The sequence below is a fragment of the Pseudomonas sp. SK3(2021) genome, assembly GCF_016772375.1.
In the GTDB taxonomy this organism is placed as follows: domain Bacteria; phylum Pseudomonadota; class Gammaproteobacteria; order Pseudomonadales; family Pseudomonadaceae; genus Aquipseudomonas; species Aquipseudomonas chlororaphis_I.
In genome coordinates this window covers 5,175,901-5,401,538 of the sequence record NZ_CP061943.1, presented here as the reverse complement: position 1 = coordinate 5,401,538, position 225,638 = coordinate 5,175,901, and the positions used below count along the sequence as shown (strand labels likewise).

Here is a 225,638-nt window from a genome sequence, read left to right as displayed (position 1 = left end):
CTACGGCATGCAGACCATGGCCGAGCAAATGGGCGGCAAGGTCGAGGGTTCCGAGCTGCGTGAATTCGGTTATGCCCGCGTCGATGTGGTCGGCAAGAGCCGCCTGCTGGACGGCATCGAAGACCACGTCGATGCCGATGGCCTGTTCGGCCTCGACGTGTGGATGAGCCACGGTGACAAGGTCACCAGGATGCCGGAAGACTTCCACATCCTGGCCAGCACCCCGAGCTGCCCGATCGCCGGCATGTTCAACGACGATCTGCGTTACTACGGCGTGCAGTTCCACCCGGAAGTGACCCACACCAAGCAGGGCGGTCGCATCCTGTCGCGCTTCATCCTCGACATCTGCGGCTGCGAAGCCCTGTGGACACCGTCGAAGATTGCTGAAGACGCTATCGCCCAGGTGCGTGCCCAAGTGGGCACCGACAATGTCCTGCTGGGCCTGTCCGGCGGCGTCGATTCCTCGGTGGTCGCGGCCCTGTTGCACAAGGCCATCGGCGACCAGCTGACCTGCGTCTTCGTCGACAACGGCCTGCTGCGCCTGCACGAAGGCGAGCAAGTGATGGCCATGTTCGCCGAGAACATGGGCGTCAAGGTAATCCGCGCCAACGCCGAGGAGCAGTTCCTCAACAACCTGGCCGGCGAAGCCGACCCGGAGAAGAAGCGCAAGATCATCGGCCGTACCTTCATCGATGTGTTCGATGCCGAATCCTGCAAGCTGGAAAACATCAAGTTCCTGGCCCAGGGCACCATCTACCCGGACGTGATCGAGTCGGCTGGCGCCAAGAGCGGCAAGGCCCACGTGATCAAGTCGCACCACAACGTGGGTGGCCTGCCGGAAGAAATGAACCTCAAGCTGGTCGAGCCCCTGCGCGAGCTGTTCAAGGACGAAGTCCGTCGTCTGGGCCTGGAGCTGGGCCTGCCGTACGACATGGTCTACCGTCACCCGTTCCCGGGTCCGGGCCTGGGCGTGCGCATCCTCGGCGAAGTGAAGAAGGAATACGCCGACCTGCTGCGTCGCGCCGACCACATCTTCATCGAAGAGCTGCGCAAGGCCGACTGGTACCACAAGGTCAGCCAGGCGTTCGTGGTGTTCCAGCCGGTGAAATCGGTGGGCGTGGTCGGTGACGGCCGTCGCTACGCCTGGGTCGTGGCCCTGCGTGCCGTGGAAACCATCGACTTCATGACCGCGCGTTGGGCGCACCTGCCCTACGAGCTGCTGGAAACCGTCAGCGGCCGGATCATCAACGAAATCGAAGGCATCTCCCGCGTCACCTACGACGTGTCGAGCAAGCCGCCAGCCACCATCGAGTGGGAATGATCCCGGCCGAGTGATCGGCTGCTGATCGTTCAGGCAATGGCAATGGCGATCGAGACCTTCGGGTGTCGATCGCCATTTGTGTTTCAGGGTCTTTAAAAAGCCCGGTTTCCAGCCCTCCCGCAATACCAGGAAAGACATGGGCCCATCGTCGCCCGCCTGGCCTGTGTACCCTCGACAGACATTCATCGAACTCCCCCGGCGGCCTTTGGCGATGCCGGCGCAGGCGTTGAAAGAATTCATGGTTGTCAGTTGACAACCTTTTCATTGTTGACGAGACTGGAGGCCATGGATGGCTCGCACACCTCATCCCAAGAAAGGCATTGAAATGGCGCTGCGTTACGCCGAATGGCAGGGCTGGCGCGTCGAAGTCGGCGGCGGTCATGCCTGGGGCAGGATCTACTGCCCTTACAACAGCGAGGTGTGTCGTTGCGGCGAGTTCTGCATCACCAGTGTGTGGAGCACGCCGAAAAATCCCCTCCAGCATGCCCGGGCGCTGTGCCGGGTAATCGACAACTGCACGCTGAATCAGCTGCGCGGCGGGAAAGTCCCGCAACCTCGTCGGGAGTCATGACCATGGAATACCTGTTTACCCTCAACTACCTGCTGCCCGCCCACGACTGCGATCCGGACGTGCTGGTGGAGCGCCTCGGCGCGGGGGGCTGCACCGACGCGCTGGTCGGTACCGGGCTGGCGGGGCGCCTGGCGCTGGAGTTCAGCCGCGAGGCCGAAAGCGGTGAAGCGGCGCTGCTCAGTGCCCTGGGCGATATCAAGCGGATCATTCCGGATGCGCGGCTGGTAGAGGCCAGCCCGGATTTCGTCGGCCTGAGCGAGATTGCCGACATCGTCGGGGTTTCCCGGCAGAACATGCGCAAGCTGATGCTCAACCATGCCGGCAGTTTCCCCCTGGCGATCCACGAGGGCAGTGCCTCGCTCTGGCATCTGGCGGAAGTGTTGAGCTGGCTGGAGGCCAGGGGCGGTTACCAGTTGCAGCACCCGGTGATAGAGGTGGCGCGGGCCGCGCAATCCGTGAACGTTGCCAAGGAGGCCCGGCGGGTCGGCATTCCGAGTGCCGAACTGGTGGCGCTGCTGGGCTGAGCAGGCCGGCCCGCCGCGGCGGTCAGCGCCGGGCGACGTCCGAGAAGTAGAACTTGTCCAGGGTGTGGCGTGATTCGGTGTACTCGAACTGTCGGCCGTCCTGCAGGAAGGTCTGGTTGCTGACCACTATCACGTGGCTCTGGCCCTCCAGGTCCAGGTGCTGCTGGTCATCCCGGGTGCGTGGAATCGCTTCGATGGTCCGCTGGGCGTAGCTGATCTGCAATTGCAGGGTCTGCTCGATGTAGGCGTAGATCGAGTGCTCGGCAATCTGTCGGTCCAGCCCCGGGATCAACTCGGCGACGAAGTGGTTGATGTCGAGAATCACCCGTTTGCCATCGATACGCCTCACCCGCTTGATGCGGGTGATCAGGCTGCCTTCCTCGGCCTGCAGGTGTTCGCGCAGCGCGCCTTCGAGGGGAAACTGGGTGAACTCCACCACCTCGGTGCTGACGTCGTTGCCCAGGCGCGGATAGGTTTCCTGGAAGCTGACAATACCGCCCAGCTGGAACTCGATCGGGTGCGGCGACAGCACAAAAGTGCCCTTGCCGTGGATCTTCTGGGCGAAGCCGCGCTCCTGCAACTGCTCGATGGCCTTGCGCACGGTGCCGCGGCTGGCCTGGTAGCTGTCCATCAACTCGGTTTCGGAAGGCAGGCGGGCGCCGCGTTCCAGGCGCTCGGTGGTGATGCTGGCAAGCAGATCGCTGTAGATCTGGTTGTATTTACTCATGGGATGGCTCTGTGCCGTCTGCGCTCAAGGCGGGAACCTTAAGGGCCGTGAGCGGATTTGTCTATTTGAGACGCTGGGGTCGAACGCCTGATTGCGGGTGTCAAACTGGCGATGAAATACCTTACAGCAGTTTAAGAATTTTCTGTCGCGCATGGCGTGCTCTGCTGGAGAACACGGGGCTAGAGCTGTTTTCGTGCAGCAGAAACTCCACGCAACCTGGGTTTCGAAGCGGTATTCGTAAACTCGTCTGTACGAGTTGTTGCTTTAACTCGTACAGACGAGTATTTTTCGCTTCGGCGTGCTGCCAATAACAAAAAACCAAAGCGGAAGAACAAGCATGAGCCACGATTACTCCACGATCGCCAGCGAGTTGCTGTACAGCCTCGGTGGCGCCGACAACCTCGAACAGGCCGCGCATTGCGTCACCCGCCTGCGCCTGGCGCTCAAGGACCCGGGCCTGGTGGACAGCGCGACGCTGAACCAGATCGATCTGGTCAAGGGCTCGTTTTTCACCGGTGGCCTGTTCCAGGTGGTCATCGGCCCCGGCGAAGTCGAAAAGGTCTATGCCGCGTTGCGCCAGCTCACCGGGCTGGCCGCGTCCACCATCGCCGACGTCAAGCAGAAGGGCGCCGACAAGACCCACGCCATGCAGCGCCTGGTGCGGGTGTTTTCCGATGTCTTCATGCCGATCCTGCCGGCGCTGATCATTGCCGGCCTGCTGATGGGGGTGAACAACCTGATCGGCGCCAAGGGCATGTTCATCGAAGGCCGCACCCTGCTCGAGGCCTACCCGACCCTGGATGGCGTGTGGAGCCTGATCAACCTGATGGCCAACACCTCCTTCGTATTCCTGCCGGCCCTGGTGGGCTGGTCGGCGGCCAAGCGCTTTGGCGGCAGCGAGATCCTCGGCATCGTCCTGGGCCTGATGCTGGTGCACCCCGACCTGCTCAATGCCTGGAACTACGGCAAGGCCGTGGCCGGGCTGGAGGGCCAGAGCCTGCCGTACTTCGACATCTTCGGCCTGTTCCAGATCGAGAAGGTCGGCTACCAGGGGCAGATCCTGCCGATCCTGCTGGCGGCCTACGTCATGAGCGTCATCGAAAAATGGCTGCGGGCGCGGGTGCCGAACGCGATCACCCTGCTGGTCGTGCCCATCACCACCATAGTGGTCACCGGCGTGCTGGCACTGGCGGTGATCGGCCCGGTGACCCGGCACCTGGGGATCCTGATCACCGAAGGCGTGGTCACCCTGTTCGAGCTGGCGCCGATGGTCGGCGGGGCTATTTTCGGCCTGCTCTACGCGCCGCTGGTGATCACCGGCATGCACCACATGTTCCTCGCCGTGGACCTGCAACTGATCTCGACCCAGGGCGGCACGTTCATCTGGCCGATGATCGTCATGTCCAACCTGGCCCAGGGCAGCGCGGCGCTGGCGGTGTTCAGCATGAGCCGCAACGCGCGGGATCGCAGCATGGCCTCGACCTCGGCGATCTCCGCTTACTTCGGCATCACCGAGCCGGCCATGTTCGGGGTCAACCTGCGCTACAAGTTCCCGTTCTACGCCGCGCTGATCGGCTCGGCGCTGGGCAGCATTTTCCTCTCGTTGAACAAGGTCCAGGCCTCGGCCATTGGCGTCGGCGGGTTGCCGGGGTTCATCTCGATCATTCCCCAGTACATCCCGATGTTCGTGGTCGGCATGGTCGTTGCCCTGGTGGTGCCGTTCGTACTGACCTGCGGCTTGAGCATGAAGATCATCCGGCCGGGGTATCGCGTCGCCTGACAGATCGCGATAAGGCCCCCAGGGCCAGTACCCAACCCATTGAAGGAGCCCGCCATGCAAGACTGGCAGCGTTCGGTGATCTACCAGATCTACCCGAAGAGTTTCTACAGCCACAGCGGCCAGGCCACCGGCGACCTGCTGGGGGTGGTCGACAAGCTCGACTACCTGCATTGGCTGGGGGTCGATTGCCTGTGGCTCACCCCGTTCCTGCGTTCGCCGCAGCGTGACAACGGCTACGACATCAGCGACTACTACGCCATCGACCCGAGCTACGGGACCATGGCCGATTGCGAGTTGCTGATCGCCGAGGCCGGCAAGCGCGGCATCAAGCTGATGCTGGACATCGTGGTCAACCACACCTCCATCGAACATGAGTGGTTCCAGCAGGCCCGCAGCAGCCTCGACAACCCGTACCGCGACTTCTACATCTGGCGCGACCAGCCGAACAACTGGGAATCCAAGTTCGGCGGTTCCGCCTGGGAATACGAAGCGCAGACCGGCCAGTACTACCTGCACCTGTTCGACCACACCCAGGCCGACCTCAACTGGGACAACCCCCGGGTGCGCGCCGAAGTATTCAAGATGATGCGCTTCTGGCGCGACAAGGGGGTTGGCGGCTTCCGCCTGGACGTGATCAACCTGATCTCCAAGCCGGCCGATTTCCCGGAAGACGCCAGCGATGGCCGGCGCTTCTATACCGACGGCCCGAACGTGCACCCGTACCTGCAGCAGATGCATCGCGAGGTCTTCGAGGGCTTTGACCTGATCAATGTCGGCGAGATGTCCTCCACCAGCCTCGAGCACTGCATTCGTTATTCGCAGCCCGAGTCGAAAGAGCTGTCGATGACCTTCAACTTCCACCACCTGAAGGTCGATTACCCGAACCTGCAGAAGTGGATCCGCGCCGATTTCGACTTCCTCCAGCTCAAGCGCATCCTCTCCGACTGGCAGAGCGGCATGCAGGCCGGTGGCGGCTGGAATGCGCTGTTCTGGTGTAACCACGACCAGCCGCGGGTGGTGTCGCGCTTTGGCGATGACGGCGAGTACCGCGTGGTTTCGGCGAAGATGCTCGCCACCGCGCTGCACTTCCTCCAGGGCACGCCGTTCGTATACCAGGGCGAGGAGCTGGGCATGACCAACCCGGGTTTTACCCACATCGACCAATACCGCGATGTCGAGACCCTGAACATCTATCGCCTCAGGCACGAAGCCGGTGACAGCGAGGCGGACAACATGGCGGCGATCATGCAGAAGTCCCGGGACAACGGGCGCACGCCGATGCAATGGAGTGCCGGGGCCCATGCCGGTTTCAGCAGCGTCGAACCCTGGATCGGTGTGCCGGCGAGTGCCGCGCAAATCAACGTCGAGCAGCAGCTCGAAGACCCGGATTCGGTGTTGCACCACTACCGCCAGCTGATTGCCCTGCGCCGTCGCGAGCCGCTGATCCAGGACGGCGAATATCGCCAGTTGCTGGCCGAGCACCCGCAGGTCTGGGCCTATCTGCGCGAGGGCCAGGGCGAGCGCCTGCTGGTGGTGAACAATTTCTACGGCAGCGCCTGTGAAGTGCAGTTGCCGGAGGAAGTGATGACCGAGCGCATGGAGCAGCGCCTGGTCATCAGTAACTACGCGGACCATGAAACCCGCAGTCGCCAGCTGTTCCTGCGGCCTTACGAGTCCTTTGTCCTGCACCTGATCGACCGCTGACAACCTTCCCCGCATGAGCGCGGCGTGCCCGGCACACCGCGAGCGTTCGCTCGCCGGTAGGGCGGCGCCTGCGGGGCACACACACAAAATAAAAATAATGGGGTGGCTTATGAAAACAACAATAAATCGCGGCCTTGCAGCCTCCTGCGTCTGCCTGGCCTTGCCGTTCCCGGCCCAGGCCCTGGAGTTCGCCGGTTACCTGCGCAGTGGTCTCGGGACCTCGGTCAACAGCAGCTCGCAGTCGTGTTTCCAACTGCCCGGCGCGCAGTCCAAATACCGCCTGGGCAACGAATGCGAACAGTACGCCGAGCTGGAACTGCGCCAGGACCTGTACACCCTGGCCGACGGCTCGGTGCTCAGCGTCGACGCCATGGCGTCGCTCTATAACCAGTACGACCGCAGCCTGACCTTCCAGGGCGACAACGGCTCGGCGCGCATGCCGCAGATGTATGCCCAGTGGTCGAACATGCCCAGCCTCAATGGCGGTTCGCTGTGGGCTGGCCGGCGTTATTACAAGCGCAACGACATCCATATCTCCGACTTCTACTACTGGAACCAGAGCGCCACCGGCGGCGGCATCGAGGACGTGCTGATCGGTGACCTGAAATACAGCTACGCCTTCTCGCGCAAGGACAACCTGTACCAGAAGGACTACATCAACCGGCACGATTTCAACGTCGCCGGTTTCAAGACCAACCCCGGCGGCGAGCTGGAGCTAGGCCTGAGCTACATCGACCAGCCCGACAGCCGCGACGTCCATCGGGGCTGGGCGATCACCGCCCAGCATGTGCAAAAGGACTTCCTGGGCGGCAAGAACAAGCTGGCGTTGCAGTACGGCGAAGGCCCGGGCACCGGGCTGGGCTACACCGGCAATGTGCAACTGGACGACAGCAACAAGAGCTACCGATTGGTGGAGTTCTTCGACTGGCAACTGACCCCGCGCTTTGGCGGGCAGGTCGAAGCGATCTACCAGAAAGACATCCGCCCCGACGGTAACGACCAGAACTGGATCTCCCTGGGTATCCGCCCGGCCTATGCGATCAGCGAGCAGTTCAAGCTGGTCACCGAGCTGGGCCACGATCAGGTCGAGGCTCCCGGCGGCACGCGCAAGCTCAGCAAGTTCACCTTCGCCCCGACCTGGTCGCCCAAGGGCCCGGAATTCTGGGCGCGCCCCGAGGTGCGCCTGTACTACACCTATGCCAGCTGGAACCAGGCCGCCAAGCGCGCGGCGAACGAGCTGGCGGCGGGCTCGGCGCTGTCCGATACCGGCGCCTTCGGCACCGCCAGGCATGGTGCGAACGTCGGATTGCAGGTCGAGTACTGGTGGAAATAAGCGATGCTGTCGGGGCTCGCGCTCCATCGGCACTTACAAGAACAAACAGCAGGTGAAGTCATGGCTACAACCCAACAATTGCAACTGCTCGCGCCGCTGTCCGGGCTGCTGATGCCCCTGGAGCAAGTGCCGGACCCGGTGTTCTCAAGCCGGGTCATTGGTGACGGCCTGTGCATCGACCCGACCTCGCAGACCCTGCGCGCGCCGTTGGCCGGCGTGGTCAGCAACGTGCAGGACAGTGGCCATGCGGTGAGCATCACTGACGACAACGGCGTGCAGGTGCTGATGCACATCGGCCTGGACACGGTGAACCTGGCGGGCCAGGGCTTTAGCCGCCTGGTGCAGGAGGGCCAGCGGGTCGAGGCCGGGCAGCCGCTGATCGAGTTCGATGCCGACTACATCGCGGTGCACGCCCGCAGCCTGCTGACGCTGATGCTGGTGGTCAGTGGCGAGCCGTTCACCTGGCTGAGCGCGGACAGCGCGCTGGTGGACAGCGGCCAGCCGCTGTTGCAGTTGAGCCTGGGCGAGCCTGCGCCAAGCGCGGAGCCCGAGGAGGAGGGCAAGGCGCTGTTCTCCAAACCTGTGACGCTGCCCAACCCCAATGGCCTGCATGCGCGCCCGGCGGCGGTGTTCGCCCAGGCGGCCAAGGGCTTCAAGGCGAGCATCTGCCTGCACAAGCAGCAGGCCAGCGCCAACGCCAAGTCCCTGGTGGCGATCATGGCGTTGCAGACCGTGCAGGGCGATGCCTTGCAAATCAGCGCGGCGGGCGCGGATGCCGAGGCGGCGATCAAGGCCCTGGCCGGATTGCTGGCGAGTGGTTGTGGCGAGGCGGTGACGGCGGCGATCGCCGCCGAACCTGTGGCGCCGGTTGCCGCGCCATCGGGCAAGTTGTTGCGGGGCGTTTGTGCCTCGACGGGGTCGGCCTTCGGGCAGGTGGTGCAGGTGGCCGAGCAGAAGCTCGAGATCGTCGAGTTGGCCAGCGATCAGGCAGCGCAGCGCGAGCTGCTGGAACGGGCGCTGGCGCAGGCCACCGAGGCCCTGCAAGTCCTGCGGGACAAGGCCGCCAGCACAGCCCAGGGCGAGATCTTCAAGGCTCACCAGGAGCTGCTGGAAGACCCGAGCCTGCTGGAGCAGGCCCATGCCCTGATCGCCGACGGCAAAAGCGCGGCATTCGCCTGGAACAGCGCCACCGAGGCCACCGCCGAGCTGTTCAAGGGCCTGGGCAATCCGTTGCTGGCCGAGCGCGCGCTGGACCTGATGGATGTCGGGCAGCGGGTGCTCAAGTTGCTGCTGGGCGTGCAGGACAGCGCCTGGGCCCTGCCGGAGCAGGCGATCCTGATTGCCGAGCAGCTCACCCCCTCCCAGACCGCTGGCCTCGATACCCGCAAGGTGCTGGGGTTTGCCACGGTCGGCGGCGGCGCCACCAGCCATGTGGCGATTCTGGCCCGGGCCCTGGGCTTGCCGGCGCTCTGTGGCCTGCCGGTACAGGTGCTGGCGCTGGCCAGCGGCACGCCGGTGTTGCTGGATGCCGACCAGGGCGAACTGCACCTGGACCCGCAACTGACGGTGATCGAGCAGTTGCAGGCGCGGCGTCTGCAGCAACAGCAGCGCCAGCGCCAGGAGCTGGAGCAGGCTGCCCAGGCCGCGGTGACCCGCGACGGCCATCATGTCGAGGTGACGGCCAACGTCGCTTCGCTGACCGAGGCTGAGCAGGCCATGGACCTGGGCGGGGAGGGCGTCGGCCTGCTGCGCTCGGAGTTTCTTTACCAGGACCGCGGCGTCGCCCCGAGCCATGAGGAGCAGGCCGCGACCTACAGCGCCATCGCCCGGGCCCTGGGGCCGGAGCGCAACCTGGTGGTGCGGACCCTGGATGTCGGTGGCGACAAACCGCTGGCCTATGTGCCGATGGAGCCTGAAGCCAACCCCTTCCTCGGCATGCGCGGGATCCGCCTGTGCCTGGAGCGCCCGCAACTGCTGCGCGAGCAGTTCCGGGCGATCCTCGCCAGCGCCGGGCTGGCCCGCCTGCACATCATGCTGCCGATGGTCACCCAGCTGGCGGAGTTGCGGCAGGCGCGGCAAATGCTGGAGGACGAGGCCCTGGCCCTGGGGCTCAAGGCGTTGCCGAAGCTGGGGATCATGATCGAAGTGCCGTCGGCGGCGCTGCTGGCCGACCTGTTCGCGCCGCAGGTGGACTTCTTCTCCATCGGCACCAACGACCTGACCCAGTACACCCTGGCCATGGATCGCGATCATCCGCGCCTGGCCAGCCAGGCCGACAGTTTTCACCCGGCGGTGTTGCGCCTGATCGCTGCCACGGTCAAGGCTGCCCATGCCCACGGCAAGTGGGTCGGTGTCTGCGGGGCGCTGGCTTCGGAAACCCTGGCGGTGCCGCTGCTGCTGGGGCTGGGGGTGGACGAGCTGTCGGTCAGCGTGCCGCTGATTCCGGCGATCAAGGCCCGCGTGCGCGAGGTCGAGCTGAGCCAATGCCAGGCCCTTGCCGGGCGCATTCTCGGCCTGGAAAGCGCCGATCAGGTACGCGACGCCTTGCACCAGCATCAACAGTCGATGCTGGCCCCTTCACTGGTTCTGGAGAACTGAACATGTTCGAGAAATTGCAGCGGGCGTTCTGGAAGGCCCTGACCCCGGACCTGGTGCCTGACCAGCCGAAGGCGACAACCCAAACCAAGGACGACGCAGCCCTGGACGCAGCCGTCATTGCGGCGCTGGGCGGTGTGAACAACCTCAAGACCCGGCAGCGCGTGGCCCTGACCCGGGTGCGGGTGGAGTTGCATGATCCGACCTTGCTCGATGTTGTGGCCTTACGTAGCGCCGGTGTGCTCGGGACGATGGCGCTGGCGGGAGGCGTGGTGCATCTGCTTGTCGGGTTATCTGCGTAGCCGCTGTCGAGCCTGGGTTTATGCGAGTGCTGCGCACTCGATCGCGAGCAAGCTCGCTCCTACAGGACTGCATATTCCGTTGTAGGAGCGAGCTTGCTCGCGATAGCGGCCGAATGATCAGCGCCTTTTTTCCTCCATACGCCATGGCACCCACCCATCTGCGGCCGCTTGCCGCGCCGGCCTTACTGTTTCTCAACTGCGGGTGTATCGTATTCGCCTTTTGCGGGCCCTGGCCCGCCGCGGATACGTGAGGTAGTTGAGTCCATGTCCTTTACCCGTCGACAGATACTCGGTGGCCTGGCCGGTCTTGCAGTGGTTGGCGTGGGCGCCGGTGGCGCGTCGCGTTACTGGCTGGGCAAGATGGCCGACGCCGAGGCGGGCCACGATTATCAACTGATCGCCGCGCCGCTGGACGTCGAGCTGGTGCCGGGCCACAAGACCGAAGCCTGGGCCTTCGGCCCTTCCGCGCCGGGCACCGAGCTGCGGGTGCGCCAAGGCGAGTGGCTGCGGGTGCGCTTCATCAACCACCTGCCGGTGGCCACCACCATCCACTGGCACGGCATCCGCCTGCCGCTGGAGATGGACGGCGTGCCTTATGTCTCGCAACTGCCGGTCATGCCGGGCGAGTACTTCGACTACAAGTTCCGCGTGCCGGATGCCGGCAGCTACTGGTACCACCCTCACGTCAACAGCAGCGAAGAGCTGGGCCGCGGCCTGGTCGGCCCGCTGATCATCGAAGAACGCGAGCCCACCGGCTTCAAGTACGAACGCACCCTGAGCCTGAAAAGCTGGCATGTGGATGAAGCCGGTGCCTTCGTGCCGTTCAGCATTCCCCGCGAGGCGGCGCGTGGCGGTACGGCGGGGCGCCTGTCGACCATCAACGGTGTGTCCCAGGCGGTGGTGGACATCCCGGCCGGGCAGATCACCCGCGTGCGCCTGCTCAACCTCGACAACACCCTGACCTACCGCATCAACATCCCCGGTGTCGAAGCGCAGATCTACGCTTTGGATGGCAATCCCATCGAGCCGCGGCCGCTGGGCAAGGAATACTGGCTGGGGCCGGGCATGCGCATCTGCCTGGCGATCAAGGCGCCGCCGGCCGGCGAGGAGCTGGCGCTGCGCAACGGCCCGGTGCGCCTGGGCACCTTGCGTTCGGTGGCCAACAGCGATGCGCCGACCGCATGGCCGCCCGCATTGCCGGCCAACCCGATCGCCGAGCCGGACCTGGATAACGCCGAGAAGCTCAACTTCAACTTCGAGTGGGTTGGCTCGGTCTCGGTGAACGTGGACAATGGCAAGCCACCGAGCCTCTGGCAGATCAACGGCAAGGCCTGGGACATCACCGACAAGACCTGCGCCGACCGCCCGATCGCTACGCTCAAGAAGGGCCAGAGCTACATTTTCGAATTGAAGAACATGACTCAGTACCAGCACCCGATCCACTTGCACGGCATGAGCTTCAAGGTCATCGCCTCGAACCGCAAGAAGATCACCCCGTACTTCACCGACACCTACCTGCTGGGCAAGAACGAGCGTGCCCGGGTGGCGCTGGTGGCGGATAACCCGGGGGTGTGGATGTTCCATTGCCATGTGATCGACCACATGGAAACCGGCCTGATGGCCGCCATCGAGGTGGCCTGATGCGGCAGATTCGCCCCGCCCGGATCATCGATCGCAGCCGCGACCAGGACTTCATGCGTGAAGCCCTGGCCCTGGCCGCCCAGGGCGCGGCCCTGGGCGAGGTGCCGGTGGGCGCGGTGCTGGTGCAGGACGGGGAAATCATCGGTCGCGGCTACAACTGCCCGATCAGCGGCAGCGATCCCAGCGCCCACGCGGAAATGGTCGCGATCCGCGCCGCGGCCCAGGCGGTCGACAACTATCGCCTGCCCGGCAGCACCCTCTACGTGACCCTGGAACCGTGCAGCATGTGCGCCGGGCTGATCGTGCATTCGCGTATCGCCCGGGTGGTATACGGCGCCCTGGAGCCCAAGGCGGGCATCGTGCAGAGCCAGGGGCAGTTCTTCAGCCAGGGGTTTCTCAACCATCGGGTACTGGTCGAGGGCGGGGTCCTGGCTGAAGAGTGCGGCGCGGTGTTGAGTGAGTTTTTCAAGGCACGCCGCGCCAGCCGCGACTAAACGCCTTTCTTTTTTGTAGGAGCGAGCTTGCTCGCGATGGCGGCGATGCGGAGTGGCTGAAACACTGCGTCATCGTTCATCGCGAGCAAGCTCGCTCCTAGAGAAGCAGGGTATTTACTTTTTGGCGACGATAACGGCACGCATCGGCGCCGGCAGGCCTTCGATGGTCTTGCTGTGGTCGTTCGGGTCGAGGAAGTCGCTCAGCGACTGGTACTTCATCCACTCGGTGCCGCGCTGTTCCTCGACGCTGGTCACGCTCACATCCACGCAACGCACATCGCTGAAACCGGCACGGCGCAGCCACAGTTCCAGGGCCGGCACCGACGGCAGGAACCACACGTTGCGCATCTGCGCATAGCGGTCTTCCGGCACCAGCACCTGATGCCGGTCGCCTTCCACCACCAGGGTTTCCAGCACCAGTTCGCCGCCCTTGACCAGGCAGTCCTTGAGCGCCAGCAGATGCTCGATCGGCGAGCGGCGGTGGTAGAACACGCCCATGGAAAACACCGTGTCGAAGCCTTCCAGGTTGGGCGGCAGGTCCTCGAACGGGAACGGCAGGTGCCACACCGCGGGCTCCGACAGGTAACGCTGCACCGCCTGGAACTGGCAGAAGAACAGCCAGTTCGGGTCGACGCCGATCACGCTGTGGGCACCGGCGCCGAGCATGCGCCACATGTAGTAGCCGTTGCCGCAGCCGACATCGAGGATGCGCTTGCCTTGCAGGTTCAGGTGCGGTGCGACCCGCGACCACTTCCAGTCCGAGCGCCATTCGGTGTCCACGTGCACGCCGAACAGGTCGAACGGCCCCTTGCGCCAGGGCGACAGACCCATCAGCGCGGTGCGCATCTGGGCGCGGGTGGCGTCGTCGCAATCGGTGTCCAGGGTCAGGCCATTGATCAGGTCGACGGTGCTTGGCTGGATCTTCGGCAGCGCGTCCAGCGCGCTCTGCCAGCGCTCCAGGTCGCCGTGGCCCTTTTCCATCTTGGTGTCGAGTTGCGCTTGCAGGGTGTTGGCCCAGTCGGCCAGCGGCGTACCGGCCAGACGGCGGGCGAGGGGGGACAGATCGATCATGGCAAGGCAATCAACGAGGCAAAGTTAAGACACTGGAACCACGGCACGACTTTCGAGAACCCGGCGGCCAGCAGGCGTTCGCGGTGTTCTTCGAGGCTGTCGGGCTTCATGACGTTTTCGATGGCGCTGCGTTTCTGGGCGATTTCCAGTTCGCTGTAGCCGTTGGCGCGCTTGAAGGCGATGTGCAGGTCGGTGAGCAGCGCATGCTCCTCGGGGTCATTGAAGCGCAGCTTCTCCGAGAGGATCAGCGCGCCGCCGGGCAGCAGCGCCTGGCGAATGCGCCCGAGCAGGGCCAGGCGCTGTTCGGGGGCGATGAATTGCAGGGTGAAGTTCAGCGCCACCACCGAGGCCGGTTGGAACGCCAGGGCGAGGATGTCGCCTTCGATCACTTCGACCGGCAACAGCTCCTGGAACATCGAGTCCTGGCCGTTGAGGTACTCGCGGCAGCGCTCGACCATGGCCGTTGAGTTATCCACCGCGATCACCCGGCAGCCGTCGGTGCGCACATGGCGGCGCAGGGCCTGGGTCACGGCGCCGAGGGACGAGCCCAGGTCGTAGAGCACGCTGTTGGGTTGGGCGAACTGGGCGGCGAGCACGCCGAGGTTCTCGACAATGGTCGGGTAACCCGGCACCGAGCGCTTGATCATGTCCGGGAACACCCGCACCACGTCCTCGTTGAAGGCGAAGTCGGGCACCTGGGCCAGGGGCTGGGCGAAAAGGCGGTCGGATTCTTTGCTCACGGCGGTTCCAGCGGTGGAGATAGAAAGAGGGCCGGCATTGTAGCCGCTGCCGCAGGCTGCGATAAGGCCCGAAGGGCCTTCAGGGCCTCAAGGGCGACACAAGGTGGATGCCCCACCCGTGACCCTGTAGCCGCCGCCGAGCCCGCGAGGCTGCGCACGAGGACGTGGTCCCCGCCAAGCCTGTGCATGGGGTTTATCTGGAGGACCGCGGCGACTGGTTTACGGCCGCTGCGTCGGAGTGCCGCCCAAACCGATCGCAGCCTCGCAGGGCTCGGCAGCGGCTACAGGGCTACAGGCTCAGCGGGGCTCCTGGCGGAAGGCCGACGCCGCGATCCCCCATTGCCCCAGCCAGTAACTGAGGATGATCAGGTAGGGCGCGGCATCGAAGGCCACCACAAAACGGCTGATGCCGATCACGCTGTCGGAGAACACGAAGGCCACGGCGCCGGCGGCGGCCAGTTGCGCCGAGCGCTTGGGCACGTCGCTGCCCAGGCGGGCCAGGGCGCGCCAGAGCATGGCGCTGATGGCCAGGCCGTAGACGATCACCGGCACCAGCAAGGGGCCGAGGCCATGGCTGATCAGGAGGCCCAGCAACGCCGCGCCGGCGACCAGGGCCAGCAGTAGGGGCAAGGGCGCCAGGCGCCGGCAATCGCTGGTATAGGCCTTGAGATAGGCCAGATGCGCAACCAGGAAAGCCCCGAGGCCGAACACGAACAGGTCGGCGGGCCAGGCCAGCAGCACGTCGCCGAGCAGGGAGAACAACAGGCCGAGGCCGATCCAGCGGCGATAGTCGCCGGGGGGCGCATCGTGCAGCCAGCCGAGCAGGGCCAGCACCGGCAGCGGCTTGACCAGCAGGCACAGCAGGGTGGCGTGGATGCTCAGGCCGTAGAGGAAGGTCGCCGCGCCCATCAGCGCAAGGATCAGCCAGCCCATGTCACTTGACCGAAATGGCGCAGTCGAAGGCCTTCACCGGCGCGACTTCCGGGGCCCAGGGTTGCTGGTAGGTCAGCAGCAGGCGCCCGGTACCGGCGGCAAAAGCCTGGAAGCGCCAGGTGGACTGGCCGGCGCTACCCACCAGGCCGCTGTCTTCGGGGTTGCTGTAGACCTCGGGGCTGACTTTGCGCAGCACGCCGCCGGCCGAGTCCTGGATCGCCCAGCGATAACCCGTGGTCGGGTTGCTCGGCAGGGTCAGGATCAGGTTTTGCCCGTTGCTCAGTTGCACTGGGCATTCGCTCTGGTTCTCGAGCGTGACGTTTTGCTTGGGTTGGCTGGCGCAGGCGGCGAGCAGGGCAAGGCTGAGGGGTAGCAACAGACGAATCGGTGACATGGGTCAGAAAGCTCCGGTCATGACAAAGGGCGAGCATAACCGAAGAAGGGGGAATCTGTGGCGGGGCGGGAGAGACGTTGGAGCGAGCTGGCTCGCGATAAGCCGTCAACGATGACGCTGGGCGACGGATACACCGCCGCTGCGCGGCTATCGCGAGCAAGCTCGCTCCTACAGGTCTGCGTTTAGAACAGCACTTTCGCCACATCGGCGAAACGCTTGGCGAAGTGCACGGTGATGCCTTCCTTGAGGTAGTCCGGCAGCTCTTCGAAGTGGCCGCGGTTGGCTTCCGGCAGGATCAGTTCGAAGAGCTTCTGCCGGCGCGCCGCGATGACTTTCTCGCGCACCCCGCCGATGGGCAGGACATGCCCGGTCAGGGTCAGCTCGCCGGTCATGGCCACGCCCTTTTTCGGCGGCTGGTTGCGCGCCAGGGACAGCAGCGCGCTGGCCATGGTCACCCCGGCGCTCGGGCCATCCTTCGGCGTGGCGCCTTCGGGCACGTGCAGGTGGACGAACGCCTCGTCGAAGAACTTTGCATCGCCACCGAACTGCTTGAGGTGCGAGGTGACGTAGCTGTAGGCGATTTCCGCCGACTCCTTCATCACATCCCCCAGTTGCCCGGTGAGCTTGAAGCCACGGTTGAGGGTATGAATCCGCGTGGCTTCGATCGGCAGCGTGGCACCGCCCATGCTGGTCCAGGCCAGGCCGGTGATCACCCCGGTGCCGCTGAGCACCTGTTCGTTGCGGAACACCGGCATGCCCAGGGAGGCTTCCAGGTCCTTGGTGCCGAGCTTGATCACCGCCTCCGGATCTTCCAGCAGCCGCACCACGGCCTTGCGCACCAGTTTGCCCAGCTGTTTTTCCAGCTGGCGCACCCCGGCTTCGCGGGCGTAACCCTCGATCACCGCGCGCAGGGCAGCGTCGCTGATGCTCAGGTGGGCCTTGGACACACCGGCCTTTTCCAGCTGCTTGGGCCACAGGTGGCGCTTGGCGATGGCCAGTTTTTCCTCGGTGATATAGCCCGACAGGCGAATCACTTCCATCCGGTCCAGCAGCGGGCCGGGAATCGAGTCCAGGGTGTTGGCGGTGCACACGAACAGTACTTTCGACAGGTCCAGGCGCAGGTCCAGGTAGTGGTCGAGGAATTCCACGTTCTGTTCCGGGTCGAGGGTTTCCAGCAGCGCCGAGGCCGGGTCGCCCTGGAAGCTCTGGCCCATCTTGTCGATCTCGTCGAGCATGATCACCGGGTTCATCACTTCGACGTCTTTCAACGCCTGCACCAGCTTGCCCGGCAGGGCGCCGATGTAGGTGCGACGGTGGCCCTTGATCTCGGCCTCGTCACGCATGCCGCCGACGCTGAAGCGGTAGAACGGTCGGCCCAGGGATTCGGCGATGGACTTGCCGACGCTGGTCTTGCCCACGCCGGGCGGGCCCACCAGCAGGACGATGGAGCCGCTGATCTCGCCCTTGTAGGCGCCGACCGCGAGGAATTCGAGGATCCGGCTCTTGATGTCGTCGAGCCCGGCGTGATGCTGGTCCAGCACCTTGCGCGCGTGCTTGAGGTCGAGCTTGTCCTCGCCGTACACGCCCCAGGGCACCGCGGTGGCCCATTCCAGGTAGTTGCGGGTGACCGCGTACTCCGGCGAGCCGGTCTCGAGGATCGACAGTTTGTTCATCTCCTCCACGATGCGCTTCTGGGCCTGGGGCGGCAGGACCTTGCCTGCCAGGCGCTGCTCGAACTGCTCGATGTCGGCGCTGCGATCGTCCTTGGTCAGGCCCAGCTCCTGCTGGATGACCTTGAGCTGTTCCTTGAGGAAGAACTCGCGCTGGTGCTCGCCGATCTTGCGATTGACCTCCGCGGAAATCTCTTTCTGCAGGCGCGCGACCTCGACTTCCTTGCGCAGCATCGGCAGGACTTTTTCCATGCGCTTGAGCATCGGCACGCAATCGAGCACTTCCTGCAGCTCGTTGCCGGTGGCCGACGTCAGCGCGGCGGCGAAGTCGGTCAGCGGCGACGGGTCGTTGGGGCTGAAGCGGTTGAGGTAGTTCTTCAGCTCTTCGCTGTACAGCGGGTTGAGCGGCAGCAGCTCCTTGATCGCGTTGATCAGCGCCATGCCGTAGGCCTTGACCTCGTCGGTCGGCTCGCTCGGCTGGTGCGGGTACTCGACCTCCACCAGGTACGGCGGGCGATGGTGCTTGAGCCAGGTGCGGATGCGCACACGGGTCAGGCCCTGGGCCACGAACTGCAGCTTGCCGCTCTCGCGGCTGGCGTGGTGCACCTTGACCAGGGTGCCGTACAGCGGCAGGGCCGAGGTGTCGAAATGCCGTGGGTCTTCCGGTGGGGTGTCCATGAAGAACAGCGCCAGCGAATGGTGTTCGGACTTGCTCACCAATTCCAGGGTCTCGGCCCAGGGTTCTTCGTTGACGATCACCGGCAAGACTTGCGCGGGGAAGAACGGCCGATTGTGGATCGGGATGATGTAGACCTTGTCCGGCAGATTCTGCCCGGGCAGGGCCAGACCCTTGCCGGAGGATGTATGGAGTTCGGCGTTTTCCGGGTCGGCGTATTCACTCATGGTTTCAGGAAGTTCTTGCTGGTCGCTCATGGGGCACCTGCGCAATGGGGTATGCGAAGTTAGATGGGGCAGGTGACGAGCGGTTTCAATGGTGCGTGGGCCGGATCAATTATTTCAGTCCTTGTCGCCGGGACGCGGTGCAGCCTCCAAAACGGCGATGGCGAGGCTGTCATTTCTGCGCAGGAATGCTGGTAATTTGGCGGTGACAAAAAAATGACATTGTAAACCCCCTGATTTTATTGCGTGATCTTCTTCTCTTGGCGGTCTAATCTGGACCGATTAAATGTTGTCAGGGAAATGGCATTTATTTGACGCATCTTTAGCTGCCCAGAGGGACGCGTAATGATCAAGGGACTTTTCAGCGGGGAGCGGCGGGTGTCGCCGTGGGGGTGCAGGGGTGACAACAGTGAGGTCGTGGCGGCGAGAGCGGGCTCATGAAGTGGCGCCAGACGTTCCAGGTAAGGATCACCGGGGTATTGGCGTTGTTGCTGTTGATCGTGATCGGGGTGGTGTATTTCGCCGTCAAGGCCGCGACCAATCATGCGGTGGAAAACCAGGCGCAAGTGCAACTGCAAACGGGCACCCGGGTCTTCGAGCGCTTGCTCGAACTGCGCGGCCGGCGCTTGCGTTATGGCGTGGACTGGCTGGTGGTGGACGCGCAGTTTCGCCAGGCGGTGATCAGCGGCGACTCGCAGCGGATTCTCGAGGCGCTGCGTCAGCATGGCACCGGCACCCGTGGCAGCGAGCTGTTCGTGCTCGGCGCCGAAGGCGCGGTGATCGCCAGCACCCTGGGGGCGATTGCCGAGGGCGAGCATTTCCCCTACGACCGCGCGCTGCGCATGGCCCTGCGGCAGAACAAAAGCATGTTGATCGTCGCGCTCAAGGGCCAGCCTTATCTGCTGGTCCAGGGGCAGGTGCTGACGCCGATGCACATGAACCGGGTGGTCATGGCGTTTCGCATGGACGACCTGTTCGCCAGCGAGCTGCGTTCCATGAGCAACCTGGAGGTGTCTTTCCTCACCCTGCAGGACGGGCGCGCGGGGGAGCTGTTCAGCACCCAGCCGGATATTTTCTGGGCGACCATCATCACCACCCTGCGCAACGCGTCCTGGCATGCGCTGCCACAGTTGAGCGATGCCCACGGCAAGCGTTTCCTCAATCAGGCCCTGCAACTGGCCAACACCGACGATCCCGACGACCCCCAGGTCCTGGCGTTGCTGCAAAGCCCGTTGGATCACGCCTTGCAGGCCTTTGCGCCGCTGGACCGGGAGTTCCTGGCGATTGCCCTGGCGGCGCTGGTGGTGTCGCTGGCCGGGGCCTTGTTCATGGCGCGGCGGGTGTCGCGGCCGTTGAATGTGCTGGCCGATGCGGCCCAGCGCATCGGTGCCGGCAACTACCAGGTGCCGGTGGTGCTCAAGCGCACCGACGAGTTCGGCTTGCTGGCCGAGGCGATCAACGCCATGCAGAGCGGGATTGCCAGCCGCGAGCTGCAACTGGCCCACAACGCCCTGCACGATCCCTTGACCGGCCTGCCCAACCGGGCGCTGGCCATGGAGCGCCTGAGCAATGCCATCGGTGCCGGGCGCAACGTCGTGCTGCTGTACCTGGGGATCGAGGATTATCGGGCGATCAACGAAGGCCTGGGCCCGGAAGGGGTGGAGCAGATGATGCGCGAAGTCAGCCGGCGGCTGTCGGAGACGGTGTCCACCGGGGACACCGCCGCGCGCATCACCGCCAACGAGTTCCTGTTGCTGCTGGAAAACACCGAGATCGATGGCGCGGTGGCCATGGCCGATCGGCTCCACGCGTTATTGAGCCGGCCGCAGACCATTCATGGCGATGAAGTGCAGCGCCAGGTGTGCATCGGCGTGGCGGTCTACCCCACCGACGGGCAATCGGCGGAAGAGCTGATCAGCCGCGCCGCCATCGCTCGCCACGACGCGGCCGCCCAGCCCGGTTACCTGCAGATCTACCAGCAGGACCGCGACCTCGCCCATCAGCGCCAGATCGGGCTGATCCGCGACCTGCGCCGGGCCGCGGCGGAAGGCGAGCTGTTCTTGCTGTACCAGCCCAAGCTCGACCTGCGCCACGGCCATGTGCACCAGGCCGAGGCCCTGCTGCGCTGGCAGCACCCGGAGTTCGGCATGGTCTCGCCGGCGGAGTTCATCCCCCTGGCCGAGCGCACCGGCAGCATGAACAGCCTGACCCTGTGGGTGATCGAGGAGGGCATGCGGCAACTGGCCGAATGGAACATGCGTGGGTTGCATTTGCAGTTGTCGCTGAACATCTCGGCGGACGACCTGCATGGCCACGACCTGGCGGCGCGGGTGAGCGTGTTGCTGCAGCGCTATCGGCTGTCCGCCGAGCAGCTGATTTTCGAGATCACCGAGAGCGCCATCATGCGTCACCCGGAGCAGGCGCTGGAGGTGCTGCAGAGCCTGCGCGACTGCGGCATCAGCCTGTCGGTGGACGACTTCGGCACCGGCTATTCGTCGCTGGCGCAATTGCAGCGGCTGCCGGTGCAGGAGCTGAAGATCGACCAGTCGTTTATCCGCAACCTCGACGAAACCAGCGGCGACGCAGTGATCGTGCGCTCCACCATCGAGATGAGCCACAACCTGGGGCTCAAGGTGGTGGCCGAAGGGGTGGAGCAGGAGCGCAGCCTGCGCCTGCTGGAGCGCTGGCATTGCGACACGGCCCAGGGCTACCTGATCAGCCGGCCGCTCAGCGCCGCCGCCTTCGAGACCTGGCTGTTGAAGTCGCGGATTTCCAGCTGAGCAGCGCTATGTGGCCGTTCCGGGCGCTGCAGCCAGACCTCCGCGGGCCCTGCTTCACGGTGTGAAGCCTGTCGCCATGAGCCCTCGGCGATGGGCCGTGGCTTACTGCTTGGTGCACTCGGCGGGGAGCGCTACGACGCCGCCCATGGAGGCGAAGGCGACCATGCCGCCACTGGGCAATACGCAATTGTATTCGCCGTTGCTGGTGCTGGCGGTGAAGTAGGTCTGGGACGCGTCGCTACGCACATTGGAGACCGTGGTCACGGGCTTGCCGAGGGTGGTCTGGGCGCGGTTCTTGAGGTCGTCGTTGCTGGGTTTGGCAATGGCGCAACCGCCCAGGGCGAGCACCAGGCCGCCGAGCAGGGTGAGGATACGGGCAGAGGGGTGGAGGTTCATGGCGATTCTTCCTTGGTGTTGTGTTTTCTACGGCGCAGCCGGCCCCGACACCGCAGAGCGGCGGTGTTGAGAAGAGCGAGTGAGTGGTGGGCACTATATCGCCGGGGTGGGGGAGGGTCGATTAGCACAGATGGGCTAATGCCCCTTTGCAATGACCAGGTCGAGGACGGCGTCGGCGCAGGGCCGGCTGGCGGTCGCCGGCCCCGGATCGTGGTTCAGCTCGGCAGTTGTTCCTGCAGGCGCCGGCCGAGTACGTCCAGCAGGTCGCAGCCATCGCGCAGGGGGATGACGCAGAGCTGGGCGAAATCCTGGAGCAGCGCCGGGTTGCCGTGCAGGCTGGCGTCGCTGGCGATGTTTTCCAGCAGCTGGATCGCCGCGCGGATGCGGTGGGCGGCGGCTTCATGCAGCACATCCAGGGGCGCCTCGGTGTCGATCAGCAAGGCGGGAATGGTGCAGTCGTTGCTGGTGAGGGCCATGTAGCGGCGGGGATTGTTGGGTAACGCGGGTGTATCGGGAACGACCTTTTTCATTGAGCTGGCTCCAGTACGCCAAGGGTCATCAAAAGGGTTCCTACGCCCTGTCACTGAATTAGCAGTGACAGGCCAAACCATAGAGTCCGGGGCCCGGCGGGACAAGGTGATGGGAGTCGACGCGTGTTGTAGGAATTTTCGCTGTAGCCACTGCCACACCGATCTCGGATCGACATTGGCCCTGTAGCCGCTGCCGAGCCTGCGAGGTTGCGATAAGGCCCGCAGGGCCTTGGTTCCCGATCTCCCGCGAACCTCCAGCGGTCCTCAGAACGCCGCGACCGTGCCGGTCGATCGCAGCCTGCGGCAGCGGCTACAAGAGCCGTGACTGCACGTTCGATCATCGTTTGGCGCAACACCCATCTTGGATCGACATTGGCCCTGTAGCCGCTGCCGAGCCCGCGAGGCTGCGATAAGGCCCGCAGGGCCTTGGTTCCCGATCTCCCGCCGAACTTCAGAGGCCTCCAGAGCGCCGCGACCGTACCGGTCGATCGCAGCCTGCGGCAGCGGCTACAAGAGCCGTGACTGCACGTTCGATCATCGTTTGGCGCAACACCCATCTCGGATCGACATTGGCCTGTAGCCGCTGCCGAGCCCGCGAGGCTGCGATAAGGCCCGCAGGGCCTTGGTTCCCGATCTCCCGCCGAACTTCAGAGGCCTCCAGAGCGCCGCGACCGTACCGGTCGATCGCAGCCTGCGGCAGCGGCTACAAGAACCGTGACTGCACGTTCGATCATCGTTTGGCGCAACACCCATCTTGGATCGACATTGGCCCTGTAGCCGCTGCCGAGCCCGCGAGGTTGCGATAAGGCCCGCAGGGCCTTGGTTCCCGATCTCCCGCCGAACGTCCAGAGGCTTCCAGAACGCCGCGACCGTACCGGTCGATCGCAGCCTGCGGCAGCGGCTACAAGAACCGTGACTGCACGTTCGATCATCGTTTGGCGCAACCCCCATCTCGGATCGACATTGACCTGTAGCCGCTGCCGAGCCCGCGAGGCTGCGATAAGGTCCGCAGGGCCTTGGTTCCCGATCTCCCGCCGAACCTCCAGCGGTCCTCAGAACGCCGCGACCGTGCCGGTCGATCGCAGCCTGCGGCAGCGGCTACAAGAGCCGTGACTGCACGTTCGATCATCGTTTGGCGCAACACCCATCTCGGATCGACATTGGCCTGTAGCCGCTGCCGAGCCCGCGAGGCTGCGATAAGGCCCGCAGGGCCTTGGTTCCCGATCTCCCGCCGAACCTCCAGCGGTCCTCAGAACGCCGCGACCGTGCCGGTCGATCGCAGCCTGCGGCAGCGGCTACAAGAGCCGTGACTGCACGTTCGATCATCGTTTGGCGCAACCCCCATCTCGGATCGACATTGGCCCTGTAGCCGCTGCCGAGCCCGCGAGGCTGCGATAAGGCCCGCAGGGCCTTGGTTCCCGATCTCCCGCGAACCTCCAGCGGTCCTCAGAACGCCGCGACCGTACCGGTCGATCGCAGCTTGCGGCAGCGGCTACAAGAACCGTGACTGCACGTTCGATCATCGTTTGGCGCAACCCCCATCTCGGATCGACATTGGCCTGTAGCCGCTGCCGAGCCCGCGAGGCTGCGATAAGGCCCGCAGGGCCTTGGTTCCCGATTTCCCGCGAACCTCCAGCGGTCCTCAGAGCGCCGCGACCGTGCCGGTCGATCGCAGCCTGCGGCAGCGGCTACATGAATCTCTATTACCTGGCGGGCCTTGCGGTGGTTGGGCGGGCCTATCGCGAGCAAGCTCGCTTGTATGTCCTAAGGTAGGCCTGTCGGGGTGGAGGGACTTAACTCGCTTCTGCAAGCCAGACGGTAGGAGATTTCCCCCACTCTCGCGTTCACCACAAGCGCCGATAAGGAATCCATCGGCTTGAGCACCACCTCAAGACCGACCATATCTACAAGCCTGCGCCAAACGTGAGTCCCCGACAGGTCGTTTTATCTTGTCTGCAGGAGCGTCTCATGACAATACAAACCCCCATCATCGGCATCGATGTCGCCAAGGAAAACCTGAGCCTGTATCGCCTCGATACGCAGCAAAGCGCTACGTTGGCCAACGATCGACGCGCGATCGTGACCTGGTTGAAAACATTGCCCGCAGACTGTGCCGTGGCCATCGAGGCCACCAGCACTTACCACGTCCTGCTGGCGGATCTGGCTTACCAATGTGGGCACAGGATCTATGTCATCGATGGCTACCGCCTGAGCAACTACCGCAAGGGGATCGGTGGCCGCGCCAAAACCGACCAGAGCGATGCCCGCTTGCTGGCGCGTTACCTGGCCCATGAGCAGAACCAGTTGCATCCCTGGAACCCCGCCTGCAAGGCTTATCGGCGCCTGCAACTGCTGCTGCGCCGGCGCGCCACGCTGGTCCGCAGCGCCACCGCCTTGCGCCTGAGTTTTGCTCAAGACCGGCAGATGGCCCGGGAGCTGAAACCGGTACTGGAGCGCATCAAACGCCTGGAACGGCGGCTTAACGAGCAAGTGCACAAGGCGTTGCAGGAGGCGGGCCTGGCTGAGCAGGCCAAGCGTTGCCAGGCGATCGAAGGCATCGGCCCGCTCACCGCTGCGGCCCTCAACCTGGCGTTCCTGCGAGGATCTTTCCGCAACAGCGATGCGTTCATCGCCTTCCTGGGCCTGGATGTGCGGGTCAAGGAATCCGGGCGCTACAGCGGTCGGCGCAAACTGAGCAAGCAAGGCGACTCGGAGATCCGTCGCCTGCTCCACAACGCCGCCATGGCGGCAAGCAGGACCGCCGCCTGGCAACAGCGTTACCAGCAATACCTGCAACGCGGCCTGAAACGAACAGAAGCGCTGGTCATCCTCGCCCGCAAGTTGGCCCGTATCGCTTTCGCCCTGATGAAGACCCAACAACCGTATCGACCGGCGGTTGATACGGTTGGGTAGACATAGAATCTCCTACAGGTAGTGCATCGTCCTTGTAGGAGCGAGCTTGCTCGCGATGACGTCAGGCCGGGCAATACAAAATGAAAAGCCGAAGAAACTCCCCCAAACGCCACCCACAAAAAAGGCGGCTACCCGCAGGTAGCCGCCTTTTCATTCACCGCCGGTAACGCTTATTCCGACAGTTTGTAGGCAATGATGTAGTCGCCCATCTTGGTGCCCAGCGAGCCGTGGCCACCCACGACCACCAGCACGTACTGCTTGCCATCCTTGCCGGTGTAGCTCATCGGCGTGGCCTGGCCGCCCGCTGGCAGGCGGGATTTCCACAGTTCCTTGCCGTTGTTCACGTCATAACCGCGAATGTACTGGTCCAGGGTGCCGCTGAGGAAGCCGACGCCGCCGGCAGTGACCATCGAGCCGCCCATGCTCGGCACGCCGATGGGCAGGCCGATCGGTACCGGCGAGCTGTCGCGGCTGGTGCCGTTCTTGTGCTTCCACACCACTTTGTGGGTGGTTAGGTCGATACCGGCCACGTAGCCCCAGGCCGGGGCCTGGCAAGGTACGCCGAACGGCGACATGAACGGATGCATGATCACCGCGTAAGGCGCGCCAGTGTTGGGTTGCACACCGGAGGTTTCGCTTTCGCGCTTGCTGCCGGCGGCGACTTCGGCGCGCGGCACCAGCTTGGAAACGAAGGCCATGTAGTTCGGGCTGGTGAACAGCAGGTGGCGGACCGGGTCGATCGACACGCTGCCCCAGTTGAACACACCGACGTTACCCGGGTAGACCAGGCTGCCCTGGATCGACGGCGGGGTGTACTGGCCTTCGTAGCGCAGTTCCTTGAACTGGATACGGCACAGCATCTGGTCGAACGGCGTGGCGCCCCACATGCCTTTTTCTTCCAGCGGCGGTGGCAGCAGGTTCAGGTCCGAACGGGCCTGGGTCGGCGCGGTGTGGTCGCCTTCGACCGCACCGGTCGGTGCCGGTACTTCCTGGATCGGCACGATCGGGGTGCCGTCGCGGCGGTCCAGCACGTACAGGCTGCCTTGCTTGGTCGGCTGGATCAGCGCCGGCTTGATGCCGTCCGTGGTCTTCATGTCCACCAGGGTCGGCTGGCTGCCCACGTCCATGTCCCACAGGTCATGGTGGGTGAACTGGTAGTTCCAGCGCAGCTTGCCGGTGTCGATGTCCAGGGCCACGGTGCCGGCGCTGAATTTCTCGGCACCCGCGGTGCGGTTGCCGCCCCATTGGTCAGGCATCTGGTTGCCCAGTGGCAGGTAGACCAGGCCCAGCTTCTCGTCGACGCTGGCCAGGGACCACATGTTCGGCGAGTTGCGGGTGTAGGTCTGGCCTTCCGGCAGCGGAGTGGTTACGTCGGGGTTGCCGGCGTCCCAGTTCCACACCAGGTGACCGTCGTGCACGTCGAAGGCGCGGATCACGCCGGACGGTTCGTTGGTCGACTCGTTGTCGGTCACGTGGCCGCCGATGATCACCAGGTTACGGGTGATGGCGGCCGGCGACGTGGAGTAGTAGCCGCCCGGGGTGAACGGGCCGATACCGGCCTTCAGGTCCACCGCGCCTTTGTTGCCGAAGTCTTCGCAGACCTTGCCGGTGTCGGCGTTGATCGCGATCAGGCGTGCGTCGGCGGTCGGCAGGAACAGGCGACGCGGGCAACTGGCGGCGATGGCCTGGCCTGCGGCCGAGAGGCTGGCCGGGGTGCTGATGGCGTCGCTCTTGTTGAAGTTGGCTTCGTCGTAGTACGACACGCCACGGCAGGTCATGTGCGCCCAGCCACGGAAGTCATCGCCGTTCGGGCCCTGGATTTTCGGGTCGAAACGCCAGATTTCCTTGCCGGTGTCCGGGTCCAGCGCCAGCACCTGGCTGTGGGCGGTGCAGGCATAGAGCATGCCGTTGACCTTCAGTGGGGTGTTCTGGTTGGTGATTTCCACCGGGTCCTTGGCGGTCGGCATGTCGCCGGTGCGGATGCGCCAGGCTTCCTGCAGCTTGCCGATGTTGGCCGGGGTGATCTGGGTCAGCGGCGAGTAGCGGTCGCCGAACTCGGTACGGCCATACGCCTGCCAGTCGCCTTCGGGCATGGCTGGCGCGGCGCTGGTGGTGTCGGCGCTTTCACGGCCCAGTTCGCCCGAGATCTCGCCCGGGTTGGTGAACTGACTGTTGATCGCGGCACCACCGGCCAGGACCACGGCCACGCCCAGTACCGCGGTACCCAGCGGCGCCGGGCCGTTGCGCAGCAGCGGACGACGGAACCATGGCAGCAGCAGAACCACACCCAGGGCAAAGAACAGCGACAGGCGTGGCACCAGTTGCCACCAGTCCAGGCCGACTTCCCACAGTGCCCAGACGGAACTGGCGAACAGCACCACCCCATAGACGAGCAGCGCGGAACTACGCCCCGCCAGCAGCAGCACGCCGCTGACGATCAGGCCGATACCGGCCAACAGGTAGTACAGCGAGCCGCCGAGCATGCTCAGCTTGATCCCCCCGGCCAGCATGGCCAGGCCCATTAGCAGCAGCAAGATACCGAGCAGGCTCGGCAGCAGGCGGCTCGGACTTGAAGCACCATCAGTGCTCATAGTGTGGTTCTCCGTGACGTTTAAGGTAGTCCCGCGCTTGTTCACTGTAGATGACGATCAAGCACGGGCATGGTTCAGCAGTGTTTGGGTAAAAACAGTTTTATTCAGATTGGGCCAGCCCCAGGGGGCCATCAGAACGAGCTCTGGATCTTGATCCCGCCGATCAGCGCGTCGTCGACCTTGTCCACGCCACCCGGGTGGCGGATGTATTGCAGGTTCGGGCGCACGGTCAGCCAGTGGGTGAGGTGCACGCCGTAGTACAGCTCGGCGCTGTATTCGGTGTCCTGGGGCGGCAGGTAGGCCGGGTTGTCGTAGTCCTGGACGAGGTTGGCCTGGTTGGTCGCTTCGGCGTTCTTGCGGTAGGCCGGGTTGACGTGGACCCGGGCCATGGCGAAGCCGATGTCGTCCTTGGCGCGCGCATCGAACAGGCCCTTGTAGACCAGGCCGGCCTGGACATAGTTGTCGATGGCGTTGGTCTTCTTGTCGTGCATCGTCGCGTTGGCGAACAGGCTCAAGCCGCGCGAGTGGTCGCTGGCCAGGCTGGTGATCTGCTGTTGCGCCCCCAGCCACAGGCCGTGCTTGCTCGAACTGCTGCGATAGGCCTCGCCACTCAGGGCGGCCGGCTGGCCGTTACTGTCCTTATAGACGTCGGTGGCCTTGGCGCTGCTGTAGTAGTAACCGGCGCGGTATTCACCCGGCAGGCCATTGAGCTTCGGCGTCCACACCAGCTCCACCGGCAGCAGGGTGCCTTGGGTGCCGCTGCCGCTGAGCTTGAAGCCGTTGCCGCGCTCGAGGTTGGACGGGTTCTGCTCATAGGCGCCGATCTGCGCGTAGAGCTCAGGCGTCAGGTGGTATTTGACCCGCAGCGCCCATTGGCTGACCGGCCAGTTGTACCAGACGCTGCCAGCCCAGTTGCCGACCTGGGAACCGCAGAACGCCAGGTTCTGGAAGTCGCAGGGGAAGCTGTTGAAGTCTTCGCCCTGGCCGAACCGGCCGACCTTGATATCGAGTTTCTGGTCGAGGAATTTCTGCTGGTACCACATCTGCGTCAGGCGCCAGGTCTGGCCGCGACCCCAGACTTCCTGGGCCGAGGTGAAGCCGCCGACCCGCGGATCGTTGATGCGGTCGTTGCTGATGTTGTCGCCGTCGCGCTTGGTGATGGTCAGTTGGAACTCGGCGTCGTTCCAGCCGAGGATCTTGCCCAGGTCCAGGTGGCTGCCGAAGGCGAACTGGTCGCTGAAGCGCGCGGTGCGGTCATGGTCGTAGCCGCCATGCAGGTTGGCGCCCATTTCGCCGACGAAGTCGACCTTGAAGTCATAGCCTTTTTTCGCCAGCTCAGTGCGGTTGCCGTTCCAGTCGCCGAGCATCCAGGGAGATTCGCTGTCGAAGGCCGGTGCGGCCTGGGCGCAGGTGGCCAGGCCGAAGGCGCTGAGCAGGGTCACGGTTTTGTGCAGGGTGGCAGGGCGAGAGACAGCGCTGTCTTTAAGGGTTTGAACGTCTGGCATAGATGAAATCTTGGTCTTGTTCAGGGAAATGGGCAGGCAAGCAAAGGCTCGACGTGGCTCGGTTCGCGGCAGTGCGAGCACGTTAATACAGCTGATTCAAAGGGCAGGATTAAAGGATTCAGCTTGAGCGGCGCGAAGAATAAATCAGGGGGCTAGGCGAGAGAAAGGGCTTTTGTTGACATGGATCATTTCGGATTCGGTAACAGTGCTGTTTCGCCGTCTTGAGCACAGGCCCTGCCGACGCGCCGGGCGCCAGCAAAGCCGTGGCGCGACGGCCCGTTGCAGGCCGTCGCGGGTCAGAGCCTCAGAAGGTGGTGCGCAAGCCGACCTCGATGCTGCGCCCCTGGGCCGGGGCGATATCGCGCAGGATCGAGCTGGCGTAACGCACGGTCTGGTTGGTCAGGTTCTCGCCCTTGACGAAGGCCAGCCACTGGCTGCTGCCGATGTCGAAGTGGTAGCCGGCGCTGGCGCCCAGGGTAGTGTAGCCGTCGGTGCCGCTTTCGTTGTCCGGCACGCGGCGCTGGCTGGCGGCGTGTTCGGCATCGATGCGCGCCTGCCAGCGATCCAGTTCCCACAGCAGGCCGCTGTTCAGGCGCAGCGGCGCGATGCGCGGCAGGGCTTCGCCGTTGTCCAGGTTCTTGGCGCGGGTGTAGTCGCCGGACAGTTCCAGGGCGAACTTGCCGTAGGCGCTTTCGCCGAGCGTCCAACGGTCCTGGGCCTCGATGCCGGCAAACCGCGCGCGGACCCCGGAGTAGGTGTATTCCGGCATGCCGCCGGCGGCTTCCTCGCCTTCATCGTTGAGGGTGCGGCCGCTGCCGAGCAGCCCGATGTAGTGGGAGAAGTGGCTGTAGAACACTCCGACGCTGCCTTTGTGGGTGCCGTTGTCGAAACGCAGGGCCAGGTCGCTGGACACGGCTTTTTCCTTCGACAGGTTGGCGTCGCCGACTTCATAGGTGCCAGTGGCCACGTGGGCGCCATTGGCATACAGCTCGTAGAAGGTCGGGGCGCGTTCGGTGTAGCCCAGGGTGGCGGCCACGGACCAGATCGGCGTCAGGGTATAGACCGCGCCCGACGACAGGCTGCCGGCGGTGAAGCTGCTGGAACTGTCGGCCTGGCTGAAGCGCTCGTTGCCTTTGCTGTCCGGGTCGACGCGGGTGTGCTCCAGGCGCCCGCCGAGGCTGAGTTTCAGGCGCTCGGTGGCCTGTAGTTCTTCGAGGATGAACAGCGCGGCGCTGTCGGTATCGGTCTGCGGCACGAAGGCTTCTTCGCCGAGCGCGGAAAACTCGCTGCGGCTGACCTGGGTGCCGATCACCCCATTGAGCGGGCCGAGGGGCTGGTGGCGGGCTTCGACACGGGCTTCGTAACCCTTGTTCTTGAAGACAGTGCCGGTCTCGCCGCCTTCGATTTCACGGTGCTGGTAATCGGTGTAGCCGGCATCGAGTTTCAGCGAGCTGAAAGGGCCGTCGAGGTTGCGCAGTTCCGAAGCGAAGGCGTAGTGATCCTGCTTCATACGGATGCGCACGTCCTCTTCGGCGGGCGAGCCGTAGTTGGAGTCGTAGTTGCTGTAGGACAGCCCGGCGTAACCGTCGTCCCAGGTGTAGGAGCCGCCGATGGCGCCACCGTCCTGACGGCCGTCGCTGTTGCCCAGGCGACCTTTCTTGCCGTTGCCGTCTTCACTCGGCGGGGCGTGGCGGCTGCGGGCGTAGCCGGGGATTTTCAGGTCGTTGAACTGCCGCGAGTTGGCGTCCAGGTGCAGGGCGAAGGTGCCGTTGCCGGCTTCCAGCTTGCCCGCGCTGCTGCGGGTGGTGTCGGCACCGCCATAACGCAATTCACCGGCACCGTGGATGCCTTCGATGGCCTCGGTGGGGATGCGGTTGTCGAAGGTGTTGACCACGCCGCCGATGGCGCTGCCGCCATACAGCAGGGCGGCCGGGCCACGGACGATCTCGATGCGCTCGACGTTGACCGGGTCCAGCGGCACCGCGTGGTCGTAGGACAGCGACGACGCATCCAGGGCACCGACGCCGTTGCGCAACAGGCGAATGCGATCGCCATCCAGGCCACGAATGATCGGCCGGCTGGCGCCCGGGCCGAAGTAGGACGAGGACACGCCCGGCTGTTTATTCAGGGTTTCACCGAGGCTGCCTTGTTGTTGCAGGGTCAGGTCGTCGCCTTCCAGTACCGTGCTCGGTGCCGCCGTTTGCTGGCTGCCCAGCGGGTTGGCGGTGATGACCTGCGGTTGCAGTTCCAGGGCGTGGGCCTGGGAGGCGAGCAGCAAGGCGGCGGACAGCGGCGTCAGGCGCCAGAATGAAGAGCGGGAAGGGCGGTGGGCAGAGAGGGACATCGGTCATTCCTTGGCAAGCGCGGGGCTGTGCGCTTTGAGTCAAAAGAGAACAGGCGTGACACGGCGAGGTGTCTGGATCAGGGGTTTGTCTTGTATTGATACAATATAACATCTCTCTTGGCGCGAAAAGGAAGGAACTTTTTCAGGAAGAGGGGACATTCGTTCCGATGTAGCCGCTGCCGCAGGCTGCGATCGAGCGGAACGCTCGCGGCGATCTCAGGTGCATGAGCGCCTTCGGCGCTATCGCAGCCTGCGGCAGCGGCTACAGTTGATGAGTGTTCGCCCTTCCACCGGATCGAAGCCTCGGCTAAGGTGCGCGACTTCCTTTTTCTCTTGCTCAAAGGCCCGGCATGACTGCAACGAACAACGACCCGCTGCATGGCGTCACCCTGGAACAGATCCTCAAGGCGCTGGTGGAACATTACGAATGGCAGGGGCTGGCCGAGCGCATCGATATCCGTTGCTTCAAGAGCGACCCGAGCATCAAGTCGAGCCTGACCTTCTTGCGCAAGACGCCCTGGGCGCGGGAGAAAGTCGAGCAGTTGTACGTGAAATTGCAGCGCACCAAACGCCCGCTCTAAGGACCTTCGATGGCTGTCGAGCCGGTTTTTCCTTCAGGCGGCAAACGGCTGTTCACCGCGCTGGCCGCATTGCTCGGCTGGGCGGGGCTGACGATCCAGCTGTACCTGATTCTTCATCTGCGCTGGACGGTGGACGCCAGCCTGCTGGGCGGGCTGATCAACTTTTTCAGTTTCTTCACCGTGCTCACCAACACCCTGGTGGCGGTGGTGCTGACCTGTGCCCTGAACCTGCGCAGCTCACGGGGGCAGCGGTTCTTTCTGCAACCCTGGGTCAGCAGCGGTATCGCGGTGAGCATTTTGGTAGTGGGGCTGGCATACAGCCTGTTGCTGCGTCACCTGTGGCATCCCCAGGGCTGGCAGTTGCTGGCGGACGAGTTGCTGCACGACGTAATGCCGCTGCTGTTTCTCGTCTACTGGTGGTGCTGCGTGCCCAAGGGCCGCCTGGGGTTGCGGCATGTCGCCGGGTGGATGCTCTACCCGCTGCTGTACTTCGCCTATGTCCTGCTGCGCGGGCATGTGCTGGGGCTGTATCCCTATCCTTTTGTCGACGTGGACAAGCTGGGTTATGCACAGGCGTTCGTGAATGCGTTGGGGATCCTGGCGGGGTTCGTGCTGGTGGCGCTGGGGATTGTCGGGCTGGATCGTTGGTTGGGGCGTCGCCGGGCTTGAGTGTGTGGTGACGGGAAGAGCCGAGATTCATGTAGCCGCTGCCGAGCCTGCGAGGCTGCGATCGGCCGCGAAGCGGTCGTAAAACCAGGCGACCTGTTCTTCCCTGCACACCGCGTGCTCAGGCTTTGCGAGGACTTCGTCCTCGATCGCAGCCTCGCAGGCTCGGCAGCGGCTACAGGGCCAATGTTGAGCCGGGAGCCGTGCTGTCGCGATAGGCGGCAACGCCGCCGTTTATTCTTCCTCGCTACTGTCCAGGCGCCAATAACCGGCGGCCTTCACGAACGCGTCGTCGAGTCGGTGCTCGTCCAGCAGCACCCGGCGAATCTGCCGCGAGACTTTGCTTTGCGTGGCCACCCAGGCGTACAGCTTGCCGCTCGGCACCTGCAGCCCGCGCACGGTGCTGAGCAGGTCCTGCTGGCCGCCGTCGCGCTCGACCCAGATCACCTCGACCTGCGCCGCGCTCTGCAGCACCTGCCGCTCGGCGGCGTCCTGGATCTCGATCACCGCCAGCACCCGGCGCCCGGCCGGCAATTCTTCCAGGCGCCGGGCAATGGCCGGCAGTGCGGTTTCATCGCCGATCAGCAGGTAGCTGTCGAAGATGTCCGGCACGATCATCGAGCCGCGGGGCCCGCCGATATGCAGGAACTGGCCGGGCTTGGCCTGCTCGGCCCAGGTCGAGGCGGGGCCGTCGCCGTGCAGGACAAAATCGATATCCAGCTCACCGAGGTCCAGGTCGTAGCGCCGTGGCGTGTAGTCGCGCATGGCCGGCATCACGCCGTTGTCCTTGCCCGGGGCCAGCACCAGGGTTTCCAGGGCCGCCTGCTGTTCGGCATTCTGCGGGAACAGCAGCTTCACATGGTCGTCGCTGCCCAGGCTGATGAAGCCAGCGAGTTCTGGCCCGCCCAGGGTAATGCGGCGCATGCGCGGGGTCAGGTCGACCACCCGCAGCACTTCCAGGCGGCGGCGTTTGATCTCGTGGCTGACCCGATGAATCGTTGGCGAGTTGTCTGCGCTCATTCAGCTGACTCCTGGGGAGAAGAGGGGGCCGGGCCGTCGACGATGGCGCGGGCGGTGTTGTTCAGCAGGTCGCGGACCCGCACGATCTCTTGCGGGTTCCAGCGGCCGTGGTGCATCTGCAGGGCGTGGCGCAGGTTGTGCACCGCCTCGTGGATTTCCGCCGGGCGATCGTGGCCGCGCAGCGAGCGCTTGCTGACGTCGATGCGCATGCGCACGCCGTCCAGGGCAATCGCCTGGTCCTGTAATGACAGGCGACCGGCGTCGGTCACGCTGTAGCGTTTTTTCCCGCCTTCGGCGTCGCCACTGATCAATTCGCTCTCTTCGAGGAAGGTCAGGGTCGGGTAGATCACGCCGGGGCTGGGGCTGTAGGCGCCATCGAACATGCCTTCGATCTGGCGGATCAGGTCATAGCCGTGGCATGGCTGCTCGGCGATCAACGCCAGCAACAGCAGCTTCAGGTCGCCGGGGGCGAAGACCCGTGGGCCGCGGCCGCCGCGTTCGCGCCCGGGGCGTTTTTCAAAGCCGTCGTGGCCGTCGCCGTACTCGCGGTGGGGAGGGTGGTGTTCTCTCATTTTCTCTTTCTCCTGTTTGGTTAAGACATAACTTAAGATATATCTTAAAAACCGCGCAAGCCCTTCTGCGCCAGACAGGCCAGCCGTTGGTCGGAGAGAAGGATTGGAGAAATACCGGTAGCCGCTGCCGAACGAAGTGAGGCTGCGATCGGTCGCGAAGCGGCCGCCAAACCAGGCGACACGGTGTATCAGGCAAATTGGGGATACTGCCTTTGCGTCTGCTGCGTCGGAGTGCCGCCCAAGCCGATCGCCGCCTCGCGGGGCTCGGCAGCGGCTACAGGCGGCTACGGGCGGGGGGACGTTTCAGCGTTGGGCCAGGCTGCCCAGGCATTGGGTATTGCTGCCCGGTTGCAGGTACGGCGTGAGGATCGGCGCCATGCCCTTGAGCACCTGGACCGGCAAGGCCGAGGTGAATTTGAAGCCTTGGGCCGAGGCGCCCGGTACATAGGCGGTCAGGGTGCCGAAGTGGTGTTCGCCGATATAGAACACGAAGGTGGCGGTGCGGTTGATGGATTTCGAACTGAGAACCCGTCCGCCGGAACCGACGGCCTCGATGCGGTTGTCGCCGGTGCCGGTCTTGCCGCCCATGGCCAGCGGCGTGCCGTCGGCCAGCTTGAAGCTGCCGGAGAGGCGCTTGGCGGTGCCTGCATCCACCACTTGCGACAAGGCGCCACGTAGCGCTGTGGCCACCTCGGAAGGCATCACCCGCTTGCCCTCGGCCGGGTCGTTGACCAGCTTGGTTTCATAAGGCGTATCGGCGGCGAAATGCAGGCTGTCGATGCGCAGGGTCGGCAGGCGCACGCCGTCGTTGAGGATGGTGCCGACCAGTTCGGCCAGCGCCGCGGGACGGTCGCCGGAGCTGCCGATGGCGGTCGCCAGCGAGGGCACCAGGTGGTCGAAGGGGTAGCCGACTTTCTGCCAGCGCTGGTGAATATCGAGGAATGCCTCGATCTCCAGCATGGTGCGGATGCGGCTGTCCCGCGCGCTCTTGTGCCGGCTCTTGAACAGCCAGCTGTAGACCTCCTGGCGCTCGAATTCGCTGGCTTTGACGATCTCGCTGAACTTGGCGTCGGGGTGGTTCAGCAGGTAGCCGAGCAGCCACAGGTCCAGCGGGTGCACCTTGGCGATATAGCCCTGGTCGGGCAGGTCGTAGGAGCCGGGGCCGTAGCTGTAATAGAGCTTGTCCAGACGTTCGTCGGTGAGTTTCTCGGTGAGCTTGGCGCCCTTGAGGTGCGAGCGAATGAAGCTGTTGAAGCTTTCCTGGCTGGCTTCCGGCAGCAGGTAGCGGTGCACGGCCGCCAGGCGGATCGGCGTCGGGTGCATGCTGTCGAGGAAGGTGTCCAGGCGCGCCTGGGTGTCCTTGTTGCGGTATTTCTTCCAGAACCGCAGGAGGAAGGAGGTGCCCTCGCGGTCGGCGAACTTGGCCAGGTATTCCTGGCGCCGCGGGTCGCCGTCATCCTTGAGCAGGTTGGCGCTGTTGCTCGGGCCGGCGTAGGTGCTGTAGCGCACCAGGTCGCGCATCAGGCGGATGAAGGGCAGGTTGATGGACTCGCGCAGGGCGTCGCGCAGGGTCGGCATGCGGCCGTTGTCTTCCTTGCGGAAGTTATGAAAGGTGTGCAGCCCGCCGCCGGTGAAAAAGCTCTCGCCGGGGCTGGCCGAGTATTTGCGGTCCAGGGCCGCCTCGAGCATCTTCGGCAGGCTGCGGTCGCTGTTCTGGATCAGGTAGTCCACGGCCCAGCGGCTCAGGCGGTCCTGTTCGGCGATCTCGACTTTCTTCAGTACCGCCGGGGTTTCGGCGCCGTACTGCTCGTACAGTTCGGCAATGATCTGCAGGTAGGTGGTCAGGACCCGCAGCTTGGCGGTGGAGCCCAGCTCCAGCTTGCTGCCTTCGTTGATGTCGAAGGGCTGGTCGGTGCTGTCGGTCTGGACCCGCACCCGTGAACCGTCCGGTGTCAGTTCGAGCAGGGTGAAGCTGTAGCGCACCTGGGTGGTGCTGGTCGGCGTCAGCAGGCGTTCGCCGAGCAGGCCGATCTCGCCGGCGAACACCGGGTCGGCCAGGTGCTTGAGGTACTCGGTGGCCTGGCGTTGCAGGTCGCTTTGCAGGGTGCTGGTGGCCGACAGGTCGAGGCGGTCGAGGTCGTACAGCGGCCGGTTGAGCAGGCCGGCCAGGCGGCTGCGGGCGACGCTGATGCCCTTGTTGGTTTCGATCGGCTGGATCGTCGGTTGCTGCACCCAGTCGCGGAAGGTGGCCTTGCTGGCCAGGGCGGCGTCCGACAGCGGCGTATCGATCACGCCATTCTGGGTCAGCAGGCGGATATGGCTGTCGGTGAGTTCGGCCAGCTCCCGGCGGCCCTTGGACAGGTAATGCGAAGGCCGGCGCTGGGCGATCATCAACGACAGCACCTGGCGCAGGGCCAGGCCGCGTTGCGCCAGGCTCTGCGGATCGCTGGCGGTGCTCGCCAGTTGCTGGTTGACCTGGGCGAAGTCGGCGCCGTACCAGACCCGCAGCCCTTCGGCCATGCCGTGTACTTCACCGTGGCCGGGCACCGCCGACAGGGGCACGCTGTTGAGGTAGTCGCGGATGATGCGTCGCCGGGCCTCGAGGGTCTGCTGGCCGCCCTGGTAGGCACGCACGCTGGCGGAAATCATCTGCCGGATCTTTTCCGCGCCGGACACGGTCAGGCCGTCCGGCGAGTGCCGGTACTTTTCCAGTTGGGTCGCCAGGGTGCTGCCGCCCGCCGTCTGCCCGGGCAGATGCAGGAGCTTGGCCACTTGCGACCAGGCGGCCTTGGCGAACCGCGGCCAGTCCACCGCCGGGTTGGCCAGGGGCTGCTCGGGGTCGAGCAACTCGCGGTTCTCGATGAACAGCAGGCTGCGCACCATCACCGGCGGGATGGCGGCAAAGTTCGAGTAGAGCTGTTGTGGGTACTTGAATTGATAGAGCGGCGCCGCACGGCAATCGGTGATCGACAGCCCGGCCTGAATCTTCTCGGTATAGGGTACGAAGAAGCCGTTTTCGCTGTAGTTCATCAACGCGGGGGAGAAGCGGGTCTGGGCCTGCACCACGTAACCGCGCTTGAGCAGGCGCGCCAGGAAATCATCCAGGGCGCTATAGCCCAGGCGTTTGTCGAAGGGGCCGGCGCCGGGGTAGACGATGGCATCGCTGGGCCCGGGGGCCATGGAATAGGTCAGGTCAGCGGCGAACTTGCTGAGCTCGCGCGCCTGCAGTTTCGAGGTGCGCATTTCCTTGGACGCGGCAAAGCCCAGGGCGACCAGCGCCATCAGCAGCAATAGCCAGAACAGCCGCCACCAAAGCCGGCTTGAATGGGATTTCTCAGGGATAGGCGCTTCTTCCACGCGATCAGTTGGCACTACTTTTTTACTCGAATCGGTCTGCCACAAAGCACCCATAGTCGACTGATCCATTCCCGCAGATTGATCGGACTTGTCTGAAGCTTAGACGGTGGCGGGCAATGGTGAAAAATTTGTGATCGGCCTGAAAGCATTCACCTTCCCTGTAGGCGCGAGCGTGCTCGCGATAAACCCGAGGGCGCCGCGATGCTTCGGATACACCGCGTCATCGTTGACGACCATCGCGAGCAAACTCACTCCTACAGGGGCTGGGGCGAGGCGAAAGAAGCCTGAGATAGAGCCATTGCGAGCGGTAAATACGTCCTAGGTAGGGGCATGACGCTGCACCATGGCTGTGCAATACTCGGCGCCGTTCAAAAATGACAAACGGCGAAAAATCCAGGTAATGCCACTCCGCAAAACCCGAAGATACCGAGATTTCTCTCTGAATTTAGCTGTTTATAGAGTGAAAAAGCCTGCCGTCAGCTTTTTATACTGCACGCCCCACTGATCTTGCAGGATTTGTCCTACAAGACGTGTCGGCCCACAAGGTCGATCCGATCTGGCGGGTACGGGTTATCCGTCCGTGCCTCACAGACTCGGTGGCTCACATCCAATAACAAGATGAGGTTGTACCCTATGCCAGTTGGCAACCACCTGCCCCAAGGCGAGACCGCTCAAGGCGGCCCGCTGAAACGCGAACTCGGCGAACGGCATATTCGCTTGATGGCGCTTGGCGCCTGCATCGGTGTCGGCCTGTTCCTCGGTTCGGCCAAGGCCATTGAAATGGCCGGTCCGGCCATCATGCTGTCCTACATCCTCGGCGGCCTGGCGATTCTGGTGATCATGCGCGCCCTCGGCGAGATGGCCGTGCATAACCCGGTCGCGGGTTCCTTCAGCCGTTACGCGCAAGACTACCTCGGCCCGCTGGCGGGTTTCCTCACCGGCTGGAACTACTGGTTCCTGTGGCTGGTGACCTGCGTCGCGGAAATCACCGCGGTGGCGGTGTACATGGGCATCTGGTTCCCCGACGTGCCGCGCTGGATCTGGGCCCTGGCGGCCCTGGTGAGCATGGGCTCGATCAACCTGATCGCGGTCAAGGCCTTCGGTGAGTTCGAGTTCTGGTTCGCCCTGATCAAGATCGTCACTATCATCGCCATGGTCATCGGTGGCGTCGGCATCATCGCCTTCGGTTTCGGCAATGACGGCGTGGCGCTGGGCATCTCCAACCTGTGGACCCACGGCGGTTTCATGCCCAACGGCGTGACCGGCGTGCTGATGTCCCTGCAGATGGTGATGTTCGCCTACCTGGGCGTGGAGATGATCGGCCTCACCGCCGGTGAAGCGAAGAACCCGCAGAAGACCATTCCCAACGCCATCGGCTCGGTGTTCTGGCGCATCCTGCTGTTCTATGTGGGCGCGCTGTTCGTGATCCTGTCGATCTATCCCTGGAACGAAATCGGCACCCAGGGCAGCCCGTTCGTGATGACCTTCGAGCGCCTGGGCATCAAGACCGCCGCCGGCATCATCAACTTCGTGGTGATCACCGCTGCGCTGTCGTCCTGCAACGGCGGCATCTTCAGCACCGGGCGCATGCTCTACAGCCTGGCGCAGAACGGCCAGGCCCCGGCCGGTTTCGCCAAGACCTCGAACAACGGCGTACCGCGTCGCGCGCTGCTGCTGTCGATCTTCGCCTTGCTGCTGGGCGTGCTGCTCAACTACCTGGTGCCGGAGAAGGTGTTCGTCTGGGTGACCTCCATCGCCACCTTCGGCGCGATCTGGACCTGGGTGATGATCCTCCTGGCCCAGCTCAAGTTCCGCAAAGGCCTGAGCGCCTCGGAACGGGCCGGCCTGAAATACCGCATGTGGCTGTACCCGGTCAGTTCCTACCTGGCCCTGGCGTTCCTGGTGCTGGTGGTGGGGCTGATGGCCTACTTCCCGGACACCCGCGTGGCGCTGTATGTGGGCCCGGCGTTCCTGGTGCTGCTGACGGCGCTGTTCTACCTGTTCAAGCTGCAACCGAACAATGCCCAGCAGGGCGCGGTGCGTTCGGCGTCGTAACGCCATCAGGCGATTAAACGAAAAGCCCCGGTCAGTGACCGGGGCTTTTTTATGCGGGCGATGTTGCTGCGGTTCCAGGTGTTAGTGTTGTGATCACCCGTTTACCGCAGCCCGATCGCCGGTGCGCGGTCAGCTTCCCAACAGCCCCGTGGTGTCCGCATCGAACGCCGTTTTCGCTTGTTGCGCGGCGGGCGCCAGCAGGGCCAGCAGGGCGGCCTCGCTGTACAGCTTGGTGCTCGCCAGGTGCTTGGGTGTCGGTTCGATCGGGATCAGCACGTCTTCGTCGCTGGCGTGCAGCCAGATCGCCGCGACATGCAGCGCCGAGACAAACAGCACACGCAGCTCGAAGGTCCGGCCTTTGAGGTGCGGCGCCTTTTCCGCCAGGTTCAGCGCGTTGACCGTGGCCGACGCCAGGGCGCCGTGGTTCAGTGACGAGAACTCGACCTGGCCACCGACTTCCGCCAGTTGGGCGTCGGCAATCGACACCCCATCGCTGAACACCAGGTAATGCCAGTCCCCCAGCGTGGCCTGTTGCAGGCCTTTGCCTTGGGCCAGGTCTTCCAGGCTCAGCGAGTAGCCACGGTAGGGCTCGGACAGGCTCACTTTGCTGGCCGTGGCCTGGGCGAACTGGCGGTTGACGCCGAAGCCTTTGCTCTGCAGGGCGGCCTGGAGAGCCGGGCGTAGTACCTGAGCGCCGTTGGCGGGTGCCTTGGGATAAGTCAGTTGCATGCTGCCCTCCTTAGTTTTTCCGGGTGAAGTAAGTGTTGGTCCAATTGCCGCCGCCGTTGTACGAGCGGGGGAAGGTGTTCAGGGCACGGGTCGAATATCCGTAGATGGAATCCGCAATCAGCAGGTAGCTGCCGTTGGTGCCATAGATCGCCAGAAAGTGCGCGCCGCCGCCAAACCAGGCACAGCGCAAGCCAACGGGGCGCCCCATGTTGATCTGGTTTTCGATGGCCGACAGTTGGATCGAACCCTGGCTCATGCCGCCAAAGCTGCGGGTGGTTTGCAGGGCCGAGTCCAGGTAGCCGTACACGTTGCATGGCCCCGGCTGGTTGCAGCAGGAATTGCGCCCCAGTTCCGCGTTGGCGACCCCGCATTGAGTCCAGGAGCCGGTGCGGTAATAGTTGCCGACCGAGGCCGACAGCGCGGCCCAGCACCAGTTGGTCTGGGTTTGCTGCTGAATGCTGAAGTTGAGGCTGGCGGCCAGGGCGGCGTGTTCCGCGCGGTCGTCGACTTCGCTCAGTCCGGCATCGAGCAGGGTGCCGACCAGGCACTGCGGCAGTGCTTGCGCAGGACCTGTACGGGTAAAGGGTGTGTCTTCAAGGGTTAGCATTTTCATCCTCCATGAGTGAAAACAAGCGTCCAGCTTGTGTCGTTGTTGCGTATTGCGATGAAGCGTTTTTCGAAAGCCCCTGACCGGCCTGTGGGGTTCGCCATCCTCGATGGCCTGCTCCGGTCGGGCTCAGGGGTAACCTTAGTCGTGATATGCGTTTGTGCAAGTTAAATTATGCATTAATGCAATTTTTTGTAGGCAAGCAGTCAAGGGAGGAGAGGCCAGGGAAGGGGCTTGCACGACAACGGCCCATGCCGGCCGGCTTGGGTGCCGCACGTCTGAAAGAGCGCGGGATCAGCGATTTCGCCAATCGATGGGCAGAAAAACCTGCCATACAAGTTGAGCAACGTTCAACGCGGGAGAGTCACTAATGGGACTCTTATGGAAGGGAATCTCCAGATACACGGTGATCGGCATCGCCAACACTGCGATCCACTGGCTGGTGTTTTTTTTGCTGAGCCTGGTGGCGGGCCTCAGCCAGGCGCTCAGCAACCTGGCGGCCTTTTGCGTCGCGGCGTCGTTTTCTTTCTATATGAACGCGCGCTTCACCTTCGCCGCCAAGGCGTCGGTCGGCGGCTATCTGCTGTTTTTGGGAGGCATGGGGGCGCTGAGCCTGGGTGTCGGGCATGCCGGGGATGTGTGGCGGCTGCCCGGCTTGCTGACAGTACTGGCGTTTTCCGCCCTGAGCCTGGTGGCGGGTTTCCTGTTCGCCAAGTACCTGGTGTTCCGCGAGTGTGAACGATGAAGATCTCGCTGATCGTTCCGGTCTTCAATGAAGAGCAGGCCGTCGGCCTGTTTTACCAGGCGGTGCGTCGCGAATTGCGTTTCGAGCAGGGTGAAGTCGAGATCGTGTTTATCAACGACGGCAGTTCCGACCGCACGGCCGAGGAGGTCAAGGCCCTGGCGCAGGTGGACGAGCAGGTGCTGTTGATCAACTTCTCACGCAATTTCGGCAAGGAGCCGGCGTTGTTCGCCGGGCTGGAGCACGCCAGTGGCGATGCGGTGATTCCCATGGACGTCGACCTGCAGGACCCGATCAGTGTCATCCCGCTGCTGATCGAGAAATGGCAGAAGGGCGCCGACGTGGTCCTCGCCAAACGCCGCAGGCGTACTGCCGAGAGTTACCTGAGGCGCTGCAGCGCGGCGCTGTTCTACCACCTGTTGAACCGTATCGCCTACACCCGGATCGAGGAAAACGTCGGCGACTTCCGGTTGATGGATCGCAGGGTGGTCGATGTGATCCGTACCCTGCCCGAGCATCAGTTGTTCATGAAGGGCGTCCTGTCGTGGGCCGGGTTCACCACGATGGTGGTGGAATACGAGCGCGCCGAACGGGTGGCGGGCAAGAGCAAGTTCAATGGCTGGAAACTGTGGAACCTGGCGCTGGAAGGCATTACCTCGTTCAGCACCGTGCCGTTGCGGTTGTGGACCTACGTCGGTGGCGGTATCTCGATTTTCGCGGTGCTCTACGCGGTGTACATGGTCCTGGACAAGATCCTTTTCGGTAACAGCGTGCCCGGCTACCCTTCGTTGATGACCGCCATTCTGTTTCTCGGCGGTGTGCAGTTGATCGGCATCGGCATCCTCGGCGAGTACGTCGGCCGTATCTATATCGAGACCAAGCATCGGCCGCGCTACGTGATCAAGGACGTCATCGGCGGCAAAGACCGCCTGGGGCTCTAGCATGGACAGAATGGGCAGCTTGCTCAGCGGGGAACTCGGACGCCGCCAGGTCTGGCTGTTTTTTCTGTTCGCCACCTTGTTGTATGTGCTGCCGCTGATCCTCGCGGACTTTCCCTATATCGATGACAACTGGCGTTCGCTGTCGGCCGGCACCGCCTGGACGGAGCAGGGGCGGCTGTTTACCGAACTGTTCTACAACGCCCTGACCTTCAGCAATGCCGCGCCGAACATCTTTCCCTTGCCGCTGCTGATCGCCACGCTCGCCATGGCCGCGGCATTGACCAGCCTGACTTTCCACTATTACCCGCAGCCGACGGCGGCCTGCTGCCTGGTGCTGTTGCCGCTCTGGTACAACCCGTTCTTTCTGCAGAACCTGTCGTATCAATACGACGGCCCGGCCATGGCCCTGAGCCTGGTGGCGGTGATCTACGCCATCACCTATCGCAACCCGTACCGCGTGCTGCAATGGCTGGTGCCGGCCTTGCTGGTCGCGCTGGCCATCGGGCTCTATCAGATCAGCATCAACGTGTTCCTGGGCCTGTGCTGCCTGGAGGTGATCCGCGGCGCGAATGACAAGACTGCCTGGCCGCGCTGGTGGGAAATGATCGGCTGGAAGATCGCCCAGGCGGCCCTGGGCTGGGCGATTTATTGCGTCACCGCCTACCCCTTCATGGATCAGACCCGCACCTTGCTGTTGAACGGGTCGGCGCAGCCCTTGCTGCAACTGCAGGTCAACATCGCCAGGGTGCTGGAAAAAGTCGTGCTGCTGTTTCACGGCGGGTTCGCCTGGGTATTCGCCGTGCTGGCGCTGTGCGCCCTTGCCGGTTGCGTGCGGCTGGGGATGAACCTGCTCAAGCGGCCGGACAGCGGTCTGAAAAAGGTCGTGATGGCGCTGGTCTGCCTGCTGGCATTGCCGCTGGTGATTGTGCTGGTGTCGGGGATCGCGCTGTTTTTCCGCGACTTCAATGAAGGCGCCCGAACCTTGATGGGCTTTGCGCTGCTGTTGGTGCTGCTGTTCTATCTGAGCCACCTGGCGTTGGCGGCGCTCCATGAGCGCTTGCCGCTGCTGCTGACGGTGCCGCTGCTGGCGATGCTGTCGCTGTCGTTCGCCTATGGCCGGGTGCTGACGGTGCAGAAAACCCTGGCGGCCAGCGCGCTGTCGAGCCTTGAGCGCGACATCACCCGCCACCGGCAGCTGCGCGAGGCCAAGCGCATTTATATGTCGGTGACTTATTCCGATCACTGGCTGCTGGCGGCCGCGGGCTCGTTCAAGCAGATGCCGGTGCTGCACTACCTGCTGAACATCGACTTCTTCATGCTGGCCGAGAACCTGCCCAAGGTGGGCATTGCCAACGTGGTCGCGGAAAAGGGCCGGCGCAATGCGACCCTGGTCGGTTACCAGGGCTATCCACCGCTGGTGGACAGCCGCTACTACCGGATCTACCTGCTGGGGGACTACGGTTTTATCGTCATGAAGGAGCCCGCGCCGATCAAGACGCTGCACTGGTGAGGCGCTGGCCTTATCCGCCGGGTCAGAACTGATCCATCAGCAGCACACGGCATTCCCTGGCCTGGAAGGCATTGATCTGCGGCACCAGGCGGGTGAAGTGCTCGGTCTGGCAATGGGCCTTGAGCGCCGCGCGGTCTGGCCATTGCTCGATAAAGATGAAATGCCCCGGGTCTTGCTGGTCGACGAACAGGTCGTAGGCGATGCAGTCCGGTTCCTGGCGGGTTTTCTCCACCAGTTCGGCGTACCAGGGGCGCACGGTGTCGAGGTGTTCGGGCTTGATGAAGTCTTCGGCGATGACTTTGAGCACGGGTTTGCGTCCTTTGCCTATCGATCAATAACGCCCCGCCGCAATGGCGGGGCGTCGAGTGTGGCGGGTCAGGCCGCGGCTTCGCTGTTGGGCTCGAAGCTGTCGGCGCGCGCCAGTTGCCACATGCGCGAATAGAACTCGCCGGTGACCGCGCCGGTGAGCAGTTCGCCGGGCTTGAGGAACACATGCAACTGCGAGAACAGCTTGATCTCGGTGGCCGACATGCGTCGCACCAGATGCTTGGCTTCCAGTTGCGACGGGTGATTCAAACCCGCGGCGGCAAGCATTTCGGCCAGGGCCTTGAGGGTGTTGCGGTGGAAACTGAACACCCGTTGCGCCTTGTCCGGCACCACCAGCGCCCGCTGGCGCAGGTTGTCCTGGGTGGCGACGCCGGTCGGGCATTTGTTGGTGTGGCAGCTTTGCGACTGGATGCAGCCGATGGCGAACATGAAACCACGCGCCGAGTTGGCCCAGTCGGCGCCGATGGCCAGCACGCTGGCGATGTCGAAGGCGCTGACGATCTTGCCGCTGGCGCCGAGCTTGATCTTGTCGCGCAGGTTCAGGCCCACCAGGGTGTTGTGCACGAACAGCAGGCCTTCGCGCATCGGCGCGCCGATGTGGTCGGTGAACTCCACCGGTGCCGCGCCGGTGCCGCCTTCCTTGCCGTCGACCACGATGAAGTCGGGGAGGATGCCGGTTTCCAGCATGGCCTTGGCGATGCCCATGAACTCCCACGGGTGGCCGAGGCAGAACTTGAAGCCAACGGGCTTGCCGCCGGACAGCTCACGCAGTTGCTGGATGAAATGCATCATCTCGATCGGCGTGGAAAAGGCGCTGTGGCTCGATGGCGAGATGCAGTCCTCGCCCATGCGGATGCCACGGGTGTCGGCGATTTCCTGGGTCACCTTGTGCTTGGGCAGGATGCCGCCGTGGCCGGGCTTGGCGCCCTGGCTCATCTTGATTTCGATCATCCGCACCTGCGGGTTCTGCGCCTGCACGGCGAAGCGCTCCGGGTCGAAACGGCCGTCACTGGTGCGGCAACCGAAATAGCCGCTGCCCAGTTCCCAGGTCAGGTCGCCGCCGTTCTCCCGGTGATAGGGGCTGATGCTGCCTTCGCCGGTGTCATGGGCGAAGTTGCCGAGCTTGGCGCCCTGGTTGAGGGCGCGGATGGCGTTGGCGCTGAGGGAGCCGAAACTCATGGCCGAGATGTTGAACACCGAGGCCGAGTAGGGCTGCTTGCACTGCGGGCCGCCGACTGTGACGCGGAAGGTGCTCGGGTCGCTCAGGGGCGCCGGGCGCATGGAGTGGCCGATGAATTCGAAACCCGACTGGTAGACGTCGATCAGGGTGCCGAACGGCTTGTCGGCGCTTTCGTTCTTGGCCCGCGAATAGACCAGCGAGCGCTGGGCCCGGGAGAAGGGCAGGGCGTCGCTGTCGGACTCCAGCAGGTACTGGCGGATTTCCGGACGGATGCCTTCCACCAGGTAGCGGATATTGCCCAGGATCGGGTAGTTGCGGCGCACCGCGTGGGGGCTTTGCAGCAGGTCGAAAATGCCCAGCAGGCTGAGCAGGGCGGTTACCAGAGTGATTGGCCAGAGCCAGTCATGCTCGAGAAAGGGCAAGCTGGCGAGGGTGAAAATCACGCAGGCAGCAAAGAAGGCGTAGCGGCTCAGGAGGGACAGGCTCATACGGTTTCCTTGGTTCGGACTCTATAGATTTCGTTTTTGGGTACTCATTCTTCTTGTGTGGCCAACGATCTTGTTGTTGTAGAGAACGGCCGTGGCGCCGCAGGTGCGCGCCCATGGCAGTTTCAGGCGTCGCCTGGAAAAATCGAAAACAGTTCGGACCGGGACTTGATGCCCAGCTTGCCGTAGATCTGTTTCTTATGGGCTTTCACGGTTTCGGCAGAGATTTGCAGCTTACGAGCGATTTCCTTGCTGGAGCAACCGCTGAGCATCAGGTGCCCGACCTTCAGTTCGCGGCGGTTGCTGTTGCGCATACTGGCGCCGGGGCTCGTCGTGGGCAAGCGTGAACGCCTGGAGCCGGGCGTTGCCGAGGGCGATAGACGATTGACAGCTTTCCTTATTGCAACTGGTTCTCGTTTCCATGGTTGAATAATGTTACTGTATAACGCAATTCGGCCTTAGCTATCCCCTGGAGACTCCCATGAAAGCCAATATCCATCCCGCCTACCGCACCGTGCTGTTCCATGACACCGCCGCCGACGTGTATTTCCTGATCGGCTCCACCGTGGACACCGACCGCACCCAGCGCCACAGCGATGGCAACACCTATCCCTATGTCACCCTCGACGTCTCCAGCGCCTCGCACCCGGTCTACACCGGCCAGCAGCGCAAGACCCAGTCCGAAGGGCGGATCGCCGGCTTCAACAAGCGTTTCGCGTCGTTCGGTTCGTCCGGCAAGAGCGGCAACGCTTGAGGGTCCCGGTCCTTGCCGCACACCTGCTCGTTCCTGCATCCCTGCAGGTGCGAGCTGGATCCTTCCATCATTCCCCTCGCTTATTGCGGCCTACCCATGGAAGGCCTGAACGGCGCCGCTTCGTCCCGCCGCCCGAGGCGCCGGGTGTATTGAAAAAACAGCGGCCGACTGTGTCGTGACGACGCCTCGCCAGTCATGGGATCCTTGCCGCCTCGCGTAACCGATCCAGGTTTTTCATGACTCTTTCAAGCACCACATCCCCCCTAATCCGTATCGCCGCAGCCCTGCTGATCGGCCCCGACGGCCGTACCCTGCTGGTGCGCAAGCGCGGCACCCAGGCCTTCATGCAGCCGGGCGGCAAGATCGAGCCGAGCGAGTTGCCGGCCCAGGCCCTGGCCCGTGAACTGGAAGAGGAACTCGGGCTGCGTATCGAACCGGCCGACGCCCGTTACCTGGGACGTTTTTCCGCCCCGGCGGCCAACGAGCCGGGTTTTGTGGTCGAGGCCGAGTTGTTTCGCCTCGATCTGGACACCGATGAGGTCCGGCCCGCGGCGGAAATCGAAGAGGTCTGCTGGATCGATCCGCAGGCCGGTGACGAGCTCACCCTGGCCCCATTGACACGCGACCTGATCTTGCCGTTTTATCGCGCCTCGCAACTGGCCTCGGCCTGATTTTCCAAGGACAAAGGATTGCCCATCATGATTCCCCTTCACGACATGTTGATCTTCATCGCCGCAGCCCTGCTGATGGTGCTGACCCCCGGCCCCAACATGATCTACCTGATCTCCCGTTCGATCTGCCAGGGCCGCCGGGCAGGCGTGACCTCGCTGGTCGGCGTGGTGGCCGGTTTCTTTGTCCACCTGTTCGCTGCGGCGATCGGCCTGACCGCGGTCTTCATGGCGGTGCCGGTGGCCTATGAAGTGCTCAAGTGGGTCGGCGCCCTGTACCTGATGTGGCTGGCCTGGCAGGCCCTGAAGCCGGGCGCGCGTTCGCCGTTCGAGGCGCAGCAGCTGCCGCCGGACTCGTCGCGCAAGCTGATCCTGATGGGCTTTCTCACCAGCGCCCTGAACCCGAAGATCGCGGTGTTCTACCTCTCGGTCTTTCCCCAGTTCATCAGCCCGGAACACGGTTCGGTGTTCACCCAGAGCATCATCCTCGGCCTGACCCAGATCAGCGTGAGCTTCAGCGTCAACCTGCTGATCGCGCTGTTCGCTTCGGGAATCGCCGCCTGGTTCGTGCATAACCCGCTGTGGCTGGCGACCCAGCGTTATTTCATGGGCTTCGTGCTGGCCGGGCTGGCGGTGCGTCTGCTGCTGGAACAACGCCAGACAGCTTGATTGGGAGTCGATTAGATGAGTGATGATTTTTCTGCGCAGGCTGTGGTCCAGCGCCAGCTTGAAGCCTATAACCGGCGCGACCTGGAGGCCTGGCTGGCGACTTATGCCGAGGACGCTCGCCAGTACGGGCATCCGGCAACGCTGCTGGCCAGCGGTCACGCCGAGATCCGCATCCGCGCGGTCGAGCGTTTCCAGGAGCCGAACCTGCATGCCAGGCTGCTTTCGCGAGCGGTGATGGGCCAGGTGGTGATCGACCATGAAATCGTCACCCGGACGTTCGCCGAAGGCCCCGGCACCCTGGAAACCGTGGCGATCTATGAAGTAGAAGCGGGGCGGATCAAGACCGCCTCATTCACCACCGGGCCCAGGACCCTCGACTGAGCATGTCCATCCAGCGCCTCGATGCCAGTCATGCCGCGGCCTACCGCGCACTGATGCTCGAAGCCTACGCGCGTCATCCGCAGGCCTTTACTTCCAGCGTCGCCGAACGCGCGGCGATGCCCCTGAGTTGGTGGGAGTCGCGGCTGAGCAGCCCGCTGGACCTGTTGCTGGGGGCTTTCGAGGACGGCGAACTGGTGGGCATCGTCGGGTTGGCATTCGAGGTCCGGGAAAAAGCCCGGCACAAGGCCACGCTGTTCGGCCTGTATGTGGCGCAGCCTTATCGCCACGGCGGCCTGGGCTACCGGCTGGTCCAGGCGCTGCTGCAGGAGGCGCGCCAATACCCCGGGGTGCGGCTGGTGCAACTGACCGTCACCGCCGGCAACGATGCGGCCCTGGCGCTGTACCAGCGCTGCGGTTTCGTCCAGTTCGGCCTGGAACCGCTGGCGGTGCGGGTGGGCGTCGAGTACTTCGACAAGCTCCACCTGTGGCGTGAAGTCGTCTCCCCGCTCTGAATTTCTCCGTTCCTCCAGGCCGACACGGCTTTTCAACGTACCGCGCTGACCCCGTCCAGGGTCGAGAACGAGGTGTCCTTGGCGGTCAGCAGGAAGTCGCGCATATAGGGCGCATCCAGCATGTCGGCGCGGATCGCCGCGTACAGCGTGGCGAACAGGCCTTTTTCCCCCAGGCGCTTGGCCTTCACATAACCCCGTGAGCTGTATTCATGCAGCGCCCAATGGGGCATGCCGCACACGCCACGGCCGCTGGCCACCAACTGCATCATCATCACCGTCAGCTCCGAGGTGCGGACCTGGGCCGGCTCGATGTCGGCCGGTTCCAGGAAGCGGGTGAAGATATCCAGGCGGTCGCGCTCCACCGGGTAGGTGATCAGGGTTTCGCTGAGCAGGTCTTCCGCAACGATGTAGGGCTTGCTGGCCAGGCGATGCTGGTTGGCCACCGCCAGCATGGCTTCGTAGGTGAACAGCGGCACGTAGGTGATGCCCGCCAGTTCCACCGGGTCGGAGGTCACCACCAGGTCCAGGTCGCCGCGGGCCAGGGCCGGCAGCGGGGCGAAGGAGAAACCCGAGGCCAGGTCCAGCTCGACTTCCGGCCAGGCGTCGCGGAACTGGTCGATGGTCGGCATCAGCCACTGGAAGCAGCTGTGGCATTCGATGGCCATGTGCAGGCGCCCGGCGGTGCCGCCGGCCAGGCGGGAAATATCCCGTTCGGCGGCGCGCAGCAACGGCAGGGTGGCGTCCGCCAGTTGCAGCAGGCGCAGGCCGGCGCTGGTGAACCGCACCGGCTTGGTCTTGCGCACGAACAGCGGCATGCCCATGCGCTCTTCCAGTTCCTTGAACTGGTGGGACAGGGCGGACTGGGTCAGGTGCAGGCGTTCGGCGGCTTCGACCAGGCTGTCGGCTTCGCGCAGGGCGTGCAGGGTCTTCAGGTGACGGATTTCGAGCACCAGGGTCTCCATGAGTAAATTTTGTGATCAACACGAAAAGGTTGAGTTTGTCTCATGTTGGCTGGGCTGTCGACAATAGCGCCATCTATTACAGGGAGGAACCTACCCATGGCCTTGGCCCACACCCTTGGTTTTCCGCGCATCGGCGCCGACCGCGAACTGAAAAAAGCCCTTGAAGCCTACTGGAAAGGCGACCTCGACCGGCAGGCGCTGCAAGACGTCGGACGCCAGTTGCGGGCCAGGCACTGGCAGTTGCAAAAGGACACCGGCATCGACCTGCTGCCGGTGGGCGACTTCGCCTGGTACGACCAGGTGCTGACTCACTCGCTGACCTTCGGCGTGGTTCCCGAGCGCTTCGACAGCAGCAAGGACGCCCAGGGCCGGCCGACCCTCGACACCCTGTTCGCCATGGCCCGCGGCGCCTCGACTGGCTGCTGTGGCGGCGATCAGGCCAAGACCCAGTACGCCCAGGAACTGACCAAGTGGTTCGACACCAACTACCACTACCTGGTCCCGGAGTTCAGCGCCGACCAGTCGTTCAAGCTGAGCTGGGAGCAGCTGTTCGACGAGGTCGACGAAGCCCACGCCCTGGGCCACCGGGTCAAGCCAGTGATCATCGGTCCGCTGACCTACCTGTGGCTGGGCAAGGCCAAGGGCAACGACTTCGACAAGCTCGAGCTGCTGGAGCGCCTGCTGCCGGTCTACGGCGACATCCTCAACCGGCTCAAGGCCCAGGGCGTGGAGTGGGTGCAGATCGACGAACCGATCCTGACCCTCGACCTGCCGCAGGCATGGAAGGGCGCCTTCGAGCGGGCCTACCACATCCTCCAGTACTCGCCGCTGAAAAAGCTGGTGGCCACCTACTTCAGCGGCCTGCAGGACAACCTCGGGCTGGCCGTGGGCCTGCCGGTGGACGGCCTGCACATCGACGCCGTGCGGGCGCCGGAGCAACTGACCCAGGTGCTCGACCGCCTGCCGACCTACAAGATTCTGTCTGTAGGCCTGGTCAACGGCCGCAACGTCTGGCGTTGCGAGCTGGAGCAGGCGCTGCAGCAACTGCAAGCGGCGCAGGAACGCTTTGGCGACAACCTGTGGGTCAGCAGCTCCTGCTCGCTGCTGCACAGCCCGGTGGACCTGGCCCGGGAAGACCAGTTGGATGCCGAGCTGAAAAGCTGGCTGGCCTTCGCCGTGCAGAAGTGCGGCGAGATCTCGGTGCTGCGTGATGCCCTGAACGATCCCCAGGCCCCGGCGGTGCAAGCGGCCCTGGCCGAAAGCCGCCAGGTGCAGGCCAGCCGCGCGCAATCGCCGCGCATCCACAAGGCCGAGGTCCAGGCGCGGCTCAAGGCGGTCAGCGCCGCCGACAGCCAGCGTCACTCGCCCTTTGCCCAACGCATTGCCCGGCAGCACGCTCGCTTGCAACTGCCGGTGTTCCCGACCACCACCATCGGTTCGTTCCCGCAGACCGCATCGATCCGCCTGGCCCGTCAGGCATTCAAGCAGGGCAAGCTGTCGAACAACGACTACACCGACGCCATGCGCTGCGAAATCCGCCACGCGGTGCAGGTCCAGGAGCGCCTGGGGCTGGACGTGCTGGTGCACGGCGAGGCCGAGCGCAACGACATGGTCGAGTACTTCGCCGAGCAACTGGACGGCTACCTGTTCACCCGCTTCGGCTGGGTCCAGAGCTACGGTTCGCGCTGCGTGAAACCGGCGGTGATCTACGGCGACCTGAGCCGCCCGCACGCCATGACCGTGGACTGGATCAGCTACGCCCAGAGCCTGACCGACAAGGTGATGAAGGGCATGCTCACCGGACCGGTGACCATGCTGATGTGGTCCTTCCCCCGCGAGGACGTGTCCCGCGAGGTGCAGGCCCGGCAACTGGCGCTGGCCCTGCGCGATGAGGTGGTGGACCTGGAGCGGGCCGGGATCAAGATCGTGCAGATCGACGAAGCGGCGTTCCGCGAGGGGCTGCCGCTACGCCGGGCGGACTGGCAGCCGTACCTGGACTGGGCGGTGGAAGCGTTCCGCCTGACCGCCTCTGGGGTGCGCGACGACACCCAGATCCACACCCACATGTGCTACAGCGAGTTCAACGACGTGATCCAGGCCATCGCGGCCATGGATGCCGACGTGATCACCATCGAGACGTCGCGTTCGGACATGGAGTTGCTGGAGGCTTTCGAAGCCTTCGACTACCCGAACGATATCGGCCCGGGGGTGTATGACATCCACTCGCCGCGGGTGCCGGACACCGCCGAGATGGTCAAGCTGATGAGCAAGGCGGTCCGGCGCATCCCCGCCGAGCGCTTGTGGGTCAACCCGGACTGCGGCCTGAAGACCCGCGCCTGGCCGGAAACCGAAGCCGCCCTGGTCAACATGGTCGCCGCCGCCCGTCAGTTGCGTAACCAGCAGGCCTGATCCTGGCAACATCCGCCCCTGTAGGAGCGAGCTTGCTCGCGATGGTCGTCAACGATGACGCGGTATTTCTGAGGCAGCGCGGTGTTTTTGGGCTCATCGCGAGCAAGCTGCGCTCCTACAAGTTTGTGTCGCCCATAAAAATACGAACACCTGGGCCACTGTCGGGGCCGTTGCATTTGGCGCACGCGGGCTTTTGTAGCCGCTGCCGCAGGTTGCGATAAGGCCGAAGGCCTTCAGCGGATTCAAGATCGCTACGTTCCGGGCCGATCGCAGCCTGCGGCAGCGGCTACAGGGTTTTATGACCACTGGGCAATCTTCATCAAACTGTCACGAAACTGTGGCAGCGCGCTCGATCAAAGTTCATCAGACTCGCGCTCTACTGGGCTTCTGCGTTTCGGTGTTTCTTCATGTGGGCAAGATTTTTTTCAACGACTGTTTTCCTGGCCGCGCTGCTGCTCGGCCTGCCGTCTCAGGCGGCGTCTCGCTGTGATGTCAACGTAGCGACCCAGAGGGTCGAACTGGAGCAGGTGAGCCTGGCCTACCAGAGCATCGGCCGTGCCTCCGATCCGGCCCTGCTGTTAGTGATGGGCCTGGGCGGGCAGTTGATCCACTGGCCGGACGAGGTGGTCGTTGCCCTGTGCCAGCAGGGGTTCCGGGTGATCCGTTACGACAATCGCGATGTCGGCCTGTCCACCTGGCGCCAGGCGCCGGCCAGCGCCAACCTGACGTTCGAGGTGCTGCGCTACAAGCTCGGCCTGCCGGTGGCCGCGCCCTACAGCCTGACCGACATGGCCGACGACGCCCTGGGCCTGATGAATGCCCTGCAGGTCGAGCGGTTCCATGTGCTGGGCGCGAGCATGGGCGGGATGATCGCCCAGCACCTGGCGGCCATGGCGCCGCAACGGGTCGAGAGCCTGACCCTGATCATGACCAGTTCCGGCGCCGAAGGCCTGCCGGCGCCCAACGCGGCGCTGGTGCAGCTGTTGTCGCGGCGCGGCGCGCCGAACCGTGAGGTGGCGCTGGAGCAACAGGCCGACCTGCTGGCCGCCCTCGGCAGCCCGCAGGTCACCGACGATCGGCAGGCGCTGCTGCACCAGGCGGCGCAGGCCTATGACCGTGCCTTCAACCCGGAAGGGGTGAAGCGCCAGATCATGGCGATCCTCGCCGAACCGAGCCGGGTGGCCCTGCTCAACCAGCTGCGCGTGCCGACCCTGGTGGTGCATGGCACCGCCGATCCGCTGCTGCCGGTGATGCATGGCGTACACCTGGCCGCGCATATCCAGGGCAGCCAATTGAAGCTGATCCCGGGCCTGGCCCATCGTTTCCAGGAAGCCTTCAAGGCGCCATTGCTGGCGGCGGTGTTGCCCTACCTGCAAAGCCATCGCGAAGACACGTCGCACTGGGCGCGGATAGATCCGCTGCCCGTGCCGAACCTCCTGTAAATCGACTCCTGTTGTAGGAGCGAGCTTGCTCGCGATGAACCCACAGGCACCGCGTTGCTTCAGAGGCATCGGGTCATCGTTGATGACCATCGCGAGCAAGCTTCGCTCCTGCAGGTCCGTGGCCGAGCAGCTGGCTGGAACGGCAGGCCGCACCTGGGGAGAATAGAAAAATATATCAATGTGCCACTATGGTTTTTGCAATGACGGCCGACACAGGCAGCGTCATTCTTAATTCATAGGGACTTGATTCATGAGTTTTCGTATCTTGCATACCTGGGGCGTGCTGGCGTTGCTGGCCTGCCTGGCACTCACCGGCTGTGCCAACGTGCAGCAACCGATTGCCCTGGACCAGCAGTTCTGGGGGGCCAAGGAGCCGACTATCGGCGTGGCCATCACTGTGTTGCCTGCTCCCGAACTCATGCTGACGGGTAGCCAGGGGTTACTGGACGTGGCTATCAACAAGGGCGTCAACAGCAAGCTCAGCGACAACGTCAAAACCTGGGAAGTGCGCGACCTCGACACCCTGCCGGACGTGATCGTGGCCAAGTTGCAAGCCAAGGGCTACAAGGCCAAGCGCATCATCGACCAGATCGACCTGAAGAATTACAAAAACATCTCGTTCCGCGAAGGCTACATGACCAAGGACATGACTCCGATGAAAGCCATGTATGGGGTCGATCGCCTGTTGCTGGTGAACGTCTTTGTAACCGGTGCCACCCGTAGCTACTACAGCCTCGTCCCGACCAGCGTGCCGATGGCCCAGGTGGGTGGGCAGGGCATGGTGGTCGATCTGGCTGACAACAAACTGCTGTGGTTCCAGCCGTTCGCCGCAGTGCAGGCGGCCCAGGGCGAATGGGATGAGCCGAACTACGCCAACCTGTCCAACGCTTTCTACCAGGCCATTGATAGCAGCCGTCAGCAAATGATCACGCCGTTCTCGCAATGAAGGGCTGGTTGACTGTCGTCCTGGCGTTGTTGCTGGCATCAGGTGGCTGTGCGCAGAAAGCGCTGCCGCCGGCCGGCTTCAAGGATCAGGGGGCGTTGCCCTATGTGCAGAAGCATGGGCTCAAGCTCGAGGTGCTGCTCAACGAGCAGGACTTCGTCGGCGCCAGCACGGTGATCGATATCAAGGACGCGACCCGAGCTGCGTCTGCCAGCAATACCCTGCTGCAAAGCTCCGGGGCCAGTGCCGGCCTGGCCGGGGTGCTGGTGGCCAGCCTGATCAATACGCAAATGGGCAGCGGCAGTTTGCAGCGCGAGGCCGAGCAGGCCGCGCACAACGAGTCACGGCCGATGGCCACGTTGCTCGGTGGGCTGCCGTTGCAGACACGCCTGCAACAGCGCTATCAGGAGGCTTCACAAGCCGCCGGCCTGAAGCAGGGTGAAGGGGCAATCACTGCCCGCTTGCTTGTCGAGCCCAAGCTGATGCTGGGGCCCGATCGCGGCAGTTTTGTGCTGATCAATCAGGTTCGGATCGAGGATATCGCGGGCTCGGCGCTGTACCGCACCCGGATCGAAGTGGTCAGCCAGCCATTCCGTCGCTGCGGTGCACAGTGCATCGATGACGGCGGTCTGGAACTGGATAAGGTGCTGGCCTTGCTCGACGAGTGTGTCAGGGAGTCGATGCGTGTTCTGGCGGCCGATCTGAGCCAGCCGGCGTCGAGGCCGGCGGCCCAGGAAACCCTGCGTTACGTGCTGGACGGCCAGCGGGTGGTCGAGCGTGGTTATCAGTTGGCGGGTAATGGCAGTTACTCGCGCTACCGTAACCTGCAGGGCGCTGTGAAGTCAGTACCGGTGGCCTTCGAGGATGCGCTTACCGAAGCGCAGTTGCAGAAAATCTACGGGCAGTAGAACGCCGTGCTGAGCCTTTAGCGGACGATCTTGTCGACCTGGATCCCGAGTTTCTTCAGGCGGTACCAGAAGCTGCGTTCGGAAATGCCAATCAGCTGCGCGGCGGCGGCCTGCACGCCGTTGCTCTGTTGCAGGGCGGCGAGGATGTAGGCCTTCTCCACTTCGGCCAGGGCCGCGTCCAGGTCGCTGGGCACGCTGAGGCTGTCGCCGGGCAGGGCGCTGGCCCCGGCGCTCACCGGCGGCGAGCTGAACAGATAGCCCGGCAGGTCGCTTTCCTCGATCACCGTGCCCGAGGCGACGATGGTCGCGCGTTCGACGCAGTTCTGCAGTTCGCGGATATTGCCCGGCCAGGCGTAGTTGGCCATGGCCTGCAAGGCCTGCGGGCTGAAACCGCTGATGCGTTTGCCGGCGGTGGCGCCCAGGGTGTGGGCGAAGTGCCGGGCCAGGGGCGCGATATCCTCGACCCGCTCGCGCAGGGCGGGCAGGGGGATCGGGAAGACATTGAGGCGGTAATACAGGTCTTCGCGAAACTCCTTGTTGGCCACTGCCTCCAGCAGGTTCTTGTTGGTGGCGGCGATCACCCGCACATCGACCTTGCGCTCGCGCGGGTCGCCCACCGGTTCGATCACCCGTTCCTGCAAGGCGCGCAGGATCTTCGCTTGCAGGGCCAGCGGCATGTCGCCGACTTCATCGAGAAACAGCGTGCCCTTGTCCGCCTGCTGGAAGCGTCCGACCCGGTCCGCCACGGCGCCGGTGAAGGCGCCCTTGCGGTGGCCGAACATTTCGCTTTCCAGCAGGCCTTCGGGGATCGCCGCGCAGTTGACCGCGACAAAGGGCTTGTTGGCGCGGTTGCCGTGCTGATGGATGGCCCGGGCGACCATCTCCTTGCCGGTGCCGCTTTCGCCGGTCAGCAGGATGGTGGCGTTGCTTTCGCGCACCGAGTCCACCGCTTGCAGGACCCGGCGGAAGGTCGGGCTGTCGCCCACCAGGCTGTCGATCTGCCGGTGCTCGTCGAGCTCGGCGCGCATGCGCTGGTTGTCCTTGAGGATGTCGCGAAACTGCAGGGCCTTGCTGACGGTGATGTCCAGCTCGTCGATGTCGAAGGGCTTGGCGATGTAGTCGTAGGCGCCGTTGCGCATCGACTGCACGGCGTTTTTCACCGTGCTGTAGGCGGTCATGACGATCACCGGGATCTGCGGGTAGCGCTGCTTGACCTCGGCCAGCAGTTGCGGGCCGTCCATGCCGGGCATGCGCCAGTCGCTGATCACCAGGTCGATCTCTTCCTGCTCCAGCACCTTGAGCGCGTGCAGGCCATTGCCGGCGGTGAACACCTGGATGCCGTCCTGGCTCAGCGCAGAGGACAGCAGGTCGCAGAGTTTGGGCTCGTCGTCGACCACCAGCAGGTTATGCGTCATGGCTGGGCCTTTTGCTCATGTTCATCCTCTTCGTCGTCCTCACCCTTGGCCGGAATGTACAGGCTGAAGGTGGCGCCGGCATCTATTTCGCTGCTGCATTCGATGTGCCCGTCATGGTTTTCCATGATCGAGAACACCTTGGCCAGGCCCAGCCCGGTGCCCGAGGCCTTGGTGGTGACGAAGGGGGTGAAGATGCGTTCGAGCATGTCCGGCTCGATGCCCTGGCCGGTGTCGGTGACCCGCAGGATGGTGTGCTCGGCGTCCTGGGCGATGCCCAGGATCAGGCGCCCGCCCGCGGGCATGGCGTCGATGGCGTTGAGGATCAGGTTCAGGCAGGCCTGCTTGAGCTGGCGCGCGTCGGCGTACAGGGTCGCGCCCGGCGCCTGGTCGTCGATCTGCGCGTCGATCTTGTGGCTGGCCAGTTCCGGCTCGCAGAAGCCGATCAGCTCTTCCACCAGCGGCCGCGCCAGCAGGGTCGAGCGGATCGGTGCGCTGGGTTTGGCGAAGTCGAGGAAGTCGGTGATCAGGTCGTTGATCCGGCTGACTTCGCTGATCACGTATTCCAGGTGGCGCTTGTCGCCTTCGGGCAGGTCCGCGCGGCGGTGCAGCAGTTGGGTGGCGGTCTTGATGATGCCCAGGGGGTTGCGGATCTCGTGGGCCAGGCCCATGGCCACTTCGCCCAGGGCGTGCAGGCGGTCGCGGCGGCGCAGCTGGGCTTCCAGGTGCTGCAGTTCGCCCAGGCGTTCGCTCATGTGGTTGAAGGTGCTGCTCAGCTCCGCCAGCTCGTCGCCGCCAATCACCGGCACTCGTTGCCGGTAGTCGCCGGCGATCACCGCCTGGACTCCCTTGGACAAGCCGCGCAAGGGCATGGTCAGGCGTTTCGACACCAGCCAGCCGACGGCCAGCGACGCCGCCGAGCTGAGCAGGAAGATCAGGATGAACAGGTTGCTCTGGTTGACCAGCCCCACCAGGCTGCTGTGGCGCAGCAGGCCGCTGAAAATCACCCCCACCAGTTCGCCGCTGTCGTTGAAGATCGGCCGGTACAGCCCGCTGTAGCGGCTGGTGAACTGCTCCGTGGGTTGGCGGGTGTCGCGCAGGATGTTCTCGATCTTTTCCGGCACCTGGGTCGGGTGGTCCTCGAAACGCTGGGTGGCGAAGATCTCGGCGAAGTCGTTGGCCTTGGCCAGGTACAGCCGCAGGTCGAGGGAATGCACGTCGGCCACGCTGGTGAGGAAGCTGGCGTCCAGGTAGGTGGCGATCAGCAACTGGTAGTCGATGCCGTCGAGGGTGGTCTGGAAGGTCGAGACCACTGCGCCGGTGGCCACGCCGCCGACCTGCAGGGTCTGCAGCACCGCGTTGTGGGCCAGGCTGATCTGCCCGACGATATCGTCGGCGGCGGTGCTGAATACCACCTGGTGGTCGCGTTTGCGGATCAGCGCCACCACGTCGATGCCCATGGAGTCGGCGATGTCGGCGGTGAGCTTGTCGTGCCTGGCTGCGTTACGGTCGGTGGGCGGCTTGGTATAGCGCAGGAACAACTGGGCGATGCGCGCGTTGTCGCGCAGGGTCTCGGTGATTTCGTCCTCGACGATCTTGGTCGACTCCTGCAGCCAGATGCGCACGTTGCTGTCGAAGATCTGCGACAGGGTGGTGGACGCCAGCTCGGCGGCGATCATCGTGGGGATCACGCTGACCATCCAGAACGCCAGCACCAGCTTGCGCTGCAGGCTCCAGCGGGAGATGGCGAAAGGGCGAGGGGTGTGGCGGTCTTTTCTGGTCATGAACTTTCGCTTAGTGCAGCGGCCGTGGCGGGGTCGGAGCGATCCGGCCGGAGAACATATTTCAGCCCTTTGAGCAGGGTGTCGAGCAGCGGGTTGCGATGCTGGAAGAACAGGCTGTTGCCGGTGAAGCTACAGCCCAGGCGCAGCTTGCTGGCATAACCGGCCTGGCCGCATTCGTACAGCGCGATCCGGTGCTGGATACAGTAGTCGACATTGGCCATCCAACTGCGCAAATACAGGTTGTGCTCACGACTGATCTCCAGGTCGTGGGCGAAGAATTTGTCGATCAGCCGCTGCTCGTCCAGCAGCACCAGGTTGAAGGCCACCAGTTGTTGGTCGACCCAGTACAGCACGCAGGCAGCCCGTTCCCCCAAGTGCTGGAGGATACCGGTGAAGTAAGGCGCGGGTAAGCGTTCGAATTGCAGGTCGCTGCGCCGCAGCGTGGCTTCATACAGGCGCATGACCTCGGGCAGGACGTCGTCGATGTTGCGTCGCCATTCGATCCGCGGCCCGGATGCGCGCAACTTGCGGCGCAGGTCCTTGCGCGTGGACTTGCCCAGGGTGCCGAGGTAGGCATCCAGCGAGCCGAAGGGCACCGGCAGCAAGGCGCTGGGCAAACTGGGCATGGCTTGCAGGCCGAACGCCTGGCAGCTGGCGGCCCATTGCCGATCCTGGCGGGCGGCATCCTTGACCGCCAACAGGCCGATGCCCTGGGCGTCGGCGTCGCGCCGGGCCAGGTGCAGTAGCTGCCCGAGCAGGGCCTGGCGGCGCACGGCGGGGATATGGCTGGCAGTGCCGGCGTGGCACTGTTCGGCCACCGGCGAACCGATGGCGTACAGCGGCAGTTGCAGCAGCCCCGGCCACCAGCGTTGCAGGCGTTCGCTCAGGCGCTTGGCCGGGCCCGAGACGGTGGTGTCCAGGCGGTAGCGGGTGATGAAGGCCGGGGCGGCGGCCACCAGCGCCCCGTCTTCGAATACCGCCAGGTAGCGCCAGGTGAAGTCCTCGATGCCGGCGTTCTGCACCGCCAGGTAATAGTCCCAATCCTCCAGGGCTCCGGGAAAACAGTCGTTCCAGGCGCCGCGGTCGATGGCCTGGATGCTCGAAAAAACTTGGCTGGTGATCACGTGCGGTCCTTGAGTCAGGCGAACTGGCGCAGGTCTTCGTGCACCACGGGCCGAGGGCCCGCCTGGCGTTCGATGAAGTCCGCGCTCAGCTCCACCACCCGGCGGTACTGCAGGTCGACGGTGATCATGTGGTAGCAGTTGTCGAGCAGCACCTTGACCACCGGGCCGCCGAGCTTGCGCTCGACATAGTCGGCGTTCCAGCGGCTGGTGATGTCGTCCTCGATGGAGTGCAGCACCAGGGCCGGAGTGGTGATCGACGGCATGCGTTTTTTCACCACCGCGTTCATCCGGTGCAGCTCGCGCACGGTCACCCCTTCCATGGTCAGCAGGCCGGCGCTGCTGCTTTCGCCGGCCTTCATCTGCCGCTCGACCACCGCCCGCAGGCGCTTGTTCTTGATGCCGTAGGGCGGCTTCTCCTCAAAGCTGCAGATGTGCACGCCGAACGGAATCCTCATCAGCAGCGGGGTGAGGAATGCCAGTTTGTTGATGCTCCAGCCGTCGTACTTGAGGGTGGTCGAATACAGCAGCAGGCCGCTGACCTGCCCCGGGTGTTCCGAGGCCAGGTACATGGACATGACCGCGCCCATGGACAGGCCGCCGACGAACACCTGGCGGTGCTGGCGGCGGATGCCGACGAAGGTCCGGCGCACGCCCTCGTACCAGTCCTGCCAGCCGGTGGCCTGCAGGTCGGCGTTGTTGCCGCAATGCCCGGCCAGGGTCGGCACGTACACCGTGCAACCGGCCTCGGCCAGGCCGGCGGCCACCCGACGCAGTTCCGTCGGGGTGCCGGTGAGGCCGTGGATCAACAACACCGCGACCTCGCCATTGCCGAGGACGAAGCCGGCATCGCCTTGGCCCAGGTCGATGCCTGCGCCCGGATCGATCTGCGCTGTCATCGTTTCATGGCCCGGTCCAGCAGACGGTCGAGCAGGGCGATGCCGAGGTCGATCTCCGCGTAGCTGATTTCCAGCGAGGGGGCCAGGGTGATGACGTTCTTGTAGTAGCCGCCGACATCGAGAATCAACCCCAGGCGCTGGCCATTGATCTCGATGTCGCCCTTCATGCCTTCCTCGACCATGTAGTCCAGGGTCGCCTTGTCCGGGGTGAAACCGTCGCGGGTGCAGATCTCGCAGCGCAGCGCCAGGCCCAGGCCGTCGACGTCGCCGATGATCGGGTAGCGCTTTTGCAGGTCCTTGAGGCCTTCCAGGAAGTACTTGCCCTTGTCCATGACCATCGCGCCGTAGTCGATCTCGCTGGTCATCTTGAACATCTCCAGGCCCACCGCGGTGCCCAGCGGGTTGGAGGCGAAGGTGGAGTGAGTCGAACCCGGCGGGAACACCTTGGGGTTGATCAGCTCTTCGCGGGCCCAGATGCCGCCCAGGGGGTTGAGGCCGTTGGTCAGGGCCTTGCCGAAGACGATCACGTCCGGCTTGACGTCGAAGTGCTCGATCGACCACAGCTTGCCGGTGCGGTAGAAGCCCATCTGGATCTCGTCGACCACCATCAGGATGCCGTGCTGGTCGAGCACATGCTTGAGCTCGCTGTAGAAGTTCATCGGTGGGATCACGTAGCCACCGGTGCCCTGGATCGGCTCGACGTAGAAGGCGGCGTATTCGCTCTGGCCGACTTTCGGGTCCCACACGCCGTTGTATTCAGTCTCGAACAACCGGGCGAACTGCTGTACGCAGTGGCTGCCGTACTCTTCCTTGGTCATGCCCCTGGGGCCGCGGAAGTGGTAGGGGAAAGGAATGAAGTGGGCGCGCTCGCCAAAGTGGCCGTAGCGGCGACGGTAGCGGTAGCTGGAGGTGATCGACGAAGCGCCGAGGGTACGGCCGTGGTAGCCGCCCTCGAAGGCAAACATCAGGCTCTTGCCATTTGTGGCGTTGCGCACGACTTTCAGCGAGTCCTCGATGGACTGCGAGCCGCCGACATTGAAGTGCACGCGGCCGTCGAGGCCGAACTTCTTCTTGGCATCCACCGCGATCCTTTCCGAGAGCTCGATCTTGCCCTTGTGCAGGTACTGGCTGGCGATCTGCGGCAGGCTGTCGATCTGTTGCTTGAGGGCATTGTTCAGGCGCGGGTTGGCATAACCGAAGTTCACCGCCGAGTACCACATCTGCAGGTCGAGGTAGGCCTGGTCGCTGGTGTCCCAGACGTAGGAGCCCTCGCAGCGGCTGAAGATCCGTGGCGGTTCGATGTAGTGGACGGTGTCGCCGTAGGAGCAGTACTTGGCTTCTTTTTCCAGAAGCACCTGGTCTTCTGCGGTCGCGATACGAATGTCAGACATGGTGGAAGAGTTCCTGAGTGGGGACGCAATGTTCGGTGGTGTTGTCGAGGGCGAAGGCGCCGGCGTTGGCCGCCTCGTTGGGCAGCAGGGCCAGCAGTGCCGGCAGTTCGGCGAAGGAGTCGAATGTCGCGTGGGGGATGGCGTTGCCTTGGCAGTACTCGGCCAGGCGGCCCTTGGCGAACACGAAGTCGGCGCTGGCGGCCACGCACAGGTCGGACTGGCCGTCGCCGATCACCAGCACCCGCTTGCCCTTGGGCGTGGATTTGCATTTGCAGTTGCCGGATGCGGCGCGGCAGGCGTCGCTGGCGTGCGGGAAGTCGATGCGCCAGCTGCGCTGGTCGACCTGGCGCAGGCGGTTGGCGAGGATCGGCAGCAGGCTCACGTAGTGGCGCGCGAGGATCCGCGCGATGCCTTGCTCGATGCCGTCGCTGACCACTTCCAGGGAAGCGCCCAGGCCGATCACGTGATCGACGAAGTCGGGGAAGTCGGGATCGATCTCGACGCTGTCGAAGCAGGCCAGCAGTTCGGCGGGCGAGGCCTTGACCAGCGCCAGCTGGCGGCTGAGGCATTCCCGGGAGCCGATATGGCCGTCCAGCCATTGTTGCTCGATGTCTTCCCAGCTCGGGTCGGCGAAGCGTTGGAGGACGTTGTCGATCACGTCGGTGCGGGTGATGGTCCCGTCGAAGTCACACACGATATGCCAGTGCATCATCTGCAGTTACCTGTTGGAGAGGAGCGCACTTTGCGCATGCCAGGCACTGGAGCAGGGACTGTGCCAACTGCCTTCGGCCCAGGCGGGCCGGGCTCTGCGCAGGAAAAAGGCGTTTGCTGGGGTAGCTGGAGCTACAAATTTTGTAGCTCGCTACAAACAACATCAGTGCTTGCAGGGAGGGGGCGGGGTGGTGATTGATGCGCGCATCTTCACGCCAGGAAACCCGCGCCATGTTCAGCTTCACACGCTCCGCCCTGCTTGCCGTCCTGCTGTCGCTAGGGGCTGCCTGCGGGGCTTTCGCCGAGGAGGGGGGCCAGGATGGATTGGGCGGTTCGCTGGGCCTGGGCATCGGCTACCAACCCCATGACCCCAGCGGCAGCCGGCATGACACCGTGCCCTTGCCCTATGTCGATCTGGAGTGGGGCGACGTCAGCCTCGACACCGACGACGGCCTGACCTGGGATGCCTTCAAGGGCAATGGTTTCAGCGCCGGGCCCTATATCAACTATTTGCCGGGACGCAACGCCAACGGCTCGCTGCGCGGCCTGCGGGACGTGCCGAACATGGCCGATGTCGGCGGCTACATCCAGTACGCGCCGGACGAATTCTGGCGCCTGTTCGCCGCCCTCGGCAGCGCGGTGGCCGCGGGCGAGGGCCAGGGCGGCCTGTTGGGCAAGGTCGGCGGCGAAATCGGTTATCCCCTGGGCCTGGGGATCATCGGCAGCAACAACCTCACCGCGCATTTCGCCGATGCCCGGCAGACCCAGACCTTCTTTGGCATCAGCGACGCCGAGGCCCAGGCCACGGGCATCGGCCGCTACAGCGCCGGCGGCGGTTTGCAGAACCTGACCCTGACCCAGAACCTGCAGGTGCCCCTGGGCGGCAACTGGTCGTGGATGACCAGCGCCAGCTGGATTCACCTGACGGGCTCGGCGGCCGACAGCAGCCTGGTGCGCGAGCGCGGCGAAGTGAATCAGGGCCAGGTCCAGACCGCCCTCAGCTACCAGTTCTGAGGCCGGCCCTGTTGAATCCGTCGCCCCTGTAGCCGCTGCCGCAGGCTGCGATCGACTGCGCAGCAGGCGTTGCTCTCGAGGGCCTCTGAAGGCCCTTCGGGCCTTATCGCAGCCTGCGGCAGCGGCTACAGAAAGCGAGGCTGGTCCGGTCTTTGCAGCCCCCGCCATGAACCCACTTTTCAGGAAGTTCTTCATGGCTCGTCCCGCTTATCGCCTGCTCGCCCATTCACTGTGGGACCTGGTTCCGATCCTGATGGCCCTGGCGCATTTTTCCTTCGTGCTGTGGCTGGTGCTGGCCTTTCACAGCCTGTCCTGGTGGGTGATCCTGCCATCGGCGCTGCTGTATGCGGTCAGCCTGTCGTGGAGCATCAACAGCATCTCCCACAACCAGATCCACAACGCCTATTTCAGCCTGCCCTGGCTGAACCGCACCTTCGACCTGCTGCTGTCGGTGACCATCGGTTTTTCCCAGACCCTGTACCGCGATATCCATAACCGCCACCACCGTGGCAACTCGGATCGGCCCGGGCCGGACGGCACCACGGTCGACCCGCTGTCGATCTACCTGCATGGCCGCAACGGCCAGCCGGACAATGTCTGGGCCTACACCTTCCTGAGTTTTTTCCGCGACGACCCCAAGGCCATCTACCAGGAAATGCAGCGCAAGCGCCCGGCGGACGCGCGTTGGGTCAAGGTGGAAATAGTCATGACGCTGCTGGGCTATGTGGCGCTGGCGCTATACGACTGGCATGCGCTGCTGGTGCTGCTGCCGTTCTGGTACCTGGGGCAGTCGCTGTCCTCGCTCAACGGCTACTACGAGCACCTGGGCGGTAACCCGGACTTGCCGATCGCCTGGGGCGTGAGTTCCTACAGCCGGCTCTACAACCTGATCTGGATGAACAACGGCTACCACGCCGAACACCACTACCGGCCGAAGATGCACTGGACTCGGGTCAAGGCCTTCCACCGCGCGATTCGCGAGCAGCAGCGGGCGGCGGGGGTGAAGGTGATCCCCGTGGCCCATGGCCTGGGCTTTCTGCTGAAACACCCGAAGCGCTGACACCCGAGTACCTGTAGCCGCTGCCGAGCCTGCGAGGCTGCGATCGACCGCGAAGCGGGCGCAGGATCTTGAGATCGCTGAAGGCCTTCGGCCTTATCGCAGCCTTCGGCAGCGGCTACAAAAGCCCTTCAGGCTTCCTCGCCCTCGGCCAGCAGGGCGATCCCGCCGACTATCACCAGCACGCCTACCCAGTGCAGCAGGCTGATCTGCTCGCCCAGGCCCAGCCAGGAGCCGAGCAACACCACCACGAACACCAGCGAGCTCAGGGGGAAGGCCAGGGACAGGCTGCTGCGCCGCAGGATCAGCATCCACACGAAGAACGCGCCGATGTAGCAGGCGATCGCTAGCAGCACCCCCGGGTTGACGGCCACCGCGGCCAGCCATTGCAGGTTGAAATCCATCTGGCCCAGTTGGTCGCCACCGACCTTGGTGGCGATCTGGCCGGCGCTTTCGAAGCCGATCAGCAGGGCCCAGAGCACCAGGGTGCCGAGGCGCCCGTGGAGCCAGCCGTGAGTCTGTGCAGTCATACAGTGTTCCTTGTGAAGCGTTGAATGGGGCTCAGGTGCTGGCGACGCACACCAGCATCACACCGAGGGTGATGACCAGGGTGCCCAGCCAGCGCCGGCGGCTGACGTTCTCGCCGAGGATCAGCTTGCCGGCCAGGACCACGCCGCAATAGGCCAGGGCCGCCGCCGGAAACAGCAGGCTCAGCGGCGCGCGGGACAGGGCTTCGAGCCAGACGAAAAACTCGACCGCATAGGCGCCGATGCCGCACCACAAGAGCGGTGCGTTGAACACCTGGCCCCAGAAGGCGTTCAGGCGAAAACCGCCTTCCAGCTCCGGCAGGCGGTCCAGGCCGAGCTTGAAACAGAGCTGGCCGATCACGTCGAGGACGATGGAAAAGGCCACCAGCAAGACAACGGTCAGGGTCACGGGAACAGCTCCTCGAACAGCGCCATCAGGGCTTCGTTGGTGGTCGCATTGCGCAGCAGGTCGGCCGCGCTCCAGCGTTCGGCCGGCGGCTGGTCGGAGCGCGCTTCCCAGCGCTTGAAGGCGTTGCTGAAGGCCGGCGCGGCGAACTCGCCACAGACGTCGATACCGAGGATGCGCTTGCGCGCCGCCAGGCTGCGCAGGGCTTGCAGCAGGTGGCTCAGGCGCATGCCGCCCTGGTCCCAGTTGGTGGCGGCGTCGGCGCTGGCCAGCACGTCCTTGTCGATGGTGATCCAGATCGCCTGGGTCGGCAGGCTGTCGATCATCTGCTCGAGAAAGGCTGGCCAGTCGAGCCCGGCCAGGTTGCGCCAGTGCAGGTGGTTTTCCTGCTGCTGGTGCCCGGCGCCGTCGCCGACCCGGCCCCAGACCTTGGAGGGCGCGTGCTGCCAGGGGAACAGCTGCAACCTGCCATGTCGCAGGGCCTTGAGGTTGCCGCCGCGCAGCTGCGGGTTGTGCAGGTCGTCGCTGCACGGCCCGAGGGTGACGATGCGCTGGATGTGCGGCAGCTGCAGGGCCCGGTTGATCCAGGAACCGCAGTGCCGGCGCGGCGCGAAGCGCACCCAGTCGGGGTGGTTGTCGAAGTGGATCAGGCTGACCGGCTGTTGCAGGTCGGCGAGGAAGGCCGGGGTCAGGTGGTGGTAGTCGCCGGAGCCGACAAAGAAGATTTCCGGCTGCGGGCCGCTGTGGGCGGGCCTTTGCCGCAGGCGCTCGGTGAAGTGGCGGTAGGTGCGTTCGGTGGACCAGAGCCGCAGTTTCGGGCCCAGGTCCAGCAGGTCCAGGCGTCGCGCCTGGCCGCTGCGCAGCCGGCGCTGGACAGGCTCCTGGGCGGTCAGGCTGTGGTCGAGATCGAGAATGTTCAAAGCAGGATTTACCCATGGCAGCGCCCCTCGAAAAAGCCGGCGTCACAGGTCGCAAACGCAGGCAAAGCGGGCTTTACCGGGTAAATGCAAGGGACGGGCCAGGGTGCTGAACGGCACCTGTAGCCGCTGCCGAGCCCGCGAGGTTGCGATCGACCCCGCAGGGGGCGCAGAGGTCTTGAGATCGCTGAAGTCCTTCGGCCTTATCGTCCGCACGCGGCCCGAGCCTGCGGCAGCGGCTACAGGGATCGACGATCGTTCAGAGGCTGTAGCCGCTGCCGAGCCCGCGAGGCTGCGATCGACCCCGCAGGGGGCGCAGAGGTCTTGAGATCGCTGAAGGCCTTCGGCCTTATCGTCCGCACGCGGCCCGAGCCTGCGGCAGCGGCTACAGGGGCGAGGGGAGTCAGGCGTGCACGCGGACCCAGACGCTGACCAGCACGGTGGCGGCCATCAGCCAGGCCACCGCGGCCACCGCCAGGGAGGCTTCCAGGCGCAGGCGGTCGACCATCACGTAGAGGGTCGCCAGGTACACGAAGTAGGGAATGATCGACCACATGCCGAACACGATGGTGGTCTTCAGGTCGTCGATGGAACGGCCCTTGCCGACGATGTAGTGGGCGATCAGGGCGAAGGTCGGGAACAGCGGCACCAGGCCGGCGATGTAGTAGTTCCTGGTCTTGGCCAGGGCGGCGAGGATCACCACCACGGCGGCGCCCAGGCAGGCTTTGAGCAATAAATCCACGGTACTTCTCGCAGACGTCGGTTAGTGGCCCAGGCCGTATTTCTTGACCTTGTCGAACAGCGTGGTCTTGGCCATGCCCAGTTCCTGGCTGGCCTGGGTCAGGTTGCCGCCGCTGCGCTGCAGGGCGTCGTTGAGCAGGTTGCGCTCGAAGGCCTCGACCGCCTCGGCGAAGCCCAGGCCCTGGGCGGCGTTGCCGCTGGACTTCTTGAACGCCGGCAGGCCCAGGGCAAAACGTTCGGCGACGTTGCGCAATTCGCGCACGTTGCCCGGCCAGTCGTGGCTCATCAGGTTCGACAGGGTCTGGTTGTCCAGCTCCGGCACGGCGCGGTCGAAACGCAGGGACGACTGCTGCAGGAAGTGCTCGAACAATTGCAGGATGTCCTCGCGCCGTTCGCGCAGCGGCGGCAGCTCCAGGGTCACCACGTTCAGGCGGTAATACAGGTCGCTGCGGAACTGGTTGGCGCGCCCCAGTTCGTCGAGGTCGGACTTGGTCGCCGCGATCACCCGGCAATCCACCGCCACGCTCTGGTTCGAGCCCAGGCGCTCCAGGGTGCGCTCCTGCAGCACCCGCAGCAGTTTGATCTGCAGGTTCATCGGCATGCTTTCCACTTCATCGAGGAACAGCGTGCCTTCGTGGGCGTGCTCGATCTTGCCGATGCGCCGCTTGCCGGCGCCGGTGAAGGCGTTGGCCTCGTGGCCGAAGATCTCGCTTTCGAACAGGTTTTCCGGCAGGCCGCCGCAGTTGAGGGCGACGAACTGGTGGGTGTGGCGGCGGCTGAAATCATGCAGGCAACGGGCAACCAGTTCCTTGCCGGTGCCGGTCTCGCCTTCGATCAGCACGTTGGCCGAAGTGTCGGCGACGTTGGCGATCAGCTCGCGCAGGTGTTGCATGGCCGGCGAACGGCCGATGATCCGTCCTTCGAGGGAGTCGCGCTCGGCCAGCTGGCGACGCAGCGACGACACTTCCCGGGCCAGCCCGCGCTGCTCCAGGGCGCGCCGGGCGACCTCCACCAGGCGCTCGGGGGAGAAGGGCTTTTCCATGAAGTCATAGGCGCCTTTCTGCATGGCGCCCACGGCCATGGAGATATCGCCGTGGCCGGTGATCAGCACCACCGGCAGGCTGCGGTCGCGGGCCTTGAGGCGGGTCAACAGCTCCAGGCCGTCGATGCCCGGCAGGCGGATATCGCTGATGACGATCCCGGCGAAGTCGTCGCCGACCCGCTCCAGGGCTTCTTCGGCGCTGCCCACGCCGACGCAGGGAATGTCTTCCAGGGCCAGGGCCTGCTGGCAGCCGAGCAGGACATGGGGGTCGTCTTCGACGATCAGGACGGTAAGGTCGTTGTTCATAGCGGCTCGGCTTGTGTAGGGCTGACCAGGGGCAGGCTGAGGACGAAGGCGGTGCCGCCGTCGGCCGGGTGCTCGACGCCCAGGTTGCCACCCGTGGCGGCGGCCAGGCTGGCGGACAGGGTCAGGCCGAGGCCCAGGCCCTGTTCGCCGGGTTTGGTGGTGAAGAAGGGTTCGAACAGATGCTTGCGCGCCTCGGCGTCGATGCCGTGGCCGTTGTCGCGGACCCGCAGGCGGTATTTGCCCTCGACGCTTTCGCCTTCCAGCCACAGCTCCGGCCGCGGCTGGGCTTGCATGGCGTCCAGGGCGTTGCCGATCAGGTTGACCAGGATCTGCTCCAGGCGGGTCTGGTCGATCTGCAGCTGGACCTCGCTGAAGTCGCGGTGCAGTTGCAGCGGCAGGTTTTCCAGGCGGGCGTTGAGCAGTTGCAGGGCGGCGTCCACGGCCTTGCCGAGGCTGGCCTCGCCCTGGTCTTCGCCGCGGCGGGCGAAGGAACGCAGGCTGGCGGTGATGCGGCCCATGCGGTCGATCAGTTCGTTGATGGTCTTGAGGTTGGTGCTGGCGGTGTCCAGGGCGCCGCGCTCGAGGAAACGCACGGTGTTGCCGGAGAGGGTGCGCAGGGCGGCCAGCGGCTGGTTCAGTTCATGGGCGATGCTGGTGGACATCTGGCCGATGGCGGCGAGCTTGCCGGCCTGGACCAGTTCGTCCTGGGCGCGGCGCAGGGTTTCCTCGGCCTGGCGGCGCTCGCGGATCTGGCCCTTGAGCCGCTCGTTGCTGGCGCGCAGGTCGCTGGTGCGTTCGGCGATCCGCCGCTCCAGCTGGTTGTTGGCTTCCTGCAGGGCTTCGCGGGCGGCGAGGCGGGTGGCGATGACCTTGCGCCGTTCGTTCCAGGCAATCAGCAGGAAGGCCACCAAGGCGAAGGCCACAGCCACCAGGATGCCCTGGTTGATGGCTTCGCGGCGCAGGTCCTTGAGCGGGGTCAGCAGGGTGAAGTTCCAGGGCGTATCGCTCAGGGGCCGGGTCTGGGACAGGTAGCTGATTTCCTTGTCGTCGGACACCAGTTCGGTGTTGGCCGGGAAGGTCAGTTTCTCCACGCCTTCGGCCAGGCGCTCGCGGGCCAGCGGCTCCAGTTCGTTGAGGGTGAACCAGTAATATTGCAGGCTGCGCGCCAGGCGCTCCTTGGTGTCGTCGCTCAGCGGGCGTACCGAGCGCAGGCGCCGGGCCGGGTCGCTGGAGAGGATGATGATGCCGTTCTCGTCGCTGACGAAACCTTCCAGGCGGGCGCGTTGCCAGCGTTCTTCGAGGGCTTCCAGGCGCACCTTGACCACCGCCACGCCGATGATCTTGCCCTGTTCTTCCAGGCCGTGGGCCAGGTAGTAGCCGGGTTCGCCGTTGGTGCTGCCGATGCCGTAGAAGCGCCCGGGCTGGCCGCGCACGGCGTTCTGGAAATAGGCCCGGAACGACAGGTCTTCACCCAGGTAGCTGTCGACGTCGCGCCAGTTGCTGGTGGCCAGCACGCGACCGGTGGTGTCCATCACGTAAATGGCCCGACTGCGGCTGCGCCGGTTCAGGCCTTCGAGGTAATGGTTGACGGCCTGCCGGTGTTCCGGCGTCGGCTCGTTGAGCAGCAGCGAAACGCTGGACTCGAGTTCCAGCAGGCTGGGCAGGTAGGTGTATTTGCTGATCTCGCTTTCGACCGCGCGGGCGTGCAATTCCAGCTGGCGTTCGCCGTTCTCGCCGAGGCTGCGGATACCGTAGTGCTCGCTGACCCAGAAGCCGACGTAGCCCAGGCCGATCATCAGCAGGATGACCAGTGGCGGCAGGAACAGGTGGCGGATCAGACGGGGTTTCACGGCGAGTGATGGCGGCGCGGCGCGATAGAGGGTGGGGTCGCATTTCATCACAGTGGTCCCGGGTGTACCAGTTGTCCGTCCATGGTGACGTCCCCGTGGTATTGCGAGCTGTAGCCGCTGCCGAAGGCTGCGATCGCCCACAAGGTGGGCGCCCGATCTTGAGATCGCTGAAGGCCTTCGGCCTTATCGCAGCCTGCGGCAGCGGCTACAGGGATTGCATGGTTTTTAGTGCTGCAGGATTTTCTCGAGGAAATGCTGCGCACGCTCGGAGCGGGCGTTGATGTCGCCGAAGAATTCCTCTTTCGGGCAGTCTTCGATGATTTTGCCGGCGTCCATGAAGATCACCCGGTCCGCGACCTTGCGGGCGAAGCCCATTTCGTGGGTCACGCACATCATGGTCATGCCTTCGTGAGCCAGTTGCACCATCACGTCCAGCACTTCGTTGACCATTTCCGGGTCGAGCGCGGAAGTCGGCTCGTCGAACAGCATGACGATCGGGTCCATCGCCAGCGCGCGGGCGATCGCCACACGTTGCTGCTGGCCGCCGGACAACTGGCCCGGGTGCTTGTGGGCGTGGGCGGCCAGGCCGACCCGGTCGAGCAACTGCAGGCCTTTCTTGGTGGCATCGATCTTGCTGCGGCCCAGCACCTTGATCTGTGCGATGGTCAGGTTTTCGGTGATGGTCAGGTGCGGGAACAGCTCGAAGTGCTGGAACACCATGCCCACGCGGGAACGCAGCTTCGGCAGGTTGGTCTTCGGGTCGGCGATGGAGGTGCCGTCGACCACGATGTCACCTTTCTGGAACGGCTCCAGGGCGTTGACGCATTTGATCAGGGTGGATTTGCCGGAGCCGGACGGTCCGCACACCACGATCACTTCGCCTTTCTTGACCTCGGTGCTGCAATCGGTCAGCACCTGGAAGTCCCCATACCACTTGTTGATGTTCTTGATAGAGATCATACGGCAAACCTTTTTTGCAGACGCTTGACCAGCAGCGAGGCGGCAAAGCTGATTGTGAAATACACCAGACCGGCAACGATCAGGAACTCATTGGAGCGGCCGATGATGTCGCCGCTGGAGCGCGAAGCATTGAGGAAGTCCACCAGGCCCACGGTGTACACCAGCGAGGTGTCCTGGAACAGGATGATGCTCTGCTGCAGCAGCAGCGGGGTCATCTTGCGGAACGCCTGGGGCAGGATGATCAGGCGCATCATCTGGCCATAGGTCATGCCCAGGGCCTGGGCGGCGCCCATCTGGCCCTTGGGAATCGACTGTACGCCGGCGCGGACGATTTCGCAGAAGTACGCCGCCTCGAACATCATGAAGGCCACGATGCACGAGCCGAACGCACCGATTGGGGTGTCTTCGCCGGTGATCCAGCGCAGCACGAAGGGCACCGCCAGGTAGAACCAGGTGATCACCAGCAGCAGCGGGATGGAGCGGAAGTAGTTGACGTAGACGCCGGCGATGTTCGACAGCAGCTTGCTGTGGGACAGGCGCATCAACGCCAGGATGGTGCCGAGGATGATCCCGCCGACGACGCCCAGGGCCATCAGCTTGAGGGTCATCAGCATGCCGTTCCACAGGCCGGGAATGGCCGGGATGACGCCAGTGAAATCGAATTCCATTATTTGCCCCCCACGGAGATCAGGCCGGGCACTGCGACTTTCTTCTCGACCATGCGCATCAGCAGCATCAGGCTCATGTTCAGGGTGAAGTAGATCAGCGTGGCCAGGGTGAAGGCTTCAAACAGGTTGGCCGAGAACTCGGCGGTCTGCTTGGTCTGCGCCAGCAACTCCATCAGGCCGATCAGCGAGGCCACGGAGGAGTTCTTGAAGACGTTGAGGAATTCCGAGGTCAGCGGCGGAATGATGATCCGATAAGCCTGGGGCAGCAGCACGTTCCAGTAGATCTGCGGCAGCGAAAAACCCATGGCGCGGGCCGCGGATTCCTGGCCGCGTGGCAGCGCCTGGATGCCGGTGCGCACCTGTTCGCAGACACGGGCGGCGGTGAACAGGCCCAGGCACACGACGACGCTCAGGTAGGCCGAGGTGGTCGGGTTGAGATCCTGCTTGTACCAGTCCTGCAGGTTTTGCGGCAGCAGGTCCGGTACCAGGAAGTACCAGATGAACAGCTGAACCAGCAGCGGTACGTTACGGAAGATCTCCACGTAGACGGTGGCGATGCCCGACACCAGGCGATTCGGCACGGTCCGCATGACGCCCAGGATCGAGCCCAGCAGCAGCGCGACGATCCAGGCCACCACGGCGATGGCGATGGTCCAGCCCAGGCCCGCGATGAACCAGTCGAGATAGGTCTCGCTGCCCACGCCGGTGGACTTGAAGAACACGCCCCAGTCCCAGTTGTAATTCATTAGGGTCTCCCCTCTGATCGATCGATGTACAAGCACCCGCTTGGGGAAATCCGTTCCCGCCTGGATGACGCCCAGGCACACGCGATCGGCTCGACAACCACCGGTTCGAGTGTTTCCAAAAAAGCCAGCAGGTAGTGACAGGCTCCTGAAAGGGCCGCGCCCTTTCAGGAGACAAGGTTAGTCAGGAATCAGGACTTTTTGTCGTCAGCCGCTTTGTCGGTCGGGTTGGCGATCAGGGCCTTGAGTTCGTCGCTCATCGGGAACATCAGGTTCAGGCCTTTGGGTGGAATCGGCGACTGGAACCATTTGTCGTAGATCTTGTTGATCTCGCCCGACTTGAAGGTGGCGATGATGGCGTCGTCCACGGCTTTCTTGAACGGTGCGTCGCCCTTGCGGACCATGCAGCCGTAGATTTCGTAGGATTGCGCGGTGCCGGTCACGGCCCACTCGGTCGGTTTGCGGGCCTTGGCCATTTCACCGGCCAGCAGCGCGTCGTCCATCATGAAGGCCACGGCGCGACCGCCTTCGAGCATGTTGAAGGACTCGCCGTGGTCCTTGGCCGAGATCACGTTCATCCCCATCTGCTTGTCGGCGTTCATCGCCTTGAGGATGCGCTCGGACGTGGTACCGGCGGTGGTCACGACGTTCTTGCCTTTGAGGTCCGGGAAGTCCTTGTAAGGCGAATCCTTCTTGGACAGCAGGCGGGTGCCGATCTCGAAGATGCCGACGGAGAAGTCGACCTGCTGCTGGCGCTCGACGTTGTTGGTGGTGGAACCGCACTCGACGTCCACGGTGCCGTTCTGCACCAGCGGGATACGGGTCTGCGAGGTAACCAGGTTGTATTTGACCTTGAGATCCGGCATGTCGAGGTCTTTTTTCAGGGCTTCGACGATTTTCAGCTGGATGTCGTGGGAGTAGCCGACTGGAACGCCGGATGCATCCGCGATGTAGGAGAACGGAATGGAAGCGTCGCGATGTCCGAGGGTGATGGTGCCGGAGTCTTTGATTTTCTTCAGCGTGCCGGTGAGTTCGGCGGCGACCACTGGAGTGCTAATCAGAGCAGCAGCAATGGCTGCGCCCAACAGATGGGGAACGATGCGCATCAATATTTCCTCGACATTTGTTTTTTTTATGAAGCCAGTTCGACGGCTCTCTTATACAGCGAATGCCTTGACGGCTCCTGATGTGTGTTGGCGCATCAGGCATTCGTCGGAGAGTGTAGAGCATGAGTCGTGCCAGGCCAGCTGACCCGTATCAAGGCCTTGATTTGAAAGGCTATTAAATATTTATGGCGAATATTGTCGGCGGTCTTCATCCGGTTATCCGAATCGACCCGAAAGTCGCGTTCGGAAAACCGAATGCCCAGCAGGGCCGGGCTCGCTCCCGCAAAAAACGCGGCCAAAAAAATCTATGGTCACCCCCGTTTTTGCAATACTGATTAATGGGTGAAGTGGTTGGCTTGCTTAAATCTATCCGGCGTCTGTTTGGGGGCATGCCCCGCGCCACGATGAGAGTCGCGCCTGACGATCCTGAAAAATGCCGCGGCTTCTGAAGCCGATTTTTGTGCCAGGTTCTTCGTCAGGCCGGTGGGCCGTTCACGTCATCCGTTGTTCAGCTATCGCAAAACCTGAAGGGTGCTTCGTGGTGCTGCAACAACCGCAGGGTCAGGCGCTCAGCGCGCCTGGCCCTGCTTCATACTGCGTATGGTGGGCCGCTAGCGCCCACGCGATCCGCGCCAGCTTGTTAGCCAAAGCACAGGCCACCACGTTCGAGTGGCGTCGCGTCAGCATTGAGCGTACCCAGTCGGCCAAACGGCCGCGCTGGTAGTCCAGCCTTTGCAGGTAGACCCGCGCACACTGCACCAGTAATTGCCGCAGGTGCTTGTCACCGCGCTTGCTGATGCCGAGCAAATTCGCCTTGCCACCGGTGCTGTACTGTCTGGGCACCAGACCCACAGATGCTGCGAAGTCGCGACTGCACTTGTACTGCTGGCCGTCGCCCATTTCCACCGCCAGCAGGCTGGCGGTGATCGGCCCGACACACGGCAGGCTCAGCAGGCGACTGCCCAGATCATCGGCGGCCAGCTGGCCTGCCAGCTCTTTATCCAGTTCCTTGACCTGCTCATCCAGGTAAGCGAAGTGATCGTGCAGGCGTTGCAACTGCCCGGTGAGCCGAACCGGCAACTCATGCTCGGCCAAGATACTCGCCAAACGTTTCATGATCGCCAGACCTTTGGGCAGGCTGATACCAAACTCCAGCAGGAAACCGTGCATCTGATTGGCGGCTTTGGTGCGGTCGTGCACCAGCGATTCGCGCAGGCGGTGCAGAACGGAAAGGGTCTGCTGCGCCTCGGTTTTAGGCGTAACAAAGCGCATCGATGGGCGCGAGGCCGCTTCGCAAATGGCCTCGGCGTCGACGAAGTCGTTTTTGTTGCCCTTGACGAAGGGCCGGACGAACTGCGGAGAAATCAGTTTGGCCTGATGCCCCATGGCGATCAGCTGACGAGCGACAAAATGCGCGCCGGCACATGCCTCCATCACCACGGTGCAAGCCGGCAGATTGCCGAAGAACTGCATCATCTGTGGACGCGAGAGCTTCTTGTGAAACACCTCTCGGCCCGCAGTGTCCTGGCCGTGCAGGTGGAAACTGTGCTTGCCGAGATCGATTCCGATCAGCGCTGACTCGCTCATGAGGATGGCCTCCGAAAACAAAACACCCTGCGAAAGCGTAGCCCTCGCAGGGTGTGGGGGTGACCATCTCATTAAGCCCCCGGGCCGTACGGCGCGGGGGCTTCTTTATTAGGAGGGGCGATCAGGCGGCTTCGATCTTCGCCCGGTTCTGCTCGACCTTCTGCAGGTAGTGCTGCAGTTTTTCCTGCTCTGCCGGGGTCGTGAACAGGCCCAGCTTGCTGCGGCGCCAGAGGATGTCCTGGGCATTGACCGCCCATTCTTCGCGGCACAGGTAATCGACTTCACGGGTGTACAGGCCGCCACCCAGGTGCTCGCCCAGGTCGTTCAGGCTGTGCACGCCTTCCAGCAGGCGCCAGGTACGGCTGCCGTAGCTGGTGGCCCAGCGGCGGGCGATTTCGCTGGGCACCCAATCGAACTTCTGGCGAATCGCCTCGGCCAACGCCTGCGGCGTGCTCATGTCTTCGCCGCCGGGCAGGGTAGAGTGGGCGGTCCAGCTCGGCTTGATGTTCTTGAAGAACGGCGCCAGCTGGGCCATGGCCGATTCGGCCAGCTTGCGGTAGGTGGTCAGCTTGCCGCCGAACACCGACAGCAGTGGCGCTTCGTCGGCATTGCCGGACAGCGCCAGGGTGTAGTCGCGGGTCACGGCCGACGGGTTGTCGGACTCGTCGTTGCACAGCGGGCGCACGCCGGAGTAGGTGTGCACGATGTCCTGGCGGCTCAGCTGTTTCTTGAAGTGGGCATTGACCACTTTCAGGATGTAGTCGGTTTCGCCTTCGGTAATCGCCACTTTCGCCGGATCGCCGGTGTACTCGCGGTCGGTGGTGCCGATCAGGGTGAAGTGGTTCAGGTACGGAATGGTGAAGACGATGCGCTGGTCTTCGTTCTGCAGGATGTGCGCATGTTCGCCTTCGTACAGCTTCGGCACGATCAGGTGGCTGCCCTGGATCAGGCGGATACCGTAAGGCGAATCCAGCTTCAGGTCGTCCTTGATGAACTTGGCGACCCATGGGCCGGCGGCATTCACCAGGGCCTTGGCTTGAATCGAGAACAGGCTGCCGTCGGCGCGTTCCAGGTGCAGGTGCCACATACCCTTGCCGCGGCGGGCGCTGATGCAGCGGGTCTGGGTGTGCACGTGGGCGCCTTTTTCGCGGGCGGCCATGGCGTTCAATACCACCAGGCGGGCATCGTCGACCCAGCAGTCGGAGTATTCGAAGCCTTTGGTGATCTCGGCTTTCAACGGGCTGTCGGGACCGAACTTCAGGCTCTTGGAACCGGCGAGTTTTTCCCGCTTGCCCAGGTGGTCATAAAGGAACAGGCCGGCACGGATCATCCAGGCCGGACGCAGGTGCGGGCGGTGCGGCAGGACGAAACGCATCGGCTTGACGATATGCGGGGCCTTGGCCAGCAGCACTTCGCGTTCGGCCAGGGCTTCGCGCACCAGGCGGAATTCGTAATGTTCGAGGTAGCGCAGGCCCCCGTGGATCAGCTTGCTGCTGGCCGAGGAGGTATGGCTGGCCAGGTCGTCTTTTTCGCAAAGGAACACGGACAGGCCGCGCCCGGCGGCATCGGCGGCGATGCCGACGCCATTGATCCCACCGCCGATCACGGCAATGTCGTAAATCTCGGCGAGAGGGGGCGCGGGCAAGGTGGAAGTGGGCATCGGCTGGCCTCGTGTTCTTTTGGTATTTGAAATCGAACATTAATGTTCATTTACGAAAATACTAGCGCAGAAACACGTCGACAGCCAGTGGGCTTCGATTGAAAAAACTCATCGAAAGGCGAGTAAAGGAAAATTTACGAACATTGTCGGACGCAAGGCGTCCGCGGCCTGCGGGCGGGAGAGCTGTAGCCGTTGCCGCAGACTGCGATCGCGCCCGAAGGGGGCGCAGGATCTCCAGTCCGCTGAAGGCCTTCGGCCTTATCGCAGCCTGCGGCAGCGGCTACACAGGGAGAGGGGTCAGACGACTTCCAGGCGAATCTTGTGCTGCTGCAACAACTGGGTCAGCGCCGGAACCGGCTGCTGGTCGGTGACCAGGCAATCGATCAGGCTGATGGGGCCGAGGCGGATCATGGCATTGCGCCCGAACTTGCTCGAGTCGGCGGCCAGGATCACCTGGCGGGCATTGGCGATGATCGCCTGGGACACCCGCACTTCCTGGTAGTCGAAGTCCAGCAGGCTGCCGTCTTCGTCGATCCCGCTGATGCCGACCAGGGCGAAATCGACCTTGAACTGGTTGATGAAGTCGACGCTGGCCTGGCCGACCACGCCGCCATCGCGACGCACATTGCCACCGGTCAGCAGCACGTCGAAATCGTCCTTGGCACTGAGCATGGAAGCCACGTGCAGGTTGTTGGTGATGATCTTCAGGTGGCTGTGATTGAGCAGCGCCCGAGCGATGGATTCGGTGGTGGTACCGATATTGATGAACAGCGAGGCGTGATCGGGAATCTGCGCGGCGATGGCTTCGCCGATGCGTTGTTTTTCATCGCGCATCTGGTCGGCGCGCATGGCGTAGGCGGTGTTTTCGACGCTGGAGTCGTAGGCTGCGCCGCCATGGTAGCGGCGCAACAGGTTCACTTCCGCCAACTGGTTGATATCACGACGGATGGTTTGTGGTGTAACGACGAACAGCTGGGCCATTTCCTCGATGCTGACATAACCGCGTTCGCGGACCAGCTCGAGGATTTGCTGCTGACGGGGAGGCAGATTCATGGGGCTTCCTTTGGGCTGCCGTGCAAAATTTGCCCATGATGCCGCAGGAATGTGCTCCCGACCAGTTACCCGATCGGGTGAAAACTACTGCGCTCGGAAATCCTGCGTTAAAAACAGACTCGGACTGCTCATTTACAAACACGTAAACTCCGCGTCCTCGTCTGTTTTTGCCTTGGCTTTCCTTCGCTCGCTACGTTTTCACCCGATCGGCCACTCGATACGAATCCGCGACTTGGCTTATTCAGCGCCTTCGTGCGGTTCCCAGTCACGGGTGCGGCTGACCGCTTTTTTCCAGCCGGCATAGAGCTTTTCTTTCTCGGTTTCGGCCAGCTGTGGTTCGAACTCGCGCTCGATCACCGCCTTGCCGCGCAGCTCTTCCAGGCTGCCCCAGAAACCGCAGGCCAGGCCGGCCAGGTAGGCCGCGCCCAGGGCCGTGGTTTCGCGCATTTGCGGGCGCTCGACCTGGGTGCCGAGGATGTCGGCCTGGAACTGCATGAGGAAGTTGTTGGCCACCGCGCCGCCGTCCACGCGCAGGGCCTTGAGGCGTTCGCCCGAGTCCTGTTGCATGGCGTCGAGGACGTCGCGGGTCTGGTAGGCGATCGACTCCAGCGCGGCACGGATGATGTGGTCCACACGCACGCCACGGGTCAGGCCGAACAGTGCGCCACGGGCGTAGGGGTCCCAGTACGGAGCGCCCAGGCCGGTGAAGGCCGGGACCAGGTATACGCCGTTGCTGTCCTTGACCTTGCTGGCGAAGTATTCGGTGTCGTGGGCGTCGTTGATGATCTTCAGCTCGTCGCGCAGCCACTGCACGGTGGAGCCGCCATTGAACACCGCGCCTTCCAGGGCGTAAGCCACTTCGCCGCGGGGGCCGCAGGCGATGGTGGTGAGCATGCCGTGCTTGGACTTGACCGCCTTGTCGCCGGTGTTCATCAGCAGGAAGCAGCCGGTGCCATAGGTGTTCTTCGCCTGGCCCGGCTCGACGCACATCTGGCCGAACAGCGCGGCCTGCTGGTCGCCGGCGATCCCGCCGATGGCGATGCCGCTTTTGGTGCGGCCGTAGATTTCCGAGGACGACTTCACTTGCGGCAGCATTTCCCGCGGGATATCCAGCACTTCCAGCATCTTCGCATCCCACTCCAGGGTATGGATGTTGAAGAGCATGGTGCGCGAGGCGTTGGTGTAGTCGGTGACGTGGGTCTTGCCGCCGGTGAATTTCCAGATCAGCCAGCTGTCGACGGTGCCGAACAGCAGTTCGCCGTTGCGCGCGCGTTCGCGGCTGCCTTCGACGTTGTCGAGGATCCACTTCAGCTTGGTGCCGGAGAAATACGGGTCGGTGACCAGGCCGGTGGTATCGCGGATGTACTCTTCCAGGCCGTCGCGCTTGAGCTGCTGGCAGATCTCGGTGCTGCGACGGCACTGCCAGACGATGGCGTTGTAGATCGGCCGGCCAGTGGTCTTGTCCCAGACCACGGTGGTTTCGCGCTGGTTGGTGATGCCGATGGCGGCGACCTGGTCATGGTGCAGGCCGGCTTGCGCCAGGGCTTCGACCATCACTGCACTCTGGGTGGCGAAGATTTCCATCGGGTCGTGTTCGACCCAGCCGGCTTGCGGGTAATGCTGGACGAACTCGCGCTGGGCGGTGCACACGACGTTGGCGTCGCGATCGAAAATGATCGCGCGGGAGCTGGTCGTACCCTGATCGAGGGCAATGATGTAGTTCTTATTCTGAATGTCGGTCATGTCGATTGCCTTGGACAAAAATAAGGAAGTGGGCAAGAGGCGCAGGTCGGGGTTGGGCAGGACCTTGCGCCACCGGTTTCAAGAAGTTCTTACTTTGCCGTCAATGGCTTTTTCGGCATCCGTTGGAGCAGGGGCGACGGTTGGCAGGTGACGGGCAATCAACCCGCGGTAGGCCACGGCACCGAGGCAGGCACCGATAATCGGCGCGAAGATCGGCACCAGGAAGTACGGAATATCGCGGCCGCCGGTGAAGGAAACCTCGCCCCAACCCATGAAGAATGTCATCAGTTTAGGGCCAAAATCCCGCGCCGGGTTCATCGCGAAACCGGTCAGCGGACCCATGGCGCTGCCGATCACGGCAATCAGCAGGCCGATCAGCAGCGGTGCCATCGGGCCACGCGGCAAGCCGTTGTTGTCGTCGGTCAGGGACATGATCACGCCCATCAGGATCGCGGTAATCACCACTTCGACCAGGAACGCCTGGGCGGTGGACAGCGCCGGGTTGGGGTAGGTGGAGAATACCGATGCCAGCTCGAGGCTGGCCTGGGAGCCGCGGACCATCTGGTGGGCTTGTTCGTAATCGAAGAACAGGTTGCTGTACAGCGTGTAGACCAGCAGCGCCGCGCAGAAGGCACCGGCGATCTGGGAGAAGATGTAGAACGGCAGTTTGCGCTTTTCGAAGTCGGCAAAGATGCACAGCGCGATGCTGACCGCGGGGTTGAGGTGCGCGCCGGAAACGCCGGCGGTGAGGTAGATCGCCATGCTCACGCCGATCCCCCAGATGATGCTGATTTCCCACAGGCCGAAGCTGGCACCCGCGACCTTGAGCGCGGCGACGCAACCGGTGCCGAAGAAGATCAACAGGGCTGTACCCAGGAATTCGGCCATGCACTGGCCGGAGAGCGACGGTTGTTGTAACGCAGTTGTCATGGAAAACCTCGGTTTTTGTTGTTGTCTGGCGCTGGCGTGAAGGGGGCCGGGCGCGATTTTCACCGTCGGCAGGATCCCCATCCTGGGCGCGGCCTACTGCTAGTTACGGCTGTTGGATCTGCAACATGATATTCGTAAACGAAAAAATATAGACAAGAAACATTACTGTCAAAGGTCGAAAGTGAACCATTGGTCATTTTATAACTATCAGTTGTGTGAATGATCTTGCGAGAGGCGCGCCGGTTTTGCGCAAAAGTCACGGCCAGCCTGGTGTCCGCGGCTGCCTGGGCTGAGGTATGGGCCTTGGAATAGAGCCTTTTGCTGACGGATATCCTAGAATCGCCGGCACTGTTTCTGTTCTTTTCCCTGCTTATGGAGTTGCCATGACCCCTGCACTGGATCTGCTGAAAAAAGTTCGCGCCGAACATCGGGTGCACAGTTATGAACACGACCCGAAGGCGGCCTCCTATGGTCTGGAGGCAGCGGAAAAGCTCGGCCTCGATCCGGCGCAGGTGTTCAAGACGCTGTTGGCCAGCAGTGAAAAGGGCGAATTGCTGGTGGCCGTGGTGCCGGTCGTCGGAAGTCTCGACCTCAAGGCCCTGGCACACGCCGCTGGGGTGAAAAAAACCGAGATGGCCGACCCGGCTGCCGCGCAACGAGCAACCGGTTATCTGCTGGGCGGGATCAGCCCGCTGGGCCAGAAAAAGCGCCTGCGCACCTTTATCGACAACAGTGCGCAACCCTTTGCCAGCATCTTCGTCAGCGCCGGTCGGCGAGGGCTTGAGGTTGAGCTCTCGGCTGCCGTGTTGGCCGCGCACACCCAGGCGACATTCGCCGATATCGGTCGCGACTGACCGCCAGTGCGCCGATAAAGCAGCGGCGCTGTATGGCGAAAAATAACCTTCTCTGTGGCTGTTGGCGCCTGGATGGGCGGCCCCATGCTTGCGCGGCATGTTCAAGGAGAATGTTATGCAGCTTGAGTTTCATCAGGTCGACGCGTTCAGCGATCGCCCGTTCAGCGGCAATCCGGCGATGGTCTATCGACTGGAGGCCTGGCCGGCTGATGAGTTGATGCAGAGCATCGCCGCCGAGCACAACCTGGCGGAGACCGCTTTTGTCGTGCGTGAGCCTCAAGGCTGGCGCATCCGCTGGTTTACTCCGACCACCGAAGTCGCCTTGTGCGGCCATGCCACCCTCGCCAGCGCCCATGTGCTGTTCGAGGTGTATGGCGAGCCGGGGGCGCGTATCGATTTCATCTGCCGATCGGGCTCCTTGAGCGTCAGTCGCGAAGGTGCGCAGCTTTGGCTGGATTTCCCGGTTCGTGTACCACGCGAAATCGATGGCCATGAACAGGTGGCGCGTGCTTTGGGTTCCAGGGTCGTGGCCTTGCTGGGGGCCAATGAGTTGTTCGTGGTGCTGGAGTCCGAGCAAGCAGTGCTCGATTGTCAGCCGGACATGGCGGCGCTGGCCAAGCTGCCTTGGCCTGGTGCGATCGTTACCGCGCGGGGCAGTCGGCATGATTTTGTCTCGCGCTATTTCGCGCCGGCCATTGGCATCAATGAAGACCCGGTCACCGGGTCGACCCATTGCGCCCTGATTCCGTACTGGGCCGAACGCCTGGATAAGGCGAGCCTGACGGCTTATCAATGCTCGAAGCGCGGAGGGGCGTTGTTCTGTCGGCTGGAGGGGAAGCGGGTGAAGATTGGCGGCCAGGCGACGCTGGTGGCCAGTGGCAAGCTTGTTCTGGACTGAAGCCGCAGGCGCCGGTTGGCCGGCGCCTGCGCTGCCCGCTTGATCAGTGGGCGCCGCTGTAGCGACGAACGCCCGATTCAGACTGTGGGAGCTGCGCCGCGGTGCTGCCGGAGGCCTGGAACAGCACCAGGTGTTCGGCGGCTACGCGGATTCCCACGTCAGCGCCGACCTGATGGTCGGCGTGGCTCGGGAAGATCGATTCCAGCTGGCTGCCGGTTGGCAGTTGCAGGCGGTACAGGGTCGATGCGCCCTGGAAACTCTTGCCGACGATCCGCGCCTTGAGTGCGCTGTCCGGCGCATAAACGATATCGTCCGGGCGTAGCAGCACATCCACCGCGCCGCCGAGCGGCCAGGTGTAGGCACGGTTGCCGCGCAGCACGCCGAGCTCGGTCTGCACCGATTCCGGGCTGTCCAGCTGGCCGCGAATGAAATAACCCTGGCCGATAAAACTCGCCACGAACGGCGTCAGCGGTTCGTGATAGAGGTTGTACGGCGTATCCCATTGCTCCAGGCGGCCCTCCTTGAACACGCCGACGTGATCGCTGACGGCGAAGGCTTCTTCCTGGTCGTGGGTCACCAGAATCGCACTGGTGCCCCGTGCCTTGAGGATGTCGCGCACTTCGTGGCTGAGCTTGCGACGCAGTTCGCCATCGAGGTTGGAGAAGGGTTCATCGAGCAGCAGCAACTGCGGTTCCGGCGCCAGTGCCCGGGCCAGTGCGACGCGCTGCTGCTGGCCGCCGGACAGCTCGTGGGGGAAGCGCTTGCCGAGGTTCTTCAGGTTGACCAGTTCCAGCAGCTCCTCGACCACCCGGTTTTTCTGCGGGTGCTTGCGGATGCCGAAGGCAATGTTGTCCGCCACGCTCAGGTGCGGGAACAGGGCGTAGTCCTGGAACACCATGCCGATCCGGCGGCGCTCCGGCGCCAGGGTGAAGCCGGCGCTGGAAATGGTTTCGCCGGCCAGCTGGATTTCACCTTCGTGCACTGGCTCGAAGCCGGCAATCGCGCGCAGGGTGGTGGTCTTGCCGCAGCCCGAGGACCCGAGCAGGCAACCGATATCGCCGGCATTGAGGTGCAGGTTGAGGTTCTGCACGACCCGTTGGTCCTGGTAGCCGCAGGCGAGATTGCGCAGGTTAAGCAGTAATGGCTGGCTCATGCGTGGTGGTACGCCGGCTCGACCAGAAACTCGAGCAGGGCTTTTTGCGCGTGGAGACGGTTTTCTGCCTGGTCCCACGCCACGGAGCGCGGATCGTCCAGCAGGTCGAGGCTGATCTCTTCGCCACGGTGGGCAGGCAGGCAGTGCATGAACAGCACGTCTGCGGCGGCCAGGTCGAGCAGCGCGCGATTGACCTGGAACGGCGCGAACTGCTTGAGGCGCTCGGCGGTTTCTTCTTCCTGGCCCATGGAGGTCCAGACGTCGGTGCTCACCAGGTGGGCGCCGATCACCGCGTCTTTCGGATCGCGCACAATGCTCACCCGGTCGCCGGCCCGGGCGACGAACTCAGGGTTGGGGTCGTAGCCTTCGGGGCAGGCGATGCGCAGTTGGAAGTCGAACTGGATCGCCGCTTCTATATAACTGTTGCACATGTTGTTGCCGTCGCCGATCCAGGCCACGGTCTTGCCCTGGATCGAGCCGCGGTGTTCGAGGAAGGTTTGCATGTCGGCCAGCAGCTGGCACGGGTGCAGGTCGTCGGACAGGCCGTTGATCACCGGTACGCGGGAATTGGCCGCAAACTCGGTCAGGGTGCGGTGGGCAAAGGTACGGATCATCACCGCGTCGAGCATGCGCGACATGACGATGGCGCAGTCGCTGATCGGCTCGCCGCGACCCAGCTGGGTGTCGCGCGGGGACAGGAAGATTGCCTGGCCGCCGAGCTGGATCATGCCGGCCTCGAAGGACAGGCGGGTGCGGGTAGACGACTTCTCGAAAATCATCCCGAGAACGCGGTTTTTCAGGGGCTCGAAGAGTACGCCGCGGTTACGCAGGTCCTTCAGCTCGATGCCTCGACGAATCACGCTGACCAGCTCTTCGGGCGTGCAATCCATCAGGGAGAGAAAGTGCCTTGCGCTCATCATTAACTACCTTTTTGCAACAGACCGCAGATACTCAAAGCCTTGTTTTATCGAGAAACGGGCGAGACCTGCGGCGAAAGCCGCACGGGGCGACGAAATAGGGGAAGGCGCGATCTTATAATTAAATGTCGCGTCTTACCAATAGCAGGCTTGGTTTCTAGGGCCTTCACCACTTGCAGCGAGTGGTCTGGGCCGAAAAAGTGGGCCATTCGTGGTGTTTTACAGCATGTTCAGATGGGCCAGTCGGATGTGGAGTCGATCCACTTTGCGTAGGTCCGCAGCAGCATTTGTACACTGCGCCTCGGCCGCTTGGCAACGCGCCTCGTGGCGCATGCCGCTATCAGGCATCTGGCTGGCGCGGGCTGGGGTTTTCTCTGCTCGGCTCCTGGGTACTTTGAGCGTGGCGGGAAATGGAACGGCTCGCGGCAGGGGATATCGGCAGAAACATTTCCTAAGGCAGAGGGCTGGGGTTATAAATGCGCACCGGCAACAGGGAAGTGCTTGGAATGGACTTGAAAGAACAGCAGCTGAAGACACTGTTGGGGTTGACGACGCGGACCCTGACCGACCTGACGGCATCGATCACCTCGATGTCCTTCGAGTTGCTGCGCAGTGACGACAGCACGACGCGCAACGCCGCGCGACAGATGATCGATCGCATGATGACCATCAGCAGCAATCTCGATGAGCACTGGCGGCTGCTCGCCGAATTCAGCGGGCAGGCCAGCGAGGCGCCGATTGACGGCATGACACCGATCGCCCGGCAGGACGATTCTCCGAGGCTGCCCTCCAACTGAGTCATCGGCTGGCTTGATGCTTGCCGATTCACGAGGCGAACGTCCCTGGCGCTGATGCCGGTCTGGCGCCATAGTTTTGTTCCCGCGGCCTGACGCTGGCCGCCCCGAATAAAATAGAGACTGGCCATGACCAAGACTCTCCATCACCGTGCCTGCCACCTGTGTGAAGCCATCTGCGGCTTGACCATCGAAACCACCGAAATCGACGGCGCCGGCCCGCGGATCACCTCGATCAGGGGCGACGCCCAGGACAGCTTCAGTCGCGGCCATATCTGCCCCAAGGCGGTGGCGCTGCAGGATATCCAGAACGACCCGGACCGGCTGCGCCAGCCGATGCGCAGGGTCGGCAGCGATTGGCAGGCGATCGAGTGGGACGAGGCCTTCGACCTGGTGGCCGAGCGCCTGGCGGCGATCCAGGAGCGGCATGGCAACAATGCGGTGGCGGTCTATCAGGGCAATCCCAGCGTGCACAACTATGGGTTGATGACCCACAGCAACTATTTCCTCGGCCTGCTGAAAACCCAGAACCGCTTTTCCGCCACCTCGGTGGACCAATTACCGCATCACCTGAGCAGCTACCTGATGTATGGCCATGGGCTGTTGCTGCCGATCCCGGATATCGATAACACCGATTTCATGCTGATCCTGGGCGGCAATCCGCTGGCGTCCAATGGCAGCATCATGACCGTGCCGGATGTGGAAAAGCGTTTGAAGGCGATCCAGGCGCGCGGCGGCAAAGTGGTGGTGGTCGACCCGCGGCTCAGTGAGACGGCGGCCATGGCCGACCAGCATGTGTTTGTCCGTCCCGGTGGTGATGTGGCGTTGCTGTTCGGCATGCTGCATACGATCTTCGCGCAAGGGCTGACGCGCGACAGTCATCTGCTGGTGGACGGCCTGGCCGAGGTGCGTGAGGCCATTTCCCGCTTCAGTGCCGAAGCCATGAGCCCTTTGTGTTCGGTGCCGGCGCAGCAGATCCGCCAGTTGGCGCGCGACTTCGCCGCAGCGGACAGGGCTGTGTGTTATGGCCGGATGGGCGTGTCCACCCAGTCGTTCGGCACCCTCTGTCATTGGCTGGTGCAACTGCTCAACCTGGTGACCGGCAACCTGGACCGGGTCGGTGGTGCCCTGTGCACCGAGCCGGCGGTGGATCTGGTGGCGGCGACTTCGGGTGGGCACTTCAACGCCTGGCAGAGCCGGGTTTCCGGGCGCCCCGAATATGGCGGCGAGTTGCCGGTCTCGGCCCTGGCCGAGGAGATGCTGACCAAAGGAGAGGGGCAGGTGCGGGCGCTGATCACGGTGGCGGGCAATCCGGTGCTCTCCACCCCCAACGGACGGCAGCTGGAGCAGGCGCTGGATGGCCTGGAGTTCATGCTCAGTATCGACCTGTACATCAACGAAACCACCCGTTATGCGGACCTGATCCTGCCATCGACCTCAGCCCTGGAGAACGATCACTACGACACCACCTTCAATATGTTCGCGGTGCGTAATGTCAGCCGCTTCAATCGGGCGATCCTGCCCAAGCCGGAAGGGGCGTTGCATGACTGGGAAATCTTCGTCGGCCTGGCCAGGGCCTTTGCCGCACGGACCGGCAAGGAGCTCAAGCCGACTGTGCCGCCGGCGCAGATGATCGATAGGGGGCTGCGCGCAGGGCGGTATGGCGAGGCGTCCGAATTCAACCTGTCGGTGGCGACGCTGGCCGATCATCCCCACGGGATCGACCTGGGGCCGCTCAAGCCCAATCTGGCGACGCGCCTGAAAACCGAGAACCGACGGGTGCAGGCCGCTCCCGCGGCGATCATGGCGGACCTCGAGCGTTTTGCCGCGTTGCAGGCGCCGGCGGCCGATGAGTTGGTGATGATCGGTCGGCGCCATGTGCGCAGCAATAATTCGTGGATGCACAACTACCATCGGTTGGTGAAGGGCAAGCCACGGCACCAGTTATTGATGAATCCCGATGATCTGGCCCGTCGGGGGCTGGCTGACGGGCAGCGTGTGCGGGTCAGTTCGCGGGTCGGGGCGATCGAGGTGGAAGTCCTGGGCAGCAGCGAGATGATGCCCGGGGTGGTCAGCCTGCCCCATGGCTGGGGGCATGGTCGGCCAGGGGTGCAGATGAGCATCGCCATGGCCCAGCCCGGGTCGAGTGCCAATGACCTGACCGATGAGCGTCAGTTGGACGAGCTATCGGGCAATGCTGCGCTCAATGGCGTGCCGGTAAAGGTGGAGGCGGCCTGAGGAGTCTGTCGGAGAGGCCGAGCATGGTGCTCGGCTTTCCGTTACAATGCGCCACCGTGTCGACAACAGAGTCGGAAAGTTCAGCCGAGGTGCTCCATGGATATCATCGAAACTATTAAAGAGCAGATTGCCAACAACACCATTCTGCTTTACATGAAAGGCTCGCCGAATGCCCCGCAGTGCGGTTTCTCCGCGAAAGCCGCTCAGGCTGTGATGGGGTGTGGTGAGAAGTTCGCTTACGTGGACATCCTGCAGAACCCGGAAATCCGCGCCAACCTGCCTAAATACGCCAACTGGCCTACTTTTCCGCAACTGTGGGTAGCCGGTGAACTGGTCGGCGGCAGCGACATCATGGCCGAGATGTTCGCCAATGGTGAGTTGCAGACCCTGATCAAGGCCGCCGCTGAAAAAGCCGCTGCCAAGACCGAAGCCTGATTTGCCCCTTGCAGGGGCGACAAGTTCGCTCCTGCAGGCTGCGTGGATTTGTCCACGAATAAAAAGCCCCGCCCTCGTGAGAGAGGCGGGGCTTTTTTGTGGGCTGAACCTTGAGAGGAGTTACTCGTCGCCCATCTGCGATTGCAGGTAGTTTTCCAGGCCGACTTTATCGATCAGGCCCAGTTGGGTTTCCAACCAGTCGATATGTTCTTCTTCCGATTCCAGGATGTCTTCCAGCAGCTCGCGGCTACCGAAGTCGCCAACCGATTCGCAATGGGCGATGGCGGCTTTCAGGTCGGTGTGGCCGGTACGCTCGATGTGCAGGTCGCACTCGAGCATTTCCTTGGTGTGTTCGCCGATGTGCAGCTTGCCGAGGTCCTGGACGTTCGGCAGGCCTTCGAGGAAGAGGATGCGCTTGATCAACTTGTCCGCATGCTTCATCTCATCGATGGACTCGTGGTATTCGTGCTTGCCCAGCTTGTTCAGGCCCCAGTCTTCATACATGCGTGCATGCAGGAAATACTGATTGATCGCGATCAGTTCATTGGCAAGGATCTTGTTGAGATGCTGGATGACTGTGACGTCGCCTTTCATGATGGGGTCCTGCCCTGTAATTAGCGGTATATAAGGCGGAGTCTGAGCCGCACAATGATTAGTGTCAAACCTAAGTTATTGAATAATATATGAAAATTAATCGGAATAAGAATGTTTGTGTTCCGCGTTTTGACGCTAAGCGATTGAATTACAGGCATAAAAAAGCCGGACACGAAGTCCGGCTTTTTTAAATGGCGTTAATTACGCAACATTAAATTCTACTGGGTAAGGAATCGCTGGCTGGCTGCTTTGCAGTTCGGTCAGGGTGTCACGTACCACCTGCTTGGCGAGGCAGGCACATTTGCCACATTGACTGGCAACGCCGGTCGTCTGGCGTACTTCACGATAGCTGCAGCAACCGTCGTAGATTGCATCGCGGATTTGTCCGTCGGTGACGCCAGTGCAGAGGCAGACATACATAAGGTGAGAACCGTCGCTGGTTAGGGCTCAATGCGACGGATCTTAATGTTAACGAGAATGATTGTCAAAGTGGTTTCCTAGGGCTTTTTGCCAGATACGCATCTGGCAGACGAACGGTTTTTTCTACCGCGGACGACGCGTTGTCCAGCAGGGCTGTTTTTTTGCGGACTGAACACCAGGGATGGAAAAACCACTAAGGACAGCTCAAAAACGCGGTGTATGATGTGCGGTCCTTACGAAGCGGGATCGAGTCACAGGGCTGTCGCTTGGCGGCGGCAGACTAGGCTGGATCTCATTCTTCATTCGATCACACCAGGAGATATCCAATGAGCGTACTCGTAGGCAAACAAGCCCCTGACTTCACCGTTCCCGCCGTTCTCGGCAATGGCGAAATCGTCGATAGCTTCACCCTGTCCTCGGCCATCAAAGGCAAATACGGCCTGGTGTTCTTCTACCCGCTGGACTTCACCTTCGTCTGCCCGTCCGAGCTGATCGCCCTGGACCACCGCATGGCTGACTTCAAGGCACGCAACGTTGAAGTGATCGCTGTTTCGATCGACTCGCACTTCACCCACAACGCCTGGCGCAACACCCCGATCAATGCCGGCGGCATCGGTCAGGTTCAGTACATCATGGCTGCCGACATGAAGCACGACATCGCCAAGGCCTACGACGTTGAGTCCGAAGGCGGCGTGGCTTTCCGTGGCGCGTTCCTGATCGACGACAAAGGCGTCGTGCGTTCGCAGATCGTCAACGACCTGCCGCTGGGCCGTAACATGGAAGAGCTGATCCGTCTGGTCGATGCTCTGCAGTTCCACGAAGAGCACGGCGAAGTCTGCCCGGCCAACTGGAAGAAGGGCGACAAGGGTATGACCGCTTCGCCAGAAGGCGTTGCCGCTTACCTGAGCGAGAATGCCGGCAAGCTGTAAGCCGCGCTTCACGCATAAAAAAACCGGCCTCAGGGCCGGTTTTTTTATGCGCGGTCGATCAGCGACGGTATCAGTCGTTGAAGTCTTCCCAGCCGCCCATTTCCTTCCAGCGATTGACGATGCCGCAGAACAGGTCGGCAGTCTTCTCGGTGTCGTAGCGGGCGGAGTGCGCCTCACGGCCGTCGAAGTCGATGTCGGCAGCCTGGCACGCCTTGGCCAGCACGGTTTGGCCATAGGCCAGGCCGGCAAGCGTTGCGGTGTCGAAGCTGGAGAACGGGTGAAACGGGTTGCGCTTCATGTCCAGGCGCGCGACAGCCGCGTTGAGGAAGCCCAGGTCGAAGCTGCTGTTGTGCCCGACCAGGATCGCGCGTTTGCAGCCGTTGGCTTTCAGCGCCTTGCGCACGCTGCGGAAGATATCGTTCAGCGCGGTTTCTTCACTGACGGCCATGCGCAGCGGATGGTCGAGCTTGATCCCGGTGAACTCCAGCGCCGCGGCTTCGATGTTGGCGCCTTCGAAAGGCTCTACGCGGAAAAACAGGGTGTGCTCGGGGAACACGAAGCCCTTTTCGTCCATGCCGATGATGGTCGCGGCAATTTCCAGCAAGGCGTCGGTGGCCGAGTTGAAACCACCGGTTTCAACGTCGACGACTACCGGCAGGTAACCACGAAAGCGTGCCGCCATTGGATGACGCGAGCCACCACCATTGTGACCGTCCTGCTCGTCGTCGAAATGGTCTTCACTCACGCGTGTTCCTCCAGCAGGCGCCAGCGCAGTTTTTCACCGGCGCGCAGCGGGATGACGGTCAGCTCGCCGAATGGCAGGCTGGCAGGGGCGGTCCATTCTTCACGAACCAGGGTGATGCGATCGGTGTTGGCCGGCAGGCCATAGAAGCGCGGGCCGTTGAGGCTGGCGAAGGCTTCCAGCTTGTCCAGCGCGTTGCGCTGTTCGAAGGCTTCGGCGTACAGCTCGATCGCGGCATAGGCGGTGTAGCAGCCGGCACAGCCGCAGGCCGCTTCTTTGGCGTGCTGGGCATGGGGCGCGGAGTCGGTGCCGAGGAAGAACTTCTGGCTGCCGCTGGCGGCGGCGTCGAGGAGCGCTTCCTGGTGCACGTTGCGCTTGAGAATCGGCAGGCAATAGAAGTGCGGGCGAATCCCGCCGACCAGCATGTGATTGCGGTTGTACAGCAGGTGATGGGCGGTGATGGTCGCGCCGACGTTGGCCGAGGCCTCGTTGACGAACTGCACGGCGTCACGGGTGGTGATGTGTTCGAACACCACCTTGAGCGTCGGGAAGCGCTCGACGACGCGGCGCATGTGCTCGTCGATGAACAGCTTCTCGCGGTCGAACACGTCGATCTCACCGCGGGTAACTTCACCGTGGATCAGCAGCGGCAGGCCGACTTCGGCCATGGCCTCCAGCGCCGGGAAGATCTTGTCGATGCTGGTGACGCCCGAGTCCGAGTTGGTGGTCGCCCCGGCCGGGTAGAGCTTGGCGGCATGGACGAAACCACTGGCCTTGGCCGCGCGAATTTCTTCGGGCTGGGTGCGATCGGTAAGGTAGAGCACCATCAGCGGCTCGAAGCGGCTGCCGGCCGGCCGCGCAGCGAGAATGCGCTGGCGATAGGCGTCGGCTTCAGCGGCGTTGCGCACCGGAGGTACCAGGTTAGGCATGATGATGGCGCGGCCAAAGGTGCGCGCGACATCCGCGACAGTATTGGTCAACACGGCACCATCGCGAAGATGAATATGCCAGTCGTCGGGACGCAGCAGGGTCAGGCGGTCGGACATTGGGGATTCCAGGCGGGTCAAACTCCAGTGAATGCTACCGGAAAAGACTCTTCCAGGCACTCGCTATCAAGTTTTGCGTGAAGCTTCCGATATCCCGAAGGTATGCCGTAAACAGGCATTTCGATTTTCGTGATGTACAAGTCAGTGGAGCCTCCCGTGCGCCAGCGTTATCTAGCCTTGCTCAGTGTGTTCGCCAGTCTTCCCGCGATGGCGCTGACTTTCCAGACCCGTCTGGAGAGCATTGAGTGGACGGTCGAAGGCGATAAATTCGAGTGCCGTCTGAGCCAGCCGATCACCGATTTCGGTTCCGGGGAGTTCGTGCGCCGTGCCGGCGAGCAGGCGACCTTCCGCCTCAAGGCCTACAACCCGATGCTCGCTGGCGGTTCGGCCACGCTGCTCGCGGCGGCCGCGCCGTGGCAGCCGGGCCGGGGCGACATCAACCTGGGTTCGGTGCGGCTCGGCAGCGGCGATGTTTTGTTCAACAGCTCGCAACTGCAGGCCGGGCGGCTGATCGGTGGATTGATGGATGGGCGCAGCCCGGTGGTTCGTCACTATTCCCGTGAGGGCGGGGTGTCCGAGGTGCGCTTGTTGCCGGTCAAGTTCAGCAAGGCGTATGGCGACTATCAACGTTGTGTCGCCAAGTTGTTGCCGCAGAACTTCGACCAGGTCAGGCAATCCGAGGTCGGCTTCCCCGGGGGCGGAATCGATCTGGATGCCAAGGCCAAGGCCAAGTTGCAGGTGATGCTGGAGTTCCTCAAGGCCGATCCGACGGTCAATCACATCCAGCTCGACGGCCACTCGGACAACAGCGGCAACCGCTTGACCAACCGTGACCTGTCGCGGCGCCGGGCGCTGGCGGTGATGGAGTTCTTCAAGGCCAACGGCATTCCCGAATCGCAGATCGAGATGCGTTTCCACGGTGAGCGCTATCCATTGGCGCCCAACACCAACGCGGCGAACCGGGCGAAGAATCGTCGGGTCAACGTACAGTTGCAACGCGTCCCGGTCGCGGAAAAACCGGCACCCCAGGCTGCTGCTCCCGCCAACGCCGCGGCGACTTCCTGAAACGGCTGCCGTCGTCGCGCACTCGACATAATCTGTCGCTTCGTCGTCATAAGCTGTCGCGCCTCTGTAAATTATCCGCGTTGATCGGTAGACTTGCTGGCTTTCCGTAGAACCCCGTGGAGTGATGGCATGGCGGACGTAAACAAGGTCGTTCTGGCGTATTCCGGCGGCCTGGACACTTCGGTGATCCTCAAGTGGCTGCAGGATACTTATAACTGTGAAGTGGTGACGTTCACCGCTGACCTGGGTCAGGGCGAAGAGGTCGAACCTGCACGTGCCAAGGCGCAAGCCATGGGCGTGAAAGAGATCTACATCGACGATCTGCGCGAAGAGTTCGTCCGCGATTTCGTTTTCCCGATGTTCCGCGCCAACACCGTTTACGAAGGTGAGTACCTGTTGGGTACCTCCATCGCTCGTCCGTTGATCGCCAAGCGCCTGATCGAGATCGCCAACGAAACCGGCGCCGACGCCATTTCCCATGGCGCTACCGGCAAGGGCAATGACCAGGTTCGTTTCGAACTGGGCGCCTACGCCTTGAAGCCAGGCGTAAAAGTGATCGCTCCGTGGCGCGAGTGGGACCTGCTGTCCCGTGAGAAATTGATGGACTACGCCGAGAAGCACGCGATCCCGATCGAGCGTCACGGCAAGAAGAAATCCCCGTACTCGATGGATGCCAACCTGCTGCACATCTCCTATGAAGGCGGTGTGCTGGAAGACACCTGGACCGAGCACGAAGAAGACATGTGGCGCTGGACCGTCTCCCCGGAGAAGGCTCCCAACACCCCGACCTACATCGAGCTGACCTATCGCAACGGCGACATCGTGGCGATCGACGGCGTCGAGATGACCCCGGCCACCGTGCTGGCGACCCTGAACCGCATCGGCGGTGAAAACGGCATCGGTCGTCTGGACATCGTGGAAAACCGCTATGTCGGCATGAAGTCCCGCGGCTGCTACGAAACCCCGGGCGGCACCATCATGCTGCGCGCTCACCGGGCGATCGAATCGATCACCCTGGATCGCGAAGTGGCTCACCTGAAAGACGAGCTGATGCCCAAGTACGCCAGCCTGATCTACACCGGCTACTGGTGGAGCCCAGAGCGCCTGATGCTGCAACAGATGATCGATGCTTCCCAGGTCCACGTGAACGGCGTGGTTCGCCTGAAGCTGTACAAGGGCAATGTGATCGTCACCGGTCGCAAGTCCGATGAGTCGCTGTTCGATGCCAACATCGCGACCTTCGAAGAAGACGGCGGCGCCTACAACCAGGCGGATGCGGCTGGTTTCATCAAGCTCAATGCCCTGCGCATGCGTATCGCGGCCAACAAGGGACGGACTCTGTTCTGATGCCTTGAGTCGTTTTAAAGGAGCCCCGCCATGAGCGGGGCTTTTTTATACCTGATGATTAATCGATCGACGGGTAGCTTGAGGCCATGACTCAAGTTTACAGAGGACATTGTTTCAATGGCTTCTCGACTATCTTTCCCTATGTTCTTTTCAATACAAAATGTAGGGGATCCGGAGGTGTTTATATATAAGGAGCGACGTTCAAGTTTTCCTTGTAGGGCAAATCCGTATTGTTTGTAAGGAACTTCTCGGGGCGATGCTGGCTCGGGGCGTGGCCATGCCACGGGCCAAATGACTGGGTTATGGTGTTTGCTTGAAAAACCAATAGCGGACTCTGGACTTACCCATGAAGAAAGTTTTGATCGTAGATGATCATCCCGTCACTCGTCTGGCTGTGCGCATGCTGATGGAACGGCACGGTTTTGAAGTAGTTGCCGAGGCGGACAATGGCATGGATGCCCTGAAACTGTCTTATGAACATGTTCCAGACATCCTTATTCTTGATATTGGTATTCCCAAACTCGATGGCCTGGAAGTTATCGCCAGACTTTCGTCAAAAGCCATGTCGACCAAAGTGCTGGTATTGAGCCTGCAAGTACCTGGTCCTTTCTCCATGCGTTGCATGCAGGCCGGCGCTGCAGGCTATGTGTGCAAGCAGCAGGACATCACTGAATTGATCAGCGCCGTCAGGGCAGTCCTGGCTGGCTACAGTTACTTTCCCAACGAAGCCTTGCATACCCTGCGCTCGAGCCTGGGCATCGCCAGCGAGGAGGGGATGTTGTCCAGCCTGTCCGGGCGGGAACTGATGGTCTTGAAGCAACTCGCCGGTGGGCAGACCAACAAGGAGATTGCCGAGGGCCTGTGCTTGAGCAGTAAAACGGTGAGTACCTACAAAAGGCGGCTGCTGGGAAAACTCAACGCTCGCTCGCTGGTGGACCTGATCGAGTTTGCCAAGCGCCATCAGTTGGCATGAAGGTTGAAGCGAGAGGGGAAAACAGTGGCTTTTACGAGCCTCATTGCGTTGTGGGCTTGCCGGTCTGTCGATGATGTTGGATCCATCGGCCGCGCATGGCCTGGTTTGAAAAAGCGACTTGGAGTGTTAGCCGGTGTAACAAAAAAGCCTCCGTAAAAGGAGGCTTTTTTGTTACTAAAGATCAAAGTCGTAATCGGCCAATTGCTTTTGCAAACGCCGCTCTTCCAGAAGGTTGTCGATGGTCCGACGTTTGCTCAAGTTAGTCTTGGCCACCTCTACCACAGGCTCTGCATCTTCTGTTTCAACAGGGGTGAAGTCGTCTTCTACGTCCAGTTGTTCTTTACCAGTACTCATAAGGTTAACTCCAGGCTAAGACTGCCATTGGCGCTCCTTATATCGATATTCTCGGGACTGGTAAAAAAGATTTTTTCAATCGACCTATCATCAAAATCAATGCTTGCTCAATCGTCGGAGGTCTTGTGCTTGTATTCGCACAGGTCCTCGATCCGGCAGCTTCCACAGCGCGGCTTGCGGGCCAGGCACACGTAGCGGCCATGGAGGATCAGCCAGTGATGGGAGTCGAGCAGATACTCCTTGGGCACGAACTTCATCAGCTTTTTTTCGACTTCCACGACATTCTTCCCGGGGGCCAGCCCCGTGCGGTTGCTGACCCGGAAGATGTGCGTATCGACGGCCATGGTCAGTTGGCGGAAGGCGGTATTGAGCACCACGTTGGCGGTCTTCCTGCCGACGCCTGGCAGGGCTTCGAGTTCTTCGCGGGTCTGTGGGACTTCGCTGTTGTGCCGCTCCACCAGCAGACGGCAGGTTTCGATCACGTTTTTGGCCTTGCTGTTGTACAGGCCGATGGTCTTGATGTACTCGGACAGCCCTTCGACGCCAAGCGCATAGATGGCGGCCGGTGTATTGGCCACCGGGAAGAGCTTGGCCGTCGCCTTGTTGACCCCGACATCGGTGGACTGGGCCGAAAGAATCACGGCGATCAGCAGCTCGAAGGGCGACGAATAGGCCAGTTCGGTTTTCGGTTCCGGATTGTCTTCGTGCAGCCTGCGGAAAATTTCCAGGCGTTTTGCGGCATTCATGGGTGAGTCATTTCCTTGAAGGCGGTCGGTGTGAGGTCGCGGCAACCCAGGCTTGCCTGGCGGCCAGCAGCAGCCCCAGCAGGATAAAACCGCCAGGGGCGAGTGTAAGCAGGTGCAAGCCGCCCTGGGCGGCCAGAACCCAGCCTGGCCAATCGATGTCGTTCATCCCTAGCAGCCATTGCAGATGATTGCCGATCGAGCCACTGCCGAAGGCTTCGCGCAGTGTGCCCAGGATAATCAGCAGCAGGCAGAACAGGCCGGCGAAACGCAAGCGCCCGGGACGCTGGAAAAAATCCTGGTACTCCAGCACTACGCATTGCACGGCAATCAGCCCCAGGTAGAGGGCCAATTGTTGTTGCAGTTCGAATGCCCAGGCCTGCGCGGCCAGCATGGCACAACTGGTGAGCGTGGCGCTGAGCAGGATACTGGCGCCCAGGCGGCCCTGGCCAGCCAGGCGTGGGCGCAGGGCATTCATGCCCAGGCCGAACACGCAGCTCACGCAGAGAAATACCAGGGCCAGGCCCAGGGCCTTGACCAGGGAGTCGCTGGCGCCGATCAGCGGCGCCAGCATCAGGGCGTTCCGCAGGGTCGAGGATTTATTCATCGGCGGGGCTTCCCAGCAGTTGTTCACGGTGCTCGTCGAAGTAACGCAGGCTGTCGTGAATCCCCTCGACCACCGCCCGTGAGGTGATGGTGGCCCCGGTCATCTGGTCGAATTGGCCATTGTCCTTTTTCAGCGCCCAGCCGGCGTCGCCCGGGTTGCCCAGCGACTTGCCGATAAAACCTTGCAGCCAGGCATTCGGGCGCTCGGCGATGCGCGCGCCCAGCCCGGGCGTTTCCGAATGCCTGAGGGCCTTGCTACCCAGCAGTTTGCCGTTGGCGGCGATGCCGATCAGCAGCTCGACCGGGCCGCCATAACCGCTGACCTGGCTGCGCAGCAGTACGGCGCTGGGCTGGCCGTTGCGAGTGGCGCGATAACCGCCGAGCAGGGTGCTGTGGCTGAGCGGGATGTTATCGACGGCCAAGGGCTGATCCAGCGGCTGATTGTCGTAGCTGCTGGCGGGCAGGATTTCCAGCAGGTTGCGTGCCTGGATGGCGCGTTGTTCGCGTTCGATGCGGGGAGCCGTGGCCTGATGGACGAAGAAAGTGCCGGTGGCCCCGACAGCCGCCAGCAATGCCAACAGCCCCAGACTCATTGCGCGGTTCATGGCAGGGAAGGCTCGGGAGGCGGAGCAGCCAGGCGCTCCAGGGCGGGGACGGCGAGGTTCATCAGCAGTACCGCGAAGGCGACGCCATCCGGGTAACCGCCCCAGGTCCGGATCAGGTAGGTCAGCAGCCCGACCCCGACCCCGAACAACAGGCGTGCCTTCGCGCTCCTGGGGCCGGAGATCGGCTCGGTGACGATGAAAAAGGCGCCCAGCATGGTTGCGCCGGTCAGCTGGTGGAAAAACGGCGAGCCATGTGAGTCCGACCCGGAACCGTTCCAGCACAGCAGGCTGATGATGAACAGGCTGCCGAGCATGCCGGCCGGGGCGTGCCAGCTGAATACCCGCTGCTGCAGCAAAAGGACGCCACCGGCGAGAAAGGCCAGGTTGACCCACTCCACGCCCTTGCCGCCGAAATGGCCGAAGGCGGCATTGCTGGCGAACAGTTCATCGATGGTCAGGCTCTTGTTGATACGCAGGCTGTCGAGTGCCGTGGCCTGGGCCCAGGCATCGGGTGCCGTGTTGTCGGTGATCCCGAAGATCTGCTGCAGGCCGCCCAGCAGGTCCAGGCCATGGGAGGTCGGCCAATGAGTCATCTGCTGCGGGAAAGAGACGAGTACCAGGGCATAACCGAGCATCGCCGGATTGAACGGATTCTTGCCGACGCCGCCATACAGGTGCTTGCCGAACAGCAAGGCACAGGCCGTCGCACTGACCGTCAGCCACCACGGGCAGTATGGCGGCAAGGCCAGGGCCAGCAGGGTGGCGCTGACCAGGGCGCTGCCGTCGCCAAGGAAGGGGCGCAACGGCCACTGGCGCAATCGCAGTACCACGGCTTCGACGGCAAGGGCGGTGGCACAGGCCAGCAGCAAGTTGATCAGAATTCCCCAGCCAAACAGCCAGAAGAGAGCCAGCAGCCCCGGCAGGGTCGCTACCAGCACACGCTTCATGGCTTGTTGCAGGCGTTCGTCCGGTTGCTCAAGGGGCGTCATGGGCTTGTACCTGGCGCTCGGCTTCGGCCAGCCGTTCGCGGGCCTTGGCCAACAGCGGCGGCGGGGTGTCGCCGTGGCGTTCCAGTTTGCTGACTTCTGCTCGAGCGTAAGCCAGTTCGGTTTTCAGTTGCCGCAGGCGGGCGTCGATCGGGCGCTTCTCGACTCGTACCAGATTGGGGGCCGGCTTTGCGCTGGCTTCTTCAGCCGAGTGCAAGGCCTGTTCTGCGTCTTTCAGTGCCTGCTCCAGGCTGGCCAGCTGTTCGGCAGACGCCTGGCTGTCCTGGGCTTTTTTCAGTTCCGCACGGCGCATCGCCAGCTGGATTTTTGCGCGCTTGAGTTCGGCGTCTTTGGCGGGAGGCGCTGACGCTGCGGTTTCGACAGTGCTTTGGGCAGCACCTTCGAGCTGGGCAAGAGCCTGCTCGGCGGCCTCGAATTGACGCTGCAGGACGATCAGTTGCGACTGTTGCTCGAAGGTCGGCGGATGGCCGAAGGCTTTCAGCGATTTGTTCAACTGGGCCCGGCTCATCGCCAGATCGATCTTGGCTTTTTTCACCGCGGCATCGGCGGCGGCCGCCTTTTGCGCGCGTACCCGCTCGATGGCGGCCTGCACGGGGTTGAGGGTGGTTTCGCTGGGCTGCGCGGCACGTTGCGCGCGGGCAGTCCGTTCGGCCTGCTTGTGCTGTTCTTCGCGTTGCAGCCGGGCGTTGCGACGCTCGAAGCGCTGGCGCGCGTGATCGCGCTTGGCTGTCCGGGCGCGCAGTTCTTCGAGACTGGAGGCCAGGCCGCCGACGATCGGCAATACATCATTCAGCGGCAGCGGGTGCATCTCGATGCAGTCCACCGGGCACGGCGCCACGCAGAGATCGCAGCCGGTGCATTCGTCGATCAGCACCGTGTGCATCTGCTTGGCCGCGCCGACTATGGCATCCACCGGGCAGGCCTGGATGCACTTGGTGCAGCCGATGCATTCGGCTTCGCGGATAAAGGCCACCTGGGCCGGCGCCGGGCCGCGGCTGATGTCCAGCTCCACGACCGGGACATTCAGCAACCTGGCCAGGCCGGCGATGGTTTCGTCGCCACCGGGCGGGCACTTGTTGATCGCCTCGCCGTTGGCGATGCCTTCGGCGTAGGGCCTGCATCCGGGGTGGCCGCACTTGCCGCATTGGGTCTGCGGTAGCAGGGCGTCGATGCGTTGAATCAGACTCATGGGTTGAGCAGTCCGTTGAAACCGAGAAATGCCACGGCCATCAGGCCGGCGCCGATCAGGTCGATCGGCAGGCCGCGAAAGGGCAGGGGCACATCGTTGTTGAGAATGCGCTGGCGCAGGTCGCTGAACAGGCTCAGTACCAGCCAGAAACCGAGGCCCGCGCCCAGGCCCAGGGCGAGGCTATGACCGATTCCCCGGTTGGCCTGGACTGCCAGCAGCAAGGCGCCGAGCACGCCGGCATTGCCCAGCAGCAGCGGCCAGAGGCCTTCGAACGGCAGTCCGGGCAGCGTCCGGGTCAGCAGCTTGAGCAGCGGTGCGATCAGCAGCACGCCCAACGGCAGGAACACGAACAGTTGCAGTGCGGTCAGGCCCAGCGGCACCAGCAGGGCCTGATACAGTCCATGACCCAGCAGGCTGCAGAGCAGCATCAGGCAACTGGTGGCGATCCCCAGGGCATGGATCCGCCGCCGGGCCACCTGCGGCCCGGTACTGGCCTGCAACAGCGGATCGACGCCCAGCGGCCACTGCAACACGAAGTTGTTGATCAGGGCTGCGCTGATGAGCGTGAGGACAATCTCGGTCATGTTCGTGGCCGGTGAGGGCGGGCGGATACCTGAAGACTAGGCAATTATCCGGCAAGGGCGCAGGCCCATCCAGATATGAAAATCCCCCCGTCACGCAGCGGCGCGACGGGGGGATCGATCCCTCGGGCGGATTTACTTGATCCGCTGACCCGGCTTGGCGCCGCTGTCCGGGCTCAGCAGGTAGATCTCTTCGCCGCCAGGGCCGGCCGCCATCACCATGCCTTCGGAAATACCGAATTTCATTTTCCGTGGCTTGAGGTTGGCGATCATCATGGTCAGGCGACCGTCGAGCTTGGATGGGTCCGGGTAGGCGCTCTTGATGCCGGAGAACACGTTGCGTTGCTCGTCACCGATATCCAGGGTCAGGCGCAGCAGCTTGTCGGCGCCTTCCACATGCTCGGCCTTGACGATCAGGGCCACGCGCAGGTCGACGGCGGCGAACGTGTCGAAGTCGATTTCCGGCGACAGCGGATCCTTGGCCAGCTCGCCGTTGCCCGCAGGCTTGGCTTCACCGGTATCGGTCTGGCTGGCGGTCAGGTCTTCTTTCGAGGCGTCGGTCATGGCTTGTACTTTCACTGGGTCGATCCGCGTCATCAGCGGCTTGAATTCGTTCAGCTGATGGTTGCTCAGCAGGTTCTGGTGGTCGTTCCAGGTCAGCGGGGCGACGTTGAGGAACGCCTCGGCATCGGCGGCCAGCAGCGGCAGCACCGGCTTGAGGAAGATCACCAGTTGGCGGAACAGGTTGATGCCCGTGGCGCAGATGGCCTGGACTTCATCCTGCTTGCCTTCCTGCTTGTTCAACGACCATGGCGCCTTGTCGGCGATCCAGGCGTTGGCGCGGTCGGCCAGGGCCATGGTTTCACGCATGGCGCGGGCGAAGTCGCGGGCCTCGTAGGCGTCGGCAATGCTTGGCGCGGCCGCGAGGAACGCGTCGGTCAGCTCCGGCGCGGCGTTCTGGTCCACCAGCACACCGGCGTTGCCTTTGTGGATGAAGCCGGCGCAGCGGCTGGCGATGTTCACCACCTTGCCCACCAGGTCGGAGTTGACCTTCTGCACGAAGTCTTCGAGGTTCAGGTCCAGGTCGTCGACGCCACGGCCCAGCTTGGCCGCGTAGTAGTAACGCAGGTATTCCGGCGACAGGTGGTCGAGGTAGGTCCGGGCCTTGATGAAGGTGCCGCGGGACTTGGACATCTTCTGGCCGTTGACGGTCAGGTAGCCGTGCACGTTGATGCCGGTCGGCTTGCGGTAGCCGGCGCCTTCGAGCATGGCTGGCCAGAACAGCGCGTGGAAGTTGACGATGTCCTTGCCGATGAAGTGGTACAGCTCGGCCGTCGAGTCTTTGCCCCAGAACGCGTCGAAGTCCAGCTCCGGCGTGCGGTTGCACAGGTTCTTGAAGCTGGCCATGTAGCCGATCGGCGCGTCCAGCCAGACGTAGAAGTACTTGCCCGGCTCGTCGGGGATCTCGAAGCCGAAATACGGTGCGTCGCGGGAGATGTCCCACTGCTGCAGGCCGACATCCAGCCATTCGGCGATCTTGTTCGCCACGGCATCCTGAAGGGTGCCGCTGCGGGTCCACTCCTGCAGCATCTGCTGGAAGTCCGGCAGCTTGAAGAAGAAGTGCTGGGAATCCTTGAGCACCGGGGTGGCGCCGGAAATCGCCGACTTCGGATCCTTCAGGTCGGTCGGGGCGTAGGTGGCGCCGCATTTTTCGCAGTTGTCGCCGTACTGGTCCTCGGTGCCGCATTTCGGGCAGGTGCCCTTGATGAAGCGGTCGGCCAGGAACATTTGTTTTTCCGGGTCGAAATACTGAGTGATCGAGCGCGTGGCGATGTGCCCGGCGTCGCGCAGCTTCAGGTAGATCTGGCTCGACAGCTCACGGTTTTCTTCGGCGTGGGTCGAGTGGAAGTTGTCGAAGTCCACCAGGAAGTCGGCAAAGTCGGCGCTGTGTTCAGCCTGGACGTTGGCGATCAATTGTTCCGGGGTGATGCCTTCCTTTTCCGCGCGCAGCATGATGGCCGAGCCGTGAGCGTCGTCGGCGCAGACATAAATGCATTGGTTGCCGCGGTGCTTCTGGAAGCGCACCCACATATCGGTCTGGATATATTCCAGCATATGGCCGAGGTGGATCGAACCATTGGCATAGGGCAGGGCGCTGGTGACGAGGATCTTGCGTGGCTCGGACATGGGGCTCGGCTACTTGATGAAACGGAGGTCGGCCACTATAAAGCGCCGGCGCATATTTTTCACCCTTCAGGCCGGTTTCCGGGTGGCGCGGGTGCCAGGGTTGGTGGTGAAGGACGAGCTCCCTCGCCACAAATGAACGTCCGGCGTAGGATAGCCGCCTGATTTTCCCGTCTTGTTATCGGAGTAGCCCATGAGCGCCGTCAATCGCGCAGCGGTGGAAGCCGTTCTTCGCCAATACACCGACCCCTACCTGAACCAGGACCCGGTCAGCGCCGGTTGTGTCCGTTCCATCGACATCCAGGGCGACGAGGTGCGTGTCGAACTGGAGATCGGTTATGCCGCCGGTCTGTTCAAGAGCGGCTGGGCCCAGTTGCTGAAGCTGGCCATCGAAAACATGGAGGGCGTGGTCATCGCCCGCGTCAATGTCACCAGCGTGATTGCCGCGCACAAGGCCCAGGCCCAGATTCCGGGCCTGGCCAACGTCAAGAACGTGGTGGCGGTGGCATCCGGCAAGGGGGGCGTGGGCAAGTCCACCACCGCGGCCAACCTGGCCCTGGCGTTGGCCCGCGAAGGCGCCAAGGTGGGGATTCTCGATGCTGACATCTATGGTCCGAGCCAGGGCATCATGTTCGGCATCGCCGAGGGCACCCGGCCGCAGGTCAAGGACCAGAAATGGTTTGTACCGATCAAGTCCCACGGGGTCGAGGTCATGTCCATGGCTTTCCTGACCGATGACAACACGCCGATGGTCTGGCGCGGGCCGATGGTCTCCGGCGCCCTGCTGCAACTGGTGACCCAGACCGCCTGGGGCGACCTGGATTACCTGGTGATCGACATGCCGCCGGGCACCGGCGATATCCAGCTGACCCTGGCGCAGAAAGTCCCGGTGGCCGGCGCGGTCATCGTCACCACCCCGCAGGACCTGGCGTTGCTGGACGCGCGCAAGGGCGTGGAGATGTTCCGCAAGGTCAACATCCCGGTGCTGGGCGTGGTGGAAAACATGGCCGTGCACATCTGCTCCAACTGCGGCCATGCCGAGCACCTGTTCGGCGAAGGTGGTGGCGAGAAGCTGGCGACCCAGTACGGCGTCGAACTGCTGGCCTCGCTACCGCTGTCGATGCTGATCCGCGAGCAGGCCGATGGTGGCAAGCCGACCGTGATCGCCGAGCCGGAAAGCCAGATCGCCATGGTCTATCAGGAGCTGGCCCGGCATGTCGGTGCGCGCATCGTGCTGCAGGAAGCCGCAGCGCCGGCAATGCCCAACATTACCGTCAGCGACGACTGAGCCGGTTGGGCAAACAAAAAAGCCCGGTCAGTGCACCGGGCTTTTTCATGGGTGCTTTATGGGCGGGGTTCAGATCCGCAGGCCACCGTCCAGCTCGAGGAACCGGCCAGTGTAATAGTCGTTCTCGAAGATATAGGCCGCCGAGTGAGCGATCTCTTCTGGCTTGCCCATGCGCTTGAGCGGGATGCTGGAGGTCATTTTCTCCAGGGCTTCGGGTTTCATGCCCAGGGTCATTTCGGTTTCGATGAAGCCCGGTGCGATGCCGGCCACGCGGATGCCGTAGCGCGCCAGTTCCTTGGCCCAGGTCACGGTCGCCGCGGCGACCCCGGCCTTGGCGGCGGAGTAGTTGGTCTGGCCGATATTGCCGGCACGGGAGATCGAGGAAATGTTGATGATCGCGCCGCTGGTTTTCAGCTCGATCATCTTCGCCGCGACTTCGCGGGTGCAGAGGAACACGCCGGTCAGGTTGACGTCGATCACCGACTGCCACTGGGCCAGGCTCATCTTGGTCATCTCGCCGTCCTTGACCTTGAGCAGCAGGCCGTCGCGCAGGATGCCGGCGTTATTGATCAGGCCGTGAATGGCGCCGAAGTCTTCGGCGACCTGGGCGACCATGTGTTCCACCTGCTCTTCATTGGCGACGTTGCACAGGTAGGCACGGGCCTCGACTCCCGCGGCCTGGCAGGCGGCAACCGCCTGGTCGAGCTTTTCCTGGTTCAGGTCGACCAGTGCCAGCCTGGTGCCTTTGCTGGCGAAATACTCTGCCATGGAGCGGCCCAGCCCCTGGCAACCGCCGGTGATAATGATTACTTTGTCATTGAGTTGCATTCGCATGCTCCGATAGCAGAACTGGAGTGGTGTCCTTTAAGGCGCCTCTCTTGTGCATCGGGCATGGCCTGGCTGCAGATTGAGAATTGCCCCGATGGCGTCGCTGGAACTTTGCTTCAGACGCCCGTCCGTTTTCGACGGATTCTATATAAGGAGTCATAAATTGAGCGTTGAAGCTGCGAAGCATGCACGAGAATTACTGCTCAAGGAATACCGTGGCGTGCTATCGACGCACTCCAAGGCCATGCCGGGTTTTCCCTTCGGCTCGGTGGTTCCTTATTGCCTGGACGAGCAGGGGCGGCCACTGATCCTGATCAGCCGCATTGCCCAGCACACCCACAACCTGCAGAAGGACCCCAAGTGTTCGCTGCTGGTGGGCGAGCGCGACGCCGAGGACGTCCAGGCGGTGGGACGCCTGACCTATCTGGCCGAAGCCGAAAAGCTCGAGGACGCCGCGGCGATCGAGGCGGCCGCCGAACGCTACTACCGGTATTTCCCGGAGTCGCAGAACTATCACAAGGCCCACGATTTCGATTTCTGGCTACTCAAGCCGGTGCGTCATCGCTACATCGGCGGTTTTGGCGCGATCCACTGGATCGACCAGGTGACGCTGGCCAACCCGTTTGCGGGCAAGGCCGAGCTGAGCATGGTCGAACACATGAACAGCGATCACGCCAAGGCGATCGCCCATTACGTGGACCTGGCCGGGTTGCCGAAAACCGCTGCGGCGCAACTGGCCGGCATCGATGCCGAAGGCATGCACCTGCGGATCGGCCAAGGGTTGTACTGGCTGCCGTTCCCAAGCCCTTGTAATACGCCGACACAAGTGCGCGAGGCCTTGGTTCTTCTGGCTCACGCCGAGCGATGGCCGAAAAATGCCGGGGCCGAGGCTTGAATTCACGAATTGCCGACGTCATCTAGGGTCTACTGGAAGGCATTCTTCCGTAGAGGAAACCATTTGATGCGCCCTTTTCTGTTGCTCTTTCTGCTGTTCCCGGTGCTAGAGCTGTTCGTATTCGTCAAAGTCAGCGGTGCGATCGGGTTTTTCCCGGCGTTGCTGCTGATCATCCTGGGCTCGATGCTGGGTGTGCTGGTCCTGCGCGTCGCGGGGCTGGCCACGGCATTGCGTGCCCGTGAAAGCCTGAACCGCGGCGAGCTGCCGGCCCAGACCATGCTCGAAGGCCTGATGCTGGCCCTGGCGGGCGGCCTGTTGATCCTGCCTGGCTTCATCAGTGACGTATTCGGCCTGTTCATGCTGTTGCCGGTCACCCGTCGCCTGCTGGCCAACAAGATGCGCCAGCGTGCCGAAGAACAGGCCATTCGTCAGCGTGCCTTTGCCGACGACATGCGGGCCGCCCGTGGCGGACCCGCGCCACAGCGCCCCTTGGGCCGCGAGCCGAATGTGATCGAAGGCGAGTTCGAGCACCGCGATTCCTGAGTCTCTCAATGATCGACACGGCACCTTCGGGTGCCGTGTTCGTTTTGCCCGACTGAAAATCTAAAAAATTTCACTGGGCAGCCCTTGTAATAAGCATATGCGCCCACATGTATCGGTCACCGCAAGGTTTCTGGTGGCAACACCAGACAGACTTCCGCGTCTCGCTCGTCGAGCCGCAACCGGCCACGCCGGATTTGTTAACCCGCCGGTAACGACACCGGCCGCTGAAAACCATAATTAGGAGAGATCGACAATGAAGCTTCGTCCTCTGCATGACCGCGTCGTCATCCGTCGCAGCGAAGAAGAATCGAAAACCGCTGGCGGTATCGTTCTGCCAGGTTCGGCCGCTGAAAAACCTAACCGTGGCGAAATCGTCGCTGTAGGTACCGGTCGTATCCTCGACAACGGTGAAGTACGTGCGCTGGCCGTGAAAGTGGGTGACAAGGTTGTGTTCGGCCCTTACTCCGGCAGCAACACTGTGAAAGTAGACGGCGAAGACCTGCTGGTAATGGCTGAGAACGAAATTCTCGCCGTTATCGAAGGCTGATTACCCGCTCATTTTCCCGTTACTACAAAGTATTTAAGGAATATCGATCATGGCTGCTAAAGAAGTTAAATTCGGCGACTCCGCCCGCAAGAAAATGCTCACCGGCGTTAACGTCCTGGCTGACGCGGTAAAAGCGACCCTGGGCCCGAAAGGCCGTAACGTGATCATCGAGAAGAGCTTCGGCGCTCCGACCATCACCAAGGACGGCGTTTCCGTCGCCAAAGAAATCGAGCTGAAAGATCGCTTCGAAAACATGGGCGCGCAGCTGGTAAAAGACGTTGCTTCCCGTGCCAACGACGACGCCGGCGACGGTACCACCACTGCCACCGTACTGGCTCAGTCGATCGTCAACGAAGGCCTGAAAGCCGTCGCTGCCGGCATGAACCCGATGGACCTGAAGCGCGGCATCGACAAGGCGACCATCGCCATCGTCAAAGAGCTCAAAGGTCTGTCCAAGCCATGTGCCGATTCCAAGGCCATCGCTCAGGTCGGCACCATCTCCGCCAACTCCGACAACTCCATCGGCGACATCATTGCCGAAGCCATGGAAAAAGTCGGTAAAGAAGGCGTGATCACCGTTGAAGAAGGCTCGGGCCTGGAAAACGAACTGTCTGTCGTTGAAGGCATGCAGTTCGACCGTGGCTACCTGTCCCCTTACTTCATCAACAAGCCGGACACCATGGTCGCCGAGCTGGACGGCCCGCTGATCCTGCTGGTCGACAAGAAGATCTCCAACATCCGCGAAATGCTGCCAGTGCTGGAAGCCGTTGCCAAAGCCGGCCGCCCACTGCTGATCGTGGCTGAAGACGTTGAAGGCGAAGCCCTGGCGACTCTGGTTGTGAACAACATGCGTGGCATCGTCAAAGTCGCTGCCGTCAAGGCACCAGGCTTCGGCGACCGTCGCAAGGCCATGCTGCAGGACATCGCCGTCCTGACCGGCGGTACCGTTATCTCCGAAGAGATCGGCCTGAGCCTGGAAAGCACCACCCTGGAGCACCTGGGTAACGCCAAGCGCGTGATCCTGTCCAAAGAAAACACCACCATCATCGACGGTGCTGGCGTTGAAGCGGACATCCAGGCTCGTGTGACCCAGATCCGTCAACAAGTGGCCGACACTTCGTCCGACTACGACCGTGAAAAACTGCAAGAGCGCCTGGCCAAGCTGTCCGGCGGCGTTGCGGTGATCAAGGTTGGCGCCGGTTCCGAAGTTGAAATGAAAGAGAAGAAAGCCCGCGTTGAAGACGCCCTGCACGCTACCCGTGCAGCCGTTGAAGAAGGCGTGGTGCCTGGCGGTGGCGTAGCCCTGATCCGTGCCCTGCAATCGATCAGCGGCCTGAAAGGCGACAACGCCGATCAGGACGTGGGTATCGCTGTTCTGCGTCGCGCTGTCGAAGCGCCTCTGCGCCAGATCGTTGCCAACTCCGGCGACGAGCCAAGCGTAGTGGTCGACAAGGTCAAGCAGGGTTCGGGTAACTACGGTTACAACGCTGCTACCAGCGAATACGGCGACATGATCGAAATGGGCATCCTGGACCCAACCAAGGTGACCCGTTCGGCGCTGCAAGCGGCATCCTCCATCGGCGGTCTGATCCTGACCACCGAAGCGGCTGTTGCTGAAATCGCTGAAGACAAGCCGGCAGCTGGCGGCATGCCAGACATGGGCGGCATGGGTGGCATGGGCGGCATGATGTAAGCCAGCCTTACCCCGTACGAAAAAGCCCCGCCGGCGAAAGCCGGCGGGGCTTTTTTATGGACGGGATATTTTGCTGCCGGGGAGATCGCTATCGCGAGCAAGCTCGCTCCTACAAGGAATGCGTGGCTCTGTAGGAGCAGCCGGTCGACGTTCGATTGCTCGCGAAAAGATCTCAAGCCTTGGCCGCTTCCGCCTCCATCGCCGGTTCAACCTTGCCCGCCGGTCGATAGAGAATGAAGTAGTACGCCCCCAGGCAGATCAGCCAGCAGAAGATCGCGGTCCAGACGTTGTGGGAGAAGAAGTGCGCGCCCTGCAGCATGCGGCCGACCGAGAACACCGTGCCGAGGGCAAAGGCGAACACCAGCGCCTTGCGCGCCAGGCGCGGGCGGCGATCGCGCAGGACAAAAAACAGCGCGAACAGGGTAAAGCCAGTGGCGGCATGGCCGCCTGGCCAGCAGCGACCGGGCTTGTCGGTCGCTGGCCGGGGGCTGAGCAGTTCGCTGTAGGTTTCCTTGCCGCCGAACTGTTTCAGGCTCCACGGACATTGCACGGCCGTGACCGCCTTGACCGGGGTGACGAACGCGGTGGCCAGGCCCAGGGACAGCACCAGGCAACCCAGCTCGCGCTTGAACGGCTTGAGACGCTGGACGAAGAAGGCGCCGATGAAGCCGACAATGGCCAGCACCGAAAAGACGATGACCACCTGCTTGGCCCGGTCATGCAGGATATTTTCCAGGAAGTAGCTGTGGCCGCCGATGAAGCCGCCAGCGGCGGGGTCATAAAAGTACTGGGCCAGGTCCATGTCCAGGGAGGTCAGTTCAAGCAGCAGCAAGCTGACGGCAGCCAGGGCGGGAACGCCCAGGCAGATCCACCAGTTCAGCGCTGTGGAGGCGGGGCGGGCGAGGGTCGGAGCCATGGAAAGTCCTTTGAGGGAAGCGTTGCAGTCGCGGGTTCCCGCGGAGTCTGGAGTTGCCCTTGTCGTCAGCGTGTGAACCCTGGGTGAAAAACTCGTCAAGGCCCTGGAACCCTGCGGCGGCGTTCGCCGCGGGAGACTGAACAACCCTAGCCGTCAGCCACGCTTGGCCTTAAGCTGCGCGAGCCAAGACGGCCGTAACTGTGTGCGGAGAGAGTGCCCATGCGAATTCTACTGGTTGAAGACAACCGCGATATTCTGGCCAACCTGGCCGACTACCTGGGGCTTAAAGGCTATACCGTGGACTGTGCCCAGGACGGTCTGTCGGGCCTGCACCTGGCCGCCACCGAACATTACGACCTGATCGTGCTCGACATCATGCTGCCGGGGATCGATGGCTACACCTTGTGCAAGCGCTTGCGCGAAGATGCCCGGCGCGATACGCCGGTGATCATGCTCACCGCCCGCGACCAACTGGACGATCGCCTGCAGGGCTTCAAGTCCGGGGCCGACGATTACCTGGTCAAGCCTTTCGCCTTGTCCGAGCTGGCCGCGCGGGTCGAGGCGGTCATGCGCCGCACCCAGGGCGGCGGGCGCCGGGCCCTGCAGGTCGGCGACCTGAGTTATGACCTCGACACCCTGGAAGTCACCCGCGAAGGGCGCCTGCTCAAGCTCAACCCGGTGGGGCTCAAGTTGCTGGCGGTGTTGATGCAGAAGAGCCCGCATGTGTTGCGCCGGGAAGTTCTCGAAGAAGCGCTGTGGGGCGACGACTGCCCGGACAGCGACAGCCTGCGCAGCCACGTCCACCAATTGCGCCAGGTGATCGACAAGCCGTTCGGCAAGCCGTTGCTGCATACGGTGCACGGTGTCGGTTATCGCCTGGCCGAGGGTCGTGATGGAGTTTAAGCAAAGCCTTTCCCAGCGAATCATCATCGCCTTTGCGCTGATGAGTGCGCTGGTCGCTGGAGCCTTCGCCCTGGGTATCGTGGCGACGGTGCACCTGGTGGAAGAGAAGCTGATTTCCGCGGGCCTGGGGGGGGACCTTCAGCGTCTGCTGTTGATGGACAACGTTTCCGACTGGAGCCACCGTCCCGAGCCGGACCAGCTGTTTTACTTCAGCGGCGGGCGCGGCGACTTCGAGCTGCCCAAGGATCTGCGGCACCTGGATCCGGGTTTTCATGAGGTATTCCGCGAACAGCTGTCGTACCACGCCATGGTCGAAGTGGTCGACGGCCGGCGCTACGTGTTGCTGCAGGATCAGAGCGACTTCGAAGAGCGCGAACGGGTGCTCTTCGCGGTGGTGCTGGTGGGCTTCGTGCTGAGCCTGGCCTTGGCGGTGTTCCTTGGCTGGGTGCTGGCGCGCCGGGTCATGGCGCCGGTGGTGAGGCTGGCGCGGCAGGTGCGGCATCGCGACCAACTGCTGGGGCTGGCGCCGCCATTGGCACCGGACTACGCGGCTGACGAAGTCGGGGAGCTGGCGGTGGCCTTCGACGCCACCCTGGGGCGCTTGCGCCAGGCCCTGAATCGCGAGCGCCTGTTCACCAGCGATGTCAGCCACGAACTGCGTACGCCGCTGATGGTACTGGCCAGCTCTTGCGAGCTGTTGCTGGAAAACCCGGCGATCGATCAGCGCGGTCGGGCCCAGGTCGAGCGTATCGCCCGGGCGTGCGGTGAAATGCGCGAGCTGGTGCAGACCTTCCTGATGCTGGCCCGTGCCCAGCGCGAAGACGGTGGCATGTCGCCCCAGGCGACCTTGAGCCAGGTGGCCGAGGATCTGGTGGGGTTGTGGGGCGGACCGATCCGGCAAAAGGGCCTGGAGCTGATCTTCGATGCCGGCCAACCGCTGGATACCCGCTATAACGCCACCTTCCTGCACGCGGTGATGGGCAACCTGCTGCGTAACGCCTTGCACTACACCGAGCATGGTTTCATTCGCCTGAGCCTTGAGCCCCGCGGCTTTGTGGTCGAGGACAGTGGTGTCGGCATTCCCGAGGAGAAACGCGAGGCGATGTTCGAGCCTTTCGTGCGCGGCAACGAGAAGCGCGGCGAGGGCCTGGGCCTGGGCCTGTCGCTGGTGCAGCGGATCTGCGAGGACCAGGGCTGGAGCGTCAGCCTCAGCACCATGGAGCCCAATGGCTGCCGGTTTCATGTCGAGTTGAACCGTCGCACGGCATGACGGGTCTCTATGACTTCTGCAGGGGGTGTCACGGGAATTTCCCTGGTTGATGGCCCCAGGCCACCCGTGAGAGCCTGTAAAACCCTGAAATATTTCCACGCTGGACCGGACGAAGTTTTCACAAAGACATGACCTGACGCTGACAAGCCGCTGCCTAAGGTGGGGCCATCAGATTCAGGAGACTGTGTGATGGCGACCCCGATCAAGCTGGAATTTTCCGAGAAGTACGACGAACAACATGCCCAGGAGTATCTGCTCAAGCATCAGGATGGCGTAGCGCGCCGGTTGTCCCACAAGCGTGACGAGCAGTTGGCGCGTGCGGCGCTGGCCATGGCCGGAGAGCCGGGCCTGGTGCTAGACCTGCCCTGTGGTGCCGGGCGTTTCTGGCCGTTGTTGGCGGAGAAACCCAACCGCGTGATCATCGGGGCGGACAACTCCGCGGCGATGTTGAGGATCGCCACGGTGGCGCAACCGGCCGAGGTGGTGAAACGGGTACAACCCTTGCAGACCTCCGCCTTTGACATCGACTTGCCGGACAACGCCGTCGACAGCATTTTCTGCATGCGCCTGTTGCACCACATCGGCGAGTCGTCCCATCGCCTGGCTCTGCTCCGGGAGTTCCAGCGGGTTACCCGGGACAGCGTGATCGTTTCATTGTGGGTCGATGGCAACTTCAAGGCCTGGAAACGCAAGCGCATGGAAGTTCGGCGCAAGGCGGAATCCGGGCAGGAAGGTTACCAAAACCGTTTTGTGTTACCGGCAGCCACGGTTGAAGAAGAATTCAAGCAGGCCGGGTTTCGCGTTCAGGATCATCTGGACTTTTTTCCGCTCTACGCCATGTGGCGAGTTTACGTATTACGCAAGAGGTAACAGGATGGCCGTTGAATGTGCACCGGGAATGGAAGTCGCTGCTGCGGACCGTTTCGATTACTTCTGGAATCAGCAGGGGGAGTGGGTCGAAGAGCCCAATCAACGTCGAGGCGGGGAAAGTGGCGTCCAACGTATTCCGGGCACTGACGGGCGTGTGCTGTATGCCAAGCGCCAGATCGGTCATACCTATCGCAGCTGGTTGCACCCCTTCGGCCGCCCCACGGTGCTGCGCGAGCAGGATGCGCTCAAGGGCCTGAGCCAGCTCAATGTGGAGGTGCCGCGCCTGGTGTTCTGTGGGGCGCAGCGCGATTCCCAGGGCCAGTGGCGTGCCTTGCTGGTGACCGAGGCGCTGGACGGCTTTGTGGAAATCGACCACTGGTACGCCGCTGGCGAACGCGAGCGCCACGGCGAGGCCCTGCACGAGCGTGTGCTCAAGGCGTTGGCGGCCACGCTGGCGCGCATGCACCGGGGCCGCTGGCAGCATGGCTGCCTGTATAGCAAGCATGTGTTCGTGCGGGTCATGGGTGAAGGCGAAGCGGCGCAGGTGGATATTGCGCTGCTGGATTTCGAGAAATGCCGCCAGCGCCTGACGGCTAAACGGGCTGCCGTCCATGACATGAAACAATTGCGTCGCCACTCGTCGTGGAGTACCACGGACTGGGACAAACTCAACTATTTTTATAAGACGGCGTTTGGCAGCGCTATCAAAGGCTTATAGTGATGAAGCTCGAAATTGCACGAGGTTTGTTTTTAGTAGGAGCCTTGGCAGTTGCATCCTTGGCGGTGGCTGCATGGGAGCAGCCACGCATGGAAGTCCTCAGCACGGCGCAGGGTGATGCGCATTGCCCGTTGCCACGGGTCGTCAAGACGACCCAGGCAGTCCAACCCGATCGTGAGCTGTTGTTGTTCATGTTCGGCCTGACTCAGGGAATGAGGCCGCAGAGTTGAAGACCATCAAGCCCGATAAAAAGGCCTCGCATCGCGAGGTCTTTTTTATTGGGCGTCCTTCACCTGTCCGGCCTGGCCAGCAGGGTGTAGATGCAGGGCAACACGAACAGGGTGAACAGGGTACCGATCGACATCCCCGTGGCGATCACCGTGCCGATGTCGAACCGGCTGACCGCACCGGCGCCCGTGGCCAGGATCAGCGGCACCATGCCGAAGACCATCGCCGCGGTGGTCATCAACACCGGCCGCAGGCGAATGGCCGCGGCGGCTTCCACGGCCTCGCGCGGTGTCAGCCCCTGGTCCTTGCGCAGCTGGTTGGCGAACTCGACGATCAGGATCCCGTGCTTGCTGATCAGGCCGATCAGGGTCACCAGCCCGACCTGGGTATAGATGTTCATGCTCGACCAGCCGAGAAACAGCGGGATCAAGGCCCCGCAGATCGACAGCGGCACCGTTACCAGGATCACCACCGGATCGCGAAAGCTCTCGAACTGCGCCGCCAGCACCAGGAAAATGATCGCCAGCGCCAGGCCAAAGGTCACCCACAGCGCGCTACCCTCCTGGACGAACTGTCGCGAGGCCCCGGCATAGTCGAAGGCGTAGCCCGGCGGGGCCTCTTCCTCGGCGATCTGGCGCACGGTATCGATCGCTTCGCCCATGCTCACGACCGGGAACCCGGAAATGGTGGCGGCGTTGAGTTGCTGGAACTGGTTGAGCTGTCGCGGGCGGGCCCGATCGCGGACGGTGATCAGGGTCGACAGCGGCAGCGCCTCGCCCTTGGCGTTTTTCACGTAGTAGTTGTTCAGCCATTCGGGGTTGTCGCGATAAGGCCGTTCGACCTGGGCAATGACCTTGTAGCTGCGGCCCTCGACGGTGAAGCGGTTGATTTCCGCCTCGCCGAGCAAGGTGCCCAGGGTCCCGCCCAGGTCCAGCATCGATACGCCCATCTGCGCGGCCTTGGCGCGGTCGATATCGACCACCACTTCCGGTTTGTCGAAGGCCAGGTCGATATCGACGAAGGCGAACTTGCCCGACTCCATGGCGCGCTTCTTCACCCGGTCGGACAGTTCCAGCAACGACTCGTAATCGTTGGGGCTGTTGATGATGAAGGCGAATGGCAGCCCCTCGCCGGTGCCCGGCAGGGACGGCAGGTTGAAACCGAAGACTTGCAGCCCGGCGATGCCTGAGAGCCGGGCCTGGACCTCCGGCAGGATCTGCATCTGCGTGCGCTCACGTTCGTTCCAGGGCTTGAGCAGGAAACCGCCGATACCCGATTGCACGCCGTTGAAACCGTTGATCTGGAACGAGGAGTAGTACTCGGGGAACGTCTTGAAGATCTCGAGGAACTCGTCGGTATAGGCGTTGAGGTAATCCAGGTTGGCCGGCTGGGGCGCGGTGGCCATCATGAAAATGATGCCCTGGTCCTCGTCCGGGGCCAGTTCCGATTTGGTGAACATGAGCAGGACCGGGATCAGGCACAGCACGATCAGGGCGAACACCAGGACCACCGGCCGGGTGTTGAGGGTGCCATGCAGCAGGCTCTGGTAGCGGCGCTTGAGGCTTTCGAAGATCAGGTCGAGACGGTGGGCCAGGCCGCTGGGGTTTTCATCGTGGCGCAGCAGCAGGGCGCACATCATCGGCGACAGGGTCAGGGCGACGATGCCGGAAATCACCACCGCGCCGGCCAGGGTCAGGGCGAACTCCTTGAACAGCGCCCCGGTGAGCCCCTGCAGGAAGCCGATGGGGGCGTAGACCGCGGCCAGGGTGATGGTCATCGACACCACCGGCATGGCGATTTCCCGGGCGCCTTCGAGGGCTGCGTCCAGCGGCGTCTTGCCTTCCTCGATATGCCGGTGGATGTTTTCCACCACCACGATCGCGTCGTCCACCACCAGGCCGATGGCCAGCACCATGGCCAGCAGGGTCAGCAGGTTGATCGAGTAGCCCATCAACTGCATGAAGAACATCACGCCGATCATCGACAGCGGAATGGTCACCACCGGGATCACCACCGAACGCAGCGCGCCGAGGAACAGGAACACCACCACGATCACGATCAGCACGGCTTCGAACAGGGTCTTCACCACCTCGTTGATCGAGGCCTGGATGAACCGCGTGGCGTCGTAGGCGATCTCCAGCTTGAGGTTGGGCGGCAACTGGGCCTCCAGCTCCGGCATGATCTTGCGCACTTCCTTGATCACGTCCAGCGGGTTGGCGTTGGGGGTCGCCTTGATGCCGATGTAGACCGAAGGGATGCCACCAAAGGAGCTGATGGCGTTGTAGTTCTCCGCGCCCATCTCGACCCGTGCCACGTCGCCGAGCACTACCCGGCTGTCGCCTTCGGTCCGCAGGGGAAGGGCGGCGAAGGCTTCGGCGGATTTCAGTTCGGTGCTGGCGTTGATGCTGGTGACCACGTACTCGCCCTTGACCTCGCCGGCCGCGGACAGGAAGTTGTAGCGGCGCACTGCGCTGGTCACGTCGCTGGCGCTCAGGCCGTAGCCAGCGAGCTTGACTGGGTCCAGCCACAGGCGCATGGCGAACACCTGGTTGCCGAGGATCTCGGCCTCGGCCATGCCCGGCAGGGTCGCCAGCTTCGGCTGGATCACCCGCGACAGGTAGTCGGTGATCTGCGGGTTGCTCAGCTCCTGGCTGAAAAAACTGATGTACATCAGCGCCGAGGCGTCGGCGGCTTCCTTGCTCAGCACCGGGTCCTCGGCGTCCTGGGGCAGCTTGTTTTTCACCTCGTTGGCCTTGGCCAGCAGCTCGGTGAACAGGCGGTCGCTGTTGGCGCCGATGCGGGCGTAGACCGAAATCACCGAGAAGTTCTGGCGACTCACCGAGGTCATGTAGTCGATGCCCTCGGCGCTGGCCAGGCTCTGCTGCATCGGCTGGGTGATATAGCCCTGGATGGTCTCGGCATTGGCCCCGGGGTAGGCGGTGGTCACCGTGATCAGGGCGTTCTCCATCTGTGGATACTGGCGTAGCGGCAGTTTGCTCCAGGCCTGGAACCCCAGCAGCACGATCAGCAGGCTGACCACGGTGGCCAGCACCGGACGACGGATGAACGGATCTGTAAAAGCCATGAGGATTCCTTGATCAGTTCGCGCGTGGCTGGCCGCTCTGTTCGGTGGGCAGCATCTTGTCCGGGGTGATGGCGATGTGCGCGCCATGGTCCAGCTTGATCTGCCCGGCGCTCACCACCTGCTCGCCGCTGCTCACACCCTTGTTGATCAGCACCAGGCCGTTGCGCCGTTCACCGGTTTCGATGAAACGCCGCTCGGCGATCAGCACCGGTTGGCCCTTGTCGTCTTTCTCCGGGCTGCCATCGGCGGCCTTTTTTTCGGCCACCACGTACAGCGAGTTACCGTACAAGGTGTAGGTGATGGCGCTCTCCGGTACCACCACCCTGGGCTGCGGATCGGGCAGCAGTACCTGCAGGTTGGTGAACATGCCCGGCAGCAGCTTGCCATCGGGGTTGGCCAGGGTGGCGCGCACCTGCACGTTGCGCGTGGTGTCTTCGACCTTGGGGTTGATGGCGCTGATGGTGGCGGTGAACTGTTCCGTCGGGTAGGCGGAGACCATCACGCTGACCGATTGCCCCAGGGCGATTTTCGGTACTGCCTGTTCCGGGACGAAGAAGTCCACGTACAGGCTGCTGAGATCCTGCAGGGTGGCAATCACCGTGCCGCTGGCCAGGTAGTCGCCGACATCCACATGGCGAATGCCGATGGTGCCGCTGAAAGGCGCGAGCATGCGTTTTTTCGCCAGCGCAGCCTTGAGCTGATTGACCGTGGCCTTGTTCTTTTGCAACTGCGCCGACAGCCGATCGTATTCGCCGCGTGAAATCGCCTGGCTGCCCACCAGTTGGCTGCCGCGGCCGAAGTCCAGTTGGGACAGGCTCAGGTCGGCCTGGGCGGTTTCCAGCAGGGCGCTTTCCACGTCGCTGTCGAGTTGCAGCAAGGGCTGGCCGGCCTTGACCTTCTGCCCGGACTCGAACTGCAGCGCCTTGACGGTCCCGGCCATTTCCAGGCTGAGGTTGACCCCCTGCAGGGCCTTGAGGGTGCCGACGGTGGGCAGGCGGGTTTGCCACAGTTGTTCGCGAGCCGTGGCCACGGCCACGCTGATCGGCGGCTTGGGCGCCGAGAAGAGCTTGACCTGCTGATAGATGGAGAAGGCCTTGTAGCCTGCCAGCAACAGCACGATCAGCAGGACGACACCCAACATGATAAACATGCGGCGACGCAGCATATTCCGGTTCCTTGGAAAACGAAGCTGGGAAAACCAAGCTGATTGCCGCAGACATTACTCTGACTTTTCGGGGGCTTCCAGATAACAATCCGGTCATCCAGAGTCCTGTTTTCCAATCCTGTGCGGCGGCGAAAACTAGACCAGGTGCAAATGGTTGTCCCAGAGCCCTGCCGGCAAATCCAGGGGTTTTGCCAGCAGTTGTGTCTGGCGACAGTCGTAGAAGCGGCAACGCCCCTGGCCCGAGGTCACGACAAAACCATCCGCCACCGCGCCGACTCCGGCACAGTCCGGCAAGGGCGCATCCAGGCGCACTTCGGCGCTGTCCAGGTCCCAGATGAAAAAGCGGTTGCCGCGCGGGGCGGTGAGGGCCACCAGGCGCAGTTCGCTGTGCACCGCGACGCTGGCGGTGTAATGCCCCATCGCCTGCAACTGCTGCTCGGCCACCGGGAAGGCCTGGAACGGTTGCCCCGGGCGCTTGATCGCCAGTAGCTGCGACGACTCGTGGGCATCGCCCATGAATTGCTGGCCGGTGACTATGGTGCCGTCGCCGGCGATGCCCATGTGGCGCACGCTGTTCATCTGCTGGGCCAGGGTTTCCTTGCTCAGCAGGTTGCCGTCGCGCTGCATCAGCACCAGGCTCGGTTCCATGGCGTTGAGGTTCATCTCGACGCGGCTTTCCGCTTCGGTGCGGATCCCGCCGTTGGCCACCACCAGGGTTTCGCCATCCGGCATCCACGACACCTGGTGCGGGCCGATGCCGTGGGTCGGGATCTCGCCGCTGTGCGCCAGGCGCTCGCCCTCGAACCGGTACACCCCGAGCAGGCCGCGACCCGGATCGCTTGTGTCGTTCTCGGTGGCGTACAGCCAGTCACCGCTCTGGTGGATCACCGCGTGGCCATAAAAGTGCCGGTTGGGCTGCGAGGCCAGGGTTTGCAGCAGGGTGCCGTCACGCAGGTCGATCAGGTAGCTTTCGGTGCCCGGGCGGCGGGCGACGAACAGGGCGATCGGCAGTGTCGGGTGGTTGACGATGTCATGGCAGCGTTGACCGACCTGGGTGGCGAACACTGGCTGACCATCCAGGCGATAGCCGACGGCGTAGTGCTTGCCGTTGCCGTCATCCCGCGCCGAGAGCAGCAGCGGCCCCTGGTCCTTGTGCTTGAACAGCGTCCAGCCACCCAGCGTGACGGCGCTCAGCAGCAGGCTGCCGAGTGCCAAAGCCTGACGTCGCAGCATGATCAGTCACCGTCGTTGGCGTTGAAGCCCAGTTGGATGCCCAGCGCCTTGGCCAGCTCGCCTTCGTGCAGGCGGTGGACGACGTTGAGGCTGTCATAGATATCGTTCAGTTGCTGGCGGCCGGCGTCGTCGGCCAGCAGCTCGGTCAGCGAGCGCTGGGTGCTGGCGAACAGCTTCAGCGAGGCGGCGTAGGCGGCGTCGATCTTGTCGGCCAGCGGCTTCTGCTCGGCCGGCAACAGACCGCGCAGGCCCTTGTTGTCGACTCCGGCCCAGACGGTCTGGGCCGCGGCGAGGCTGGCTTGCAGGCTTTGCATGGACGACTGGCTGCGCCAGGCATCGGCCTGGAACGGCTGTGGAATGCCCTTGCTCTGACGGCCCATCGGTGTGCCGAGCTTCTTCTTCAGGGTGTCCAGCGCGGTGACCTGGACCCGCAGCAGGTCGGCGATGGCCTCATGGGAATCGGCGTAGCGCTGGTTGGGGAACTTGCTTAGCTGCGCGAGCATGCCGTCGCTGGTGTTCCAGCGCGACAGGATCTCTTCGGCGAGCTGTTTCTGGCGCTCGCCAATGGCGCTCAGCAGTGGGCAGTAGCGGGCTTTCTGCGCGCTGTCGGCCATGTCGATCTTGGCGTCGAACAGGATGTACTCGTAGGCCGAGAGGCCCTGTACCACGACGCTGGATTTGGCCAGGGCGGCGGCGTCGATCTGTGGCGTGGCGGTGACCAGCTGTTCGACCTGGCGGCCGACCAGGTTCTTCTTGTCCGGCCAGAACTGCACCTGCCAGGAACGGTTGCCCTCGGCCAGCGGGCCGATCAGCAAGGGTTGCAGTTCGGCCCAGGCTTTCTGCGCGTGCAGGAAGTCGGCACGGGCGGTGTCCAGGCTTTGCTTGCCCTCACAGAAGGCCAGGGCGCTGATCGCCAGCTGGCGGTCGGCTTCGACCCAACGGCTGTAGGTCGGCAGGATCACCTGCTTGGCGATGGCCGCCGAGGTCACGGCTTGTGGGTCCTGCGGCGAGCAGGCGCCCAGGGCGAGCGCGGCAAGGCTGGTGAACAACAGCTTGGGACGGAACATGTTCGGGCTCCCGGTTCTTGTAGGAAGGCGTTAAAGAGAATTCAGGAATGCCAGCAGCGCAGCGCGCTGTTCGGCATTGAAGGATAAAACCTGTTGCTGCGCCGCCTGGGCTTCGCCGCCATGCCAGAGCACGGCTTCGAGCAGGTTGCGGGCGCGGCCGTCATGCAGGAACTGGGTGTGGCCGCTGACCGTTTGCGTCAGGCCGATCCCCCACAGCGGCGGCGTGCGCCAGTCGCGGCCGCCGGCCTGGAATTCGCTGCGGTTGTCGGCCAGGCCTTCGCCCATGTCGTGCAGCAGCAAGTCGCTGTAGGGGCGGATCACTTGATTGGCCAACTCGGGTTCCGCGGCATCGGCGGCGGTGGTGAACCGGGGGGTATGACAGGACTGGCAACCGGCCTGGTAGAACAGGTTCTTGCCGGCCAGCACTTGCGGCGAGCCAACATCGCGGCGCGCCGGCACCCCGAGGTTGCGGCTGTAGAACAGCACCAGGCGCAGGATGTTGTCGCTGACTTCCGGTTCGCCATCCGGCCCGTTGCCGTTGGGGGCCTGCTTGCAGGCGGTCTGGGCGTCGGTGCAGTCATCGAAGGGTCTCAGGCGGGTGGTCAGGCCCATATCACCAGAGAACGCGTGAACATTTTGTTGATTGAGGTTGGGCTGTCCGGCTTTCCAGCCAAAACGCCCGAGTACGGTCTTCTGCTGGGCGTCGTCCCAGACCCGGTTTGGCCGTCCGGCGATGCCGTTGCCAGCCTTGGCCTGCGCTTGGGCATTGGCCAGGATCGCCGCCTCGGGGATGGCTTCGAGCAGGCCCAGGCCGATCATCGGTGGGGCCACGCGCGCCGAGAAACGGGTGTCGGGATGCATCGGGCCGTAGCCGAGCTGGGTGATCTGCAGCTTCGGCTTGCGCAGTTCGACCTCAGTGCCGTCCTTGAAACGCACGGTCAGCGGTTCGTACTCGACCCGCACCTTGCCTTCCGGGGCGACGCCAGGCACCGCCATGTCCTGGAGCTGCCCGCCGTACACCGGCTCGGGCACTATGCCCAGTTGCTCGATGACCTTGGCGTAGGCCGGCTCATTGGGGATCGACAGGCGCACCAGCATCGACACCGCATTGTCCGAGTCGGGCGTCGGCGGGTGTCCGCGGCCGTCCTTGATATGGCAGTTCTGGCAGCCGTTGGTATTGAACAGCGGGCCCAGGCCATCGCGGGCGGTGGTGGTCGAGGGGGCGATCACCCAGGGGCTGCGAAAGAAACTGTTGCCGACGCTGAAATCCAGGCGCCGGGTCGGCGACAGGTTGGCCGACGGCATGGAAAAGGCGTTCTGGTCGCTCTTGCGCACGGTCGCCTCACCGCCGGAACGCGCTTCGCCCGGCTCGGCCTGGGTAAAGCGCGGGGCGTCATCGCAGGCACCCAGGCTCAAGGCCATGAACAGCGTGGACCAGCGAAGCAGCGACGGGGGCATCGGATATCCTGCAAGACGAGCAAAACAAGGGCGCAAAGTCTAACAGGGCAGGGCAGTTTGAATAAGAGGAATTATCGTTCCGCTTGACGTGGGACAACGCTGGTTCGAGCCTTCCTGGTCCTGTAGCCGCTGCCGCAGGCTGCGCTCGCCACCGAAGGGGGCGCAGGGTTTCAAGATCGCTGAAGGCCTGCGGTCTTATCGCGGTCTACGGCAGCGGCTACAGGACGCCAGGCACAAAAAAGGCGACCCGAAGGTCTAATGCCGATCAGTTAAGCGATTGGCTCGACTGTAGGAGCGAGCTTGCTCGCGAAAAACGTCAACGATAACGCGTACTGCCTGGTTTAACGCGCTGTGCTGGAGTTCTTCGCGAGCAATCGAGCGTCGATCGGCTGCTCCTACAAAAAGCCTTAACTGATCGGCATTAACCCGAAGGTCGCCTTTTCATTCGCGCAACAGTGATCAGAACTCGTGATCGGCGTTGTCCGGGTTCAGGTCGCTGATGCCCAGCTTGCCCGCGGCCTGCTCGATCGAGCCGGTCTGCTTGACCAGCGCGGCGATGGCGTCACGCACGATCTGGTTGCCCGCGTCGTTGCCGGCGGCGATCAGCTGGTCGTAGTGCTCACCCTTGTTGGCGTGATCGACCATGACCTGGATCTTGGCTTCGGTGGCGGCCAGGTCGGCTTTCAGCGCGGTGTCGGCGGCCGGGTCGACTTTCGCCACCAGCGACGACAGGCTGGCGCCGGTCAGCTTGGTGCCGTCGACGCGGGTGTATTCGCCCAGGTAGACGTTGCGGATGCCCTTGGCATCGTAGAAATGCGAGTTGTGGGTGTTGTCGCTGAAGCAGTCCTGCTCGTCCTCGGGGGAGTTGGCCTCCAGGGACACCTTCATGCGTTCGCCCGCCAGTTCGCCCAGGGACAGGCTGCCCATGCCGAACAGCATTTTGCGCAGGCCGCTTTCAGCCGGTTCGGCTTCCAGGGTGGCGCGGTAGTTGTCGGCCACGTTCGGCTTCCAGTTGCCGACCATTTCTTCCAGGTCGTTGACCAGCAGCTGGGTCACGGCTTTCAGGTAGGCGCGACGACGGTCGTTGTGGCCACCGGTGGCGCCGGCGCCTTCCAGGTAGTCGGAAGCCGGGCGGTTGCCGGCGCCAGGGCCGGTGCCGTTCAGGTCCTGGCCCCAGAGCAGGAATTCGATGGCGTGGTAGCCGGTGGCGACGTTGGCCTCGGAACCGCCCAGCTCGTTGAGGCTGGCGAGTTTTTCCGGGGTGATGTCTTTCACGTCGACCTTGTCTTCGCCGACCTGGACTTCGGTGTTGGCGATGATGTTGGCGGTGGCGCCCGGGTTGCCCAGCGCGTGCTCGTAGGACTTGTCGACGTAGTCGATCAGGCCTTCGTCCAGCGGCCAGGAGTTCACCTGGCCTTCCCAGTCGTCGACGATGGTGTTGCCGAAGCGGAACACTTCGCTCTGCAGGTAAGGCACGCGAGCGGCGACCCAGGCAGCCTTGGCGGCTTTCAGGGTGTCGGCGTTGGGCTTGGCGAGGAAGGCGTCGATTGCGGTCTGCAGGGTCTTCGCGGTGGATTCGGCATCGCTGTACACGGCGAAGACCATGTCGGCGTAATGCGCGACAACCGCCTTGGCCGCTGCTTCATCGACCTTGCCGGCCGCAGGAGCGGTGGCCGGGGCGGCGGTGCTGGCGGTTGGAGCAGCGGCTTGCGGCGCGCCAGCCTTGTCTTTGCCTTCGCCGCAACCGGCGAGGGAAATAGCGATGGCCAACAGACTGGCGGTAGCCAGAGGCATACGAATCATGGCGAACATCCTGCTTCGAGAGAGGGGTGGACTGGCGCGAGGGCGCGCAAAACTGCGACATAATGCGAAAGATTTGCATTATGTGTAAAGGGTTGTGGTTGTAAATATTTCTTATTCAGGAAGCGATTGCGCTGGATCAAGCTTATGCGCGCAATCGGGTCTTCAGAGGATGGCCGCGTTACTGCGCTGGGCCTGTTTCAGGTAGGCGCTCAGCTCCCGTGCCGGCAGGGGTTTGCTGTAGTGATAACCCTGACCTTCGTGGCAGCCTTCGGCGATGATGTAGGCCTCCTGCTCGGCGGTTTCCACGCCCTCGGCGATCACCTGCATGCCCAGGCTTTTGCCCAGCTGGATGATCGCCCGCACGATGGTCGCATCGTCGTCGTCATCCAGCAGGTCCTGGACGAAGCTCTTGTCGATCTTGATCTTGTCCAGCGGCAGGCTCTTGAGATAGCTCAGGGACGAATAGCCGGTGCCGAAGTCGTCGATGGCGATCAGCGCACCCGAGCGGCGCAGGCTCAGCAGGTGCTGGGCGGCGGTGCTGATGTCTTCCATCAGGCCGGTTTCGGTGACTTCCAGCTCCAGGCTGCGCGGTGGCAGGCGGTAGATCTGCAGCAGGTTGTTGACCACCCGCGGCAGCTCGGCGTGGTGCAGTTGCACGGTAGACAGGTTGACCGCCATGCGCAGGTCGCTGAAGCCCAGGTCATGCCATTCGCGCAACTGGCGGCAGGCCTGGTCCAGCACCCATTCGCCGATGGCGATGATGGTGCCGTTCTGCTCGGCCAGGGGAATGAACAGGTCCGGCGGGACAAAGCCGTGTTCCGGATGCTGCCAGCGCAGCAGCGCCTCGACCCCGACCACACGATGATCGCGGTAGCTGATCTGCGGCTGGTAGACCAGGTGGAACTGCTCGCGGGTCAAGGCTTCGCGCAGGTCCTTCTCCAGTTCGCGGCGCCGGCGCATCTCGCTGTCGACGCTGGCGATATAGAACTGATAACGGTTGCGCGAGCGGCTCTTGGCCAGGGTCATGGTCTGTTCGGCTTTCTGCAGCAGCTTCTCGGTGCTGTCGCCGTCTTCCGGGAACAGGGTGATGCCGATGGTGGCGCGCAGGCGGATTTCCTGGTGGTCGAGGGCGAACGGTGCTTCCAGGTCGTCGAGAATGCTCTGCGCCAGCTCGGCGGCTTCGTAGGGTTGTTCGATATCGGCCTGGACCAGGGCGAACTGGTCGCCGCCGAGGCGGGCGAGGGCGCCCAGGCGGCCACTGTGGGCCCGCAGGCGGTCGGCCAGGGCCAGCAGCAACTGGTCGCCGGTCTGGTAGCTGAACTGTTCGTTGATGCCCTTGAAGTCGTCGAGGCCGACACAGAGCACCGCGACCCGGCGTTGCAGGCGGCCGGCATCGATCAGGATCTTGTCCAGTTGCTGCTGCAGCTGCTGGCGGTTGGGCAGGCCGGTGAGGAAGTCGTACTGGGCCATGCGTAGCAGGCTGTTTTCCGCTTCATGGCGCAGGTGCGTGTTGCGCTCGATCGACGCCAGCAACTGGTTGGCGGTATTGATCCAGATCCCCAGTTCGTTTCGCTCGTGGCCCTTGAGCAAGGGAATCTGATGTTCGCTGGGGCGATCCGGATTGATGGTGGTCAGGTGCTCGATGATCCGCGACAGCGGCTTGGTCAGCAGCCAGTGGTAAACCAGATACAGCACCAGGCCCATGGCCAGGGCACGCAACACGCCGGAAATGAAAATGATCACCGAGCTGACGATGAATCCCTGGCCGTAGGTGGCCGTGTCGAGGGTGATGCTCAGGTCGCCGTAGTATTCGCTGTAGGGCCCACGACCCACCAGTTGGGTGGTGAAGGTGCGCTCCTTGCCGAGGATCAGGTCGGTCAGCCAGCGGCTGGGGGATGTCTGCAACTCACGGGTTTTTTCCGCGAGCATGGTTTCCTTGGGATGGCCGATGGAGGCCATGCGCACGGCAGCGTCCTGGAACAGGCCTTCGATGACTTGCATGCCCATTTCGCGGTCCAGGCTGTAAACAGCCTGGGTCGAGGGGTCGCGAAACATGTCGAGAATGCGCTGGGCATCATTAGCGACCGCCTGCCGAGTCTTGTAAGCATCGAAGACGATTTGTGCGCAGCTCAGAACTACGCCCACTATCAGTGCCGACAGCAGCACAACCCGGAGCAACTTCACCGACAAGCTGTTTTTGAGTTCCAGCTTCAAAGGGTTATTCCTTGTTCCGTGCGTGTAGCGTCAAGTTGCCATGAGTATTGGCAATCCCGTGATGGCAGTCAAAGGGACAATCAGGTCCAGGATATTTCACCTGCCGGCTTGGTTGGAATGCCGGGAGCCAGCCTATCCGTGCTTATCGGTTATATGTCGGTAGCCAAGCCTTGCAACTTGAGGGATGGAGGCGATTTTTTACCTGGATAGAGGTTAGCGCACCGGGCTGGCGGGGCAAGCCGGGCCCTTGCCGGTAAAATGAAAAAACCCGGCAATGCCGGGTTTTTTGACTGCAACCGGGCTTAGGCGACGAAGGTCTTGCCTTCGAACTGCTCGGCCACGAATTTCCAGTTGACCAGGTTCCAGAACGCTTCGACGTATTTAGGACGCAGGTTGCGGTAGTCGATGTAGTAAGCGTGTTCCCAGACGTCGCAGGTCAGCAGCGGGGTATCGCCGCTGGTCAGCGGGTTGCCGGCGCCGATGGTGCTGGCCAGGGCCAGGGAACCGTCAGCCTTTTTCACCAGCCAGCCCCAACCGGAACCGAAGGTGCCGACGGAAGTCTTGGTGAATTCTTCCTTGAACTTGTCGAACGAACCGAATGCTGCGTTGATGGCCTCGGCCAGTGCGCCGGTTGGTTGACCGCCGGCGTTTGGCGCCAGGCAGTTCCAGTAGAAAGTGTGGTTCCAGACCTGAGCGGCGTTGTTGAAGATGCCGCCCGAGGAAGACTTGACGATCTCTTCCAGGGTTTTGCCTTCGAACTCGGTGCCTGGCACCAGGTTGTTCAGGTTCACGACATAGGTGTTGTGGTGCTTGTCGTGGTGGTATTCCAGGGTTTCCTTGGAAATGTGCGGCTGCAGGGCATCGTGTGCGTAAGGCAGCGGCGGCAATTCGAAAGCCATGATGATTCTCCTAATCAGGTCAGTTGCGGTGAGCGCAAGGCCGATCACGGGCGGCCAGACAAGCGCCGGGGAGTTTGTACTCTTTGCGGCGCAGGGTTCGGATCATAGCACCGGGGGTGCGGCATAACCACGCAACAACTGTGTGGGATAGAGGTTCCAGAGCCTTTTGGAATACATCACCCAGCGCTTATCAACTGAATCGCGACACTGAACATCATCACCGCCACCAACAGGTCGAGAATGCGCCAGGTGCTCGGCCGGGCCAGCCATGGAGCCAGCCATGCGGCGCCGAGGGCGAGGGTGAAAAACCACAGCAGCGAAGCGCTGGCCGCGCCGACCACATAGGCGCCGGGTTCGGTCTGTTGCGCCCCCAGCGAGCCGATCAGCAGCACCGTGTCCAGGTACACATGGGGGTTGAGCAGGGTCACCGCCAACGCACTGAGCAGCACCGCGCGCAGCGAGCGGACGGTCTGGTTCTCACCCTGCTGCAGGCTCTGCTTGGAACAGGCGCGACGCAGGGCCTGGCTGCCGTACCAGATCAGGAACGCGGCGCCACCCCAGCGGGCAACCGCCAGCAGCGTCGGATTCTGCGCCAGCACCGTGGCCAGGCCGAATACCCCGGCCGCCACCAGCAACGCATCGCAAGTCACGCACAGTACGGCCACCGGCAGGTGGTGTTCGCGCCGCAGGCTCTGGGCCAGGACAAAAGCATTCTGGCTGCCGATCGCCATGATCAGCCCGGCCGCTACCAGCAGCCCGTTAACGTAGCTCTGCCACATGTCGTTTACTCCTTGCCCGCCGCCAGTTGCCGCAGCACGTGCATGGCGCGCTCGGCATCGGCCTTACCGACAAACAGATGATCGTGGTAGTAGCCGGCGATCACGTTGCAGCTGATCCCGGCCTTGCCCAGGGCGCTGGCGAACGCGGCGGTCAGGCCGACGGCTGCCAGGGCCGAGTGCACGTTCAGGGTGATCCAGGCCGCGACGTAGTCGAAACCCAGCCCCAGCCGTTCGGCCTGCTGGCGCTCGAGGATCACCGTGAGCCCTTCCTGCTCGCGAAAGCTGCCCAGTACGTCGGTGCCCTCGAGCAGCCCGCGGTCGGCGATGGAGCAGAACACGTAGTCACCAGGGTTGAGCTGCGGGCTCATGCTGCGCAGCAGGGTATCGAGGGAGGTTTCGCCAGCCATGGAAAGGGTCCTTGAACGAGAAAGCATACTGGCTATTTTCCGGTGGCAGGCTGTATAAGAAAAACCAATATTACTGATCGCTCATTAGGAAAACTGATGTTCGACTATAAATTGCTGTCCGCCCTGGCCGCGGTGATCGAGCAAGCCGGATTCGAGCGTGCCGCGCAGGTGCTGGGGTTGTCGCAATCGGCCATTTCCCAGCGGATCAAGCTGCTCGAGGCGCGGATCGGCCAGCCGGTGCTGGTGCGGGCCACGCCGCCGGCACCGACGGAAATCGGCCGACGCCTGCTCAACCATGTGCAGCAGGTACGCCTGCTCGAACGCGACCTGCAGAGCCAGGTGCCGGCCCTGGACGAGGAAGGTCTGCCGGAGCGTCTGCGCATTGCCCTCAATGCCGACAGCCTTGCTACTTGGTGGGCCGAGGCGGTGGGTGACTTCTGTGCCGAGCAGCACTTGCTCCTCGACCTGATCGTCGAAGACCAGACCGTGGGTCTCAAGCGCATGCGGGCCGGGGAAGTGGCGGCCTGTGTCTGCGCCAGCGAGCGGCCGGTGGCTGGCGCCCGTAGCGTGCTGCTGGGGGCCATGCGCTACCGTGCCCTGGCCAGCCCGGCCTTCCTTGCGCGGCATTTTCCGCAAGGCGTGCAAGCCGAGCGCCTGGCCCGGACGCCAGCCCTGGTGTTCGGCCCGGACGACTTCCTGCAGCACCGCTATCTGGCGGCGCTGGGTGTCGATGGCGGGTTCGAGCATCACCTGTGTCCCTCGTCCGAGGGGTTCATCCGCCTGACCGAGGCCGGCCTGGGCTGGGGGCTGGTGCCCGAACTGCAGGTGCGCGACCAGTTGGCGCGGGGGGTGTTGGTGGAGCTTTTGCCCGATAAGCCGATCGATGTGCCGCTGTACTGGCATCATTGGCGCAATGGTGGCCAACTGCTGGGCCTGCTCACCGAGCACCTGGCGCGTTCTTCGGCGCAATGGCTGGTGCCGTTGGCGTGACACCGGGCGTCAAGGCATCAGGCAATAGCGTCAAGCAATACATAGTGCGACAGGCATGAAACACGAAAGCAATCGGAGCAAGTCATGAAAATTCTGGTCACCGGCGCAAGCGGCTTCATTGGTGGACGCTTCGCGCGTTTTGCCCTTGAACAGGGCCTGGATGTACGGGTCAACGGGCGTCGGGCCGAAGGGGTGGAACATCTGGTGCGGCGCGGGGCCGAGTTCGTCCAGGGTGACTTGAGCGATGCCGACCTGGTGCGCGACCTGTGTCGCGACGTCGATGCGGTGGTGCATTGCGCGGGGGCGGTGGGGCTCTGGGGGCGTTATCAGGATTTCCACCAGGGCAACGTGCTGGTCACTGAAAACGTGGTCGAAGCCTGCCTCAAGCGCCATGTCCGGCGCCTGGTACACCTGTCGTCGCCGTCGATCTATTTCGACGGCCGCGACCATCTGGGCCTGACCGAAGATCAAGTGCCCAAGCGCTTCAAGCATCCTTATGCCGCCACCAAATACCTGGCGGAGCAGAAGGTGTTCGGCGCCCAGGAGTTCGGCCTGGAAGTACTGGCGCTACGCCCGCGTTTTGTCACCGGCGCCGGTGACATGAGCATTTTCCCGCGCTTGTTGAAGATGCAGCGCAAGGGCCGCCTGGCGATCATCGGCAACGGCCTGAACAAGGTCGACTTCACCAGTGTGCAGAACCTCAACGAAGCGCTGCTCAGCAGTCTGCTGGCCAGCGGCTCGGCCCTGGGCAAGGCCTACAACATCAGCAACGGCGCGCCCGTGCCGTTGTGGGACGTGGTGAACTATGTGATGCGCCAGATGGGCGTGCCGCAGGTCACGCGCTACCGTTCCTTTGGCCTGGCCTACAGCGTCGCGGCCCTCAATGAAGGCTTCTGCAAGCTCTGGCCGGGTCGTCCGGAGCCGACCCTGTCGCGCCTGGGCATGCAGGTCATGAACAAGAACTTCACCCTGGATATCAGCCGCGCCCGCCATTATCTGGATTACGAACCGAAGGTCAGCCTGTGGACGGCCCTGGATGAGTTCTGTGGCTGGTGGAAGGCTCAGGACATACGCTGAAAATAAACACTGAACCGAGTCCGGGGTTCAGGGTCGATGAGGGCGGCGGGTTCGCGGTTTATACTCGCCCCATTCAGCTATCACCGCGGTTTAGAAAGGTTGCCCCATGCGTAACGATGCCAACGACGACTTCGACGATGTTCCAAGCCTGCGTGCCGATACCCTCGACGATGATTTCCCGACCACCGCCGCAGGCCGCGCGCGTACTTCGGTGCATTCGCGCAGCGTGCCGGCCGCCAAGGCCAAGGCCAAGGCCAAGGCGCCGAGCGCCGGGCCGCTCTGGGCGCTGGTCGGCGCCTTGTTCTTCGCTTTTATCGGCCTGGCCTGGTGGAGCTTCCAGCAGATCTCGCTGATGGAGCAGCAACTGGTCGCGACCCAGGAGAGTTTCGCCCGTATCAGCGAAGAAGCGGCGGGGCGCCTGCAGGATATTTCCGGCAAGGTGGTTGCCAGCCAGTCCAGCGTCAACAGCGACAGCGAAGCCTTGAAGCTACAGATCAAACAGCTGGAAAGCCGCCTGCAGGACCAGGGCAAGCAGCAGCAAGGCGTGGCCGGGCAGGCCACGGACCTGGACAAGCGCCTGGCCCAGATGACCGCGCAAGCCACCGAGCAGCAGGCGGCCAACAGCCAGTTGCAGGCGCAGGTGAAAACCTTGAGCAGCGAACTGACCGCCCTGAAAAGCGCGCCCGCCGACACCAGCAAGGTCGATGCCCAGTTCAAGAGCCTGAACGCCGAGATCGCTGCCTTGAAAAGACAGGGCAACCCGAGCGCCGCCATCGAGCGTCTGGAGCAGGACATCATCGTGCTCAAGAGCCAGCAGGACAATCGTCCCGCCGCTGCCCAGGGCGGCACCAACACCGCCGAGTTCGATGCCTTCCGCGGCCAGGTCACCCGCAACATCAATACCCTGCAGAGCCAGATCCAGAATCTGCAGCAGCAGCTCAACACCCGCCCCTGACCTTGACGACCTTCCCGCGCATGGCGTGGGAAGGTCGCGGTCTTGCCTCGCGCCTCCCCGGTTCGCTGAATACTCGACCATATCCCGCAGCCGTCTACGCTCTTGAAACACCAACAAGAACGAGGGACGCGCAATGAGGGGATTGCTTAGAGCCACGGTGCTGGGGTGGTTGCTGGTCAGCCAGGTCCAGGCGGCGGACGATGCCACGGCGGCCAAGGCCTTGCTGGAAAAGGCCCTGGCCTATTACCACGACCAGGGTGACAAGGCCTTCGCCGCGTTCAGCCGGCAGGGCGAGTTCGTCGACAAGGACCGCTATGTGTTTGTGGTCGACACCCAGGGGGTGATGCTGGCCAGTGGCGGGCCGTCGTCGGCGCTGATCGGCCGCGATGTTTCCGAGGTGCTCGGGCCGGATCTGCAAAAGGCCTTCAAGGACGCGCTGAAGATTCCCGAGGGCAATGGCATCCAGCAAGCCGAGTACCGCTGGCAGAACTGGGCCGACGGCAAGGTCGAGCGCAAGCATGTGTATTACCAGCGGGTTGGCGAGCGGATCCTGGCGGTCGGCTATTACCTGCCACGGGCTTCCGCCGAGCAGGCCAGGGCCTTGCTGGACAAGGCGGCGAGCGAGCTGGTCAAGGACGAGAAGGGCACGCTGACGGCGATCAACTCGCTCAAGGGCGGTTTCCTGCAGGACGACCTGTATGTGTTCGTGGTCGACCTGGACAACCAGCGCTACGTGGCCCACGGCACCAATCTGCGGCTGATCAATACCGACTTCGGCAAGGTCAAGGACCCGGATGGCAAACCGGTGGGCGAGCCGATCCTGGCGCTGATGGCCACCCAGGATCAGGGCGAGTATGAGTACCGCTGGAAGAACCCGGTGACGGCCAAGGTGGAAGACAAGCACGCCTACCTGCGCAAGGTCGGGCACTTCCTGGTGGCGGTGGGGTACTACAGCCCGTGAGGATCGGTCGCCAGCCAGTTCGCGTGTCGATAGCGCTGGCTGGCGATGCGGTTATTTGACCTTGTCTTCGCGCCCGCGCAGCAGTGCATTGGGCATGGCGAGCGCCGCCGCAAGCCCCAGCAACGACACCGCCGCGCTGACCATCAGCAAGTGTTTGAAAGTCAGCAGCAACTCAGCCCGCAAGGCTCCCTGTTCCAGACCGGGCGCGGCGTTCAGGCCGTCGAGCAGCACATTGCCCGAGTGACCTTCGCCGATCAGCGCCGAACCGCTCAACTGGGCGAAGCTCGAATCCTGCAACAGCGCCAGCAACAGCGCCGACATCAAGGCCACGCCCACCGCCCCGCCCAGGGAGCGGAACAGGTTGGTGGTGCTGGTGGCGACCCCGATATCCCGTTGTTCCACCGAGTTCTGGCTGCCCACCAGCGAGGTCGGGAACTGCATGCCGGAGGCAATCCCGCTGAGCAACATGAACACACTGCTCAGCAGCACCGCCTGGGGCGGGCTGAAGGCCATGCCGAGAACGGTCAGCGGCATCAGCAGGGCGCCACTGAGGATCATCGGCTTGTAGCGGCCGGTCACCGAGGTCATGCGCCCGGCGAAGTAGGCGCCTATCGGCAGGCCGATGGCCAGCGGCAGCAGGTGCAGCGCAGCGCTGTCGGCACCGGCGCCGGTGACGCTCTGAAAGCGCAACGGCATCAGCACCGTCAGCGAGATGGCCTGGAAGCTGGTGAAGAACACCGTGCACCAGCACAGCATGGCGTTGCGGTTGGCGAACAGATGCATAGGCAGCAGCGGCTCTTCGGTGCGCCGTTCATGCCAGGCAAACAGGGCCAGGGCGATGACGGCACCCGTCAGCAGGCCCAGCACCTCTTGGCTGCGCCAGGCGTGACCCTGGCCGAAATGGGTGATCGCCAGCAGCAGGGCGGTCAGGCCGATGATCATCAACAGCGTGCCGAGGTAGTCGATGATCGGTTTGCGCTGTGGAATCGGCAGCCCCCGCAGATTGCGCCTGGCCACCAGCCAGGCGCCCAGGCCCAGGGGCAGGTTGATCAGGAACACCCAGCGCCAGGACAGGTATTCGGTCATGTAGCCGCCGAGCACCGGGCCGGCGACGCTGGCCGCCGCGTACATGCTGCTGAAGTAACCCTGGTAACGCCCGCGTTCGCGGGGTGGGACTATGTCGCCGATGATCGCCTGGCTGACCGAGATCATCCCGCCGGCGCCGATGCCCTGGAAGATCCGCGCCAGCACCAGTTGTTCCATGTTCTGCGCCATGCCGCAGAACAGCGATGCCAGGGTGAACAGGCCCATGCCGAACAGCATCAGCTTGCGCCGCCCGTAGAGGTCGCCGAGCTTGCCGTAGATCGGCACCGACACGGTCATGGCCACCATGTAGCCGGAAATCACCCAGGCCAGCAGGCTGACGTCCTTGAACTGCGCGGAGATGGCGGGCATGGAGACCGCGACTATGGTCTGGTCCAGGGCGCCGAGGAAGATCGCCAGCATCAGGGCGATCAGTACGCTGCGAAGAGCCAGTTTGGGCTGGACAGGCTGGTTGGGGTTGGTCACGAAAGAACCTGCGGGCAGTGATTGACCCGCAGGGTGCAAGGCGAGCGGGAACGCTCGCTAGTGTACTCGATAGGTGCCTACTCGATAGCCTCGTAAGGAAGGCCGACGTAATTTTCCGCGATGGTTTTGCGCCCGGCCTCGGAGTCGACGAAGTACGCCAGCTCCGACTCGGCGATGCGCTGGCTGAAGTCGTCGGAGTCGGGGAAACGGTGCAGCATCGCGGTCATCCACCAGGAGAAACGCTCGGCCTTCCAGATCCGCCGCAGGCAGATTTCCGAGTACTTTTGCAGCAGGTCGGTGCGCTGCTCGCGGTAGACCTTGAGCAGAATGTTGAACAGCGTGCTGACATCGCTGGCGGCCAGGTTCAGGCCCTTGGCCCCGGTGGGCGGCACGATGTGCGCGGCGTCGCCCACCAGGAACATCCGTCCGTATTGCATCGGCTCGACCACGAAGCTACGCAGCGGCGCAATGCTTTTCTCGATCGACGGCCCGGTCACCAGGCGCTCCGCCAGCTCTTGGGGCAGGCGCTTCTTGAGCTCGTCCCAGAAACGTTGATCGGACCAGTCGGCGACATTTTCCTCCGCCGGTACTTGCAGGTAGTAACGGGTGCGAGTGGTCGATCGCATGCTGCACAGGGCAAAGCCGCGCTCGTGGCGGGCGTAGACCAGTTCGTCGTGGACCGGCGGGGTGTCGGCGAGAATGCCGAGCCAGCCGAACGGATAGACGCGCTCGAATACCTTGAGCCTGTCGGCCGGGATCGACTGCCGGGCAACCCCGTGGAACCCGTCGCAGCCGGCGATGTAGTCGCAATCCAGGCGATGGGGCTCGCCCTGGTAATCGAAGGTCAGGTAGGGCTGCTCGCTGTGCATGTCGTGGGGACGCACGTTATCGGCCTGGTACAGGGTCCGGGCACCGACGGCCTGGCGGGCTTGCATCAGGTCGCGGGTGACTTCGGTCTGGCCGTAGATCGTTACGCTCTTGCCGCCGGTGAGGGCATGCAGGTCGATGGCCACCCGGCGGCCGTCGAGGGCCAGTTCGAAGCCACCGTGCACCAGGCCTTCGGCGTCCATGCGCTGGCTGACACCGGCCTGGCGCAGCAGGTCGACCATGCCTTGTTCCAGCACCCCGGCGCGGATGCGCCCGAGTACGTAATCCGGGGTTTGTCGTTCGAGGATCAGGGTATCGATGCCGGCCTTGTGCAGCAGCTGGCCGAGCAGGAGTCCGGAGGGGCCGGCGCCAATGATGGCGACTTGAGTTTTCAGGGTTTTCATTGTTTTTATGACTCGCAAGCTTCACGCGAACGGGGTCGCTGAGTGATTTTTATGTTTCGAGTGCCTGCATTTTTCACTTGTGATGCTGTCAGTTGAAGGTGAAAACTGAGCCGATACCTGTTCATTTCACCAATCGGTGCGATTATCGCCCGTCACCCAGAGGCCTGGATTGCAGTTATGAATAAGCCTGCCTTGCCTTCAATTCCGGTATTCAAACTCTACGGGGAAAGCCTGGATTGGCCGACGCCGGACCTGCTGCACTGCGAAACCATTTCCAAGCGCAGCCGCGAGCACCATTGGGAAATCAAGCCGCATCGGCATGCCGATCTGTGTCAGTTGCTGTTCGTGCATCGCGGGCAGGCCGAGCTTGAGATCGAAGGCCAGCGCACGCTGCTGGGGGAGTCGGCGCTACAGATCCTGCCGGCCCTGTCGGTGCACGGCTTTCGTTTTTCCGAAGACATCGATGGTTATGTGGTGACCCTGGCGGCACCCTTGATGGCCCATCTGCAAGCCCAGCTGGGGCACTCGGTGAATGCCCTGGCCGTGGCCGAGAGCTACCCGGCGGGCGCCGACGGCGATTACCTGAACAGCCTGTTTGCCGCGTTGCAGAACGAGTACCAGGGGCGTGAGCCGGCGCGGGAAATGCTCATGCACTCGCTGGTCAGCGTGATCATGGTGTGGGTCAGCCGCCAGGCGATCCGGCGCCGCAGCGCCAGCCAGCGGCCGCAGCGGGCACGGGAGTATTTCAATGGGTATATCCAGCTGGTGGAAAACCACTATCGCGAGCATGTGAAGGTCGAGGACCTGGCGCACAAGCTGGGGATTTCCGTTTCCCACCTCAATGGCACCTGCCGTGAACTGGCGGGCCAGCCGGCCTTGCAGATCATGCATGAACGCCAGCTGCTGGAGGCCAAGCGCCTGCTGACCTACACCAGCATGACCATCTACGAGATTTCCGACACCCTGGGGTTTTCCGATCCCACCAACTTCACTCGGTTGTTCCGTCGTCGGGTCGGGATCTCGCCCAAGGCTTTCCGCGACCGCTTGAAGAGCGATCACGAACAGTGACGCCGCGCGTCTGCATCATTTCAGGGAGTTGAGGGTCGCGGTGTGCGGGATGCACTGGTCGACGTTGCAGCTGGCATAGACACGTGGCTGTTGCCGGGCCTGTTCGACGCGATAGGCCGCTGTTCCGTAGAGCGCCAGGGTCGCGGTGCAGGTGACGAAAATGGCCAGGTATCTTCTTGTTTTGATGTTCATGGCAAACACCTCTGAACGAATACCCCTGCGCGTGTGGGGGTACTGTTATCAGCATAGATCAGCCACATGGATCAGCCATGGCCGCTGGCCAGGTCGCGGGCAGCGTGTTGACGGGGTATTCAGCGGTCTTATCGGGTCTTAAAGGCCCTTGTCCCACTCCGGCTCCTCGGGGAAACGCAGCACCAGGAAGTCCAGCATGCTGCGCAGGGCCACCGGCATGTGTTTGCGCGAGGCGTAGACCGCGTACATGGGCATTTGCCGGGGTTCTGCCTGGGGCAGCAGGCGTACCAGTTCGCCGCTGTGGATATACACCCAGGCCTGGTAGGTGGGCAGCATGGCCACGCCGGCCCCGGCCATGGTCGCGCGCAACAGGGTGCTGGCGTCGTTGGCGCTGATATTGCCCTGCACCGGTACCGAAACCTGTTCGCCGTCCTGCTCGAAATGCCACAGGCTCTTGCCGAAATAGGAGTGGGTCAGGCAGTTGTGCTGGCTGAGCTCCTCGACCCGCTGTGGCGTCGGGTGCTCGCGCAGATAGGCCGGAGAGGCGCAGATCACCGAGCGGCATATCGTCAGCCGCCGGGCGATCAGGTTCGGGTCCAGGTCGTTGCTGGCGCGGATCGCCAGGTCGATGCGTTCGTCCACCAGGTTCACCGCGCGGTCGAGCATCTGCAGGTCGATGCTGACGCCGGGGTAGCGCTCGACGTAGGCGGCCATGGCATCCGCCAGCTGGGCCTGGCCGAACGAGGTGCTGGCGCTGATGCGCAGCAAGCCGCGGGGCACATCGTCCGGTTCGCTGACGGCGGCCTGCATGTCCATCGACAACTCGAGCATCTGCTGGCAGCGCGGCAGGATCTCGGTACCCGCCGCGGTCAGGCTCAGCTTGCGGGTGGTGCGGTGCATCAGCCGGGCGCCGACCCAGTCCTCCAGCTCCGCCAGATAGCGCGAAACCACCGGCCGCGAGAGGTCCAGGTGGTCGGCGGCGGCCGACTGGCTGCCAAGGTCGACGACGGTGACGAAGACGCGCATTGCTTGAAGACGATCCATGATTTGCCCGCTTTCAGAAACAAACTATGTCCAAGCATCGCATTTTTTGTAACGAGTGCGGCAACTAAGCTTCATCTCCATCGCCACCTACCCATGGCCACTTACGGCCGACAGACCATCGGAGCTGCACATGATCGGATTCACCTCACTCAAGCGCCTGCTGCTGGCGACCGCCACCCTGGGTTTCGCCGCCCATGCCGCCGCCGTCGAGCCGGCCCTGAAGCTGGATGTGTACAACCCGGGGACCGAGGCGATCTTCCCGGTGACCTCGGTGCTGGTCAGCGGCAAGAAGGAAGCGATCCTGGTGGACGCGCAGTTCGGCAAATCCCAGGCCGAGCAACTGGTGGAAAGGATCCGCGCCAGCGGCAAGCAACTGACCACTATCTACATCAGCCACGGTGACCCGGATTACTACTTCGGCCTGGACACCATCACCCAGGCGTTCCCCAAGGCCAAGGTCGTGGCGTCGCAGCCGACCGTCGAGCACATCAAGGCCACGGTCGACGGCAAGCTCGCGTTCTGGGGCCCGAAAATGGGCGCCGACGTGCCGGCCAAGACCCTTGTGCCGGGCGTGCTCAAGGGTCACAGCCTGACCCTGGAAGGGCAGAAGCTGGACATCATCGGCCTGGACGGCAAGCAACCGGACCGCACCTTCGTCTGGATCCCGTCGATCAAGGCCGTCGTCGGTGGCGTGGTGGTGGCGGAAAACATCCATGTGTGGATGGCCGACACCCAGACTGCGCAATCCCACAAGGACTGGCTGACCACCCTGGACACCATCGCCGCGCTGAAACCCCAGACCGTGGTGCCGGGCCATTACCTCGGTGAAAGCGCCCGCTCCCTGGCTCCCGTGCATTTCACCGCCGACTACATCAAGGCCTTCGATGAAGAAACCGCCAAGGCCAAGGATTCCGCCGAACTGATCGCGGCGATGAAAAAGCGTTACCCGGACCTGGGCGAAGACAGCTCCCTGGAGCTGAGCGCCAAGGTCGCCAAGGGCGAAATGAAGTGGTGATTCGACCGTCCCCGCGCCTGGCGCGGGGGCATTCCCTGTAAGGCCCTGTGTCGCTTATCGAAACTGGAGAACTGTCATGAGCAAGATTGCAATCATTGGTGCTACCGGTCGTGCGGGTAGCCAACTGCTGGAAGAGGCCCTGCGTCGTGGTCACAGCGTCACCGCGATAGCCCGTGACCCGGCGAAAATCGGCAACCGCGCCGGTGTGGTGAGCAAGGCGGTCGACGTGCTGGACGGAGCGGCGTTGCAGGCCGCGGTCGCCGGCCACGATGTGGTGATCAGCGCGGCGCACTTTTCCACCATCGCGCCCAAGGCCCTGATCGAGCCGGTGAAAAAAGCCGGCGTCAAACGCCTGTTGGTGGTGGGTGGCGCCGGTAGCTTGTTGCTGCCCGACGGCAGCCGGGTGATCGACTCTGTCGGTTTTCCGGAAGAGTACAGGCCAGAGGCCAGTGCCGGTGCGGTGCTCCTCGATACCCTGCGCCAGGAGAAGGAGCTGGACTGGACGTTCCTGTCGCCATCGGCGGAGTTCATCGAAGGCGAGCGCCGTGGCCAGTTCCGCCTGGGCCAGGACCATCTGCTGGTGAGCGCCGAAGGCAAGAGCTGGATCACCTTCGCCGACTACGCTATCGCCATGATCGATGAGCTGGAAACACCGAAGCACTCCCGCCAGCGTTTCACGGTCGGTTACTGAGACATCCTGTAGCCGCTGCCGAAGGCTGCGATCGAGCGCGAAGCGCTCGTAATCCAGGCACCGCGGTGATACCTGCAAGAACGCGGTGTCTGGTTTTACGACTGCTGCGCAGCCGATCGCAGGCTGCGCCAGCGGCTACAGGGCTATCTGGCCCTGGCCTGTTCCACCAGCCAGTCCAGCAAGGCCCGCAACTGCGGCGATGGCGCTGACCGGTCGGGGTGGACCAGGTAGTAGCCCAGGCCGGTGCGTACCTTCAATGCAAATGGCATGACCAGCCGCCCGGCGCTCAGGTCTTCGCCGATCAATGCCCAGTCGCCAATGGCCACTCCCGTCCCCTGGGAGGCCACCGACATCGCCAGGTCCAGGGTTTCGAAATGCTGGCCCTTGCCGATGTTGTTCAGCATCGTTCCCGAGGCTTTCAGCCAGGTATTCCAGTCATGGGTATCCAGGGTCGGATGCAGCAGCATGTGTTGCTGCAGGTCGGCCGGGGTCTTGAGCGGTATCGCCCCTTCGAGCAATGCCGGTGAACACACCGGCGTCAGCTGTTCGTCGAACAGGTGATAGGCCCCGAGGGTGGAGGGGGGCGGGGCGCCGTAAATCACCGCGGCATCGAACTGTTCGCGGCTGAAGTCCACCCCGTGCTGCACCGTGGTGGTCAGCCGGACGGGCACGTCCGGCCGCTCTTTCTGCCATTGCATCAGGCGCGGCAACAACCAGCGCATCACGCAGGTGGAGGCCTTGAGTTGCAGGGTGTCGCGGTTCACCCCGACCTGTTCCACGCCCTCGCTGATCAGGCCGAACACCTGCTCCACCCGCGGCAGCCATTCCCGTCCTTCGCTCGTCAGGCTCAGGCCGCGGGCCTGGCGCTGGAACAAGGCATAACCCAGGTGACTCTCCAGGCCGGCGATCTGCCGGCTCACGGCACCCTGGGTGATATGCAGCTGCTCGGCCGCGTGGGTGAAGTTGCAGCAGCGCGCGGTGATCAGAAAAGTGTGCAGCGCGGGCAAGGGCGGGAGGCGTTTCATAAAGGGCCAAGGCATGACGTGAGGACATGGCTAGTATGACTTTTTATCCATTGTTCCCGCTACACGCAGCCCGTTCCAATGACGCCTTCCCCGTGCCTGGCCATGCAGCGGCCAGCCAGGCACACCGTCTCAAGCGAACAAGAAGGGCAAGACATGGCGACGTGCGGCGAAGTGTTGGTCAAGTTACTCGAAGGTTATGGCGTCGAGCAGGTCTTCGGCATTCCCGGGGTGCACACCGTCGAGTTGTATCGCGGCCTGGCCCGTTCGAGCATCCGGCATGTCACGCCGCGTCACGAGCAGGGGGCCGGTTTCATGGCCGACGGTTATGCCCGTACCAGCGGCAAGCCGGGAGTGTGCTTCATCATCACTGGCCCGGGGATGACCAACATCACCACCGCCATGGGCCAGGCCTATGCCGACTCGATTCCGATGCTGGTGATCTCCAGCGTGCAGTCGCGCAGCCAGCTCGGCGGCGGCCGCGGCAAGCTGCACGAGCTACCGAACCAGGGCGCCCTGGTGGGGGGCGTGGCGGCGTTCTCCCATACCCTGATGTCCGCGGCGGAACTGCCGGGCGTACTGGCCCGCGCCTTCGCGCTGTTCCAGGCCGGCCGCCCGCGCCCGGTGCACATCGAGATCCCCCTCGACGTGCTGGTGGAGGAGGCCGATGACCTGCTCGACAGCGAGCCGGTGAGCATCGCTCGGGCCGGTGCCGCGCCCGCCGCGATTGCCCGGATGAGCCAGTTGCTGGCGGGCGCCCGGCGCCCGCTGATCCTCGCCGGTGGTGGCGCGATCGATGCCGCCGCGTCCCTGACCCGCCTCGCCGAATGGCTCCAGGCGCCCGTGGCCCTGACCATCAATGCCAAAGGCATGCTGCCGTCGCGGCACCCGCTGCTGATCGGCTCGACCCAGTCGCTGGTGGCGACCCGTGCCCTGGTGGCCGACGCCGACGTGGTCCTGGCCATCGGCACCGAGCTGGCCGAAACCGACTACGACGTGACCTTCGCTGGTGGCTTCGAGATTCCTGGCGCTCTGCTGCGCATCGACATCGACCCTGACCAGACCGTGCGCAACTATCCGCCGAAGGTGGCACTGGTGGCCGACGCGCACAGCGCCACCGAGGCATTGCTCGCCGAGCTGGGCAAACAACCGCTGAGCGAGCGCGACAGTGCCTGGGGCACGGCCCGTGCCGCTGCCTTGCGCAACGCACTGGAGCGGCAGTGGGACGCACCGACCCGGGCACAGACACTGTTCCTCGAAACCGTACTGCAGGAACTGCCGGAGATCGTCATCGTCGGCGACTCCACGCAGCCGGTGTACAGCGGCAACCTGACCTTCAACCCCGAGCGTCCGCGCCGCTGGTTCAACTCCTCGACCGGCTACGGCACCTTGGGTTATGCCTTGCCGGCGGCAATCGGCGCCTGGCTCGGTGGTGCTTCCGAGCGTAATGCCCGGGGGCCGGTGGCGTGCCTGATCGGCGACGGCGGCCTGCAGTTCACCCTGTCGGAACTGGCCTGCGCGGTGGAAGCGCGCACACCGATCATCGTGCTGCTGTGGAATAACCAGGGCTATGAAGAGATCAAAAAATACATGGTCAACCGCGACATCGAGCCGGTGGGCGTAGACATCTACACACCGGACTTCATCGGCGTGGCCAAGGCCCTGGGCTGCGCCGCCGAGGCCATCGACAGCGTCGACGGATTGCGCGATGCGCTGCGCGCGGCCAGCGATCGCCAAGGCCCGACCCTGATCGAAATCGACCAGGCCGGCTGGATGCGGGCGGTGCAAGCATGAGCCAGGCAAAGCTGTTGAACGGCCTTTACATCGACGGTCAGTGGCGTGCCGGCAGCGAACGGCTGCCAGTGATCAATCCGTCCACCGAAGAACCGCTGGCGCTGGTCGCTGGTGGCGACCGGCACAGCGTCGAGCAGGCGGTGACGGCCGCCGAGGCCGGGCTGGCGCAATGGGCCGCTACCAGTGGAGCCGAGCGTGGCGCGGTGTTGCGGCGGATCGCCGCCGGGGTCGCCGAGCGCCGTGAGCATCTGATGCACCTGCAGTCGAGCAACAACGGCAAGCCGCAATTCGAAGCGGCCATCGACGTCGATGACGTGATTGCCACCTTCGAGTACTACGCGGGGCTGGCCGAGGGCCTGGACGCCACCCAGGACCGTGACGTGCCGTTGCCCAGCGATGATTTCAGCGCCCGTGTGCGGCGTGAACCCTGTGGCGTGGTCGGCTTGATCGTGCCGTGGAATTTCCCGATGGTCACCACCGCCTGGAAGCTTGCACCGGCGCTGGCCACCGGTTGCAGCGTGGTGCTCAAGCCCTCGGAAGTCACGCCGCTGCCGGAGCTGGAACTGGCGGCGATCATCGCCCGGAGCGGCTTGCCCAAGGGCGTGTTCAACCTGGTCTGCGGCACCGGGCTGGCGGTGGGCGCGCCGCTGGCGGCGGATCCGCGGGTGGCGAAGATTTCCTTCACCGGCAGCAATGCGGTCGGGGTCCAGGTCATGCAGCGCGCGGCAGAGACGGTCAAGGGCGTGAGCCTGGAGCTGGGCGGCAAATCTTCGCTGCTGGTGCTGGCGGATGCCGATCTCGAACTGGCGGTGGAACTGGCCTGTGGCGGCGGTTTTTTCAACGCCGGGCAGATGTGCTCCGCCACCAGCCGGGTGCTGGTGGCCGACGAGCTGGCCGACGAGTTCCTCCTGCGGCTCAAGGCGCGGGCCGAGGCGATTCGGGTGGCGGACCCTTTCGATCCGGAGGTGGAGATGGGCGCGCTGGTCAACCAGGCGCAATACCAGCGAGTGCTGGGCCATATCGATCGTGGGCTGAGTGTCGGGGCCAGGCTGGTATGCGGTGGCAAGCGTCCGGCGGACTGCGCGCGCGGCTTTTTTATACGGCCGACCATTTTCACCGAAGTGCCCCTCGACAGCGCGCTGTGGCGTGAGGAGATCTTTGGCCCGGTGCTCTGCGTCCGCAGTTTCGCCAGCGAGGCCGAAGCCATCGCGCTGGCCAACGACAGTGAGTTCGGCCTGGTGGCCAGTGTGGTCGGCAGCGATGTAGAGAACGCCGAGCGAGTCGCCAATGCCTTGCAGGCCGGGCTGGTGTGGATCAACGCGCCGCAAGTGATCTTCCCGCAGACCGCCTGGGGCGGCTACAAGCAGAGCAGCATCGGCCGCGAGCTGGGGCCTTGGGGGTTGCAAGCGTTCCAGGAGATCAAGCACGTGGTCCGCGCGCGGCAATAACCTTGCGCAGCGAGATGTCTCCTGTCGGAGCGAGCTTGCTCGCGATAGCCGCAAGGCGGTGCTCTATCTGTCGCACGGCGTCATCGTTGACCCGCATCGCGAGCAAGCTCGCTCCTACAAGGGGGAGTCAGACGCTGCTGCGCAGGCGCGCCATGTCCCGCAACGGCGGGGCGCCGAACTGGCGGCTGTATTCGCGGCTGAACTGCGAAGGGCTTTCGTAGCCGACCCGGTAACCGGCGGCGGACGCCTCCAAGCCTTCAGTCAGCATCAGGCGCCGGGCTTCCTGCAGGCGCAGTTGCTTCTGATACTGCAAGGGGCTCATGGCGGTCATGGCCTTGAAGCGATGGTGCAGGGTGGACGCGCTGAGGTTCACCCCGCGCGCCAGATCGTCGATGCGCAGCGGTTGCTCGTAGTTGCCGTTCAGCCATTTGATGGCCTGGCTGACCCGGTGGCCCTGGCTGTTGGCGATGGCGATTTCATACAACCGGTGTCCTTGGGGGCTGCGCAGCAGCCGGTAGAGAATCTCCCGACGAATCAGCGGCGCGAGCATGGCGATGTCTTTGGGCGTATCCAGCAGGCGGGCCAGGCGCAGCACGGCGTCGAGCATCGGCGTATCCAGGCGTTCCACATACAGGCCGCGGCCGACAGGACGGTTCGGCACCCCCAGCGGCCCGGCATCGGCGATCAGCGTGCTGATCTCGGCCGGGTCGATGTCCAGGCGCAGGGCCAGGACCGGTTCCAGCGGCGAGACATCGGCCAGGCGCCCGCTCAATGGCATGGAAACCGAGACCACCAGATAGTTGAGCGGGTCGTAGTTGAACTCCTCGTCGGCCAGCCGTACTTCCTTGCGGCCCTGGGCCATGATGCACAGGGCCGGCTGGGCCAGCACCGAGGCGAAATCGTGGGAGTGGCTGTAGCGCGAGACGAACAGCGACTGGATCGCCGTGGCATAGCTGCCGTCTTCGCCGGTGTTGCGCGCAATGATCCCGGCCAGCTCCGCCCGCTGTTTTTCCATTTCCGCATCCAGTGGCGGCTGCTGGGTTTCGAGCGATGACATGAAGGCCCCTCCGGGAAGATTGCGAATGGCCACAGCTTAAATTTGTGCAAGCGCCAGGGGTAGGCGATTCCTGCGTAAATCTTGCCTGATCCTGCCGCGCGTGCGCGCGTAAGCAGGGCCGGGTCCTGTGGGCAGGCTGTCACTTGCTTGAAACAACGTTGTGGTTTTTTTTCGCAGCCAGGTCCGGACTCGGTGCTCTCAAGCCAGGTTCGCAGGATTGTGCAATACGCTGGCAGGAATCGACTAACAGCCGTGGCGCCGGGCGCTTAATCTTGGATCCTGTCGCAGCCCGTCCCATGGCTGCCTCGACACCACCCTGGGAGGGTCGCACATGTCCACGCATATTCCCGTCAGCCACATGGCATTCGTCCGCGCCCGCGCCGGTCGTTCAACCGAGTTGGGGGCTCGCTTGAGCAGCCTGATCGAACCATCCCGCCAGGCCACAGGTTGCCTGCAGTTCGCCTTGCAACATTCGCAGTGCGACGCTGACTTGTGGCTGGTCTGCGGATTCTGGAGCAGCCAGCAGGCGATGACCGATTACTTCTGTTCGCCGGCCATGGCGATATTCGCCGAACTGGTCCAGGACCTGGTGGTCGACCGCCTGGACTTCCATACCTTCAGCGACGTCTCGGCGGCCCAGGCCGAAGGCGAATACGCGCAACTGAACGGGGCACCGCTACACCAGCTGGCCAGTTGAGGGTTTAGAATGGCCGACTTTCCATTGGCCAGGACCAGCAACATGGCACGTAAAGAGTTTGCAGCATACGAAGCGGTTTCCGCCGTGGTTCCAGGTGAAGGGGGCTACAGCGCCGCCATTGCGGTCAAGGCCCTGGGTGGTTCAGGGGCGCCGCGCTTTCACAAGATTCTGGACGACCAGAAATTCAAGACCGCCCACGACGCCGACCAGGCTGCCGCGCAGAAACTTGAGCAGTTGATCGACGTGAACGAAGACGGCGAACTGGCCTGGGCAACGGCCTGATCCGGGTTGCTGATCTGAAAAGCTACCTGATCTGAAAAACTATCTGATCTAAAAAAACTACCTGACCGCCCCCGGGCGGAACATCTTGAACAAGGCCTCTGGCCCCAGCTGGAAATAATCCGCCGGCCCGCCGCCGCGCAGAATCGGTTCTGCCGCGGCGGTGTCGTATATCCCATCCTTGAGCAACCACTTGGCGATATGCACGGCGACCACTTCGCCGAGGATCAGCCAGCTGGGCACCAACTCCTGATCCGCGCGCTGCAGTTGAATGATCTGGGTGACCTTGCACTCGAAGGACACCGGGCTTTCGGCTACCCGCGGCACGCCAATCACTTTCGAGGCCACGGGCGTCAGCCCCGCCAGTTCGAACTCATTGACCTCGGCCGGCACGGTGGCGCAGCTCTGGTTCATTTGCTCGGCCAGCGGGCGGGTGGCGAGGTTCCAGGCGAACTCGCCGGTCTGCTCGATGTTGTTCAGGCTGTCTTTGCGACCGACGCTTGCGAAACCGATGATCGGCGGAATGTAATTGAAGGCATTGAAAAAACTGTAGGGCGCCAGGTTCAGCCGGCCTTGCGCGTCCTGGGAGGAGATCCAGCCGATCGGCCGCGGGCCGACGATGGCGTTGAACGGATCGTGGGGCAGGCCGTGGCCCTGGGCGGGTTCGTAGTAATGAATGTCTTCGGACATGACAGGCTCTTGCGCGGACAAAGAGGGAAGGCCGCCATAGTGCAAGCCATTGAAGGTGAATACCAGCCTTGCGGCACGCGGTTTTTCCCCGGGCCAGAAACACTAAGCCCGGCCGAAGCCGGGCTGCGGGGCATCCCTGAGGGTTAGCCGATGGCGGCGGCAGTCCCGGTGCGATCGAAACCGTCGGCAGCGATTGCGTCAGCGGTACCGGTGCGATCGAAACCATCGGAGGCGACTGCGCCTGCGGTGCCGGTGTGATCGAAGCCGTCAGAGGCGATAGCGTCAGCGGTGCCAGTGCGATCGAAGCCATCGGAGGCGACCGCGCCCGCGGTACCGGTGTGATCGAAGCCGTCGGCAGCGATTGCGTCAGCGGTACCGGTACGATCGAAACCGTCGGAAGCCAGGCTGGCGCTGGCCGAGCTGCCCGAGGTGAAAGTGGCCGAGCCGGTGCGGTCGTAACCATCGGCGGCGAAGGTGTTGGCAGCCAGTACGGAAAGGGTCAGGGCGAGGATCAGTTTGCTTTTCATGGTGGTCACTCCAGGTTCGTTGACGTTTTGTGCAATGGGTGTGAAATGGATACTACGCCAGTTAATTTGATTAAAAAGCGCAAATAAATGCTTAAAAATATCGATTTAATCGATGCTTGTGGCGTCAGGAACCCCTGCATAAAGCCGCTTTGCTGCTTCTACCGCGCTTGACGCGCCGACACCGATTTCGATGGAGGCAGGATGTGGGCAGGGCATTAACCGATCATTAACCTGTCCGAAGCGTCGAAAAATCGCGATCAACGGTTTGCTCGGCAGGGGCGGGAATGCTGTTGGCGATGAGTATCGGAGGGCTTGCTACGTGAGCTGGAGGGCGGGTCTTGATCGTCGAGCGTCTGTGTTGCGGTGATCGCGGGCAAGTCGGATCGCCGCCCGCTCGCTCCGACAGAAGCACGCTTGCTCGCGATGGGTTTTTACCTGACGCGACAGCGCGAGGGCCTTGCACCCTCGCGCTTTTTTGCCGGTCAGTCAGTCTCGATCCGCGAGTGTTTGCGGGTGTCTTTCATGGTGATGTAGACCAGCAGCGACACGGCGATGCAGGCGGTGACATACCAGTAGTAACCGGTTTCCATGCCGACGCTCTTGAACCACAGCGCGATGTATTCGGCGGTGCCGCCGAAGATCGACACGGTCAGCGCGTAGGGCAGGCCCACGCCCAGGGCGCGGATCTCGGTCGGGAACAGCTCGGCCTTGACCACCGCGTTGATCGAGGTGTAGCCGCTGACGATGATCAGCGCCGCCATGATCAGGAAGAAGGCGCCCCACCAGCTCTGGATGGTGTGCAGGGTGGTGAGGATCGGCACGGTGAAAAGCGTGCCGAGGATGCCGAAGGCGATCAGGATCGGACGTCGGCCGATCTTGTCCGACAGCGCGCCGATGACCGGCTGCAGGCACATGAACAGGAACAGGGTCGCCGCGGAAATGGTGGTGGAGTCGGAAATGCTCATGCCGACGGTGTTCACCAGGTATTTCTGCATGTAGGTGGTGTAGGTGTAGAAAGCCAGGGTGCCGCCCATGGTCAGGCCGACCACGGTCATCAGCTCTTTCGGATGACGCATCAGGGTGCGCATCAGGCTTTCTTTCGGCTTTTCCTTCTTCTTGGTGAAGGACTCGGTTTCTTCCATGCCGCGCCGCAGGTACAGCGCGACGATTGCGCACAGGGCGCCGATGCCGAACGGAATGCGCCAGCCCCAGGATTGCAGCTCTTCGGTGGTCAGCACGTTCTGCAGCACGATCAGCACTGCCAGGGCGATGAGCTGGCCGGAGATCAGGGTCACGTACTGGAAGCTGGAGAAGAAGCCACGACGTTCCTTGGTCGCCATCTCGCTGAGGTAGGTGGCCGAGGTGCCGTATTCGCCGCCGACCGACAGACCCTGCATCAGGCGCGCCAGGACCAGCAGGATCGGGGCGCCGACGCCGATGGTTTCATAGCCGGGAGTCAGGGCGATGATCAGGGAGCCGAAGCACATCAGCAGTACCGAGGCCATCAGTGCGGCCTTGCGGCCCTTGCGGTCGGCGTAGAGCCCCATCAGCCAGCCGCCGATCGGCCGCATCAGGAAGCCCACGGCGAAGATCGCGGCGGTGTTGAGCAGTTGCGCGGTGGTGTCGCCCTTGGGGAAGAAGACTTTGGCGAAGTACAGGGAGAAGGCGGCGTAGACGTACCAGTCGTACCACTCGACCATGTTGCCGACCGAACCGCTGAAGATCGATTTCAGGCGACTGGCGGTGGTCTTTTCTTTGGCAGGCGCAGCTGCCGCCCCAAGAGGCAGGGTTTGCGAGTTATCCATGACGGATCCTTCATTTAATTGTTTTTGTGGAGCGCGCCGAAACGCAGCCTGCCAGGGCTATAGCAGGAGCTGTGCCAGGAACCGAGAAGCCCGGTTTAGAAGGGTTTGAGGATTTCGATGAGCGGAAAACCGCTCATTGGCGAAAGTGCGTGAGCGGAAAGTTGCCGATGAGGGGGGTGTTGGTGAGGGCGTCTTCGCGAGCAAGCTCGCTCCTACAGAAACTACGTGATCCCTGTAGGCGCGAGCTTGCGCGATAGGACCTCGGGCATCACTCCTCCCCGAGAAACATCTCCCGCGCCAGTCCATGGCGCTGCATCTTTTCATTGAAGGTGCGGCGCGGCAGTTGCAGCTCAACGAGCACCGCCTTGATGTCGCCCTTGTGCCGGGTCAGCGCGGCCCGCAGGCATTGCGCCTCGAAGGCTTCCTGCTGCGCCGCCAGGGACTGGCCGGGGTCGATGGCTTCCGGCTCGGGCTCGCCCAGGCCGAGCACCTGGCGTTCGGCGACGTTGGCCAGCTCGCGCACGTTGCCCGGCCAGTCGTGGCTGAGCAGGCGGCTCAACTGCGCTCCGCTCAGGGGCGCGACGCTACGGCCCAGGCGCTCGGCGGCGGCATGGGCGAAATGTTCGTACAGCAGCGGAATGTCCTCGCGCCGGTCGCGCAGCGGCGGCAGGCGCAGCTGCGCGACGTTCAGGCGGTAGGCCAGGTCCTCGCGAAAGCGCCCGGCGCGGGCTTCGTCCAGCAGGTCCGGCTTGGTCGCGGCAATGATCCGCAGATCCACGGCAATGCTCTGGTTGGAACCCAGTCGCTCGAGCTTCTGTTCCTGCAGCACCCGCAGCAGCTTGACCTGCTGGGCCAGCGGCATGCTTTCGATCTCGTCGAGGAACAGGGTGCCACCGTCGGCGTATTCCAGCTTGCCGATGCGTTTGCCCTGGGCGCCGGTAAAGGCGCCGCTTTCATGGCCGAACAGCTCGGCTTCGAACAGCTGCTCGGGGATCGCCGCACAGTTCAGGGCGACAAAGGGCTTGTCGGCGCGCGGTCCGAAGTCGTGCAGGCAGCGGGCGACCAGTTCCTTGCCGCTGCCGGTCTCGCCGCGGATCAGCACATTGACTGGCAGCGCGGCCAGCTCGACCACCTGGCGCCGCAGGGTCTGCAAGGCGCGGGACACGCCGAGCAGGGTGGAGTCGATTTTCTCCCGGGTATCGGCCTGTTCGTGCAGGCGCCGGTTCTCCAGCACCAGGCCACGTTTGTCCAGGGCCCGGCGCAAGCTGCTCAGCAGGGTGTCCGGGCTGAAGGGTTTTTCCAGGAAGTCATAGGCGCCATCGCGCATCGCTTCCACCGCCATCGGCACGTCGCCGTGGCCGGTCAGCAGGATCACCGGCAGGTCGGGGTCGCGTTGTTGCACCTGTTTGAGCAGTTCCAGGCCGCTGATGCCGGGCATGCGCACGTCGCTGAGGATCACCCCGGGGAAGTCCCTGGGCAGCCGGGCCAGGCAGTCCTCGGCGCGACTGAACAGCTGCACCTCGAAGCCCGACAGGCTCAACCATTGTTCGACGGCGGTACGAATACTGGCTTCGTCGTCGACCAGCATCAGCGAATTCAACATGGGATATGCGCCTCCAGGTCGATGGGCAGGCTCAGGGTGAAGATTGCGCCCTGGCCTTGATTGCCGGCACTCAGGCGCCCACCCAGTTCGTGGACGATAGCGTAGGACACCGCCAGGCCGAGGCCCAGGCCTTCGCCCACCGGCTTAGTGGTAAAGAACGGATCGAAGACGTTCGGCAGGTGTTCTTCGGCGATGCCGCCACCGCTGTCGATGACACTCAGGCTCCACAGTTGCTGGTCGGCTTCGAGGCGGATCTCCAGATGCTTGAGGGGCTTGTCATGCATCGCGTCCAGGGCATTGCGCAGCAGATTGATCAGCACCTGCTCCAGGCGGATGGCATCGCCGCGCACCCAGGCCGGGCGCGTCAGTTGCAGGCGCGTGTCGACCTGTTCGTCGCGCAGCCGGGTGTCCAGCAGTTGCAGCGCCTGATCGACCACCGCCGCCAGGTCCAGGCGTTCGCGCAGGCCGCTGGGGCTCTTGCGGGCGAAGGTCTTCAGGTGGCCGGTGAGGCTGGCCATGCGGGTCAGCATATCGTCCAGCGGTTTCAGGGCCTGGTAGGCCTGGTCGACCCGCCCGTGATCGAGCAACAGGCGCAGGGTGGCCAGTTGCATGCGCTGGGTGGTCAGTGGCTGGTTGATTTCGTGGGCCAGGGCCGCGGACATCTGCCCCAGGGCCGCCAGCTTGGCCGATTGCACCAGGCCGTCCTGGGCGGTGCGCAGGTCGCGGGTGCGCTCCTCGACCAGGCGTTCGAGTTCTTCGCGGCTGCGCTGGCGCAGCCTGGCCAGGCGCCAGCGCTGGTTGAGGAACAGCAGCAGGAACACCAGGGTCAGCCAGGCACCGGCCGCGGCCAGGCCGGCGTTGCGTCGGTCCTCAAAAGCGATCTGTGGGCGGCGCAGCAGATGCAGGGTCCAGCCTTCGGTCGCCAGGGGCAGGGATTCCCACAGGTAGTCGACGCTGCCGTCCGGCCCCTCGACCCGGGCCAGCGTACTGTCGTCGTCAAAGCGTCGCAGCGGCCGATGTTCGAGCGGGGTCAGCAATTGTTTGTCGTACTGCCGGGTGGCCTTGAGTTCGGCGCGGTCGCTGTCCGACAACGGGCGCAACTGGCGATAACGCCAACCCGGCTGGTTGGCGATGAACACGATGCCACGGGCATCGCTGACCAGCAGGGTGTCGCTGCCCTGGCTCCATTCGCGCTCCAGTTCGGGGAATTCCAGTTTCACCACCATGGCGCCGAGGAACTGTTCCTGCTCGTCCTTGACCGCGCTGGAGAGGAAATAACCGGGAATGCCGCTGGTGACGCCCACCGCATAGAAGCGTCCGCTGCCCTGGCTGCGGGTCTGGCTGAAGTAGGGGCGAAAGCCGTAGTTGTGCCCGACGTAGCTGCTGGGCAGGCGCCAGTTGCTGGCGGCCACGGCGAGGCCGGTGTGGTCCAGCAGCTCCAGGGTGGAGGAGCGGGCGGCGCCGTTGATCCGTTCCAGTTTGCGGTTCAGGGCGTCCTGCCGTTCCGGGCCGACCGGGCCCTTGAGCGCCGAGCGCAGTTCCGGGTCCAGCGCCAGCACGGCGGGCAGGGCGCGGTAACGCTCGATCAGGGTATGCAGGGAGTTGGCGTACAGCGCCAGTTGCTCGCTGGCGCGGGCGGCATCGTCCTCCAGCGCCTGGCGTTCGGCATGGCGCATGGCGAAGGTCGCGCTGACCACGGCGCCGGCGAGAATCACCAGGGTATAGAAGGTCAAGCGCAGCGGGCGGGAGATCTGGACCATGAGTCAAGGGCAGGCTGAAAGGGGCAGGAAAGATAACATGCCTGTCCGAGGCTTCGTTGATCGTGGACAGCCCTTGCCCGGGCAGGCATGAAAAAGGCGGCGCTGCTCATCGAGCAACGCCGCCTTGGGTGACCCGCAAGCGCTTACTGCACTTCTACCGCGAGGCTTTCACTGATCTTTTTCTGCCAGATGGCAGGACCGGTGATGTGCACCGACTCGCCTTTGCTGTCGACCGCGACAGTAACCGGCATGTCTTTGACTTCGAACTCGTAGATCGCTTCCATGCCCAGTTCGGCAAAGGCCAGGACCTTGGATTTCTTGATCGCCTGGGCCACCAAGTAGGCAGCGCCGCCGACGGCCATCAGGTACACGGCCTTGCTGTCCTTGATCGCTTCGATCGCGGTCGGGCCGCGCTCGGACTTGCCGATCATGCCCAAGAGGCCAGTCTGCTCGAGGATCTGGCGGGTGAACTTGTCCATCCGCGTCGCGGTGGTCGGGCCAGCCGGGCCCACCACTTCGTCACCGACCGGATCGACCGGGCCGACGTAATAGATGAAGCGACCCTTGAGGTCCACCGGCAGGGTTTCGCCCTTGTTCAGCATCTCGACCATGCGCTTGTGCGCCGCGTCGCGACCGGTGAGCATCTTGCCGTTGAGCAGCACGGTTTCGCCCGGCTTCCAGCTCTGCACTTCTTCTGGAGTCAGGGTGTCGAGGTTGACGCGACGGGCCGACGGACCGGCTTCCCAGACGATTTCCGGGTAGGCGTCCAGAGGTGGCGCTTCCAGGGACGCAGGGCCCGAGCCGTCAAGCACGAAGTGCGCGTGACGGGTCGCGGCGCAGTTCGGGATCATGCACACCGGCAGCGAGGCGGCGTGGGTCGGGTAGTCCATGATCTTCACGTCGAGCACGGTGGTCAGGCCGCCCAGGCCCTGGGCGCCGATGCCCAGCTGGTTGACCTTCTCGAACAGCTCCAGGCGCATTTCTTCGATACGGTTCTGTGGGCCGCGGGCCTTCAGCTCGTGGATGTCGATGGACTCCATCAACACTTCCTTGGCCATCACCGCGGCTTTCTCGGCGGTACCGCCGATGCCGATGCCGAGCATGCCCGGCGGGCACCAGCCGGCGCCCATGGTCGGAACGGTCTTCAGCACCCAGTCGACGATCGAGTCGGACGGGTTGAGCATGGCCATCTTCGACTTGTTCTCGGAACCGCCGCCCTTGGCCGCCACGTCCACTTCCACGGTGTTGCCGGGAACGATGGAGTAGTGGATGACCGCCGGGGTGTTGTCCTTGGTGTTTTTACGAGCGCCCGCCGGGTCGGCGAGGATCGAGGCCCGCAGGACGTTTTCCGGCAGGTTGTAAGCGCGACGCACGCCTTCGTTGATCATGTCGTCCAGGCTCATGGTCGCGCCGTCCCAGCGCACGTCCATGCCCACGCGTACGAATACGGTGACGATACCGGTGTCCTGGCAGATCGGGCGGTGGCCGGTGGCACACATGCGCGAGTTGATCAGGATCTGCGCCATGGAGTCACGGGCCGCTGGCGATTCTTCGCGCAGGTAGGCTTCGTGCATCGCCTGGATGAAGTCCACGGGGTGGTAGTAGGAAATGAATTGCAGGGCGTCGGCAACGCTCTGAATCAGGTCGTCTTGCTTGATCACGGTCATGAGTCGCGCTCCTCTAAAAGACGGGAACATTTAATAAGGTGCTTGCAGCTTGGGTGCATCGGTCGGTTGCAAACACCTTCAAGGCACGCCGGACACACTGGCGCGACGCTAAAAAGGCGCGGCAGTATACCGCGCCTCGGGGCCAGGCACACGCGCCGGCAGTCAAACCAAAGTCGCATGCCGGGGATGCGCCCCAGGCATGAGGGTGGGCGCGGCACGGCGCTGGGCGGGGACAAAAATTGGATAGTTATTTTTTGGCGACACCACTAAAGTGGCAAGTGGCCTGTAGGGTAGGAAACTCTTTAAAGCCCCCTTTCGCATGGTGAGTCAACGATTGACCCATAACGCTATCCAGAGTCTTTTACTCAAGCGCTTCGTTCTTGCGGCGGGCACCTATGGACTGGCGTTGCTGCTGCTCTGGCTGGCCATTTTCAGTGGCTACTACTCGGCGCCGGTGCGTTCGGCGCTGATCGATACCGGCCTGGTGGTGCTGAGCCAGGCGGTGCTGCTCTGGCTATTTGTGTCCGGGCGCAACCTGCGCTTTCGCGACCCGAGCCTGACCGAGATCCAGATACTCCTGGCCATCGGCTGGCAGACCTGGCTGCTGGCCCACCTCGACACCGCGCGCGGCACTTTCCTGGTGTTCTATCCGCTGACACTGCTGTTCGGCCTGTTCCATCTTCCGCACCGGGCCTTCGTGCGGTGCGCCCTGTGCATTTTCATCGGCTTTGCCGGGATCACGCTGTGGGACGGCTACCACTTCCGGCTGGCCGATCCGATGCTCGCCGTACTGCAGGTGTGCGTGCTGCTCATAGTGCTGATCTGGCTGTGCCTGTATGCCAGCTACGTGCAGGCTTCCCGACAGCGCATGCGACAACGGCGCTTCGCCTTGCAGGCCCATCAGGACACCTTGCGCGGCATGATGCGACAACTGGAAGACCTGGTCGCTACCGACGAACTGACCGGCCTGTACAATCGACGGCATTTCCTGCGGCTGGCGTCGCGCGAACTGCACGCGATGAGCCTGGACCAGATGCATGGCCTGGCGCTGATCGACCTCGATCACTTCAAACGGATCAACGACGTGCATGGCCATGCCGCGGGCGATCAGGTGCTGCAGGCGTTCGCCGCCGTGGCCAGCGCCTGCTTGCGCGATGGCGATGTATTGGCCCGCTACGGCGGCGAGGAGTTTGTCATGTTGTTGCCCGATTGCGATCCCGAACGCCTGACCTCCTGCTGCGAGCGCCTGCGCGTGGCCTTCATGGACGCCCAGTTGATCGGGGTCGAGGTGCATGGCCTGAGCCTGTCCGTGGGGATGACCCTGGTGGAGCTGGGCGACGATCTGGACAACGCCCTGCAACGTGCCGACCAGGCGCTGTACCGGGCCAAGCGCGACGGGCGCAATCGCTGCGCCGCGGCCTGGGAAAATATCGATGCCTGAGCTGCGTGTCGGTGAGCGGCAGTGGTCGGTGGCCGCCGGCAGCAATCTGCTGGATGCCTTGAATCAGGCTGGCGTGGCGGTGCCTTACAGCTGCCGTGCCGGCAGTTGTCACGCCTGCCTGGTGCACTGCGTCGAGGGCCTGCCCAGCGACAGCCGGCCCGATGCCCTGAGCGACGATCAGCGCCAGCGCGGCTGGCGGCTGGCCTGCCAGTGTCAGGTGGTGGAAGACCTGCGGGTCGAAACCTACGATCCGTTGCGCGATGGCGCGCCGGCCGAGGTAGTGGGTGTCGACTGGCTGTCGGCAACAGTGCTGCGCCTGCGCGTGCAGCCGGAACGCAACCTGCGTTATCAGGCCGGCCAGCACCTGGTGCTGTGGACGGCCTCCGGCGTGGCGCGGCCGTACTCGCTGGCGAGCCTGCCCGGCGAAGACCGTTTTCTCGAATTCCACCTCGATTGCCGCCAGCCCGGCGAGTTCAGCGACGCGGCGCGCCAGCTCAAGCCCGGCGATGGGCTGCGCCTGGGCGAGTTGCGCGGCGGGGCGCTGCATTACGACCCGGACTGGCAAACCCGGCCATTGTGGCTGCTGGCGGCGGGCACCGGGCTGGCGCCCTTGTTCGGTATCCTGCGCGAGGCCTTGCGCCAGGATCATCAGGGCGACATCCGCGTCATTCACCTGGCCCATGACGCCAGCGAACATTATCTGGCCAAGCCCCTGGCGGCGCTGGCGGCGAGCCGCGCCAACCTCAGTGTCGAGCTGTGGAGCGCGACCGAGCTGCCAGCGGCTTTGGCACAACTGCGGCTTGTTTCGCGGCAAACCCAGGCCTTACTCTGCGGGCACCCCGCCAGCGTCGATGCGTTTGCCCGACGCTTGTACCTGGCGGGGCTGCCGCGCAATCAACTGTTGGCCGACGTATTCCTGCCCCGTGGTTGAGCGCTGATTTGTCCTGAGCGAGACCCCCATGACCGATACCATCTTGCTTGAACGCGAGGGTGGGCTGCTGACCCTGCGTCTGAACCGTCCGGACAAGAAAAATGCCCTGACCCGGGCCATGTACCGCCAGTTGGCCGAAGGGTTGCGACAAGCCGATGCCGACCCAGAGGTCCGCGCGGTTCTGCTCAGCGGCAGCAGCGATTGCTTTACCGCCGGCAACGACATTGCCGACTTCCTCCAGCAGCCGCCCAGCGGGCTCGACAGCCCGGTCTTCCAGTTCATGCGCAGCCTGTTCGAATGCCGCAAGCCGGTGGTCGCCGCAGTCGCGGGCCCGGCGGTGGGGATCGGCACCACCCTGCTGCTGCATTGCGACCTGGTGTACGTCAGCCGCGATGCCCGGTTGCGCATGCCTTTCGTCAATCTCGGCTTGTGCCCCGAGTTCGGTTCCAGCCTGATCCTGCCGCGCCTGCTCGGGCAGGCCAGGGCCGCCGAGCTGTTGCTGCTGGGCGAAGGTTTCAGCGGTGAACAGGCGGCGCAGTGGGGCATTGCCAACCTGGCCTTGGCCGACGGCGCGGCGACCCTGGACAAGGCCCGGGAGATGGCGCTGCGTTTCGAGAAGCTGGCGCCGCAGGCGGTGCAGATCAGCAAGCAACTGATGCGCACGCCCGATCGCGAACAGCTGCGCAAAGTGATCGAGGAGGAGGGCGCCCTGTTCACCCAGCGCCTGCATTCGCCGGAAGCACTGGCTGCCTTGTCGGGGTTTCTTGCCAAGGGCTGATTCCAGCCTTGTAGGAACGAAGCTTGCTCGCGATCGCGGGCAAGTCGGATCGCCGCTCGCTCCTGCAGAAACTCATAAAAAAGCCCCGCAGTGTTCACTGCGGGGCTTTTTTACTGCTGCGTCGGTTATGAACGCATCAGGGGGAGTCAGACCATCGGGTCGCCAACGTGCAGGATCTTCATGCCGTTGGTGCCGCCGGTGGTGTGGTAGCTGTCGCCCTTGGTCAGGATCACCCAGTCGCCTTTCTGCACGACACCGCGCTTGACCAGCTCGTCGATGGCCTTCTGGCTGACTTCGCTTGGCGGCAGGGACGCCGGGTCGAACGGGATGGTGTAGACGCCACGGAACATTGCGGTGCGGGCCTGGGCTTCGCGGTGCGGGGTGAACGCGTAGATCGGCACCGAGGAGCGGATACGCGACATGATCAGCGGGGTGTAGCCGCTTTCAGTCAAGGCGATGATCGCCTTCACGCCCGGGAAGTGGTTGGCGGTGTACATGGTGGCCAGGGCAATGCTCTCGTCGCAGCGCTCGAAGGTCTTGCCGATGCGGTGGCTGGAGGTCTTGCTGGTCGGATGCTTTTCCGCGCCAATGCAGATACGCGCCATGGCCTGGACCGCTTCGAGCGGGTAGGCGCCGGCGGCGGATTCGGCAGACAGCATCACGGCGTCGGTGTAGTCGAGCACGGCGTTGGCCACGTCGGACACTTCGGCGCGGGTCGGCATCGGGTTCTGGATCATCGACTCCATCATCTGGGTCGCCACGATCACTGCCTTGTTGTGGCGACGGGCGTGCAGGATGATTTTCTTCTGGATGCCCACCAGCTCGGCGTCGCCGATTTCCACGCCCAGGTCGCCACGGGCCACCATCACGGCGTCGGACGCCTTGATCAGGCCGTCGAGGGTTTCATCGTTGGCCACGGCTTCGGCGCGCTCGATCTTCGCCACCAGCCAGGCGGTACCGCCGGCCTCGTCGCGCAGTTGGCGGGCGTATTCCATGTCCGCGGCATCGCGCGGGAAGGACACGGCCAGGTAGTCCAGGTCCATGGCCGCGGCCAGCTTGATGTCGGCCTTGTCTTTTTCGGTCAGGGCCGGGGCGGTCAGGCCGCCACCGCGACGGTTGATGCCCTTGTGGTCCGACAGCGGGCCGCCGATGGTCACGACGCAATGCAGTTCGGTGCTGGTGGCGGTTTCGACGCGCATCACCACGCGGCCGTCGTCGAGCAGCAGCTCGTCGCCCACGCCGCAGTCCTTGACCAGGTCCGGATAGTCGATGCCGACGATGTCCTGGTTACCTTCGGTCAGCGGGTGGCTGGTGGAGAAGGTGAACTTGTCACCGATCTTCAGCTCGATGCGCTTGTTGGCGAATTTGGCGATACGGATCTTCGGGCCTTGCAGGTCGCCCAGCAGCGCGACGAAGCGGCCATGCTTGGCGGCCAGGTCACGCACCAGCTTGGCGCGAGCCTTGTGCTCGTCCGGGGTGCCGTGGGAGAAGTTCAGGCGGGCGACGTCCAGGCCAGCCAGAATCAGCTGTTCGAGAACTTCCGGCGAGTTACTGGCCGGGCCAAGGGTAGCGACGATTTTGGTACGACGGACGGACATGCAAAGACTCCTGAGTTCAAGCGCAACGAGAGGCTACTATGGTCCGCAGCTGTAGTCATTGTTCGTTTGCACTACTTATTCGTTTGTTTCTTTAAACGAACATTCCTGAAGATTTTCCAACGCGGGTCGATAACGTGCACAAGACAGGAGAACTCCCATGCGATTCGTGCTCATTGCTGCCCTGGCCGTCAGTGTTGTCGGCTGTACCCGCTGGTCGATGGACCATCATCTGAATACCGCCTACCGCGCCTACGACGCCGGCAACTGCGAACGGGTGATGCTCGAGCTGAGCCAGGTCGATCGCACGAGTCGCTCGCGCCCTTATATCCAGCCCGAGGTGTCGATGCTGCGTGGACAGTGCCTGGAGCGGCAGAAGCTGTTCCTCGATGCCGCGCAGACCTATCAGTACATCATCACCGAACACCCCGGCAGCGAATACGCCTACCGCGCGCGCGCGCGCCTGGAAACCCTGCAGCAACTGGGTCATTACCCTTCGCGCAGCAGCGCTCAGGCGCGTCCGACCGCGTTGTAACAATCGTCATCATTGTATTGATGGTCCTGCGTGGGCCTTGAGCTAACATCTGTGAGCCTGTTTTAGAGTATTGTTTCTAAAATGGGCCGGCCGGGGGCCGACAGTCCTCGGCGCGACGATGCTGAATGACCTTCTTGAATAGCGATGCACGACATGTTCACGGACCGGCGGATCGAGCGGCACCAGTTGCCGTGTTTTTTGAAAGTGTTCAATCGGCTGACCGATCGCCCCATCGGTTATCTGGGCAACGTCTCCGAAGACGGCTTCATGCTGATCAGCCAGTTGCCGATGCTGATCGGCGCCGACTTCGAGTTGCGCCTGCAGGTTCCCGGCCGCGACGGCCAGCTGCAATCGATCGAGATCACCGCCTCCTGCCGCTGGTGCCATGAAGATGTCACGCCCCATCATTACGACACCGGCTTCGTGCTGCTGCGTTCGCCTCCCGAGTACCGCGAGCTGGTGGCGGCCTTGCGCAGCTACTTCAGTTTCTACCCGTTGCAGACCTCCGCCTGACCGTTACAGCGTCCCGGCCTTTTTCCAACTGAGGTAACGGGTCACCAGTTCCGCCCCCAGTTCACCCGGCCGTACATCGAGCAGGGCGACGCCCTGGGCGCTCAGGCGCTCATGCAGGTCGGTACGGGCATTCAGGTAATTGATCGTGCCGCAGTAAGTCAGGGCGTCGGGCAGGTTATGCACGGGCGCCTGGCGCAACTGATCGAGGACTTCCTCGCGCAGGCTGGCCACCAGTACCCGGTGCTGGCGCCCGAGGCGCTTGACCGCGGTCAGCAGTTCCTCGTCGTCCTCATCCCGCAGGTTGGTCACCAGCACCACCAGGGCCCGGCGCTTCTGCCGCGCCAGCAGCTCGCTGGCGGCGGCCTGGAAGTCGGCGCAGCGCTGGCTGCTGTCCAGGTCGTAGACAGTGTTGAGCAGGGCGCTCAACTGGCTCGCGCCCTTGACCGGCGCCAGGTAGCGGCGGCGTTCGCCGGCAAAGGTGCTCAGGCCCACCGCGTCGCCCTGGCGCAAGGCGACATAACTGAGCAGCAGGCAGGCGTTGAGCGCATGGTCGAAATGCGCCAGTTCACCGTCCTGGCTGCGCATGCGCCGACCGCAGTCGAGCATGAAGACGATCTGCTGGTCGCGTTCGTCCTGGTACTCGCGGGCAATCGGTGTGCGTTGCCGGGCGGTGGCTTTCCAGTCGATCTGGCGCAGGCTGTCGCCCTCGCGAAACTCGCGCAGCTGGTTGAACTCCAGGCCCAGGCCACGACGCGGCTGTTGCCGTACGCCGATCTGGTTCAGCCAGTTGTCGACGGCCAATAGCCGGGCGCCGTAGAGGCGGGCGAAATCCGGGTAGACGCGCGTGCTGTCGTTGAGCTTCAGCAACCGACGCGCCGACCACAGGCCCAGCGGGCTGGGCAGGCTGACCTCACAGCGCTCGAAGTTGAAATGGCCGCGCTTGAGCGGACGCACCCGATAACCCAGCGCCTGCGACTGGCCCGGCTCCAGGAGCAGTGACTGCGGCAGGTACTCGAAGCCCAGGCCGTCCGGCACATGATCGAACAACTCCAGGGTCAGCGGTTGGGTAAAGTCGTGGCGAACCTCCAGGCGCACTTCGCTCCAGCGGCCCAGGGGCAGGCTGCCAGGCAACTGGCGCCGGAGCTGGGGCGAAGGCAGGCGCCTGAGCCGGAAGGCGTCCAGCATGGCCAGCAGCAACAGGGCCAGGAGCAGGCCCCAGGCAATCGCTTGCAGGTTGGCCGCGACCGCCAGGCCGTAGGCGCGCGCGGCGCCGAGCAGCACGTCCAGCACCAACAGTACGCCAAGCCAGGTCAGGAACAGGCGTGAGGGTTTCATCACTTCGGCGGGCTCACAGTCGCGGCGCCGGTACTTGATCGAGCAGTTGCTTGAGCACTTGCTCCACCGACAGGCCTTCGATATCCAGCTCCGGGGCGATCCGCACGCGATGGCGCAGCACCGCCAGGGCGCAGCCCTTGATGTCGTCGGGAATGACGAACTCGCCGCCGCGCAGCAAGGCCCTGGCCCGTGCCCCGCGGACCAGGGCGATCGACGCGCGCGGCCCGGCGCCGAGGGTCAGTCCCGGCCAGCTGCGGGTGGCCCGGGCCAGCCGCACGGCGTAGTCGAGGGCCTGCTCGTCCAGCGGCAGGTCGCTGGCGATCCGTTGCAGGGCCAGCACATCCTTGGCCTGCAGCAGGGTGCGCAGCGGCTGCACGTCGAGCATGTCGGCCCGGGGCGAGCGGGTGACCTGGCGGACCATGTCCGATTCCTGGTCGCTGTCCGGGTAATCCATGCGCAGCTTGAGCATGAAGCGGTCGAGTTCGGATTCCGGCAGCGGGTAGGTGCCTTCCTGTTCGATCGGGTTCTGCGTGGCCAGGACCATGAAGGGCTGGGCGATGGGCAGCGCCCGGCCTTCGAGGGTGACCTGGCGTTCCTGCATGGCTTCGAGCAGGGCGGCCTGGGTCTTGGCCGGCGCGCGGTTGATCTCGTCGGCCAGCAGCAGGTTGGTGAACAAGGGGCCCTTGCGCAGCTTGAACTGCTCGGTCTGCAGGTCGTAGACCGCATGGCCGGTGACATCGCTGGGCATCAGGTCCGGGGTGAACTGGATGCGCGCGAACTCGCCGCCAAAACAACGGGCCAGGGCGCGCACCAGCAAGGTCTTGCCCAGCCCCGGCACGCCTTCGAGCAGCACGTGGCCGCCGGCGATCAGGGCGGTGAGCACGTCGTCGATCACCGCGTCCTGGCCGATCACGACCTTTTGCAGCTCGTGGCGCAGGGCCTGGGCCAGCTGGCTGGCGCGCTGGCGTTGCTGGGCGGCATGCGCTTGCGCATGACCGGGCTCGGTGGCGGGAAGCGGTTCGGCGGGGAGGTCGCTCATAGGGCATTCCTGAGAGTTTGCAGGTGGGTGATCAGGCGGCTGAAGTCGGCGCTGGAAAGGTGTCGTACCGACTGGGGAGCCAGGGCCTGGCTGATGATGCTGTCCGGTTGCCGGGTGAGGCGGGCCAGTACCTGCCCTTGTTCGGCGGCAGTGAGTCGTTCGAAGCCGGGATGACGATGCTGGGCGCGGCGCAGGATGTCCTGGCGCAGGGCCTGCAGCAGCCCTTGCTGGCCGGTATGGCGCAGCAGGAAGTGGGCGCTGGCTTGCAGGTGCTCGCGCAACTGGCGTCGGGCCCTGGGCATCGGGGCCTGCATCGGTCCGTGGCGAACCCCGACATGCCACAGCCACAGGCCGAGCAGTGCCGCCAGGGCCACCAGCGCCTGCGGGAAATACTCCAGTAGCAGGCTCCAGAGGCTGTCGTGATCGGTGTCGAACAGCAGGGTGACGTCGCTGTCGGCGCTCAGGTACCAGAGCAGCCAGGCGTTGTCGTATTTGGCGATGAGCGGGGTCTTCCAGATCTCGGCATCGGTGAGCACGGTCACCGAACCCTGGCCGTAGCTCAGTTGCATCATGTGGGTCGCCCGGGCGCTGTTGGCCCAGGACTGGGCGAGGTTGTCCGGGTCTTCCAGGTGAAAGTCGGTATCGAAACCGATGTAGGCCGGCGCGTCTTCGTCTTCCAGGTAGAGCTTGGTCAGTTTCGGGTAGGGCTCTTTGCCGGCGCCGGGCGGGGGGGCTTTGAGGTCCTTGCTGAGGAACTGGCGCAGGTGCAGGCGATCGAGCAACAGGTCGCCACTGCGTCCGGCCTCTTTGTTCCACAATGCTTCGGCGACGAACAGCAGGCGCCCGCCGGCCCTGGCCCAGTCCAGCAGTTGCTCGACCTGCTGCGGCGTCATGTTCGAGCGCTCGCCCAGCAGCAACAGGCTGTGCTGCGCAGGCTTGAGGGTCGGCAGCACCTCCAGGCCATTGGCGTGGTGGACCTGCAAGCCGCGCTGGCGCAGGAACATTTCCGCCGCCAGGTAAGGGTTGGCGCGGGCTTGCGGGGAAGGGCCGTGATCGATGGTTTCCTGATAGGGCCGGGCGTTGAGGTAGAGGTACAGCAGCAAGCCGCCGAACAGGCCGGCGACCAGCAGTGCGAGCAGCGGCAGCAGGCGCCGGTTCATCGTGGGGCTCCGGGGCCGAACAAGGTCCGCCAGCCATCGCACAGTTCCTGCTTCAACTGCGCGGGTGGCAGGCGATGACCGTAGGCCAGGTTTTGCCAGTGCAGGGTCAGGCTGCTGCTGAACGCCTGGAGCTGGGGCAACTGCAAGGCCTTGACCTGTTCAAGGACCTGGCCCTCGGTGTCCGCCGGTTTCAGCGGCAGGCGGAAGTCATGCAGGAGCCGGCTCAGCAGCGCGCGGTACAACAGCCCGAGGGCTTCGCGAGGCTGCTGTGGCCAGAGCGCTTCGGCAGCGCTGGCGACATCCTCGGGCAAGACGTCGGGGTCGAGGTCCAGGCCGAACAACTGTTGCGGAGCGGCTCGCGCGGGGATCTTGCCAGGCAGCGCTCGACGGCCGACAAAAGCCCGCAGCCACTCACGATGACGCCACACCAGCAAGGCCAGCACTCCCAGCAGCAGGGCCCAGAGCAGGATCTCCAGGGCCTTGGCCGCGGCACCGAAGACGCTGCTGTCGAGCCGATCGGTCAAGACCTTGAGCCAGCCCGGCAGCTCGGTTTGTTCAGCGTTTTTCGGGCTGTCTTCGGCGAACCGGTAACGGGTCACGGTCTGCGGGTTCTTGAAGGGCGGCTGGTCGAGGATCTGGTTGATGCTGTCTTTCGCGGCCTGGCTGGTCAGCGGTTGTTCCAGCAGGCGCGGGCTGTCGGGCGCGGCGGCCGGCTCGGCGGCCCAGGCCTCGGGCGCCAGGGGCAGCAGGCTCAGGCTGCCCAGGACCAGTAGCACGGCAACGCCGCTCAAGCGCTGCCGCAGGCGGCGCAGCACCAACTCGATGTCCCAGGCTTCCAGCAGCGTGCGGCGGTTGAGGTAGAGGCTGAAGCCGCAGGCGACGTACACCGGCTCCCAGACAATCAGGATCAGCGCATAAAAGGCATTGGTCAGGTGTTCAAGCCAGAGCCAGTCCTGCTCGGCGGCGGCGATCAACGTCTGCCAGTCCCAGTCCAGTTCGATCTGCTGTGGCAGCAGCAGATAGAACAGCATCAGCAGGCCGATCCACAGGGTGCCTTCCAGGTGCACGCCGATCAGGGTCAGCCAGTGTGCGGCCCTGGCGTTGCGCTGTTGCAGCACCCGCACCCGCTGCTGGAGCGCCTCGCCGCTCAGGCCCTCGAGTTGCACCACGGGCATGATGAAGCTGCGGCTCAAACTCAGGCGCCGCCAGGTCAGGCTGGCCAGCAGTTGCGGCTTGAGCAGCCTGGGCCATTGGCGCAGGGCCTGGCGCAAGGTCGGGGTGTCGCCGAACAGGGCCTTGGCGAGGATATGCAGCGGCAGCCGTTCGAAGGCCGGCTTGAGCCACCAGAACAGCAGCAGGGCGAGGGTGGGCGAGTCCCAGAGCAGCAGGCTGAGCAGGGCGAACACCGGCAGGGTGATCAGCGCCCAACTGGTCATCAGCAGGCGCCGGTGGCGCTGGCTCAGCAGCACGCCCAGGTCCATGGCTTCCCAGGTCGTGCGCGGGCGAATCACCACGCTGGCTTCACTCAGGCGCATGACGGCGTCCAGCCAATATCAGGTAGGCCAGGACCAGCAGCCAGCAGGCGCCGCCGACCAGGTATTTGATCCAGGCCGCGGGCCAGGTCAGGGAGGACCAATAGGCTTCGATAAACGCGGCGATCAGCAGGAACAGAATGACCCCGCAGATCAACTGCACGCTGGTGCGCGCGGCCAGCAGCAAGGCTTCGCCGCGGGGCAGGCGCCCGGGGGCGATCAGCGACCAGCCCATTTTCAGCCCCGCCGCGCCGGCCAGGGCGATGGCGCTGAGCTCGAAGGCGCTGTGGCCGATGACAAACGACCAGAAGGTGGCGCCATAGCCGATCTGGGTCAGGTGGCCGGCCACCGCGCCGATGGTCAGGCCGTTGAAGAACAGGAAGAACAGGCTCCCCAGGCCGAACAGCAGGCCGCTGGCAAAGGTCTGAAAGGCGATGCCGATGTTGTTCATGATGTAGTAGCCGAACATCATCCAGTCTTCGCCGGCGGCCCGGTTGGCCAGCCGGCCCAGGCGACTGGCGTCCGGATCGTAGAGGCGTTGCATCTCGGCCACCTGCTGCGGGCTGACCACGCTGTAGATCAGCTCGGGCACCAGGTACACCAGCAGGCCGATACCCAGCAGGCTGCCAAAGAACACCAGGCTGGCGGCCAGGACGAAGCGCCACTGTTCGCGCACCAACTGCGGGAAACCGGCCAGGATGAAGCCCAGGACCCGGGCGCCCAACGGGCTGCGCTGGCGATAGAGCTGCTGATGGCCACGTAGCGCCAGCTGCTGCAGCGGGTCGACCAGGAAACTGCTGTAGCCGCGCTCCTGGGCCAGGGCCAGGTGCTGGCACAAACGGCGGTAATCCTCAGGGAAGCGGGCGCAGGTCTCGGGCGTCGCCTGGCCACGTTCCAGTTGCTCGAGCTGTTCGCGCAGGCGCTGCCACAAGGCTTGATGACGGCTTTCGAACAGGCTCTGTTTCATGTCGACCCCAGCAGCCCGCGGGCGATACCGTTGAGTTCGGCGCAGGCCTGTGCGGGCGTTACATGCAAGGGCTCGGCGAGCAGGGCGGCCAGTTCCTGGACCCGCTGCGCGGACAGTTGCTCCTGGCGTTCGGCGAAGCTGAGGATGGCCCGCTGTTCGGCCAGGCTCAGGGCGAAGGCGGCGGTTTTGGCGGGCACGGCCGGCAAGGTCGGGCGGACTACCGGCTGCTCGCGGTAGATCACCAGCGTGCCGGCGGCCAGGTCACCGAGGCGCTTGAAGGTCGGATGCTGCAGGCAACTGATGGCGCCGAGGAAATAACCGAACGGCAGCATGTCGACAAAACGCAGCAGGTTGCGGGTCAGGGAAGGGCCCCAGCCGATGGGCGTGCCATCGTCCTGCACGACCCGCAGGCCCATCAGTTGCTTGCCGGGCGAGCAGCCCTGGTTCAATACCTCGAACAGCACCATGTACCACCAACTGACCAGAAACAGCAGGATCGAGCCCAGCCCCATGCCGAGCTGCCCGAGAAACCCCAGGACAATAAACAGCATGCCGAGGATCAGGCCACGAAAGCCCAGGTCGATGGCAAAGGCCAGGGCGCGCGACATCAGCCCCGCCGGTCGCAGCGGCAGGTCGATGCCTTCTGGCGTTTCGACCTGGTAGCGGGTGTCCAGCGGCGGGGGCAATGCTTTCCCTGGCAGTGCTGTCGTCTCGAGCATAGGCAACGTGAGGCTGGCCTGGTGGCGGTGGATGACCGTCTGATGCTAGCAGTGTCGGAGGGGCGAACGACATCATTAACTGTCCCGCGTGACGTGCGCCGTTACCCTTGAAGCGCAAGAAGGCTGGCCGCGGCCGGTGCCAAGCGCCTAGACTTTGCCGGTCTTTTGCTCAGGAACAGCCCGTGACTTCCATCTTCTGGTACGACTACGAAACCACCGGCATCAACCCGCGCTGCGACCGGCCGTTGCAGGTGGCAGGGATTCGCACCGATTTCGAGCTCAACGAGATCGGCGAACCGGTCAATCTCTATTGTCAGCCCAGCGACGACATCCTGCCCCATCCGGCGGCCTGCATGATCACGGGTATTACCCCGGGCCGGCTGGCCGAGCAGGGGCTGTGCGAAGCCGATTTCATGACCCGGGTGTACGCCCAGCTGGCGGCGCCGGGCACCTGTGGCGCCGGCTATAACACGCTGCGCTTCGACGACGAGATGACCCGCTACAGCCTGTACCGGAATTTCTTCGACCCTTACGCCCGCGAGTGGCAAGGCGGCAACAGCCGCTGGGACCTGATCGATGTGGTGCGTACCGCCTATGCCTTGCGCCCGGAAGGGATCGTCTGGCCACGGGACGAGGAAGGGCGGGTGACCCTGAAGCTGGAGCGCCTGACCGCCGCCAATGGTATCGATCATGGGCATGCCCACGAAGCCCTGTCCGATGTGCGCGCCACCATTGCCTTGGCCAAGTTGATTCGCGACAAGCAGCCGAAGTTGTATGAATGGCTGTTCCAGCTGCGCAGCAAACAGAAAGTCATGGACCAGATCCGCCTGCTGCAACCGCTGGTGCATATTTCCGGACGCTTTTCCGCGGCGCGCAGTTATGTCGGCGTGGTCCTGCCGCTGGCCTGGCACCCGCGCAATCGCAACGCCCTGATTGTCTGCGACCTGCACCTGGACCCGCAGGGATTGCTCGACCTGGACGCCGAGACGTTGCGCCAGCGCTTGTATACCCGCCGCGAAGACCTGGCCGAAGGTGAGTTGCCGGTGCCGTTGAAGCTGATCCATATCAACCGCTGTCCGGTCGTCGCGCCGCTGAATGTATTGCGGGGCGAGGACCAGCAGCGTTTGCAACTGGACATGGCGGAATATAAGGCCCGGGCGCTGCGGCTAAGTGACGCACAAGAAGTTTGGCGGGATAAACTTGCGGCTATTTATGGCCGCGAGGATTTTGCCCCCAGCCTCGATCCCGAGCAGCAGTTGTACGACGGTTTTATCGGTGATCGCGACCGGCGCTTATGCGAACAAGTGCGCAATGCCGAGCCGCTTCATTTAGGGCAAGAGCAATGGCCGTTCGATGATGAACGTTTGCCGGAATTATTATTTCGTTATCGCGCCCGTAACTTTCCTGAAACCTTGAACGGGGAGGAGCAAGAGCGCTGGAAAACATTCTGTCAGCAGCGCCTGTGCGACCCGCAGTGGGGGGCGCCGAATACCCTGGAAAGTTTCAATCGGGCGGCTGCCGAACTACTGGCGAGCGCTACATCGATTCAGCGTCAGGTGCTGGATGAGTGGCAGGATTACAGCCGGTCGCTGGCGCTGCGTTTCGGCCTTTGATTGTTCGGCTTAGAACATTTCGGGTATGTGCCGGAAACAAAAAAACGCCAGCAAGCTGGCGTTTTTCATAAGGTCGCAAATCCCTCTGTGACGGGCGTAGGGCTTAACCCAGCAGGGTTGCCCAGCCTTCGACCACGTCGCCGCCCCACTTGGCTTTCCACTCTTTCAGGGTCTTGTGGTTGCCACCCTTGGTTTCGATGACTTCGCCGTTGTGTGGGTTCTTGTATTGTTTGACCTTGCGCGCGCGCTTGGTGCCGGTAGTTTTGGCGGCAACACGTGGCGCCTTAACTTTCGAGTCCGGATCCAGCAACGCGATGATGTCGCGCAGGGACTTGGAGTATTCACCCATCAGGGCGCGCAGTTTGCCTTCGAATTCCAGCTCGGCTTGCAGTTTGTCGTCTTGCGACAGGTTCTTCAAACGGGCTTGCAGCTCTTTGATAGCTTCTTCTGTGGCGCGGTATTCGTTGATCAGGGACATGAGAATTGCCTTATGTTGAGTGCTGAGTGGCAGGTGACAGTGGTGTAATAATAGTCAGACAGTTTCCCCAAGTAAACAATAAAGCCGGCTTTTATTTAATTTGATTAGAGTGTTTAGCAAAGAAGCTGAGTGATGAGTTAAATGTTGTGAACGAGTCCGCAGGAATATTTCCCAAAGAGTTATAGGACTATTTTCAAGTGTCACTGTTTTCCCGCTCGCATCGGGTATGAGCCTTGCAGGCGGCTCGGAGGAATCGGATTCCGACATCACGAATACTGCAGTTTTGTCGCGCAATCGCTAGAATGGCGGCCTTTGCGAAGTTCTGGAGTTTCCCCCTCATGCGCACTTTTCGGTTGGTGATTTCTTGCCCGGACCGCGTTGGCATCGTTGCCAAAGTCAGTAACTTTCTGGCGTCCCACAACGGCTGGATCACTGAAGCCAGTCACCACTCGGATAACCTGAGTGGCTGGTTCTTCATGCGTCACGAAATACGTGCCGACTCTTTGCCGTTCGGCCTTGAAGCCTTTCGTGAAGCCTTTGCGCCGATTGCCGAAGAGTTCTCGATGGACTGGCGCATCACCGATACCGCGCAGAAGAAGCGCGTGGTGTTGATGGCCAGCCGCGAGTCCCATTGCCTGGCGGACCTGCTGCACCGCTGGCACAGCGACGAACTCGACTGCGAAATCTCCTGTGTGATTTCCAACCACGACGACTTGCGCAGCATGGTCGAGTGGCATGGCATTCCTTATTACCACGTGCCGGTCAACCCACAGGACAAGGAGCCAGCGTTCGCCGAGGTCTCGCGCCTGGTCAAGCAGCACGACGCCGAAGTGGTGGTACTGGCGCGCTACATGCAAATCCTGCCGCCGGAGCTGTGCAGCGAATACGCGCACAAGGTGATCAACATCCACCACAGCTTCCTGCCGTCCTTCGTCGGCGCCAAGCCTTACCACCAGGCTTCCCTGCGTGGTGTGAAACTCATCGGCGCGACCTGCCACTACGTGACCGAGGAGTTGGACGCCGGCCCGATCATCGAGCAGGACGTGGTCCGTGTCAGCCACAGCGACAGCATCGAAGACATGGTGCGTTTCGGTCGTGACGTCGAGAAGATGGTCCTGGCCCGCGGCCTGCGCTACCACCTGGAAGACCGCGTGCTGGTGCACGGCAACAAGACTGTAGTGTTCTGATCGAGAGTGCTCTGATCAAAAAATGCTCTGATCGAATCCGCCGGGCCCGGGCATCCAAGCTCCAGGCCCGGCGATTTTTCATGAGGATCGGCCGATGAGTGATCCACTGGATAAAGCCACATCCAAGGCACCCGCCACCCTCGGCGAGGGCTGCCTGAGCCGCTACGACCCGGACGACATGAGCGCCGAGGACGGTACCGAGTTTCCTGGCGCCGCCGAGTTGTGGCAGCAGTTGCAGCAGGATGCCCCGGATACGGAACCGCCTAAGCCTGCTTGAGCTTCATCAGGGTGCGCAGCAAGGGGCGCCCGACCATCAGCAGGAATACCGGCCCGCCAGCGAGCAGATAGAAATAGTAGGTCACGGCCCGCCAGATCAGGATGGCCGCGGCCGCCGTCGATTTTCCCACCATGGGCGCCAGCAGCGCCGCCGATGTCAGCTCCGCCGCTCCCGCGCCGCCAGGCAGCAGGCTGAATTGTCCTGCGCTCAGGGCGAGCATCTGGATCAGAAAGGTCCAGGCCCATTGCAGGTCCACCCCCAGCCCGCGCAACGCCAGGTACAGCACGCTGTAGCGCAGTGCCCAATGCATGCACGTCAGGGCAAAGACCCCCGTCAGCGTCTGCCAGGGCAGTTTCAGGCTATCGCCGAAGGCCTTGAGGAAATGCAGCCATTTACGCGCCCGATGTCGACGGGTAACAGGGCGAATCTTGAAAGGCGCAAGCAAATGGCCACTGAGCAGGATCAGGCGACGGTGATAGCGGGCTATCGCCAGGCAGATGCATAACCCGCCGAACAGCGAAAGGCTGCTGAGGACCAGCAGCCATTCCATGCGCTGGCTGAGGTTCTGGAACAGCGCGTAGAACAGGATCCCGAGCAGCGCGCAGAGGAAGAACAGCAGGTCGCTCAGTTGATCCATGGCAAACACCGCGCTGCCGCGCGCCGGCCGCACGCCGTGGCGCGCCAGCAGGGCCATCAAGGTCAGGGGGCCGCCACTGCCGCCGGGCGTGGCGCAGATGGCGAACTCGGTGGACATCACCACCGCGAGGCTCTTCCAGCGTCCCAGCTGACCGCGGTGTCGGCCCAGCAGCAGGCTCAGGCGCAGCGAATTGATGACCCAGCACAGCAGGATCATGCTCAGCATGCCCAGCAGCAACGGCAAGGAAAAACGCTGGACTCGCCACCACAGTTCGCCACCGCCCAGCAGCAGCGGCACCAGGATCGCCGCCAGCAAGGCCATGGCCAGCCAGATCGCCCGGCTCATGGGGTACCGCGCGCCTTTGGCGGCTGGGTGTCGAGCCAGTCGGCCTTGGTCAGCGGATTTCGTCCTTGTTCCAGCAGGCGCTCGAGGGTGTCCAGCCAGTACTGGCGTGAGTCGGGGTGACGCATGTCCACCGGGTGCAGGCCGAGGCGAATCACGGGTGCCTGTTGCCAGCGTCGTTCACGTTGCAGGCTGACGAGCCGGGAGGCCTTTCGGCGCCAGGCGCTGCGGGCGCTCCACACCAGCCCAGGGGCGGCGATCGACGAGAAGTCCGGCAGCCGGTACAGATGCTGCGGGCCGCTGGTGTAGCGCAGGGGCAACTGGCGCAGGGCCTGGCGCGTGCCCGTGCTCATCAGCCAGGCGGGGGCGACGAACCCTTGCAGGGGCCAGTTATAGCGCTGGAACAGTTCCAGGCCGGCATGCAGGCGTGCCAGGGCAGCGTTTTCCGAGAGACTGTAGAACTCACCCTCATGGGTGTACACGCGGTGCATGAACCAGTCATACGGGGTGCATGGTGGCGGAGCGTCGTCGCAATGGAAGTAACCGTGCAGCACCAATTCGTCGCCCCGTTCCAGGCGAGCGCCGAGCAGCCGGCGAAAACCAGGATGAGCGTCGAGTGGGTTGCGCCGGTGAAAATCCGGTACCACCAGCCAGGTCATCGGCACGTTGCCCATGGCATCGACGGCTTCGACGAAGGGTTGGTAGTCGATCCAGGTTTGTGGCGCGACATCGTGCAACACCAGCAGCACGCTGGGCACGCCGACGGACTCAACCATGGGCCAGCATCGGCTGCTGGGTGCCGAGCACGGCGCGATAGTGTTCCAGCAGGCTGGCGACCACCGTATCCCAGGCGTAATGACGTTCGACATGGCGGCGCGCCCGTTGGCCTCGCTCGGCGCAGCCTTGGGCGAACAGCTCTTGCACGGTATGGTCCATCGCCAGCGGATTGTTCGGCGCACAGAGCAAGCCGGCTTCCGCGGTGACGATTTCCTGAAAGGCCCCGGCGGCCACCGCGACCACGGGAATGCCGCTGGCCATGGCTTCCAGGATCACCAGGCCAAAGGTTTCCTGGTCCCCGGCATGGACCAGGGCGTCGGCGCTGGCCATCAGGCGGGCGACCTGAGGGGCCGGGCAGAACTCGTCGATTACCGTGACATTCTCCGGCACCGCGGTCGGCATGGCCGAGCCCACCAGCAACAGGTGGTAGCGCTTGCCCAGGCGCTGCATGCAGTTGAGCAGCACCGGCAGGTTCTTTTCCTTGGAGCCGCGACCGGCAAAGATCAGCAGGCGGCGGTCTTCGGCAATCCCCAGTGCGGCGCGCAGGCCAGGGTCGCGGTGACTCGGGTGGAAGGTCTGCAGGTCCACGCCCAGCGGTTGCACATAGACATTGCGTACGCCCAGGCCGATCAGTTTGTCGGCCATGACCTGGCTAGGGGCCAGGACCCGATCGAAATTGCCGTACAGCTTGCGCACGTAGGCCTCGACATTCGGGGTGAGCCAGGGGCCCATGCGGTTGCTGACCAGCAGCGGCAGGTCCGAGTGATAAAAGCCGATCACCGGTACATCCAACTGGCGCCGGGCATCCAGGGCCGCCCAGGCGGTGAGGTAGGGGTCGCCGACTTCGATCAGGTCCGGTTGCAGGTCATGGAGCACATTGCGCCAGGGGCCCAGGCGCAGGGGAAAACGGTAGCCCTTGCCAAAGGGCAGGGCGGGAGCGGGGACTTTATAGATGCCGTCGCGTTCGCCGAAATGGGCCCCGGGGATCAGCAAACTGTGGCGGATTCCTGGTTGGCGTCCCAGGCGACGATGCTTGGCGTCCAGATAGGTGCGCACGCCACCGCTGGCAGGGGCGTAGAACATGGTTATGTCAGCGATATGCACGATGATCATCCCTCCGATCCGTTGTTCTCCCTAGGGTTGACCCTTATCAAGGATAGATGTTCGGTCGGGATGCCGTGGTGGCTGGCGAAGCGCCTGGATGAACGGTTTGCTACGGATACAGGAGCGATTGTCGCCGCTCCGGTGCCTGGGTTTTACCCAGGCACCGGGTGGCTGAAGGGATCAGATGCGGAAGCTGCCGACCAATTGCTTCAGGCGTGCGGCCTGCTGCTCCAGGTCGGAACAGGCACGCAGGGTCGATTGCAGGTTTTCCACCCCTTCCTGGTTCAGGGTGTTGATCTCGGTGATGTCCATGTTGATCGACTCCACCACCGACGTCTGTTCCTCGGTCGCGGTGGCGACCGACTGGTTCATGCCGTCGATCTCGCCGATGCGCTGGGTCACGCTGTTCAGGCGCTGGCCGGCCTGGTTGGCGATCTCCACGCTGTCCTGGCTGTGGCGCTGGCTGTTGCTCATGGTGCTGACCGACTCGCGGGCCCCGACCTGCAGTTCCTCGATCATGGTCTGCACCTGTTGCGCCGATTCCTGGGTGCGATGGGCCAGGTTGCGCACTTCATCGGCCACCACGGCAAAACCGCGCCCGGCCTCACCCGCCCGCGCCGCTTCGATGGCCGCGTTGAGGGCCAGCAGGTTGGTCTGCTGGGAAATGCTGGTGATGACTTCGAGGATCTGCCCGATGTTCACGGTCTTGCTGTTGAGGGTTTCGATGTTGCTGCTGGAGGCGCTGATCATGTCCGACAGCTGGTTCATCGCCAGGATGCTGCGGTCCACCACCTGCTGGCCGTCCTCGGCCAGGCTGCGCGCGTCGCTGGCCTGTTGCGAGGCCTGGGCGGCGTTGCGGGCGATTTCCTGGGCGGCGGCGCCGAGCTGATTGATCGCCGCGGCCACGCTGTTGGTGCGGCTGGCTTGCTCATCGGAGTTGAGCATCGACGAATTGGAGGCGCTGACCACCCGCAGGGCGACTTCGTTGACGTGCTCGGTGGCCGACGAGACTTCGCGGATCGAACCGTGGATGCGCTCCACGAAACGGTTGAACGCAGTGCCGAGGATGCCGAATTCATCCTGGTTCTGGACGGCCAGGCGACGGGTCAGGTCGCCTTCGCCGTCGGCGATGTCCTGCATGGCGCGAGTCATGATGTGCAGGGGCTGCATCAGCACCCGGATCAGCATGCCCAGCAGGGCGATGATGATAGCCACGGCGATGACGGTGGCAACGATGGCGGAGGCGCGGAACTCGCTGAGCATCGAGAATGCCTTGTCCTTGTCCACGGACAGGCCGATGTACCAGTTCACCGAAGGCAGGCCCTTGATCGGGGCGAAGGTGACGATGCGGGTCTTGCCCTCGACTTCGATTTCGCTGAAATCGCCACTGATGCGTGGGGTGTTCTGCGGATAGGCCTCGCTCAGGCTCTTCATCACCAGCGCCTTGTCCGGGTGTACCAGGATCTTGCCGTCGGCGCTGACCAGGAAGGCATAGCCCATGCCGTCGAAATCCAGGGCATTGAGGGTTTCGACCAGGGTCTGCAGGCTCAGGTCGCCGCCCACCACGCCGATGCTCTGCCCGGCGTTACGCGAGGCGGTGGCGACGGAAATGATCAACTGGCCGGTGGCGGCATCTATATAGGGTTCGGTGAGGGTCGAGCCGCTGCTGCTTTCGGCGCCCTTGTACCAGGGGCGAACGCGTGGGTCGAAACCGTCGGGCATCTTTGCATCCGGGCGGATGGTGAAGCTACCGCTGGCATCGCCCAGGTAGGAGGCCATGAAAGTCGAGGTCAGGGCCTTCTGTTCGAGCAGGCTGGCGACCTTGCTCGATTGCGGGTCGATCGCCAGGTTCTGTGCCAGGTTTTCGATCAGCAAGATGCGCCCGGTGAGCCAGGTCTGGATGTTGCTCGCGGTTACATCGCCCATTTCATGCAGGTAATTGTCCAGGTCTTCGCGGATCGCGTTGCGCTGTAAGTAGTCGTTGTACAGCGTGAAGGAAGCGAAGGCGGCAATCACGATGAGGGCGGCGGCAAGCAGGATTTTATGGCTGAAGCGCAGGTTTTTGTTCATGGCTTGTGGTGTCCGCTAGGTCTTAATGTCACGAGCGTGCTCTTATAAAAGCGCGCAAAATGGGCGGGGTTGAAAGTAAGTTGATATTTCCACCTCTCCTTGGGGAATTATCTGGCCTATTTTTCAGTCTTTTCTGATCTATCGGCCGGTCAAGGCTAAAGATTAACCATGGGTGACAAAATGCCGGATTCATCGCAACTCGTTATCGGTGCCGATCTCGCGGGGCAACCGATTGCCCAGGCCATGCGCCTGGCAAATCGTCACGGGCTGGTGGCAGGCGCTACCGGGACAGGGAAAACCGTCACCTTGCAACGACTGGCGGAAGCCTTCAGCGATGCCGGTGTCGCGGTGTTCGCCGCGGACATCAAGGGTGACCTGTGTGGCCTGGGCGCCGCAGGCAATCCCCAGGGCAAGGTTGCCGAACGTATTACCGGGATGTCGTGGCTGAACCACAAGCCCCAGGCTTATCCGGTCACGCTGTGGGACATTCACGGGCAGTCCGGCCACCCGCTCCGGACCACCCTGAGTGAAATGGGGCCGCTGCTGCTGGGCAGCCTGCTGGAACTGACCGACAGCCAGCAATCGGCGTTGTATGCGGCATTCAAGGTGGCTGACCGCGAAGGCCTGTTGCTGCTCGACCTGAAAGACCTCAAGGCGTTGCTCAACCACCTCAAGGACAATCCGCAACTGCTGGGGGATGACGCGGCGCTGATGACCACCGGCTCCAGCCAGGCCTTGTTGCGGCGCCTGGCCACCCTGGAGCAGCAGGGCGCCGAAGCCCTGTTCGGCGAGCCGGCCCTGCAACTGGAAGACATCCTGCAGCCGGCCAGTGACGGGCGCGGGCGGATTCATCTGCTCGACGCCAGCCGCCTGGTGCACGAGGCGCCCAAGGTCTATGCAACCTTCCTGTTGTGGCTGCTGGCCGAGCTGTTCGAGCAACTGCCGGAGCGCGGTGATGCGGAAAAGCCGCTGCTGGCGCTGTTTTTCGACGAGGCCCACCTATTGTTCGCCGGCACGCCCAAGGCGTTGCAGGACCGACTGGAACAGGTGGTGCGACTGATCCGCTCCAAAGGCGTGGGCGTGTACTTCGTCACCCAGTCGCCAGGCGACTTGCCGGACGACGTGCTGGCGCAACTGGGGCTGCGTGTCCAGCACGGCTTGCGGGCATTCACCGCCAAGGAACAGAAGTCCTTGCGCGCCGTGGCGGACGGCTTCCGGCCGAACCCGGCGTTCGATGCCCTGTCGGTGCTCACCGAACTGGGAATTGGCGAGGCGCTGGTCGGTACCTTGCAGGAAAAAGGTACGCCGGAGATGGTCCAGCGCGTACTGGTGGCACCGCCGCAGTCGCGTATCGGGCCGTTGACCGAGACCGAGCGTGCGGCACTGATCAACAGTTCGCCATTGGTCGGCCGTTATGACAAACCGATCGACCGCGAGTCGGCCTATGAAGTGCTGATGGGACGCAAGGGGCTGGCACCGGAGGCCGAGGCTGCGTCGGGCAAACCGGCCGCCGAGGAGCCGAGCTTTACCGATCGGGCCGGCGAGTTCCTCGGTACCGCCGCCGGTCAGGCCCTGAAGTCCGCCATGCGCCAGGCCGCCAATCAGTTGGGGCGGCAGTTGGTGCGCGGGCTGATGGGGTCTCTGTTGGGTGGCAGCAAGCGCCGCTGATCGGTGGCTGGCCAGTTACGCCCGTGGTTTGGCGTGGCTGGCCAGGCGCTCCAGGGCGGCGCGCAGGTTGGGATCGGTGATGCCGTCGGCAGTGGCCTGAATGGTCTCGGCGGCGTTGCTCGACAGGTCCATGGTATGTCCGGCCGCACCGCGTTGCACGGTGGGAGGCTGCACTTTGAACAGAATCCGCGTCAGATTGTTGAACTCATTGAATTCCAAAAGCTGGCGTTGCAGGCGTTTTTGCTGATAACGCAGGCGCGTTGCCCAATGGCCGTCGGTGACGATCAGCAGCAGGCTGCCTTCGCGCCAGGAGGCAACGTGGCAGTGCTCGCGCGCGGCCGGTTGCAGCTGGCTTTCCAGCAGGCGCTGCAGATGCGCCAGGCGCTGGGCGTGGCCGAGTATGGCTTTGAGAGGCTTGGCTTCGCGAAGGAGTACGGCGGGTGCTCTGGCCGTAAGAGGGCGAAATGCCATGATCAGACACCTGAAGTTACAGAGCCGCCATGGTAGCAGAAAGCGCTGGCCTGGCCTCGCTCATCGCTGTGGTGAGGCTTTATCCATTAAATCAATGGTTAACTTCGTACTCGTCCGGGTTGAAACTGGCGCAAAAGACCTTATTGTACGTAAGCCCCGTCACAGCGCTGTACCAGCATCGTGGAATAACGCCACTTTCCTCACCATCGTTTCCGGGTAGAATACTCGTTCGCATGCGGCCATGAGGGCTGCACGGGCGACTCACGGGGCCGCCCTCCATCCCTATGTGTGGAAGATCCTGCCGATATGTTTGCGCCTTTGTTAAAGAAACTTTTTGGAAGCAAGAACGAGCGTGAAGTCAAACGCATGCTCAAGACGGTACAGATCGTCAATGCCTTCGAAGAGCAAATGGTGGCCCTTTCGGACGATCAGTTGCGCGCCAAGACTGCAGAGTTCAAGGCCCGCATAGCCAAAGGTGAATCCCTCGACAAACTGCTTCCCGAAGCCTTTGCGGTCGCCCGCGAAGCCGGCAAGCGGGTCATGGGAATGCGCCACTTCGACGTACAGTTGATCGGCGGCATGACCTTGCATGAAGGCAAGATCGCCGAAATGCGTACCGGTGAAGGCAAGACCCTGGTGGCAACACTGGGCGTTTACCTCAATGCGCTGTCCGGCAAGGGCGTGCACGTGGTCACGGTGAACGACTATCTGGCCCGCCGCGACGCCAACTGGATGCGCCCGCTCTATGAATTCCTCGGCCTGACGGTCGGCGTGGTCACGCCGTTCCAGCCGCCGGAAGAGAAGCGCGCTGCCTACGCCGCCGACATCACCTACGGCACCAACAACGAATTCGGTTTCGACTACCTGCGCGACAACATGGCTTTCAGCATGGAAGACAAGTTCCAGCGCGAGCTCAATTTTGCCGTGATCGACGAAGTCGACTCGATCCTGATCGACGAGGCCCGTACCCCGCTGATCATCTCCGGCCAGGCCGAAGACAGCTCCAAGCTCTACACCGAGATCAACAAGCTGATCCCGCGCCTTGAACAGCACATCGAGGAAGTGGAAGGCGAGGTCACCAAGGCCGGTCATTTCACCGTCGACGAGAAGACCCGCCAGGTCGAGCTCAACGAAGCCGGTCACCAGTTCATCGAAGAGATGCTGACCCAGGTCGGCCTGCTGGCGGAAGGCGAGAGCCTGTACTCGGCGCACAACCTGGGCCTGCTGACCCACGTCTATGCCGGTCTGCGCGCGCACAAGCTGTTCAACCGCAACGTCGAGTACATCGTCCAGGATGGCCAGGTGGTCCTGGTGGACGAGCACACCGGTCGTACCATGCCGGGCCGCCGTCTGTCCGAGGGCCTGCACCAGGCCATCGAAGCCAAGGAAAACCTCAACATTCAGGCCGAGAGCCAGACCCTGGCGTCGACCACCTTCCAGAACTACTTCCGTCTGTACACCAAGTTGTCCGGCATGACCGGTACCGCGGACACCGAAGCCTTCGAGTTCCATCAGATCTACGGCCTGCAGGTGGTGGTCATCCCGCCGAACAAGCCGCTGGCTCGTAAAGACTACAACGACCTGGTGTTCCTGACCGCGGAGGAGAAGTACGCCGCGATCATCAACGACATCAAGGAGTGCATGACCCAGGGCCGTCCGGTTCTGGTGGGCACCGCGACCATCGAAACTTCCGAGCACATGTCCAACCTGCTCCAGAAGGAAGGCATCGAGCACAAGGTCCTGAACGCCAAGTTCCACGAAAAAGAAGCGGAAATCATTGCCCAGGCTGGCCGTCCGGGCGCCCTGACTATCGCCACCAACATGGCCGGTCGCGGTACCGACATCCTGTTGGGTGGTAACTGGGAAGTCGAAGTCGCCTCCCTGGAAAACCCGACCCCTGAGCAGATTGCCCAGATCAAGGCCGACTGGCAGAAGCGTCACCAGCAGGTGCTGGAGTCTGGCGGTCTGCAGGTGATCGCGTCCGAGCGTCACGAATCGCGCCGTATCGACAACCAGCTGCGTGGCCGTGCCGGTCGTCAGGGCGACGCCGGTTCCAGCCGTTTCTACCTGTCCCTGGAAGACAGCCTGATGCGCATCTTCGCCTCCGACCGGGTGAAGAACTTCATGAAGGCCCTGGGGATGCAGTCCGGCGAAGCGATCGAGCACCGCATGGTGACCAACGCGATCGAAAAGGCCCAGCGCAAGGTAGAGGGCCGCAACTTCGACATTCGCAAGCAACTGCTCGAGTTCGACGACGTCAACAACGAACAGCGTAAAGTGATCTATCACATGCGTAACACGTTGCTGGCCGCGGACAACATCGGCGAGACCATCTCCGACTTCCGCCAGGACGTGCTCAACGCTACCGTCAGCGCGCATATCCCTCCACAATCGCTGCCTGAGCAGTGGGACGTGGCCGGTCTGGAAGCTGCGTTGCAGAGCGACTTCGGTGTGACCTTGCCGATCCAGCAATGGCTCGACGAAGACGATCACCTGTACGAGGAAACCCTGCGCGAGAAGCTGCTGAACGAGCTGGTGGCGGCGTACAACGAGAAAGAAGACCAGGCCGGTGCCGAAGCACTGCGCACCTTCGAGAAGCAAATCGTCCTGCGCGTCCTGGACGACCTGTGGAAAGACCACCTGTCGACCATGGATCACCTGCGTCATGGTATTCACCTGCGTGGTTATGCGCAGAAGAACCCGAAACAGGAATACAAGCGCGAGTCCTTCACCCTGTTCTCCGAGCTGCTGGACTCCATCAAGCGCGACTCGATCCGTGTGCTGTCGCACGTTCAGGTCCGCCGCGAGGATCCGATCGAGGAAGAGGCGCGCCTGCGCCAGGAAGCCGAGGCGCTGGCTCAGCGCATGCAGTTCGAGCACGCCCAAGCCCCGGGCCTGGAACAGCCGGAAGCGCTGGAAGAAGGCGTCGATGTCGACGTGGCCCTGGCCTCGGCTCCGGTGCGCAACGAGCAGAAACTGGGCCGCAACGAACTGTGCTACTGCGGTTCGGGCAAGAAGTACAAACACTGTCACGGCCAGATCAACTAAGATTTTCGCCAGACACTGAAATACCCGCGCCGCGACCGGCATCAGCCGTCGCGGCGTTTTTCCATTCGCCGCACTGCCTTTCGCGATGGCAGTGCGCACATCACGTTAAAGAGGAGCGCATTCATGGCTGTTGGTCTTGGTCCTTTGCCAACGTTGCACCCGGTTGCCGGTTTTGAACTCGGTATCGCTTCGGCGGGCATCAAGCGCCCGGGGCGCAAGGATGTTGTGGTCATGCGCTGCGCCGAGGGCTCTACGGTGGCCGGCGTGTTCACCTTGAACGCGTTCTGCGCCGCCCCGGTGATCCTGGCCAAGCAGCGCGTGCAAGGCCCTGTGCGTTACCTGCTGACCAACACCGGCAACGCCAACGCCGGTACCGGTGAGCCAGGCCTGGCCGCCGCCACTCGCACCTGCGCCAAGCTGGCCGAGCTGGCGGGCGTCGATGCCAGCGCCGTACTGCCGTATTCCACCGGGGTCATCGGCGAGCCGCTGCCGGTCGAGAAGATCGAAGGCGCATTGCAGGCCGCACTGGATGACCTGTCCGTGGACAACTGGGCCGCCGCCGCTACCGGTATCATGACCACCGACACCCTGCCCAAAGGGGCCAGCCGCCAGTTCCAGCACGATGGCGTGACCATCACCGTCACCGGTATCAGCAAGGGCGCGGGCATGATTCGTCCGAACATGGCGACCATGCTCGGCTACATCGCCACTGATGCCAAAGTGTCCCGTGAAGTGCTGCAGAACCTGCTGCTGGACGGCGCCAACAAGTCGTTCAACCGCATCACCATCGACGGCGATACCTCCACCAACGACTGCTGCATGCTGATTGCCACCGGCCAGGCAGCCCTGCCGGAAATCACCGAAGCCAGTGGTCCGCTGTTCGCCGCGTTGAAGCAGGCGGTATTCGAAGTGTGCATGGAAGTGGCCCAGGCCATCGTGCGTGACGGCGAAGGCGCGACCAAATTCGTGACAGTCGAAGTCAACGGCGGCGGCAATCACCAGGAGTGCCTGGATGTCGGCTACACCGTGGCCCACTCGCCACTGATCAAGACCGCGTTGTTCGCTTCCGACCCGAACTGGGGGCGTATCCTGGCCGCTGTCGGTCGTGCCGGCGTGCCGGACCTGGATGTGAGCAAGATCGACGTTTTCCTCGGCGAAGTCTGTATCGCCAGCCGTGGCGCGCGTGCCGCCAGCTACACCGAAGCCCAGGGCGCGGCGGTGATGCAGCAGGAGGAAATCACCATCCGCATCGAGCTGGGGCGCGGTGATTGCAGCGAAACCATCTGGACCACCGACCTGTCCCACGAGTACGTGAAAATCAACGCGGAATACCGTACCTGATACACCGCTACTCGCTTCTACATGGACGCGACGCATCACGTGTAGGAGCGAGCCTGCTCGCGATGGAGGCCCCGGCCTCCATCTCCTCTGAAAGGTGCCCGACATGAATCTTCACCTGATCATCGGCGACAAACTCTATTCCTCCTGGTCGCTGCGCGCTGCCCTGGCGCTTGAGCTGGCCGGCGCGACTTACACCGAAGAACTGATCAAGCTGAACCAGCCCGATACCCGAGAGCGGATTCTCAAGTATTCGCCGACCGGCAAAGTCCCGTTGCTGAAGACCGAGCACGGCACCATCGCCGACTCCCTGGCGATCGCCGAATACCTGGTCGAGCGTTTCCCCGAAGCCGAGCTCTGGCCGCGGGATGTGGCCGCCCGGGCCCAGGCCCGCTCCGCCTGCGCGCAGATGCACAGCGGTTTCTTCGGCCTGCGCGGCAACCTGCCGTTCGACCTGAGCCGCGATGCCGCGCTGTCGCCCATGCCGCCCGAAGCCCAGGCCGACATCGAGCGGATGCTGGCCTTGTGGGCCGAGTGTCGCGCGGCCGCAACCGAGCCAGGACCTTTCCTGTTTGGCCGGGTCAGCCTGGCGGACGCCTTTTTTGCGCCGATCGCCGTGCGCCTGCGTACCTATCGGGTGGCGCTGCCGGCTGTCGATGCAGCCTATGTTGAAACGATCTATCAATGGCCAGCCTTCAAGGCCTGGCAGAAAGCCGGTTTAGAGGAAGCAGCGCGGTGAAACGAGTACATGTGGCGGCGGCCGTTATCCGTGATGCCGACGGCAGGATCCTGATTGCCCGGCGTGCCGATACCCAGCATCAGGGCGGCCTCTGGGAATTTCCCGGTGGCAAGGTCGAAGCGGACGAGGCAGTGGAAGCGGCGCTGACCCGTGAACTGCAGGAGGAGTTGGGCATTCTGGTGTCCCAGGCGCGGCCATTGATCAAGGTGCAGCATGACTACCCGGACAAGCAGGTGTTGCTGGATGTCTGGGAGGTTTGCGCGTTTACCGGCGAGCCCCATGGTGCCGAGGGGCAGCCTTTGGCCTGGGTCACGGCCCGCGATCTGGAGAACTACGAGTTCCCGGCGGCCAACCAGCCGATCGTGGCGGCAGCGCGCTTGCCGAGCGAGTACCTGATCACCCCGGAAGGCCTGGAAACACCGGCGCTGTTGCGGGGCATGCAGAAGGCCATTGCCGGTGGCAGCAGGTTGATCCAGCTACGTGCGCCCAATGGCTACGACCCGCAATACCGTGACTTGGCGGTGGATGCGGTGGGCCTGTGCGCGGGCAAGGCGCAATTGATGCTCAAGGGACCGTTCGAATGGTTGGGGGATTTCCCCTCGGCGGGCTGGCATATCACCTCGGCGCAGCTGCGCAAATACGCCAGTGCCGGGCGTCCCTTTGGCAAGGAGCGCTGGCTGGCGGCGTCCTGTCATGACGCGCAAGAGCTGTCCTTGGCGCAGCAGATGGATGTGGACTTCGTGACGCTGTCGCCGGTCCAGCCGACCCAGACCCACCCTGATGCGCAGCCGCTGGGCTGGGAGCAGGCCGCCCGATTGATCAGCGGTTTCAACAAGCCGGTGTACCTGCTGGGCGGCGTCGGTCCGGACCAGCGCGAACAGGCCTGGCAGGCCGGGGCGCAAGGGGTGGCGGGGATTCGCGCGTTCTGGCCTTGAGGCCAGTCAGCGGCCAGTTCGCTCCTGCATAAGCTGCAGGAGCGGGCTTGCTGGCGATCAGAGGGGGGAAAGGCACCCGCTATTCGGCTTTCGCCGCCGCTTGCCAGAGAATCTCGGCAATCCCTTGGCGCTTGGCAATCAGGCGCGCCGCCACGAACAGCAAGTCGGACAGGCGATTGATGTAGGCCAGGCCGACCCCCTCCAGCGGTTCCACGGCATTCAGGTGCTGGCAGCGTCGCTCGGCACTGCGCGCCAGGCTGCGACAGACATGGGCCTGGGCGATCAAGGCCGAACCACCCGGCAAAATGAAATTTTCCAGCGGCCCCAACTCTTCGTTCCAGGTATCGATGGCCGCTTCCAGGCGTTCGACTTCCGTGGCATTCAGTGCCTGATACACCGGCATGGCCAACTCGCCACCCAGGTCGAAGAGGCGATGCTGGCAAGGCGCCAGGACATCGATCAATTCCTGCAAGCCCGGATGCTCGGTGCGCTGTTCAACCAGCCCGGCCAGGAGCAGGCCCAGCTGGCTGTTCAGTGTATCGACTTCGCCGATGGCCTCGACCCGCGGATGGTCCTTGGGAACCCGGCGCCCGTCACCCAGCCCGGTTTCGCCTTTGTCGCCGGTGCGGGTGTAAATCTTCGACAAGCGAAAGCCCATGCTTACCTCTCCAGTGGGGGATGTTCCAGTGGTGGTGGCTGACTGCCCGCCAGTGGCAAACGCAAGGTGAAGCACGTGCCCTGGCCCTGCGTCGACTGCACTTCCATCTGGCCTTTGTGATTGTTGGTGATGATGAAGTACGAAACCGACAGCCCAAGGCCAGTGCCCTGGCCGATTTCCTTGGTGGTGAAGAACGGCTCGAAGGTCCGCTTGCGCACGTTTTCGCTCATGCCGATGCCGTTGTCCTCGACCTGGATTTCCGCCCAGGGCGGGTTCAGCCGGGTGCGCAGGATAATGCGCCCCGGTTCGCTGTCGTCTACTCGCTGGTGAATGGCCTGGGCGGCGTTTTTCAGCAGATTGAGCAGGACCTGTTCCAGTTCGTTGGCGGTACCGGGCACCGGTCCCAGTTGCGGATCGAACTGGCGAATGATGGCCTGGCCCTTGAAGTCGAAGCCTATGGCCAGGTCGAAGTCGTTGCCGGCAATCTCCACGGCCTGGTCGATCAGTGCCGGCAGGTCGCAAGGCGCCATCTGGCGGTTGCTGCGCCGGCTGAAGCTGAGCATGTGGGTCACGATCTTTGCCGCCCGGGCGCCGGCCTGCTGGATGCCGTCAAGCAGTTGCGGCACTTCGCGGCTCTGCAGGTAACGATTGACGGTTTCCAGTTCGATGCCCAACTGCTCGGCATGCTCCAGGTTCTTCGGCAGCTCGGGGGACAGGCGCCGGCGGATGTTCTGCACGTTGTGCAGGATCGCTCCCAGCGGGTTGTTGATTTCGTGGGCCATACCAGCGGCCAGGCCACCCACGGAGAGCATTTTTTCCGACTGCACCATCATTTCTTCCAGGGACAGGCGCTGGGTGATGTCGTCGATCCGGATCACCACGCCGCGCCCGGCACCGCCCATCAGCGGATAGAACGTGAGGGCGTAGTGCCGGGCTTCGTCGTCCTTGACCCAGGTGACCCGCTCGACCTTGGTGACCGTATGCTGCTCCACGGTTTCCTTGAGTTGCGGCAGGAACGGCTTGAGCGGCTCGAAGGCGAGGAAGATCGGCTGATTCAGCGCTTCGTCCAGGCGCGTGCCGGAGAGGGCGCTGGCCTCCTGGTTCCATTGGGTGACATAGAGCTGCTCGTCCAGGGCGATAAGGGCCGAGGGCATCGAGTCGATGATGCTGTTGAGGTAGTTCTGAAAGCCGGTGAGTTTCTTTTCGATCTTGCTGCGCACCTGGACTTCCAGTTCCAGCTTGCGGTTGGTGTGGCGGGTTTCTTCGGCCAGGCCCTGGGCCTGGTCATAGGCCGCCTGGGAGTCGTCGCGGGCGCGCTTGAGTTGCTGTTCTCGCGCCTCGATGCGCGACAACATGGTGTTGAAGGCCTCTGCCAGGCTGCCGATTTCATCATGGTTGCCGCGGGCGGCGCGCAGGGAATAGTTCTCTTCGCGGGTCACTTGCCGGGACAATTCTTCCAATTGATGAATGGGTTGGGTGATCAGTCGTTTGATCTGCCGGGCGATAATCAACCACAACAGCACACTGAAGATCAGGATGCCCAGGCTGGCGGTCAGGGTGCCGGTGTAGAAGGCCATCGGCAGTTCACTGCTGGCCACCAGCAACAGATGGCCGGGGGGCTGACCGGCGCGGGGCAGGGCAATGACCTGGTTGCTGCGAAACTCGGTCAGTTGCCAGGCTTCGATATGCCGATAGCGCTCCGGCAGGTTCAGGCGTTCGCCATGTTGCAGCTGGGCCAGGCGTGCGCCCTTGCTGTCATAGATCGCTGCGGCGCGCAGGGGCGAGTAGCTGTTGAGTTCGTTGAGCAGCTTCTCGGCGTTTTGTGGCGAGTCCAGCGCCTGCGCGGCGAGGGTCGGGTTGGACACCAGCCGGCCAATGGTCTGCAAGGCTTGCGGTGCCATGCTTTCCTGGGAGATCCAGTAGGCGGCGCTGATAAAGGTCAGGTTGGCGACCAGCAGTACGGTAATCAGCAGGACGAGCAGGGCGGCCAGCAGTTTTTGGCCGACCGGCAGGTTTTCAAGGCGCTGGCGCAATGGCATCGGGGACGTCGCTAGAGAGGAACACGTGGGCAGCGTAGCCGCTGCTCAGTCGCTGGGCAATCCGCGCTGTTGCAGGTGTTCCACCAATAGCCGGTGCACGCGGCTGAGGTTGGGCAGGTGCAGCAGGTGCCTGGCGGCAACGTCGCAGGCATGCCCCAGTAAATAGCTGATTTCGGTTCTGCGCCGGCTGGCGACGTCCTGGTACATGGAGGAGTAGTTGGCGGCGGTCGCCTGGATCACCCGCTCCACTTCCTGCTGCAGGTTCTCGGCCGCGGCGGGCTGGCCACAACGTTCCAGCAGTTCGCTCAGCTCGACGCACAGCATCGCCACTTCGCAATGATGCTGCAGCAGGCCGCCGTTGCGGCAGTCATGCAGGACCGTCAGGGGATTGATCGCGCAGTTGAGCGCCAGCTTGCGCCAGAGGCGGGTCAGGATATCCGCGCTCCATTCGTGGGGGATGCCGCTGGCGCTCAGGTCGTCGAGCCAGAAGGGCGCGGTGGGGTGGTTGGCGTCTCCCAGCCAGGTGTAGCCATGCCCGGCGAACACCACGCGCCAGTCGCCATCGCGAAAGGCGCCTTCGGTGCTCGAGGCACAAATGCAGCGGGCTTGTGGTACCTGGGCGGCCACGGCGTCCTGGCTGCCCAGGCCGTTCTGCAGCAGGACCAGTTCAGCGTCGGGCGTCAGGCGCGAGACCAGCTGGCCGACGGCCTGTTGCGCGTCATAGGCCTTGCAGGCCACCAGCAGGCGGACAATGGGTTCCGGGCTGTCGACGGTTTCACCGGGAATGGCATGGAAACTGGCCTGCCCTTGTTCCACCAGCGTCAGGCCGCCCACGGCCTGGTAGGCCTGCAGGCGAGCCTGGTCGCGCAGGATCAGGCGTACCGGCAAGCCGGCCCGGGCCAGGCGCGTCGCCCACAGGGTGCCGAGGCTACCCGCGCCCAGAATGTGCCAGGTAGTCGACATCAGCGTGGTGCTCGGTTTGGCAGGCGCATGCGAGGCTCGCAGTGAAGGAGGGGAAAGACCCGTTATAATGAGCCCGGATTTTAACCGCAAACCGGGCGTGCTCCATCTTTATCGAGCGGCGCCCCTTTTTTATTGGAGAAATTACATGCCGTCGTTTGACGTGGTATCCGAACTGGACAAACACGAAGTCACCAACGCCGTGGAAAACGCCGTCAAGGAGCTGGACCGTCGCTATGACTTGAAGGGCAAGGGCAGCTTCGAGTTCAAGGAAAAGGAACTGACCGTCAACCTGACCGCTGAAGCCGAATTCCAGCTGGAAGCGATGATCGAGATCCTCAAGCTGGCCCTGGTCAAGCGCAAGATCGATGTGCAGTGCCTTGAGGTCAAGGACGCTTACGCTTCGGGCAAGGTGATGAAGCAGGAAGCCACCCTCAAGGAGGGGATCGACAAAGAGTTGGCGAAAAAGATCGTTGCCCACATCAAGGACGCCAAGCTGAAGGTCCAGGCTGCCATCCAGGGCGAGCAGGTACGGGTGACCGGCAAGAAACGCGACGATCTGCAGGAAGCCATCGCCGCCCTGCGCGCGAAAGAGTTCGGCATGCCGCTGCAGTTCAACAACTTCCGCGACTGATCGGTTTTTCGGGAATCTCGCCAGTTTATTGGCGTCCGAGGCCCGAGTAATGGGCAGAAACGATTGAGCCTTTATAGAGCTGCTCGTTCTGCCCTTGTTTTTTTGTGTGCCCGATCGCCGGGAATCAGGAGAGATAGATGGATTTGAATGCTGAAGTGGACAACCTGGTCAAGGCTTCCCAAGCCTGGATTCCGATGATCATGGAGTACGGCAGTCGGGTACTGCTGGCCGTCATCACGCTGGCCATCGGCTGGTGGCTGATCAACAGCTTGACGCAAAAAGTCGGCAAGCTGCTGGCGTTGCGTAATGCCGACCAGGCCCTGCAGGGTTTTATCAGCAGCCTGGCGAACGTCATTCTCAAGGTGCTGCTGATTGTCAGCGTGGCCTCGATGATCGGTGTCGAAACCACTTCGTTCGTTGCCGCGATCGGCGCAGCGGGCCTGGCCATCGGCCTGGCCTTGCAAGGCAGCCTGGCCAACTTCGCCGGTGGCGTGCTGATCCTGCTGTTCCGCCCTTTCCGCATCGGTGACGTGATCGAAGCCCAGGGCATCAGCGGTACGGTCGACAGCATCCAGATCTTCCATACGGTGCTGCGTACCGGTGACAACAAGACCGTCATCGTGCCCAACGGCAACCTGTCCAACGGCATCATCACCAACCACAACCGCCAATTGACCCGCAAGGTGATCTTCGATGTCGGCGTGGACTACGAGGCCGACCTGCAAAAGGCCCGTGAGGTCCTGCTGGACCTGGCCAAGGACGAGCGTGTGCTGGCCGATCCGGAACCGGTGGCGGTGGTTTCCATGCTGGGGGACAGCGCCATCACCCTTTCGCTGCGTGTCTGGGTGAAGACTGCTGACTACTGGGACGTGATGTTCCGCTTCAACGAGTTGTCCCGTGATCGATTGAAGGAAGCGGGTATCGATATTCCGTTTCCACAGCGAGTGATTCGCGTGGTTCAGGAAGCGGCTGTTTGAGTTAGTAGCGGGGATGTGGGTTAAAAGTCTGATCGAGTGGTCAGGCTTTTAACGCGGTACTCGCTGGAGAATGTTTGAAACATGGTTGTAACAATAAACTGTCGATAACCGGAGCTTCAGCGAGTCGCCAACCCCAACAAAAAGGCCCATCGAATGATGGGCCTTTTTTATTGCTTGCTAAGTAACCGCTATTACAGGATCGACAATGGGTAGTCGACGATCAGGCGGAACTCTTTGATGTCGCCTTCACCTTGGTCGCTGTTAGCGAAGTGCCAAGCTTGACGAACGCGGAAGGAGAGATCTTTTGCCGGGCCAGACTGAACAACGTACTTGGCTTCGAAGTTGGTCTCGTTGTGTTTGCCATCGGCACCGTACAGTGGAGCACCGGTGTCTTTATTACGGTACATGCTGTTGGCAGCCAGGCCGGTGCCATCGATATCCCAGCCTTTGACATAGCGGGTCATGAAGCTCAGACCAGGAATGCCGTACTCAGCCATCTTCAGATCGTAACGGATCTGTGCGGACTTCTCGTTCGGGCCGTTGAAGTCAGAGTACTGGATGGAGTTGGCGAGGAAGATCGAGTCGCCGCCGCGGTTGTTCTTGCCCACGCCGATGTAGTCGAACGGGGTATCGCCGTTGACCTTCTGGAAGGCGACGGTGATGGTATGCGCTTTCAGGAACGAGTAAGCGGCTGCCAGGGAGAACGTGGTGTTGCTGATGTCACCAGCCTTGGCGCTGCCGGAGTCAGTGGTGCGGTAAATGTTACCGTCCAGGTTCAGCGACTGATCGCCACCCATCGGGATGGTGTAGTTCAGGTTGGCGTAGTACTGGTTCCAGATATCTTCCAGCTTGGAGCCGTACAGCGATGCGCTCAGGTTGTCGGTGATGCCGTATTTACCGCCGAAATAGTCGATGGTGTTGGCTTCCACGCCAGCGTAGTTGGCGTACAGGCCACCATCACGGGCATTTCGGTCCTGGCTGGTGGCCGAATAGAAGTGACCGGCTTCCAGATCAAGGTTTTTGATCTCACTGCTCTGCAGTTGGAAACCGCTGGCAGTTTGAGGAAGGATACGGGAACCGCCGACCGCGAACACCGGGGAGGTGCTTGGCTGCATATCGCCGGCTTTCAACTCGGTTTTGGATACGCGGAATTTGACGGCCGCGCCTGCTTTGCCCTGGCTATCGTTGACGTCGCCATCGGAGTCGCGGCTCATGTTGCCGGTACCGCCAGTGCCGTCGCCGCCGTCCAGTTTGATCGCCAGATAACCGAACGCATCGACACCGACGCCTACGGTACCTTGGGTGTAACCGGAGCTGAAGTTGCCCCAGATGCCCTGGGTCCAGTCTTTTTGATCGTTGCTGTGGTCTTTGTTGTCACGGTTGAAGTAATAGTTACGCAACAGTACGTCGAATTTTGCGTCTTCAACAAAGCCCTTGGCTTCAGACTGGTCACTTACGAAAGGTGCGGCCGTAGCCACTTGAGTACTGGCGGCTGCTGCAACTGCCAGTGCGATCATGCTCCACTTCATCACGCGCATCGTGATTTGCTCCTTTGGTTTTTAGAAGAGTACTGCCGTCCCACCTGTTTTATTATCTGGGCGGCTCTTTCTTTTTGTGTCGGCGCAAACTTATATCACGCCGACAATGTTGGCGATACTTACGTATCAGTCCTTTCAGCTTCTTTACGACCCTGTCGCAAAATGCTCGATCAATGTCGCAAATCCGCAGTCCGCACGTATCCGGACTGACAACTTCAGCGCTGTTTTCGAAGGCTTGAACCTGGAACAAAAGGAACTTTGGTCAAGCAGTCAAATCTCCATGGGGCAGCCTTGCCACTATTGTTATTAGTCTCAGGAGAAGCCTTTTTCCGATGGCTTCTCCTGGGACAATGTGGGTGTGAATGCAACAAGCGTGCACAAAACGCAAAGGCACCGAGTTTTTTTCGGCGATAGCCCTTCAGGCTGTAAAAACCGCATAAAACAGTGGTTTTAAGGTCGTTTTGTTTGGGCTTGACGCTCCCTGTCCTCCTGGTGTTGCTCCCTGAAAAAAACGCATGACATTCCAAAACGTTACCGGTTCACCCTGCTGAGTGAGTAGATAGCGGATGGTCAACGCACTGAGCGTAGACGCACTGTGAGTTTTTGGTGCAAAAGTTTCTTGATGCAGCTCACTTATCATCCGGCATCGGGCACTGGAAGAATGCGCAGGGAAGGGGCTCTTTTGCGGTTTTTTCCTTATTTTTTATGAGCTTTGTTCTGTCGTGGTGCAGCCCGCTGGAAAATGTTCCAGGCCGGGGCGCTCCGACGCGTGGCATTGAGGATGAATGTCAAGGCGGGATCTGCGCAGCAGAGCGATGAACGGAAGAGCTTTCGCGGGTATGCTGCCGTTCTGTCGCTTGGCGGGCAGCCGGTCATGGCGTTCGCTAAGCTGAAACTTGATGAGCTGAGCGGGAGTGCGCGCGGTGTTCGCTTTAGATCCACGACTTCAACAAGACACATTGCCCATTGGGGATTTCCCCCTTTGCCGGCTGCTGCTGTCCAACGATTCCAATTACCCATGGTTCATCCTGGTACCGCGCCGGGAAGATATCAGCGAGTTGTTTCAATTGGATGACGCGGACCAGCAGCAACTATGGCGAGAAACCACGGCCCTGGCGGAGTTGCTTAAAGACTCGTTCGATGCGGACAAGTTGAATGTGGCGACTCTGGGTAATGTCGTCAGCCAGTTGCACATGCACGTTATCGTTCGCAAGCGCGACGACGCGGCCTGGCCTGCTCCGGTATGGGGCAAGCTGCCTGCCAAGCCCTACGACGCCGAACAGGTGGACGCGATTCGTGAGCGGTTACGACTGGTCCTGACCGATGATTTCAAGTTTCTGGAGGGCTGAATCATGAGCCTGGAAGAACGGGTAACCGATCTGGAAAGCCGGCTGGCTTTTCAGGATGACACCATTCAAGCCCTGAACGACGTGCTGGTAGGGCAGCAGCGGGAGGTCGAGCGCCTGCAGTTGCAGATAGCTGCCTTGCTCAAGCGTCAGGAGGAAATGGTGGGGCAGTTCGAGTCATTCGAAGAAGAGGCTCCACCGCCACATTACTGAGCGCCGGACGGTCTGCCGTCCAGGCAATAAAAAACCGCGAGCAGCCTGGCTGCATCGCGGTTTTTTCATGGGCGGGAATCAGCGCCGCGGCAATGCCGCAATCACGTCTTCGGCTTGCAGGCCCTTGTCGCGATTCATGACGGAGAACTCCACGCGCTGGCCTTCCACCAGGACGCGGTGACCTTCGCCACGGATGGCGCGGAAGTGCACGAAGATATCATCGCCGGAGTCGCGAGAGATGAAGCCGAAACCCTTCGAAGTGTTGAACCACTTGACGGTACCGGTATCGCGATTGCTCATGTCGTAGGTTTGCGAAGTGTTAGCCGAGGGAGACGATTTGTAGAAGCTGACGGCCAGGTGCAGAAGAACGGCGATCGCCGCGGTCAGCAGGCTGAACAGCACAGCCGGTTGACCTGCGATAACCGGCATCGGTGCCAGCAGGGTCAAGGTCTGCAAGACCACCGCCAGCACCAGAAGCGCGCTGACCAGGTTTTGCAGTTGGTGACGCGGGCCTTTGTTCCAGTAGGGGATAACCGGAGCCAGCGTCAGGTTGAGCAGGCCGAAAAAGGCCAGGTAAAGAGCATCGGGTTGTTGCAGGAAGGGAACGGCTTCAGATCGCAGGCTAGGGATAAAGGACAGCAGCAAGGCTGCTGCGCCCGTTAGCAGGTGGACGATTTTCAACATTTTAATGAACTCACGTTAAGACGGATCACAAGGAAGAGCTGAGCGTGCACGGTTCGCTTCTGAACAATGGGAGGCGGTGAGCACGTGCGCGGGATCAGCCTATGCGCTGAGGCCGAGAAATAGGCAACAGCGACACGGCCTCTATTTAACAGCAAAGCCCAGGCCTTCTCAAATCAGGCGCTGTGGCCGGGTGGCGGGAGAAAGTCCGGATTGTCCCGAGGGAATACCGGACTATCGGGCAAAGCCTTGTTCTAGAGAGCCAGCACCTAAAAAACGGGGAACGGCGGCTTTTCAGGCGGGTCACAACCGGCGTGGACTTTCTTGCAGGTACTGCTCGCCCGCTCGGTGGGCAATCTGTCGCACGGTCCCGGGCTGCGGGTGCAGGGCAGTCTTGCTAGAGTGGTCCGGTACCTGACCTGTTGAATTCAATGTGCTAACGGAGATAGACATGGCAATCGATATCGGTATCAGCGCAGAAGATCGCAAATCCATCGTGGAGGGGCTCTCTCGCCTGCTTTCAGATACTTATGTGCTGTATCTGAAGACCCATAATTTCCACTGGAACGTCACGGGGCCGCAGTTCCGTACGCTGCACTTGATGTTCGAAGAGCAATACAACGAACTGGCGCTGGCGGTGGACCTGATCGCCGAGCGTATCCGCGCCCTGGGGTTCCCGGCGCCAGGAGCCTATTCCATCTACGCGCGTCTTTCTTCGATCAAGGAAGAAGAGGGCGTGCCAAGCGCCGATGAGATGATCAAGCAACTGGTGGCGGGGCAGGAAGCGGTGACCCGTACTGCCCGTGGCATTTTCCCGATCATCGACAAGGTCAGCGACGAACCCACCGCGGACTTGCTGACCCAGCGGATGCAGGTGCATGAGAAAACCGCGTGGATGCTGCGTTCACTGTTGAGCGAGCAATAACCCCGCAGACCGAATGGCGCCGTTATCGGCGCCATTTGCCTTTATGGAGTATGACTCGTTGCCCGATCATGGCGGTTCGCCCTCAGGCCCGATGGCTGGGGCATGGCAGCGGGGCGCTGGCTTTGTTTCGGCGGACGGTGGTCTATCGGTGCCGTCATACGGCTGCACAGGGCCGATTTAATGGATATAATCCCGCTCTTTGCTATATAGCCCGGGCCTCGGCACGGGTTAAGCCAGACGTTAAGTACGCCGAGACGCTCTCATGCCCATGTACGACTACCAATGTGCTTCCTGTGGTCATCAGCTGGAAGCCATTCAAAAGATCAGCGCGCCTGCGTTGGTCGATTGCCCTGCCTGCCAGGCGCCCGAGCTGAAAAAAATGCTGTCCATGCCAGGTTTCCGCCTCAGCGGTTCGGGCTGGTATGAGACCGACTTCAAAACCGGCGCCAAGAAGAACCTGGCCGGTGGCGACAAAGCTGATTAAGTTGAACGACACGCGCGAGCTCTTGCATTATCCGGTACCCCGAGGTGCGCAAGGCCTCCCATCGAATTTCGAATTACGAGAAGTGAAACCACTACCATGATGCGCAGCCATTATTGCGGCCAACTGAACGAAAGCCTGGAAGGCCAGGAAGTTACCCTTTGCGGATGGGTCCACCGTCGTCGCGACCATGGCGGGGTGATCTTCCTCGATATCCGTGATCGTGAAGGTCTGGCCCAGGTGGTGTTCGACCCGGACCGCGCTGAAACCTTCTCCGCCGCCGACCGTGTGCGCAGCGAATACGTGGTCAAGATCACTGGCAAGGTGCGCCTGCGTCCGGCCGGTGCCGGCAACGCCAACATGGCTTCGGGCATGATCGAAGTCCTGGGCTACGAGCTGGAAGTGCTGAACGAAGCGGAAACCCCGCCGTTCCCACTCAACGAATACTCCGACGTGGGCGAAGAAACCCGTCTGCGCTATCGCTTCATCGACCTGCGCCGTCCGGAAATGGCCGAGAAGCTGCGTCTGCGTTCGCGCATGACCACCAGCATCCGTCGCTACCTGGACGAGAACGGTTTCCTCGACGTCGAAACCCCGATCCTGACCCGTGCCACCCCTGAAGGCGCGCGTGACTATCTGGTGCCAAGCCGTACCCACGCCGGTAGCTTCTTCGCTCTGCCGCAGTCGCCACAGCTGTTCAAGCAGTTGCTGATGGTCGCCGGCTTCGACCGCTACTACCAGATCGCCAAATGCTTCCGCGACGAAGACCTGCGTGCCGACCGTCAGCCTGAGTTCACTCAGATCGACATCGAAACCAGCTTCCTCGATGAAAAAGACATCATGGGCCTGACCGAAGGCATGATCCGCAACCTGTTCAAGGAAGTGCTGGATCTGGAATTCGGCGAGTTCCCGCACATGACCTTTGAAGAGGCCATGCGTCGCTACGGTTCCGACAAGCCGGACCTGCGTATCCCGCTGGAACTGGTGGACGTTGCCGATCAGCTCAAGGAAGTCGAATTCAAGGTGTTCAGCGGCCCGGCCAACGATCCGAAATGCCGTATCGCCGCTTTGCGCGTTCCTGGCGGGGCGAGCATGCCGCGCAAGCAGATCGACGACTACACCAAGTTCGTCGGCATCTACGGTGCCAAGGGCCTGGCCTACATCAAGGTCAACGAACGCGCCAATGGCGTTGACGGTCTGCAGTCGCCGATCGTCAAGAACATCCCGGAAGCCAACCTGAACGTGATCCTCGATCGCGTGGGCGCGGTCGACGGCGACATCGTGTTCTTCGGCGCCGACAAGGCCAAGATCGTCAGCGAGGCCCTGGGCGCGCTGCGGATCAAGCTCGGTCACGACCTGAACCTGCTGACCTGCGACTGGGCTCCGCTGTGGGTCGTCGACTTCCCGATGTTCGAAGAAAACGAAGATGGCAGCTTCACCGCGCTGCACCACCCGTTCACTGCGCCGAAATGCTCGCCGGAAGAACTGGAAGCCAACCCGGCGACCGCGCTGTCCCGTGCCTACGACATGGTGCTCAACGGCACCGAGCTGGGTGGCGGTTCGATCCGTATCCACCGCAAGGAAATGCAGCAGGCGGTCTTCCGCCTGCTGGGCATCGATGAAGCGGAACAGGAAGAGAAATTCGGCTTCCTGCTCGACGCCCTGAAGTACGGCGCGCCGCCGCACGGTGGCCTGGCGTTCGGCCTGGACCGTCTGGTGATGCTGATGACCGGCGCCCAGTCGATCCGTGAAGTGATCGCCTTCCCGAAAACCCAGAGCGCCGCTTGCGTGATGACCCAGGCGCCTGGCCTGGTCGACGCCAAGGCGCTGCGCGAGCTGCACATCCGCCTGCGCGAACAGCCAAAGGCTGAGTAAGGCCGACCTGAAGGCGCATCTGCGGATGCGCCTTTTTCTATTGGGTCGAGATATTTGTTGCCCGCTCGCCGTTACAGGCGTTGCGGGCAATGTTTCAAAGAGAATTTGGAGCACGTTATGGCAGGTCATTCCAAGTGGGCGAACATCAAGCACCGCAAAGAGCGTCAGGATGCCAAGAGAGGCAAGATTTTCACCAAGTGGATCCGTGAGCTGACGGTCGCCGCTCGCCAGGGCGGTGGCGATCCAGGTTCCAACCCGCGTCTGCGTCTGGCCCTGGACAAGGCCCTGGGCGCCAACATGAGCCGTGACATCATCGATCGCGCTATCGCCCGTGGCGCTGGTGCGACCGAGGCCGACAACGTCGAAGAGCTGACCTATGAAGGTTATGGCCCGGGCGGCGTGGCGGTGATGGTCGAGTGCATGACCGACAACCGCAACCGTACCGCAGCGGCCGTGCGCCATGCGTTCAGCAAATGTGGCGGCAACCTGGGTACCGACGGTTCGGTGGCGTATCTGTTCGAACGCAAGGGGCAGATCAGCTTTGCGCCGGGCGTCGATGAGGACGCACTGACCGATGCGGCGTTGGAAGCCGACGCCGATGACGTGGTTGTTCACGAAGACGGCTCGATCGATGTGTTTACCTCGTTCACTGGCTTCTATGCGGTACGTAACGCACTCGAAGAGGCCGGTTTCAAGGGCGACGACGCGGAGATCGTCATGCAACCGACCACCAGCGCCGAGCTGGATCTGGAAGGCGCCGAGAAGATCCTCAAGCTGATCGACATGCTCGAAGACCTGGACGATGTGCAAAACGTCTACTCCAACGCGGATATTCCCCAGTCGGTTGCCGAGCAGCTCGGCTGATAGCTCGATCAAGGATCGCAGCCTTCGACGGTTTCCCCCCTTTACACACAGGGTTACGCTGTACCTGTAGGGGGGAGCTGTCGAAGGCTGCGATTTTTTGTTTTTCCAGCTTCTCCCGGCGTTACCTTAGGCAACCGAATTTTCTCTTGCAGGCGTTATGACTCTTATTCTTGGTATCGACCCGGGTTCGCGCATCACCGGTTACGGCGTGGTACGTGATACCGGGCGTGGCTGCGTGTACGTGGCTTCGGGTTGTATTCGCACGGGTGCCGGCGAGCTGCATGAGCGGCTGCAAATCGTCTATCGCGGGGTTCGTGAGGTCATTCAGACCTACGGTCCGGTGACCATGGGCATTGAAAAGGTGTTCATGGCGCGTAATGCCGACTCGGCCCTGAAGCTGGGCCAGGCCCGTGGCGCGGCGATCGTGGCGGGGGCCGAGGAAAGCCTGGAGATCGCCGAATACACCGCTACCCAAGTCAAGCAGGCCGTGGCGGGCACCGGCGGGGCCAACAAGGAACAGGTGCAAATGATGGTCATGCACTTGCTCAAGTTGACCAGCAAGCCGCAGATCGACGCCTCGGATGCCCTGGCGATCGCCATCTGTCATGCCCACACCCGTTCCAGCCTGTTGCCCCACGGCCTGGGTACCGCACGCAGTCGTGGCGGCCGCCTGCGTCTCTGATAGCATCTGCGCAAACATTTGATGAGTGGAGCATCCCGCGCCTGTCTGCCCGGCCCGGATCTTCGCTCTGTGACCCGCCGGCCGCTGATCTGGCCTGAGCTAAGGATCTGAAACGTGATTGGACGCTTGCGCGGCACCTTGGCTGAAAAACAGCCGCCGCACCTGATTCTCGATGTAAACGGTCTGGGTTACGAGGTGGAAGTCCCCATGACCACCCTGTACCGCCTGCCGTCGGTCGGTGAACCGCTCACCCTGCACACCCATTTGGTCGTACGTGAAGATGCCCAGTTACTCTATGGCTTTGCCAGCAAGCGCGAGCGGGACTTCTTTCGCGAACTGATTCGCCTCAATGGCGTGGGGCCGAAACTGGCGCTGGCGCTGATGTCCAGCCTGGAGGTCGACGAGCTGGTGCGTTGTGTGCAAGCGCAGGACACCTCGGCGCTGACCAAGGTGCCAGGGGTCGGTAAAAAGACCGCGGAGCGTCTGCTGGTCGAGCTCAAGGACCGCTTCAAGGCCTGGGAGACCGTACCGAGCATGTTTGCCCTGGTGCCGAACCAGCCGGATGCGCCAATGCCGGTGGCCAGTGCCGAGACCGATGCGGTCAGTGCCCTGATCTCCCTGGGCTACAAGCCGCAGGAGGCCAGCAAGGCGGTTTCCGCGATCAAGGAAAAAGGCCTGAGCAGTGAAGACATGATTCGCCGCGCCCTGAAGGGAATGATTTAAGTGATAGAAGCAGATCGTCTGATCGCCGCCACGGGCCCCCGTGAGCGCGAGGAAGTCCAGGACCGTGCGATTCGCCCCGTCAGCCTGGCCGAATACATCGGCCAGCCGACGGTGCGCGAGCAAATGGAGCTGTTCATCCAGGCTGCCCGCGGGCGCAACGAGTCGCTGGACCATACCCTGATCTTCGGCCCGCCAGGCCTGGGTAAGACCACGCTGGCCAACATCATCGCCCAGGAGATGGGGGTGTCGATCAAGAGCACCTCGGGCCCGGTGCTGGAGCGCCCGGGGGACCTGGCGGCGCTGCTGACCAATCTCGAACCGAACGACGTACTGTTTATCGACGAGATCCATCGCCTGTCGCCGATCGTCGAGGAAGTGCTGTACCCGGCCATGGAGGATTTCCAGCTGGACATCATGATCGGCGAAGGGCCGGCGGCTCGTTCGATCAAGCTCGACCTGCCGCCGTTCACTCTGGTGGGGGCGACGACCCGCGCGGGCATGCTGACCAACCCGCTGCGCGATCGCTTCGGCATCGTCCAGCGCCTGGAGTTCTACAGCACCGCGGACCTGGCGACCATTGTCGGGCGCTCCGCCGGCATTCTCGGCTTGCCGCTGGACCCGGACGGCGCCTTTGAAATTGCCCGGCGCGCCCGTGGGACGCCGCGTATCGCCAACCGTTTGTTGCGCCGGGTGCGGGACTTTGCCGAGGTTCGTGCCAAGGGTCACATCACCAAACCCATCGCCGACCTGGCGCTGAACCTGCTGGATGTTGACGAACGTGGCTTCGATCACCAGGACCGGCGCCTGTTGCTGACCATGATCGAGAAGTTCGACGGCGGGCCGGTGGGAGTCGACAGCCTGGCGGCCGCCATCAGCGAAGAGCGGCACACCATCGAGGATGTGCTCGAGCCCTATCTGATCCAGCAAGGCTATATCATGCGTACGCCGCGGGGCCGTGTGGTGACCCGGCATGCCTATCTGCATTTCGGTCTTAACATCCCGTCACGATTGGGGGAGATGCCTGTGGTAGACGAATTCCTCGATGCCGTGGACGATTAACAACCGCTTCGGCGGCGATTTATTCGCAGCGTGTGTGGTCCTAGGGGGCTGGCATTGCCGTTATTTCGCCAGAAAGGCGTTCGAGAATGAAAAACAGTTGCCAGGCCGGATTGGCAACCTGAGGAGTAAGCACTAGAGTATGCGCGCGCAAAACGGGCTTGGGTCGTTCGCACATCGTTGTCGCGTTTATTACGAAGACACCGATGCCGGCGGCATCGTGTATTACGTTAATTACCTTAAGTTTATGGAGCGGGCTCGAACCGAGCGGCTACGAGATCTGGGCTTTGCCCAATCGCAGCTGGCAGGGGAGAACCTGTTGTTCGTCGTGCATTCCAGCGAAGCGCGCTACCACGCGCCGGCGCGACTGGACGACGAGCTTCTGGTAAGTGCAGAAGTCATCGAATTGAACCGGGCCAGCCTGCGCTTCAAACAGCAGGTCAGGCGAGCCACGGATAATGCACTGCTCTGCGAAGGGCAGTTTCTGGTGGCCTGTGTGCGCACCGACAATTTGAAACCCCGGGCCATTCCCGAAGCTCTACGTGCGGCCTTTGCCGACGTGAGCGGCGCGGGTACACACTCAGAGCAGGAGATAAAGCGTGGAAGCTAACGTCGTCGACCATTCCTCCATGTGGAGCCTGGTCAGCAATGCCAGCATCGTTGTGCAGTTGGTAATGCTGACCCTGGTAGCCGCATCGGTGACCTCATGGATCATGATCTTTCAGCGCAGCAACCTGCTGCGCGCCGGTCGACGCGCCCTGGAGAGCTTCGAAGAGCGCTTCTGGTCGGGCATCGACCTGTCCAAACTGTACCGTCAGGCAGGCAGCAACCCGGACCCCGATTCGGGTGTGGAGCAGATCTTCCGTGCCGGTTTCAAAGAGTTCTCGCGCCTGCGCCAGCAGTCGGGCGTTGATCCCGAGGCGGTCATGGAAGGTGTCGCGCGTGCCATGCGTGTCGCCATCTCCCGCGAAGAAGAGAAGCTGGAGCAGAGCCTGCCGTTCCTCGCCACTGTCGGTTCGGTCAGCCCGTACATCGGTCTGTTCGGTACCGTCTGGGGGATCATGAACTCCTTCCGCGGCCTGGCCAGCGCTCAGCAGGCGACCCTGGCGACCGTGGCACCGGGTATCGCCGAAGCCCTGATCGCCACCGCGATCGGCCTGTTTGCCGCGATCCCGGCCGTTATCGCCTACAACCGCTTTGCGGCCCGTGGCGAGACCCTGATCAGCCGTTACTACACCTTCGCCGACGAGTTCCAGGCGATCCTGCACCGTAAAGTGCACACCAGCGAAGAGTGAGCAGGTAAATCCCCATGGCCCGAGTTCGCCACAAACGCAAGCCGGTTGCCGAGATGAACGTGGTGCCCTACATCGACGTGATGTTGGTACTGCTGGTTATCTTCATGGTGACCGCGCCGATGCTCAATCAGGGCGTGAAAGTCGATCTGCCCAAGGTTTCCAGCGAAGCCTTGCCGCAGGACAACAACACCCAGGTCCTGACCATATCGATCAAGGCTGACAAGACCTACTACTGGAACCTTGGCAGCGAAGTCGACACCGACAAGCAGATGGACAAGGCCATGACCTTGCCGCAGATGACCGACGCCGTGACCAAGATCATTCGCGCCGGCAATGAAGGCGGCAAGCATACCCAGGTGTTCATTCGCGGCGACAAGTCCGTTGACTACGGTGCCGTCATGGGCGCCATGGGCGGGCTGCAGAAGGCCGGCGTCGGTAACGTTGGCCTGATTACCGAGGCGCCCTGATGCAGCAACAGCGAGAGCCGTCCGCCTCGGAAAGCTACTTCTGGCCTAGCGTGTGGGCAATTGCCCTGCACGTTCTGGTGTTCGGCATGCTGTTCGTCAGTTTTGCCATGACGCCGGAGTTGCCGCCGTCCAAGCCGATCGTCCAGGCGACCCTGTATCAGCTGAAATCGAAAAGTCAGGCGACCACCCAGACCAATCAGAAGATTGCGGGTGAGGCGAAGAAATCCGCCGCGCGCCAGACCGAAGTTGAGCAGATGGAGCAGAAAAAGGTCGAGCAGGAAGCGGTGAAGGCTGCGGAACAAAAGAAAGAAGAGGCTGCTCAAAAAGCCGAGGAAGCGAAAAAGGCCGACGAAGCCAAGAAAGCGGATGAGGCGAAGAAGGCTGATGAAGCCAAGAAAGCCGACGACGCGAAGAAGGCTGCGGAAGCGAAAAAGGCTGAAGAGAAACAATTGGCTGATATAGCCAAAAAGAAAGCCGAAGAAGAAGCCAAGAAAGCCGCCGAAGAAGAGGCCAAGAAAAAGGCCGCTGAAGAGGCGAAGAAAAAGATAGTCGAAGACGCGAAGAAGAAAGCCGCGGAAGACGCCAAGAAGAAAGCTGAAGCGGACGAGGCGAAGAAGAAGGTCGCCGAGGACGCGAAGAAGAAAGCCGCCGCCGACGCAGCCAAGAAAAAGGCTCAGGAAGCAGCGCGTAAATCCGCCGAAGATAAAAAGGCCCAGGCCCTGGCTGATTTGCTTTCCGACACGCCACAGCGTCAGCAGGCCTTGGCGGACGAGCAGGGCGACGAAGTCGCGGGCAGTTTCGACGATCTGATTCGTGCTCGTGCGGCGGAAGGCTGGGCTCGTCCTCCTTCGGCGCGCAACAACATGACTGTCGTGCTGCAAATCGGCATGTTGCCGGATGGCACGGTGACTTCCGTGTCGGTGGCCAAGTCCAGCGGCGATGGTCCGTTCGATGCCTCGGCGGTAGCTGCGGTCAAGAACATTGGACGTTTGACAGAAATGCAGGGAATGAAGCCGAGCGATTTCGCTCCGTATCGTTCATTCAAGATGACATTCACACCTGAGGATCTAGCCTTGTGAGAAACCTTCTTCGAGGATTGCTGGTCGTTATTTGCTGTATGGCAGGGATAGCGACAGCGGATGAAAAGAACATTCTGGTCACCAGTGGCAGTGACCGGGCCACGCCAATCGCCGTAGTGCCATTCGGTTGGCAAGGGGGCAGCGTGCTGCCCGACGACATGGCGGAAATCATCGGCAACGACCTGCGCAACTCGGGTTACTACGCGCCGATTCCAAAGCAGAACATGATCAGCCTGCCGACCCAGGCCAGCGAAGTCATCTACCGTGACTGGAAGGCCCTGGGTGCCCAGTACATCATGGTCGGCAGCATTGTCCCGGCGGGCGGTCGCCTGCAGGTGCAATACGCCCTGTTCAACGTCGCCACCGAACAGCAAGTGCTGACCGGCAGTGTCTCGGGCAGCATCGACCAGCTGCGCGACATGGCTCACTACATCTCCGACCAGTCGTTCGAGAAACTCACCGGCATCAAGGGCGCCTTCTCGACTCGCATGCTGTACGTTACTGCAGAGCGTTTCTCCGAGAAGAACACGCGCTACACCCTGCAACGCTCCGACTACGACGGCGCGCGTGCGGTGACCCTGCTGCAATCCCGTGAACCGATCCTGTCGCCGCGCTTCGCGCCGGACGGCAAGCGCATTGCCTATGTGTCGTTCGAACAGAAGCGTCCGCGCATCTTCGTTCAGCACATCGACACTGGCCGTCGCGAGCAGATCACCAACTTCGAAGGCCTGAACGGCGCGCCTGCCTGGTCGCCGGACGGCCAGCGCCTGGCGTTCGTGCTGTCCAAGGACGGCAACCCGGACATCTATGTGATGAACCTGGGGTCGCGCCAGATCTCGCGTGTGACCGCAGGTCCTGGCATCAACACCGAACCGTTCTGGGGCAAGGATGGTTCGACCATCTACTTCACTTCGGACCGTGGCGGCAAACCACAGATCTACAAGACCAGCGCCGGTGGTGGCGGTGCGGAGCGGGTGACTTTCGTGGGCAACTACAACGCAAACCCGAAACTGTCCGCGGATGAAAAAACGCTGGTCATGATTCACCGGCAGGACGGCTTCACAAACTTCAAGGTAGCTGCCCAGGATTTGCAGCGTGGCAACGTAAAAATCCTTACCGACAGCACACTTGATGAGTCGCCTACTGTTGCGCCCAACGGCACCATGGTAATCTACGCCACCCGCCAGCAGGGCCGGGGAGTCTTGATGCTCGTGTCCATTAATGGACGCGTGAGGCTCCCGCTTCCTACCGCTCAAGGCGAAGTCAGAGAACCGTCCTGGTCCCCTTACCTGAACTGACGCGGCGCTTTACGTTTTACTTAACACACTGGGGTTCATTAGGAGTTTCACGATGGAAATGCTGAAGTTTGGTAAGTTTGCTGCGCTGGCTCTGGCCATGGCTGTAGCAGTAGGTTGCTCCTCCAAAGGCGGCGACAACGCTGGTGAAGGCGCTGTTGATCCAAACGCTGGTTACGGCGCTAACACTGGTGCAGTTGACGGCTCCCTGAGCGAAGAAGCTGCTCTGCGCGCAATCACCACCTTCTACTTCGAATACGACAGCTCGGACCTGAAGCCAGAAGCCATGCGCGCTCTGGACGTTCACGCCAAGGACCTGAAAGCAAACGGCGCTCGCGTTGTTCTGGAAGGCAACACCGACGAACGTGGTACCCGTGAGTACAACATGGCTCTGGGCGAGCGTCGTGCGAAAGCCGTTCAGCGCTACCTGGTGCTGCAAGGCGTTTCCCCAGCTCAGCTGGAACTGGTTTCCTACGGCGAAGAGCGTCCAGTTGCTACCGGCAACGACGAGCAGTCCTGGGCTCAAAACCGTCGCGTCGAACTGCGTAAGTAATTCGTCATGCGAACGTGCCGTCGTGCTCTAACTGTCTTGGCTCTCAGCCTCGCGCCGCTTTCGGCGTGGGCTGCGGTTCCTGTGGTCGATAACAACTCGGGCTATAACAATAGCGGAGGCAGTTATCCGCCAGCGGGTTATGGCACGAACGGCGCCTATGCCGGGGGAGGGGTTTCGACCCCTGTCTCGGCACAGGGCGAGCTGTTCCAGCAACTGCAGCAGATGCAGGATCAAATCGCACGGCAACAAGGTGTGATTGAAGTATTGCAAAACGATATTGCGCGCATGAAGCAGGAAAGCCTGGAGCGTTACCAGGATCTTGATCGGCGCATTGGAGCGGGCGGTGCACCTGCCGCGACTCCTGATCATTCTTCTGCCGGTGGTGATGCAAGTGCCGCCGGTGTCGCCGCCGGGGCTGCCTCGCAAGCTCCAGCGGCAAGCAGTGAACCGGGCGATCCGGCGAAGGAAAAGCTGTATTACGAAGCCGCCTTCGACCTGATCAAGGCCAAGGACTTCGACAAGGCCAGCCAGGCTTTCTCCGCGTTCCTGCGTAAATACCCGAACAGCCAGTACGCGGGTAATGCCCAGTACTGGTTGGGCGAAGTGAACCTGGCCAAAGGCGACCTGCAAGGGGCCGGCCAGGCATTTGCCAAGGTTTCCCAGCTGTATCCGAAGCATGCCAAGGTACCGGACTCCCTGTACAAGCTGGCTGACGTAGAGCGCCGCCTGGGCCACACTGACAAGGTCAAGGGCATTCTGCAGCAGGTGGTGGCCCAATATCCGGGTACTTCCGCCGCCCAGCTGGCTCAGCGCGATCTGCAACGCATGTAATCGAGTTTGAGCTGTTTGGAAGAAACCCGCGCTTGCCGCGGGTTTTTTCGTTAGAATCCATGCCTTTTTATGAAACACGCTTCCTGGGATTACCGTGTTTGCGGGATTCCTCGAGGTGCCTGACGGAGGCGGACAGCCTGTTTAGCTGTTACGCCCGTGGCGACTATGCAAGACACATTGAGAATTACCGAAGTTTTCTACTCGTTGCAGGGTGAAACTCGGACTGCCGGCCTGCCCACGGTATTTGTGCGCCTGACCGGTTGTCCGCTGCGTTGCCAGTACTGCGACAGTGCCTACGCTTTCAGCGGCGGCACCCTCCGCACCCTCGAGAGCATTCTCGAGCAGGTCGCCGGTTTCCGCCCACGTTACGTCTGTGTGACCGGGGGCGAGCCTCTGGCGCAACCTAACGCCATTCCCCTGCTCAAGCAGCTGTGCGACGCCGGTTACGAAGTCTCGCTGGAAACCAGTGGAGCCCTGGATATTTCCGCGGTCGATCCGCGTGTCAGTCGAGTGCTCGACCTGAAGACGCCGGGGTCGCAGGAGGCTCAGCGCAATCGTTACGAAAACATCGAGCTGCTGACGCCGAACGACCAGGTCAAGTTTGTCATCTGTTCCCGTGAGGACTACGACTGGGCGGTTTCCAAGCTGATCCAGTATGGTTTGGAGCGGCGGGCGGGCGAGGTGCTGTTTTCGCCGAGCCATCACGATCTGAATGCGCGCGATCTGGCTGACTGGATCGTTGCGGACAACCTGCCGGTGCGCCTGCAATTGCAGTTGCATAAGTATCTTTGGAATGACGAGCCGGGGCGCTGATATGACTGAACAAGCACAGAACCACGTTGCCACCGAAAAGCGTGCAGTAATCCTGCTGTCCGGCGGTCTGGACTCGGCCACCGTGGTGGCCATGGCCCGTGCCGAAGGTTACCACTGCTACACCATGAGCTTCGATTACGGCCAGCGTCATCGCGCCGAGTTGCAGGCGGCTGAGCGTGTCGCTCGCGACCTGGACGTGGTCGAGCACAAAGTGATCGGTCTCAACCTCAACGGTATCGGTGGCTCCGCGCTGACTGACAGCTCCATCGATGTGCCCGAGGCCCCGAGCGAAGGGATCCCCGTCACCTATGTGCCGGCGCGTAACACTGTGTTCCTGTCCCTGGCACTGGGCTGGGCGGAAGTGCTGGGCGCGCGGGACATCTTCATTGGCGTCAACGCCGTGGACTATTCGGGTTATCCGGATTGCCGCCCGGAGTTCGTCGAGGCCTTCGAGCGCATGGCCAACCTGGCGACCAAGGCCGGCGTAGAGGGGCAGGGGTTCCGTATCCAGGCACCGCTGCAGAACTTGAGCAAGGCCGATATCGTCAAGGCGGGCGTCAAGCTCGGGGTTGATTACGGCCTGACCGTGTCCTGCTACCAGGCCGATGATCAAGGGCGTGCTTGCGGTAAATGCGACAGCTGCCGTCTGCGTGCAGAAGGTTTTGCCGCGGCCGGTGTCAGCGACCCAACACCTTATTTTTGATTTTTTTCATATTGGGTGTTGAATTCTTTTTATAAATCAGTATTATACGCGCCACCACACAGCGGGTCGTTAGCTCAGTTGGTAGAGCAGTTGGCTTTTAACCAATTGGTCGTAGGTTCGAATCCCACACGACCCACCATTTTCTAGCAGTATTTAAAATCCGAAAGGCCCACGAAAGTGAGGATTTTCGGGTTTTTTTTTGCCTGCAGAAAAGTCCGGATCGGGTCTGGAGAGTGTGCAGAGCCATTACCAGCCTGTAGCTGTCTGGGGCGAGTCCTGGATTCGAGCCGGCTCGAATCGATGCTGTGCTGGAGCAAATCCTGAATCTCGTCCGTAAAGACCATCCATCGGCTGGTCGGTGTGCCTTACAGCGGAGTCAGGACATTCATCACGGTGTCCAGGGCCACGCGGGTGTCGTCCAGTTGCACCAGCGAGGCATGCCGGGCGCCGAGGGCGTCGCGATTCTTGATGGCGGTCAGGATCGCCTTGTGCCGGGGCAGGCTGAGGCGCTGGATGTCGGGGCGGCGGTTGGTGATGCTGATGGACTCGCGCAGCGGCAGCGACAGCATGTTGCACATGTAGGCGAGCAGGTCGTTGCGGGTGGCGTCGGCGATCGCCCGGTGGAAATCCAGGTCAGCCTGCAAGAGCTCCTCGTGGGTCTTGGCGGTCTCCATGGACTGGTAGGCTTTCTCGATCACCGCGATGTCCGGGTCGGTCGCGGTGGTGGCGGCCATGGCGGCGATTTCCGGCTCGAGGATGCGGCGTACGCCGGCCAGGGTATTGAAGAACTCGCTGTGAGGTGTCGACTGCATCAACCAGGACAGCACGTCCGGGTCCAGCAAATGCCATTTCGCCCGTGGCCGTACCACCGCGCCGACCCGTGGCTTGGAGTACACCAGGCCCTTGGCGCTGAGCACACGGGTGGCTTCGCGCAGCACCGAGCGGCTGACCTGGTATTCCTCACACAGCGTTGCCTCCAAGGGCAATCTATCTTCCGGCTTGAAGCGTCCGGAGACGATGTGCATGCCCAAATCCTGAACGATCCGGGCATGCATGCTCTTACGGGGTTTGGAAGGCTGGTGATCCATAACAGGGAGGCTGCTCTGAAGAAATTGGCTGCATCATAACATCGCTCCCGTCTCTATCAGGCGCTCCTGCATGCCTGAGTCGGTGGGCGGCGGGCCCGCATCAGCCTCCTCAGTGGGAATGCCGCGGGACCTCGGCGCCCCGGCAGCCCACCAGGAAATCGAAGTCGCAGCCCTGGTCCGCCTGCAGTACGTGGTCGATGTACAACTGGCGATAGCCGCCGACGATCAGCGACTGCGGTGCCTGCAGATCGGCCATGCGCGCCGCCAGTTCTTCCTCCGGGATGTCCAGGTGCAGGCGTCCGCCGGCACAGTCCAGCTCGATCCAGTCGCCTTCCTTCACCGCTGCCAACGGGCCGCCGGCCGCCGCTTCCGGCGCCACGTGCAGGACCACCGTGCCATACGCCGTGCCGCTCATGCGCGCGTCGGAAATCCGTACCATGTCGGTCACGCCCTGGGCCAGCAACTTGGCCGGCAAGCCCATGTTGCCTACCTCCGCCATGCCGGGGTAACCCTTGGGGCCGCAGTTCTTCATCACCAGGATCGAGTCGGCGTCGACCTCCAGTTCCGGGTCGTTGATCCGCGCCTTGTACATGTCGAAGTTCTCGAACACCACCGCGCGGCCGCGATGCTGCATCAGTTCGGCGCTGGCGGCGGAAGGCTTGAGCACGGCGCCCAGCGGCGCCAGGTTGCCGCGCAACACACAGATGCCGCCGTCCGCGCGGATCGGGTTGTCCAGGGTGCGGATCACTTGGTCCTGGCCATAGATCGGTGCCTCCCGGGTGTTTTCGCCGATGGTTCTGCCGTTGACCGTCAGTGCATCCGGGTGGGGAATCAGCTTGGCTTCGCCGAGGCGGCGCAACACCGCAGGCAGGCCGCCGGCATAGTAGAACTCTTCCATCAAGAAGCGCCCGGACGGTTGCAGGTCGACAATGGTCGGCATGCTGCGACCGATGCGGGTCCAGTCGTCGAGGTCGAGTTCGACGCCGATGCGCCCGGCGATGGCTTTCAGGTGAATCACCGCGTTGGTCGAGCCGCCGATGGCGGCGTTGACGCGGATGGCATTTTCGAACGCCTCTTTGGTGAGGATCTTCGACAGCCTCAAGTCTTCGCGAACCATCTCCACCGCGCGCATGCCGGACATGTGCGCCAGCACATAACGGCGGGCATCGACCGCCGGGATCGCCGCGTTGTGGGGCAGGGAAGTGCCCAGGGCCTCGGCCATGCAGGCCATGGTCGAGGCGGTGCCCATGGTGTTGCAGGTACCCGCCGAGCGCGACATGCCGCCTTCGGCCGCAAGGAAGTCATCGAGGGTGATGGTGCCGGCCTTGACCTGTTCGCTGAGCTGCCACACCACGGTACCCGAACCTATGTCCTGGCCCTTGTGCTTGCCATTGAGCATCGGTCCGCCGGTGACGACGATGGCCGGCACGTCGCAACTGGCCGCGCCCATCAGCAGTGCCGGCGTGGTCTTGTCACAACCGGTCAGCAGCACCACGCCATCGATTGGGTTGCCACGAATGGCCTCCTCGACATCCATGCTGGCCAGGTTGCGGGTGAGCATGGCGGTCGGGCGCAGGTTCGACTCGCCGTTGGAGAACACCGGGAACTCCACCGGAAAGCCGCCGGCCTCGATCACCCCGCGTTTGACATGCTCGGCAATCTGGCGGAAGTGCGCGTTGCACGGGGTCAGCTCCGACCAGGTGTTGCAGATGCCGATGATGGGCTTGCCATGGAACTGGTGGTCGGCGATGCCCTGATTCTTCATCCAGCTGCGGTACATGAAGCCGTTCTTGTCGGCCGTGCCGAACCAGTGGGCGGAGCGCAGGTTGGGTTTCTTATCAGACATGGTCAGATCTCTTATTGTAAGACTATATTGTTCTGGTCTGGCCATAACATAAGCGCAAAATCATGGGTTTGGAAGTATTGTTGGTTAAATAGTAATACTATATAGTCGTTTCAACTGAGGTATGACCCTGGCGGTTTTCCGCGAGAGGCGTCCCCGGGCTTCTATAAAAACAACAATCGGAGACCGATCCCATGAGCCAGGAGCTGCGGCTTGTCCGGCGCATCACGCTGAAACTGATTCCCTTCCTGATCCTGCTGTACCTGATCGCCTACGTGGATCGTTCCGCCGTCGGCTTCGCCAAGTTGCACATGGGCGCCGATATCGGCATCGGCGACGCGGCCTATGGGTTGGGCGCCGGCCTGTTCTTCATCGGCTACTTCCTCCTGGAAATCCCCAGCAACCTGATGCTCGACCGCTTCGGCGCACGGCGCTGGTTCGCGCGGATCATGATCACCTGGGGTGCCATCACCATCGGCATGGCGTTTGTCCAGGGCCCCTACAGCTTCTATCTGATGCGCTTTCTGCTCGGCGCGGCGGAAGCCGGGTTCTTCCCCGGCGTTCTCTACTACATCACCCAATGGTTCCCGGTGCGCCATCGCGGCAAGATCCTCGGGCTGTTCATCCTGTCCCAACCCATCGCGATGATGATCACCGGCCCGGTGTCCGGCGGCCTGCTGGGCATGGATGGCATCCTTGGCCTGCACGGCTGGCAGTGGCTGTTCATCGTCATCGGCACGCCGGCGATCCTGCTGACCTGGCCGGTGCTGCGTTACCTGCCCGACGGCCCGCAGCAAGTCGCCTGGATGGACCCGGCCGAGAAGGCCTGGCTCACCGGCGAGCTGAACAAGGACCTGCAGGCGTACGGCCAGACCCGCCACGGCAATCCGCTGCACGCCCTCAGGGACAAGCGGGTGTTGCTGCTGGCGCTGTTCTATCTGCCGGTGACCTTGAGTATTTATGGCCTGGGCCTGTGGTTGCCGACGTTGATCAAGCAGTTCGGCGGCAGCGACCTGGCCACTGGGTTCGTGTCCTCGGTGCCGTACTTCTTCGGGATCGTCGGCTTGCTGGTGGTGCCGCGCAGTTCCGACCGCCTGAATGATCGCTACGGCCACTTGGCGGTGCTCTATGTGCTGGGTGCGATCGGCCTGTTCCTCAGCGCCTGGCTGTCGGCGCCGCAGCTGCAACTGGCGGCCCTGTGCCTGGTGGCCTTCGCGCTGTTTTCCTGCACCGCGGTGTTCTGGACCTTGCCCGGGCGTTTTTTTGCCGGCGCCAGCGCGGCGGCGGGGATCGCCCTGATCAACTCGGTGGGCAACCTGGGCGGCTACATCGGTCCGTTCGTGATCGGCGCGCTCAAGCAGTACACCGGCAGCCTGGCGTCGGGGTTGTACTTCCTGTCCTGCGTGATGCTGTTCGGCGTGCTGCTGACGGGCGTGGTCTATCGGTTGCTCGAGCGCAGGCACGTGCTGCCGGTCGAGCAGTTCGCCGCCAGTGCCCGCGGCGCCACACGTACTTAATGGCCTAGAGGAGAAAGTTCATGCGTTTAGTGCAGTTCGAATTGAATAACGGCGAGCGTCGGGTCGGCGTGGTCGAGGATGCTCTGGTTCGTGAAGTGCAAGCGGTGGGCACGGTGCGCGAGCTGGCGCTGGCGGCCATCGAGGCGGGTGTCGGCTTGCGCCAGCAGGTGCAAAGCCTCGGCCTGGGCATCAGCCACGACTACGCCGAGCTGCTGGCGAGCCTGAGGATCCTGCCGCCGCTGGATCATCCGGACCGGGCGCACATGCTGGTCAGCGGCACCGGGTTGACCCACCTGGGCAGCGCCGCGGCACGGGACAAGATGCACCAGCAGGGTGCTGACGACACGACGCTGACCGACACCATGCGTATCTTCAAGTGGGGCGTGGAGGGGGGTAAGCCCGCCGCCGGTCAGGCCGGCGTGCAACCGGAATGGTTCTACAAGGGCGACGGTAGCATCGTCGTGCGTCCGGGCCAGGCCTTCAGCCTGCCGGCCTTTGCCGAAGACGCCGGCGAAGAGCCGGAAATCGGCGGCCTGTATGTCATCGGCCATGACGGCAAGCCTTATCGCCTGGGGTTCGCGCTGGGCAACGAGTTCTCCGATCACGTGATGGAGCGCAAGAACTATCTCTACCTGGCCCATTCCAAATTGCGCAGTTGCAGCTATGGTCCTGAACTCAGGGTCGGCGAGCTGCCCCGGCACCTGGCGGGCAGCAGCCGCATTCTGCGCAATGGCCAGGTGCTGTGGCAGAACGAGTTCCTCAGTGGCGAGGCCAATATGTGCCACAGCCTGGAGAACCTCGAGTACCACCATTTCAAATACCGCCAGTTCCTGCGGCCGGGGGATGTGCACATCCACTTCTTCGGCACTGCGACCCTGTCGTTCGCGGACGGCATCCGCACGCAGCCGGGGGACGTATTCGAAATCAGCCAGGCGGCGTTCGGCGCGCCATTGATCAACGGTATTGCCGGTGTCGACGCGGTGCTGGCGCCCGGTTGCGTAGGCGCCCTTTAAGCAGGCGCTCTTCAAGCAGACAAGCAGTCGAGGAGACAGGCATGACCCAGGTTTTTGGCCACAACTACATCGGCGGCCAGCGCAGCGCCGCCGGCACCGTCATTCTTCACAGCATCGACGCCAGCACCGGCGAAGCCTTGCCCCAGGCGTTCTACCAGGCCACGGCGCAGGAAGTCGAGGCTGCCGCCATCGCTGCCGCGGCGGCCTATCCGGCCTATCGCACCCTGAGTGCGCAGCGGCGCGCGCAATTCCTGGAGGCGGTGGCGGACGAGCTGGACGCGCTGGACGATGAGTTCATCGCCCTGGTCTGCCGGGAAACCGCATTGCCCCCCGCGCGGATCCAGGGCGAGCGCAAGCGTACCAGTGGCCAGATGCGGCTGTTCGCCGAGGTGCTGCGGCGCGGCGATTTCTACGGCGCGCGTATCGATCGGGCGCTGCCCGAGCGCCAGCCGCTGCCGCGTCCGGACCTGCGCCAGTACCGCATCGGCCTGGGGCCGGTGGCGGTGTTTGGCGCGAGCAACTTTCCCCTGGCGTTTTCCACGGCGGGCGGCGACACCGCGGCAGCGCTGGCAGCCGGTTGCCCCGTGGTGTTCAAGGCCCACAGCGGGCACATGGCGACCGCCGAGCGGGTCGCCGATGCGATCATCCGGGCGGTCGAGGCCTGCGGGATGCCCGCCGGCGTGTTCAACATGATCTTCGGCGCCGGCGTCGGCGAAGCGCTGGTCAAGCATCCGGCGATCCAGGCGGTCGGTTTCACCGGCTCGCTCAAGGGCGGGCGAGCGCTGTGCGACATGGCGGCGGCGCGCCCGCAGCCGATCCCGGTGTTTGCCGAGATGTCGAGCATCAATCCGGTGATCGTGTTACCCCAGGCGCTGCAAGCGCGGGCGGAAACGGTCGCCCGCGACCTGACCGCGTCGGTGGTGCAGGGCTGCGGCCAGTTCTGTACCAACCCGGGCCTGGTGATCGGCATTCGCTCGCCGCAGTTCGCGGCCTTCACCGAGCAGGTCGCCCGGCTGATCGGCGATCAACCGGCGCAGACCATGCTCAACGCCGGCACCTTGAGCAGCTACGGCAAGGGGTTGCAAAAGCTTCTGGCGCATCCGGGCATCGAGCACCTGGCCGGCGATCCGCAAGCTGGCAACCAGGCGCGGCCACAGTTGTTCAAGGCGCGTGCCAGCCTGCTGGTCGATGGCGATGAAGTGCTGCAGGAAGAAGTGTTCGGCCCAACCACCGTGTTCGTCGAAGTGGCCGACCAGGCGCAGCTCGTCGCCGCCTTGAACGGCCTGCGCGGGCAACTGACGGCGACCCTCATTGGCGAGCCCGCGGACTTCGCGCAGTTCGGCGAGTTGACCGGGTTGCTGGAGCAGAAGGTCGGCCGCATCCTGATCAACGGTTACCCGACCGGTGTCGAGGTCTGTGACGCGATGGTGCACGGTGGGCCTTTCCCGGCCACCTCCGATGCCCGCGGCACGTCGGTGGGGACCCTGGCCATCGAACGTTTCCTGCGCCCGGTGTGTTTCCAGAACTACCCCGACAACCTGTTGCCAGATGCCTTGAAGAACGCCAACCCTCTGCGTATCCAGCGCCTGGTGGATGGACGGCCATCGCGCGACAGCCTGTAACGCGGGGCGGCCAATGTCTGCCTGAAAACAACAACAATGCAGGAGGTTTCATGTCGTGGACCGCGCTGACCACACACCGTGCGCAGCTTGGCGAAGGGCCGTTCTGGGATGCGCCGAGCCAGGCCCTGTATTGGGTCGACATTGCCGGCCGGCAGGCATTGCGCCTGTGCGGCGAACAACTGCAGGCCTGGCAATTGCCGGAACCGGTGTCGGCCTTCATCCCCTGTGAGCGCGGCGATGCGCTGGTGACCTTGAGCAGCGGCGTGTACCGCCTCGACCTCGGTTCCGCCCCCGCGGCACCGCGCCTGAGCCTGCTCTGCGTGGCCGATCCGCAACCGGGCAACCGCGCCAACGAGGCCCGTTGCGACGCCCAGGGCCGGCTCTGGCTGGGCACCATGCAGAACAATATCGGCGAGCGGGGTGAAGACCTTCCCGTGCTGCGGCGTTCCGGTGGCCTGTTCCGCATCGATGCCCAGGCGCGCGTCACGCCTCTGCTCCAGGGCCTGGGGATTCCCAATACCTTGCTGTGGAGCGAGGACGCCAGCCGCCTGTATTTTGCCGACAGCCTGGACGGCACGCTGTATCAGTACCCGATCGCCAGCGATGGCCGGCTCGAACCGGCGCGCAGCTGGTTCGGGCCACACCCGCGTGGCGTCCCGGACGGTTCGGCGATGGACGCCCAGGGCTATGTCTGGAATGCCCGCTGGGACGGCGGCTGCCTGCTCAGGCTGGCGCCCGACGGCGAGGTCGATCGGGTGCTCGAGCTGCCGGTCAGCCGGCCCACCAGTTGCGTGTTCGGCGGCGCGGACCTCAAGACCCTGTACATCACCAGCGCGGCCAGCCCGCTCGATCATCCTCTGGACGGTGCGGTGCTGGCCGTCCAGGTCGATACCCCAGGGAACCCCGGTCATCGATTTGCCGGTTGAGGTTTCAGGCTGAAACCTGTGTGCAACGAGCTGTGTGCAACGAAGCCATTTGGAACGAGCTATGAAAACAACAACAAGGAGTCACCTTATGAATCGTCGTCGTGGGATCCGTTACCTGTGTTGTGCCGCCCTGGCCATGTCGGCCGCCAGCCTGAGCTGCCTGCTGCTCGCCGCCGAGCCGGTGAAGATCGGTTTCCTGGTCAAGCAGGCGGAGGAACCCTGGTTCCAGACCGAATGGGCCTTTGCCGAAAAGGCCGGTAAGGACAAGGGCTTCACCGTGATCAAGATCGCCGTGCCGGACGGCGAGAAAACCCTGTCGGCGATCGACAGCCTCGCCGCCAACGGTGCCAAGGGCTTCGTGATCTGCCCGCCGGACGTGTCCCTGGGGCCGGCGATCATGGCCAAGGCCAAGCTCAACGACTTGAAAGTGATTGCCGTCGACGACCGTTTTGTCGATGCCAAGGGCCAGTTCATGGAAGACGTGCCCTACCTGGGCATGGCCGCGTTCGAGGTGGGGCAGAAGCAGGGCGCCGCCATGGCCGGCGAAGCGAAGAAGCGCGGCTGGGACTGGAAGGACACCTACGCGGTGATCACCACCTACAACGAACTCGACACCGGTAAAAAACGCACCGACGGCTCGGTCAAGTCCCTGGAGGAAGCCGGCCTGCCCAAAGAGCACATCCTCTTTGCGCCGCTCAAGACCCTCGACGTGCCGGGCAGCATGGACGCCACCAACTCGGCGCTGGTCAAGCTGCCCAGCGGGGCGAAGAACCTGATCATCGGCGGGATGAACGACAACAGTGTGCTGGGCGGTGTGCGCGCCACGGAAAGCGCCGGCTTCGCCGCGGCCAATGTGATCGGCATCGGCATCAACGGCACGGACGCCATCGGCGAGTTGAAGAAACCCGACAGCGGCTTCTTCGGCTCGATGCTGCCCAGCCCGCACATGGAGGGCTACAACACCGCGAGCATGATGTTCGAGTGGGTCACCACCGGCAAGGAACCGCCCAAGTACACGGCGATGGACGACGTGACGCTGATCACCCGGGACAACTTCAAGCAAGAACTGGAAAAGATCGGCCTGTGGAACTGAGGACCGGTGATTTTCCCCGGCGGCCCTTTCGACCGGGCCGCCTGACTTGACGAGGTGGCTATGCACGCGCAACTGAATGAACGACAACACAGCGCCGGCGCCAGTTTGTGTTTCAACGGCATCGGCAAGATTTTCCCCGGGGTCAAGGCGCTGGACGGCATCAGCTTCACCGCCCGGCCGGGGCAGGTGCACGCCCTGATGGGCGAGAACGGCGCAGGCAAGTCGACCTTGCTGAAGATTCTCGGTGGCGCCTACACGCCCAGCAGCGGCAGTGTGCAGATCGGCGAGCAGGCCATGGCGTTCAAGTGCGCGGCCGACAGCATTGCCTGCGGGGTCGCGGTGATCCACCAGGAGTTGCACCTGGTGCCCGCCATGAGCGTGGCCGAGAACCTGTTCCTCGGCCATCTGCCGGCCAGTCTCGGGGTGATCGACCGCCGTGCGCTGCGCCAGCAGGCGTTGGCATGCCTCAAGGGGCTGGCCGATGAAATCGATCCCGACGAGAAGGTCGGCCGCCTGTCCCTGGGCCAGCGCCAACTGGTGGAAATCGCCAAGGCGTTGTCCCGTGGCGCTCATGTGATTGCCTTCGACGAGCCCACCAGCAGCCTCTCGGCCCGGGAAATCGAGCGCTTGATGGCGATCATCGGGCGCCTGCGGGACGAAGGCAAAGTGGTGCTGTACGTGTCCCATCGCATGGAGGAGGTGTTCCGGATCTGCGATGCGGTGACGGTGTTCAAGGACGGCCGCTACGTGCGCACCTTCGAGGACATGAGCGCATTGACCCACGACCAGTTGGTCACTTGCATGGTCGGTCGCGACATCCAGGACATCTACGATTACCGCCCCCGGCCCCGCGGCGCGGTGGCGCTCAAGGTCGACGGCCTGCTGGGGCCGGGCCTGCGTGCCCCGTTGAGTTTCCAGGTGCACCAGGGCGAGGTGCTCGGCCTGTTCGGCCTGGTCGGCGCGGGGCGTACCGAGCTGCTGCGCCTGCTCGGCGGCCTCGAACGGGCAAGCGCCGGAAGCCTGGCACTGTGTGGCGAGGCCCTGCACCTGCGCTCGCCGCGCGATGCCATTGCCGCCGGGGTGCTGCTGTGTCCCGAGGACCGCAAGAAGGAGGGCATCATTGCGCTTTCCAGCGTCGCCGAGAACATCAACATCAGCGCGCGCGGCGCCCATTCGAGCTTTGGCTGGCTGTTGCGCGGCGGCTGGGAGAAGGGCAACGCCGACAAGCAGATCAAGGCGTTGAAGATAAAGACACCCAATGCGGCGCAGAAAATCGTCTACCTGTCCGGCGGCAATCAGCAGAAGGCCATCCTCGGCCGCTGGCTGTCGATGCCGATGAAAGTCCTGCTGCTCGACGAACCCACGCGCGGCATCGATGTCGGCGCCAAGGCCGAGATCTACCAGATCATCCATGACCTGGCGGCCAGCGGCATCGCGGTGATCGTGGTGTCCAGCGACCTGATGGAAGTGATGGGCATCTCCGACCGCATCCTGGTGCTGTGCGAGGGTGCGCTGCGCGGCGAAAAGAGCCGCGAACAGGCCAATGAATCCAACCTGCTGCAACTGGCTTTGCCGCGCCAACGCGCCGACGGCCTGGAGAACTGAAGAGGTGAACATGACAATTCAAGACAACGCGTTGCCGACGGCGCGCAAACCCCTGGACCTGCGTGGCCTGCTCGATAACTGGGCGATGCTGTTGGCGGCGGTGGGGATCTTCGTGCTCTGCACCTTGCTCATCGACAACTTCCTCTCGCCGCTGAACATGCGCGGCCTGGGCCTGGCCATTTCCACCACCGGCATCGCCGCCTGCACCATGCTCTATTGCCTGGCGTCCGGGCATTTCGACCTGTCGGTCGGTTCGGTGATCGCCTGTGCCGGGGTCGTCGCGGCCGTGGTGATGCGCGACACCGACAGCGTGTTGCTCGGGGTGGGCGCCGCGCTGCTGATGGGGCTGCTGGTCGGGCTGATCAATGGCATCGTGATTGCCAAGCTGCGGGTCAATGCGCTGATCACCACTCTGGCGACCATGCAGATCGTCCGTGGCCTGGCCTATATCTTCGCCAATGGCAAGGCGGTCGGCGTATCCCAGGAGCAATTCTTCGTCTTCGGCAATGGCCAGTTGTTCGGGGTGCCGGTGCCGATCCTGATCACCATCGGCTGCTTCCTGTTTTTCGGCTGGCTGCTCAACTACACCACCTACGGGCGCAACACCATGGCCATCGGCGGCAACCAGGAAGCGGCGCTGCTGGCCGGGGTCAACGTCGACCGCACCAAGATCGTCATCTTCGCCGTGCACGGGGTGATCGGCGCGCTGGCCGGGGTGATCCTGGCATCGCGCATGACCTCCGGCCAGCCGATGATCGGCCAGGGGTTCGAGCTGACAGTGATTTCCGCCTGTGTGCTGGGCGGGGTGTCGTTGAGCGGCGGGATTGGCATGATCCGCCATGTGATCGCCGGGGTATTGATTCTGGCGATCATCGAAAACGCGATGAACCTGAAAAACATCGACACCTTCTACCAGTACGTGATCCGTGGTTCGATCCTGCTGCTGGCGGTGGTCATCGACCGCATGAAACAACGCTGATTCCGGGGGGCTTCGTCGCCGGCCACTGCCTTGCCGGGGCGGCAGGGCAGTGGCGGCTGCCGCTTTTTTAGTCGGTGGAGAACTTCAGGACGGTGTCCTGGTTGTAGACCTGGCCGGGGTTCAGCCGGGTGCTGGGGAAGTCCGGCTGGTTGGGCGAATCGGGGAAGTGCTGGGTCTCCAGGGTGAACCCACCCCAGTGACTGTAGGTCTTGCCCGCCTTGCCCTTGAGCGTGCCGTCGAGGAAGTTGCTGGTGTAGAACTGCACCCCGGGTTCGCTGGTGTAGAGCTGCAAGCGACGACCGGAGCGAGGGTCGCGCACCTCGGCGGCGAGCTGGCCGACATTGCCCTTGGCGTCGAGCACCCAGTTGAAGTCGAAGCCGCCCTGTTTCGGCTCGGCGAACTTGAGCTGCGGATGATCGTCCTTGATGTGCTGGCCGATGGCGGTCGGTTGCCGGAAGTCCATCGGCGTGCCGGCGACCGGAGCCCGTTCGCCGGTCGGAATCAGCTTGGCGTTGACCGGCGTGTAGTGGCTGGCGTGCAAGGTGGCGAGCTGGGCGAGCACATCGCCGTTACCGGCGCCAGCGAGGTTGAAGTAACTGTGGTTGGTGAGGTTCAGCACCGTGGGTTTGTCGGTGGAGGCGCTGTACTCGATGCGCAGCTCGTTGTTGTCGTTGAGGCTGTAGGTGACCTCGACCTGCAGGTTGCCGGGAAAGCCCATTTCGCCGTCTTTGGACAGGTAGCTCAAGGTCACCCCGACAGCGTCCTTGCGCTTGATCGGCCGGGCTTTCCAGACGCGCTTGTCGAAGCCCTGGGCGCCGCCATGCAGCGAGTTCGGGCCGTCGTTGAGGGGCACCTGGTAACGCTGGCCGTCCAGCTCGAACGTCCCGCCGGCCAGGCGATTGCCGTAGCGGCCGATGGTGGCGCCGAAGAACGCGGTGCCGCGCTGATAACCCTGGACGTCGTCGAAGCCCAGGACCACGTCGTCGAAGGCGCCGTTCTTATCCGGCACCTTCAACGATTGCAGGACCGCGCCGTAGGTGATGACCGTGGCTTGCAGGCCATGGCTGTTGCGCAACACATATTGCTCGACGGCGGTGCCCTCGAGGGTCGTGCCAAAGGCCTTGTGTTCGCTGGACAGGCCCGCGGCCTGGGCGCCGAGGCTGGCGAGCAGCAGCGACAGGCCGAGGCTGGAAAGCCGGTAGGGAGAGTGCGGCATGGTTGAACTTCCTTTTGTTGTTCTGAATGGAATAGTTCTACTAATTTGCAGTTTTACTGGTTTCATCGACAAATCTATCGCCTTGAGTGGCTTTTTTACAATATAAAATAAGACTAATTAGGTTGGCGTAGCATGGATACAGGCATGCTCCGCTGGCCCGGACCGATAATGATCACTGCGCAGGAACCGTCATATGAACAATGAGAAAGGGGCTGGCATGCAGGCCGTGTACGCGGATCTCAACGACAAGACTGTATTGATTTCCGGTGGCGCCTCGGGCATTGGCGAAGCCCTGGTTTGCGCTTTTGCACAGCAGGGCGCCAGGGTTGCGTTCGTGGACATGGCGCAAAGCCAGGGCGAGGCGTTGGCGGCCCGGTTATCGGCGCAGGGCCATCGTGTCGAGTTCGCGCACTGCGACATCACCGACGAGGTCGCTTACCAGGCCGCGATCGGACGCTTCGCGCAGACGCTGGGGCCTGTCACGGTGCTGGTGAACAATGCCGCCAATGACGTGCGGCACAGCCTGGAGGAGGTCGACTCTTCGAAATTCGACAAGCTCATCTCGGTCAATCTCAAGCACGCCTTTTTCGCCAGCCAGGCGGTGGTGCCGATGATGAAGGCCGCCGGCGCCGGCAGCGTGATCAACCTGGGGTCCATCGGCTGGATGATGGCCTCCAGCGGGTACCCGGTCTATGCGGCCAGCAAGGCGGCCACCCACGGTTTGACCCGGGCCCTGGCGCGGGAATTGGGGCCCTGGCGGATCCGGGTCAACACCCTGGTGCCCGGCTGGGTGATGACCGAAAAACAGCTGGCGTTGTGGGTGGACGATGCCGCCCGCGAGCTGATCAGCCGCAGCCAGTGCCTGCCGGGCAGCGTGGAGCCCGGGCATATCGCGCAGATGGCGCTGTTCCTGGCGTCCGATGCGTCCGCCATGTGCTCGGCGCAAAACTTCATCGTCGATGGCGGCTGGGTATAGCACCCGGCGAACGACGCCGTGGCCCCGCCGGAATGACGGCGAGTTGTCGGCGGGCAGGGCTCAAGCAGAAGGCGGCTGGAAGGGGTTCAAGGCGCAGCACAGACTGATAGACAGGCCGCCTGGGGGCTCGCCCCCCTGCTGCCGGGGCTCAAGGCGCCGATGCCGGCTGGGCGGATCGGCGTGTTCGCCAGCGGCATGCCTGGCCTGTTCATCGACCTTCGATACGCAGCGGCAGGCTGTCGATCACCTGAGACAGCGCTTGCTCCAGTTCCGCCTCTTCTTTTTTTACCCGTTCCGGGTTTCTTCGGCGTTGCCGGTATTCGCTGGGGCTGGCGCCGGCGAACTGCTTGAAGGCGCGGGCGAAGTAGGACGGGTCCTTGAAGCCGACCTCATAGCCGATGCTGGTGATGGGCATCTGGCTGTTGTCGAGCAGATTCTTGGCGCAATCCATGCGTTTGCTCAGGATGTAATCCATGAATCCCAGGCCATGGACCTCCTTGAACAGCCGGCTGAAGCGAAACGTGGTCATGCCACAGCGCTTGGCCAGCTCTTTCTGGTCGATGCTTTCCCGAAAGTTCTGCTCGATGTACAGCAGCACATCGCTGAGTGCCTGATGTTTCTGGTGCTCTACGGTCAGCCGGATGCTGTCCGGCAGGGACGGGCCGTGTTCGATCTGCAGCGTCTTGTTGCCGGGGCCGCTGCCGTGGCGCAGTTCGCAGAGCTGCTTCAGTGCATGCAGGAAACGCCGGATCTCGGCACTCGAGAGCGGGAGCACCATGTACTCCCAGACCCGCGAACGCATGGCCCAGACCGCAAGTTCTTCGGAGTGCTGCACCGTGAACATGGCGATGGGAATGGAGGGAATCTTGTGTTTGATCTCCAGCAACAGATTGAGCCCCGGCATGTCCGGGCGGTCATAGTGCATGCAGATCATGTCCGGTAGAGGATGCATGTCCTTTTCGGGCGGAGACGCGTCTTTCGACACCCGGCAATCGCAGGTTGGGCGAAACAGCGCGATCAGTTCTTCAGAGGATCGGTCGCGCGTGAGGTCGAACCATAAAAGAGAGGGTTTTTGGACCGACTCAGGTTTCATTTCCTTATTCCTTCCTGGTGTCTCGCTGTCACTTCCTGGGCTGTCAGTATCGCCATTGTGCGTTGCGGGCAAAGGATCAAGTTCCGATAGCGCTTCATAAATTTTCTTGATTACCTTCTATGTCTGACAGCGAGATAAGAGTCACAGGCAGCTCCTTGCTGTTGCGATCGCCTTTTCTTGCACCACCGGCCACGGCTGAATCAATTTAGTGTTATATGAGAACAGTTCCTTTTCTGAAAAAACTCCATCTGCCAGGTTTAGTTTCATTGATGGTCTTTGCTGTCTTGCCAAGGGGCGCAAAAAAGTCCTAGAAACCGACAATAAACTCCTAACTCTTTCTGTTAGCCCCTGACTAGGATTCAGTCAGGCGGCACAAATACTGATCGCCTTGAAGCAACTTTACCTATATGAGGTGAACAAGATGAAACTGCAAACAATCAAAACTTCGGTGCTGGCCTTCATCAAGGATGAAGAGGGTTTGACCATCGTGGAATATGCGGTGGCCGGTGGTCTGATTACGCTGGGAGCCGTTGCCGCGTTCGTGACGCTGGGAGGCAACGTGAGCACCGCCATTACCAGCCTGGGTTGTGCCGTTCAGGGTGTCGTGTGCTAACGACAGCCGTTGTGCCGAGTCCTCAGCCCAAGACTGGAGCTGCTTGTTGCTCGTACGCAGCCAGACTTCTCGGGTCTGGCTGCGAAGAGCGGTTTCCCTCGGGCTGAGGCCGTACCTGTGGTGCATGTGTGTTTCCGCCGTTTTTCTGTCTGATCCCGCCTGGACAGGATGGAGCCTTCTCAATCGGTCTGTGCAGTCAGCGCACAGTACATGACGGATGGCTCCAGTCTTGGTTTCGAACGAGACAAATCGTCAAGTGACCTTTGGCCGAGCACGGCTCCATCGCTCTGCAACGGCCTGCAAATTCTCTTTGCAGCTTCTGGAGTATCGTCGCTGTATTGCTCGCGTGAAGATCAAATCCTGATATGGAAGCCTCGATTTACTTCGTTTCGCACTATGGTTTGGGCGCAGCGAACACCGCCGGGGCTTTTGTCTTTGTCGGCTAGTGGCTCAGGCCGGTCTCGTATCGAGGGCAAGTCTGTTTCAAGGCGGCGCTTCAATTATTCCTTCCTTAGATAAGCCATCTGTTCCTTGGGATGTGTTGTTCCCGGTGCTTTTTTGCATCTTTCAACAACAGCAATAAAGTCCTAACGATCAGCAAAAAACTCCTAACCCTCCCAGTGCTCCCCTGACTAATGTTCAACCAGGCAGTGCACAAGGGCTGCTCTTAAACAAAAACAATTGAGTGAGGTGGAAAAATGAATCTGCAATCGATCAAGACTTTGGTCATCAAGTTCGCCAAAGACGAAGACGGCCTGACCATTGTGGAATATGCAGTGGCCGGTGGCCTGATCACTTTGGGCGCTGTTGCCGCGTTTGTGACTCTGGGCGGTAACGTGAGCACCGCCATTACCAGCCTGGGATGCGCTGTCCAGGGAGTCGTCTGCTAATACGCCAACTTCCACCGAGGGCTGCAGTCATGGGCAAAGAGCAATTATTCGTTGTTGCATTAATGCTGGGGCTGCTGGGGATTGCGGTGGTGAGCGATCTTCGTCGCCACCGTATTCCCAACCTCTTGGTGCTGTTGGGGCTGGGACTGGGGATTGCCAGCCAGGTCTATTCCTCAGGCGTCATCGGGTTTGGTTATGGATTGTTGGGCATGTCGATCGGTTTTGCCGTTTTTCTTCCTCTGTACGCCTTTGGCGGGATGGCGGCCGGCGACGTCAAGCTCATGGCCATGGTTGGCACTTTTCTCACTCCGCAGCACGCCCTCTGGGCTGCATTTTTCAGCCTGATCGCCGGCGGCGCGTGCGGGGTATTGATCGTGTTGGTACGTGGTCAAGTTCAACGGACCATGGGGCGCTACTGGCAGATGGTGAGAGCCAAGGCCTATTTCCCGCCGGCGGATGATGAAGTGGCCGGCAAACCCTTTCCTTATTCGGTTGCGATCCTGCTCGGCACATTGGCCAGCTTTTACTGGTTGCCCCTTGGCCAGTAGCTCAGGAGAACATTATGTACGCCATCAGTAACAGCCGTCCGACCGGCAATGACCGGGAAGCAGTGCAGCGACTGGCTCCACAGCCACGCACGATCCTCGAGACCGGGCTGGCGGACAATTTCCTCGGAGACCTGGTCTGCAAGCATCTGCACGATGCGGGCGTACTGGACATGCCTCGACTGGTCGAGCGCCTGGCGCTGACGGGGGCGGTGGTTGAAGAAGTCCTGACCTTCCTGCGCCAGGATCATCGGGTCGAGATCCTTGGCCAGGCCGCTGGCCAGGGCTTGCGCTACGGGCTGACCGAGCGCGGCCGCAATGCTGCCCGCGATGCCTTGTCGCGCAGTGGTTATATCGGCGCGGCGCCCTTTCCGGTGAGCGCCTACCGCTCGCTGATCAAGGTCCAGACCATTCACCATGGCCGTATCAGCGCCCGGGACATGCAGGCGTCCTTCGGCTCCATGGTGCTGGCCCAGAACATGCTCGATCAACTGGGCGTGGCCCTGAATTCCGGGCGCGCCATCATGATTTACGGGCCGGCGGGGACGGGCAAGACCTACGTCAGCAGCCGGTTGATCCGGCTGTTTTCCGAGTCCATCTGGGTGCCCCATGCCATTGCGATCAACGATGCGGTGATCGAGATCTACGACCCCCAGGTACACCGGCGTCTGGATGTCGGCGATGCGCAGAACAGCCTGATGCTCAATGAGGGGATCGACCGTCGGCTCCTGTGCTGTGAACGGCCGATCATCATCACCGGCGGCGAGCTGACCATGGAACAGCTGGATATCCGCTACGACCCCTTCACTCGCCAGTACCAGGCGCCGTTGCAGCTCAAGGCCAGTAATGGCCTGTTCGTCATCGACGACATGGGGCGCCAGCGCATGGCCCCCGCGGAGTTGCTCAATCGCTGGATCGTACCGATGGAGGAGAAACGCGACTTCCTCAACCTTGGCGGCGGTCGGCACTGCGAGTTGCCGTTCGACCTGATCCTGGTGTTTTCCACCAACCTGAACCCGTTGGAACTGGCCGACGAGGCGTTCCTGCGGCGCATTGGCTACAAGCTGCAGTTCGGCTACCTCAAGCCCGAGGAGTACGAACGTATCTGGATTCAAGAGACAGAGCGCCTGAACATCCAATACGACCCGCTGCTGTTGCGCTACGTCCTGGATGAGCTCTATGGCGCTGAAAACATGCCGCTGGTGCCTTGCCACCCACGGGATCTCTTGAGCATGGCGCTCGATCGCCAGCGTTATGTGGGCGCCAGCGGGCCGCTGTCAACCCTGGAACTGGAGTGGGCTTGGCACAGCTACTTCGTCCAGCTCGATTTTCTTTGAGTAAGGAGATTTCGACATGAGTTCTCGTACTTTCACTCTGGTGGCCTTGTCCGTGGTTCTGGGCCTGGGCGCGGCATGGATGGCCAACACCTGGCTCAATGCAAGGCTCAACGCCACCCCCGACGATAACCAGCGGAACGTGGTGGTGGCGACCGTGGAAATCGCTTTCGGGCAAATGGTCGAGCCACAGCAGGTCGCACTGGTCCGCATGCCCAAGGAGACGGTGCCCGAGGATGCTTTCGACGCGACCGAGAAGGTCGTGGGCAAGATCGCCACCTTCTCCATGCTGCGTGGCGACATCCTGCGCGGCGCGCGCCTGGCCGAACACTTGGGCGGCAGCACCCTGGCGTCGCTGATCGAACCCACCAAGCGTGCAATCTCGGTCCGGGTGGACGACGTGGTCGGCGTGGGCGGGTTCCTGTTACCGGGTAACCGGGTCGACGTGCTGGCTACCCGGCAGACCGGCAATACCGGCGATGCCGAATCCAAGACCATCCTGGAAGACCTGCGGGTGCTGGCAGTGGACCAGACGGCCAGTACCGACAAGACCCAACCGGTGGTCGTGCGCGCCGTGACCCTGGAAATGACCCCCCAGCAGGCCGAGGAATTGGTCAAGGGGATGGCCGCCGGCAAGCTGCAACTGGCCCTGCGCAACCCGCTGGACAACCAGAAGCAACCGGCGATGGTCGAGCCGGTCGCCATGATCCAGGAAGTGCCTGCCCCTCCGGTGGTTCGGCCGATTGTCCGGCGTCGTGCCAGCGGCGATAGCGGGATCACGGTGATTCGTGGGATCGAGGTCAACGTTGTGAAGTCCCAGCTGTAAATGATCGGGTACGACATAGACGAACAATGAGGGCTTGATGATGAGCGTGCGTATCCAACAGCCATTGAGTGCATTTCCACGGCAGCAGCGCGGCGCAATGCTGGTACTGGTAGTGATTGCCCTGGCCGCGATGCTGCTGATGGGGGCCCTGGCGCTGGATGGCGGCCATATGCTGGTGAACAAGTCCCGCCTGCAAAATGCGGTGGATGCCGCGGCGCTGAGCGGTGCCAAGACGCTCAGCACGGTCATGGGCGCGACAGGGGCCGCGAGCCTGACGCAGACCGCCGCGCTCAATACCCTGACCTTGAATGCCAACGCCAGCGGCAATCAGGAGCTGGCCGCCGCCATCAACAACAATGTCGGCGATTTTGCCACGGTGGAGTTGGCGTCCACTGTCTATGGACCTTTCTCTTTCCCGGGGCCGGCCAATGCGAGCTATGTGCGGGTGACGGTCACCAACTATTCCCTGGCCGGATTCTTCTGGGGCATCTTTCAGACCCTGGGCAATGGTGTCGGTAACAAGTTTGTGAGCGCGGTGGCTACCGCCGGGCCAAGTCCCACCAGCCCTTGCGACCTCACGCCGCTGATGGTGTGCGGCGATCCAACGAAAAACAGCCCGTCTACCGGGATGTTCTGGGGGTTCCAGTTTGGCGATGCGCAGGTGTTGAAAACCGCCGCAGGCAACAGCTCGCCGATTGGCCCCGGCAACTTCCAGCTGCTCGATTTCGGCTCGGGCGGCAGCACGGTCAGGCAGGGGCTGGCAGGTGGCATCAACCAGTGCAACAGCGTCGGCTCGAATGTCCAGACCAAGCCGGGGAACACCGTCGGGCCTGCCTCGCAGGGCCTCAATACGCGCTTCAACGAGTATTCCGGCGGTCTCAAGGCGGCGGACTATCCACCGGACCTGGTGATCACGGCCAACCCCAAGTCGTTCACTTACGACGATGCGCTCAAGCAGATCCAGTACAACAATCAGGCGGTGACCTCGAGCAGCGGCAATTTGTCCGCGGGCGGCAGCGCCTTGTACGACTACAACGACTGGGTACAGGACGCAGCCAACTGCGTTGCCG

At 63.0% G+C, this 225,638-nt stretch carries 206 protein-coding genes, 1 tRNA gene and 2 pseudogenes (2 of these 209 only partly in view); 107 read left to right on the top strand and 102 right to left on the bottom strand.

Annotated features, from left to right (window positions below):
- The 3 genes from guaA to IF690_RS23745 form a co-directional block, all read left to right on the top strand.
- On the top strand, positions 1-1,321 hold the 3' portion of the coding sequence (guaA, locus tag IF690_RS23755; protein WP_023967138.1) for a glutamine-hydrolyzing GMP synthase. The gene continues 257 nt to the left of window position 1, outside the view; only the last 1,321 of its 1,578 coding nucleotides appear in the window; the start codon falls outside the window, past its left edge; the stop codon is at positions 1,319-1,321.
- 289 nt (positions 1,322-1,610) lie between these two features.
- Complete coding sequence (locus IF690_RS23750) at positions 1,611-1,892, top strand: hypothetical protein (RefSeq protein ID WP_202697617.1); 282 nt, start codon at positions 1,611-1,613, stop codon at positions 1,890-1,892.
- Positions 1,893-1,894: 2 nt separating this feature from the next.
- Positions 1,895-2,416 carry a helix-turn-helix transcriptional regulator gene (locus IF690_RS23745; RefSeq protein WP_202697616.1) on the top strand — a complete coding sequence of 174 codons (522 nt, stop codon included), beginning with the start codon at positions 1,895-1,897 and terminating at the stop codon, positions 2,414-2,416.
- Between the two features lie 22 nt (positions 2,417-2,438).
- On the opposite strand, the gene treR is transcribed toward IF690_RS23745, so the two are convergent.
- Positions 2,439-3,143: a trehalose operon repressor gene (treR, locus tag IF690_RS23740; RefSeq protein WP_009050622.1), complete on the bottom strand. Its 705-nt coding sequence runs from the start codon at positions 3,141-3,143 to the stop codon at positions 2,439-2,441.
- A 337-nt stretch (positions 3,144-3,480) separates the two neighbouring features.
- On the opposite strand from treR, the gene treP reads away from it, so the two are divergent.
- The 7 genes from treP (at position 3,481) to tadA (ending at position 12,992) form a co-directional block, all read left to right on the top strand.
- Complete coding sequence (gene treP / locus IF690_RS23735) at positions 3,481-4,923, top strand: PTS system trehalose-specific EIIBC component (protein ID WP_202697615.1); 1,443 nt, start codon at positions 3,481-3,483, stop codon at positions 4,921-4,923.
- Between the two features lie 54 nt (positions 4,924-4,977).
- On the top strand, positions 4,978-6,627 hold the full coding sequence (treC, locus tag IF690_RS23730) for an alpha,alpha-phosphotrehalase (RefSeq protein ID WP_202697614.1): 1,650 nt from the start codon (positions 4,978-4,980) through the stop codon (positions 6,625-6,627).
- Positions 6,628-6,736: 109 nt separating this feature from the next.
- On the top strand, positions 6,737-7,960 hold the full coding sequence (locus IF690_RS23725) for a maltoporin (protein ID WP_202697613.1): 1,224 nt from the start codon (positions 6,737-6,739) through the stop codon (positions 7,958-7,960).
- 60 nt (positions 7,961-8,020) lie between these two features.
- The gene (ptsP, locus tag IF690_RS23720; RefSeq protein WP_202697612.1) at positions 8,021-10,558 is read left to right on the top strand and encodes a phosphoenolpyruvate--protein phosphotransferase; all 2,538 of its coding nucleotides are present in this window, start codon (positions 8,021-8,023) and stop codon (positions 10,556-10,558) included.
- A gap of 2 nt (positions 10,559-10,560) precedes the next feature.
- Entirely contained in the window at positions 10,561-10,857 is a 297-nt protein-coding gene (locus tag IF690_RS23715) for a PTS sugar transporter subunit IIB (protein WP_202697611.1), read from the top strand.
- A gap of 264 nt (positions 10,858-11,121) precedes the next feature.
- On the top strand, positions 11,122-12,498 hold the full coding sequence (locus tag IF690_RS23710) for a multicopper oxidase family protein (protein ID WP_202697610.1): 1,377 nt from the start codon (positions 11,122-11,124) through the stop codon (positions 12,496-12,498).
- Complete coding sequence (gene tadA, locus IF690_RS23705; protein ID WP_202697609.1) at positions 12,498-12,992, top strand: tRNA adenosine(34) deaminase TadA; 495 nt, start codon at positions 12,498-12,500, stop codon at positions 12,990-12,992. Before IF690_RS23710 ends, tadA begins: the two co-directional genes overlap by 1 nt.
- Before the next feature lie 114 nt (positions 12,993-13,106).
- Here tadA and cmoB read toward each other — a convergent pair whose 3' ends face one another.
- From cmoB to lon, 5 genes are all read right to left on the bottom strand, one after another.
- On the bottom strand, positions 13,107-14,063 hold the full coding sequence (gene cmoB, locus IF690_RS23700; RefSeq protein WP_202697608.1) for a tRNA 5-methoxyuridine(34)/uridine 5-oxyacetic acid(34) synthase CmoB: 957 nt from the start codon (positions 14,061-14,063) through the stop codon (positions 13,107-13,109).
- A complete protein-coding gene (gene cmoA / locus IF690_RS23695; RefSeq protein WP_202697607.1) occupies positions 14,060-14,803 on the bottom strand; it encodes a carboxy-S-adenosyl-L-methionine synthase CmoA in 744 nt (247 codons plus the stop codon). Before cmoA ends, cmoB begins: the two co-directional genes overlap by 4 nt.
- Before the next feature lie 297 nt (positions 14,804-15,100).
- A complete protein-coding gene (locus IF690_RS23690; protein ID WP_202697606.1) occupies positions 15,101-15,736 on the bottom strand; it encodes a lysoplasmalogenase in 636 nt (211 codons plus the stop codon).
- A gap of 1 nt (position 15,737) precedes the next feature.
- On the bottom strand, positions 15,738-16,130 hold the full coding sequence (locus tag IF690_RS23685) for a protease inhibitor I42 family protein (protein ID WP_202697605.1): 393 nt from the start codon (positions 16,128-16,130) through the stop codon (positions 15,738-15,740).
- A 182-nt stretch (positions 16,131-16,312) separates the two neighbouring features.
- Positions 16,313-18,733, bottom strand: coding sequence for an endopeptidase La (lon, locus tag IF690_RS23680; protein ID WP_202697604.1), 2,421 nt, complete (start codon positions 18,731-18,733; stop codon positions 16,313-16,315).
- A gap of 404 nt (positions 18,734-19,137) precedes the next feature.
- On the opposite strand from lon, the gene IF690_RS23675 reads away from it, so the two are divergent.
- Positions 19,138-21,480: a putative bifunctional diguanylate cyclase/phosphodiesterase gene (locus IF690_RS23675; RefSeq protein ID WP_202697603.1), complete on the top strand. Its 2,343-nt coding sequence runs from the start codon at positions 19,138-19,140 to the stop codon at positions 21,478-21,480.
- Between the two features lie 102 nt (positions 21,481-21,582).
- Here IF690_RS23675 and IF690_RS23670 read toward each other — a convergent pair whose 3' ends face one another.
- Positions 21,583-21,876, bottom strand: coding sequence for a hypothetical protein (locus tag IF690_RS23670; RefSeq protein WP_202697602.1), 294 nt, complete (start codon positions 21,874-21,876; stop codon positions 21,583-21,585).
- Between the two features lie 215 nt (positions 21,877-22,091).
- Positions 22,092-22,406 (bottom strand): hypothetical protein, encoded by a 315-nt coding sequence (locus tag IF690_RS23665; RefSeq protein ID WP_202697601.1) that lies wholly within the window; start codon positions 22,404-22,406, stop codon positions 22,092-22,094.
- A 1,968-nt stretch (positions 22,407-24,374) separates the two neighbouring features.
- Between IF690_RS23665 and IF690_RS23660 the strand changes: the two genes are divergently transcribed.
- Positions 24,375-25,319: an IS110 family transposase gene (locus IF690_RS23660; RefSeq protein WP_202697134.1), complete on the top strand. Its 945-nt coding sequence runs from the start codon at positions 24,375-24,377 to the stop codon at positions 25,317-25,319.
- A 170-nt stretch (positions 25,320-25,489) separates the two neighbouring features.
- Here the strand turns inward: IF690_RS23660 and IF690_RS23655 are convergent, their stop codons facing one another.
- From IF690_RS23655 to IF690_RS23645, 3 genes are all read right to left on the bottom strand, one after another.
- Complete coding sequence (locus tag IF690_RS23655) at positions 25,490-27,910, bottom strand: glucose/quinate/shikimate family membrane-bound PQQ-dependent dehydrogenase (RefSeq protein WP_202697600.1); 2,421 nt, start codon at positions 27,908-27,910, stop codon at positions 25,490-25,492.
- A gap of 131 nt (positions 27,911-28,041) precedes the next feature.
- Positions 28,042-29,415 (bottom strand): carbohydrate porin, encoded by a 1,374-nt coding sequence (locus tag IF690_RS23650; RefSeq protein ID WP_202697599.1) that lies wholly within the window; start codon positions 29,413-29,415, stop codon positions 28,042-28,044.
- 304 nt (positions 29,416-29,719) lie between these two features.
- Positions 29,720-31,759: a TonB-dependent receptor gene (locus tag IF690_RS23645; protein ID WP_202697598.1), complete on the bottom strand. Its 2,040-nt coding sequence runs from the start codon at positions 31,757-31,759 to the stop codon at positions 29,720-29,722.
- A gap of 350 nt (positions 31,760-32,109) precedes the next feature.
- On the opposite strand from IF690_RS23645, the gene IF690_RS23640 reads away from it, so the two are divergent.
- Together IF690_RS23640 and IF690_RS23635 are read left to right on the top strand one after the other, a co-directional pair.
- The gene (locus IF690_RS23640) at positions 32,110-32,340 is read left to right on the top strand and encodes a VF530 family protein (protein ID WP_007923118.1); all 231 of its coding nucleotides are present in this window, start codon (positions 32,110-32,112) and stop codon (positions 32,338-32,340) included.
- Positions 32,341-32,349: 9 nt separating this feature from the next.
- Entirely contained in the window at positions 32,350-33,009 is a 660-nt protein-coding gene (locus IF690_RS23635; RefSeq protein WP_202697597.1) for a Pr6Pr family membrane protein, read from the top strand.
- A gap of 231 nt (positions 33,010-33,240) precedes the next feature.
- Here the strand turns inward: IF690_RS23635 and IF690_RS23630 are convergent, their stop codons facing one another.
- The 3 genes from IF690_RS23630 to IF690_RS23620 form a co-directional block, all read right to left on the bottom strand.
- The gene (locus IF690_RS23630) at positions 33,241-34,026 is read right to left on the bottom strand and encodes a siderophore-interacting protein (RefSeq protein ID WP_202697596.1); all 786 of its coding nucleotides are present in this window, start codon (positions 34,024-34,026) and stop codon (positions 33,241-33,243) included.
- Entirely contained in the window at positions 34,023-34,598 is a 576-nt protein-coding gene (locus IF690_RS23625) for a PadR family transcriptional regulator (protein ID WP_202697595.1), read from the bottom strand. Before IF690_RS23625 ends, IF690_RS23630 begins: the two co-directional genes overlap by 4 nt.
- Before the next feature lie 303 nt (positions 34,599-34,901).
- A complete protein-coding gene (locus IF690_RS23620) occupies positions 34,902-38,009 on the bottom strand; it encodes a transglycosylase domain-containing protein (protein ID WP_202697594.1) in 3,108 nt (1,035 codons plus the stop codon).
- A gap of 579 nt (positions 38,010-38,588) precedes the next feature.
- On the opposite strand from IF690_RS23620, the gene IF690_RS23615 reads away from it, so the two are divergent.
- Positions 38,589-40,010, top strand: coding sequence for an amino acid permease (locus IF690_RS23615; protein WP_202697593.1), 1,422 nt, complete (start codon positions 38,589-38,591; stop codon positions 40,008-40,010).
- A 129-nt stretch (positions 40,011-40,139) separates the two neighbouring features.
- On the opposite strand, the gene IF690_RS23610 is transcribed toward IF690_RS23615, so the two are convergent.
- Both IF690_RS23610 and IF690_RS23605 read right to left on the bottom strand, forming a co-directional pair.
- Positions 40,140-40,739: a hypothetical protein gene (locus IF690_RS23610; RefSeq protein ID WP_202697592.1), complete on the bottom strand. Its 600-nt coding sequence runs from the start codon at positions 40,737-40,739 to the stop codon at positions 40,140-40,142.
- Positions 40,740-40,749: 10 nt separating this feature from the next.
- Positions 40,750-41,346, bottom strand: coding sequence for a papain-like cysteine protease family protein (locus tag IF690_RS23605; protein ID WP_202697591.1), 597 nt, complete (start codon positions 41,344-41,346; stop codon positions 40,750-40,752).
- Positions 41,347-41,716: 370 nt separating this feature from the next.
- Here IF690_RS23605 and IF690_RS23600 point away from each other — a divergent pair, with 370 nt between their 5' ends.
- From IF690_RS23600 to IF690_RS23590, 3 genes are read left to right on the top strand one after another with little or no spacing between them, the layout of a single operon-like run.
- Positions 41,717-42,091, top strand: a complete 375-nt coding sequence (locus tag IF690_RS23600) for a GtrA family protein (protein WP_202697590.1) — start codon at positions 41,717-41,719, stop codon at positions 42,089-42,091.
- Positions 42,088-43,029 carry a glycosyltransferase family 2 protein gene (locus tag IF690_RS23595; RefSeq protein WP_202697589.1) on the top strand — a complete coding sequence of 314 codons (942 nt, stop codon included), beginning with the start codon at positions 42,088-42,090 and terminating at the stop codon, positions 43,027-43,029. Before IF690_RS23600 ends, IF690_RS23595 begins: the two co-directional genes overlap by 4 nt.
- Position 43,030: 1 nt before the next feature.
- The gene (locus tag IF690_RS23590) at positions 43,031-44,539 is read left to right on the top strand and encodes a glucosyltransferase domain-containing protein (RefSeq protein ID WP_202697588.1); all 1,509 of its coding nucleotides are present in this window, start codon (positions 43,031-43,033) and stop codon (positions 44,537-44,539) included.
- 22 nt (positions 44,540-44,561) lie between these two features.
- Here the strand turns inward: IF690_RS23590 and IF690_RS23585 are convergent, their stop codons facing one another.
- The 3 genes and pseudogenes from IF690_RS23585 to IF690_RS23575 form a co-directional block, all read right to left on the bottom strand.
- Entirely contained in the window at positions 44,562-44,846 is a 285-nt protein-coding gene (locus IF690_RS23585; RefSeq protein ID WP_023967088.1) for a putative quinol monooxygenase, read from the bottom strand.
- 68 nt (positions 44,847-44,914) lie between these two features.
- Positions 44,915-46,534, bottom strand: coding sequence for an FMN-binding glutamate synthase family protein (locus IF690_RS23580; protein ID WP_202697587.1), 1,620 nt, complete (start codon positions 46,532-46,534; stop codon positions 44,915-44,917).
- Positions 46,535-46,656: 122 nt separating this feature from the next.
- Positions 46,657-46,827: pseudogene (locus IF690_RS23575) on the bottom strand (response regulator transcription factor); the annotation flags it as partial.
- 185 nt (positions 46,828-47,012) lie between these two features.
- Here IF690_RS23575 and IF690_RS23570 point away from each other — a divergent pair.
- The 5 genes from IF690_RS23570 to IF690_RS23550 all read left to right on the top strand — a co-directional run bounded on the left by IF690_RS23570 (position 47,013) and on the right by IF690_RS23550 (position 49,515).
- On the top strand, positions 47,013-47,285 hold the full coding sequence (locus IF690_RS23570; RefSeq protein WP_202697586.1) for a type B 50S ribosomal protein L31: 273 nt from the start codon (positions 47,013-47,015) through the stop codon (positions 47,283-47,285).
- Between the two features lie 236 nt (positions 47,286-47,521).
- Positions 47,522-47,956 (top strand): NUDIX hydrolase, encoded by a 435-nt coding sequence (locus tag IF690_RS23565; RefSeq protein ID WP_202697585.1) that lies wholly within the window; start codon positions 47,522-47,524, stop codon positions 47,954-47,956.
- 27 nt (positions 47,957-47,983) lie between these two features.
- A complete protein-coding gene (locus IF690_RS23560) occupies positions 47,984-48,622 on the top strand; it encodes a LysE family translocator (RefSeq protein ID WP_009050586.1) in 639 nt (212 codons plus the stop codon).
- 15 nt (positions 48,623-48,637) lie between these two features.
- The gene (locus IF690_RS23555; RefSeq protein ID WP_202697584.1) at positions 48,638-49,003 is read left to right on the top strand and encodes a nuclear transport factor 2 family protein; all 366 of its coding nucleotides are present in this window, start codon (positions 48,638-48,640) and stop codon (positions 49,001-49,003) included.
- Between the two features lie 2 nt (positions 49,004-49,005).
- Entirely contained in the window at positions 49,006-49,515 is a 510-nt protein-coding gene (locus IF690_RS23550) for a GNAT family N-acetyltransferase (RefSeq protein WP_202697583.1), read from the top strand.
- Between the two features lie 32 nt (positions 49,516-49,547).
- Here IF690_RS23550 and metR read toward each other — a convergent pair whose 3' ends face one another.
- The gene (metR, locus tag IF690_RS23545; protein ID WP_023967077.1) at positions 49,548-50,465 is read right to left on the bottom strand and encodes a transcriptional regulator MetR; all 918 of its coding nucleotides are present in this window, start codon (positions 50,463-50,465) and stop codon (positions 49,548-49,550) included.
- A gap of 108 nt (positions 50,466-50,573) precedes the next feature.
- Between metR and metE the strand changes: the two genes are divergently transcribed.
- The 4 genes from metE to IF690_RS23525 all read left to right on the top strand — a co-directional run bounded on the left by metE (position 50,574) and on the right by IF690_RS23525 (position 56,179).
- The gene (gene metE / locus IF690_RS23540; protein WP_202697582.1) at positions 50,574-52,886 is read left to right on the top strand and encodes a 5-methyltetrahydropteroyltriglutamate--homocysteine S-methyltransferase; all 2,313 of its coding nucleotides are present in this window, start codon (positions 50,574-50,576) and stop codon (positions 52,884-52,886) included.
- Positions 52,887-53,293: 407 nt separating this feature from the next.
- Positions 53,294-54,328 (top strand): alpha/beta fold hydrolase, encoded by a 1,035-nt coding sequence (locus IF690_RS23535; protein WP_202697581.1) that lies wholly within the window; start codon positions 53,294-53,296, stop codon positions 54,326-54,328.
- A 250-nt stretch (positions 54,329-54,578) separates the two neighbouring features.
- Entirely contained in the window at positions 54,579-55,274 is a 696-nt protein-coding gene (locus IF690_RS23530) for a hypothetical protein (RefSeq protein WP_202697580.1), read from the top strand.
- Positions 55,271-56,179: a hypothetical protein gene (locus IF690_RS23525; protein WP_202697579.1), complete on the top strand. Its 909-nt coding sequence runs from the start codon at positions 55,271-55,273 to the stop codon at positions 56,177-56,179. Before IF690_RS23530 ends, IF690_RS23525 begins: the two co-directional genes overlap by 4 nt.
- Before the next feature lie 17 nt (positions 56,180-56,196).
- On the opposite strand, the gene IF690_RS23520 is transcribed toward IF690_RS23525, so the two are convergent.
- The 6 genes from IF690_RS23520 to IF690_RS23495 are packed head-to-tail and all read right to left on the bottom strand — an operon-like array spanning position 56,197 to position 63,498.
- Positions 56,197-57,594, bottom strand: coding sequence for a sigma-54-dependent transcriptional regulator (locus tag IF690_RS23520; protein WP_202697578.1), 1,398 nt, complete (start codon positions 57,592-57,594; stop codon positions 56,197-56,199).
- Positions 57,591-59,375: a sensor histidine kinase gene (locus tag IF690_RS23515; RefSeq protein ID WP_202697577.1), complete on the bottom strand. Its 1,785-nt coding sequence runs from the start codon at positions 59,373-59,375 to the stop codon at positions 57,591-57,593. Before IF690_RS23515 ends, IF690_RS23520 begins: the two co-directional genes overlap by 4 nt.
- Positions 59,372-60,499, bottom strand: a complete 1,128-nt coding sequence (locus IF690_RS23510; RefSeq protein WP_202697576.1) for a GNAT family N-acetyltransferase — start codon at positions 60,497-60,499, stop codon at positions 59,372-59,374. The genes IF690_RS23515 and IF690_RS23510 overlap by 4 nt, the downstream gene beginning before the upstream one ends.
- A gap of 14 nt (positions 60,500-60,513) precedes the next feature.
- Complete coding sequence (locus tag IF690_RS23505; RefSeq protein WP_202697575.1) at positions 60,514-61,395, bottom strand: alpha/beta hydrolase; 882 nt, start codon at positions 61,393-61,395, stop codon at positions 60,514-60,516.
- Positions 61,392-62,786: an aspartate aminotransferase family protein gene (locus IF690_RS23500; RefSeq protein ID WP_202697574.1), complete on the bottom strand. Its 1,395-nt coding sequence runs from the start codon at positions 62,784-62,786 to the stop codon at positions 61,392-61,394. Before IF690_RS23500 ends, IF690_RS23505 begins: the two co-directional genes overlap by 4 nt.
- Positions 62,779-63,498, bottom strand: coding sequence for an MtnX-like HAD-IB family phosphatase (locus IF690_RS23495; protein WP_202697573.1), 720 nt, complete (start codon positions 63,496-63,498; stop codon positions 62,779-62,781). The genes IF690_RS23500 and IF690_RS23495 overlap by 8 nt, the downstream gene beginning before the upstream one ends.
- 230 nt (positions 63,499-63,728) lie before the next feature.
- On the opposite strand from IF690_RS23495, the gene IF690_RS23490 reads away from it, so the two are divergent.
- Positions 63,729-64,511: a MipA/OmpV family protein gene (locus IF690_RS23490; RefSeq protein ID WP_202697572.1), complete on the top strand. Its 783-nt coding sequence runs from the start codon at positions 63,729-63,731 to the stop codon at positions 64,509-64,511.
- Positions 64,512-64,704: 193 nt separating this feature from the next.
- Complete coding sequence (locus IF690_RS23485) at positions 64,705-65,571, top strand: fatty acid desaturase family protein (protein ID WP_202697571.1); 867 nt, start codon at positions 64,705-64,707, stop codon at positions 65,569-65,571.
- A gap of 128 nt (positions 65,572-65,699) precedes the next feature.
- Here IF690_RS23485 and IF690_RS23480 read toward each other — a convergent pair whose 3' ends face one another.
- The 15 genes from IF690_RS23480 to IF690_RS23410 all read right to left on the bottom strand — a co-directional run bounded on the left by IF690_RS23480 (position 65,700) and on the right by IF690_RS23410 (position 81,807).
- Positions 65,700-66,098 carry a DMT family transporter gene (locus IF690_RS23480; protein ID WP_007927148.1) on the bottom strand — a complete coding sequence of 133 codons (399 nt, stop codon included), beginning with the start codon at positions 66,096-66,098 and terminating at the stop codon, positions 65,700-65,702.
- A gap of 31 nt (positions 66,099-66,129) precedes the next feature.
- Complete coding sequence (locus IF690_RS23475; RefSeq protein ID WP_096375306.1) at positions 66,130-66,504, bottom strand: DMT family transporter; 375 nt, start codon at positions 66,502-66,504, stop codon at positions 66,130-66,132.
- The gene (locus tag IF690_RS23470) at positions 66,501-67,421 is read right to left on the bottom strand and encodes an arginase family protein (protein ID WP_202697570.1); all 921 of its coding nucleotides are present in this window, start codon (positions 67,419-67,421) and stop codon (positions 66,501-66,503) included. The genes IF690_RS23475 and IF690_RS23470 overlap by 4 nt, the downstream gene beginning before the upstream one ends.
- A 400-nt stretch (positions 67,422-67,821) precedes the next feature.
- On the bottom strand, positions 67,822-68,151 hold the full coding sequence (locus tag IF690_RS23465) for a GlpM family protein (protein WP_162096444.1): 330 nt from the start codon (positions 68,149-68,151) through the stop codon (positions 67,822-67,824).
- 30 nt (positions 68,152-68,181) lie between these two features.
- Positions 68,182-69,507 (bottom strand): two-component response regulator AauR, encoded by a 1,326-nt coding sequence (gene aauR / locus IF690_RS23460; RefSeq protein WP_202697569.1) that lies wholly within the window; start codon positions 69,505-69,507, stop codon positions 68,182-68,184.
- Positions 69,504-71,405: a two-component sensor histidine kinase AauS gene (gene aauS, locus IF690_RS23455; RefSeq protein ID WP_202697568.1), complete on the bottom strand. Its 1,902-nt coding sequence runs from the start codon at positions 71,403-71,405 to the stop codon at positions 69,504-69,506. Before aauS ends, aauR begins: the two co-directional genes overlap by 4 nt.
- A gap of 177 nt (positions 71,406-71,582) precedes the next feature.
- Positions 71,583-72,317, bottom strand: coding sequence for an amino acid ABC transporter ATP-binding protein (locus tag IF690_RS23450; protein ID WP_202697567.1), 735 nt, complete (start codon positions 72,315-72,317; stop codon positions 71,583-71,585).
- Positions 72,314-72,985: an amino acid ABC transporter permease gene (locus tag IF690_RS23445; protein WP_202697566.1), complete on the bottom strand. Its 672-nt coding sequence runs from the start codon at positions 72,983-72,985 to the stop codon at positions 72,314-72,316. The genes IF690_RS23450 and IF690_RS23445 overlap by 4 nt, the downstream gene beginning before the upstream one ends.
- Positions 72,985-73,731, bottom strand: coding sequence for an amino acid ABC transporter permease (locus IF690_RS23440; protein ID WP_009050566.1), 747 nt, complete (start codon positions 73,729-73,731; stop codon positions 72,985-72,987). Before IF690_RS23440 ends, IF690_RS23445 begins: the two co-directional genes overlap by 1 nt.
- Before the next feature lie 188 nt (positions 73,732-73,919).
- Complete coding sequence (locus IF690_RS23435; RefSeq protein WP_202697565.1) at positions 73,920-74,834, bottom strand: glutamate/aspartate ABC transporter substrate-binding protein; 915 nt, start codon at positions 74,832-74,834, stop codon at positions 73,920-73,922.
- A gap of 561 nt (positions 74,835-75,395) precedes the next feature.
- A complete protein-coding gene (locus IF690_RS23430) occupies positions 75,396-76,421 on the bottom strand; it encodes an IS110 family RNA-guided transposase (protein ID WP_202696683.1) in 1,026 nt (341 codons plus the stop codon).
- A 121-nt stretch (positions 76,422-76,542) separates the two neighbouring features.
- Positions 76,543-78,081: a glycerol-3-phosphate dehydrogenase gene (glpD, locus tag IF690_RS23425; protein ID WP_202697564.1), complete on the bottom strand. Its 1,539-nt coding sequence runs from the start codon at positions 78,079-78,081 to the stop codon at positions 76,543-76,545.
- A gap of 297 nt (positions 78,082-78,378) precedes the next feature.
- Complete coding sequence (locus tag IF690_RS23420) at positions 78,379-79,134, bottom strand: DeoR/GlpR family transcriptional regulator (protein WP_007922413.1); 756 nt, start codon at positions 79,132-79,134, stop codon at positions 78,379-78,381.
- Between the two features lie 237 nt (positions 79,135-79,371).
- Positions 79,372-80,877 carry a glycerol kinase GlpK gene (glpK, locus tag IF690_RS23415; protein ID WP_009045375.1) on the bottom strand — a complete coding sequence of 502 codons (1,506 nt, stop codon included), beginning with the start codon at positions 80,875-80,877 and terminating at the stop codon, positions 79,372-79,374.
- 78 nt (positions 80,878-80,955) lie between these two features.
- Positions 80,956-81,807, bottom strand: a complete 852-nt coding sequence (locus IF690_RS23410; RefSeq protein WP_009050561.1) for an MIP/aquaporin family protein — start codon at positions 81,805-81,807, stop codon at positions 80,956-80,958.
- A 383-nt stretch (positions 81,808-82,190) separates the two neighbouring features.
- Here IF690_RS23410 and ybaK point away from each other — a divergent pair, with 383 nt between their 5' ends.
- Positions 82,191-82,661 (top strand): Cys-tRNA(Pro) deacylase, encoded by a 471-nt coding sequence (ybaK, locus tag IF690_RS23405; protein WP_202697563.1) that lies wholly within the window; start codon positions 82,191-82,193, stop codon positions 82,659-82,661.
- A gap of 115 nt (positions 82,662-82,776) precedes the next feature.
- Entirely contained in the window at positions 82,777-83,559 is a 783-nt protein-coding gene (locus tag IF690_RS23400) for a PhzF family phenazine biosynthesis protein (protein ID WP_038576249.1), read from the top strand.
- A gap of 43 nt (positions 83,560-83,602) precedes the next feature.
- Here IF690_RS23400 and IF690_RS23395 read toward each other — a convergent pair whose 3' ends face one another.
- On the bottom strand, positions 83,603-84,712 hold the full coding sequence (locus tag IF690_RS23395; protein WP_202697562.1) for an ABC transporter ATP-binding protein: 1,110 nt from the start codon (positions 84,710-84,712) through the stop codon (positions 83,603-83,605).
- Complete coding sequence (argF, locus tag IF690_RS23390) at positions 84,709-85,629, bottom strand: ornithine carbamoyltransferase (RefSeq protein WP_202697561.1); 921 nt, start codon at positions 85,627-85,629, stop codon at positions 84,709-84,711. The genes IF690_RS23395 and argF overlap by 4 nt, the downstream gene beginning before the upstream one ends.
- Positions 85,630-86,135: 506 nt before the next feature.
- Between argF and plzR the strand changes: the two genes are divergently transcribed.
- The 3 genes from plzR (at position 86,136) to grxD (ending at position 89,096) form a co-directional block, all read left to right on the top strand.
- Positions 86,136-86,426: a PlzR type 4 pili assembly inhibitor gene (gene plzR / locus IF690_RS23385; protein ID WP_202701698.1), complete on the top strand. Its 291-nt coding sequence runs from the start codon at positions 86,136-86,138 to the stop codon at positions 86,424-86,426.
- 126 nt (positions 86,427-86,552) lie between these two features.
- Positions 86,553-88,661 carry a molybdopterin oxidoreductase family protein gene (locus IF690_RS23380; RefSeq protein ID WP_202697560.1) on the top strand — a complete coding sequence of 703 codons (2,109 nt, stop codon included), beginning with the start codon at positions 86,553-86,555 and terminating at the stop codon, positions 88,659-88,661.
- Between the two features lie 96 nt (positions 88,662-88,757).
- Positions 88,758-89,096 (top strand): Grx4 family monothiol glutaredoxin, encoded by a 339-nt coding sequence (gene grxD, locus IF690_RS23375; protein ID WP_007922425.1) that lies wholly within the window; start codon positions 88,758-88,760, stop codon positions 89,094-89,096.
- 120 nt (positions 89,097-89,216) lie between these two features.
- Here the strand turns inward: grxD and bfr are convergent, their stop codons facing one another.
- Complete coding sequence (bfr, locus tag IF690_RS23370; protein ID WP_202697559.1) at positions 89,217-89,690, bottom strand: bacterioferritin; 474 nt, start codon at positions 89,688-89,690, stop codon at positions 89,217-89,219.
- A 201-nt stretch (positions 89,691-89,891) separates the two neighbouring features.
- A complete protein-coding gene (locus IF690_RS23365; RefSeq protein ID WP_202697558.1) occupies positions 89,892-90,110 on the bottom strand; it encodes a bacterioferritin-associated ferredoxin in 219 nt (72 codons plus the stop codon).
- A gap of 326 nt (positions 90,111-90,436) precedes the next feature.
- Here IF690_RS23365 and IF690_RS23360 point away from each other — a divergent pair, with 326 nt between their 5' ends.
- Positions 90,437-91,039, top strand: a complete 603-nt coding sequence (locus IF690_RS23360) for a peroxiredoxin (protein ID WP_007922432.1) — start codon at positions 90,437-90,439, stop codon at positions 91,037-91,039.
- A 70-nt stretch (positions 91,040-91,109) separates the two neighbouring features.
- Here the strand turns inward: IF690_RS23360 and rnt are convergent, their stop codons facing one another.
- Together rnt and pyrC are read right to left on the bottom strand one after the other, a co-directional pair.
- Positions 91,110-91,784, bottom strand: a complete 675-nt coding sequence (rnt, locus tag IF690_RS23355) for a ribonuclease T (RefSeq protein WP_009050553.1) — start codon at positions 91,782-91,784, stop codon at positions 91,110-91,112.
- Positions 91,781-92,827 carry a dihydroorotase gene (gene pyrC / locus IF690_RS23350; RefSeq protein ID WP_202697557.1) on the bottom strand — a complete coding sequence of 349 codons (1,047 nt, stop codon included), beginning with the start codon at positions 92,825-92,827 and terminating at the stop codon, positions 91,781-91,783. Before pyrC ends, rnt begins: the two co-directional genes overlap by 4 nt.
- Positions 92,828-92,983: 156 nt before the next feature.
- Between pyrC and IF690_RS23345 the strand changes: the two genes are divergently transcribed.
- The 3 genes from IF690_RS23345 to IF690_RS23335 all read left to right on the top strand — a co-directional run bounded on the left by IF690_RS23345 (position 92,984) and on the right by IF690_RS23335 (position 96,212).
- Positions 92,984-93,892 carry a flagellar protein MotY gene (locus IF690_RS23345; RefSeq protein WP_009050551.1) on the top strand — a complete coding sequence of 303 codons (909 nt, stop codon included), beginning with the start codon at positions 92,984-92,986 and terminating at the stop codon, positions 93,890-93,892.
- Positions 93,893-94,021: 129 nt separating this feature from the next.
- Entirely contained in the window at positions 94,022-95,239 is a 1,218-nt protein-coding gene (locus IF690_RS23340; RefSeq protein ID WP_009050550.1) for an argininosuccinate synthase, read from the top strand.
- Between the two features lie 346 nt (positions 95,240-95,585).
- Positions 95,586-96,212, top strand: a complete 627-nt coding sequence (locus IF690_RS23335) for a response regulator transcription factor (protein ID WP_101338943.1) — start codon at positions 95,586-95,588, stop codon at positions 96,210-96,212.
- A gap of 174 nt (positions 96,213-96,386) precedes the next feature.
- Here IF690_RS23335 and IF690_RS23330 read toward each other — a convergent pair whose 3' ends face one another.
- The 8 genes from IF690_RS23330 to metG all read right to left on the bottom strand — a co-directional run bounded on the left by IF690_RS23330 (position 96,387) and on the right by metG (position 103,484).
- Entirely contained in the window at positions 96,387-96,566 is a 180-nt protein-coding gene (locus IF690_RS23330; RefSeq protein WP_007922443.1) for a PA3496 family putative envelope integrity protein, read from the bottom strand.
- 107 nt (positions 96,567-96,673) lie between these two features.
- Positions 96,674-97,312 (bottom strand): endonuclease III, encoded by a 639-nt coding sequence (nth, locus tag IF690_RS23325; protein WP_007922445.1) that lies wholly within the window; start codon positions 97,310-97,312, stop codon positions 96,674-96,676.
- A 7-nt stretch (positions 97,313-97,319) separates the two neighbouring features.
- On the bottom strand, positions 97,320-97,916 hold the full coding sequence (locus tag IF690_RS23320) for an Rnf-Nqr domain containing protein (RefSeq protein ID WP_202697556.1): 597 nt from the start codon (positions 97,914-97,916) through the stop codon (positions 97,320-97,322).
- Entirely contained in the window at positions 97,909-98,520 is a 612-nt protein-coding gene (locus IF690_RS23315) for an RnfABCDGE type electron transport complex subunit G (protein WP_202697555.1), read from the bottom strand. Before IF690_RS23315 ends, IF690_RS23320 begins: the two co-directional genes overlap by 8 nt.
- On the bottom strand, positions 98,517-99,509 hold the full coding sequence (locus tag IF690_RS23310; protein ID WP_202697554.1) for an RnfABCDGE type electron transport complex subunit D: 993 nt from the start codon (positions 99,507-99,509) through the stop codon (positions 98,517-98,519). Before IF690_RS23310 ends, IF690_RS23315 begins: the two co-directional genes overlap by 4 nt.
- On the bottom strand, positions 99,496-100,716 hold the full coding sequence (rsxB, locus tag IF690_RS23305) for an electron transport complex subunit RsxB (RefSeq protein WP_202697553.1): 1,221 nt from the start codon (positions 100,714-100,716) through the stop codon (positions 99,496-99,498). The genes IF690_RS23310 and rsxB overlap by 14 nt, the downstream gene beginning before the upstream one ends.
- Positions 100,713-101,300: an Rnf-Nqr domain containing protein gene (locus IF690_RS23300; protein ID WP_202697552.1), complete on the bottom strand. Its 588-nt coding sequence runs from the start codon at positions 101,298-101,300 to the stop codon at positions 100,713-100,715. Before IF690_RS23300 ends, rsxB begins: the two co-directional genes overlap by 4 nt.
- 132 nt (positions 101,301-101,432) lie before the next feature.
- Positions 101,433-103,484 (bottom strand): methionine--tRNA ligase, encoded by a 2,052-nt coding sequence (metG, locus tag IF690_RS23295; RefSeq protein ID WP_202697551.1) that lies wholly within the window; start codon positions 103,482-103,484, stop codon positions 101,433-101,435.
- Positions 103,485-103,674: 190 nt separating this feature from the next.
- On the opposite strand from metG, the gene apbC reads away from it, so the two are divergent.
- A complete protein-coding gene (gene apbC / locus IF690_RS23290) occupies positions 103,675-104,769 on the top strand; it encodes an iron-sulfur cluster carrier protein ApbC (protein WP_202697550.1) in 1,095 nt (364 codons plus the stop codon).
- Positions 104,770-104,838: 69 nt separating this feature from the next.
- On the opposite strand, the gene IF690_RS23285 is transcribed toward apbC, so the two are convergent.
- Positions 104,839-105,597 (bottom strand): SDR family oxidoreductase, encoded by a 759-nt coding sequence (locus IF690_RS23285; protein WP_202697549.1) that lies wholly within the window; start codon positions 105,595-105,597, stop codon positions 104,839-104,841.
- Positions 105,598-105,760: 163 nt separating this feature from the next.
- Here IF690_RS23285 and IF690_RS23280 point away from each other — a divergent pair, with 163 nt between their 5' ends.
- The 4 genes from IF690_RS23280 to groL all read left to right on the top strand — a co-directional run bounded on the left by IF690_RS23280 (position 105,761) and on the right by groL (position 109,275).
- Positions 105,761-106,492, top strand: coding sequence for a HugZ family pyridoxamine 5'-phosphate oxidase (locus IF690_RS23280; RefSeq protein WP_202697548.1), 732 nt, complete (start codon positions 105,761-105,763; stop codon positions 106,490-106,492).
- A gap of 66 nt (positions 106,493-106,558) precedes the next feature.
- Complete coding sequence (locus IF690_RS23275) at positions 106,559-107,035, top strand: FxsA family protein (RefSeq protein ID WP_202697547.1); 477 nt, start codon at positions 106,559-106,561, stop codon at positions 107,033-107,035.
- A 253-nt stretch (positions 107,036-107,288) separates the two neighbouring features.
- Positions 107,289-107,582 carry a co-chaperone GroES gene (locus IF690_RS23270; RefSeq protein WP_009050540.1) on the top strand — a complete coding sequence of 98 codons (294 nt, stop codon included), beginning with the start codon at positions 107,289-107,291 and terminating at the stop codon, positions 107,580-107,582.
- Between the two features lie 49 nt (positions 107,583-107,631).
- Positions 107,632-109,275, top strand: coding sequence for a chaperonin GroEL (groL, locus tag IF690_RS23265; RefSeq protein ID WP_009050539.1), 1,644 nt, complete (start codon positions 107,632-107,634; stop codon positions 109,273-109,275).
- Positions 109,276-109,447: 172 nt separating this feature from the next.
- Here groL and IF690_RS23260 read toward each other — a convergent pair whose 3' ends face one another.
- Positions 109,448-110,191 (bottom strand): phosphatase PAP2 family protein, encoded by a 744-nt coding sequence (locus IF690_RS23260; protein WP_202697546.1) that lies wholly within the window; start codon positions 110,189-110,191, stop codon positions 109,448-109,450.
- 219 nt (positions 110,192-110,410) lie between these two features.
- Between IF690_RS23260 and colR the strand changes: the two genes are divergently transcribed.
- The 5 genes from colR (at position 110,411) to IF690_RS23235 (ending at position 114,182) form a co-directional block, all read left to right on the top strand.
- Positions 110,411-111,094 (top strand): two-component system response regulator ColR, encoded by a 684-nt coding sequence (gene colR / locus IF690_RS23255; RefSeq protein WP_202697545.1) that lies wholly within the window; start codon positions 110,411-110,413, stop codon positions 111,092-111,094.
- Complete coding sequence (locus IF690_RS23250) at positions 111,084-112,364, top strand: sensor histidine kinase (RefSeq protein ID WP_202697544.1); 1,281 nt, start codon at positions 111,084-111,086, stop codon at positions 112,362-112,364. The genes colR and IF690_RS23250 overlap by 11 nt, the downstream gene beginning before the upstream one ends.
- Positions 112,365-112,553: 189 nt before the next feature.
- Positions 112,554-113,234 carry a class I SAM-dependent methyltransferase gene (locus IF690_RS23245; RefSeq protein WP_202697543.1) on the top strand — a complete coding sequence of 227 codons (681 nt, stop codon included), beginning with the start codon at positions 112,554-112,556 and terminating at the stop codon, positions 113,232-113,234.
- 4 nt (positions 113,235-113,238) lie between these two features.
- Positions 113,239-113,952: a lipopolysaccharide kinase InaA family protein gene (locus IF690_RS23240; protein ID WP_202697542.1), complete on the top strand. Its 714-nt coding sequence runs from the start codon at positions 113,239-113,241 to the stop codon at positions 113,950-113,952.
- Between the two features lie 2 nt (positions 113,953-113,954).
- The gene (locus IF690_RS23235) at positions 113,955-114,182 is read left to right on the top strand and encodes a hypothetical protein (protein ID WP_023967004.1); all 228 of its coding nucleotides are present in this window, start codon (positions 113,955-113,957) and stop codon (positions 114,180-114,182) included.
- Positions 114,183-114,241: 59 nt separating this feature from the next.
- On the opposite strand, the gene IF690_RS23230 is transcribed toward IF690_RS23235, so the two are convergent.
- From IF690_RS23230 to IF690_RS23185, 10 genes are all read right to left on the bottom strand, one after another.
- Positions 114,242-117,265 (bottom strand): multidrug efflux RND transporter permease subunit, encoded by a 3,024-nt coding sequence (locus IF690_RS23230; RefSeq protein WP_202697541.1) that lies wholly within the window; start codon positions 117,263-117,265, stop codon positions 114,242-114,244.
- Between the two features lie 13 nt (positions 117,266-117,278).
- Positions 117,279-118,430, bottom strand: coding sequence for an efflux RND transporter periplasmic adaptor subunit (locus tag IF690_RS23225; RefSeq protein ID WP_202697540.1), 1,152 nt, complete (start codon positions 118,428-118,430; stop codon positions 117,279-117,281).
- A gap of 135 nt (positions 118,431-118,565) precedes the next feature.
- On the bottom strand, positions 118,566-119,663 hold the full coding sequence (locus IF690_RS23220) for a DUF1513 domain-containing protein (protein ID WP_202697539.1): 1,098 nt from the start codon (positions 119,661-119,663) through the stop codon (positions 118,566-118,568).
- Between the two features lie 2 nt (positions 119,664-119,665).
- A complete protein-coding gene (locus IF690_RS23215; RefSeq protein WP_023966996.1) occupies positions 119,666-120,730 on the bottom strand; it encodes an imelysin family protein in 1,065 nt (354 codons plus the stop codon).
- Positions 120,731-120,760: 30 nt separating this feature from the next.
- Positions 120,761-122,188, bottom strand: a complete 1,428-nt coding sequence (locus tag IF690_RS23210; protein WP_202697538.1) for a di-heme oxidoreductase family protein — start codon at positions 122,186-122,188, stop codon at positions 120,761-120,763.
- Positions 122,189-122,647: 459 nt separating this feature from the next.
- On the bottom strand, positions 122,648-123,991 hold the full coding sequence (locus tag IF690_RS23205) for an imelysin family protein (RefSeq protein ID WP_202697537.1): 1,344 nt from the start codon (positions 123,989-123,991) through the stop codon (positions 122,648-122,650).
- A 162-nt stretch (positions 123,992-124,153) separates the two neighbouring features.
- Entirely contained in the window at positions 124,154-126,205 is a 2,052-nt protein-coding gene (locus IF690_RS23200) for a putative bifunctional diguanylate cyclase/phosphodiesterase (protein ID WP_202697536.1), read from the bottom strand.
- Positions 126,206-126,507: 302 nt separating this feature from the next.
- On the bottom strand, positions 126,508-127,104 hold the full coding sequence (locus IF690_RS23195; RefSeq protein WP_007929765.1) for a superoxide dismutase: 597 nt from the start codon (positions 127,102-127,104) through the stop codon (positions 126,508-126,510).
- Positions 127,105-127,280: 176 nt separating this feature from the next.
- Positions 127,281-127,883 carry a LysE/ArgO family amino acid transporter gene (locus IF690_RS23190; protein ID WP_202697535.1) on the bottom strand — a complete coding sequence of 201 codons (603 nt, stop codon included), beginning with the start codon at positions 127,881-127,883 and terminating at the stop codon, positions 127,281-127,283.
- 5 nt (positions 127,884-127,888) lie between these two features.
- Positions 127,889-128,290, bottom strand: a complete 402-nt coding sequence (locus IF690_RS23185) for an ACT domain-containing protein (RefSeq protein ID WP_202697534.1) — start codon at positions 128,288-128,290, stop codon at positions 127,889-127,891.
- Positions 128,291-128,386: 96 nt separating this feature from the next.
- On the opposite strand from IF690_RS23185, the gene IF690_RS23180 reads away from it, so the two are divergent.
- The 4 genes from IF690_RS23180 (at position 128,387) to IF690_RS23165 (ending at position 132,273) form a co-directional block, all read left to right on the top strand.
- Complete coding sequence (locus tag IF690_RS23180; RefSeq protein WP_023966985.1) at positions 128,387-129,280, top strand: LysR family transcriptional regulator ArgP; 894 nt, start codon at positions 128,387-128,389, stop codon at positions 129,278-129,280.
- Positions 129,281-129,364: 84 nt separating this feature from the next.
- Positions 129,365-130,357, top strand: coding sequence for an NAD-dependent epimerase/dehydratase family protein (locus tag IF690_RS23175; RefSeq protein WP_202697533.1), 993 nt, complete (start codon positions 129,365-129,367; stop codon positions 130,355-130,357).
- Between the two features lie 106 nt (positions 130,358-130,463).
- Positions 130,464-131,312, top strand: coding sequence for an ATPase (locus IF690_RS23170; RefSeq protein WP_202697532.1), 849 nt, complete (start codon positions 130,464-130,466; stop codon positions 131,310-131,312).
- Between the two features lie 133 nt (positions 131,313-131,445).
- The gene (locus IF690_RS23165; RefSeq protein WP_202697531.1) at positions 131,446-132,273 is read left to right on the top strand and encodes a cache domain-containing protein; all 828 of its coding nucleotides are present in this window, start codon (positions 131,446-131,448) and stop codon (positions 132,271-132,273) included.
- Between the two features lie 51 nt (positions 132,274-132,324).
- On the opposite strand, the gene IF690_RS23160 is transcribed toward IF690_RS23165, so the two are convergent.
- Together IF690_RS23160 and pobA are read right to left on the bottom strand one after the other, a co-directional pair.
- Positions 132,325-133,842, bottom strand: coding sequence for an MDR family MFS transporter (locus tag IF690_RS23160; protein ID WP_202697530.1), 1,518 nt, complete (start codon positions 133,840-133,842; stop codon positions 132,325-132,327).
- A 77-nt stretch (positions 133,843-133,919) separates the two neighbouring features.
- The gene (gene pobA, locus IF690_RS23155) at positions 133,920-135,104 is read right to left on the bottom strand and encodes a 4-hydroxybenzoate 3-monooxygenase (RefSeq protein WP_202701696.1); all 1,185 of its coding nucleotides are present in this window, start codon (positions 135,102-135,104) and stop codon (positions 133,920-133,922) included.
- A 186-nt stretch (positions 135,105-135,290) separates the two neighbouring features.
- On the opposite strand from pobA, the gene IF690_RS23150 reads away from it, so the two are divergent.
- Complete coding sequence (locus tag IF690_RS23150; protein WP_009050519.1) at positions 135,291-136,181, top strand: helix-turn-helix domain-containing protein; 891 nt, start codon at positions 135,291-135,293, stop codon at positions 136,179-136,181.
- A gap of 15 nt (positions 136,182-136,196) precedes the next feature.
- Here the strand turns inward: IF690_RS23150 and IF690_RS23145 are convergent, their stop codons facing one another.
- Positions 136,197-136,373, bottom strand: a complete 177-nt coding sequence (locus tag IF690_RS23145; RefSeq protein WP_009045332.1) for a hypothetical protein — start codon at positions 136,371-136,373, stop codon at positions 136,197-136,199.
- 138 nt (positions 136,374-136,511) lie between these two features.
- The gene (locus IF690_RS23140) at positions 136,512-137,417 is read right to left on the bottom strand and encodes a LysR family transcriptional regulator (protein ID WP_051408706.1); all 906 of its coding nucleotides are present in this window, start codon (positions 137,415-137,417) and stop codon (positions 136,512-136,514) included.
- Between the two features lie 130 nt (positions 137,418-137,547).
- Here IF690_RS23140 and IF690_RS23135 point away from each other — a divergent pair, with 130 nt between their 5' ends.
- Positions 137,548-138,432: an MBL fold metallo-hydrolase gene (locus IF690_RS23135; protein ID WP_202697529.1), complete on the top strand. Its 885-nt coding sequence runs from the start codon at positions 137,548-137,550 to the stop codon at positions 138,430-138,432.
- Positions 138,433-138,508: 76 nt separating this feature from the next.
- Positions 138,509-139,123, top strand: coding sequence for an NAD(P)-dependent oxidoreductase (locus IF690_RS23130; protein ID WP_202697528.1), 615 nt, complete (start codon positions 138,509-138,511; stop codon positions 139,121-139,123).
- A 143-nt stretch (positions 139,124-139,266) separates the two neighbouring features.
- Here the strand turns inward: IF690_RS23130 and IF690_RS23125 are convergent, their stop codons facing one another.
- Positions 139,267-140,148 (bottom strand): LysR substrate-binding domain-containing protein, encoded by an 882-nt coding sequence (locus tag IF690_RS23125; RefSeq protein ID WP_202697527.1) that lies wholly within the window; start codon positions 140,146-140,148, stop codon positions 139,267-139,269.
- Between the two features lie 153 nt (positions 140,149-140,301).
- Between IF690_RS23125 and IF690_RS23120 the strand changes: the two genes are divergently transcribed.
- Complete coding sequence (locus tag IF690_RS23120; protein ID WP_202697526.1) at positions 140,302-141,939, top strand: 5-guanidino-2-oxopentanoate decarboxylase; 1,638 nt, start codon at positions 140,302-140,304, stop codon at positions 141,937-141,939.
- Entirely contained in the window at positions 141,936-143,387 is a 1,452-nt protein-coding gene (locus tag IF690_RS23115; protein ID WP_202697525.1) for an aldehyde dehydrogenase family protein, read from the top strand. The genes IF690_RS23120 and IF690_RS23115 overlap by 4 nt, the downstream gene beginning before the upstream one ends.
- Positions 143,388-143,514: 127 nt before the next feature.
- Here IF690_RS23115 and IF690_RS23110 read toward each other — a convergent pair whose 3' ends face one another.
- Positions 143,515-144,444: an AraC family transcriptional regulator gene (locus IF690_RS23110; protein WP_202697524.1), complete on the bottom strand. Its 930-nt coding sequence runs from the start codon at positions 144,442-144,444 to the stop codon at positions 143,515-143,517.
- Positions 144,445-144,775: 331 nt separating this feature from the next.
- On the opposite strand from IF690_RS23110, the gene IF690_RS23105 reads away from it, so the two are divergent.
- The gene (locus tag IF690_RS23105) at positions 144,776-145,141 is read left to right on the top strand and encodes a putative quinol monooxygenase (protein ID WP_202697523.1); all 366 of its coding nucleotides are present in this window, start codon (positions 144,776-144,778) and stop codon (positions 145,139-145,141) included.
- A 9-nt stretch (positions 145,142-145,150) separates the two neighbouring features.
- Positions 145,151-145,423 (top strand): hypothetical protein, encoded by a 273-nt coding sequence (locus IF690_RS23100; protein WP_009050509.1) that lies wholly within the window; start codon positions 145,151-145,153, stop codon positions 145,421-145,423.
- Between the two features lie 57 nt (positions 145,424-145,480).
- Here IF690_RS23100 and IF690_RS23095 read toward each other — a convergent pair whose 3' ends face one another.
- The 6 genes from IF690_RS23095 to IF690_RS23070 form a co-directional block, all read right to left on the bottom strand.
- Entirely contained in the window at positions 145,481-146,110 is a 630-nt protein-coding gene (locus tag IF690_RS23095; protein ID WP_202697522.1) for a flavin reductase family protein, read from the bottom strand.
- 143 nt (positions 146,111-146,253) lie between these two features.
- On the bottom strand, positions 146,254-146,637 hold the full coding sequence (locus IF690_RS23090; protein WP_202697521.1) for a hypothetical protein: 384 nt from the start codon (positions 146,635-146,637) through the stop codon (positions 146,254-146,256).
- A 482-nt stretch (positions 146,638-147,119) separates the two neighbouring features.
- Entirely contained in the window at positions 147,120-148,442 is a 1,323-nt protein-coding gene (locus IF690_RS23085) for an MFS transporter (protein ID WP_009050506.1), read from the bottom strand.
- 268 nt (positions 148,443-148,710) lie between these two features.
- Positions 148,711-150,045 (bottom strand): two-component system response regulator MifR, encoded by a 1,335-nt coding sequence (gene mifR, locus IF690_RS23080; RefSeq protein WP_202697520.1) that lies wholly within the window; start codon positions 150,043-150,045, stop codon positions 148,711-148,713.
- A complete protein-coding gene (locus IF690_RS23075) occupies positions 150,039-151,805 on the bottom strand; it encodes a sensor histidine kinase (protein WP_202697519.1) in 1,767 nt (588 codons plus the stop codon). Before IF690_RS23075 ends, mifR begins: the two co-directional genes overlap by 7 nt.
- A 143-nt stretch (positions 151,806-151,948) precedes the next feature.
- Complete coding sequence (locus IF690_RS23070; RefSeq protein WP_007931196.1) at positions 151,949-153,472, bottom strand: fumarate hydratase; 1,524 nt, start codon at positions 153,470-153,472, stop codon at positions 151,949-151,951.
- 334 nt (positions 153,473-153,806) lie between these two features.
- On the opposite strand from IF690_RS23070, the gene IF690_RS23065 reads away from it, so the two are divergent.
- Genes IF690_RS23065 through IF690_RS23055 form a run of 3 tightly spaced genes read left to right on the top strand, consistent with a single transcriptional unit; the run spans position 153,807 to position 156,622 of the window.
- Positions 153,807-154,913: a GGDEF domain-containing protein gene (locus IF690_RS23065; protein ID WP_202697518.1), complete on the top strand. Its 1,107-nt coding sequence runs from the start codon at positions 153,807-153,809 to the stop codon at positions 154,911-154,913.
- Entirely contained in the window at positions 154,906-155,844 is a 939-nt protein-coding gene (locus tag IF690_RS23060) for an iron-sulfur-binding ferredoxin reductase (RefSeq protein ID WP_202697517.1), read from the top strand. The genes IF690_RS23065 and IF690_RS23060 overlap by 8 nt, the downstream gene beginning before the upstream one ends.
- Positions 155,845-155,872: 28 nt before the next feature.
- On the top strand, positions 155,873-156,622 hold the full coding sequence (locus IF690_RS23055) for an enoyl-CoA hydratase-related protein (protein ID WP_202697516.1): 750 nt from the start codon (positions 155,873-155,875) through the stop codon (positions 156,620-156,622).
- 146 nt (positions 156,623-156,768) lie between these two features.
- Here IF690_RS23055 and pyk read toward each other — a convergent pair whose 3' ends face one another.
- On the bottom strand, positions 156,769-158,220 hold the full coding sequence (gene pyk, locus IF690_RS23050; RefSeq protein ID WP_124300315.1) for a pyruvate kinase: 1,452 nt from the start codon (positions 158,218-158,220) through the stop codon (positions 156,769-156,771).
- 157 nt (positions 158,221-158,377) lie between these two features.
- Here pyk and IF690_RS23045 point away from each other — a divergent pair, with 157 nt between their 5' ends.
- Together IF690_RS23045 and IF690_RS23040 are read left to right on the top strand one after the other, a co-directional pair.
- Positions 158,378-158,752 carry a tetratricopeptide repeat protein gene (locus tag IF690_RS23045; RefSeq protein ID WP_202697515.1) on the top strand — a complete coding sequence of 125 codons (375 nt, stop codon included), beginning with the start codon at positions 158,378-158,380 and terminating at the stop codon, positions 158,750-158,752.
- Between the two features lie 153 nt (positions 158,753-158,905).
- Complete coding sequence (locus IF690_RS23040; RefSeq protein ID WP_202701694.1) at positions 158,906-159,265, top strand: PilZ domain-containing protein; 360 nt, start codon at positions 158,906-158,908, stop codon at positions 159,263-159,265.
- A gap of 3 nt (positions 159,266-159,268) precedes the next feature.
- Here the strand turns inward: IF690_RS23040 and IF690_RS23035 are convergent, their stop codons facing one another.
- From IF690_RS23035 to IF690_RS23010, 6 genes are read right to left on the bottom strand one after another with little or no spacing between them, the layout of a single operon-like run.
- Complete coding sequence (locus tag IF690_RS23035) at positions 159,269-160,600, bottom strand: DUF58 domain-containing protein (protein WP_202697514.1); 1,332 nt, start codon at positions 160,598-160,600, stop codon at positions 159,269-159,271.
- Between the two features lie 13 nt (positions 160,601-160,613).
- Positions 160,614-161,639, bottom strand: a complete 1,026-nt coding sequence (locus tag IF690_RS23030) for an AAA family ATPase (protein ID WP_202697513.1) — start codon at positions 161,637-161,639, stop codon at positions 160,614-160,616.
- Positions 161,636-162,799 (bottom strand): DUF4350 domain-containing protein, encoded by a 1,164-nt coding sequence (locus IF690_RS23025; protein ID WP_202697512.1) that lies wholly within the window; start codon positions 162,797-162,799, stop codon positions 161,636-161,638. The genes IF690_RS23030 and IF690_RS23025 overlap by 4 nt, the downstream gene beginning before the upstream one ends.
- Positions 162,796-164,334, bottom strand: a complete 1,539-nt coding sequence (locus IF690_RS23020; RefSeq protein WP_202697511.1) for a DUF4129 domain-containing protein — start codon at positions 164,332-164,334, stop codon at positions 162,796-162,798. Before IF690_RS23020 ends, IF690_RS23025 begins: the two co-directional genes overlap by 4 nt.
- On the bottom strand, positions 164,321-165,298 hold the full coding sequence (locus IF690_RS23015; RefSeq protein ID WP_202697510.1) for a stage II sporulation protein M: 978 nt from the start codon (positions 165,296-165,298) through the stop codon (positions 164,321-164,323). The genes IF690_RS23020 and IF690_RS23015 overlap by 14 nt, the downstream gene beginning before the upstream one ends.
- On the bottom strand, positions 165,295-166,017 hold the full coding sequence (locus tag IF690_RS23010) for an RDD family protein (protein ID WP_202697509.1): 723 nt from the start codon (positions 166,015-166,017) through the stop codon (positions 165,295-165,297). The genes IF690_RS23015 and IF690_RS23010 overlap by 4 nt, the downstream gene beginning before the upstream one ends.
- A 182-nt stretch (positions 166,018-166,199) precedes the next feature.
- Here IF690_RS23010 and sbcB point away from each other — a divergent pair, with 182 nt between their 5' ends.
- Positions 166,200-167,630, top strand: coding sequence for an exodeoxyribonuclease I (sbcB, locus tag IF690_RS23005; protein ID WP_202697508.1), 1,431 nt, complete (start codon positions 166,200-166,202; stop codon positions 167,628-167,630).
- 103 nt (positions 167,631-167,733) lie between these two features.
- On the opposite strand, the gene mvaT is transcribed toward sbcB, so the two are convergent.
- Entirely contained in the window at positions 167,734-168,108 is a 375-nt protein-coding gene (mvaT, locus tag IF690_RS23000) for a histone-like nucleoid-structuring protein MvaT (protein WP_007931174.1), read from the bottom strand.
- Positions 168,109-168,446: 338 nt separating this feature from the next.
- Between mvaT and purU the strand changes: the two genes are divergently transcribed.
- Together purU and IF690_RS22990 are read left to right on the top strand one after the other, a co-directional pair.
- A complete protein-coding gene (gene purU, locus IF690_RS22995) occupies positions 168,447-169,295 on the top strand; it encodes a formyltetrahydrofolate deformylase (protein ID WP_202697507.1) in 849 nt (282 codons plus the stop codon).
- 94 nt (positions 169,296-169,389) lie between these two features.
- Positions 169,390-169,572, top strand: a complete 183-nt coding sequence (locus tag IF690_RS22990; protein ID WP_007931171.1) for a hypothetical protein — start codon at positions 169,390-169,392, stop codon at positions 169,570-169,572.
- Here the strand turns inward: IF690_RS22990 and gpgF are convergent.
- From gpgF to IF690_RS29370, 5 genes and pseudogenes are all read right to left on the bottom strand, one after another.
- Entirely contained in the window at positions 169,559-170,554 is a 996-nt protein-coding gene (gpgF, locus tag IF690_RS22985; protein WP_202697506.1) for a glucosaminyl phosphatidylglycerol flippase, read from the bottom strand. The two genes, IF690_RS22990 and gpgF, sit on opposite strands and share 14 nt — an antisense overlap.
- Positions 170,551-171,327 (bottom strand): N-acetylglucosaminyl phosphatidylglycerol deacetylase, encoded by a 777-nt coding sequence (gpgD, locus tag IF690_RS22980; protein WP_202697505.1) that lies wholly within the window; start codon positions 171,325-171,327, stop codon positions 170,551-170,553. Before gpgD ends, gpgF begins: the two co-directional genes overlap by 4 nt.
- On the bottom strand, positions 171,320-172,441 hold the full coding sequence (gene gpgS, locus IF690_RS22975) for an N-acetylglucosaminyl phosphatidylglycerol synthase (protein WP_202697504.1): 1,122 nt from the start codon (positions 172,439-172,441) through the stop codon (positions 171,320-171,322). Before gpgS ends, gpgD begins: the two co-directional genes overlap by 8 nt.
- 171 nt (positions 172,442-172,612) lie before the next feature.
- On the bottom strand, positions 172,613-173,377 hold the full coding sequence (locus IF690_RS29375) for a methyl-accepting chemotaxis protein (protein ID WP_502710190.1): 765 nt from the start codon (positions 173,375-173,377) through the stop codon (positions 172,613-172,615).
- A gap of 93 nt (positions 173,378-173,470) precedes the next feature.
- A pseudogene (locus IF690_RS29370) lies at positions 173,471-174,502 on the bottom strand (HAMP domain-containing protein); the annotation flags it as partial.
- A gap of 180 nt (positions 174,503-174,682) precedes the next feature.
- Between IF690_RS29370 and IF690_RS22965 the strand changes: the two are divergent.
- Positions 174,683-176,170: a helicase HerA-like domain-containing protein gene (locus tag IF690_RS22965; protein WP_202701686.1), complete on the top strand. Its 1,488-nt coding sequence runs from the start codon at positions 174,683-174,685 to the stop codon at positions 176,168-176,170.
- Positions 176,171-176,185: 15 nt separating this feature from the next.
- Here IF690_RS22965 and IF690_RS22960 read toward each other — a convergent pair whose 3' ends face one another.
- Positions 176,186-176,641 carry a DUF721 domain-containing protein gene (locus IF690_RS22960; RefSeq protein ID WP_007931160.1) on the bottom strand — a complete coding sequence of 152 codons (456 nt, stop codon included), beginning with the start codon at positions 176,639-176,641 and terminating at the stop codon, positions 176,186-176,188.
- A 306-nt stretch (positions 176,642-176,947) separates the two neighbouring features.
- Between IF690_RS22960 and secA the strand changes: the two genes are divergently transcribed.
- From secA to IF690_RS22940, 4 genes are all read left to right on the top strand, one after another.
- Complete coding sequence (gene secA, locus IF690_RS22955) at positions 176,948-179,689, top strand: preprotein translocase subunit SecA (RefSeq protein WP_202697502.1); 2,742 nt, start codon at positions 176,948-176,950, stop codon at positions 179,687-179,689.
- Between the two features lie 123 nt (positions 179,690-179,812).
- Positions 179,813-181,030 carry a bifunctional glutamate N-acetyltransferase/amino-acid acetyltransferase ArgJ gene (argJ, locus tag IF690_RS22950; protein WP_202697501.1) on the top strand — a complete coding sequence of 406 codons (1,218 nt, stop codon included), beginning with the start codon at positions 179,813-179,815 and terminating at the stop codon, positions 181,028-181,030.
- A gap of 103 nt (positions 181,031-181,133) precedes the next feature.
- Entirely contained in the window at positions 181,134-181,766 is a 633-nt protein-coding gene (locus IF690_RS22945; protein ID WP_202697500.1) for a glutathione S-transferase, read from the top strand.
- Positions 181,763-182,701, top strand: coding sequence for a Nudix family hydrolase (locus tag IF690_RS22940; RefSeq protein ID WP_202697499.1), 939 nt, complete (start codon positions 181,763-181,765; stop codon positions 182,699-182,701). Before IF690_RS22945 ends, IF690_RS22940 begins: the two co-directional genes overlap by 4 nt.
- Before the next feature lie 79 nt (positions 182,702-182,780).
- On the opposite strand, the gene IF690_RS22935 is transcribed toward IF690_RS22940, so the two are convergent.
- The 3 genes from IF690_RS22935 to IF690_RS22925 are packed head-to-tail and all read right to left on the bottom strand — an operon-like array spanning position 182,781 to position 186,361.
- Entirely contained in the window at positions 182,781-183,359 is a 579-nt protein-coding gene (locus IF690_RS22935; protein WP_202697498.1) for a cob(I)yrinic acid a,c-diamide adenosyltransferase, read from the bottom strand.
- A gap of 2 nt (positions 183,360-183,361) precedes the next feature.
- Entirely contained in the window at positions 183,362-185,398 is a 2,037-nt protein-coding gene (locus tag IF690_RS22930; RefSeq protein WP_202697497.1) for a sensor histidine kinase, read from the bottom strand.
- Between the two features lie 45 nt (positions 185,399-185,443).
- Positions 185,444-186,361: a putative 2-dehydropantoate 2-reductase gene (locus IF690_RS22925; protein WP_202697496.1), complete on the bottom strand. Its 918-nt coding sequence runs from the start codon at positions 186,359-186,361 to the stop codon at positions 185,444-185,446.
- Positions 186,362-186,506: 145 nt separating this feature from the next.
- On the opposite strand from IF690_RS22925, the gene IF690_RS22920 reads away from it, so the two are divergent.
- Positions 186,507-186,992, top strand: a complete 486-nt coding sequence (locus IF690_RS22920; protein WP_007931144.1) for a YajQ family cyclic di-GMP-binding protein — start codon at positions 186,507-186,509, stop codon at positions 186,990-186,992.
- A 137-nt stretch (positions 186,993-187,129) separates the two neighbouring features.
- Positions 187,130-187,969, top strand: a complete 840-nt coding sequence (locus tag IF690_RS22915; RefSeq protein WP_202697495.1) for a mechanosensitive ion channel family protein — start codon at positions 187,130-187,132, stop codon at positions 187,967-187,969.
- Between the two features lie 191 nt (positions 187,970-188,160).
- Here IF690_RS22915 and IF690_RS22910 read toward each other — a convergent pair whose 3' ends face one another.
- The gene (locus IF690_RS22910) at positions 188,161-189,507 is read right to left on the bottom strand and encodes an OprD family porin (RefSeq protein ID WP_202697494.1); all 1,347 of its coding nucleotides are present in this window, start codon (positions 189,505-189,507) and stop codon (positions 188,161-188,163) included.
- A 923-nt stretch (positions 189,508-190,430) separates the two neighbouring features.
- Here IF690_RS22910 and IF690_RS22905 point away from each other — a divergent pair.
- Positions 190,431-190,856 carry an HIT family protein gene (locus tag IF690_RS22905; RefSeq protein WP_202701684.1) on the top strand — a complete coding sequence of 142 codons (426 nt, stop codon included), beginning with the start codon at positions 190,431-190,433 and terminating at the stop codon, positions 190,854-190,856.
- Between the two features lie 3 nt (positions 190,857-190,859).
- Positions 190,860-191,066, top strand: coding sequence for a SlyX family protein (locus IF690_RS22900; RefSeq protein ID WP_202697493.1), 207 nt, complete (start codon positions 190,860-190,862; stop codon positions 191,064-191,066).
- Between the two features lie 78 nt (positions 191,067-191,144).
- Here the strand turns inward: IF690_RS22900 and IF690_RS29160 are convergent, their stop codons facing one another.
- Positions 191,145-191,750 carry a cold-shock protein gene (locus tag IF690_RS29160; protein ID WP_007931134.1) on the bottom strand — a complete coding sequence of 202 codons (606 nt, stop codon included), beginning with the start codon at positions 191,748-191,750 and terminating at the stop codon, positions 191,145-191,147.
- Positions 191,751-192,198: 448 nt separating this feature from the next.
- Here IF690_RS29160 and IF690_RS22890 point away from each other — a divergent pair, with 448 nt between their 5' ends.
- The 17 genes from IF690_RS22890 (at position 192,199) to IF690_RS22810 (ending at position 205,528) form a co-directional block, all read left to right on the top strand.
- Positions 192,199-192,672 carry a Dps family protein gene (locus tag IF690_RS22890; protein WP_009045289.1) on the top strand — a complete coding sequence of 158 codons (474 nt, stop codon included), beginning with the start codon at positions 192,199-192,201 and terminating at the stop codon, positions 192,670-192,672.
- 262 nt (positions 192,673-192,934) lie between these two features.
- Entirely contained in the window at positions 192,935-193,156 is a 222-nt protein-coding gene (locus IF690_RS22885; protein WP_007931131.1) for an FmdB family zinc ribbon protein, read from the top strand.
- A 96-nt stretch (positions 193,157-193,252) separates the two neighbouring features.
- Complete coding sequence (gene aspS, locus IF690_RS22880) at positions 193,253-195,028, top strand: aspartate--tRNA ligase (protein WP_202697492.1); 1,776 nt, start codon at positions 193,253-193,255, stop codon at positions 195,026-195,028.
- A 117-nt stretch (positions 195,029-195,145) separates the two neighbouring features.
- Positions 195,146-195,892: a YebC/PmpR family DNA-binding transcriptional regulator gene (locus IF690_RS22875; protein ID WP_028683235.1), complete on the top strand. Its 747-nt coding sequence runs from the start codon at positions 195,146-195,148 to the stop codon at positions 195,890-195,892.
- 157 nt (positions 195,893-196,049) lie between these two features.
- Positions 196,050-196,574, top strand: coding sequence for a crossover junction endodeoxyribonuclease RuvC (gene ruvC / locus IF690_RS22870; protein ID WP_007931118.1), 525 nt, complete (start codon positions 196,050-196,052; stop codon positions 196,572-196,574).
- Between the two features lie 114 nt (positions 196,575-196,688).
- The gene (ruvA, locus tag IF690_RS22865; protein ID WP_009050469.1) at positions 196,689-197,297 is read left to right on the top strand and encodes a Holliday junction branch migration protein RuvA; all 609 of its coding nucleotides are present in this window, start codon (positions 196,689-196,691) and stop codon (positions 197,295-197,297) included.
- Entirely contained in the window at positions 197,298-198,356 is a 1,059-nt protein-coding gene (gene ruvB / locus IF690_RS22860; RefSeq protein ID WP_009050468.1) for a Holliday junction branch migration DNA helicase RuvB, read from the top strand.
- A 139-nt stretch (positions 198,357-198,495) separates the two neighbouring features.
- Positions 198,496-198,963: a tol-pal system-associated acyl-CoA thioesterase gene (gene ybgC, locus IF690_RS22855; RefSeq protein WP_009050467.1), complete on the top strand. Its 468-nt coding sequence runs from the start codon at positions 198,496-198,498 to the stop codon at positions 198,961-198,963.
- The gene (tolQ, locus tag IF690_RS22850; protein ID WP_007931111.1) at positions 198,953-199,648 is read left to right on the top strand and encodes a protein TolQ; all 696 of its coding nucleotides are present in this window, start codon (positions 198,953-198,955) and stop codon (positions 199,646-199,648) included. Before ybgC ends, tolQ begins: the two co-directional genes overlap by 11 nt.
- Positions 199,649-199,662: 14 nt before the next feature.
- Positions 199,663-200,115: a protein TolR gene (gene tolR / locus IF690_RS22845; protein WP_007931110.1), complete on the top strand. Its 453-nt coding sequence runs from the start codon at positions 199,663-199,665 to the stop codon at positions 200,113-200,115.
- A complete protein-coding gene (gene tolA / locus IF690_RS22840) occupies positions 200,115-201,194 on the top strand; it encodes a cell envelope integrity protein TolA (RefSeq protein WP_007931108.1) in 1,080 nt (359 codons plus the stop codon). The genes tolR and tolA overlap by 1 nt, the downstream gene beginning before the upstream one ends.
- A 38-nt stretch (positions 201,195-201,232) precedes the next feature.
- On the top strand, positions 201,233-202,492 hold the full coding sequence (gene tolB, locus IF690_RS22835; protein WP_252189507.1) for a Tol-Pal system beta propeller repeat protein TolB: 1,260 nt from the start codon (positions 201,233-201,235) through the stop codon (positions 202,490-202,492).
- Positions 202,493-202,544: 52 nt separating this feature from the next.
- Positions 202,545-203,042: a peptidoglycan-associated lipoprotein Pal gene (gene pal / locus IF690_RS22830; protein ID WP_003178634.1), complete on the top strand. Its 498-nt coding sequence runs from the start codon at positions 202,545-202,547 to the stop codon at positions 203,040-203,042.
- A gap of 6 nt (positions 203,043-203,048) precedes the next feature.
- On the top strand, positions 203,049-203,873 hold the full coding sequence (gene ybgF / locus IF690_RS22825) for a tol-pal system protein YbgF (RefSeq protein ID WP_202697490.1): 825 nt from the start codon (positions 203,049-203,051) through the stop codon (positions 203,871-203,873).
- Between the two features lie 165 nt (positions 203,874-204,038).
- A complete protein-coding gene (gene queE / locus IF690_RS22820) occupies positions 204,039-204,686 on the top strand; it encodes a 7-carboxy-7-deazaguanine synthase QueE (RefSeq protein ID WP_202697489.1) in 648 nt (215 codons plus the stop codon).
- 1 nt (position 204,687) lies between these two features.
- Entirely contained in the window at positions 204,688-205,389 is a 702-nt protein-coding gene (gene queC, locus IF690_RS22815) for a 7-cyano-7-deazaguanine synthase QueC (RefSeq protein ID WP_202697488.1), read from the top strand.
- Positions 205,390-205,452: 63 nt separating this feature from the next.
- A tRNA-Lys gene (locus tag IF690_RS22810) sits at positions 205,453-205,528 on the top strand.
- 226 nt (positions 205,529-205,754) lie between these two features.
- On the opposite strand, the gene IF690_RS22805 is transcribed toward IF690_RS22810, so the two are convergent.
- Both IF690_RS22805 and IF690_RS22800 read right to left on the bottom strand, forming a co-directional pair.
- Positions 205,755-206,477 (bottom strand): FadR/GntR family transcriptional regulator, encoded by a 723-nt coding sequence (locus tag IF690_RS22805; protein ID WP_009050459.1) that lies wholly within the window; start codon positions 206,475-206,477, stop codon positions 205,755-205,757.
- Positions 206,478-206,586: 109 nt separating this feature from the next.
- Entirely contained in the window at positions 206,587-208,323 is a 1,737-nt protein-coding gene (locus tag IF690_RS22800; protein WP_202697487.1) for an IlvD/Edd family dehydratase, read from the bottom strand.
- 191 nt (positions 208,324-208,514) lie between these two features.
- On the opposite strand from IF690_RS22800, the gene IF690_RS22795 reads away from it, so the two are divergent.
- From IF690_RS22795 to araH, 7 genes are all read left to right on the top strand, one after another.
- On the top strand, positions 208,515-209,837 hold the full coding sequence (locus tag IF690_RS22795) for an MFS transporter (protein WP_202697486.1): 1,323 nt from the start codon (positions 208,515-208,517) through the stop codon (positions 209,835-209,837).
- Positions 209,838-209,857: 20 nt separating this feature from the next.
- The gene (gene araD1 / locus IF690_RS22790; protein ID WP_202697485.1) at positions 209,858-210,850 is read left to right on the top strand and encodes an AraD1 family protein; all 993 of its coding nucleotides are present in this window, start codon (positions 209,858-209,860) and stop codon (positions 210,848-210,850) included.
- Between the two features lie 41 nt (positions 210,851-210,891).
- Positions 210,892-212,472 (top strand): aldehyde dehydrogenase (NADP(+)), encoded by a 1,581-nt coding sequence (locus tag IF690_RS22785; protein WP_202697484.1) that lies wholly within the window; start codon positions 210,892-210,894, stop codon positions 212,470-212,472.
- Positions 212,473-212,522: 50 nt separating this feature from the next.
- Positions 212,523-213,398, top strand: a complete 876-nt coding sequence (locus IF690_RS22780) for an SMP-30/gluconolactonase/LRE family protein (protein WP_202697483.1) — start codon at positions 212,523-212,525, stop codon at positions 213,396-213,398.
- 88 nt (positions 213,399-213,486) lie between these two features.
- A complete protein-coding gene (locus IF690_RS22775; protein ID WP_202697482.1) occupies positions 213,487-214,491 on the top strand; it encodes a substrate-binding domain-containing protein in 1,005 nt (334 codons plus the stop codon).
- Positions 214,492-214,551: 60 nt separating this feature from the next.
- Entirely contained in the window at positions 214,552-216,096 is a 1,545-nt protein-coding gene (araG, locus tag IF690_RS22770) for an L-arabinose ABC transporter ATP-binding protein AraG (protein WP_202697481.1), read from the top strand.
- Between the two features lie 10 nt (positions 216,097-216,106).
- Positions 216,107-217,075 (top strand): L-arabinose ABC transporter permease AraH, encoded by a 969-nt coding sequence (gene araH, locus IF690_RS22765; protein ID WP_202697480.1) that lies wholly within the window; start codon positions 216,107-216,109, stop codon positions 217,073-217,075.
- Positions 217,076-217,142: 67 nt separating this feature from the next.
- On the opposite strand, the gene IF690_RS22760 is transcribed toward araH, so the two are convergent.
- Entirely contained in the window at positions 217,143-218,291 is a 1,149-nt protein-coding gene (locus tag IF690_RS22760) for an aldose epimerase family protein (RefSeq protein ID WP_202697479.1), read from the bottom strand.
- Positions 218,292-218,484: 193 nt separating this feature from the next.
- On the opposite strand from IF690_RS22760, the gene IF690_RS22755 reads away from it, so the two are divergent.
- Entirely contained in the window at positions 218,485-219,267 is a 783-nt protein-coding gene (locus tag IF690_RS22755) for an SDR family NAD(P)-dependent oxidoreductase (protein ID WP_202697478.1), read from the top strand.
- A gap of 208 nt (positions 219,268-219,475) precedes the next feature.
- Here IF690_RS22755 and IF690_RS22750 read toward each other — a convergent pair whose 3' ends face one another.
- Entirely contained in the window at positions 219,476-220,360 is an 885-nt protein-coding gene (locus tag IF690_RS22750; RefSeq protein WP_202697477.1) for a helix-turn-helix domain-containing protein, read from the bottom strand.
- A 421-nt stretch (positions 220,361-220,781) separates the two neighbouring features.
- On the opposite strand from IF690_RS22750, the gene IF690_RS22745 reads away from it, so the two are divergent.
- The 6 genes from IF690_RS22745 to IF690_RS22720 all read left to right on the top strand — a co-directional run.
- Complete coding sequence (locus IF690_RS22745; RefSeq protein ID WP_202697476.1) at positions 220,782-220,973, top strand: Flp family type IVb pilin; 192 nt, start codon at positions 220,782-220,784, stop codon at positions 220,971-220,973.
- Positions 220,974-221,671: 698 nt separating this feature from the next.
- Positions 221,672-221,863 (top strand): Flp family type IVb pilin, encoded by a 192-nt coding sequence (locus IF690_RS22740; RefSeq protein WP_202697475.1) that lies wholly within the window; start codon positions 221,672-221,674, stop codon positions 221,861-221,863.
- A 29-nt stretch (positions 221,864-221,892) separates the two neighbouring features.
- Positions 221,893-222,411, top strand: coding sequence for an A24 family peptidase (locus IF690_RS22735; protein ID WP_202697474.1), 519 nt, complete (start codon positions 221,893-221,895; stop codon positions 222,409-222,411).
- Between the two features lie 14 nt (positions 222,412-222,425).
- Positions 222,426-223,745 (top strand): DUF8689 domain-containing protein, encoded by a 1,320-nt coding sequence (locus IF690_RS22730; protein ID WP_202697473.1) that lies wholly within the window; start codon positions 222,426-222,428, stop codon positions 223,743-223,745.
- Positions 223,746-223,761: 16 nt separating this feature from the next.
- Entirely contained in the window at positions 223,762-224,568 is an 807-nt protein-coding gene (gene cpaB, locus IF690_RS22725; protein ID WP_202697472.1) for a Flp pilus assembly protein CpaB, read from the top strand.
- Positions 224,569-224,605: 37 nt separating this feature from the next.
- A protein-coding gene (locus tag IF690_RS22720) for a TadE/TadG family type IV pilus assembly protein (RefSeq protein WP_202697471.1) crosses the window boundary here: on the top strand, positions 224,606-225,638 show its 5' portion. The gene runs 305 nt beyond the window's last position; 1,033 of the gene's 1,338 nt are visible here — the first part of the coding sequence; it begins with the start codon at positions 224,606-224,608; its stop codon lies off the right edge, out of view.

Excerpts from the sequence above, each read along its gene's own strand:
- IF690_RS23750 (WP_202697617.1), top strand. The coding sequence starts at position 1,611 with ATGGCTCGCACACCTCATCCCAAGAAAGGCATTGAAATGGCGCTGCGT.
- IF690_RS23745 (WP_202697616.1), top strand. The coding sequence starts at position 1,895 with ATGGAATACCTGTTTACCCTCAACTACCTGCTGCCCGCCCACGACTGC.
- treR (WP_009050622.1), bottom strand. The coding sequence starts at position 3,143 with ATGAGTAAATACAACCAGATCTACAGCGATCTGCTTGCCAGCATCACC.
- treP (WP_202697615.1), top strand. The coding sequence starts at position 3,481 with ATGAGCCACGATTACTCCACGATCGCCAGCGAGTTGCTGTACAGCCTC.
- treC (WP_202697614.1), top strand. The coding sequence starts at position 4,978 with ATGCAAGACTGGCAGCGTTCGGTGATCTACCAGATCTACCCGAAGAGT.
- IF690_RS23725 (WP_202697613.1), top strand. The coding sequence starts at position 6,737 with ATGAAAACAACAATAAATCGCGGCCTTGCAGCCTCCTGCGTCTGCCTG.
- ptsP (WP_202697612.1), top strand. The coding sequence starts at position 8,021 with ATGGCTACAACCCAACAATTGCAACTGCTCGCGCCGCTGTCCGGGCTG.
- IF690_RS23715 (WP_202697611.1), top strand. The coding sequence starts at position 10,561 with ATGTTCGAGAAATTGCAGCGGGCGTTCTGGAAGGCCCTGACCCCGGAC.
- IF690_RS23710 (WP_202697610.1), top strand. The coding sequence starts at position 11,122 with ATGTCCTTTACCCGTCGACAGATACTCGGTGGCCTGGCCGGTCTTGCA.
- tadA (WP_202697609.1), top strand. The coding sequence starts at position 12,498 with ATGCGGCAGATTCGCCCCGCCCGGATCATCGATCGCAGCCGCGACCAG.
- cmoB (WP_202697608.1), bottom strand. The coding sequence starts at position 14,063 with ATGATCGATCTGTCCCCCCTCGCCCGCCGTCTGGCCGGTACGCCGCTG.
- IF690_RS23690 (WP_202697606.1), bottom strand. The coding sequence starts at position 15,736 with ATGGGCTGGCTGATCCTTGCGCTGATGGGCGCGGCGACCTTCCTCTAC.
- IF690_RS23685 (WP_202697605.1), bottom strand. The coding sequence starts at position 16,130 with ATGTCACCGATTCGTCTGTTGCTACCCCTCAGCCTTGCCCTGCTCGCC.
- lon (WP_202697604.1), bottom strand. The coding sequence starts at position 18,733 with ATGAGCGACCAGCAAGAACTTCCTGAAACCATGAGTGAATACGCCGAC.
- IF690_RS23675 (WP_202697603.1), top strand. The coding sequence starts at position 19,138 with ATGAAGTGGCGCCAGACGTTCCAGGTAAGGATCACCGGGGTATTGGCG.
- IF690_RS23670 (WP_202697602.1), bottom strand. The coding sequence starts at position 21,876 with ATGAACCTCCACCCCTCTGCCCGTATCCTCACCCTGCTCGGCGGCCTG.
- IF690_RS23665 (WP_202697601.1), bottom strand. The coding sequence starts at position 22,406 with ATGAAAAAGGTCGTTCCCGATACACCCGCGTTACCCAACAATCCCCGC.
- IF690_RS23660 (WP_202697134.1), top strand. The coding sequence starts at position 24,375 with ATGACAATACAAACCCCCATCATCGGCATCGATGTCGCCAAGGAAAAC.
- IF690_RS23655 (WP_202697600.1), bottom strand. The coding sequence starts at position 27,910 with ATGAGCACTGATGGTGCTTCAAGTCCGAGCCGCCTGCTGCCGAGCCTG.
- IF690_RS23650 (WP_202697599.1), bottom strand. The coding sequence starts at position 29,415 with ATGCCAGACGTTCAAACCCTTAAAGACAGCGCTGTCTCTCGCCCTGCC.
- IF690_RS23645 (WP_202697598.1), bottom strand. The coding sequence starts at position 31,759 with ATGTCCCTCTCTGCCCACCGCCCTTCCCGCTCTTCATTCTGGCGCCTG.
- IF690_RS23640 (WP_007923118.1), top strand. The coding sequence starts at position 32,110 with ATGACTGCAACGAACAACGACCCGCTGCATGGCGTCACCCTGGAACAG.
- IF690_RS23635 (WP_202697597.1), top strand. The coding sequence starts at position 32,350 with ATGGCTGTCGAGCCGGTTTTTCCTTCAGGCGGCAAACGGCTGTTCACC.
- IF690_RS23630 (WP_202697596.1), bottom strand. The coding sequence starts at position 34,026 with ATGAGCGCAGACAACTCGCCAACGATTCATCGGGTCAGCCACGAGATC.
- IF690_RS23625 (WP_202697595.1), bottom strand. The coding sequence starts at position 34,598 with ATGAGAGAACACCACCCTCCCCACCGCGAGTACGGCGACGGCCACGAC.
- IF690_RS23620 (WP_202697594.1), bottom strand. The coding sequence starts at position 38,009 with ATGGGTGCTTTGTGGCAGACCGATTCGAGTAAAAAAGTAGTGCCAACT.
- IF690_RS23615 (WP_202697593.1), top strand. The coding sequence starts at position 38,589 with ATGCCAGTTGGCAACCACCTGCCCCAAGGCGAGACCGCTCAAGGCGGC.
- IF690_RS23610 (WP_202697592.1), bottom strand. The coding sequence starts at position 40,739 with ATGCAACTGACTTATCCCAAGGCACCCGCCAACGGCGCTCAGGTACTA.
- IF690_RS23605 (WP_202697591.1), bottom strand. The coding sequence starts at position 41,346 with ATGCTAACCCTTGAAGACACACCCTTTACCCGTACAGGTCCTGCGCAA.
- IF690_RS23600 (WP_202697590.1), top strand. The coding sequence starts at position 41,717 with ATGGGACTCTTATGGAAGGGAATCTCCAGATACACGGTGATCGGCATC.
- IF690_RS23595 (WP_202697589.1), top strand. The coding sequence starts at position 42,088 with ATGAAGATCTCGCTGATCGTTCCGGTCTTCAATGAAGAGCAGGCCGTC.
- IF690_RS23590 (WP_202697588.1), top strand. The coding sequence starts at position 43,031 with ATGGACAGAATGGGCAGCTTGCTCAGCGGGGAACTCGGACGCCGCCAG.
- IF690_RS23580 (WP_202697587.1), bottom strand. The coding sequence starts at position 46,534 with ATGAGCCTGTCCCTCCTGAGCCGCTACGCCTTCTTTGCTGCCTGCGTG.
- IF690_RS23570 (WP_202697586.1), top strand. The coding sequence starts at position 47,013 with ATGAAAGCCAATATCCATCCCGCCTACCGCACCGTGCTGTTCCATGAC.
- IF690_RS23565 (WP_202697585.1), top strand. The coding sequence starts at position 47,522 with ATGACTCTTTCAAGCACCACATCCCCCCTAATCCGTATCGCCGCAGCC.
- IF690_RS23560 (WP_009050586.1), top strand. The coding sequence starts at position 47,984 with ATGATTCCCCTTCACGACATGTTGATCTTCATCGCCGCAGCCCTGCTG.
- IF690_RS23555 (WP_202697584.1), top strand. The coding sequence starts at position 48,638 with ATGAGTGATGATTTTTCTGCGCAGGCTGTGGTCCAGCGCCAGCTTGAA.
- IF690_RS23550 (WP_202697583.1), top strand. The coding sequence starts at position 49,006 with ATGTCCATCCAGCGCCTCGATGCCAGTCATGCCGCGGCCTACCGCGCA.
- metE (WP_202697582.1), top strand. The coding sequence starts at position 50,574 with ATGGCCTTGGCCCACACCCTTGGTTTTCCGCGCATCGGCGCCGACCGC.
- IF690_RS23535 (WP_202697581.1), top strand. The coding sequence starts at position 53,294 with ATGTGGGCAAGATTTTTTTCAACGACTGTTTTCCTGGCCGCGCTGCTG.
- IF690_RS23530 (WP_202697580.1), top strand. The coding sequence starts at position 54,579 with ATGAGTTTTCGTATCTTGCATACCTGGGGCGTGCTGGCGTTGCTGGCC.
- IF690_RS23525 (WP_202697579.1), top strand. The coding sequence starts at position 55,271 with ATGAAGGGCTGGTTGACTGTCGTCCTGGCGTTGTTGCTGGCATCAGGT.
- IF690_RS23520 (WP_202697578.1), bottom strand. The coding sequence starts at position 57,594 with ATGACGCATAACCTGCTGGTGGTCGACGACGAGCCCAAACTCTGCGAC.
- IF690_RS23515 (WP_202697577.1), bottom strand. The coding sequence starts at position 59,375 with ATGACCAGAAAAGACCGCCACACCCCTCGCCCTTTCGCCATCTCCCGC.
- IF690_RS23505 (WP_202697575.1), bottom strand. The coding sequence starts at position 61,395 with ATGACAGCGCAGATCGATCCGGGCGCAGGCATCGACCTGGGCCAAGGC.
- IF690_RS23500 (WP_202697574.1), bottom strand. The coding sequence starts at position 62,786 with ATGTCTGACATTCGTATCGCGACCGCAGAAGACCAGGTGCTTCTGGAA.
- IF690_RS23495 (WP_202697573.1), bottom strand. The coding sequence starts at position 63,498 with ATGATGCACTGGCATATCGTGTGTGACTTCGACGGGACCATCACCCGC.
- IF690_RS23490 (WP_202697572.1), top strand. The coding sequence starts at position 63,729 with ATGTTCAGCTTCACACGCTCCGCCCTGCTTGCCGTCCTGCTGTCGCTA.
- IF690_RS23485 (WP_202697571.1), top strand. The coding sequence starts at position 64,705 with ATGGCTCGTCCCGCTTATCGCCTGCTCGCCCATTCACTGTGGGACCTG.
- IF690_RS23480 (WP_007927148.1), bottom strand. The coding sequence starts at position 66,098 with ATGACTGCACAGACTCACGGCTGGCTCCACGGGCGCCTCGGCACCCTG.
- aauR (WP_202697569.1), bottom strand. The coding sequence starts at position 69,507 with ATGAACAACGACCTTACCGTCCTGATCGTCGAAGACGACCCCCATGTC.
- aauS (WP_202697568.1), bottom strand. The coding sequence starts at position 71,405 with ATGAAATGCGACCCCACCCTCTATCGCGCCGCGCCGCCATCACTCGCC.
- IF690_RS23450 (WP_202697567.1), bottom strand. The coding sequence starts at position 72,317 with ATGATCTCTATCAAGAACATCAACAAGTGGTATGGGGACTTCCAGGTG.
- IF690_RS23445 (WP_202697566.1), bottom strand. The coding sequence starts at position 72,985 with ATGGAATTCGATTTCACTGGCGTCATCCCGGCCATTCCCGGCCTGTGG.
- IF690_RS23440 (WP_009050566.1), bottom strand. The coding sequence starts at position 73,731 with ATGAATTACAACTGGGACTGGGGCGTGTTCTTCAAGTCCACCGGCGTG.
- IF690_RS23435 (WP_202697565.1), bottom strand. The coding sequence starts at position 74,834 with ATGCGCATCGTTCCCCATCTGTTGGGCGCAGCCATTGCTGCTGCTCTG.
- IF690_RS23430 (WP_202696683.1), bottom strand. The coding sequence starts at position 76,421 with ATGAGCGAGTCAGCGCTGATCGGAATCGATCTCGGCAAGCACAGTTTC.
- glpD (WP_202697564.1), bottom strand. The coding sequence starts at position 78,081 with ATGCCCACTTCCACCTTGCCCGCGCCCCCTCTCGCCGAGATTTACGAC.
- IF690_RS23420 (WP_007922413.1), bottom strand. The coding sequence starts at position 79,134 with ATGAATCTGCCTCCCCGTCAGCAGCAAATCCTCGAGCTGGTCCGCGAA.
- glpK (WP_009045375.1), bottom strand. The coding sequence starts at position 80,877 with ATGACCGACATTCAGAATAAGAACTACATCATTGCCCTCGATCAGGGT.
- IF690_RS23410 (WP_009050561.1), bottom strand. The coding sequence starts at position 81,807 with ATGACAACTGCGTTACAACAACCGTCGCTCTCCGGCCAGTGCATGGCC.
- ybaK (WP_202697563.1), top strand. The coding sequence starts at position 82,191 with ATGACCCCTGCACTGGATCTGCTGAAAAAAGTTCGCGCCGAACATCGG.
- IF690_RS23400 (WP_038576249.1), top strand. The coding sequence starts at position 82,777 with ATGCAGCTTGAGTTTCATCAGGTCGACGCGTTCAGCGATCGCCCGTTC.
- IF690_RS23395 (WP_202697562.1), bottom strand. The coding sequence starts at position 84,712 with ATGAGCCAGCCATTACTGCTTAACCTGCGCAATCTCGCCTGCGGCTAC.
- argF (WP_202697561.1), bottom strand. The coding sequence starts at position 85,629 with ATGAGCGCAAGGCACTTTCTCTCCCTGATGGATTGCACGCCCGAAGAG.
- plzR (WP_202701698.1), top strand. The coding sequence starts at position 86,136 with ATGGACTTGAAAGAACAGCAGCTGAAGACACTGTTGGGGTTGACGACG.
- IF690_RS23380 (WP_202697560.1), top strand. The coding sequence starts at position 86,553 with ATGACCAAGACTCTCCATCACCGTGCCTGCCACCTGTGTGAAGCCATC.
- grxD (WP_007922425.1), top strand. The coding sequence starts at position 88,758 with ATGGATATCATCGAAACTATTAAAGAGCAGATTGCCAACAACACCATT.
- bfr (WP_202697559.1), bottom strand. The coding sequence starts at position 89,690 with ATGAAAGGCGACGTCACAGTCATCCAGCATCTCAACAAGATCCTTGCC.
- IF690_RS23365 (WP_202697558.1), bottom strand. The coding sequence starts at position 90,110 with ATGTATGTCTGCCTCTGCACTGGCGTCACCGACGGACAAATCCGCGAT.
- IF690_RS23360 (WP_007922432.1), top strand. The coding sequence starts at position 90,437 with ATGAGCGTACTCGTAGGCAAACAAGCCCCTGACTTCACCGTTCCCGCC.
- pyrC (WP_202697557.1), bottom strand. The coding sequence starts at position 92,827 with ATGTCCGACCGCCTGACCCTGCTGCGTCCCGACGACTGGCATATTCAT.
- IF690_RS23340 (WP_009050550.1), top strand. The coding sequence starts at position 94,022 with ATGGCGGACGTAAACAAGGTCGTTCTGGCGTATTCCGGCGGCCTGGAC.
- IF690_RS23335 (WP_101338943.1), top strand. The coding sequence starts at position 95,586 with ATGAAGAAAGTTTTGATCGTAGATGATCATCCCGTCACTCGTCTGGCT.
- IF690_RS23330 (WP_007922443.1), bottom strand. The coding sequence starts at position 96,566 with ATGAGTACTGGTAAAGAACAACTGGACGTAGAAGACGACTTCACCCCT.
- nth (WP_007922445.1), bottom strand. The coding sequence starts at position 97,312 with ATGAATGCCGCAAAACGCCTGGAAATTTTCCGCAGGCTGCACGAAGAC.
- IF690_RS23320 (WP_202697556.1), bottom strand. The coding sequence starts at position 97,916 with ATGAATAAATCCTCGACCCTGCGGAACGCCCTGATGCTGGCGCCGCTG.
- IF690_RS23315 (WP_202697555.1), bottom strand. The coding sequence starts at position 98,520 with ATGAACCGCGCAATGAGTCTGGGGCTGTTGGCATTGCTGGCGGCTGTC.
- IF690_RS23310 (WP_202697554.1), bottom strand. The coding sequence starts at position 99,509 with ATGACGCCCCTTGAGCAACCGGACGAACGCCTGCAACAAGCCATGAAG.
- rsxB (WP_202697553.1), bottom strand. The coding sequence starts at position 100,716 with ATGAGTCTGATTCAACGCATCGACGCCCTGCTACCGCAGACCCAATGC.
- IF690_RS23300 (WP_202697552.1), bottom strand. The coding sequence starts at position 101,300 with ATGACCGAGATTGTCCTCACGCTCATCAGCGCAGCCCTGATCAACAAC.
- metG (WP_202697551.1), bottom strand. The coding sequence starts at position 103,484 with ATGTCCGAGCCACGCAAGATCCTCGTCACCAGCGCCCTGCCCTATGCC.
- apbC (WP_202697550.1), top strand. The coding sequence starts at position 103,675 with ATGAGCGCCGTCAATCGCGCAGCGGTGGAAGCCGTTCTTCGCCAATAC.
- IF690_RS23285 (WP_202697549.1), bottom strand. The coding sequence starts at position 105,597 with ATGCAACTCAATGACAAAGTAATCATTATCACCGGCGGTTGCCAGGGG.
- IF690_RS23275 (WP_202697547.1), top strand. The coding sequence starts at position 106,559 with ATGCGCCCTTTTCTGTTGCTCTTTCTGCTGTTCCCGGTGCTAGAGCTG.
- IF690_RS23270 (WP_009050540.1), top strand. The coding sequence starts at position 107,289 with ATGAAGCTTCGTCCTCTGCATGACCGCGTCGTCATCCGTCGCAGCGAA.
- groL (WP_009050539.1), top strand. The coding sequence starts at position 107,632 with ATGGCTGCTAAAGAAGTTAAATTCGGCGACTCCGCCCGCAAGAAAATG.
- IF690_RS23260 (WP_202697546.1), bottom strand. The coding sequence starts at position 110,191 with ATGGCTCCGACCCTCGCCCGCCCCGCCTCCACAGCGCTGAACTGGTGG.
- colR (WP_202697545.1), top strand. The coding sequence starts at position 110,411 with ATGCGAATTCTACTGGTTGAAGACAACCGCGATATTCTGGCCAACCTG.
- IF690_RS23250 (WP_202697544.1), top strand. The coding sequence starts at position 111,084 with ATGGAGTTTAAGCAAAGCCTTTCCCAGCGAATCATCATCGCCTTTGCG.
- IF690_RS23245 (WP_202697543.1), top strand. The coding sequence starts at position 112,554 with ATGGCGACCCCGATCAAGCTGGAATTTTCCGAGAAGTACGACGAACAA.
- IF690_RS23240 (WP_202697542.1), top strand. The coding sequence starts at position 113,239 with ATGGCCGTTGAATGTGCACCGGGAATGGAAGTCGCTGCTGCGGACCGT.
- IF690_RS23235 (WP_023967004.1), top strand. The coding sequence starts at position 113,955 with ATGAAGCTCGAAATTGCACGAGGTTTGTTTTTAGTAGGAGCCTTGGCA.
- IF690_RS23230 (WP_202697541.1), bottom strand. The coding sequence starts at position 117,265 with ATGGCTTTTACAGATCCGTTCATCCGTCGTCCGGTGCTGGCCACCGTG.
- IF690_RS23225 (WP_202697540.1), bottom strand. The coding sequence starts at position 118,430 with ATGCTGCGTCGCCGCATGTTTATCATGTTGGGTGTCGTCCTGCTGATC.
- IF690_RS23220 (WP_202697539.1), bottom strand. The coding sequence starts at position 119,663 with ATGCTGCGACGTCAGGCTTTGGCACTCGGCAGCCTGCTGCTGAGCGCC.
- IF690_RS23215 (WP_023966996.1), bottom strand. The coding sequence starts at position 120,730 with ATGTTCCGTCCCAAGCTGTTGTTCACCAGCCTTGCCGCGCTCGCCCTG.
- IF690_RS23210 (WP_202697538.1), bottom strand. The coding sequence starts at position 122,188 with ATGCCCCCGTCGCTGCTTCGCTGGTCCACGCTGTTCATGGCCTTGAGC.
- IF690_RS23205 (WP_202697537.1), bottom strand. The coding sequence starts at position 123,991 with ATGATTCGTATGCCTCTGGCTACCGCCAGTCTGTTGGCCATCGCTATT.
- IF690_RS23195 (WP_007929765.1), bottom strand. The coding sequence starts at position 127,104 with ATGGCTTTCGAATTGCCGCCGCTGCCTTACGCACACGATGCCCTGCAG.
- IF690_RS23190 (WP_202697535.1), bottom strand. The coding sequence starts at position 127,883 with ATGTGGCAGAGCTACGTTAACGGGCTGCTGGTAGCGGCCGGGCTGATC.
- IF690_RS23185 (WP_202697534.1), bottom strand. The coding sequence starts at position 128,290 with ATGGCTGGCGAAACCTCCCTCGATACCCTGCTGCGCAGCATGAGCCCG.
- IF690_RS23180 (WP_023966985.1), top strand. The coding sequence starts at position 128,387 with ATGTTCGACTATAAATTGCTGTCCGCCCTGGCCGCGGTGATCGAGCAA.
- IF690_RS23175 (WP_202697533.1), top strand. The coding sequence starts at position 129,365 with ATGAAAATTCTGGTCACCGGCGCAAGCGGCTTCATTGGTGGACGCTTC.
- IF690_RS23170 (WP_202697532.1), top strand. The coding sequence starts at position 130,464 with ATGCGTAACGATGCCAACGACGACTTCGACGATGTTCCAAGCCTGCGT.
- IF690_RS23165 (WP_202697531.1), top strand. The coding sequence starts at position 131,446 with ATGAGGGGATTGCTTAGAGCCACGGTGCTGGGGTGGTTGCTGGTCAGC.
- IF690_RS23150 (WP_009050519.1), top strand. The coding sequence starts at position 135,291 with ATGAATAAGCCTGCCTTGCCTTCAATTCCGGTATTCAAACTCTACGGG.
- IF690_RS23145 (WP_009045332.1), bottom strand. The coding sequence starts at position 136,373 with ATGAACATCAAAACAAGAAGATACCTGGCCATTTTCGTCACCTGCACC.
- IF690_RS23140 (WP_051408706.1), bottom strand. The coding sequence starts at position 137,417 with ATGGATCGTCTTCAAGCAATGCGCGTCTTCGTCACCGTCGTCGACCTT.
- IF690_RS23135 (WP_202697529.1), top strand. The coding sequence starts at position 137,548 with ATGATCGGATTCACCTCACTCAAGCGCCTGCTGCTGGCGACCGCCACC.
- IF690_RS23130 (WP_202697528.1), top strand. The coding sequence starts at position 138,509 with ATGAGCAAGATTGCAATCATTGGTGCTACCGGTCGTGCGGGTAGCCAA.
- IF690_RS23125 (WP_202697527.1), bottom strand. The coding sequence starts at position 140,148 with ATGAAACGCCTCCCGCCCTTGCCCGCGCTGCACACTTTTCTGATCACC.
- IF690_RS23120 (WP_202697526.1), top strand. The coding sequence starts at position 140,302 with ATGGCGACGTGCGGCGAAGTGTTGGTCAAGTTACTCGAAGGTTATGGC.
- IF690_RS23115 (WP_202697525.1), top strand. The coding sequence starts at position 141,936 with ATGAGCCAGGCAAAGCTGTTGAACGGCCTTTACATCGACGGTCAGTGG.
- IF690_RS23110 (WP_202697524.1), bottom strand. The coding sequence starts at position 144,444 with ATGTCATCGCTCGAAACCCAGCAGCCGCCACTGGATGCGGAAATGGAA.
- IF690_RS23105 (WP_202697523.1), top strand. The coding sequence starts at position 144,776 with ATGTCCACGCATATTCCCGTCAGCCACATGGCATTCGTCCGCGCCCGC.
- IF690_RS23100 (WP_009050509.1), top strand. The coding sequence starts at position 145,151 with ATGGCCGACTTTCCATTGGCCAGGACCAGCAACATGGCACGTAAAGAG.
- IF690_RS23095 (WP_202697522.1), bottom strand. The coding sequence starts at position 146,110 with ATGTCCGAAGACATTCATTACTACGAACCCGCCCAGGGCCACGGCCTG.
- IF690_RS23090 (WP_202697521.1), bottom strand. The coding sequence starts at position 146,637 with ATGAAAAGCAAACTGATCCTCGCCCTGACCCTTTCCGTACTGGCTGCC.
- IF690_RS23085 (WP_009050506.1), bottom strand. The coding sequence starts at position 148,442 with ATGGATAACTCGCAAACCCTGCCTCTTGGGGCGGCAGCTGCGCCTGCC.
- mifR (WP_202697520.1), bottom strand. The coding sequence starts at position 150,045 with ATGTTGAATTCGCTGATGCTGGTCGACGACGAAGCCAGTATTCGTACC.
- IF690_RS23075 (WP_202697519.1), bottom strand. The coding sequence starts at position 151,805 with ATGGTCCAGATCTCCCGCCCGCTGCGCTTGACCTTCTATACCCTGGTG.
- IF690_RS23070 (WP_007931196.1), bottom strand. The coding sequence starts at position 153,472 with ATGACCGTGATCAAGCAAGACGACCTGATTCAGAGCGTTGCCGACGCC.
- IF690_RS23060 (WP_202697517.1), top strand. The coding sequence starts at position 154,906 with ATGCCTGAGCTGCGTGTCGGTGAGCGGCAGTGGTCGGTGGCCGCCGGC.
- IF690_RS23055 (WP_202697516.1), top strand. The coding sequence starts at position 155,873 with ATGACCGATACCATCTTGCTTGAACGCGAGGGTGGGCTGCTGACCCTG.
- pyk (WP_124300315.1), bottom strand. The coding sequence starts at position 158,220 with ATGTCCGTCCGTCGTACCAAAATCGTCGCTACCCTTGGCCCGGCCAGT.
- IF690_RS23045 (WP_202697515.1), top strand. The coding sequence starts at position 158,378 with ATGCGATTCGTGCTCATTGCTGCCCTGGCCGTCAGTGTTGTCGGCTGT.
- IF690_RS23040 (WP_202701694.1), top strand. The coding sequence starts at position 158,906 with ATGTTCACGGACCGGCGGATCGAGCGGCACCAGTTGCCGTGTTTTTTG.
- IF690_RS23035 (WP_202697514.1), bottom strand. The coding sequence starts at position 160,600 with ATGAAACCCTCACGCCTGTTCCTGACCTGGCTTGGCGTACTGTTGGTG.
- IF690_RS23030 (WP_202697513.1), bottom strand. The coding sequence starts at position 161,639 with ATGAGCGACCTCCCCGCCGAACCGCTTCCCGCCACCGAGCCCGGTCAT.
- IF690_RS23025 (WP_202697512.1), bottom strand. The coding sequence starts at position 162,799 with ATGAACCGGCGCCTGCTGCCGCTGCTCGCACTGCTGGTCGCCGGCCTG.
- IF690_RS23020 (WP_202697511.1), bottom strand. The coding sequence starts at position 164,334 with ATGCGCCTGAGTGAAGCCAGCGTGGTGATTCGCCCGCGCACGACCTGG.
- IF690_RS23015 (WP_202697510.1), bottom strand. The coding sequence starts at position 165,298 with ATGAAACAGAGCCTGTTCGAAAGCCGTCATCAAGCCTTGTGGCAGCGC.
- IF690_RS23010 (WP_202697509.1), bottom strand. The coding sequence starts at position 166,017 with ATGCTCGAGACGACAGCACTGCCAGGGAAAGCATTGCCCCCGCCGCTG.
- mvaT (WP_007931174.1), bottom strand. The coding sequence starts at position 168,108 with ATGTCCCTGATCAACGAATACCGCGCCACAGAAGAAGCTATCAAAGAG.
- purU (WP_202697507.1), top strand. The coding sequence starts at position 168,447 with ATGCGCACTTTTCGGTTGGTGATTTCTTGCCCGGACCGCGTTGGCATC.
- IF690_RS22990 (WP_007931171.1), top strand. The coding sequence starts at position 169,390 with ATGAGTGATCCACTGGATAAAGCCACATCCAAGGCACCCGCCACCCTC.
- gpgF (WP_202697506.1), bottom strand. The coding sequence starts at position 170,554 with ATGAGCCGGGCGATCTGGCTGGCCATGGCCTTGCTGGCGGCGATCCTG.
- gpgD (WP_202697505.1), bottom strand. The coding sequence starts at position 171,327 with ATGGTTGAGTCCGTCGGCGTGCCCAGCGTGCTGCTGGTGTTGCACGAT.
- gpgS (WP_202697504.1), bottom strand. The coding sequence starts at position 172,441 with ATGATCATCGTGCATATCGCTGACATAACCATGTTCTACGCCCCTGCC.
- IF690_RS29375 (WP_502710190.1), bottom strand. The coding sequence starts at position 173,377 with ATGCTCAACTCCGATGAGCAAGCCAGCCGCACCAACAGCGTGGCCGCG.
- IF690_RS22965 (WP_202701686.1), top strand. The coding sequence starts at position 174,683 with ATGCCGGATTCATCGCAACTCGTTATCGGTGCCGATCTCGCGGGGCAA.
- IF690_RS22960 (WP_007931160.1), bottom strand. The coding sequence starts at position 176,641 with ATGGCATTTCGCCCTCTTACGGCCAGAGCACCCGCCGTACTCCTTCGC.
- secA (WP_202697502.1), top strand. The coding sequence starts at position 176,948 with ATGTTTGCGCCTTTGTTAAAGAAACTTTTTGGAAGCAAGAACGAGCGT.
- argJ (WP_202697501.1), top strand. The coding sequence starts at position 179,813 with ATGGCTGTTGGTCTTGGTCCTTTGCCAACGTTGCACCCGGTTGCCGGT.
- IF690_RS22945 (WP_202697500.1), top strand. The coding sequence starts at position 181,134 with ATGAATCTTCACCTGATCATCGGCGACAAACTCTATTCCTCCTGGTCG.
- IF690_RS22935 (WP_202697498.1), bottom strand. The coding sequence starts at position 183,359 with ATGGGCTTTCGCTTGTCGAAGATTTACACCCGCACCGGCGACAAAGGC.
- IF690_RS22930 (WP_202697497.1), bottom strand. The coding sequence starts at position 185,398 with ATGCCATTGCGCCAGCGCCTTGAAAACCTGCCGGTCGGCCAAAAACTG.
- IF690_RS22925 (WP_202697496.1), bottom strand. The coding sequence starts at position 186,361 with ATGTCGACTACCTGGCACATTCTGGGCGCGGGTAGCCTCGGCACCCTG.
- IF690_RS22920 (WP_007931144.1), top strand. The coding sequence starts at position 186,507 with ATGCCGTCGTTTGACGTGGTATCCGAACTGGACAAACACGAAGTCACC.
- IF690_RS22915 (WP_202697495.1), top strand. The coding sequence starts at position 187,130 with ATGGATTTGAATGCTGAAGTGGACAACCTGGTCAAGGCTTCCCAAGCC.
- IF690_RS22910 (WP_202697494.1), bottom strand. The coding sequence starts at position 189,507 with ATGCGCGTGATGAAGTGGAGCATGATCGCACTGGCAGTTGCAGCAGCC.
- IF690_RS22900 (WP_202697493.1), top strand. The coding sequence starts at position 190,860 with ATGAGCCTGGAAGAACGGGTAACCGATCTGGAAAGCCGGCTGGCTTTT.
- IF690_RS29160 (WP_007931134.1), bottom strand. The coding sequence starts at position 191,750 with ATGTTGAAAATCGTCCACCTGCTAACGGGCGCAGCAGCCTTGCTGCTG.
- IF690_RS22890 (WP_009045289.1), top strand. The coding sequence starts at position 192,199 with ATGGCAATCGATATCGGTATCAGCGCAGAAGATCGCAAATCCATCGTG.
- IF690_RS22885 (WP_007931131.1), top strand. The coding sequence starts at position 192,935 with ATGCCCATGTACGACTACCAATGTGCTTCCTGTGGTCATCAGCTGGAA.
- aspS (WP_202697492.1), top strand. The coding sequence starts at position 193,253 with ATGATGCGCAGCCATTATTGCGGCCAACTGAACGAAAGCCTGGAAGGC.
- IF690_RS22875 (WP_028683235.1), top strand. The coding sequence starts at position 195,146 with ATGGCAGGTCATTCCAAGTGGGCGAACATCAAGCACCGCAAAGAGCGT.
- ruvC (WP_007931118.1), top strand. The coding sequence starts at position 196,050 with ATGACTCTTATTCTTGGTATCGACCCGGGTTCGCGCATCACCGGTTAC.
- ybgC (WP_009050467.1), top strand. The coding sequence starts at position 198,496 with ATGCGCGCGCAAAACGGGCTTGGGTCGTTCGCACATCGTTGTCGCGTT.
- tolR (WP_007931110.1), top strand. The coding sequence starts at position 199,663 with ATGGCCCGAGTTCGCCACAAACGCAAGCCGGTTGCCGAGATGAACGTG.
- tolA (WP_007931108.1), top strand. The coding sequence starts at position 200,115 with ATGCAGCAACAGCGAGAGCCGTCCGCCTCGGAAAGCTACTTCTGGCCT.
- tolB (WP_252189507.1), top strand. The coding sequence starts at position 201,233 with ATGGCAGGGATAGCGACAGCGGATGAAAAGAACATTCTGGTCACCAGT.
- pal (WP_003178634.1), top strand. The coding sequence starts at position 202,545 with ATGGAAATGCTGAAGTTTGGTAAGTTTGCTGCGCTGGCTCTGGCCATG.
- ybgF (WP_202697490.1), top strand. The coding sequence starts at position 203,049 with ATGCGAACGTGCCGTCGTGCTCTAACTGTCTTGGCTCTCAGCCTCGCG.
- queE (WP_202697489.1), top strand. The coding sequence starts at position 204,039 with ATGCAAGACACATTGAGAATTACCGAAGTTTTCTACTCGTTGCAGGGT.
- queC (WP_202697488.1), top strand. The coding sequence starts at position 204,688 with ATGACTGAACAAGCACAGAACCACGTTGCCACCGAAAAGCGTGCAGTA.
- IF690_RS22805 (WP_009050459.1), bottom strand. The coding sequence starts at position 206,477 with ATGGATCACCAGCCTTCCAAACCCCGTAAGAGCATGCATGCCCGGATC.
- IF690_RS22800 (WP_202697487.1), bottom strand. The coding sequence starts at position 208,323 with ATGTCTGATAAGAAACCCAACCTGCGCTCCGCCCACTGGTTCGGCACG.
- IF690_RS22795 (WP_202697486.1), top strand. The coding sequence starts at position 208,515 with ATGAGCCAGGAGCTGCGGCTTGTCCGGCGCATCACGCTGAAACTGATT.
- araD1 (WP_202697485.1), top strand. The coding sequence starts at position 209,858 with ATGCGTTTAGTGCAGTTCGAATTGAATAACGGCGAGCGTCGGGTCGGC.
- IF690_RS22785 (WP_202697484.1), top strand. The coding sequence starts at position 210,892 with ATGACCCAGGTTTTTGGCCACAACTACATCGGCGGCCAGCGCAGCGCC.
- IF690_RS22780 (WP_202697483.1), top strand. The coding sequence starts at position 212,523 with ATGTCGTGGACCGCGCTGACCACACACCGTGCGCAGCTTGGCGAAGGG.
- IF690_RS22775 (WP_202697482.1), top strand. The coding sequence starts at position 213,487 with ATGAATCGTCGTCGTGGGATCCGTTACCTGTGTTGTGCCGCCCTGGCC.
- araG (WP_202697481.1), top strand. The coding sequence starts at position 214,552 with ATGCACGCGCAACTGAATGAACGACAACACAGCGCCGGCGCCAGTTTG.
- araH (WP_202697480.1), top strand. The coding sequence starts at position 216,107 with ATGACAATTCAAGACAACGCGTTGCCGACGGCGCGCAAACCCCTGGAC.
- IF690_RS22760 (WP_202697479.1), bottom strand. The coding sequence starts at position 218,291 with ATGCCGCACTCTCCCTACCGGCTTTCCAGCCTCGGCCTGTCGCTGCTG.
- IF690_RS22755 (WP_202697478.1), top strand. The coding sequence starts at position 218,485 with ATGAACAATGAGAAAGGGGCTGGCATGCAGGCCGTGTACGCGGATCTC.
- IF690_RS22750 (WP_202697477.1), bottom strand. The coding sequence starts at position 220,360 with ATGAAACCTGAGTCGGTCCAAAAACCCTCTCTTTTATGGTTCGACCTC.
- IF690_RS22745 (WP_202697476.1), top strand. The coding sequence starts at position 220,782 with ATGAAACTGCAAACAATCAAAACTTCGGTGCTGGCCTTCATCAAGGAT.
- IF690_RS22740 (WP_202697475.1), top strand. The coding sequence starts at position 221,672 with ATGAATCTGCAATCGATCAAGACTTTGGTCATCAAGTTCGCCAAAGAC.
- IF690_RS22735 (WP_202697474.1), top strand. The coding sequence starts at position 221,893 with ATGGGCAAAGAGCAATTATTCGTTGTTGCATTAATGCTGGGGCTGCTG.
- IF690_RS22730 (WP_202697473.1), top strand. The coding sequence starts at position 222,426 with ATGTACGCCATCAGTAACAGCCGTCCGACCGGCAATGACCGGGAAGCA.
- cpaB (WP_202697472.1), top strand. The coding sequence starts at position 223,762 with ATGAGTTCTCGTACTTTCACTCTGGTGGCCTTGTCCGTGGTTCTGGGC.